This window comes from Providencia sp. PROV252, assembly GCF_033676005.1.
GTDB classification, from domain to species: domain Bacteria; phylum Pseudomonadota; class Gammaproteobacteria; order Enterobacterales; family Enterobacteriaceae; genus Providencia; species Providencia vermicola.
Window position 1 is genome coordinate 1,379,619 of sequence record NZ_CP096294.1, and the last position, 230,686, is coordinate 1,610,304.

Consider the following 230,686-nt stretch of genomic DNA (forward strand, 5'->3'; position numbering starts at 1 on the left):
GCATTCGAAGGTAACTATCGCTACAGATGCTCACACGGTGGGCGAGGCTCTGCAAAGACGAGAACATTCGCACTAATGACTGCTATTCGTGGCTACATGGCTGCAATGAATGGTCAATCAGGCGTAATACTGTGCGCCCGTGAATATATGAACTCACTTGAAGAATCATCCATGGAAGAGGTTAAACAGGCCATTAGGTCTGTACCTTGGCTCAATGACTTCTATGAACTCGGCGAGAAATACATTCGCACCAAATGCCGCTCAGTTAGCTATGTGTTCGCAGGGCTTCGGCATAACTTAGATAGCATCAAATCCAAGGCAAGAATATTAATTGCATGGGTTGATGAAGCTGAATCAGTATCAGAAATAGCGTGGACAAAACTAGCGCCTACTGTTCGTGAAGCTGGCTCTGAAATATGGGTGACATGGAACCCTGAGCGAGATGGCAGCGCGACAGATAAGCGATTTAGAAAGAATCCACCTGACAATGCCGTCGTGGTTGAGATGAACTACGATGACAACCCGTGGTTTCCGTCTGTGTTGGAAGATGAGCGGTTAAATGACCAAGCCAGATTAGATTCTGCTACTTATGCGTGGATATGGGAAGGTGCTTATCTTGAAAACTCTGATAAGCAAGTATTAGCCAATAAGTATGTCGTTCAATCATTCCCTGATGATTTATGGCAGCAAGCTGATAGGTTGCTTTTCGGCGCTGACTTTGGTTTCGCTAAAGACCCTAACACTCTGTTACGACAGTTCATCCTAAATGACTGTTTGCATATCGAATATGAAGCTTACGGCGTGGGTGTTGAACTTGACCATATGCCAGAGTTTTACGACAAAATACCAGAAGCACGTAAGTGGCCTATCAAAGCTGACTCCGCACGACCAGAAACTATCAGCTATTTAAAGCGCCAGGGATTCAATATATCAGCCGCTAAAAAGTGGCAGGGTAGTGTCGAGGACGGCATTACACATTTACGAGGCTTCAAACAAATCATCATCCACCCTCGCTGTAAAGAAACAGCAAAAGAAGCCCGTCTCTACTCATACAAAACAGACCGAATTACTGGCGAGGTATTGCCTGTAATTTTGGATGATAACAACCACTGTTGGGATGCTGTTAGATATGGGCTTGATGGGTACATCGTTCAGAGGTCAAAAGGTGCATTTTATTTTTAAAGGGGAATTTCAGTGACAACACAACAAGAGGGGCTGGAATTGCTCGTTAATAGTGTTGCTGATATAGCCAGAAGTCGCGCTCTTTATGCGTCTGGCGGTGTATCTAGCAATACAAAGAGAACCAACCTTTATGACGAATTTGGATACCCAACTCGCTTGGTGTTTCGTAATTTCTACGACACCTATGAGCGTAATGCGGTGGCTCATTCGGCTGTGCATCGACTACTTGATGATTGCTGGCAAGATAAGCCAACGATTATTGACGGTGATGAGTCGAAGGAAAACAAAGAAACAACAGAATGGGAAGCCTCGGTAACTAAGCTGCTCAAAAAGCACTGGGCTCGTATTAAAGATGCTGACCGTAGAAATATGGTTGGTCGATACTCAGCGTTACTCATCCAACTCAAAGATAACAAAGAGTGGAACGAACAAGCAGACTATAACGAGATTAAAAAGCTTAAAGATAAAGCACTGGTTAACCTCATTCCGCTATGGGAGCCGCAAATAACTGTCGCTGAATGGGATAACGACATTACATCGGAAACCTACGGGCAGCCGAAAATGTTTAACTTTGATGAGCGACCTGTTGGCGAAAATGAATTGCAGGGACCAGCAAGGCAAAAGCTCATTCACCCTAGTCGAGTCATTATTCTTTGCGAAGGTGCTGATGATGGAAATATGTTTGCTGGCATACCGTTGCTTATGGCTGGGTTTAATAAACTACTGGATATTGAAAAGATATCAGGCGGCAGCGCTGAAGGGTTCCTGAAAAATGCTAGTCGTCAAATAGCCGTTGAGTTCGACGCCTCTACTGAAATGGATAACATCGCTCAGGCAGCATTAACAGCAGGATATAAAGACCTTGGCGAAGCGATGACGGATAAAATCAATAAGTTAAACCGAGGCACTGACTCAGCAGCGGTCATGCAAGCAGGCAAAATGAATGTCCTGTCTGTTGCTGCCGCAGATCCAACACCGTCATGGGAGGTTGCTGTTAGAGAGTTTTTAACCACTATTCGCATCCCTTTTTCTGAGTTCTTAGGTACTCAAACAGGTGTGCTTGCAGGGGATAAAGACGGGGCCGCATATGGTAAGCGCTTGAATGGCCGTCGCTGGGGATTCTTAACACAGTATGTTACAGAAATCATCGAAAGACTCTGGAAATTAGGCGTTATTGACCCGCCCAGCAGCGGAGAAGTTACGCTTGCTTGGTCAGATATGTTAGCGCCTAGCGAGTCAGACAAAATCGATAACATGCTTAAAATGGCAGATGTAGCACAGAGAACTCAACAGGCATACCTAACACCAGCAATAAGCCCTAATGAAATACGTGCTGTTGGTGAGCTTGAGCCATTGGAAGATGAAGGAGAGCCACCCGAATCAGGCCCCAAAGGAGACCCATTAGTCGATGATGAAGAATCAAAAGATAGGGTCGCCGATAATACCAAGGAATAAGGCTGACCCAACACAATCAGGGCGGCAAGTTAGAAAGATGTTCCGTGATATTGATAATCGGTATTACGAACTCAAAAAAGCACTCAAGCAACTCTTCGACCTGTCATTCACTGGCAGAGAGAAAATACAATCACCCACTCAAAGCTACATACTCGCTAAAAACGCACAGGATGAGCCTGACACGATTTTTAAGGTTAACGCTGGCGTTTATGTATATGACCTAGCGGAACGTCCTGCAGAGTACGCTAGATTCCTCGAAAGACTGCAATCAATACTTGATGACTACCTTCTGGAAGGTGGCGACGAGAGATTGTGGGCGTTTGGGTATGTGTCTGATGAGTATGAGCGTGGCACATTGAATGCTTACACTAACTTAGCCGTACAATCCGAAGTCTACGCACAGCAAACAACACTTACTTATCTACTGTCACAGCCAGCCTATCAGAATCAGGTTGCAGCGGCGTTTATCTCTACGTATAGCGATTGGCGCGGCCTGTCTGATGCTGCACGCACTGACCTAGCGAATGTTATCGGCACATCGATAGCCAGAGGCATAAACCCACGTGAAACAGCGCGGATAGTTAGCCAACGTTTAGATGTATCGATGACCCGAGCAAAAGCTATCGCACAGACTGAGCAAGTTGGCGCACTTCGTAGGGCAAACTGGAACGAAACGACATGGGCTAGCGAAAGGTTAGGGCTGAAAACTGGCATCTTATGGATATCAGCACTTAAGCCGACCACTAGGCCAAGTCATGCAGCACGTAGCGGGAAGATATTCACTGTTGAGGAGGTGGAATATTTCTACTCAATCAATGGCAATCGCTATAACTGCTACTGTGGCAATCAACCAGTATTGCTCAATGAAGATGGCACGCTGCATAACCCTAGTATTTTAGACAGGCTCATTCAGTCGCGTGATGAGTGGGAAGAAAAGCGACAGGAATCAACAAGCAATTCATAAAGAGGTCAACACATGAAGCTATCCAGCATTCATGTTAAATCACTGGCTGTCAACTCCTCCAATATCTCAACTGAAACTATCGATGGTGATGAGCATATCGTCATTCGCGGCGTTGTGCCTGTCATTGATGATGTTGTGATGAACGGTGGTTTATATCCTGCCAGTGAGATTAACAGTAGTTTTAAGTCGATGGAGGGGCGGCAATGTCCATATGGTCACCCTAAAATCGGCACTGATTATGTATCGGCAGACATGCCGCGTGCAGTAAACCAATATCACATTGGGGCGTGGGCTGAAAACGTCCGTAAGGATGGCGAAAAGGTCATCATGGATGTGAAAGTAAACCGTCGATTTGCTGATGGCTGCGAGAAGGGGAAAGAATTCCTATCCCGAATTGATGAAATTATCGCGGGCAACAGTTCCGATCCCATTCATGTATCAACGGGGTTATTGCTCCAGCGCGAACAGAACAAAGGCAAGTCAAAGGGTAAAGCCTACACATGGGTCGCTAGAAACATGCACTTTGACCATATCGCTATTTTACCCGCATCAGAACCAGGAGCAGCTACGCCAGAAGATGGCGTGGGAATGTTCGTGAATAGCGAGGGTGAGAAGCTAGAAACTGAAACAGCAGAGCTTATTGATGCAGCAAACTTCACACAAGAAGGCTTATTCAACAAAGCTAAGTTCTTTTTCGCTAACAATTCATTCTCATTTGAAGACATCTATTCCGCATTGCGTGCTGCATTACGTAACGCTTCCAGTGGCGATGATTGGCCTTATCCAGAAATGGTATGGCCCGATAAGTTCATTTACTACAAATCAGGTAAAACCTACCAACAAAAATATCTCATGAACGATGACGGAGACGCCGAACTCGTTGGTGAGCCTATCGAAGTTGTGCGCAAGCCAACAGAGTACGAAGTTAAAACCAATAAGGAAACTAACCCGATGAAAGAAATCATCACGAATGCGCTGAAGGCGAAAGGCATCGAAACAGAAGGCAAATCTGATGCTGAATTACTGGATGCGTACAACCAAATGAACGCCGAAGAAAAGAAAGAGGAAACGCCAGAAGAAAAAGCTGCGCGTGAGAAAAAAGAGAAAGCGGAAAAGGATAAAGCCGACACCGCAAACAACAGTGAACTACAGCAACAAATCACAGCCGCTGTAAACGCTGCTATTGCACCACTTCAAGCACAGTTAAACGCCAACGCAGACAAAGAAGTAAATGCGATGCGTGAAGCTGTGAAAGCTAAATTCGGTATGTCCGACATCGCTGTTAATGCGCTAAGTGGCGACCCACTGAAAGAGCTATACGCTCAGTGCAATGTATCACATGGCCTGAATGGTTCATTCCAACAAGTCAATTCCTCTCAATCAGTTTCAGATATGCCGGAGTAAAACATGGCGAATAAAAAACGTGTAATTCATGCGGGTGGTGTATTTCCTAATCCGCTATTAAATCGTGAAGGTGCGGCAGCAGTTGATACCAAGGCGGGTGTTATCGGCTTCTATGATGAGACTACTGCTAAATTCACGCCATCAGTCGATGGTAAAGAAGCGAATATTTTGTATGTGGCCAACTTTGATTATCTACGCTGCCAGACGGTTGACGATGTAATCAAGGCGGGTGATTGGGTTGTTGCAATTCAACCAATGCAAGGTCTGTTCCTGAACGTGCGTGCCGCTGCTGGCACTTATAAGAAAGGCCAAGCGGTTATTGTTGCTAATGGTCAAATCACACTGGCAACTGGTGCAGAAGGCGAAGCAGTATTTGCCTATGTCGAAGAAGATACAGCCTTAACCGTTACGGCGGGTGAGCTGGTTCGTGTTGTGTTCAAGTAAGGAGAACTGAATGTTTTATTTTTCAACTAAGAAGGCAACCGAAACGGGAAACCTTGAAGCCAACCAAGCGCAATTCGGTGCGTTGAGTTTGGAGCGTAACTCATCTGCTCAGGCTGTGGCTGACTTTATTTCTCGCGCTCGTAATTTGCCAGTTCTAGATGCTGCCAATGCGGTGGACGACATTAAACGTCTGTACAAAGCGTATGACCAGACTGTGTTAGCTGAATTCCAGCCAAACACTGAATTTACTTTGTTAAACGACCTTATGGGCCTATCTCGCTCTGTTCGTATTGATGAGTCGGTCTATGAATATGCACGTAAAGGCGGTGGCGGTGTGGCTCACACATCAATGAGTGGGCAGGTCGGTGCGTTACTTGAGGCTAGCGCTTATAGCTTCGATGGAACAATGGTGCCAATTCATGACACTGGCTTTAAGTTCACATGGCGTGACCCGATTTTCGGAAAAGGCTCTGCACTGGCTTCATTGTCTGATGCACAGAAAGACTCTGTCGATACTGTTCGTCGTAAATACCTCGATTTTATCTGGAATGGTTTCCGCGATGCTGCGGGTAACTTCATTGCGTTTGATGGTAAGACGTTTAAAGGCCTGCGTAGTGATGAGCGCGTAGCTCAAGTGACATTGAATATCAATTTCGCAACTGAGCAAGACGGCAAGAAAATCCGCACTGAAATCATCAAGCTGCGTGACGTTCTGAAACTGCAAAACCTGCAATATGGTGAGCAAACTTGGTACGTGTCTGGCGAAATCCTGTCTAACTGGGAATCTGTCTACTTCGATGTTAACCAAACCCGCACCATTCTTGAAGAAATCAAGAAAATCACGGGTATTAAAGACATCAAAGAAGACTACGAGCTGAAAGGTAACGAAGTTCTTATTGTTCCGCTGGGTGCTGGTGTTATCGCTCCTATCGTCGGTCAGGCATTCGGCACTGTTGCTGACCCTCGTCAGTTCTACAACTCAGATTACATCTGGCGCACATGGGGTGCTGCTGGTCTGATGGTCAAGCGAGATATCGCAGATCACTTCTCAGTTATCCACGCTAAAGGCGCATAAGGGGGATTCATGGCACTGGTAAAGGTTATCTCAAGTAACTTCTTTGCTGGTGCCGACCTCAAAAAACAAGAGGTTGGCGCTCAGCTGGATGTCTCAGAAGAAACTGCTGAAACATGGCTACGGGCTGGTCTGGTCGAGCGAATCGAAGAACGAAAACTCGAAGTCGCCACGCCAGAGAAGAAAAAGGGTAAAGGTAAATCAGATGGTGATAACACTTGATGACGTAAAGCCAATGATAGCCGAGCTTGGGTTTACATTGCCTGATTCCGTGCTGTTGTTGCTACTGGATCAAGTGAATGCAAAATCTGAATGCTTGGCGGCTAACTATGATGAATCACTGCAAAAGCTACTTCTAGTTTATGCATTGGTTCGTCTTGCCTCATTGTCTGGTGCTCGAAAGATATCATCACAAGGCGCTCCTAACGGGGCGTCACGCTCGTTTACTTATGACTCAGCTGGTACGGATCATTTACTGAAACAGTTGAGAGCGTGGGATACGGCAGGGTGTTTATTATCGTTACCACTGGCGAGTAAATCGGTTGGGTTCTTTGGTGTGGTAGGGGGTTACTCGTGAGTAATACCGCTAACTGGTCGTATACCAATATCGCTACTGTTTACCCCGTCATTCGTGGCGGTGGCAAATGGGATGACACAATCACATATGGCTCGCCTTATCTTATCGACTGCACATGGCAATCTAGCAATGAAGTTGTGAAAGACGATTTGGGTAAAGAGTTTGTCACCAATAACGTTTTTTACACTGAGTTAAAGCGCAACGGTGTAGATGCGCAAAGGCCAGAGCGCGGTTTCTACATCGCCAAAGGTGATACTACTTCTCAATCTGACCCGAGAGTCGCAGGAGCTGACATTATCATCACGGTTAAACAAGATGATATGAGCTTTTTTGGTGAAGAGCCAGACTATGAGATAAGGACGTGATATGAGCGTAAAGGTCAAAGGTATCAGGCGAGTCAGAGGGAATATCAATAGCGAATTAGAGCTTATTGCTACACAGCGAACAGCCAGAGTTATGCAAGAGATATCTATCACTGGTGCGGCTTATGCTGCGGCAATTACCCCTATCGACACATCCAATCTCATCAACAGTCAGTATCGCCAGTTGCAGAAAATACCCAGCGGTTATGAGGCCAGAGTCGGTTATTCAGCAAACTATGCCGCAGCGGTTAGTCAGATGAAAGGTAAGCTTAAAGGTCAACCAAGAGAGGATTTTGGCAAAACTAGAAGCGGTGTTTCATTTGGAGGCGGTACTGGTAAAGGGCGATATTGGGACCCTAACGCAGAGCCTGATTTCTTACGCAAAGGCTTTGAAAACGCAGCGCCAGAAATACAGGAAATCATTAAACGAGGCTACAAAATATGAAGCCTAGTGATATTTACAGCGAAATTACTGAGTGGCTGGAGGTTAATCACTTCTCTGATGGTTTCGACGTTCAGTATCGATTTTGGAAAGATGGTCAGCAACTAGACAAGTTTATCGTCATTCAGCGAATGGGCGGCGGTAAGCCAGAGGAAGCACTAATACGTGACTCTTACCGAATGCTGCTTATATCTGAGGTCGATGGCGGTCAATCAGCGCTTGAAGACCTAGCTTTTAGTATTAGAGAAGCATTAATCCGAGACCATAAAATCGGATGCATGGCCTATGTAGAGCCAATCGGCGGTATCAACCAATCAATGAGCGACAGAAATCGCTTAGTCCTAGAAATCAATTTCAACACAATAATCTCACGATAACGGAGTAAATAAACATGGCATGTGAATCAGGTGCATTCACAGGGCGCGACGTCGTTGTATTTTATGCAATTGCGTGCCCTGAGAACAAACCATCACCAATGGACTACGGTCGCCTTGGTATGATGCGCGGAAAGTCGTCTGCTACTGAATGGGAAACGGTAGACGCAACGGGCGATATGTCGCCACAAAATACACAGGAAAGCTTAGTTTCGTACAAAAACGTCACTTTCTCGGGTGATGGCGTATCTCGTAAAGAGTCTTTATACGGTCAGAAAGAGCTTAAGCGCCACGTTAACAACCCTGAAACCACATCAGGTCAACCTTATGTATGGTTCAAGATTGTTAGCCCTACAGATATCACAGAAGGCTGTTTCTTAGTGACTAGCTGGAGTGATGAATATCCACACGATGACGTAGCGACTTGGTCTATTGAAGCTAATAGTGCAGGTGGTGTCGATATCCGTGATATTCCAGAAGAAATCGTAATCACCAAACAGCCAGTAGACCAAACTCTGACGGTAGGCCAAACGCTAACTTTATCTGTGGAAGCTAAATCCACCGATGGCTCAGCGCTAACTTACCAGTGGAAGAAAGGTAACAGTAATGTGTCTGGCGGTACTGCTGCGACATTTACCAAGCAGGCAACGGTTGCAGGTGATGCAGGGGAATACACTTGCGTCATTACATCAACTTCTGCGGGTAGTGTTACTTCTAGTCAAGCAACAGTCACCATTTCTTAATCTAAGGGGCGCAAGCCCCTCTATTGAGGTTACATGCAAGTATTAACGGATGTAGGACAAATAGCGGTGATTGTCGATGGTAAGTCATATCATTTAATCCCATCATTCTCAGCAATGGCTAGGCTATCCCAAAACTCACCCACACGATTAACTGATATTTTCGTTACTGTACACGGAGGTCGATTCCCTAACCTGAAGAACCCGATGCTAGCAAAAAATGCAGAGGCGATTTGCTTTGCTAATATGGTCATGGAATGCAAAGACGTGATTGAAAAGTGCTGTAACGAAAAAGTCAGTGCGTTAATTGGTAATCTTAGCGTTAACCGTAAAGGCTGGCTAAGCTATCGAGAAGGGCACCTGAAGCTACAGGATATTATCACTCTTGCCCGTCACCTCATGCGCCACGGTATCATGGGAGACCAAAAGCCCGATGAAGACGAAGAGCCACAAGGGAAATTCACAAACGAGTTCGACCCGCGTGTCTATGTCTACCTTGCTGTAGCCCATTTAGGCATTAGCGAACAGGAAGCATGGGGAATGACAATGACAGGTTTCCGCGCTGCAATGGAAGCTAAATTTCCCCGTAGCGAGAAAGATAAAATCCCATCCAATAAGCGGTATGAAGAAGCTATGGATTGGGCTGATAAAATTATTATGCGTGATAATGCGAGGTAGGTTATGTATTTACAAGTTCTTCATGGTGGAGATCCGAAACGAAAACCGAAAGAGGAAATTATCAAAATCTCCAAGGTTAAATATGTTGAAGACCTAAGTGTCGGATGCAAAGCTGGGGAGACTCTAGGTAGATGCCTTATTGTCAGTGCTATTGATCAGCCAGTATTATACAGTGAAATCATTTTTCAGATGGAAGATGGCGATGTTTACAGAGTGTTAAGTGAAAGTGGCGCTATTCTGAAAGAATACAGGAAATAGCGCCATGCTGGATTTGTGATCTAGCCCGCCCTTGGGCTGGGTGGTTATTTTTTACTAAGTAATTGCTTTAGCATGGATTCAATTTTATCTAGTTTTTCTGATAACGACTTTTCTTTATCGATATCATGCAATTGGTTATCTTCATTGCAATACTTACCAAATATTTTAAGTGCTTTTCTCCTGCCTGCAATTTGTAGGTCGATAATAGAATAGACTGCAACTCCAATAATAGTAGCATTGCTTCCAATTAATATATCTGGGTAGTTCTTATTTAATGGTTTCAAATACTTGTTTGATTGTTCTATAAAAAGCTCTTTAAATGTAACTTCATGTGTTTCATTTAGCCTACATAGGACAAAGTCACCATTTATCGGTTCTATGCTTGGGTTAAAAATGACAGTAGCCCCTTGAGGAAAGCTGATACCATCATTTGTGCACATAGACTCACCTTCAATTTTTAAAGCAAATAGTTTTTCAGATGCAGCTATATCTAGGTCAAGTGGGCTTGGGATATATTCAACGCCAACCATTGGCTCATCAAAAGAAAAATTAGCAGCCTGTACGCTCGTGACTACAGGTATTAGCGGTAATGTGACAGTTTGGCGGACACCTCTAAGTTCTGGAGGTGAACCTTCTCCTTGAGTTAACCACTCTGGTTGTGTTCCAAGTGCCATCGCTAAATTGTTTAGCGCATTTATCCTTGGCTTTGCCTCACCACCCTCATATGCAGCAATTTGCCGAGGGACTACTCCAACCTTTTTTGCTAGCTCAGATTGAGTTAAACCCATGGCGTTTCTAGCCATGGATACACGTCTTGGGAATGATTCATCAAAATTCATATTGGAGCCTTTAAAAACTCATTGACTCATCATAATTATCTAGTATGATAAAAATTCATTGATGAGCGATATAAAATTCAAAAACACATAATGGAGTGAATAATGAAGCAAAATACAGTTAAGAGCAAGCAGATTAGTTACCGCCTACGCCCTGAGGTGGCTGAATTTTTAGAAAGCTACGCAGCGAGAACGCATCGTTCTATACAGGGTATGCTTGATACTATTATGGATAGAGTGATCGATAAGGAACAAAAAGGTGAAAGCATTATTCAATAAAAAGCCCCAATTGCGCGAACAATTGAGGCCAGTTGCCAAATAAACCCATCGAAAGGAATAAGTGACATGAACATTGTAGCTAATAACGATTTAACTTTCCAGAACTTCACATTTAGCCCAGTTGCTGATAATGGGAAAATTTGGTTTACATCAGCGGAGATAGCTAAAGCGTTAAAATACAAAAAGACAGATTCAGTTAGCCAGATTTATGCGCGTAACGCCGATGAGTTCACGGGCTCAATGACAACGACCCTCAAAATGAAGGTCGTTAGAAAAACTGGTGATGTTGAGATGGTTAATCGCCTTTTCTCACTTCGTGGCGCTCACCTGATCGCAATGTTTTCTAACACTCCAGTGGCAAAAAAATTTCGTAAATGGGTGTTGGATATATTAGATCGTGAGGTTGAGTTAGGTAATCATTCACCAGTATTTAATTATCATTACCCAATTGAATCAGCTGATGTTCATAACCGTAAGTTTGATAACGCATGGCTAACACCTAGCAGCTTGATTGATAAAAGAAACCCTGCGCCAGAATTAGATTTGATAGAGCAATTAGAGCGTGATGGCTTTGATGTTACTGGAGCAAAAGTTCGGATTCATGCATTACACAACAGCGCTAAACAGGCAGTACAAATTGAAGAGCTGTTTGTGGATACAAAGAAAATGCTACACCGATTGAAAGATAGCTTTGATGTTGGCTCAAGACTAGGAGGTGCAAACGTAGTATTTGAAGGTAAAGACAAAGGAGTGATGATTAGTGGAAACAAAAAAAGAAATATCGGGTGTCATTAAAACAGAAAAGCCAGCAGGTGCGAACTGTTGGCTATTTCCCAAACTAAACCATACGGAGGAGTTTCATGAGTGAAATTACTTTAGCAAATAGTTTTAACGCTGTCACGAACAAAACCATTGATACCCAAAAGCTATTGTCAATGGTTAATATGGCTCGCAAGTCATGCGGTGAAAATCAAATTCGTAATAACGTATTGATTGACAGAGTAAAAGATGAATTAGAAGGTGAGTACTACAAAATTTTTGTAGTTCAAAAACCAAACAATACTAACTCTGAAATAATTGAAATGGATATCAAGCAAGCACTTCGTGTTGCTGCAAGAGAGTCTAAAGCTGTTCGTCGTGTATTGGTGGATAAATTAGAGTCAATGCACGTTGCCGCGCAAAAGGGTGGAAAAAGTCAATCTGGTCTACCTGAATATCGCCAAGCCAGAACGCTGAAAATGTCGGTTGATGCAATCACAAACCTATTTGACTTGATGCCTAACCTAAGTAATGAAGCCAAGCAGTGTGCAGCGGCTAATATTGTTAATCCGATTGTAGGATTTGAAGCTGTGCCGTTGCCAGTTCTTGAGCAAAAGTATTACAGCGCTGGTGAGGTGGGAGAAATGCTAGAAGTCTCAGCAAATAAAATTGGACGAATCGCCAACAAGAACGGATTGAAAACGGATGAATTCGGAAAGTTCTTCTTAGACAAGTCGGCTCATTCATCAAAGCAGGTTGAAGCATTCCGCTACAATGATAATGGAATTAGTGCGTTACGCCACATCATCCACGGGAAGGAAGTAGCCTAAAATAAATAACGCCACGGATGGCGTTACTTGTCTCTATAGAACTCAGTTAGTTTTGAGAATACCAAACTTTTTATTTCCTTGGCGCAAGCATCAGCCTTTCTCTCTGCTTCGTCGTGGTATTCTGAAAACTGATGGCTATTGGAAAATGAATCTTCTAGCGTATGCAGTATTTCAGCGTTAATAGAACGATTATTATTCTTGGCTCTTTGCTTTATTTTTGCATGAATTTCATATGGTAACCGTAAATGAAATTGAACCTCGCTATAGTCTCTGCTCATAAAACGACCCATCCATTAAATAAGATGAGCTATCGTAATTCTTGCTGTATAGATGAACAATAGTACCGTTTTGGTACGTTATTATTATGTTTTTAAATAGATACAATAATATCAAACTGTAAATAAGATCAGTAACGCCAAACTTAAATTAGTTGATATCATCTCTCTATGAATAGCAGTTACCATGATAATAGCTGAGAGAATATTTTAGAGTATGGATTTAATTGGTTACCACGGCACATCCGCAGAAAATGAAAGCTCAATTGTTAGTGGTAACTTCAACGTTAGTGCAAACGACGATGAGTGGCTAGGTACTGGAGCTTATTTCTTTATTCATGGAATAAGCGATCCAGAAGATGACGCGAGACGATGGGCTGTGGTGCAAGCGTATGACAACAAGAAAAAACAAAATAAATATGATAAGTATGTTGTCTTGAAGGCTGAGATAAGTGTTGATTCTGCTCTTGAGCTAGATACTAACGAAGGCTTGAATGCTTTCAATTCATACAGGGATGGCATAATTGAGTTAATGAGAAGGAACAGGCTAAAGCTAAACAAAAGCTTACTCCAAAATGATTGTTTAATCTGTAACCTTCTTATGGATAAATCTGGTTTTGATGCCATAATAAGAAAAGAGTTTATAAAATTTGATTCCTATATTAGAAAAATTAGGTATCAATCAAGGATTCCAAATTGTAGGATAATGAGCGTTAGAAATCCAAATACATCAGTACATAATAGCATTCAGGTTACTAAGAGAGGTGACGTATGAGAAAAACACAACTACAAATAGTTAATGAGTCACTTCTAGAGCTTAATAAAATGAGTACTGAGGAGTTAATTTCTACGCTAGCTAAGGCGGGTTTAGTAGATGAGAACGACCCTTACGATAATCACTATGCGTTTAGTTTTTCATCGGCAAATGATAAAGCTGAGGGTGAGTCTAACTTGTGGGTCGAGTGCGTGACTTGTAGTCATCACTCTGCTAGCTTTGCATTCTGAGGTTTTAATGGTCTTTAATATTATCAATACAAATGTGACAGAAATAACGCTTGAGCAAACACCAGATAGCGATAAGAATAGCATATCAATGACAAGCTATTACTTCTATGACCAAAAAGAAAAAAAGAATGTTAAGGCATCGATGGATGTGGCTCTTTGTATTGCTAACAAATTGAAATTAACATTTAAGTATAATTTCTTTTTTAAGTTTGAAGACGAAATTATTAATGAAAATCTTCAGGATTTTATGGATGAGATTGATTTTCATGGGATAGCTTACCCGTACATAAGAACTTACGCGGTCAACTTACTGAATATGTCAGGGCATTATATAACTAACCCACCTATAATTCCCGAGTTCTAATACCAACAACCCACTCCGGTGGGTTTTTTATTGCCTGAAATCTGCATTTTCCCTTTTGCTTCAATTTGCACTCCCGCTAAGCTAACATTACTGAAACTAATTGATGGGATGGTGAGATGAACAAGATTATAGGTTTGTTTGCGTTTGTAGTTTTCTGTGTTACTGCCTACTTTGCATTTAGGGAGCCTGTTTCATTATTTATTATTGTTCCTGCATGTATATTTCTTGGTGCCAAATCGGATGTTTTAGGCGTTAAAGTATCATCTGTTGGGGTAATAGTTGTCTGTGTGGTGGCGCTTTTTTGGGTTAACTCAAAGGCTCCTATCTTTGGTGAGCGCTACGAAAATAAATTAGCTATTGAAAGATATAAAGATGCGGAGAGACAAGAAAAAATAGAAGAAATGAATCGCGTGTCATTAGGAGAAAATAAGCTAAAGGATTCATTAAAGGACCCATCATCCGCAGAAATAAAAAACAGCCGTTCTGGTAAATCAGGAGTTACATGTGGTGAGGTAAATGCTAAAAACAGCTTTGGAGCGTTTACTGGCTATAAAAACTTCATACAAGTCGGCTCAACTACTTTAATAGATGATGGTTCTTCTGAGTTCACAAAAGAATGGAATGAGATGTGTCGGTAATTAAACTTTAACTTTACAGGCCCTGCTTAATAGCGGGGCTTTTTATTTTAGCTAAAGGCCTATGTATTAATTTGCATGGGCTTTCTTTTTTTAAAGAGGTTAACAATGACGCTCAATGCTGGTTCAGTAGAATTTATTATTAAAGCAGATACTGAAGCTCTGCTAGTTGCAAATAAGCAAGTGGAAAGAAGCTTAAGCGATCTCGACTCGGGATTTAATAAAACATCTAAATCTGTTGAGAAAACAGAAAAATCAATGCTTTCTCTATCTAAAGCAGCGGCAGCTGTAGCCTCTGCTTTATCCATAGGTGTAGTTGTTAGCGCGGTGGATGAGTGGGGGCAAGTAGCAGCTCGAATAAAAATGGCTTTGAAGTCTGTAGAGGGGGATGTTGAGAAATACGCCGCCATACAGGAGCGTTTTTTAGAAATAAGTAATCGAAATGGTAAGGCTGTTGAAATAACTCAATTGTTGTATGTAGAAGCCGCAATATCCATGCAAGAGCTTGGTTACAACACCGAGCAAACAGTTGATTACATTGAGTCTCTATCATCGGCGTTAACTGCAAATGCCACTAGTGCAAACCAAACACAATCAATGTTAAATGCGCTTAGTAAATCAATGGTGTCTGGAAAAGTTGCTGGAGAAAACTGGAACTCAATTATGAATGCGACCCCAACATTGATCGGGGATATCGCTAAGCAATTATCTGTAATGCGTGGCGGGGTAAAAGTTACAGAGCAAGATGTTAAAAAGCTAGCCGCTGAAGGGAAAATATCATTCCAACTATTTGCCGATGCGATCATTAAAGCTAGAGATGCAAATAATGCAATGGCCGACTCAATGGATAACACTGTCGCCGATGGGTTCACGAAATTAACAAACTCAGCAAAGGCTTATTATGGCGAGCTAAATCAGACGTTAGGCATAACAAGAAGTATTTCGGCTGGATTTGCTGTACTAACTGAGAACTTTGATAAGGTCTCTACCGCCGCAATGGCTCTAGCCGCTGTTATGGGTGCGAGAATGGCAGGCGCTATGAGTAACTCTGTTAAGGCTAAAATTGCCGATGTTGCCGCAAGTACAGCCCAAGCCAAGGCAACTCACCAAGCGGCACTAGCTGAACAATATGCAGCAACTGCAACAGTGAAGAAAACACTAGCCGATAAGGCTGCCGCTGCATCTTCATTAGCTCTTGCTCAGGCTGAATATAATGTAGCTAAAGGAACAAATGCCGAGGTTACAGCGCTAGAAAACTTAATAGCCAAAAAGACAATTGCTAGGAATGCGTCATTAGCTCACGCGCAATCATTAAAGGCTGAGACTGTAGCAATAACTACAACTGGTAACGCTGCAAGAGCTGCGAACGTTGGACTGACAGCTTTAAGGGCTGGATTGGCATTGATTGGTGGGCCAATGGGCGCAGCCATGATCGCCGCTGGTGCTGTATTCTATTTTTACCAAAAAAGCCAAGAAGCAAAAGAGGAAGCATTGGCATTTGCTGATTCTATCGAAGAGTTAAAAAATAGAATGAAAGAGCTATCCGCTGTAGCGCTAGAAGCGGAAATGGCTAAAGCCAGAAGATCAATTAACGAGCAAAAGGACGTAATAAAAGAATTAGAAAGTGAAATAGAGATGCTGAAAACATCTTACAAACTAACATCTGAAAGCATGGCGCTGTTTTTAGATAAAGAAAAGAAACTAAGTGAGATAAGTGATGATCTAAAAATAAAAGTAAATGACCTAGAAGAGAAGAAAGCTAGATTAGCTGAAACGATCGGGTTTGTATCTAAAGCAACCGAAGAAATGAATGCAAGGCTTGATGATGCTTCAAAAATGTTCGGTGGAGCTACCAACGGTGCTGATAAGCTAGGTAATGCAGTTCAATGGATGGGGCAAAAAATAAAAGAAGCTGCGGATGCTCAGCGTGCTCTCAATGAAGCGCAAAAGGAAGCGCCAAAAACCGATGAAGGTGCAAAAGCAATACTGTCTTTGAAAGAACAGAATGAGTTACTAAAAATCAAAGATAAGCGGCAAAGAGCCATTAGAAAAGCTGAAATGGAAGCTGGCAAGCTAACGCAAAATAAAGGTCAGGCGGATGAGTTAATAGCAGAAGCTACAGCCTTTTATGATTTAACTGAAGCAGACAGAGAAAGAGAAAAACAGTCCAAATCATCATCTAAAACCACAGATACAGTAACGGAAGCAATTAAACGCCAAATAGCCGAAATCGAACGCCTTAATAAAGGCTATGAAGAAGGCTCTAAGAAGTTAGCGCAGTATGATGCTGGAAAGGCATTAGGTGATAAGGCAAGTCCTGAGCAGATAGCAGAAGCGGAGCGTTTAGCAGGTGAGTTGTACGATATCCAGCAACGATTAGCAGACAAACGAGCCGCGCTAGAAGCAAATGTGATCGCCAAGGCTGAGATGTTGAAAACTGATGAACTAGCGCAGATAGAAAGACAACTGAAAGCGGGTGATATTTCCTTTGAAGAGTCACAGCGCCGCAGGTTAGAAATCGCGTCTGAATATGCCACTAAAATTGCAGAGGCAACAGCTAATAACATTATCACACCAATAGCAGATAACCGCGCTAAGTTCGACCCAGTACAAGCATTACAAAACGAAAATACCCGCAAACTCGCCTTGATGAGAGAGTATTACAATCAAGAGCAGCAGTTACTAGATGACTCCTACGCTAAACAGCAAATGTCGCATGAGCAATTTACAGCAGCAAAACAAGCTACTGACATGCAGTATAGAGCGCTTATTACAGCAATGGATAATCAGTACCAACAACAGCAAACAGCCGCACAATGGGAGCTAATGAGGAATCAATCATTAAGCTACGAAATGCTAGCGTCTGCGGTCGATTCGTTCGCGGGCAATGCATCCAATGTAATGACAGGGTTAATGACGGGCACTATGTCGGCAGCTGATGCCATGCGCTCATTGGGTAACACGATTCTAAACAGTGTCGTTAACTCAATCGTGCAGGTCGGCGTTGAAATGCTGAAAAACTTCATCATCAGTAAAACGATGGGAGTAGCAGCACAAACAGCGAACGCAGCGGCAGCAGTAGCAGGTGGTGCGGCAGCGTTGGCAGCTTGGACACCTGCGGCAATAGCGGCATCTATCGCAACAGGTGGGGCAGCGGCAGGTAGCGGATTAGCTTCTTTCCAATCGTCAATGTTAGCTGGTCAATCGATGTCATTACTCGGCGGTCGTCGCTACGGCGGTAACGTATCAGGCGGCAATCCATACCGTATTAATGAATCGGGTGAATCTGAGATATTCCAGACTTACGACGGGAAACAGGCTTTCATTCCGAATAAGTCAGGGAAGGTTATTCCTGCGGATAAGGCGGGCGGTAACAAAAATATCAATGTGAGCATTATATTTAATGACCATTCATCAGGTAATCACCGCTTTGAAGCCGAAGCAACACAAAATGGCGACACATTGACAGTTCAAGCGTTTCTAACTGACATGCATGAGAAGGGGCCTATGCATCGCTCGATAATTCAAAATACCACAGCAACAACCAGACTCGGATAGAGGTAACGATGGACGAAATTATTGATTACCCTCGCGGTATGCCATTGCCGATTAGGGCAGACAAAAACATGACCATCGACACGGGATTTAGGACTGACCAGCCACAAGTTGGCGCTCCTATTTTCCAACCTTTGACGGATGATTTAAAAACCGTTTGGAGTGTGCGGTGGGTATTGAGGCGAGAGCAGGAAAGGCGCTTTGCTCAATGGCTACGAAGTCCTAACTATCTTGATAATGGTAAGCGCTGGTTTCGGATGGAGATTGATTTGGGCGGTAGTGGACTACAGGAGCAAATAGTTCACTTCGTTCAAATGCCAGTGCAAACCTCGATAGTTGCTGGCGTGGTGACGTGGACGGGAAGCATTATTTGCCGAAAACTGAACAATACAGATGACGAGTTTGGCGATTTAATCGTAGAGATACCGCCAAGGGATTGGGGCTTGCTCGATATCGTCATCACCGAGCGACTGCCTAGATGTAAGGGGGGAGAATGAAGCTAAGAGAGTACCGAGCGCAACGACCGATGCGCACATTCTACGAGACCATTCAATTCTATCACCCATCATTCGGAAACATTCATTTAGTCAGCTTGCAGATAGAGCCTAAAGTCTTAGGCGGTGTTGAGTATCAGCCGTGTAACTTTGAACTCACTGAAAGCCAGCAAAGCAAAACGCCGATTATCGATGCCTCTGTTAAGTTTAGTCGAGTAGCGCAGGACTTTAAGCAGCAGCTCAAGTTATGGCGGTCAAACACTCGAATGAAGCCAATTATCGCAACGTTTAGATTGTTTGATTCAGCCGACAAAGATAACCCGATAAGCGAATGGTCGCTGTACGTGAAAGACTGTTCACTTGATGCGGAGTCGGTCACTGTTACGCTGTCGATGAATAACCCTCTGAATAAAAACGTTGGCAGAATATACACGATGGAAGAATTCACAGGCTTGGAGACTGTTTAATGACGAAATTAGAGTTTATTAATCAGATGATTGGCAAGCCATGGAAGAATCGTGCGTGTACTTTAAATGAGTGCGATTGCTGGGGTCTTGTCGTGTTGTATTTTAGGTACGTACTAGGTACGGAAATTCATCATGACGCTGGCTACGAATCTGACCATGACTTTGTAACTTGCTATGAGAATGAAGTCGAATTCTGGCAGCGCAACGAGCATCCAGTAGATGATGGGATATTCATTGGTTATCGCGGCTCTCAGCCAGCTCACATAGGGTTAGTTATCGATGGTAATGCATTCCATAGTCGCGGCGAGAATGGGGCTGTAAGAATGGATAGGCTCATTGTGCTTGAGAAGAAATTCACGAAATTGGAGTTTATGAAATATGCCGATAGTTGAAATTCAGCGAATAGCGGGAACACCTAAAGAAAGAGTCGATTTAAAAGTCGGCTCTTTTTTTTATAGCGATTTTCTAGTGCATCAGCAGTTGCATAGTGATGTTCTGATTATCGTTAACGGTCGTGAGCTGCAAGAAGATGACGAGTTAGATTTCGAGATAACACCGACTCACTATATTCAAGTGTTAGACCAGCCGAAAGGGGTTATCGGCGATATCTTAAACCCAGTGTTTAACCTTGTAACGAAAGTATTCTCGTTTCTTGCGCCAAAAACACCGTCATTTTCTGCGGCTGAGTCGAATGTTAAAGATAGTCCTAACAACCGACTCACAGGGCAAACAAACGTTGCAAGGGCGTATCAGGCAAGGCCAGAGATTCACGGGCAAGTAAGGGCGTTTCCTGACCTCATTCAGCAGTCAATGTTTGAGTACAACAACAACCTAAAAACCGTAACTGAGTGGCTAAACATCGGTATTGGCGAATATAAAACGGAAAGTATCCGATTTGCTGAGTCTGATTTTACCGCAATGGCTGGGGCGAGCTACAAGATATACAAGCCCAAGGAAGTTATCCCACTGATTAACGAGGGGTTCGAGTTTCCCGACATCGACGGGCAAGAATTGCCGGGGCCTAACGAAAGTAAAGATATCCCACAACAAACAGCGACAGCAAATGAAGTGGTTTCAGGTGAGATAAAAGGTGGCGAAGCAGCGATAAAAATCGTTAAACAAGATGAGTTTGAGTACTTCTACGAACTGACAAAGCCGCGCTCTATCTCAATGATAGTGAATGTAAGTTACGACACGCCGCAGGGTTCGGTAACTAAAGATGTGAAAATTGACGCTCAATTAGTTGATGCAAAAGAGAGTGACGATGGTTCATTAATTAACCCTGTTGAGTATTACGAATTCTTCTTTACTAACCTAAGCGGAACTGATTTAGCGCAACTTCCACCTAATGCAGTAGTGAACACAACGAAATTCATTCTGTATGACAATCAGTTTTTAACAGTGGGCCCGTTCTTTTCCCCTGTTGATGGTGACCAAATGTGGATCCACTTACAAGCGCAACTTGGTGGCGGTGATAACTGCAATGCAACTGTCGAAATCTGGAAGATAAATACGGATAACGAGGAAATAGCTGGCACTCGTCAAAGCTTCAATACTGCGCTAAGCGCTAACAATGGTGCACGAGTTTATTACAAAACTGACAAAGTAACGCTTAATTCAGGCCGCGGGCGTTACGCTGTACAGCTCACTCGACGCAATAACAGTAGCGACCAAAGTATCATGAAAATCGAAAACGCTCACATTGTCCGAGTTCGTGAGAATGTTGTTTTTGAGAATGACACGATTGTTAATGTGTCAGTGAGGGCAACGGAAGCGCCAACGGGAGCAAGAGAGCGCAAATACAATTTGTTGGCCACACGCATGCACATTTCGTATGACCGAGTATCAAAGCAAGTTGATTATACGCTCAGGCCATCACGAAGTTTTGCTGATGCCGTGCTGCACACTTGGCTAATCACCGCAGGGGAAAGCGAGAAGAATATCGATATTGACGGGTTATATCGAATTAACGATAGCTTGCCAGATGAACGACTGGGATATTTTGATTACACCTTTGACGATGAAGATATCTCTTTAGGCCAACGCATCGAAACTATCTGTAACGCAGCAAGAGTAACGGCTTATTTTGATAATGCCGTGCTTACATTTTCGCGTGAACAATCTAGCGAATTCCCAATGACCACCTTCAATCGCTCGAACATCACAGGTAACGACATGAAGATATCATATGACATGTCAATGCCAAGTGGGTATGACGGGATTGAATTGGAGTATGTCGAACCGGTTCGCAATAAGAAAGACTATATCCGCTTTCGAGTTGATGAAAACGGCATTACCGAAGGGTTATCACGCACGCCGAATAAGATAGTTTTGCAAGGCTGTAGGAACCGCTATCAAGCAATGGACAGGGCGCTACTCGAAGCTAATCGACTTATTCACCAGCGAACAAGTATCAGTCTGACAACGCTTGCGGACGGCGGGAATGTGTACCCATCAGATATGGTGCTTATAGCTGACACTTACGACTCCAATCAGCAAGCTGGTTACATCACCGAGAGAAAAGGAGAGGTATTCACAACCAGTGAGAAAATCAAATTCGATGAAGAAGTGTGGGTATATCTCACAGATAGCATGGGTTACACAACGCAGAAATTCAAAGCAGAGTCACGCGCAGACACTGAATTCGGCTTTATCGCCAGTGTGCCAGAAGATATCGAGCTCAATTTCTACGATGGATATAACAAACAAGTTGCATCACGTTACATCATTGCCACTTCAGATGAGTTAGAAATGACTAAATGGATAATCACGGACAAACGCCCACTCGGTGGCGAACGCTACACAATAACCGCAACCGAATATTTCGACGCAAAACCAGACTATAACGCATAACAGCAATCATTAACCAACAAGCCAGCCATCAGAGCTGGCTTTTTTATTGGAAAAAATAAGCATGAGACAAAATGTAAAGCCAACACAAGAGCCAGTTCCAAGTAGTGATATCAAAAACCTTTTCTTTAACTCTGGATTATTAGATATATGGGCCACATCACTAAAACATAAATATATTGACCGCTTTGGAAATTGTCATTTAACGGCGGCAGGTATGGAGTGGTTATTCAAGGAGTTAGTCGAGAAATTCAAAGTCGACATGAATACCGCGATTGTCGCCGCTGGTTATATTACGATTGACAGCTTCCAGCAGGGTGCTGATTTACCGAATAATGAATTAACTCAACGCAATCACATACTGCGTGATGAAATCACAGGAGAATATTACCGCTGGGATGGCGATTTACCTAAGCGAGTACCAGCAGGATCAACTCAGCAATCAACTGGCGGTATTGGTAAAGGAGCTTGGGTTAGTGTTGGTGATGCGAGTTTGCGTAGTGATATTAAATTAAATTCAGGCGCATCAATGATTGGCTCATCGACTGGTGAGAATATAGAGGTTAGGCTGAATGCTGCTGAAAATTCAGCTGACTTAGCAAGAAAAGGAAGAAACCCAAAGTTTGTGAAAATTAAACACATCATTAGCTTTGAAGAGCAGGGATATCAATCAATAGTTAACCAACATGCTTATACATTATTTGGTCAGCAGGGAATGTTTGTAGATACGATAGATAGCAAGTTGTATTTATCATATCAAACCATTGGCGGAGAAGGTGATTACTTAAACAAAACATGGGTGATAGTTTTCGATTGGAAAACAGGGAAGAGATTACTAAGACTTTGCACTGATACAAGGAGTGCCCCAGAGGGTATTTCAGTTATACATGACGGGAATAATAGAATACTGTTATTGCCCAATCATGAAAACTATACAACTCGGAAATACATCATAAATGACAGCACTCAAGATATGTCGTACTTGGTGAGGTCTGAATCTTTCCCTACGGGTGCGAGATACCAATTCGGGCATTACGGTGACAAGATTGCATTCAATAGAGATATCAGTCAGGGGACAGGGATAGATGATGATAATGCTAATCGTGTAGATATTTATCCTGTTAGTCAATTTATTTCTGGTTCTGAGTTAAAGAAAATTTCGTCATTAAGCATTGATAGTATGATATCAGGTCGCGGCGGGATGAAGCCTAAAAGGCAAGGTTTGACGCTCGGAGATAACTGTATTGTGACATCATGTGGTGGAGATACAAGCACAACTGCAAGTAAGTCAGACGGCATGTATGGATTTATGAAGTTTAATTTCGACGGTTCATTAGCTGTGGATGGACTGTTTGACCCTGCTGACTTTAGAAATGAAATGATGAACGCAGGATATCCAGACATACGAACAATGGAGAATGAGGGGTGCTGTGTTACAAATGAAAACGGTATCGCTGAAATATACTCATGTTCTCTGTCTGTTTTGCGGGGCGGTAATTATCAAAATCGAGTGTGTATCATCATTCAGCATAACTGTGAGTATGATGATGAGACATTAGACTTATCAAACATAACGAGCTCATTCAATCAATTCTATAATGACTTTCCGACTCGAATACACACACTGACAGCAGACAACCCACGAAGCAATGAACAATTTCAAAACGCAGGGGAAGTGTGCGAGTACATGCGCTCACTCGGCGTATCAACATACACGCTGACAACACAAAGCAATTTTAATGTTGATGTTGATGCTGTGATAGTTGTGCCAAGCAAGACGACAATCACAATAGAAAGTATTGACCACAATATTTTCAGAGTTCGGTGGAGTTTGACAAGCGGGTGGCAAGGGGATATTCGCTTATATAAAAGCGAGTTATATAAATTAACTGAGAACTCATATAATAGTTTGCGAAATGAATCACTACCCGTGTTTTCAGGGAGTCAAAGCATAGGTGTTGTAAATTGTCCAACATGGTCGCCAGTTGGTACAGGGAATGGCTTTCTTTTTGAATCTGGTTATAACCAAAACAGGGTCGGGCAGTTATTTATTTCTTCAACAGGTGAAATGTATTCGAGATTCGCGACATTTGAGAGTAGGAACACAACAACCGGATGGAAGAAATATTGATTCTCTTGACCGTGCCGAGCTGTGCCGAAATTGTGACACAAAAATGATATGAATGGGTAAAAATAGGCAAAAAAAAGCAAATCGCAAAAATGCTGGCTGGCTTGTAGTGCGGCTTTGCTAGCTATAAATCGTTAATCAATATTTGCACATCCTGTGACTCATAATCGAGAGCCGAAGTGGCTTCATCAAGAATTAAAATATCTGGTTCAGTCAGCAAAGCGCGGGCCAAGGCAATTCGTTGGCGCTGCCCCCCAGAAAGGTTCAACCCTTTTTCTGCTAAGGCTGAATTGAAGTTATCTGGTAAAGACATAATGAAATCATAGGCACCCGCGAGTTTTGCCGCTTGGATCACTTTTTCATCTGATGCTTGGGGGGCACTTAAGCGAATGTTATCAGCAATACTTCCAACAAATAGTGTACTTTCTTGTAAAACCACACTCATTTTTCGGCGCAGTGATACTGTATCTGCGACAGCTAAATCCATTCCATCTACAATAACTTGACCATGCTGTGGTACATAAAGCCGCTGTAAGAGCTTAGTTAACGTACTTTTCCCTGAGCCTGAAGGGCCAGTAATACCAATAAACTCGCCTGCTTTAACCGACAACGAGAGATTATTGAGAACCTCAGGCGTATCGGCCTGATAACGAAATCGAATATTTTGAAACTCGATTTGCCCCTGAATAGCGGAAGAACTTGAAATACCTTTTCGTTCATTTTCTACTGGTTTATCAAGAATATCACCGACACGACGAAGGGAGACTATAGTATGTTGAAAATCCTGCCAAACTTGTGCAAATCGAAGAACAGGCTGAGTCACATGTGCACTTAGCATATTAAATGCCACTAATTCACCAGGGGTTATTCCTCCGTTTAAAACTTCTTTAACACCGACCCACAATAGGATTGCGGTGGTGATTTTACTCACTAGGGTCATCAATTGTGTTGCAATTTCACTGCGCATAGAGACTTTGAAGTTTTGCTGTAATTGCTTACTGAATATTTTTTCCCAACGGTTATTAAAATATTTCTCTGTCGCAGTGGTTTTAATAGTTTCAATCCCCGTAATACTTTCGGTGAGAAATGTCAGCCCATTTTCATCTGCTTGGTAGGATTTTTCAGTTTGCTGGCGGATCATGGGGCCTAAAGCCATCCATAAAATAAAAAATACCCCCATTGAACCCAGTAAAATCCAAGACATCACACTGCTATAGGAAAATAAGACGGCGATAAATAAGATCACAAAGATAAAATCAATAAACAGCATTAACGTAGAGCCAGTTAAAAACTGCCTGATATGTGCGAGTTCACGGATCCGCGCAATAATTTTCCCCGTTGGACGTAGTTTAAAATAATTGAGCGGCAGTGCCATTAAATGGCGATAAATTTTCCCAGATAGTTCAGCGCTAATCTGGCTACTGGTATGGCTGAAAATTTTATTGCGAATAAAGCCGTACAGAGGTTCAGCAATGGCAATCGCAAAGATAGCTAACGCAATGATATGCAGATTAGAGAGGCTTCGCCCCACTAAAACCTTATCAATCAAGTTTTGAAATAATAAAGGACTCACTAATGCAAAGAGTTGAATTACTGCAGAAAGAATAAAAATATTCCGTAATTTCGCCGTCTGCCGCATGATAGAGGGAATGAACCAGCTAAAGCCGAATGCTTTTTTTTGTTCAGGTTCCAATTGCTCTTTGAATAACAAAATATCGAGTTCAGTATGCTGCTCAACCCCAGCGTCTAAAATTGCGTGCTGCTGATTACCTACAGGGTCAATTAGGATCAGCTCTTTTTCTCGATGTAACACTTGCCAAGTTCCCTTTATATAAGCAAGTGCGGGGAGGGGAATATGTTCGAGTTTTGAATACGGCAAAGCAACCAGTTCTGTTTCATACCCTAACATATGGGCACATTCCCGCATCTCCCAATCTGTTGGGGAGGTGTTTTGCATTCCAATCGCATGCCTAAGTTGATCAGCAGAGACATTTTTATGGTAATAATTTGCCATCCAAACTAAAGCATCTAAGCCATGGTTATTGATTTGTTCCATTGATTATTTTTCTCTCATCGCGTTAGAGGTATATTCATTAATAGGGCTAAGTAGGTAATCAATAATTCGGCGTTTATTCGTTTTTATTTCAGCTACGATGGAAAGCCCAGGGGTGAGTTCGATGTTTTCACCATCAACGAATAGTTCTTTTTTGTTAAGCCCTATTTGGCCGAGAAAAACTAACCCAAGGTTTTCGTCTTGGGTGCTATCGCGTGAAACAGAGATAATTTCACCTTCAATGGTGCCATAACGGGTGTAAGGGAAGGCGTCAATTTTGACATCGGCTTTCAAACCTTCGTGAATAAAGCCAATATCTTTATTTAAGATTTTTATTTCGGCGAGTTGGACATGGCTATTTGGCACGATCACCATGAGTTGTTGAGCGGGTTGAAGTACGGCGCCAAGGGTATAAGTGGCAAGTTGTTGAACGGTACCATCAACAGGCGCTCGAATAACTTCTAATTGGTTCCTTTCTTGGTTTTTCAATAACTCTTGTTGGAGTGAAACTTGTTTAAACACCGCTTGTTTGTATTTATCATCCCATTCTTGTTTTTTTTGCGCCTTGATTCTGTCTTGTCTTTCGACTAATGCATGGTGCTGAGCGAGTAGTGTAGAGAGCTCAGATTGCTTAGTGATTTTTTCTTTTTTTGCAATTAAGAGCTCCCGCTCTTGTTCTAAAAACTCTTTTTGGCTAATCAACTGTTTTTGAGTCAATGAATGGTGTGCATCAAGGCGTTTTTTAATATTACTTATCAATGCATTAATTGAATTCAACTCATTTCTTCTAGCTTGTTGATTAACAACATTAAGCTGCATTTCATTGCTAATTTCATTAATGAGTGACTCAAATTCAGCTTGTTGAGTTTGATAACTTGCCAACGCACTTTTTTGCTCGGTGCCTGTTAATTGATTAAACGGCGGTAATTTAGCAATGGGTTGTTGGGACAACAAAGCTTGATGAATTAAAGCCTCTGCCACGTGAAAACTATGTTGATAGTTTAGGCTCAGAATATCTTGATCAACACCGAGTACATTAACGGTTAATAATGGATCGCCTTGTTTGACACTCTGACCATCCTCGACATGAATATGCTGTAGGCGACTTAATTCAAATGCTTGAATTAATTGTGTACGGCCAGAAACAATCAATTTTCCCTGTGCGGTGGCTTGAATATCTAACTTGCCAAAATATGACCAAGCTACGGCAATAAAAATACCAAAGCTAATGCTTATCGCGACATACATGGCTAAATATGAAGGTGGTGTTTTTAAAATAGCCAAGTGCGAAGGTAAAAAACTGTTATAACGGTTTCGTTCTAATCGATGTTTCATGTTGCGTCCATGCCTTATTTTAGAGACTGTTGTAGTGTCCATAGGTGCTTATAAAAATTACCTTGCTCGATAAGCTGCTGGTGGCTACCTTGCTCAATAATTTTTCCATCTTGCATCACAATGATCCGCTGGTGGTGGCGGATGGTTGATAAACGGTGAGCGATGGTAATCACGGTTCTCCCCTTGGCTATTACATGCATATTTTCTTGAATAACCGCTTGGGACTCATCATCTAAAGCACTAGTTGCTTCATCAAAAATAATGACTTTAGGGTTTGCCAGTAAGGTGCGAGCAATTGCGATACGCTGTCTTTGCCCTCCAGAAAGCGAAGTTCCACCTTCTGCGAGCACCGTGTCATAGCCCATTGGTAATTTAAGAATAAAATCATGAGCGCCAGCCATTTTGGCGGCATAAATTACCTCATCCATTGACGCGTTAGGGGCTGTCTGAGCAATGTTATGAAAAACTGATTGGCTAAATAGATAATTTTCTTGTAATACAATGCCGATTTGTTGTCTGAGTGAATTTAAATTGATAGTGGATAAAGGCATATTATCAACGTATACGGCGCCGCTTTCCGGTGTATAAAGCCGCAATAGTAGGCGAGCAAGGGTACTTTTCCCTGAGCCTGATGTACCGACAATCCCGATGGTTTCCCCTGCTTTAATATTTAAATTAAAGTTTTTAAGGATATAAGGCATGTTGGGTTGGTAACGAAATGAGATATCTTTAAGAACAATATTTCCTTTGATGGATGGGGTGTTTTCTTTATTATTTTGTTCGATAGGTAAGTTTATGATTTGTGATAATTTTTCTATGGCAACATTGGTACGGATATAGTCTCCCCATAATTTAACCAGTTTGACCAGCGGCTGATTGGCGTGACTCACCATCATATGAAAAGCGATAAACTGACCGATTGTCATTTGCAAGGCTAATACTTCAGAAGCGCCAACCCATAACACAATGGCACTCGTGACCTTCTCAATGACCATGACTAAATGTTCAGAACGAGAACTAATTTGGCCAGAAACAAAGTTAGTTTGGCTCATATCAGAGGTTTGGTGATCCCAACGGCGGATAAAATTAGGTTCAACTGATAAGCTTTTTGCTGTTTCAATACCATTAATGCTTTCTGTTAGGAAAGAGGTATTAATGGCAATATTGGTAAATTGTTGCTGGGCAGCGGATTCAATTTTAGGGGTTAACCACCAAGCTAATACTAGATAAAGAGGGATAGAACATAAAAATATTAATGTGAGTGTTGTAGAGATTAAATTCATCACATAAATAAAGACAAATAAAAATAAGACATCTACGCACAATGTGAAAAAACTACTGGTTAAAAATTCTCGAATTGTTTCTAATTCTTTGACTCGAGTAACAATAGCACCGATTTGTCGATTTTTGAAAAAGGGAATCGGGAGCCGTAATAAATGATTGACAAGTTTAAGACCAAGGGTCATATCAATACGATTTACAGTATGATGGTAAATATATTCACGCAGCCCCTTTAATATTACCTCGATAAATGCCGCAACGATTAAACCAAAAATTAAAACATCTAAAGTCATTAAGCTATTATGAATTAAAACTTTATCCATAATAACTTGCATTACAATAGGTGAGACTAACGCTAAAATTTGGAGAATAAATGAGAAAAATAAAACCCAAAGAATGATAGCTTTATATTTCATAAACTCAACTTGAAACCATGTTATATCAAATTGGCCTTGTTTCAGACTGACATGCAACCAGTCTCCACTCCAATGTTGTTGTAGTTGTGTTATGTCCCAGATTTCAGGTGGGGAGTTACCAAACTTCTGAATAAGAACTTGTTCATTATTTTTATTAGCTAATAAAAATGCTTCACCCTGGTTATCATATAAAATAACAGGGCAAGTGAGCTTGGAAATATTTTTTGATTTTTGATGTTTTTTTTTGCAGTTAATACAATGATTTTTTTTGATTAGTTTAACTTTTTCACTGTAGCTGATGGTTTTATGTATTAATTCCTCAAGTTTATTGGTGTTGGTTTGCCCTGATAATTTGGCAATGATATTAATAAAGTATAGAGTTGATTGTTCATGAATACTTTTCATTATTTGAATTGATCATTCCTTTGAATATATAAAACAAAGCTAAACTATGGCCATATTTTGTATTTAATTTAATAAGATAATACAGGCTTTAATATTGCCTGTGTATTGAAGTTTGTCTTATTCTTTTATTCAAAGTTAAATTATTATGGTGAATAACTAAGATAAAGATATTGAAATATAGTGCTACTTTTCAATATCTTTATAAAGAAAGGAATTAATGAGAAATAGATAAAAAACGGTGGATAGCTCTTAATACATGGTCGGGTTTTTCTGCGTGCACCCAATGCCCTGTATCTGCAACAACCCATGCCTTTGCGTTTGGGAATTGCTTTGCAATCTCATCTTTATACTCTGCCTGTACATAAGGTGAATTACCGCCGGGGATCAATAAGACTGGTTTATCCCATGTTGGCACGGTTTCCCACCCAATAATTTTTTCATAATTCGCTTTAAGTGCAGGAATATTAAACTTCCATTCCCCTTGTTTAAAGGATTTAAGTAAAAACTGGATAACACCTTCCTCGTTTATTTCGTCTCGCATAATAGCAGCGGCATCTTGGCGATTTTTTGCTTGCTCAGTGGTCACTGCATCTAGTGCTGCAAAAATTTTATCGTGACGGCGCACTTTGTATGCAACTGGAGCAATATCAATGGCGACAATTTTTTCAATAAAATCAGGGGCAATTTCAGTTGCTGCCATAGCAATTTTACCACCCATAGAGTGACCGATTAAAATCGCACTTTCATAACCTAATGATTTGATAAGAGTAATAACATCTTGTGCCATTTGTTGGTAAGACATCTGCTCAGCACGAAAAGAATCGCCATGGTTGCGAACATCAATTTGAACAGTATCGAAATAGTGTTGAAGGTCGCGACCAAGTACACCCAAATTATTGAGGTCGCCAAACAATCCATGAATAAGAACGACAGGGCTATTGCTCAGTGGATTTTCGGGTTTATGAATAGTATGGTTGAGTAACAGAGTCATATTTTTCTTATCAAAAATTAGGGAAGTGAGACACTTATCATGTCATGGCTATAAAGAAAATCCAAATATTCGAATAAGCATCTTAAATATTAAGGTCATTGGCTAGGTCAATAGAATAGCAGGCGTAAGAAGTTAAATTCAGAAAATTGAATATGACTACGGATTAAAAAGACCTAAAGCGATAGAACGATAACACACTGAAATATCATCAAACTTAGCAGAATGTTTACTTTAAGTTATTGAAATTTTAATTGTTTTGTTTTTTTTAAAACTGTCTTATAATCACACCGCAAATTTTAGTTAAATAAGTACTGGGAAAAAATGAAAACGATAGAAGTTGATGAAGAGCTTTACCGCTATATTGCGAGCCATACACAGCATATCGGTGAAAGTGCATCGGATATCTTGCGCCGTATGTTAAATTTCAAATCCGGGCAGCCAGTACCAGTTAAAGAGATTAGTCAGGCACAACCGGTGGTTAAGGTCGAACCCGCAGCGAGTACACCTGTGGTGGCACAAAATCCAGTTAGAGTCGTTCGAGAATTATTATTGTCTGATGCTTATGCTGAAAAAAGCAAAGCTATCGACCGCTTTATGTTGATTTTATCAACACTGTACAGTTTAGATGCAAAACGTTTTGCCAGCGCAACTGAGCTCATGCATGGTCGTACTCGTGTTTATTTTGCGGGTGATGAGCAAACATTGCTTGCTGCAGGTAAACAATCTAAACCTCGTCATATCCCAGGTACGCCTTACTGGGTGATAACGAATACAAACACGAATCGCAAACGCAGTATGGTTGATGCCATCATGCAGGAAATGCAATTTCCAGCCAATGTGATTGAAAAAGTGAGTAATACAATTTAATAACTGAATTTCACTGATGTTGATAACCAAGCATCAGTGCTTTGGGAGAAAACAAGTGACAATACATGAACGTGCAGGGCAGCTTCCGTTTCAAAGTGACTTGATCAATGTCGCTCAATTAACCGCTCAATATTATACGCAGCAGCCTCAGCCAGGAAATGCTTCACACGCTGTTAAATTTGGTACTTCTGGCCATCGCGGTAGTTCGTTACGCAAGAATTTCAATGAAAATCACATATTAGCAATTGCGCAGGCTATTGCAGATTTACGTAAACAACAAGGTGTTACGGGGCCTTGTTATGTTGGTAAAGATACACATGCATTGTCTGAAGCGGCGTTCATTACAGTGGTTGAGGTATTAGCAGCGAATCAAGTTCATGTGATTGTTCAGGAGAATAACGGCTTTACGCCAACACCTGCGGTCTCTCATGCAATTTTAAGTTATAACCAGTCTCATACTGATATAGCGGATGGCATTGTCATCACGCCATCTCACAATCCACCAGAAGATGGTGGGATCAAATACAATCCAGCTAATGGTGGCCCAGCTGATACTGATTTAACATCAGTCATTGAAAAACATGCCAATCAATTATTGGTAGATAACCTCGTTGGTGTTAAACGTTTAAATTTTGATGTTGCAATGGCAAGTGAATACGTTACAGCACAAGATTTGATCATGCCTTATGTGGTTGCGCTTGGTGAAGTTGTTGATATGGCGGCAATTGCGAAGTCAGGGCTGAAAATAGGTGTTGACCCATTAGGCGGCTCAGGCATTGAATATTGGAAAAAAATTGCAGAATATTATCAACTAGATATCGAGATTGTTAATGACCAATTAGATCAAACCTTTCGTTTTATGCCTCTTGACCATGATGGTGTTATCCGTATGGATTGCTCATCTAGTTGGGCAATGGCGGGCTTATTAGGGATGAAAGAGAAGTTTGATTTAGCATTTGCTAATGATCCCGATTATGACAGACACGGCATTGTGACACCAGATGGTCTAATGAACCCTAATCATTATCTTGCCGTTGCGATTGACTATTTATTTCAACATCGCCCGCAATGGGGGAAAGAGGTCGCTGTTGGCAAAACACTGGTTTCCAGTGCGATGATTGACCGCGTTGTTAACGACATTGGTCGTGAACTGGTTGAAGTGCCTGTCGGGTTTAAATGGTTTGTTGATGGCTTATTTAGTGGGAAACTGGGTTTCGGTGGTGAAGAAAGCGCGGGTGCATCATTCCTTAAATTCGATGGTACGCCTTGGTCAACAGATAAAGACGGTATTATCCTGTGCTTGTTAGCAGCTGAAATCACAGCGGTTACAGGCGAAAACCCGCAGCAGCGTTATAATAAATTGGCCAAGAAATTCGGAGCCCCAATTTATAATCGCATTCAGGCCAAAGCCACACACGAAGAAAAAGCTAAGCTGAGTAAATTATCTCCAGAAATGGTTGCAGCTGATATGTTAGCAGGGGATAAAATTACCCAGCGCTTAACGACGGCTCCAGGTAATGGCGCATCCATTGGTGGGTTAAAAATTATGACGGATTATGGCTGGTTTGCCGCAAGGCCTTCAGGAACAGAAGAAGCTTACAAAATTTATTGTGAAAGTTTCCGTGGTGAAGAGCACCTTCGCCTCATTGAAAAGGAAGCCATCGAAATTGTGAGTAAAGTGATCAGTTAATCAATCCCTTCGTTTGAATATCCCGCATTGTTACTTTCGGTAGCAGTTCGGGATATTATCTGTTTTTTATCGTTAATCTCTTCATAAAATTAGGGTTGTTGAGAGTGTGACGAGATTAACAAAATTCTTTTCTTTATTCTGCCCCAAATTCCCCTATAACTTTTCATTATCGCGCGACAATAACCGTTGCAGCTAAAGGCTCACAATGGTACAACTTTAAGCATCTGTGTGAATTTTGCTAACGATAATTGAAGATAGGGTGAGGTCAATGAGTCAGGTTTATAATTTCAGTGCAGGTCCAGCAATGCTACCTGTCGAAGTGATGCGTCGTGCTGAACAAGAATTTTGTAATTGGAAAGGCTTAGGTGTTTCGGTAATGGAAGTCAGCCATCGTGGAAAAGACTTTATTGAAGTGGCGTCCGAAGCAGAACAAAACTTACGTGACTTATTAAATATTCCAGATAACTATAAAGTACTATTCTGTCATGGTGGAGCCCGCGCTCATTTTGCTACTTTGCCAATGAATTTATTAGGGGGCAAAACAACTGCAGATTATATTGTTAGTGGTTATTGGTCAGAATCAGCAGCGAAAGAAGCTGAAAAATACTGCAAGCCGAACGTCATCAACATTACAGAAGAAAAAGATGGCGTTGCAAGCTTAAAACCTATGAGCGAGTGGCCTTTAAGTGATGATGCGGCCTATGTACATTATTGCCCTAATGAAACGATTGGTGGCTTAGCAATCCATGAAGAACCTGATTTCCCCGAAGATAAAATTATCGTTGCGGATTACTCATCTTCCATCCTTTCTAAACCTATCGACGTTAGTCGATATGGCGTGATTTACGCAGGCGCTCAAAAAAATATTGGGCCTGCGGGGCTAACTATTGTCATTATTCGTGAAGATTTATTAGGTAAAGCATCACCGCAAACGCCGTCAGTATTTGATTACACAGTATTAGCAAAGCACGATTCGATGTTTAATACCCCACCAACATTTGCGTGGTATTTAGCGGGTATGGTTTTCAAATGGCTGAAAGCGCAAGGCGGTTTGCAAGAAATGGCAAAACGCAATTATGAAAAATCACAGTTACTCTATAATGCGATTGATGATAGCCAGTTTTATATCAACCGCGTTGCGGTAGAAAACCGTTCTTGGATGAACATACCATTCCAAATGCAAAACCCTGCGTTAGATGCCAAATTTATCGAAGAGGCAAAAGACCAAGGGCTACTTTCACTAAAAGGCCATAAAGTGGCTGGTGGTATGCGTGCGTCTATCTATAATGCGATGCCATTAGATGGTGTGCAGGCATTGGTTGATTTTATGGCTGATTTCGAACGCCATCACGCTCAATAATGAGATTTACCGACTGAAATAGGATGTTCAGTCGGTTATTTGTGCCCTCACGATTCGATTAAAAAGAAAATAGGGTCAAATTTTATTTACTTGCCAACTTCACTGGAGAAACTGCTTTTTATGCAATCCCTGACATTACAACCTATCTCTTCAATTAACGGCACCATCAACTTGCCAGGGTCAAAAAGTGTCTCAAATCGTGCACTGTTATTAGCTGCCATGGCCAAAGGAACGACCACACTCACTAACTTATTAGACAGTGATGATATTCGCCATATGCTGAATGCATTAAGCTTGCTAGGTGTGAATTATCAACTTTCTGAAGATAAAACACGTTGTCGAGTGGAAGGTTTGGGGGGGAATTTATCTCACCCTGATGTGCTAGAAATATTTTTAGGAAATGCGGGAACAGCAATGCGCCCACTAACCGCTGCTTTGTCATTGAGCCACAATGACATTGTGCTCACAGGCGAACCTCGTATGAAAGAGCGCCCAATTGGTCACTTAGTGGATTCGCTAAGAGAAGGTGGTGCTGTCATTGAATATTTAGAGCAAGAAAATTACCCCCCAATTCGCCTGAAAGGTGGTTTTGTCGGTGGGAAAATTTCGGTTGATGGCTCAGTTTCAAGCCAGTTTTTAACTGCGTTATTAATGGCAGCCCCTCGATCTGAGCAAGACACGACCATTTCAATTATTGGAGAGTTAGTCTCTAAGCCGTATATTGATATAACATTAGCGTTGATGAAAACCTTTGGTGTTGAAGTCGAAAATAATCAATACCAGAACTTTATCATTAAAGGCCAGCAGCAATATCAATCACCAGGTGAATATTTGGTCGAAGGTGATGCATCTTCTGCTTCTTATTTCTTAGCGGCAGCGGCGATTAAAGGCGGCACTGTACGCGTCACAGGTATTGGCCGTAACAGTTTGCAAGGTGACACTAAGTTTGCAAACGTGCTTGAAAAAATGGGTGCAACCATTCGCTGGGGGGATGATTTTGTTGAATGTGAACGTGGAACATTAACAGGGATTGACATGGACATGAATGCTATCCCTGATGCCGCAATGACAATTGGTACTGTTGCATTATTTGCCGAAGGTGAAACGGTTATTCGCAATATTTATAATTGGCGTGTAAAAGAAACTGACCGGTTATATGCGATGGCAACTGAGCTACGTAAAGTGGGTGCAGAAGTAGAAGAAGGGCACGATTATATTCGAGTGATACCGCCGAAAAAATTACAGCATGCTGAAATTGAAACGTATAATGACCATCGTATTGCGATGTGCTTTTCTTTAGTTGCACTCTCAGATACAGCAGTAACTATCTTAGATCCAGGTTGTACAGCAAAAACTTTCCCCGACTATTTTGAACAGTTAGCTCGATTAAGTTAATCACCCGATGAAAAGGGTTGATAGCAAAGTCTAAATATCAACCTTTTTCATTCCGCATAGAAATCAACTTTCTCTTAATTTATTGCAATCATCAGAACCTGCTTATTTCACAAAATTGATGAATTGGTATAATACCTTCACTGAATTCAATTGTAGGTAGCCGAGGCTATTTGCAGGAAAGGAGATTTTTTATGGTGGCAATCGCCCCTGTAATCACGGTTGATGGACCTAGCGGAGCAGGTAAAGGCACCCTTTGCCAAGCATTGGCAAATGATTTTGGATGGCAACTTTTAGACTCAGGTGCAATTTACCGTGTACTGGCATTGGCTGCACTGCATCATCATGTTGATATCCAATCAGAAGATGCATTAGTGCCTTTGGCTGCAAATTTAGATGTTCGTTTTGTTCCTGAAGAAAATGTATTAAAAGTGATCTTAGAAGGGGAAGACGTTTCCAATCAGATCAGAACAGAAACTGTTGGTAATACAGCCTCACAAACCGCGACATTTCCTCGTGTTAGAGAAGCATTATTAAGACGTCAGCGCGCATTTCGCACGATGCCAGGTTTAATTGCAGATGGTCGTGACATGGGAACTGTTGTGTTTCCTGACGCACCAGTGAAAATTTTCCTTGACGCCTCAGCGGAAGAACGCGCACATCGGCGCATGAAGCAGTTGCAAGAAAAGGGCTTTGATGTTAATTTTGAACGTCTTTTAAGCGAAATAGAGGAGCGTGATTTTCGTGATCGTAACCGTTCCGTTGCGCCTCTTGTTGCCGCGAAAGACGCATTAGTGCTGGATTCCACAAGTATGTCTATTGAGGAAGTTATTGAAAAAGCACGCACCTACGCAAAAAAAATTCTACAATTATCGTGATAATAGGCTTTATTTTAGCTTATAATTAGATAATATACGCACTTACCGCTATGTTGGTTATTTTATTAGCATAGCATTAACCTTACGACATGGAACGTTGTCGGGTATGTGAAACAACCCCATTTGGCGGGAAGCTAAGTGGACGTTAATTAAAAACTCTTGAAGATCATTAATATGACTGAATCTTTTGCTCAACTCTTTGAAGAATCCCTGCAGAATATTGAAACTCGTCCTGGTTCTATCGTCCGTGGTACTGTTGTTGCCATCGACAAAGACGTAGTCCTGGTTGACGCAGGTCTTAAATCAGAATCTGCTATCCCAGTAGAACAGTTCAAAAATGCTCAGGGTGAGCTAGAAATCCAAGTTGGCGACGAAATCGATGTGGCTCTGGATGCAGTAGAAGATGGTTTCGGTGAAACTATCCTGTCTCGTGAGAAAGCGAAACGTCATGAAGCATGGCTGATGCTGGAAAAAGCTTACGAAGAAGCTGAAACTGTAACTGGTGTTATCAACGGTAAAGTTAAAGGTGGTTTCACTGTTGAACTGAACGGCATTCGTGCGTTCTTACCAGGTTCACTGGTAGATGTACGCCCAGTTCGTGATACTACTCACTTGGAAGGCAAAGAGCTTGAGTTCAAAGTAATCAAGCTGGATCAGAAACGCAACAACGTTGTTGTTTCTCGTCGTGCTGTAATTGAATCTGAAAGCAGCGCTGAGCGCGATCAACTGCTGGAAAACCTGCAAGAAGGCATGGAAGTTAAAGGTATCGTTAAGAACCTTACTGACTATGGTGCATTCGTTGATCTGGGCGGTGTTGACGGCCTGCTGCATATCACTGACATGGCTTGGAAACGTGTTAAACACCCAAGCGAAATCGTCAACGTTGGTGATGAAATCAATGTTAAAGTTCTGAAATTCGACCGTGAGCGCACTCGTGTTTCTCTGGGTCTGAAACAACTGGGCGAAGATCCTTGGGTCGCAATCGCTAAACGTTACCCAGAAGGTACTAAACTGACTGGTCGCGTTACTAACCTAACTGACTACGGTTGCTTCGTTGAAATCGAAGAAGGCGTTGAAGGTCTGGTTCACGTTTCAGAAATGGATTGGACTAATAAAAACATCCACCCATCTAAAGTTGTTAACGTTGGTGATGTTGTTGAAGTTATGGTTCTGGATATCGATGAAGAACGTCGTCGTATCTCACTGGGCCTGAAACAATGCAAATCTAACCCATGGCAGCAATTTGCAGAAACTCACAACAAAGGCGACCGCGTTGAAGGTAAAATCAAGTCTATTACTGACTTCGGTATCTTCATCGGACTGGACGGCGGCATCGATGGCCTGGTTCACCTGTCTGACATCTCCTGGAACGTTGCAGGCGAAGAAGCAGTTCGTGAATACAAAAAAGGTGACGAAATCGCAGCTGTTGTTCTGCAAGTCGACGCAGAGCGTGAGCGTATTTCTTTAGGTGTTAAACAGTTAGCTGAAGATCCATTCAATAACTACTTAGCAGCAACTAAGAAAGGCGCAATCGTAACTGGTAAAGTTATCGCGGTTGATGCTAAAGGTGCAACTGTTGAGCTGACTCTGGGCGTTGAAGGTTACCTGCGTGCATCAGAAGCTTCACGTGACCGTGTTGAAGATGCAACTCTGGTTCTGAACGTTGGTGATGATGTTGAAGCTAAATACACTGGTGTTGATCGTAAAAACCGTGTAATCAACCTGTCTGTTCGCGCTAAAGACGAAGCTGATGAGAAAGACGCTGTTGCAGCTGTGAACAAGCAAGAAGATACAGCATTCGGCAACAACGCTATGGCTGAAGCTTTCAAAGCAGCTAAAGGCGAATAATTAAGTGGGGGCAACGGTAATGTTGCCCCTTTGTAGCGGTAGTTTAGGGAGGTACTATGACCAAGTCTGAGTTAATTGAAAGACTGGCTAGCCAGCAATCTCATCTTTCAGCAAAAACCGTTGAGGAAGCTGTAAAGGAAATTCTTGAGCATATGGCTGATACGTTAGCTAGCGGTGAGCGTATTGAAGTCCGTGGTTTCGGCAGTTTTTCTCTTCACTACCGTGCACCACGAGTTGGCCGTAACCCAAAAACAGGTGACAAAGTGGAACTGGAAGGTAAATATGTTCCCCACTTCAAGCCAGGTAAAGAGTTGCGTGATCGTGTAAATATTTACGGTCAATAATAGACTGTAAATCTTAATTATTACATCAAACAGCGCTTGTGTTTAACATGGCGCTGTTTTTTTATATCCTGACCAACACCAACACCAACACCAACACCAACACCAACACCAACACCAACACCAACACCAACACCAACACCAACACCAACACCAACACCAACACCAACACCAACACCAACACCAACACCAACACCAACACCAACACTATTTTTAGAATAAGCGAAAATAATCGTATGAAAACAAAAATAGTATTTAACTACGTATGACTGCGAAGCGCTTCGCAAAAATTTTGTAATTAATATTCTTTATTAAATGCTTTTGGGAAGTTCGTTCTAACGTTGTATTTATGAATTAAAAGTTAAACCAATAAAGGCTAAGTTAGGTATAAGGTTTAAAAATAGATAAAAATAAAATTACAATGAAAAACTTTCAAAACAATAATAGGATATGGAAATATAAAGACACAAAATTATCCTTAACATTGGTATCATTCGCTGTTATCGGTGGGGTATTACCTTTGTTATTTATACCTAATCTTTTAAATATTGATGATTCAATTTTTATTTTGTTTTCTTCTGTTTTTTTATTATTTATACGTTTTGTAAATAAAACCCTAAAATTAGTTTTGTTAGTAATGGTTTTCTTTCTATGGGGAAATTGGCATGGTAATAATATAAATAGTAATATAAATTTTTTATCTGAAAGATATCATTATCTGGACATAACAGTCACCAGCTTATCAACTGAAAATAAAGAACAAAAACTAAAAGTTAAAATTGATAAGGTTAATAATAAAGTAATTTACCCACCGCTTTATGCAATATGGAAAAGTAAAGAAATTATATGTGCAGGGCAATCATGGCGAATTAATAGCAAACTAAAGCCTTTACATAACTCTTTGAATGAAGGTAGTTTCGATCAACAACGGCATCAATTAGCGCAACGGGTTGTTGGTATACTAAAGAATAAAGAAAATATGGTATTGGATCCTGAATGCTCCATAAGGCAAAAAATAATCAATAATTTTATAGAGCCACTTAGTGTCTTAAGAAATGTAGGGATTATTTATGGATTAATGTTTGGAGAAAGAACATTATTGTCTGAAAAACACTCGCGTTTATTACAGCAGACTGGTTTAACTCATTTAATGGCGATTTCAGGCTTGCATATTGGGTTGGCTTACTATTTAGGGATTCTTATAGCCAGAGGCATACAATATGTGCTTCCCATTCGTTTTATGAATCAGGTTTTCCCTATTGTATTGGGATTAGTATTAGCATTTTTGTATTCATGGGTCTCTGGCTTTGCAATTCCAGCGACTAGGGCATTGTTTTCACTGATTTTATGGGTCTATATTCGAAACAGCCCATCATTATTCTTTTCTTGGCAGTGGGCACTTTGGAGTATTGCAGGCATTTTACTATTTGACCCACTTGCTATTTTATCAGATAGCTTTTGGTTATCGAGTTTTGCTGTTTTAGCTATTTTGTATTGGTTGACCGTTTTTCCATTACCTGCACATCTAATTCAAACGAAAGTTATTGGCAAAGTCATAGGTTTAGTTCATTTACAGGTTGGGTTATTGATTTTATTAATACCAATGCAAGTAATTGTATTTAATGGTGTTAATGTCATGAGCATATTTGCTAATTTATGGTTTGTTCCATTGATATCTTGGGGAGTAGTACCCGCAATATTGGCTATTTTTTTAATACCAAATCTAACATTACAAAATTTAATTTTTGGTTTTATAGATAGAGTCATTGATTTTGGATTGCTTCCGCTACCTTTTTTTAGCCGCTATTGGATAGATCTTTTTCATATACCCTATTACCTATTATTTATTTGCTGGTCTATAGCGCTAATATGCCTATTTAGGTGGTATAAAACGTATTTTTCTCTTATTGGGTGCATTGTGGTTTTGATTTTAGTAGAGCGGAGCAACGATAAAAAGCCAGTGCATGACTGGAGTATGACATTACTCGATATTGGGCATGGCTTAGCTGTTATTATTGAGCAAAATAATTTAGCTTACCTATATGATACTGGAAACTCTTGGAAAGGGCATAGCAATGCCAAAAGGCAAATAATTCCTTTTTTAAAACAAAGAAATATAATACCGATGGGAATTATTTTAAGCCACAATCATTTGGATCATACTGGAGGGGTCAGTGACTTAATTAAGGAATATCCGTGGTTGAATTTACGAAGTAGTTTTGGAATTCATTTAGCTAAATCTAAGCAAAAAAAATCGAGTAAGTTTAAAAAGATGATGAATCTACCTTGCGTTAAAGGACAAAAATGGCAATGGGGAAAGTTGATGTTTGAAGTTTTGTGGCCAGAAAAATTATCCGCTATTTCTCATAATAATGATTCATGTGTTATACAGTTTACAGATGGATACCATAAAATTTTATTGACTGGAGATATTGAAAAGAAGGGTGAAGAAAAATTAGTTGAAACTTATAAACATAGCCTCCATTCTTCTATTTTGTTTGCGCCTCATCATGGAAGCCAAACATCATCAACTAACTTATTGTTAAGAAATGTTCAACCTGAAATGGTTCTCGTTTCATCGGCAAGGTATAGCGCATGGAAAATTCCGTCGGAAAAGGTCTATCAAAGGTACAAAAAAAATAATATCCATTGGTTAAATACTGCAGAGAAAGGGCAGTTAACATTATGGTTTAACAAAGAAAATATCAGTGCACGTAGCTACCGCGATGAAATTTCTCCACGTTGGTATCATCTGTGGTTTGGCTTACCGCTGTTTCCCGAGTAGAATAGTGCGCTTACATTAAGTCTGGTAATTAAAAGTATGAATGATAAAGACCTTTCGACAAAACAAACTTTTCGCCGCTTATGGCCGATTATTGCGCCTTTTAAAGCGGGCTTAATTGTTGCAGCAATTGCTCTTATTATAAACGCTGCTGGCGATGCGTTTATGATTTCGTTATTAAAACCTTTATTGGATGAAGGTTTCGATAAAGCCGATAACGATGTATTAAAATGGCTCCCACTCGCCGTATTAGGTTTAATGGTTGTCCGTGGTGGTTCTAGTTTTGTCTCAACTTATTGTGTTTCTTGGGTTGCAGGTAAAGTTGTGATGAATATGCGCCGTAAACTTTTTGGCCATATGATGGGAATGCCAGTGAGTTTTTTCGACCAACAATCCACGGGAACGCTTTTATCTCGAATTACCTATGATTCAGAACAGGTTGCGTCTTCATCTTCAGGTGCATTAATTACAATTATCCGTGAAAGTGCTTATATCATCGGCTTATTTACAATGATGTTTTACTATAGCTGGCAATTATCACTCATTTTGATTGTTATCGCGCCTATCGTGTCCATTACTATCCGAATTGTTTCTAAGCGTTTTCGTAAGATCAGTAAAAATATGCAAACAGGTATGGGGCATGTCACTGCAAGTGCGGAACAAATGCTAAAAGGGCACAAAGAAGTTTTAATTTTTGGTGGTCAAAAAGTTGAAACTGAGCGTTTTTATAAAGTTAGTAATAATATGCGCCGCCAAAATATGAAGATGGTGACCGCGTCGGCAATTTCAGACCCCATTGTGCAGCTGATTGCCTCATTTGCCCTTGCATTCGTTTTGTATGCAGCAAGTTTTCCTGATATTCGCGATGAACTCACCTCTGGTACTATTGCCGTTGTTTTCTCATCTATGTTTGCATTGATGCGCCCGTTAAAATCATTAACGAACGTCAACGCGCAATTTCAGCGTGGAATGGCAGCTTGCCAAACGTTGTTTGCTATCTTAGATTCCGAACAAGAAAAAGATGAAGGGACTAAAGTTCTCAAGGATGTGAAGGGTAATATCAAATTTGAGAATGTAACTTTTACTTATGCAACAAAAGATCATCCTGCATTAGATGATATTTCTTTTACTTTGCCAGCAGGAAAATCCGTTGCGTTAGTTGGACGTTCAGGCTCTGGTAAATCGACAATTGCCAACCTAATCACGCGCTTTTATGACATTGATAAAGGTTCTATCCAAATTGATGGCCATGATATTCGTGATTACACACTGTCATCATTGCGTAGCCAAGTTGCTCTTGTATCGCAACATGTTTACCTTTTTAACGATACGATAGCGAACAATATTGCTTATGCAACGGATGGAAGCTATAGCCGTGAGCAAATTGAAAAAGCGGCTGAAATGGCTTATGCCATGGACTTTATTGCTAAGCTTGATAAAGGGTTAGATACCGTTATTGGTGAAAACGGTGTCATGCTTTCAGGTGGACAACGCCAGCGTATTGCAATTGCACGTGCTTTATTACGTGATGCACCAATTTTGATCCTTGATGAGGCGACATCAGCACTTGATACAGAATCAGAACGTGCAATCCAAGCTGCACTTGATGAGTTACAGAAAAATAGAACATCATTGGTAATAGCGCACCGGTTATCAACAATTGAAAATGCAGATGAAATTTTAGTTGTACAAGATGGTCATATCATTGAGCGTGGAACACATACATCGTTGCTAGCGCAAAATGGGGCTTATTCTCAATTACATAGTATTCAATTTAAACAATGATAGAACGTATTTGGTCCGGCAAATCATGGCTGTATGTATTACTATTGCCGTTATCTTTTCTTTATGGATTGATAGCAATAATACGCCATGCAGCTTATAAAGTCGGACTAAGTCGCTCTTGGAAAGCACCAATACCTGTGGTTGTGGTGGGAAACCTCACAGCTGGAGGTAATGGCAAAACGCCAGTGGTAATCTGGTTGGTTGAGTCGCTGGTAAAAGAAGGCTATCGAGTGGGGGTGGTGTCTCGCGGTTATGGTGGAAAAGCAGAGAGTTACCCACTTGTTCTTGATGAAAATACGCCAACAACAGCTGCTGGTGATGAGCCTGTTCTAATTTACCATCGTACTAAAGCCCCCGTTGCAGTAGCCCCTAAACGTAGTGATGCAGTCAAAGCACTTCTGGCCGTGCACGAATTGGATGTGGTCATCACTGATGATGGTTTGCAGCATTATGCATTGCAACGTGATTATGAAATCGTTGTGATTGATGGTCAGCGTCGTTTCGGTAATGGGTGGTGGCTACCTGCTGGGCCCATGAGAGAACGAGCGGGGCGTTTAAATAGTGTGAATGCATTAATTGTCAATGGTGGACAGCCAGAGGGGCGTGAAGTATTGATGACCCTAGAAGGTGACACTGCGGTTAATATTGTGACTTCAGAAAATCAGCCTGTTAACCAGCTTCAATCAGTAGTTGCAATGGCTGGAATTGGGCATCCGCCTCGTTTTTTTGCCTCTTTAGAGCATAAAGGGCTTACGTTGATGAATACCCACGCTTTTGCTGACCACCAAGATTATGAGCAAAAACAACTTGCTGCTCTTGTTAAACCTACCCAAAGCTTACTGATGACTGAAAAAGATGCCATTAAATGCCGCTCATTTGCACAGCCAAATTGGTGGTTTTTACCTGTAAAGGCGCAATTATCATCCAATGGTGAGCAAAAAATCCTAAGTGAAATAAAAAAACTTATCACAAATAACAAAAATGCTTGCCACTAACACTTCACTATGATAATAATATCGCCACTGTGATATAGGTCTAATTATTATGTATCTAGATACAATACAGTAATAATTGGATTTTATACTAGCTTAATTTCACGCTCCGTTCTTTAGTTAGTCTTCATATCCTCGCACATCAACGCTGTTAAATCGTTGTTACTTAGTTTTGTCATCATAATGTCAAAATAGACTGTTAACTTCACAGTAGATGCGTGGTGCCTGAAATCTACATTTACGGGCGTTATAAAAGATGCACATTAATTTAGTGCATGAATTGGTAAAAGTTTAATTACTCTTTAATGTATTAATAGATCGGCAATATATAAATGGGAAGCAAGAAAGAGTAATGATACAAAAATAAAAAGGTATTGTTCTTAGAACAAAAGGAGTTTTAATATGAATTTTCAATTACATATGGGTCGAGTTAAATGGTTTGACGCAAAAGAAGGTTACGGTTTTATTTCACCTTTTAATGGTGGAGATGATGTATTTGTGACAACAAAATCAATTGCTAATAAAAAAATTAAATCATTGTTTGAAGGTCAAAACGTTGAGTTTTCCTTAACTCGTAGTTCCGATGGCATAACGGCTGCTGACGTTATTGCTTACTAAATAAAAACAGCACAATTTCTCCTGCTTTCATCCTCTCATCTTCGCAGGCGATCTTAATCAGAAAGATTAAAGTTAACGGTGATATCTGCATGTGATATCCTGACTCTAAGTGAGTCAAATCCATTCGGGAGAAAACATGGATCACCGTTTACTTGAAATCATTGCCTGCCCTGTTTGCCATGGCAAATTAAGTTACAACAAAGAACACCTCGAACTTATCTGTAAGTTTGATCATCTGGCCTATCCCATTCGAGATGGCATCCCCGTTTTACTCGAAAACGAAGCGCGCCAAGTCTCATTAGATGAAGGACAATAATCGCCATGTTTACGGTTATTATTCCTGCGCGTTATGCATCAACCCGTTTACCTGGCAAGCCGCTGGCTGATATCCATGGTAAACCGATGGTTGTTCGAGTGATGGAGCAAGCCATTAAATCAGGTGCAGACCGAGTGATTGTCGCAACAGACCACCAAGATGTGGCGAATGCGGTCATTGCTGCGGGTGGCGAAGCGTGTATGACTAACCCTGATCACCAATCAGGTACAGAAAGATTAGCTGAAGTTATTGATACATATGGCTTCTCTGATGATGAAATCATTGTGAATGTACAGGGTGATGAGCCGTTAATTCCGCCTGAAATTATTAGCCAAGTTGCTCATAACCTTCAAGGCAGTAAAGCGAATATGGGCACTCTAGCTGTACCAATTCATGATGCACATGAAGCTTTCAACCCAAATGCAGTGAAAGTGGTGACAGATCATGAAGGGTATGCATTGTACTTTTCCCGTGCAACGATCCCTTGGGATAGAGACAATTTTGCGAAAAACCATGATTCGATAGGTGATTTTTTCTTACGCCATATTGGTATCTATGCTTATCGTGCAGGCTTTATTCGCCGTTATATTCATTGGGAAGCGAGCCCGCTAGAGAAAATCGAAATGCTTGAGCAACTTAGAGTGCTTTGGTATGGCGAAAAAATTCATGTGGACGTTGCAAAAGTGACACCGGGGGCAGGTGTTGATACACCAGAAGACCTAGAGTTGGTGAGAAAACAATTCTTATCATAGGTATTTATTCGCTTTTACCAATGGCATGATGCGATAAAAAAGGCGTAACCTTAATGAGTTACGCCTTTTTGTTTTTATTCGGAAACAACTAACTCAGGTGTGCTGAGTGATTCTTCCAAGGCTTGAGTATTGTCAGGCTTTATATGCCACCAAATCGTGCCAATAAACTCGTACCAAGCTCGCTCGCTATGGCTGAAGTAATAGGATGAAGGAATATATTTTTCCCATGGATTAATACCACTGCTAATGGCTAATTGATTTGCAGGGGCTGGATAAGGCTGCATACCTCTATCGGTGAACATTGTAATAGCCCTTGGCAGATGGTTAGCGGATGTCACAAGTAAAAATGGCGCTTTACCAATGATTTTCTCAACCTCGTAAGCCTCTTCTTGTGTATCTTTGGGGTCAGTGAGTGGGATTGTATCTGACTCAGGAACACCCAATGACTGTGCTACGTTAGCTGCAACTTCGGCACTGCTCATCGTGCTGTTGGCTTTTCCGCCTGTGAATATCAGTTTGCTCCCAGGGTGTTTAAGATATAAACGCACGCCTTCGGTGACCCTTGGCAGGCTGTTATTTAATAAATTAGCGCTTGGGCTCCAATCAGGGTTATAGGTAAAACCACCGCCTAAGACTACGATGTACTTGATATCATTTGGTGGGTTTTCTGTGATTAATTCATAGCGTTTATTGTATTTACCCTCAATAGGGGCGAGCAAGCTATCTGAAACGGGTTGTAAACCAAGTAGCGCTATTAACACTAAGCTCGCGGTTGTTAAGCTTTTCCCCCATTTTTGCCAGCGAGTAAACCACAGTAAAAGCAGCCCGATAGCCCCAATGATGAGCAATAGTGGCAATGGCATCAAAAGTGAGCCAATGTACTTCTTTAAGAAAAATAACATAATCAAGCCTATATTTAGGGGACTAACCACTGCCAATACTCGGTATGAGTCTGGCAAATTTGCTACATAAGACAACGAAAATTAGCGTTAATAATGCCAAAATGAAATTCGCTGAGCAAAAAAAACTACTATGCAAAAATATAGCTATTATCTGTTATAATTTACGTTTCAATTGTCGCCAACATCTTGTGTGATAAGCACAATACTCAGTGATAATATTCATGATTAGATAAATTTTCATCAAAATATGGATGAAATTGGCTAATTTTGAATGTTTTTGCGACAAATTGACCCATAAATATGCTGTAAATGACGAATGATAGGCAACTGGATAGCACATGGCAGACCGCAACTTTGATGATATTGTCGATAAATTTGCAAAAAATATCTACGGAACGACCAAAGGCAAAATACGTGAAGCGGTGGTTTGGCAAGACTTAACTCAACTATTAGAGACCCAGTTTAAGGGAAAAACGCTACGGATCCTTGATGCAGGTGGCGGAGAAGGCCATTTTTCGCGCAAATTAGCGGCATTAGGTCATCAAATTATACTTTGCGATTTATCCGAAGAGATGCTGGAACGTGCTCGTGAGTTAGCCAAAGAAGAGGGAATTATTGGTAACATGCAGTTTGTCCATTGTGCAGTACAAGATATTGCACAATATGTTGATGAACCAGTTGACCTTGTTCTTTTTCACGCGGTTCTTGAATGGATTAGCGATCAAAAATATGCAATTGAACAGCTGGCAGATATAATCAGACCAGAAGGCGTATTTTCTGTCATGTTCTATAATGCAAATGGCTTGGTTATGCGTAATGCAATTTTAGGTAATTTTCATCTTGCAACACCGCATATCCAACGTCGGCGTAAACGTTCGTTGTCACCGCAAAAACCGCTATTTCCTCAGCAAGTTGATGAGTGGTTAGCAGAGTGTAAGATGGATATCTTAGGGAAAAGCGGTGTCCGGGTTTTCCATGATTATTTGCAAAGTCGGCAGTTACAGCAAAAAGATTTTCCTGCGTTGTTGGCGCTTGAACAACAATATTGCCGTGAGGAACCGTATATCAGCATGGGGCGCTACATTCATGTCATGGCACGCAAACAAATACAAAAGGACGATTTATGAGTGATTTTTCCCAGACCGTCCCTGAGCTCGTGTCTTGGGCACGAAAAAATGATTTTGCAATTTCACTTCCCGCTGAACGTTTAGCATTTTTACTTGCCGTTGCTGTACTGAATAGTGAGCGGGTGAATGGTGAGATGAGCGAAGTGGAATTGGTCGATGCCTTCCGTGAGGTTTGCAAAGGGTTTGAACAAACGACAGAGTCACTGGCGGTACGCGCAAATAATGCCATCAATGATATGGTACGCCAGAAAATATTTAACCGCTTTGCAAGTGATATTGTCGAAGGCAATGCAATTTATCGTTTGACACCATTAGGCATTGGTATTAGTGATTACTATATTCGCCAACGTGAATTTTCAACGTTACGGCTTTCGATGCAGCTTTCTATCGTTGCAGGGGAATTGCAACGTGCGGCAGAAGCTGCCGAAGAGGGCGGTGATGAGTTTTATTGGCATCGTTATGTTTTTGCTCCGCTAAAATATTCTGTAGCTGAAATCTTTGATAGCATTGATTTATCCCAGCGAATAATGGATGAGCAACAAAATTCCGTAAAAGAAGATATTGCAGCACTGCTAAACCAAGACTGGCAAGCGGCGATTGCCAACTGCGAACAATTATTGTCAGAAACCTCAGGAACTCTGAGAGAATTGCAAGATACGTTAGAGGCCGCAGGGGATAAACTACAAGCTAACTTGCTACGTATTCAAGAAGCGAACATGAATGCGCCTATATTTTCAGATATGGTTGATAGGTTAGTTTTTGATTTGCAAAATAAATTAGACCGTATTGTGAGCTGGGGGCAACAATCCATTGATCTTTGGATTGGCTATGATCGTCATGTTCATAAATTTATCCGTACTGCGATTGATATGGATAAAAATCGCATATTTTCTCAGCGGTTACGTCAATCCGTTCAACATTATCTCGACAGCCCTTGGGCACTCACTTACACCAATGCTGACCGATTATTCGACATGCGAGACGAAGAACTTGCCTTGCATGATGAAGAAGTCACAGGTGAGTTACCATCAGAACTGGAATTTGAAGAATTTAGCGAATTAAATGATAGGCTTGCAGAACTAATGGAAGCAGAACTCGCGTTCTATAAAACAGAGCAGCGTCCATTAGATGTTGGTCGTGTATTACATGATTACTTGCAGCAGTATCCGCAAAAACGTCATTTTGATGTGGCGCGAATTATTATTGATCAAGCTGTAAGATTAGGTATCGCAGAGGCTGATTTGGCGGGATTACCGGCAGAATGGCAAGCTATTAATGATCACGGAGCCAAGGTACAGGCACATGTCATCGACAAATATTGAACAATTTATGCCAGTTAAGCTGGCTCAAGCATTAGCTAACCCTATTTTTCCAGAGCTAGACAGCCAATTGCGTTCAGGTCGTCACATTAGCATTGATGACCTTGATAACCACGCATTTTTGATGGATTTTCAGGAAGCGTTAGAGCAATTTTACGCACGTTATAACGTTGAGTTAATCCGTGCGCCAGAAGGTTTTTTCTATCTGCGTCCTCGCTCAACCACATTAATCCCACGCTCCGTATTGTCTGAGTTGGATATGATGGTTGGGAAAATCCTTTGTTACCTCTATTTGAGTCCAGAGCGCTTAAGTAACCAAGGTATTTTTACCTCACAAGAGTTATTTGAGGAGCTGCTATCGCTGGCAGATGAAAGCAAATTATTGAAATTTGTTAATCAGCGCTCGACAGGGTCTGACCTTGATAAACAAAAATTGCAGGAAAAACTAAGAACCTCACTAAACCGTTTACGCCGTTTAGGCATGGTGCATTTTTTGCAAAATGATTCGAGTAAATTCATTATTAGCGAATCGGTTTTCCGTTTTGGTGCTGATGTGCGCAGTGGTGATAATCCGCAAGATGCCCAATTACGTATGATCCGTGATGGTGAAGCTATTTCCCACGATGGTGAATTATCACTCAAAGACAGTGATGACGACGAAGTCGAAGATAGCCAAGACCCAGCAGAAAGTGATGAGGATGAAGAATAATGATTGAACGCGGAAAATTTCGCTCACTGACGCTGGTGAACTGGAACGGTTTTTTTGCTCGTACTTTTGACCTTGATGAGTTGGTGACTACACTCTCAGGGGGGAATGGTGCAGGTAAATCGACGACCATGGCGGCGTTTATTACCGCCATGATCCCTGATTTAACCTTGCTGCATTTTCGTAATACCACAGAGGCGGGTGCGACATCGGGTTCCCGTGATAAAGGCTTACACGGTAAATTACGTCCGGGTGTCTGTTATGCCATCTTGGATGTGCTGAACTCAAAACACCAGCGTGTCATGGTCGGGGTGCGCTTACAACAAGTCGCTGGGCGTGATAAAAAAGTCGATATTAAGCCATTTATGGTGCAAGGTGTGCCACTTGCCACTGTACCGACCGAAATTTTAACGGATGTGATTGATGGGCGTCAGGCCAAGGTTATTCCATTAAATGAGTTAAAAGAAAGACTTGAAGAGCAAGATGGCATTTTATTCAAGCAATTCAACTCGATAACTGATTACCACTCGATTCTGTTTGAATTAGGCGTATTGCCTAAACGCCTGCGTTCAGCAGGGGATCGTAGTAAATACTACCGTCTTATTGAAGCCTCGCTGTATGGCGGGATTTCAAGTGCAATCACGCGTTCATTACGTGACTATTTATTACCAGAAAACAGCGGAGTCCGTAAAGCGTTCCAAGACATGGAGGCTGCACTACGGGAAAACCGTTTAACCCTTGAAGCTATCCGCGTTACTCAATCAGACCGTGATTTATTCAAACATCTGATTAGCCAAGCCACAGACTATGTTTCTGCGGATTACATGCGCCACTCAAATGAACGACGCATTCACCTTGATGCGGCATTGGCAGCACGTAATGAACTCTACGCTAGCCGTAAACAACTCCGTGTTGAACAAGTTCGCAGTGTTGAAATGGCGCGTGAATTAAATGAGCAAAATGGCTCGTCAACAGAGTTAGAGGCGGACTACCAAGCAGCAAGTGATCACTTAAACTTAGTGCAAGCAGCCCTTCGCCAGCAAGAGAAAATCGACCGTTATCAAGCTGATATCGAAGAACTGACATATCGCCTTGAAGAACAAAGTGAAGTTGTTGCACAAGCGACAGAATCACAAGAGGAATTTGAAGCACGTGCTGAAGCGGCGGAAGTTGAGGTTGATGAATTAAAAAATCAGCTCGCCGATTACCAGCAAGCGCTTGATGTACAGCAAACGCGCGCCATTCAATATCAACAAGCACTGCATGCGCTGAATCGTGCACGTGAGCTGTGTCAATTACCTGAATTAACCATCGATAATGCAGATGAATGGTTAGACACGTTTGAGGCCCGGGAACGGCAAGCAACCGAAGCCTTATTGGCACTTGAACAAAAAATGAGTGTAGCAGATGCTGCACACAGCCAATTTGAGCAAGCCTATCAACTCGTTAAGAACATGGTGGGTGAGGTGAGTCGCAGTGATGCTTATCAACAAGCGCGTGCATTATTGCGTGATTGGTCATCCCAGCAACATTTAGCTGAGCGTGTTCAACCTTTACGTATGCAACTCTCTGAATTACAACAGCGTTTAAGTAGCCAGCAAAATGCAGAAAGGTTACTCGCTGAGTTTTGTAAACGCCAAGGACAGAGCTATGAGCCCGATGAGCTCGATGCCTTAATGGCAGAGCTTGAAGCTCAGCAAGAAGAATTAAGTGTTGGTGTAAATGAAAGTGGTGAACGACGCATGCAAATGCGCCAAGAGCTTGAACAAATTCGTCAGCGTATTGCTCAGCTTTCAGCGAAGGCTCCTGCGTGGATTGTTGCTCAAGAAGCGTTAACGCAACTGAACGAACAATCGAGCGAGGCATTCGATTCAAGTACCGCTGTTACTGAGTTTATGCAGCAATTGCTCGAACAAGAGCGCGAAATTACTGTTGAACGTGATGAAGTTGCAGCCCAGCGCCGCGATCTTGAAAAACAAATTGAGCGTTTAAGCCAGCCAAGTGGGGCAGAAGACAGCCGTATGTTAGCGCTGGCAGAGCGTTTCAATGGTGTTTTACTGTCTGAAATCTATGATGATATTACCATTGAAGATGCCGCTTATTTCTCAGCGCTATACGGCCCAGCTCGCCACGGTATCGTGGTACAAGACCTTGATGTGGTTCGTAGCCAGCTGGATTCACTACAAGATTGCCCAGATGATGTGTATTTCATTGAGGGAGACCCATCTTCTTTCGATGATAGCGTTTTTGATGCTCAAGAGTTTGAAAATGCCGTTTTAGTACGTTCATCTGAGCGCCAATGGCGTTATTCGCGCTACCCTGAATTGCCACTGTTTGGCCGTGCAGCGCGTGAAAGTCATTTAGAGTCGCTCACAGCAGAACGTGATGAACTCGCAGAGCGTTATGCGACACTCTCTTTTGATGTGCAAAAAATTCAGCGTGCACACCAAGCATTTAGTCGCTTCATTGGCCAACATATTTCCGTGGCGTTTGAAAGTGATCCTGAAGCTGAAATTCGGACATTAAATCAAAAGCGTACTGAACTTGAACGTGCGTTAAGCCAATATGAAGAACAAACTTCGCAGCAACGCCAGCAGTTTACTCAAGGTAAAGAAAGCTTAGCTTCTTTGAATCGCCTCTTACCTCAAATGGGGTTACTGCTCGATGAAACCTTGGCGGATAGAGCGGAAGAAATTAGCGAAGAGCTGATTGAAGCAGAAGAAGCGGCGCATTTCCTGAATAAACATGGACATGCGTTAGAAAAATTAGAGCCGATTGTGACAGTATTGCTCAGCGATCCTGAGCAGCACGACCAATTGCGTAAAGATTATGATACTGCAAAACACACACAGCAAAATGCGAAACAGCAAGCCTTTGCTGTGGTTGAAGTTGTCCAGCGCCGTGCTCACTTTAGTTACAGTGACTCGACAGGTATGGTCAATGAAAATGCCGACTTAAACGAAAAATTACGCCAACGTTTAGAACAAGCGGAAACAGAACGTACACGTGCTCGTGAGCAATTACGTCAGCACCAAGCTCAATCTGCTCAATATCACCAAGTTTTTGCTTCATTACGTAGCTCTTTTGAAACGAAGCAAGAAATGCTGAAAGAGCTAGAAGCTGAAATGCAGGAAATCGGTGTTAAAGCCGACCCAGATGCGCAAGAACGGGCTCGGATTCGTCGTGATGAATTACATCAACGAGTAATGGAAAATCGTAGTCGTATTAATCAGTTAGAAAAGCAGCTAACACTATGTGAAGCTGAAATGGATAACTTACAAAAACGTCTACGCAAACTCGAAAAAGATTATTACCAGCTGCGTGAGCAAGTCGTTTCGGCGAAAGCGGGTTGGTGTGCAGTAATGCGTTTGGTGAAAGATAACGGTGTTGAACGCCGCTTACACCGTCGTGAACTTGCATATACCGATGGTGACAGCCTGCGTTCAATGTCGGATAAGGCGCTAGGGGCCCTACGTCTAGCTGTGTCAGATAACGAGCATTTGCGTGATGTTTTACGTCTATCGGAAGACCCAAAACACCCAGAGCGTAAAATTCAGTTCTTTATTGCCGTTTATCAGCACCTACGTGAGCGTATTCGCCAAGATATCATTCGCACTGATGACCCGATTGATGCGATTGAACAAATGGAAATTGAGCTTGCACGTTTAACGGAAGAATTAACAGCACGTGAGCAAAAACTGGCCATTAGTTCGAAAAGTGTGGCGAATATTATCCGTAAAACAATTCAACGTGAGCAAAACCGCATCCGTATGCTTAACCAAGGGTTACAGGCTGTGGCATTTGGTCAGGTTAAAGGGGTACGTCTAAACGTCAATATTCGCGAAAGCCATGCACTGTTATTGAGCGTGCTATCGGAAGAAAGTGAGATGCACCAAGACTTATTTACTAGCCAACGTTTAACGTTCTCTGAAGCTATGGCAAAACTGTATCAGCGTCTGAACCCACAAGTGGATGTTGGGCAGCGTTTACCACAAACTATCGGGGAAGAGCTGTTAGATTATCGTAACTATTTAGAGTTAGATGTAGAGGTTAATCGTGGCTCAGATGGTTGGTTAAAAGCAGAAAGTGGTGCGTTATCAACAGGTGAAGCTATCGGAACAGGGATGTCAATTCTTGTGATGGTAGTACAAAGTTGGGAAGAAGAGTCACGCCGTTTACGAGCTAAAGATATTATTCCTTGCCGTTTATTATTCTTAGATGAGGCTGCACGCTTAGATGCTAAGTCAATAGCAACGCTATTTGAGCTGTGTGATAGGCTAGAGATGCAATTGATTATTGCAGCGCCGGAGAATATTAGTCCAGAAAAAGGGACAACCTATAAATTGGTTCGTAAAGTGATTGGTAATAATGAGCACGTACATGTTGTTGGTCTAAAAGGGTTTGGGCAAGAGACTCCTAATACAGTAACACCAGCATTACAGTAATTAGTTATCTAAATAAAATGAAGGCCGATATTTATTTTTAAATATCGGCCTTATTACATTTGATGAAAGCTATTTTTGATTATTTACAACTCCTTTTCCCTGTTGAATTAAATCACAAGTACCAAGTTATCTAATTTTTTTAATAATATACCAAAGTGCTAAATTTATTGGCAATTATTTAGATAGTTTCGAAATAGTATGAATAAAATCAATAAATCCTGGAGTTTGATATCTGGACATAAACCTATATCTAATTTAAGTCATAAATACAAGGTGAATCCTACCATATAAAATTAATTATTATTAATTTTATACATAAACTCAATTGAATCTATTGCCGATATAGTTGACTAAAAAATACTTCAATAAGTAGTGTTTATTTCAAACTGGTAATGTATTTATATTTAATATAAATATTGAACTCTATCCTATAATATTGTTTTTAATGTTAAATGGTTTAACTAATATGATTATTAATTGTAATATTGTTTCGCTAATTGTTTTATTTCAGCATTTTTGTTCATTTTAAATTATATGGGGATTTTTAATAATGGGTAATATTGTAGATGGTGTTGATTTCTCACAAACTCAATTTATTGAATATTTTACAAGTGATGAAAATAGGGGCATCTATTCGACTGTATTTAATGAATATGGTTTGGATTTTTCTAAATTGCCTGGATATTGTTATGGTTTTTCAAGTTCATTTTTGACATATGCTGCAAAAGATAATGGTGAAAAATTCTTGCGAATGTTGAATCATTTAAATTATGTGCTAACTAATAATGAACGCAAATCAGTACACTTGAATAAAATAAAACAAGATGCACTAAAAATACATGCGAAAGAGATATTAGATTATTACATGCTAGATGTCATAACGACCCAAAATTTTAATGAAAAAGGTATGTTATATAGCGATTATGTCGAAAATTTATTAGATGTTGACCTTGTTATAAAAAAAAGAAACTTTATTGAATATGTAGAAGAAGTTTTTGAATATAATCATCTTTTAGCATTGAATAAAAATATAGAAAATAGTGATTATTATGATTACTTAAACAATGAAATTAAAATGAAAACTAAAAAATATTGGGAGGCGTTACATGCAGGAACATCATTTTTTGAAACAAATGATGGAAAGGCAGTTTTATCAGATCCACTATTCATAAAGTTAAAAAATAAATTTAACTCTAAACTAAAATTAATTGATGAAAATTTTAACCATTCAGATATAACCTTTTTTGTGGATGTAATAATCACAGATGTTCAAAGAGATCTTTATTTAGAGTTGGAAAGTTATAATAGAAAAAGAGGAATTGCAAACTCAAGGGAAAATATAAGCAATTATGGGAATCAAGGTTTATATGAAATTAAGTTAAGTGAATTAAGTTCTAGTTTGATGGAGCATACTCGTAATAGTAAAGAGCCCTTTTTATGCCATTTTTCATCAGAGCAACACTCAATGGCGATCAGTGTTAATTATGATTATGAAAATAAAAATTGGAAATATAGATTCTTTGATCCTAATGCGGGAATTTATATGGCCGATGAACATCAAGTATTTGTTGATTTTATAGAGCACTTTATCACTATGAATAAAGACAATTATAATTTTAGTTCATTTGAGAATGGTGAACATAAAGTTTATATTTCTATAGTTGGAAATTCTGCAACTCAAAGTGATAGAGGAAAATTTAAAGGAATAGAAGCTAAAAGACTAAGGGACCTAGAAATAAAATTATTAATAGAAAGAAAAGAAATAATTGAAGATAATGAATTAAGTATAAAGCTAATTTATACAGGCTATAATGAACAAAAAAATATAATAGAAGCTCAAGTTACAGTTAATGGTAAGATAATTACTATTTTTTCAGATGTTATGGAATTTACTGATTTGTTCGATAAGTTGAAATCTAGCAAAGATTTATTAAAGACAATAGAGGGGGATATATTCATTTCTAAAAATGAATATAAAGTATATCGTGTTAACCACAGATTTAATATTAATGAAGATAAAAAAATTGAACAGTATATTGATAATAACAAGGTGATAGCTAAATTAGATACAGATTTCTTTGACACACATATTAATCATATGAAAGAGGATCGATTGCTTACCTTAGCTGGAGAACAATCAGCGAGTACCGAAAAAATTGACTCCTGGCTTGACCCATATGAAATATACCAAGCAGAGCGTGCTAAAGATGCTGATCCTGACAGGGCAAGAAAGCCCACTGAGTATAGTTATAATGTCATTGTTCAAATTGAAGGGGATGAGGTATCAAGTAAAGCGACTGCGCATGCTTTCTCTAAACACCCAGATAACTCAATGATTATTCAATATGACATAAAGTCTCGTCAATATAAAATAATTCATGGTGAAATTAACCGACTTAATTCAGATAGGGTCAGATGGATAACTGTTGGTCACGGTGGTTATATCGGTGGCGGTAAGCCAACTTTATATGGAAAGAATACACCTGAACAATTTGCGGAAGGAATGAGTTATTTACGTAAAAAAATATTAAATAGTCAAAGTCCAGATAAATTAGTGTTAATTGGTTGCAATTTAGGCCGAGGAGGAGTTAGTGAAAACTTTGCATTTGGTGTCACTGGAGCCCTCGCTGAAAAAGGCATGAAGATGCCTATTATTGCCTATAATCGAAAAGTAAGTGTTATTTATATGGGTAATAAGTTGATCGTGCCTGATGACACGGTATTAGACTCAATAACCACTAAACACTTCAAACAAACCTATCAATTTGACCCGAAAATATTGGAAATTAACATTAATAATAAACTAGGAGCCGTCTATTTTATTGATGAGCTACGTCGCGGTGAAATAGATTTTAAACAGTTAATAGACAATGAAAATCATTTTATGTTTGAGGGGGTAGGTATGATTCCTGGGATAGATTCATTTGCTAGTTTTAGGGACGGTGACTCATATAATATAGACTTTAATTTGCTAAGAAAAGTAGCTTACAATCCAGAAGGTTATAAACAATTTATCGATGAGGTGGCAAAACATAAAGGGGAGCTGCCTGATGACTTTCATGCCTATTTTTCTAATAAATTGCGTAAGCTAGATACACCAATATGGGAAATGGTTGATGCGGACTATATAAAAAATAACCCTTTAAGAAATCGGGGGCAGGATGGTTCATTCATTACTGTCGTAATACGCTTGACAGGAGAATCTAAAGGGCTAGATATGGCGCAGAGGTTAGCAAGGTCAGAACCTGATAACGTCATGATTATTCAGGCAGACCCTAACCTAGAACAATGGGATATGAAGCAATGGAATTTAGAATATGGTTCGGTTTCTAATTTACAGAGCAAAGAAAAACCCGTTAGATGGGTTTTGATTGGTGACTCTGATATGGTTATCAAAACAAATAAAAAATTACACTCTTTATTAGCAAATATACGAGACGAATACCCGTTTATTAATCCTAAGCAAATTTTATTCCAAGGGATTGATACAACAATGGTTACTACGGCTGGAGATCACAAGCAGTTTACTAATGACTTATCAACGAAGCTTAAAGAGTTTGGTTTTGACTCGCAAGTAATCTCAAAATTAACATTCCAACCGGTATCTAAACCGATATCTCAGCCAGTAGCCACAAACCATATGCAGCCAGCGCTTACAGCCAATAATAATCATGAATATTTGAGCACATTACTTGAGAATATAGCACTTGAAAATACTGTAATCAAAGATATAAATATCACAGATCATCCTTATTTAGCTAATTACTTTACGGATTCTAATGGTCAGCTTGATATTAAAAAATTAAAAATTGCAATTTATGATCCTTTAGTTAGTCCTAAAGTAAACGAATATTTAAATCAAGCAAAAAACGAAGATTTAACGCAGTGGAATAGTCTATTTAAATCGAAGACATTAGGTTCACTACAAGAGCAAGCAGGTAATATTAATAGAATATTAGTCTCTATTCAAAATGACCTATCGTACATTAATAAATTAAGCGAAGATTCTATTGAACAATTGAGGGTGTTATTCCCTGCTATTAATGGATTCGATAAAGGAAAAGTGCTCGCGTTATCGACTGACCGCAATGCCTTCATGTTACTAAGCCTTGATTTAAAAAATTTTAGTCAACTGAATCCTTATAATTTTGACTCAGAAGACGCTCCTTTAAAAGGGCTGTTATTGGACAAAGCCTTATCATTATATCAAGAAAATAATAGGCAGAGGCAGCAGCAATTTAATCAGTTAATAAATAATACGAAAAATAACTCCAATGGAAGTGAAGTTAATTTAATTAACCATGGAATGATTAGACAACATGGCTATTCAGAAAATCTAGACAAAAAGTTAGGGCTTACCTATGGTTTGGAATCATTATTAGGCGATATTGATTCAGCTCGAATTTTGATGAAAAGAAAAGCATTTTTAGAGCAGCAGCAAAACGAAGGCTTATTAAGCAATAGTGAAGAGGTGTTACTAAAGAAACTAGAACAGTATTCAAGCCATATTGATAGAGGATTGAGCGATACGGGTATTTTGGTGGAAGACCTACATCTGTCCAATATTTTAACGGCAGAGCTATCTGATGTAGAGCTGCGTAAGGGCGCAATATATTTATTAAAAGGAGAGTCGGCCACCTATACAGTAACATATAAACTTCAAGATGGTATTTATCAATATAGCTTATTTGATCCGAGCGGTATTCAAATTCAAGTTAAACAACAAAATAAAAGGCAAGCCAAGAGTGATTTTAGAAAAGTATTAACGAGCTATTTAAATGAGGAAATTTCTATTGAAAATGGGAAATGGGTATCACGGGCAAAGCATGCTGGCTTTATAGTTGACAGTAATGGTGAGCCAAGAGGAACGATCGTATTTATTGACCCTCTCTCTACTGATCTTAAAGAACGTATGAGCCTCTATAGTCAGCAACGAAACGATATTATTAATCATACAGATTTTAATGAACCTAAAAATAGTTGGATTAATATTAAAGGTGAAGACATATCGCTAGCTAAATTGCAGAATTTAGGGACTACAATTGATGGAAAAGCGATAACAGTTGAAGAGACTAGAAGTGAAGGTTGGTCAAATAAAATTCGTTTTAATGCGCAAAGCCTTGCAGCTGAATTAACTTTATTGAGCGGTAGCGACTCAGATCTCGCCTTTCTAAAAGCACTGAGTCTGCAATTAAATGATACCGATATAGCAGATATTGTAGAGTATGATGCAGACTTTCGCGATACTGCAATATTAAAAAAACAATTAAAATATCTAGCAAAATTTAAAGACGCTAATGGAATAAAGTTTACGCCAAAACATATCGAAAAATTAAGAGGATATGGCGTGAAATTACCTCCTTTTCAAAAATTCGGTAATCGACTTGGTCAGGTTATGGGCGGGGTAGGTATTGGGCAGACTTTAGTGAGCATTTATAGCATTATTGATAGGCTAAATAACCCTGATATTACAGAAGATGAATATGATGAGCTAAAAAAACAGTTATACATCACATGCGGTTCGGCATTAGCCAATTATGGTGACATGATTGTTCAACCAGTTCTATTGAAAATGGCTGGAAACAGTTCTTCGCTGGTAAGATCTCGTTTGGCGATGGGAGTACTTATTGTATTTAATTTAGTTGGGATGGGATTTGATGCATACCAAGCCTACGATAACTTATCGAAATTAGAAAGTGTCTCTGATCCAAAACAGCGAGAAGACTTAATCGTTAATGCCTCGCTTTCCATTGCTAGTTTTATTGTCAATGGCATTGTTATTATTAGTATTTTAGCAGCTTCTTCAACAATCCCCGTAGCTGGTTTAGTTATAGGTGCAATTTTAATGATTGGCGGATGGATCTATAATGGGATAAGGGCAGTTGAAAATATTAAAGAACAAATAGATATTAGTTGGGATCGTGAATTAGAAGAGGGGATCAGAGGCGCATTTGGTTTACCCCCGACGATTCGAACTCAACAAGAAATAATGAATAAAAACTATATAGCCTTATTCATGCATAATGAGTGGCTAGAGTCTTTAAATACATTTGAACAGCTTTTTGAGGATTTAGGTTTTAGTCATCACTTAAAAGTAATGGAAAAACCTATTACTGAGAATGAAGAAAGATTTTATTTAGTTGATGAAGATGATAACTATTTTGGAGGGCCTCTTGGTGATGTTCATCTTGGACACGGATTTTCAGAAATAAAATACCTTAAGCGGGGAGCTCCTACTTATAGTTGGAGAGAAGCGGATATATTACAAAGGAATTATCATTTACAGCTAAATGGCCATATTCGGGCGAAAAGACCTGATGAAGACGCATCCCGTAAATATGTCAAGCAATTGAGTAAAGTGAAAGGCCTAAAACAAGTTGGCTCAGAACCGACAAGTGAGTGTTACTTTTTTAATGTGGACTACAAGAACCCATTATTAGATAGATATAATGCTAAGCATGGAATTGAACAGCACTATTATCAAATTCCTTTTAAGCAGCAATTTAAACTATCAGCTCAAAAGCAAATTAATCTATATATTACAAAAGGGGGATACAGCCATTTTAAAGAAAGCATAACGCAGGTTTCTGATGATGCGCCTAATGGTATGACTATTGAGGGGGGAAATATTGATGAGATTACTTTGAGTTTAAATAATATTTTTTCAAAAGGTATTAGTATTGATACTGCTACTGGCGATGATGTCGTTATTGGTAAGAAAAATAAAATGAACGCATTTCAAATCTCTACAGGAGAAAAATATCTTGTAGGAGGAAATAAGACAGATTATTTTTATTTGAATGATAGTGACATTAACTCATTGAAATCGGGAGGAAATGAACCGACTAAATATTTAGATGGTCTTTTAGGTCAAGACACTTTAATGATGAGTGAGCCGATTTTTGGTTATAGCGTCCATGTTAATTTAAATGAGTGTCGTGTGAGTTATCAAAATGATAAAACAGGGGATGCTATTAATGTTGCAAACATTGAAAATATTGAAAATATTATTTTATTCAATAAGTCTAATGATGAAGTCCATGGTGATGAACAACAAAATATTATTGATGTAGGAGCTGGAAAAGATAAAGCATATGGGTATGGCGGTAATGACCGATTGATACTTGTGGAAGGTGAGGCTCATGGGGGGGATGGTGATGACAGTTATTATATTCGACGTTTTGATTGGACAGAACATGCCCCATATTTTTATCGGACACGTACAAAGTACAATCGAAAGAATAAAAATTTTGTAGATGTTCCCTATATAAACCCTGAGTACTTTAAGATAAATGAACATAAAAAAGTGTTCGTGTCTATAAATGAAGATAGCCAGTCAGTTAGCTCTATAGATATCGAATATACCTTAGATGAAATATCTGCTGTTTATATAGAAAATAATCATTTGTATATCAAGTTATCATTAGAGCCTGAAAATAAATTAGGCCATACATTTACTAATGTAAAAAGTGAAGTCACTATCGAATTAAGAAATGCTTATTCTACAACGGCAGATGGTAGAAAGTTACAACATAGTTATAATATAACCACTCGTGATGGGTTTACGTTTAATAGTGAATTAAAAACATTTTCAAATGAAGAGGATAAATCTATAAAAAAAGATTTGTTCAGTATTACTTATCTTCAAGATAATGATCAATTATCCCATTCCATAAATGATAATGTTTATATTAATGAACAATCAAAAGAGATAACCATTCGTGGTGTTACCAAGCCATTATCCCCTTCTTGGGGGCATTTCAACGCTGCTGGAAAAGCGAAAAATTTTCAATATCAAGGAACTGATGAAAATAATCAAGTACAAGGGATTAGTGAAGGTGCTTTTATTACAGTTAGCTTAGGTCAGGATGTCTACCAAATAATTCCAACACTTTACAAAAATGGGGAAGTTATTTTTGATTTTTCTGAGGTAAAAGACCGTTATAGCAAAGAAGATAAAATCGTTTTGTTATTACCTACCGAAAATGCTTATTCATTTACTTTAGATGGAAAAATATTGAGAGTCAAAGATAAGTTAAATGAAGAGAAATTTAGCATAAGATTTGAGAATTTTGATGAAAGTATGAGTGATTCAGTCATTATACAAGATAAGTACAGTAATATATTCAAGCTAAAATTACAGCAAGAAGGCGGTACGATAGATAATATTGAGCAGGTAACCAAGCGCATTAATGATAATTATATTGTTACTTTACCTGCAGGTTACCTTTCTAATAAACCTGTCATCGCTGGTGAGGATGGTGATGATATTATTACTGACAGAAGTATGATGGGGCGTGTTATTTTAGGCGGGCGAGGTGATGATACGATAAAGGTTTTTGGTGGAAATAATGTTCTTTTAGGCGGTGAAGGGGAAAATAGCCTTAGCGGAGGAGAGGGGCATGACTTTCTACTTTCTAGTCAGGGAAATGACATTCTAATGGGAGGGAAAGGAAACGATCATTATTTAATTGATGGTAGTTATGAGGGGATGGTTTTCATTGATGATACCGAAGGATATAACCATATCCACCTTGTTAATTTTAGTGGTGAAACACAAGAGGAAGCAGATGAGAATGGCAATGTGTATCGTAGATATCGCTCTGATTTTGATAAATATGTTATCGTGAAATTCAAATCTGAAGAAAGGAATACACCTCAAATTCATATCTATCCACAGTTGACACCAAAACTACAAAAGTTGATGGAATATAATTCAGAATCATTAATAGGTGAATTAACCAAAGAGCTATCGAACACAAATAAAACTGGGCAATTATCTACTTGGAACCCTGTTGAAAAGTTACATGGTATATTGGAAGGTATTCAAAAACCAATATCACTGACACCTAGAAGTGAATATTTACTCCTTGATTCTACGAATTCTAAGGGAAATTGGCTAGTAAATACCTTGGAAGGTGATGATACTGTTAATGATAAAAGCGGTGATGGTCGTATTATTATGGGTGATGGCGGATTTAAGCGGTTTTCAGCCGATGGCGGAAATAATGTGCTGTATGGTGGTAAAGGTGAAAGCTCATTGGTTGCTGGTAGCGGTGATGATGTCCTGATTTCACTATCTGGCGATGATGTGTTAAATGGGATGGAAGGGGACGACCTTTATGTTGTAAATGGATATGGAGAGGGACATGTGGCTATTTATGCTACGCAAGGAGAAAATAAAGTCATTTTAGTAGGTTTTGATGGTGGCAAGCTAATTGAAGATAAACGGTCGAATGGCATTGTAGCATCAACATTGACCTCAAATACTGGGCGAGTCGTAACTATCTATTATCGTAACCATGAATACTCAGATAGCGATAGTGTATCCGTAGAGTTTTATAAAGATAATAAAGATCTATGGAAAAATCATAGCGAATTAGTTGTCGATAGATTACTTCAAGTATTGGCGAGCAGTCGGGAAAAATATGAGAATAACCTAGATATGGCTTTGCCTGTACATGAACAAAGTAACTGGGCTCCTACCACTTATGTTGAGTCCTACTTAGCGAAAACATTTTAAGGTAGTGAAGGTAAAATAACCCTATAACTTTTATAAAAACGCTCAAGTCAATAGATTGAAATGAGCGTTTTTTTATTATGGTATCAGTCAATTTAAGTCCCATCATATGGGATTATGATTTAATAACTTGAGTGTACACCACTTGGTAAAATTATTGTTTAATTAATTTGAATAAAACAAGGTTTTTCAAACATATTTCCTCCTAATAAAAACCATTTTTTTTATATGGGAATTAGCTATTAAAGAAAGCTCTCAGTAAAGCTTTTAATTAAAATAAAATTCATCTATGTTTAAAGCGTAAAGTAGTCGGTTAGCCTGTTAAAAATGAAAATAATTCTTTTTATCATTTAATGATGACCTATCGATGTCTATCTGAAAAACAGAAAATTAGTCTATTCCTATAACATTACGGTTAAAATTAAATACAATAAAGCTGCAACTATAATAAAAACTATTTTTATCCATGTAGTAACTTAAGGTGGATGTATGGCAAAGAGAAGAGTGAAAGCTCTGCAAGTTTCAGTAATATGTGGGTTAATGGCATTCCAGTTTCCTGCATTTTCCAGTGATGAAAATACGCAGCAAAGTGTAACCGAAGCTTCACAGCCACAAGTTGTTGAAGTAAAAGAGACTTTAACGGTTACACCAACAGAGAGTATGGCAAAAATAGTGGCTTCACTTCCAGCTGATGTGAAACCCGTTTTTGCAGCGCAACTCGCTAAATTATATGCCGATAAGCAAATGAAACTTTTATGGCAAGATGAAACAGCGATTAGTCAATTTCAACAGCAAATAGCGGAACTTTCACTTTCTGGGGTTCAACCTCAGTTTGCGCAATGGCTATCCTTATTGGAAAATAACCAGCTTAGTGAGTTTGGTCGTGATGTGATTCTATCAGATGCGATGCTTGGTTATCTTCAATATCTCTCTTCTATTGAATCCAGTGGGCAATATTGGTTATATACGAATCGACCTTACAAAATCATTGCGCCTACAGCTGCACAAATAAAACCTTGGTTAGATGCTGTTGATTCTCAACGTCTAACTGAGTGGGTTAAAGCTCAAGCACCTAACCATCCAATGTATCAGCCGATGCGCAAAGAAATGCTTAAATTGCTGGCACAACCTGAAGATGAGTTAGAAATAACGAGTACGAAGACACTCAAACCAGGGCAATCCAGTGATGATGTGCTTGTATTACGTAAAATTTTACAGCGTGAAGGTTTGTTAGCCGATAGCATGACAGAAGATGTGGTTGAAACTGAAGCGCCTGAAACGTTAGCGCAAGTTGCAGAGCAAGCAACTGAACAGCCGACGGAAGTTGCTGTTACAGAGTCTGCAAAACCAACGAGAACAGCTTCGAAAGTTTATGATCAAGAACTGGTCAATGCCGTTAAAAAATTTCAATTACAGTATGGTTTAGAAGCCGATGGTGTGATTGGTAAAGGCACGCGGGTTTGGCTGAATATGAAGCCTGCGCAAAAAGCAGGATTGATGGCGTTGAATATTCAACGTTTGCGTATTATTCCTGCAAGTAGTGGCACTGGGATTTTGGTGAATATTCCAGGCTATTCGTTAGATTTCTATTTAAATGATGAAGTTATCCTAGATTCTAAAGTGATTGTGGGCCGTGCGGATCGCAAAACGCCAATTATGAGTAGCGCATTAAATAATGTGGTAATCAACCCGCCTTGGAGTGTGCCAACCAGTATGGCGCGTAAAGATATTGCACCAAAAGGAAAACAAGATCCAAGTTATTTTAGCCGTAAAGGGTATACTGTTTATTCAGGTTGGGGGGCAGATTCCTATGAAATTAACCCTTACTCAATCGATTGGGATAACATCACTCCAGCAAATTTCCCATACCGTATTAGACAAGCGCCAGGTCCAACCAATTCATTAGGGCGCTATAAATTCAATATGCCAAGTTCCGATGCCATTTACTTGCATGATACGCCAAACCATAGCTTATTTAACCGTAATGCGCGTGCGATAAGTTCAGGTTGTGTACGTGTCAATAAAGCGAGTGAGCTAGCCAGCATTTTACTTGGTGATGCAGGGTGGGAACAAAAACGTATTGATGGCGCATTGAAAGAAGGGTCAACACGTTACGTCAATATACCAGACAGAATTCCTGTGTATCTTTATTACCAAACAGCTTGGGTTGATAAAGACCAACAACCGCAATACCGTGCTGATATTTATCAATATGATAATGGTATTGATAATGTAGATACCTATCTGCCATTATTGAAAAAAGTCATGCTGTAATAATTAGATAATTAACGAAAAAATAGAGGTGGAAACGCCTCTTTTTTCACTAATTCTGTTTAATTCCGAATAATTCCATTGTTGATGTACAATTTATGATTATCATTAAGCTAAATTATTGATGTCGTGCTGTTCAGGAATCTATTACAACAGATTTAACGTAATAATACGGTTAAGACGCAGAATTTAGTGATATGACTCTATTTTTGACGAATATAGCAATAAATTTGACTTAAATTATGCATATCTTTACATAATTATACATTAAAACTGAGTGTGATTTGCTAGACTCAATAGGTTGTCTGAAATTCATCGAATATTTATTTAAATTATTAGAGTCTGAGTTATCACCTATGGATATTATTGATCAAACCCGCAGAAAATGGCTGGGAATTGGTGCTGCAACAGTGGGCCTCAGTTTATTACCAAGTCATGTATTTGCCGCAATGACGACGCCTCGTCCTCGTATTTTGCGTTTTCAAAACATTAATACAGGCGAGTTTTTGAAAACAGAATTTTTTGATGGTCGTCGTTACAATAAATCTGAACTTGCTCGTTTAAATCATTTTTTCCGTGATTATCGTTGTGACAAAGTCAAAACGATCGATCCAAAACTGTTTGATCAAATTTATTTACTGCAAATGATGATGGGAACGAATAAACCCGTTCAATTGATCTCTGGCTACCGTTCTTTAGAAACGAATAATAAATTACGCAGTAAAAGTTCAGGGGTCGCCAAAAAAAGCTATCATACACGTGGACAAGCGATGGATTTTCACATTGAAGGTTTACAATTAAGTAATATTCGTAAAGCGGCACTGAAGATGGGTGCGGGTGGTGTTGGTTACTACCCACGAAGCAATTTCATTCATATCGATACAGGACCTGCAAGAACGTGGTAATCTGTGCATAGGTGACACAGATTACGGAGTAATTGTTCGATGAAATATACTATTATCCCAGTAACGCCATTTATGCAAAACTGTCAGGTTATTTGGGATGAAAATACGTTAGACGCAGTTGTGGTTGATCCTGGTGGTGAAGCAGAAAAATTGATTTCTGCTATCGAAAGTCGTGGATTAACCCTTACTAAAATTTTGCTTACCCACGGCCATTCTGATCATATTGGTGCTTCAGCCATACTCTCCAAACATTTTTCAGTGCCTATTTATGGGCCTCAGAAAGAAGATGCTTTCTGGATTGAAAACCTTGCAGAACAAAATGCGATGTTTTATATCGGAGAATGTCCAGATTTCACCCCTGATTATTGGTTAGAAGAGGGGAATAAAGTCACGTGTGGCGGTATTACTTTTGATGTGTTGCATTGCCCAGGGCATACACCAGGTCATATCATTTTCGTCAATCACGACGATAAATTAATTTCAATGGGTGATGTGTTATTTAAAGGCGGTGTAGGGCGTAGTGATTTCCCTCGTGGAAATCATCAGGACTTAATCGCATCGATTAAAAACAAAGTGTTGCCATTAGGTGATGACTATCAGTTCATTCCAGGTCACGGGCCTATGTCAAATTTAGGCTTTGAACGCAAAACCAATCCTTTTTTACAAGATGAATAGTTTACTGAAATTGATTACTCAGCGTGCCATTCAATAACCCCTTATCAGGGGTTTTTTTATACGTAGTGGGTGTAATCTAAAATAATTTAAAACTATGTCCTAATTATATTTCTTGAAACTATCTATATCTTGAAAATTTGATATTTTAAATTGATTTTAATCTAATTTTAATATTAAATTTTTATTTATATAGGGATATATATGGGGAAAGTAAATATAGATTTGACTCTATCTAAAGGTAATTTTATTCAAAATACTAATGAGGAAAAGAATGAAAAAATAATTAATTTGAATAATCCGCAAATATCATCGACACTAGAGAATACTTCCGATGGTATTAGTAAAGATTATACCAGTATTAACTTACATCTTAAGCCTTTAAACAAAGAAATTGATATGCCTGTTTCAGGTATTTCAGAAAGACATCAGAATCTAATTACTCAAGTTTCCAATGAAGAGAATATTATTATTGGCTTTCGCCCTATTGATCCTAAATCAACAAGTATTATAGGAACGGGAGAATACAGCAGCAAAGGGTTAGCTATTAAATCGAAAAGTTCGGATTGGGGACCTCATGCCGGTTTTATTCCTGTGCAACAACAATTTGCGAAAAAATCGGGGAGAGAAAATAGCAAAAAATATAATGAATACTCTCAATCATCTATTAGTGAAGGTAAAGCTATTGCTGTTATGCTAGAAATTACTTCAGAAAGAGTTGAGGAGCTTATACGATATAAAACGATTTATTTTGCAAATACAGTAGAACAAGATGGGTATAAAGAGATAAGGGCTTCTTTTGATGGTGTTGAAAAAGTATTTTTTCTAAAAAAAATTAAAAAAGATAATATCGATAGATGGGGTGTATATCATCTAGAAAATAATAAAATAGAGCCATTTTATGTTATTGGTGATTCTAAAACAGGTAGAGCAATAACAGCAGATTATGATATTTTCAGTATTATTTTTCATATGTCAGATTTGGAGCATTATGTGAAAGTAGCTCCGATGTTGACATGGGAAGAGTGGAAGGCTAGCGTAAACTATGATGAGTTAAATTCAGCCCAGAAGAAATTATATAATGATGAAACGGAATATAATAGAAAGGAAGGAAAAGATAACGGAATTGCAAATGAAAAAATAAAAGAAATTAAAAATAAATTAAATGAAAAGTTTGGTCTAGCCGAGGGGATGGAATTGATTCACCATGGGGCCGATGATGCTAACCCTGCGAGTATAATGAACGAAAATTTTCCTATTACATTTTTATTACCAGAACGACTAAAAGGAAAAAATAGCCTTATAGGTACAACGGAATCCATCGATACATATTTTCATATGAATTCCCAAGGTGCAATCATTGTTAATAACGTTGAACAACTTTCTAACTTTCAACAGTTATTAATAAATCAGGGTTATAGGGCACCATTAAATAAAAAATGGAGTGAAGGAGATAATGGTCAATACTTCGATCCTAAACGTAAAATATCAGGTAGTTTTATTGAAGGGCGAGCAGAAATAATACGGAAAAAAAGTATCATTAATAATGACCCGACCACAGGAAAACCTGTTGTTCAGTTAGATACAGATTTTGATGATGTTTATTTAAATATGCAGGAAAGTTATAAAAGTAGTCGATTGCCGGAAAGCAATCCACTACATACGGGTAATCTAGATACTTGGCTAGATCCGATGTTGATATACCATCGAAACAAAGCTGGTGATGCGAAAACTAATAGACAGGCAAAACCTACTGAATATACCTATAATGTGATTATACAAAATGGTGGTGACCAAGATTCAGCTAAAGCAACTGCTTATGCATTTTCTAAACATCCTGAAGACTCTATGATTATTCAGTATGATATGGGCTCGAAGCAATATAAAATTTTGCATGGAGACCTGAATAGAATTAATGTAGGAAAAGTACGTTGGATAACAATTGGTCATGGAAAATATTATGGTCATCATCAGCCAACTCTTTATATGGAAAAAAATGCACAGCAATATGTTGAAGCATTAATGTATTTACGCAGAAAAGTTTTAAAAAATACAACGCCGGACAAACTCGTCATGCTAGGGTGTGATTTAGGTCGTGGAGGTATTAATGAAAACTTTGCACTAAAAGCGACTAGCTTACTTGCTGAGAATAATGTACGCGCTCCTATCGTCGCTTATAATCGGCGAGTCGGAAATATGTATTTAGGGTCTAAGGTTATTTATCCAGTTGACTTTGTAAGAGACTCGGTAAATACCAAAGGTTACAAGTTTGTCTATCAGTATCATTCAGGTAGTGAGCAAGTCAGGATCAATAATAGCTCTAGTGCATTATATTTTATTAATGAGGTTCGTCGTGGTGAGCTATCACTCGCTCAACTAAATGATTATATTGAACCCGACCCTTTGTATATGTTTAGGGACTCTGATACTCGTATTCTTGATAATAATTTAATAAAAAAAGTAGCTTACAATCAGGATGCCTATAGACTATTTGTTCAGGAGCTTAAAAAAAATAACAGTGTTTTTCCCAATGATTTTTATACTAGGTTCTCTGCACGATTAAATGAACTCGGTATCATAGATATTCCCATTTGGAAGATGGTTAACAGCCAGAATATTCAAAAAAAGGTATTAGCAAATACAATTAAGAATTTAGGAGAGTTAACTGTTATTATTAGGCTGACACGGGATAAAAAAGGTTTATTACAAGCGGAGAATTTAGCCGCGAGAAATCCTCAAAATACATTAATTTTTCAAATGGATGTTGATAGTAAAAAACATATTTTAGAATATGGTAAAGAACATTTAATGTCTTTATTGGAAAAACAAGTAATAACGAATTGGGTGATTATTGGCGATGCAGAAACAGTACGAAAGCCAACAAATGCATTGTCTATTGAGCTATCGCTACTCAAAAAAAAATATCCGTTAATAAACCCTGAAAATATCCTATTCCATTCTGTTGGACCAGCAATGATAACTGAAGCCGGTGAGCATAAAATATTTCTTAGTCGTTTATCTGAGGAGTTTAAAGTACAAGGCATTAACCGTGAAGTTAAATCTAAATTTATCTATGAAGCTCTGGATAAATCCACAACAGTAAACAGTAACGTTTCTCCTACTGTACTGGCAAGTCAGCCTAACCAGCAGCTCATTTCGTTATTGGAAAAAATAGCACTAAAAGAAATTGCTATTCAAGATATCGATTTGGTGCAACATCCTTATTTGTTAAATTACTTTTCGGATAACGAAGGGTTTATTGATGCTAAAAAACTAATGATTGTATTACAAGATCCTCTTGTCAATTCAAAGGTAAATGAAGCATTAAACCGTGGACATACACTCACCACGGCATCAATAAATCAATTGATAGAGACAACGCTAGAGACGAATTATCGGCAACAAGCAGATAGCATCCACACTTTATTAGTAGCAATAAAAAGCGATCTTTCAGTATTAAATAATTTAAGTCAACATTCCCAAGAATTACTTAAACAGCTATTTCCTGCCGGTGATGGCATAGATAAAGGTAAAGTTTTAGCTTTAGTAACGGATGATAACAAGCTCATTTTGTTAAGTGAAAATTTAAAAGGATTTAGTGAGCTTAGCATTAAAAATTTTGAAGGTGATAATGGGAGATTTAAAAACCTCTCTTTTTCTGAAGCATTTAAAACGTATAAAAATTATCAAGCTCAACGGTTGCAACAATATAGCCAACAATTAAACCAAGGAAAAAATATTGGTTTGATTAATCATGGTATTATATCGAAAAATGGTGGGTCGACTGGGATAGACCAAGAATTAGGTCTCATATATGGCATTGAATATTATTTTACCGATAGTGATTTAGCACGTGATTTTCTTGAGCGAAAGGCTCAAATCGAGTTAATTGCAGACCAAAAAACACTTACTTCAGCAGAGGATACCTTGCTGAAAAAAATGCAAAAATATACTCAGGATATTGATACGTTAATCAGGAATAACAGTATCTCTATTTCTGACCAATCAGTGGTAAATTTATTTTCAGTGGTTTCTGATACGACAAATAGGATCGTATTTTTACAAGGAAAATTAACAACTTACACAATCACTCATGTTAGGCGTAATGGGACATACGAAATTTGCCTATTTGACCCTCAAGGGGTGCAATTTAGCATTAGAAATAACTCTCTTCAGTTAGCACAACAGCAATTTCAACAGCAACTTAAACAGTATTTTAATGAGGATATCCAACTTTCCGATGGGAAGTCTATAAATAGAGGTAAGTCGGCAGGCTTCCAAAAAATGGAAAATGGTGACTTTAGAGGAGGTATTCAATCAATTGATTTGGAGTCGCCGAATCTAAAAGCTAGATTCTCTTCTCTACAGAGTCAACGTAAATCTATTATCGAACAAGCTGAATTTAGTTTACCTAAAAATAGTTGGGTAACGATTAATGGTGAAAAAATCGCTTTTGCTAAATTACAGCTATTAGGGGCAACGATAGAGGGGAAGCCTGTTACTCTATCAGATATTATCTCAGATAATTCGCATAAAAAAATTCGCTTTTCCTCTGAAAAGTTAGCCATGTATTTTTCTTTAATGGAAGGCGGAAAAGACGATGTTATCTTTACTAAAATATTTCGTGAACAGTTAAATTCAGGAGATATATATCAACTAGTCGATAACCAAGCGAGTTTTAGTGGATCTGCAGTATTGAAAAAGCAATTTAAGTATCTAGCGAATGATAGTGATGTACAGCAAGAAACTATTTCTTCTTCGACGTTATTAAAAGTTCGTCAAGCAGGAACTAAACTTCCATTATTCCAACGTATTGCAAACCGTGCTGGACAAGGAATGGGGGCAGTTGGTGCTATTCAGAGTATGATCAGTGCATATGCTATTTTACATAAGCTCGATAACCCAGATATCACAGAAGAAGAAATTAAGGAGTTAGAAAAACAGTTTTATTTATTATGTGCATCCGCATTATTTAATTATGGGGATATGATTATACAACCGATGTTGTTAAATATCTCTTCTGCTAGAGGTGTGAGTTCCCTTGTTCGTGCAAGGCTTGCTGCGGGAACAGTTATCATTTTTAACTTAGTCGGGATGGGGATTGATATCTATCAAGCCTACGATAGTTTATCTAAACTCAATGACGTATCAGATCCTAAACAACGCCAAGATCTTATTGTTAACGCCTCTTTATCTATTACTAGCGCCGTAATTAATGGCGTGACAGTGATTGCTGTATTAGTAGGATCTTCAACTATTCCTATTGTGGGACTAGTTGTTGGTGGAGTTTTGCTTGTTGGTGGATGGGTTTACAATGGTGTTCGTGCAGTCGAGAATATAAAAGAGGTCATTGATATTGACTGGGATAGGGAATTAGAAGAGGGAATACGAGGAGCTTTAGGTTTAGAGCCGACTTTGCGAACTCAACAAGAGATGAATACTCAGCTGTATATTAATGCATTTAAAAAACAAAATTGGGAAATTGATCTGGCATTATTTGAGAGTCATATTCTAGCGGCAGGCTTTGATCATCATTTAAGTATTGTTGAAGAACCTGTTTATGGTAATGAGCAAAAATATTATTTAGTAGATGGATATGGAAACTATTTTAGTGGCATATTAGAAAATCAACGTCTAGGATCAGGCTATTATGGGCTCCGGTTTTCGAAAAAAGGTGCGCTTTCTTTTACTGCTAATGAAATTGATTTTATTCTGGGTAATAAGATCATTAGAAAAAGTGCATGGTTTAGAGATTTAATTTATTTGTATAAAAGAATGGGATTATCGGTCCGTAAAAATTTCAGGCCTAAAAAAGAAGCAAAAGAGATAGTTGATATTAAACAAACAGGAACGAAACCTACGCACGATACTTATTCTTTAAATTCAGCATATAAAAATCCGTTATTTGATGCTTTTAAATCTCGCCATAAAATTTCAGAAAATAGTTTGACCTTATCAATGCATAATCAGTTGCTAAATTCGAGTTCCTCACAAATTAATTTTTACTCAAATAAAACTGAATTTGGTGTGTTAGGGCAACGGATGTTTAGAGAAAATGAGCGGCGTTTTAGTGAGAATTTAGTGAATGATTTTCAAAGGATAGCGTTGTATTTGGATACCCCTTACAGTAGAGGAACGAGCTGGAATACAGCTAATGGCAATGATGTCATTATTGGCGCAAAAGGGCGAAAAAATGCATTTCAGGTTTTATCGGGCGAAAAATATTTTGCAGGTGGAGATAAAGATGACCTGTTTTATCTGCGAGATAATAATTTAAGCGCATTAATGTCACTCAATAATACAATGCCAACTAAGTATCTTGATGGTCAGGGCGGGAACGATACGGTTACTATTGACCTCTTACCTGATGATCATCATGCTTATGTTAATTTAGAAAAAAATACACTGCATTATAAGCAAGAAGGAAAGCATCCGTTTATTTCTATTGCTCATTTACAAAACATAGAAAATGTTATAATCAAAGGGAATACCAATGATAGTGTATGTGGTGATGATACAAATAATGTACTTGATGGTGGTTTAGGTAAAGATTTATTAGTCGGGAATGGTGGTGATGATAAACTAGTTTTAACCCAAGGTGATGCAGTGGGTGGTGATGGAAATGATAGTTATCATATTCGCCGTTTTGAATGGATGCAGCATGCTAATGACCTCTATCTTTCAGAGCAGTATTGGGCAAAGGAAGAAAAAGCAGTTAAAACTAAACGTTTTCTAAACCCTACCTATAAGAATAATAATAAAGAATATCGGGCTGATGTGGCTATTAAAGAATCGAGTCGTTCACAAAGCCATGTAAGCATAGAATATTCTTTAGATGAAATAAAACAGGTTGAATTAAGCGGTAATGATTTAATTCTAACTATCAAATTACCAAATAGCACACTGGATGGACATGATTTCACCAATATAGAAAGCTCTGTTTTTATTCGGCTAGAGAATGTTATTGACCCAAATAGTGATTTAAACAAACCGCATCATGTGTACCGAATACAAACTCAAGATGGTTGGATGATGACGACGCAGATTGGTCAAAAAGAGCCTGAGCAATATTTCAGCCTCAGTTATATTCAAGAAGCTGATCAAGTTGCGACAACAGAAAGCAAATCAGTTGAAATAGATGAAACGGTTAATACCATCATAATAAATAAGCACCGAAAACATGTAGCACCAGAATGGGGATGGTTTGCACCAATAGGTCGTGCTGAACAATTAACATATCGTGGTAATGATAAAAATAACTTTTTGCCTCTGGTTAAACTAGGAAATTATATTGAGGTTACTCGCGGGGTTGACACCTATCAAATTCTTACAGAAAAAGATGAATATGGCAAAATTAAATTTGATTTCGCGAAGGTAAAAGACAGTTTCACAGTTCATGATAAGGTGATTTTATTATTACCTACTGAGAATGGTTTTGCTCTCTCGATGGATGAGGGGAAATTAGGTAACTTCGATAAATTTGGGCAGAAAAAACTAATAGTTCATTTTACAAATGTGGGAGATAATCTTTCTGAGGTGATTTTAATACAAGATAAATATAGTAATGTATTTAAAGTGGATTTACAGAAAAATCATATTTCCCCAGTGAATCCAGTTATAAGCAGCAGCGATTATGACGATCAAATTCTTTTACCTGCGGGTTATATATTAGAAAAGCATGTTATTGATGGCCAAAATGGCGACGATACTATTATCAATAAGAGCTTAAATAGCTATGTGTTATTAGGTGGGGAAGGTGATGATAATATTAAAGCTACCATGGGGAATAATGTCTTATATGGCGGGGCTGGAAATAACTTTGCTAGTGGCGGGGAGGGGGATGATTTATTGCTGTCAGATGATGGAGTAGATACTTTGATGGGTGAAGGTGGAAATGACCATTATATTATTGATGGCAACCACTCAGGCGCCGCTTATATTGAAGATAATCATGGTAATAACCATATCCACTTAGTTAATTTTAAACGGCAAGAAATTGAAGAGACCGATCCCGCTTATCAAATTTATGTTTCATCATCAGGTAAAATTCTCAAGATTAAACAGCCAACTCATGATAGCGGGGCTCGCTTTAATATTCATCACTATAATCAACTTGATAATAAATATATTTCATCTACGACGAGTAGTATGACTTCGTTATCTTATTACTTATCTGAAAAACTCGATAAAGCAAAACATTCAGGACAGCTAGCCATCTGGAAGCCAGTTAATGAGCTTGCTGATATGTTAAATGACGTTCCTAAACCATTAAAACAAACCATGGGAAATGATGGAATTGTATTATCCGAAAATTATGCGAGAGAGCATTGGCTTATTGATATGCAGGTTGGTAATGATGAAGTGATGGATATGTCACAGCATGGCCGTGTGATTAAAGGTGGGAGTGGTAATGATAAGCTGATAACAACAGGTGGCGAAAATATCCTTTATGGTGGTCAAGGTGATGATATTTTATTGGCGCAAGGCATGAAGCAGGATGTATTAATTTCTTTAGATGGAAAAGACCATTTAGCTGGTGGTAAAGGGGATGATATCTATATTGTAAGTAGCCATGGGCAAGGGGATGTCACTATCCATGATCTCGAAGGGCGTAATCAAGTGGTACTGGTTGATTTTTCCCCAACTGAGATAATCTACAAAGAACTTTCAGCAACGCTTGCAGAAACGGTATATCAATCAAAGGGAGGAAGGAGAGTCACTTTGCAACACAATAATCATACTGCCTCTATGACTAATGTGATGCAAGTGAGCTTTTTTAATGATTACAAGCAATTATCAAAACACAATGAGGAATCAACTATTGATCGCTTGATACAGTTGTTGACGGAGCAACGTATTGCTTATGAGGGAAGCGTTGACCCTAATATTGGTAATGATAATGTCAGAAATAACTGGGGAGGAGTCCAAATGACAGAGCGTTTCCTGAGCCATTTGAGGTAATTCCTTTGTTATAAACAAAACAGCCAGTTAAGTTACTGGCTGTTTTTGTGAAATATTTAGTTGTTTGAATAAATATCTATAGAACTTTCACGATAGCATCACACAGTGGAACCATATTTTCCAGCGTTAAGCCAGCCACGTTAATACGGCCTGAGCTCACAGCATAGATACCAAATTCGCTACGTAGACGCTCTACCTGCTCTTTTGTCAGCCCACTGAAGGAGAACATACCATTTTGGTTGATAATGAAGCTAAAGTCTTGTTTAGCGCCTTTTTCATCCAAAGTTTTGACTAGTAGCTGACGCATACGTTTAATACGTTCGCGCATTGCGGTTAATTCTTGGATCCATTCGGCTTTTAACGCATCATCAGAAAGGATTGTGGTAACCACTGCTGCGCCGTGTGCTGGTGGGTTTGAGTAGTTTGCACGGATAACCGCTTTTGCTTGGCTAAATGCACGCTCTGCGTTATCGCTGTCTTTCGCGATAATAGTGCAAGCACCAACACGCTCATTGTATAAACCAAAGTTTTTAGAGAATGAGCTGGCAACAATCATTTCAGGGTTATTTTTGGTGAAAATACGCAGGCCTTCAGCGTCTTCATCTAAGCCTTTAGCAAAACCTTGGTAAGCAAAGTCAAAAACAGGTAATAGGCCTTTTTCTGCGCACAGGTCAGACAGTTTAGCCCATTGCTCAGGGGTTGGGTCAATCCCTGTTGGGTTATGGCAGCAACCGTGCAGCACAATCACATCGCCAGCAACAGCAGATGACAGGCTATTTAGCATACCGTCAAAATCCATACCGTGGCTAGCCGCATCATAGTAGTTGTAGGTTAATACTTCTAAGCCAGCTGCTTCAAAAATATTTTTGTGGTTAGGCCAAGTTGGATTGCTTATCCAAACACGCTTCGCGTTGGTTTGTTTCGCAATAAAATCCGCAGCGATACGTAATGCACCTGTACCACCCGGTGCTTGCGCTGTACGTGCACGTTTTGAGGTGACAATTTCATGTTGTGCACCGAATAACAGTTCTTGTGTTACACGGCCAAATTCTGGCATTCCGCTAATCGCAAGATAGTTTTTGGTGTTTTCATTATCAAGCAGGAATTTTTCTGCTTTTTTGACGGTATCAAGCACAGGGGTTTTCCCTGATTCGTCTTTGTAGACGCCAATACCTAAGTTAATTTTATTATCGCGGGGGTCAGCACGGAAACTATCAGCAAGACCTAAAATTGGGTCAGCGGGGGCAGAAGTAATTTTCTCAAACATGTTGTCGATTCCAAAGCTCGGTTGTGGTACCTAACATAAACCTGTGTCGTGAGGCAAAGCAAGGGTGTTTATGGCAACCTTACTTGTCAGATGCCCCATACAGTGGATGAATGCTGGGTATAGCTGAAAACGGGTTTAGTCGAACGAGTCGAGTAATCAGGTTAACGTGTGAAAGGGGTTTTGCCAACCGTTTTACGAAAAATTGGCGAGATCTTGTGAGCTAGGTAGGAATTGCATGTAATCCAACCAGAAATATCCATAAAGGTGGTGAATTTACCTGTCTTATCGATGATTTGGGTTGATAACTGGGAAGGTGAACAGGTTTTGAGGTTGGTATAACAAGGGGATGTATAACGTAGAAATAAAAAAGCAGCGCCGAAGCGCTGCTTGCAAAAACATGTTACCGTTTTCTCGATTATCAGTTAACTGATAATTAGAATTGGTAGATCAGACCTAAACCAACTACGTTATCAGTGTTGATACCGTTTTTGGAATTTTTAGTGAAATCGTTGTCTTTTAACAGGTTGATTTTGTAATCAACAACTGCAGACATGTTTTTGTTGAAGTAGTAGTAAGAACCTACAGATACATATTTCAGGATATCTTTGTTACCGTAGCCTGGCAGGTCTTTACCTTTAGACTGAACGTAAGCAACAGATGGCTTCAGACCAAAGTCGAACAGGTACTGAGCTACTAACTCAACGTTTTGAGTTTTGTTAGCGATGAAATCTTTGCTACCGTAGTGAGTCATGTTCAGAGTCTCACCATACATTGCAGCTAAGTAAACATTGTTAGCGTCGAATTTACCACCAACGTTCCATGCTTGAGCACGGTCACCACGAGCTTGGCTAGTTTTTTGGTTTTCAGTACGAGCCGAGTTAGAATAACCACCACCCAGAGTTACGCCCCAACCTAAGTTATAAGCTGTTGAGAAACCGTAACCGTCACCGTTGTTTTTGTAAACATCAGTAACACCTGATTTGTTAGTTTCGGTATTTTTACCTTGATATTGCAGAGCAAAGCTCAGGCCATCAACATAACCGAAAGCATCGCTGTTGCGGTAAGTTAATAAGTTACGGTTACGACCAGTCATGAATGTATCAGTCTGAGCCATAGAATCGCCGCCCCATAAAGGCAGAACGTCTGTCCAAGCTGCAGTATCGTATACAACACCGTAGTTACGGCCGTAGTCGATTGAACCGAAATCAGCAAATTTCAGACCCGCGTATGCTAAACGGTTTTTGTTGGTGTTGTTGTCTTCACCTTTGTTGGTTTTAGTTTCCCACTCGAAGCGACCAAAGCCAGTCAGTTGATCAGTGATTTGAGTATCACCTTTAACGCCTAAACGAACACGTGAATCATCACCATCTTCGCTTTTAGTTCCGTTGCTGCCTTTGCCGTCTGCAAAGTAGTGACGAACGTCCACTTTACCGTAAACGTCTAACTTGTTGCCGTCTTTGTTGTATACTTCAGCTGCGTTTGCTGCACCAGCAGCTAACAGAGCTGGGATAACCATTGCAAGAATATTGCGTTTCATCATTATTATTACCCTCATTGGTGTTATTCGGACACCTGCCACTGCCAAAAATAATTCGCAAAAATAATTGGAACTATTTATGAGAGATTAGTGTCGTCTATGTCGGCGACCAGTGTTCCATTGCTAAATAAATTTATCTACCCTCAAAGTGCTACAAAATCAAAGATTCTGAAACAAATGGTAACTAGATGTTTCTAAATGTAAAAAACAGATCGAAAAATAACCACTCATCGTACCAGTTTAAAAAATATTACAAAATTAAGGGAACTTTTTTGATAGACGATTTGAGCTTTTTTTGAGCAACTTAGATAAATTTCACTGAAGATTTCTGGTTGGCAAAAAACAAAAATGGAGCAAAAAAGCAGATTATTCTTAGCAATATCAATGTTGGTGCAATATAACGGGAAATTATAAGGCAATAACGTAAAAAATGTGATCTGTTTATCAGATGACTGAAATTAAATGTAACAAGATGAGATAGTTATTAAGTGAAAGCATCTCAGGGCTTAATTATCACGAGCCAACATGCGCTGGCTCGTGAATCAATACAGAAAAGCAGAAGTTAGAATGCTGCGTTTCTTGGGGTACGTGGGAATGGGATCACTTCACGTACGTTACTGACACCAGTTACATAGGCAACTAAGCGCTCAAAACCAAGGCCGAAACCTGAGTGAGGCACTGTACCGTAACGGCGTAGATCACGGTACCACCAGTAATCTTCTTTGTTCATGCCCATTTCTTCAAGGCGAGCATCTAACATGTCCAAACGCTCTTCACGCTGTGAACCACCGATGATTTCACCAATGCCCGGTGCTAATACGTCCATTGCAGCAACGGTTTTGCCGTCTTCATTGAGGCGCATATAGAAAGCTTTGATATCTTTCGGGTAGTTTTTCACAACCACAGGTGCTTTGAAGTGCTGCTCAGCGAGGTAGCGCTCATGTTCAGAAGACATATCGACACCCCAGTAAACTGGGTTTTCGAATTTCTGGCCACAGGTCTCAAGGATTTTGATAGCATCAGTGTAATCAACTTGCGCGAAATCAGAGTTAACAAAGCTTTCTAAGCGAGTGATAACGTCTTTATCAACACGTTGTGCGAAGAACTCTAAATCATCACGACGTTCGGTCAGTGCTGCTTTAAATGCAAACTTCAGCATTTTTTCTGCAAGGCCAGCCACATCATCTAAGTTTGCAAACGCAACTTCTGGCTCAACCATCCAGAATTCCGCCAAGTGACGGCTGGTGTTGGAGTTTTCAGCACGGAATGTTGGGCCGAAGGTGTACACTTTGCTCAGTGCCGTTGCGTAGGCTTCACCATTTAACTGGCCTGAAACCGTTAAGAAGGCTTCGCGACCAAAGAAATCTTCACTGAAATCCACTTCACCTTTGTCATTACGTGGCAAGTTATTGTAATCCAGTGTAGAGACACGGAACATTTCACCTGCGCCTTCGGTATCAGAAGCCGTAATGATTGGTGTTGAAACCCAGAAGTAGCCTTGTTCATTAAAGAAGCGGTGGATAGCTTGCGCTAAGGTATGACGAACACGTGCAACAGCACCAATTAAATTAGTGCGTGGACGTAAGTGTGCTGCTTCACGTAAGAATTCAACGCTATGGCGTTTTGCTGCCATTGGGTAAGTGTCAGGGTCTTCAATCCAACCAACCACTTTGACTGCGGTGGCTTCTAATTCAAATGATTGACCTTGACCTGGAGACTCTTTTACCGTACCCGTGACTTCAACGGAACAACCCGTGGTGAGATGCAGGACTTCGTCATTATAATTCGGTAAATTATTATTAATGATAGCCTGTAACGGGTTAAAGCATGAGCCGTCATAAACGGCGAGGAAAGAAAAACCAGCATTTGAATCTCTCCTTGTACGTACCCAGCCTTGAACGGTGACTTCAGAGCCTACCGCCACACGGCCTTGCAGTACGTCGACTACAGGCGCTACTATCATATAATTCACTCTCTTCTATATAATGGTTAATCTTATGCATCTGCAACCCGTCATATTTCAAGTTGTAGGTGTGTTGGCTTCACAAACTGACCCTAGTCACATACTTCAGTATGCTCCTAGAGCTCAATTTGCTTGCCGCCTTCCTACAACTCGAATTATTTAGGGTGTATTCCAGCTTTCGTAATAGGAATATTCAATACCGAGTTCAAGCACATAACAACCTTGTTATTATGCGAATGGCGGATGAAACAGATTAATAAGGCTTTTTCGTATTAATCCCATATTTCAGGGGCCAAAGCTCTATGTTACTTGCCATTTGTTAGGAAACAAGTAAAAAATCGCGATAAATAATTTCAGTGGAATCGAACGATTATTTTAGAGTTCAAAAACTATAGTAATAGTAAGTGAATAAAAGAAAAAGCGGGTTTTTGAGCTCAGCACAAGAAAAGTGCATCTTCTTGTGCTGAATGAGGAAAAATAGCGGATTAACAGGCTTTTTCCATTTTAGGCAGATCAAAGGCTTTTCGGAGTTGATTAACGAATTCATCGTCTTCACAAATCGTTTTGCCAGGGCTATCTGATAATTTAGCGACGGGTTTTCCATTGCACTCGACAAGCTTGATGACAATATTCAGCGGCGTTACATGAGGAATATTGCATGTTAGCCTTGTACCAATCCCAAAAACGAGATTAATGCGCTGATGGAAATAGCGATATAAATCAAGTGCCTTTTGTAAATCTAAGCTATCGGAGAAAACCAGTGTTTTGCTCATTGGGTCGATACCCAGCTTTTGATAGTGAGCAATGGCTTTTTCACCCCATTCGATCGGATCCCCCGAATCATGCCGTAATCCTTGGTAGCGCTTCGCAAAATTGACATCAAAATCGCGTAAGAACGCGTCCATGGTGATACAGTCAGTTAACGCGATGCCAAGGTGATCAGGGTATTCGTCTAACCAACTTTGTAGGGCTTCACGCTGGCTGTTTGCTAGCTCGGGGCTAATTTGCTGGTGTGCTTGGAACCACTCGTGTGCTTGTGTACCGACAGGGATTAAATCGAGCTCATGGGCCAGTTGGTAGTTACTGGTACCGATAAGATAAGGAAATTCGTTTTTCAGCATGGAAACAATAGCGGATTGCACCGCATAAGAAAAACGGCGGCGAGTGCCGAAATCCATTAATTTAAAGCCAGACAAATCAAGCTGGTCTTCATTAGCTTGCGCATAGAAAACGGTTAACAGTTTTCTGAGTTGGCTAACAGCATCGTCGGGAGTGATTTCAGGGTGTCTATCTCGCTGCACAATTTCACTAACAAGTGCAAGCAGAGGGACTTCCCACATGATCACTTCACGCCAAGGGCCACTAATACGAATAGCTAATTGCCCATCGTCATGAGAGGTGACTATGACTTGTTCAGGGTTAAAGCGGAACGTTTTTAGCCAAGTGAGGTAATCTTCTTGGAAAAAAGGCAAGCGGTGTAGAAATGTCAGTTCATCGTCAGTCAGGGATAAATGTTCCATCAACTGAACTTGTTGCCTAATTTCATCGGCGTAGGCGCCTAGGAGCTCACTGCTACGACAGCGGAACTCAGCAACAACCGGTACGTGGTAGTATCGGTGGAAAACAGCCTGCTGCATATGAAGCTTGTAAGCATCGGTATCAAGCAGTGATGTAATAATCGGTGTAGCGTCTAAATTCATGGCGCGCAGACATCCTCGCGGAGCTTATCTACTTATATTAGCAATTTGCTAAATCGTTAAAGTTGCAAAAGTATACCCACTTTAACAAAAGATAGAAGCGTTATTCTATCAGTCTGTATTAGCGGGGCATATTCAGCTTAATTCGCTCATTTGCTTCTAGGTAAAGCTGTTATATCAGAGAAATCCATTTTGAAACGAGAGCGACTAATGTTTTAGATACAAAACGATTAATCACGAAAAGATACTAACATGTCGTGAAATATTTGATAGTACTATAGCACCAACAAACAAACGATTTTGTAACAAAACAGCGACTATTAAATATAAGAAAGTAACATCAGATAAAAAACAGATAACATCTTTTGATGAAAATGTTTCTCAAATCCGTTCACATTACGGTGTCTTATAGTATTGTATAAAGCAGCGAAGTAGTGCGATATCGAATATAACGAATTAAAAGGTTACTTATGACCCAGTTAAGACAAGCGAAATATCGTCAGGATTATCAAGCCCCTGATTATACGATTACAGAGATTGACCTCGATTTTAATCTTGACCCTGTTAAGACCGTAGTAACCGCAGTGAGTCAGGTGAAACGCATTAATCCACAATCTTCAACCCTGGAATTACATGGCGAAGATTTATCATTAATGAGTATCGAAATTGATGGAAACGCGTGGGCAGATTATCAACAAGCTGAAGGTAAATTGATTATTAAATCATTACCTGAATCTTTTACGCTGCGTATTGTGAATGAAATTAGCCCTGAAAAAAATACGGCGTTAGAAGGTTTATATGTTTCAGGTGATGCTCTATGTACGCAATGTGAAGCAGAAGGTTTCCGCCATATTACCTTTTATCAAGACCGCCCAGATGTATTAGCGCGTTACACCACAACCATTACTGCAGACAAAACGCGTTATCCTTATCTTTTATCTAATGGTAACCGTATTGCAGAAGGCGAGTTAGAAAATGGTCGCCATTGGGTTAAATGGGAAGACCCATTCCCGAAACCAAGCTATTTATTTGCATTGGTCGCGGGTGATTTTGACGTATTAAAAGATATTTTTATCACTCGTAGTGGCCGAGAAGTGGCGTTGGAATTATTTGTCGATAAAGGTAATTTAGACCGAGCGCCATGGGCGATGCAGTCGCTAAAAAATGCCATGAAATGGGATGAAGAGCGTTTCGGTTTAGAATATGACCTTGATATTTATATGATTGTCGCCGTTGACTTCTTCAATATGGGGGCAATGGAAAATAAGGGCTTGAACGTCTTTAACTCCAAATATGTGTTAGCCAAAAGTGATACGGCAACAGATAAAGACTATCTGAATATTGAATCCGTGATTGGCCATGAATATTTCCATAACTGGACGGGCAACCGCATTACTTGTCGTGATTGGTTCCAATTAAGCTTAAAAGAAGGCTTAACGGTTTTTCGTGACCAAGAATTTAGCTCAGATTTAGGCTCTCGATCAGTTAACCGAATTAATAATGTTAAAGTGATGCGCGCGGCACAATTTGCGGAAGATGCAAGCCCAATGGCTCACCCAATTCGCCCTGAAAAAGTAATAGAAATGAATAATTTCTATACATTAACAGTGTACGAAAAAGGTTCTGAAGTCATTCGGATGATCCACACCTTACTTGGTGAAGAAATGTTCCAAGCAGGGATACAGCTGTATGTTCATCGCCACGATGGCAGCGCAGCCACATGTGACGATTTTGTCCAAGCAATGGAAGATGCGTCAAATGTCGACTTGTCTTTATTCCGCCGCTGGTATAGCCAATCAGGTACACCAGTATTAACAGTGCGTGATGAATATTCGCCTGAAAAACAGCAGTATACATTGCATGTTAGCCAAATGACGCCGCCGACGTTAGATCAAACAGAAAAACTGGCTCTGCATATTCCTCTGGATATTGAGTTATATGATGAGGAAGGGGCAGTTATTCCATTAAAACGTGGTGGGAGCGTGGTAAACTCAGTGCTCAACATCACTCAAGAGACACAATCTTTTGTGTTTGATGAAGTCACAACTCGCCCAGTGCCGTCTTTATTACGCGAATTTTCTGCGCCAGTTAAGTTAGATTATAACTATAGCGATGAACAATTAGCGTTTTTGATGCAGCATGCCAGCAACGAGTTTTCACGTTGGGATGCCGCTCAGCAGCTGATCAACAACTATGCAAAGATCAATGTCGCTAAATACCAAAAAGGTGAAGAACTTGTTTTACCTGAGTCGGTAGTTGATGCTTTCCGTGCCGTTTTATTGAGTGAATCAATTGATCCTGCGCTAGCAGCATTGATCTTAACACTGCCATCAGAGAATGAAATTGCAGAGCTATTTACAGTTATCGATCCTGTTGCTATCCACGAGGTGATCAATTTTATTCATCACCGATTAGCCAACGAGATGTCTGATGAATTCTTGACGGTATACCGCTCGATTAATATTGATGGTTACCGTGTCGATCATCAAGATATTGCAAAACGATCGTTACGTAATGTTTGTTTGCAATATTTAGCGGTGAATGATGATGCAGTGATGGCGAATAAACTGGTCGAAGATCAGTATAAAAATGCGGATAACATGACGGATTCACTGGCAGCACTGACAGCTGCTAATGAAGCACAACTGCCTTGCCTCGTACAATTGATGGCTGATTTTGATGAACGCTGGCACCACGATGGCTTGGTAATGGATAAATGGTTTACATTGCAAGGTTCAAACCCAGCAAAAGGCACGTTATCAAATGTGCGTAAGCTGTTAAATCACCGTTCATTCAGTATGAGTAATCCGAACCGTGTTCGTTCGTTAGTTGGCGCTTTCACGGCAGGTAACCCTGTTAATTTCCATGCAGAGGATAGCAGTGGCTATCAGTTCCTGTATGAAATTTTAGTCGATCTGAATACTCGTAACCCGCAAGTCGCATCTCGTTTAATTGAGCCTCTTATTCGCTTAAAACGCTACGATGAAAAGCGTCAAGCTCAGATGCGTAACGTGTTAGAGCAATTAAAAGAACTCGATAACTTATCGGGTGATTTATTTGAAAAAATTACCAAGGCGTTAGAAAGCTAATTAGTCCACGGTTAAATATAAGAAAATCCCAGATATTGTCTGGGATTTTCTTTTTCAACGAGTAACCGCATGACGATAGGTCACCTCCAGCTTATGTGAAACCTAATTTGCAGTGATAAATTCAACTAAACGCATTTTTATTGATTTTTTCATGGCACATAAGCGTTCAAATAGGGTAATCTATAGCGCGTTTTATCCGACGAAACATCGTTTGCACTTTAGTGTTCATAAAGCTTAATTGCTGGTGGCATTGGGTGCGTGCGACATGATGTCTTTCTTATTGAAACGCACTAGCAGAATATAGGTTATTGGATATGTTATATCACCTTGCCCGCAAGGCACTATTCCAGTTCGACCCCGAAAAAGCGCATGAAATGACTTTTCGCCAGCTTCAACGTTTAAACCATTCCCCTTTTCAATGTCTGATTCGCCAATCTGTTGCTACCAAACCAACCCAATGCATGGGACTCTCGTTTAAAAATCCACTTGGGCTTGCCGCGGGTTTGGATAAAGACGGTGAATGCATTGACGCATTTGGTGCAATGGGGTTTGGGTTTGTTGAAATTGGTACTGTGACGCCACGTCCTCAGTCAGGAAATGATAAGCCAAGGCTTTTTCGCTTAGTTGAAGCGGAAGGGATCATTAACCGCATGGGATTTAATAATAAGGGTGTTGATAACCTTGTTGAGAATGTTAAAAAATCCAATTATGGCGGGATTATTGGCATTAATATTGGCAAAAATAAAGATACCCCTGTTGAGCAAGGTAAAGATGATTACCTTATTTGTATGGATAAGGTATATGCACATGCAGGTTATATTGCCATTAATATCTCGTCACCTAATACACCAGGTTTGCGTTCATTACAATATGGTGAAGCACTCGACGATTTATTAAGTGGAATAAAAGCAAAGCAATTAGAACTGCAATCATTGCACAATAAGTATGTCCCTGTTGCTGTTAAAGTGGCACCTGATTTATCCGAAGAAGAAATTATTCAAGTCACAGATAGCTTAGTCCGACATAATATTGATGGTGTTATCGCAACTAATACCACGCTAGATCGCTCTCTTGTCCAAGGTTTGAATCACTGCAATGAAATGGGTGGATTAAGTGGACGTCCTGTTCAATTAAAAAGCACCCAAGTGATTAAACTTATTTCTCGTGAATTAAATGGCAAACTTCCGATTATTGGTGTGGGTGGAATAGATTCATTAACCGCAGCACGTGAAAAAATGGAAGCAGGTGCTTCATTAATTCAAATTTATTCTGGTTTTATTTATCATGGACCAAAATTAATTAAAGATATTGTCAATCATATCTAGTAAATTGTAAATTTACTTAACAAGGGGGTTTCTTTATGCCCCCTTTTAAACTATATTGCTAATAGTGGCTATTTTTATATCAATTTTATTTCAATTTTCAGCGAATGTGTTATTTGACAATAACATTATCCAGTTGTCTGCAAGGCGAATTATTTAGCGTATAAAAATTAGCTGTAGAGTAAATTTAGGAAAGATCGTATTGATGATCGTTCTTATATATATTTACCGGTAAATCGCTAAAGGATCCGTTTATGAATATTAAACCAGATGATCATTGGCGTTGGTATTTTGATCATGACCATGACAGGGTGATGTTAGATCTCGCCAACGGCATGATATTTCGTTCATGTTTTCCAGCTAAAATGCTGACGGTATTTGCTCGTAATGAAATGCCATTTAGTATTGAGGACGCTGGGGAATTTTATTTATTTGATGAGCAAGCTAAACGATTAAATATTACACAAGAAGAAAGGGCCGAATTAGTGCTTAATAGTCTTGTAGCTTATCGTTTTTTAAAACCGCAAATGCCAAAAAGTTGGTATTTTTCTTCATTCCATGCGATTAATACGCCCAAGCAAGGGCAGATTATTCAAGTGTGCTTAGAAAACAGCCATCATTATTCCACATTTATTATTGCGGAAGCTGGATCTTGTGCAAGTTTGTGTTTATTGGCAGAGCCAGTTTTGGAATTACCTGATCGTGTTTTAAGATTTTGTGATCCAATTAAGATCATGAATGATCGCATGCTTGAATATTCATCTAAAGCCAAACGACAGTTATATGGAAATGTGGTTTGATTGATCATCATAGATCACATCAAAAAACGAATAAATAAAATTATTATTTTCAGTATGATCATTAATTTGGTTGTTGGAATGTTAACACCATCATAAATAAAAATAGATGATGGTGTTAAATATCCAAAATTAAATTTTACTTAAATGCTAATTTTAATGCTGTTTTAGGGATACAACTGCAGGCTAATATATAACCATTCTCCCTAATTGCACTTTGTTTTAATGGCGTCACTTCACCAGACACTAATTTAATTTTACACCGACCACAAATACCCGCTCGACATGAATAGGGTATATTTAAACCGTGAGATTCAAGTTGTTCAAGGATCACATTTTGGTTATCACCTTCATATTCGGTTTCGTCGAAAATTAAGCTGACTTTGCTAACTTGAGATTTAGTATCTTGCGTGGAAAGGTCTTTTTCCCTTTCTTGCATTAAATATTGTTTGGCGGTCTTAGTTTCTAATACGGTTAATGTATCACCAACACGAATGACGCCTGTATTTTGAATTATTACATTTTGCCCAAAATCGACATCACCGTTTTCATCTGAGCGGAAAGTTTGTAATGTCGCTAATGGCTCGCTATTGGGGTGTTTAATGCCTTTTTCTGGGCTTACGGTTGTGAGGATACAGCGACTGCAAGGCCTATCTAAAGTAAAGACGACATCCCCAATTTGAATCGTTTTCCACGTGTCTTCTTCAAACGGTTTTGCGCCAGTAATAATTAAGTTACCCCGAAATTGTTCAAGTTTAATACTGGCAGGGCAGCGGCGTTGTAGTTCTTGAACTGACGCTTCATTTATTAACAGAAAAGGGTAGCCATCGGCAAATGACATCGGCACGTCTTGGTATTCTTTCACGCGACGAGAAAGTAGTGGGCTCAGCCAACGTAACTGAACGGGCTCATCAAAAAAGGTGCTTAACCAGCTGTTTATTGTTTCGGGTGCAATGAGTGCGTGAAAATGATTGCCCCAAACTTCGGTAGGGCTCTGTTTCTCATCAAAGTCCTGATACAATACTGTTGCACTTTCACCATTGGGGGCTCGAAGATGAAGTCCATTATTGAGCATAACAGGTGTAAACAGTAACATTTGCGGGTATTTTCTCGCCGTAATAAATTTACCTTCCAGCGTGGTTATCATAAAATTACGATCAAAAGTCAAACCGCTAGTATCAGCGAAGGCATGAGATAAGCGCACCCCTCTCATGGATTTTACTGGGTGCGTATAAAGGCGCGAAAGCGTGATCATTTTTTAATCCTTATAATTGTGCGCAGCAACTTTATGACAACTGCATAAGATTAGCTATAATGCGCAACAATTTTTCATCGAAATCGGTAATAAATACTATGAATTTTCTGTTTGCCAGCACAGCTCGTGGCCTAGAAGAACTACTGAAAACGGAACTGGAAGCTCTCGGTGCTAGCCAGTGCAAAGTGACCCAAGGGGGCGTCTATTTTCAGGCCGATGAACGGGTCATGTACCAAAGCTTACTGTGGAGTCGGCTGGCATCGCGTATTTTATTGCCATTGAATGATTTTGATGTCTACAGTGACTTAGATTTATACCTTGGTGTACAGGCGATTGACTGGTCTGAAATTTTTTCTGTGAATGATACGTTTGTAGTGCATTTTACAGGGACTAACGAAGAAATTCGTAATAGTCAATATGGCGCCTTAAAAGTGAAAGATGCCATTGTCGACAGCTTTGTTCGCAAGTTAGACCAACGTCCTGATGTTGCACGCCAACAGGCAGATATTCGTATTAATGTGTACCTGAATAAAGAAAAAGCCAGCGTAGCGTTAGATTTAAGTGGCGATTCTCTGCATATTCGCGGTTACCGTGACTTAGCAGGGCAAGCGCCATTAAAAGAAACGTTAGCCGCGGCGATCATTAACCGTTCTGGTTGGCAGCAAGGTACACCATTAGTTGACCCTATGTGTGGTTCGGGGACGTTATTAATCGAAGCCGCGATGATGGCAACAGACAAAGCACCGGGTTTGCATCGTACCCATTGGGGATTTTATGCATGGTCAAAATTTAATGCCGAATTATGGCGCGAGCTAACCACAGAAGCACAAGTGCGTTTTCGCCAAGGCTTAAAAGAGAATACTTCGCGTTTTTATGGCTTTGATATTGATAAGCGTGTGCTGGAAATGGCGCGCGCGAATGCGCATCGGGCAGGCCTTCAAGATGTCATTACCTTCAATCAAGGTGATGCGGCTGCGTTAGAAAACCCCGTTAAAACAGAAGCAGTCGGCACCATTATCAGTAACCCACCATATGGTGAGCGTTTAGAAAGTGAGCCAGCCTTAATTGCCTTACACAGCCAATTAGGCCGTGTCGTGAAAGCGCGTTTCCCAGGCTGGCGTTTATCGATTTTCAGCGCTTCACCTGAATTATTAAGCTGTTTGCAATTACGTTCAGAGCGCGAATTCAAAGCGAAAAATGGTCCATTAGATTGTGTACAAAAAAATTACCAATTAGCGGCTACGCCTTCTGAAACCGTTGCGGAAATTTCCCCTGATTTTGCGAACCGTTTACGTAAGAATTTGAAAAAATTAACGAAGTGGGCAAAACAGCAGGGTATTGAAAGCTATCGTGTCTACGATGCTGACTTGCCTGAATATAATGTTGCAGTCGATATCTATGGTGACAAAGTGGTGATCCAAGAATATGCACCACCAAAAACTGTTGATGAACGTAAAGCACGTCAGCGTTTATTTGACGTGATCACGGCGACGATGAACGTATTAGAATTAACATCAAATCAATTGGTGTTAAAAACACGTCAGCGCCAAAAAGGCAAACAGCAATACGAAAAACTGGCACAAAAAGACGATTTCTTTTTGGTGCAAGAATACAATGCCAAAATGCTTGTTAACCTAACTGACTACCTTGATACAGGGCTATTTTTAGACCACCGAATCGCACGTCGTATGTTAGGGGAAATGAGCAAAGGTACTGATTTCTTAAACTTATTCTGTTATACAGGTACGGCAACCGTGCATGCAGGTTTGGGGGGCGCGAAAAGCACGACATCAGTCGATATGTCCCGTACTTACCTTGAATGGGCAGAAAAAAACTTACAAGCGAATGGGTTAACGGGGCGTCAACATCGCTTAATTCAAGCTGATTGTTTAGGCTGGCTAGCAAACAGCAATGAACAATTTGATCTGATCTTTATTGATCCGCCTACATTCTCAAATTCAAAACGCATGGATGGCACATTTGATGTGCAACGTGACCATGTACAACTGATTACACATTTAAAACGACTATTACGCCGCGGCGGAACTGTGATGTTCTCAAACAACAAACGCGGTTTCAAAATGGATATGGAAGCAATCAAAGAGCTAGGACTACAAGCACAAGAAATCACTGCGAAAACGCTTTCTGAAGATTTTGCACGTAATCGTCAAATTCATAACTGCTGGTTAATTCGCCACGCAGAGTAAAGGATAGAATCAATGGCTTTAATTAATTTATCGGGTGCATACCTTTCCTTCAGTGATGCGCCATTACTTGATAATACTGAAATTCATATTGAAGATAACGAGCGTGTTTGCTTGGTTGGTCGAAACGGTGCGGGTAAATCAACCCTGATGCGTGTGCTGACGAAAGAACAACCTTTGGATGATGGCCAACTGGTTTACGAACAGGACTTAGTTGTTGCACGCTTGCAGCAAGATCCTCCGCGTAATGTGGAAGGCACCATTTTTGATTTCGTTGCAGAAGGTGTTGCGGAGCAAGCGCAATACCTGAAGGATTACCACCATATTGCCAAAGTGGTGGAAGAAGATCCTAGTGAGAAAAACTTAAATAAAATGGCTGAATTACAAGAAGTTCTTGATAACCGTAATTTATGGTTATTGGATTCTCGTATCAGCGATGTGCTGAAAAAATTGGGCTTACCTGCGGATGCGGAGCTTTCCTCCCTTTCTGGGGGATGGCTACGTAAAGCGGCGCTGGGGCGTGCGTTAGTGAGCAATCCACGGGTTTTATTCTTAGATGAGCCAACAAACCACTTAGATATCGAAACCATTCTGTGGTTGGAAAACTTCCTTAAAGATTTCCAAGGTAGTATCGTGTTTATTTCCCATGACCGTTCATTTATTCGTAATATGGCAACCCGTATTATCGATTTAGACCGCGGACAGCTAGCCTCATGGCCAGGGACATATGATGATTATTTAGTCAGTAAAGAAGAAGCCTTGCGCGTTGAGGAAATGCAAAATGCAGAGTTCGATAAAAAACTGGCTCAAGAGGAAGCGTGGATCCGCCAAGGTATTAAAGCGCGTCGTACCCGTAACGAAGGGCGTGTTCGTGCCCTGAAAGCACTGCGAGTTGAGCGTTCAGAGCGCCGTGAAGTGATGGGAACAGCGAAAATGCAAGTGGGTGAAGCAGCCCGCTCAGGTAAAATTGTTTTTGAAATGGAAAACGTTAATTATCAAATCGATAATAAAGTTCTAGTAAACGATTTTTCTGCACAGGTGATGCGTGGTGACAAAATTGCATTAGTTGGGCCAAATGGTTGTGGTAAAACCACACTATTGCGCTTAATGCTAGGTGATTTACAAGCAGACAGCGGTCGTGTGCATTGTGGTACAAAACTGGAAGTTGCTTATTTTGACCAACATCGAGCTGCATTAGACCCTGATAAAACTGTCATGGACAACCTAGCGGAAGGCAAACAAGAAGTGATGGTAAATGGCAAGCCACGCCATGTATTAGGCTACTTGCAAGATTTTATGTTCCCACCAAAACGTGCAATGACACCTGTCAGAGCCTTATCAGGTGGTGAGCGTAATCGGTTATTATTAGCTCGATTATTCTTAAAACCAAGTAACTTACTGATCCTTGATGAACCGACCAACGACCTTGATGTCGAAACATTAGAGTTACTTGAGGAGTTAGTGGATGGTTACCAAGGAACTGTCCTGCTAGTGAGCCATGATCGTGAATTTGTTGATAATAGCGTAACAGAATGCTGGATCTTTGAAGGCAATGGCATTATTAACCGTTTTGTGGGTGGCTATTTTGACGCGCAAAAGCAAAGAGCACAAACCGTGAGTTTGAAAGCCGAACAAACGAGTAAAGTAGCTGCGCAAGAAAAAACAGCCAAGCCAAAAGAAGTGGCAAAGCGCCCAAATAAACTCAGTTATAATTTATTACGTGAACTGGAACAACTGCCGGCTAAGCTTGAACAACTGGAAACGGAAATTGAAGCACTGCAAGCTAAAGTTGGTGATGCGGATTTCTTCAATCAACCTCATGATGTTACAGAGCAAACATTAAGCCAGTTAGCAGCAAAAGAAGCGGAACTGGAACACGCGTTTGACCGCTGGCAAGAGCTTGAATTGCTTAAGAACGGATGAGCTAATTAATCGATTAGAGGAGCGAATATTCTTTGTGTACCCATGAGTCTCATGAACATGTACTTTGTCCTCAGTGCGATATGTTGGTTGCGGTTCCTGAATTGGAACAAGGCAGTAAAGCAACCTGTCCACGCTGTGAGACGACATTAGTTTCAAAGTGGCGATATCCGTATAAGCAGCCCGCTGCCTATGCGTTTAGTGCGTTGATTATGTTATTCATTGCGTGCATGTTTCCCTTTGTAAAAATGAGCGCAGCGGGTATTGAAAATGAAATTTCGCTTTTTCAAATCATTGAAATTATTGCCACGACGCGTTATAGCGGTCTGGCGCTATTTTTCTTGTTTTTCTCTTTAGTCATACCTGCTTTTTGTATGGTCACCATTATCCTTTTAGGGCTACAAGTTCATATTCCTAAAGGGATTAAAGTAGTGATCACGCGGATTTTATTCCAAATGAAAGCGTGGTGTATGGCGGAGATTTTCTTAGCGGGTGTTTTAGTCAGTTTCGTCAAATTGATTGCTTACGGTGATATTGGTATTGGGCTAAGTTTTTTGCCTTACTGTATATATTGCATGTTACAGGTGAGAGCATTCCAATGCCTGGATAGGCATTGGTTGTGGAATCGTATTGAAGCTGCACCAAAGCTCATACATCCATTGAAAGTGGGTCAAACAGGTATAAGCCAAAATATACGCTTGTGCTTGGTTTGCACTGCGATTTTACCTGCGGAACAATCTAAATGCTCACGTTGCCATTCCTATGGCAGTGTTCGTAAGCATCAAAGTTTACAATGGACATTGGCGCTGCTTGTGACGTCCATTATGTTATATATTCCTGCAAATGTGCTGCCGATGATGACGACAAACACATTAGGCAGTGACTTAAACTCCACAATTATTGATGGGGTTATTTTGCTGTGGGGGGATGGTTCATACCCCGTTGCTATGGTTATCTTTGTCGCCAGTATTATGGTTCCTACGCTGAAAATGATTGGGATTGCTTGGTTGTGCCTTGATTCAAAAGGGTATGGCAACCGTGATCCTCATCGTATGCATTTTATTTATGAGCTGGTGGAATATGTTGGTCGCTGGTCAATGATTGACGTATTTGTGATTACGATTTTGGCCTCTTTAGTCCAAATGGGGCAGTTAATGAGCATCGTTCCTGCGATGGGGATTATTTTCTTTGGTGTTGTCGTGATTTTAACGATGTTTGCGGCGATGACATTTGACCCTCGATTGACTTGGGATCGTTGTGATGCGAAAAATGCAGTGAATACTGCTGAACAAGAAGGAGCCATAGGGTGACCTCACAAGAAACACCACAGGCCAATGCCAAAGTCAGTAAGCTAAAAAGTTGGTCACCTGTATGGGTGATCCCAATTGTCACAGTTTTACTTGGGGCCTGGATCTTATTTTATCACTTTAGTAACCAAGGCCCAGAAGTGACATTGATCACTTACAATGCGGAAGGAATCGAAGCTGGTAAGACCAAAATTAAAAGCCGCAGTGTCGATATCGGTGTTGTGGAAAGCGTGACGCTAGATGACAATTTTAGCCGTGTCATCATTAAAGCGCGTTTAAATAATGAAATGAAAGAGTTACTTCGTACTGACTCGGCATTTTGGATTGTTAAACCTGCAATTGGTCGCGATGGTGTTACAGGCCTAGGAACGTTACTTTCAGGAGCTTATATTGAGCTTCAGCCTGGTCTTGCAGCAAAAGAACACTTTGAATTCACCTTGTTAGATACACCACCTTTAGCATCTCCTGATGCTAAAGGTATCCGCGTTATTTTAGCCAGTGATAAAGCGGGGCAGCTCAATCCAGGTGACCCTGTCTTATTCCGTGGTTACCGCGTAGGCTCTGTCGAAACCAGTAACTTTGATATGGATAAGCGCGATATGCGTTATCAACTGTTTATTAATGCGCCTTATGACAAACTTATCAGTTCAAACGTGCGTTTCTGGAAAGACAGTGGCATTGCCTTTGATATGTCATCTCAAGGTGTACATGTCGAAATGGGGTCAATTGCCACTTTATTAACCGGCGGTGTAAGTTTTGATGTCCCTGCGGGATGGGTTCCTGGAGCCAGTGTTAAGGAAAATACAGAGTTTGAACTGTTTGATAACCAAAGCAGTATTCAAAATTCACTGTATACCCAGTACCAAGACTTTGTTCTCTTTTTCTCTGATTCTGTACGTGGACTGCAGCCTGGGGCACCTGTTGAATTCCGGGGTATTCGTTTAGGGACTGTTGCACAGGTTCCGTTCTATACCGCGGGTTTAGACCAATCACTGGATAATGACTTTAGAATTCCAGTCCTTATTCATATCGAACCAGAGCGTTTTTCTAAAGATGTAGGCGCGAATTTTAATTTAAAAAATGAATTAAAATTAGCAATGAAAGATGGGTTAAGAGCATCATTGAAATCGGGTAATTTACTGACGGGTGCACTATTTGTTGATTTAGACTTTGTCCCTAATGCTGAGCCATATAAAGGCCCAACGGTGGTTGCTGGGTATAAAATCATTCCAACGACCAGTGGTGGTTTAGCGCAGATTCAGCAAAAAGTGATTGCAGTGCTGGATAAAATCAACAATATGCCAATTGAGCCTATGTTGAACCAAACCACACAAACGTTAGCAGAAGGGCAAAAAGTGGTAAAAGAAGCCAACGCAATGTTAGTTGAGCTGAATAAAGTAATGGCAAGTAAAGAGTTCCAAAATTTACCACATGATTTACAAAAAACGTTGCAAGAAATGAACCGTGCAATGCAAGGCTTTCAACCAGGCTCACCTGCTTATAATAAGATGGTGGATAATATGCAGCGTTTAGACCAAGTCTTGAGAGAAGTTCAGCCACTGTTAAGAACGTTAAACAATAAGAGTAATGCATTAGTCTTTGAAGCCGAACCAACTAAGGATGTACAGCCGAAAGGAGTTAAAAAATAATGAGATATCTGATATCGATATTTGTTTTGTTGTTGGCAGGGTGTAGTAGTACACCAGAAAAAATGTATTACCAGTTGCCAATACACGCTTCTGAAACGCAATCTGTGGCGGTGATGAATAAAGGCCAAGTATGGTTGCAGCGCATTATGTTATCGGATGTATTGACGTCGAACGGCATCACTTATCAAACGACAGATGTAAGCTACACCAATGCAAGTACACACTTATGGGCAAGCCCATTAGAGCAGCAACTAGGGCAGTCAATGGTGAGTGAATTGTCAGCAGCGTTACCTGAAAAGCTAGTTTCGTTGCAGCCACTACAAAACTCACCAGATACCTTAGATATTACACTCACGGCTTTTAATGGTCGTTATGATGGTAAGGTGCTCATTCAAGGCTTCTGGACATACTCAAAGGATAAAAATGTGATCCGTCGTAATTTTGATGTCCAACTGGATCAGCAGGAAGATGGTTATCCTGAATTAGTCCGTACGTTGGCAGCAGGTTGGCAGCAAGTTGCCAAAGGGATTGCTGATGAAATTAATAAACACTAATTAATCATCTTTTAATTCGTTTTCTAAGTGCACTTTAGGTATACGTAATGATTACTATTACCTGAGGTGCATTTTTTTGTCATTAGAAATTCTGTTTAAACACGCTTTTAGGATAGGTTTAAAAATAGTCGTTTTTAGTTATTCTAAAATGATGATTATTAAAGAGATATTTATAAATTTCAATAGATTCAAATGGTTGTTATAAATGGGCTATACAAGTCACATTTATGCCAATTATGACAAATATATGAAAATCTTTACTTGATTTTCTGTTCGGTGGGCGCTATTTCTATAGAGTACCTATTAAGAAATAGTAGGTGCTGTTTTCTTTTCCATTTAAATGATGAGGGAAGTAAGGCATGAAAAGACAGAAGCGAGACCGTTTAGAAAGAGCTTTATCAAGAGGTTATCAAGCTGGTTTAGCAGGGCGCTCTAAAGAATTGTGTCCATATCAGGCTGTAGATGCTCGTTCGCACTGGTTAGGTGGTTGGCGTAAAGCGATGGAGGATCGAACCGTAGCCGTTGTTTAATCCCACTATTATCTGAACCTTTAGGTTAAATAACCTGCCTGTCTTTTGGAATTATTTGTGGGTTTTTAAATTAAAGGTATCACTCAATTTAAGAACCTCCGCAATTGCGGAGGTTTGCATTTCAGTGACTTAGAAAGCGCTGGTATCTTTGAATAGACCGACTTTTAAGTCTGTTGCGGTATAAATTAATTTACCATCAACGAATACTTCTCCATCAGCTAAGCCCATGATCAGCTTACGGTTAATCACGCGTTTGAAACTGATACGGTAAGTGACTTTTTTCGCTGTTGGCAGAACTTGGCCAGTGAATTTAACTTCACCCACTCCTAAAGCACGACCTTTACCTTCGCCGCCTAGCCAGCCGAGGTAAAAACCAACTAACTGCCACATAGCATCAAGACCTAAACAACCAGGCATAACAGGGTCATTAGTAAAATGACAGCCAAAAAACCAAAGTTCAGGATTAATATCAAGCTCAGCTTCGACATAGCCTTTATCAAAGGTGCCACCATCTTCGGTCATTTTGACGATGCGATCCATCATCAACATATTTCCTGATGGCAGTGGAGGGCCATTTTCCCCAAATAACTCGCCTTTTCCAGAAGCAATTAAATCATCTTTAGTGTAGGACTCGCGTTTATCAACCATGTTCTTCAGATAGCCTTTATTATGTGTAGGGGTACAGGATAGCTTACACTTGTACGCTGAACAACTCCGATCTGCTATTTTTTACGCAATCTTTACTTAACTCATCCACTTCAAGAACCAAGGAAGTCTGGCTTTATCAGGGGAATTGGCTTGGTTAATACGTTCTTGAATTAAAGCTAACAAGTGTACGTTATCGCCTTCCACTTGCTGTTCAAAGTAAGGTTGTTTCGTTAATAATGTAATCGCTTGAGCAACATGTTCGACAGGCCAAATATGGAATTGACCCGCTTTTACAGCTTCAACTACTTCTGCTTTGGTGCATAAATGGCGCACGTTAGCCATGGGAATAATCACACCTTGCTCGCCTGTTAAGCCGCGTTTTTCGCAGATATCGAAGAAACCTTCAATTTTCTCGTTGACTCCACCGATTGGTTGGACATAACCAAACTGGTCAACAGCACCTGTCACCGCAATTTGCTGGTCAATAGGCTGTAATGCTAAGGCGCTTATTAACGCGCATAGTTCAGCGAGAGAGGCACTATCACCATCAACCTCACCATATGACTGTTCAAAAACAATTGATGCTGAAAATGGCTGTGGTTGTTCCAGTTTCAGTTCATAGTTTAAGTAAGCTTGCATGATCATCATGCCTTTAGCATGAATATTACCGCCAAGCTCTGCTTTGCGCTCAACATCCGTGAATTCACCATCACCAAGGTGAGCAACACAGGTAATCCGAGATGGCTCGCCAATCGCTTCTGGATGTCCAGGATATTGCAAGACAGATAATCCATTGATTTGGCCAATAACTTCGCCTTCTGTTTTGACGAATATTTGTTCTTGTAAAATATCATCTTGCGTACGCTCAGCCAGAAAGCTGTGTCGCCATAAGCGGTTTTCAATTGCTTTGGTAAAGGATTCTTGCGTAAGCTGCCCATTGATTGAGTAATGGGATGCATCTATCAAGCTGCGTGTTAACCAAGGGGTATCTAGTGGTAGATTGAATTTATCTTCACAATAACGCGTTGCTTGCTGAATAAAAGGAACCCACCCATCAGCTGCAATATTAGGTAATGAATTTGTTTCTATAATGGATTTGATATAACTCATCCACAGGGACAATTGTTCTTCATCTTCGAAGAACATGATAGGTTCATATTCCCCATAAATAGCGCTATCGAAGATTTCTGGTGCACTATATTCAAGTTCTTCTAATGCGAGCCTATCCCCAACAACCACGACGTTGAGCTCAAGGGGGTGAGGCTCTATAGCAATAGGTAATGGTTGATTTTCAGAGTAGGGTAACCATTCTAATTGGCGTCGGTTAACCATGTTTTTTAGACGGTTCCACATAAGTGGTTGGCTAATTAATGCGTTTGCTGCTATTACAAGCACGCCACCATTAACTTGATGAACTAGGCCCGGGACGAGTTGCAATGATGGAGTAACATAACCCAATAATTGCTCTGGTTCTACCCAATGCCGATAAGCGATAGGTTGCTGAGTTGAAAAACGGCTTTTAATGCCGTCTTTCCACTGGAAAGAATGTTTATCTTCAGATAATTGATAATCCCCATCAATGACTGATGTGTTTTCTAGTAATGAGTTAATTGCATTTGCATAAGTGCAAAGATACTCCTCACTTTCATCAGATTTGATAAACATAAAGCGGGTATGCGCTAATTCCTTAACGAAACGCTGCATTCCATCAAATAACCGAGGTTGAATATCGGAAAATGTTGCGGGATTCAGAGATTCTGAAGAGACTAAATGTGTCTGAAATGACGATAAATTAGGAATTAGGCCTTGCCATGTTAGTTCTTGACTGATCACTATGATTATCTGCTATTAATAGGGTTATAAATAAAATGCCTGCCAGTTAGCTGGGCGCATGTACTTGATTGTGTTTATTCGGTCAATTGACCATTCGTATTGTTTGTTTTATAAACGATTTTCAAGCCAGTAAATTACCCAGTGGGCAAGACTGTTATATTAGCCTTTGATAGGCAATCTTGCAGCAATAATTGTTGAAATATCGATTAGAATAACGAAAACATGAGCACAACAGGGAGTGTCATTGGCCAAGTGAAGCCAATTAATAGAGCACTAAGTAGACGCATAATACAGCTTGGATCTTTCGTGATAAATAGGGTGAATAACATTGCACATAGGCCGCCAACCCCATAGATGACGAGTATGTTTTCAAAAGTTGACATGCATGATGATAAAATTGTTAACAGGTGGATGCGGATTCTACACTATTTAGACAAGGAACGGTTATTTTCTTTGCTGAAAAAATGAATATTTAACTAAATCGAATTTCTGCTTGAGCATTTTGTTTATAATATTGCTAATATAAAGATAGGTTCGGTTTTCTTCAGGAAAAATTATGAAATATCAGCAGCTTGAAAATCTTGAATGTGGCTGGAAATGGGAGTACCTCGTGAATAAAGCACGTGCTGGCGAAGCGATTACCCGTTACATCGAACGAAGCGCAGAAAAAGAAGCGATAGAATTGCTGTTAAAAACGGAAAATAGACCTAGCGAAGTGCTTAAATGGATTTCACTGCATATGAATCCTGATCTTGATAACCGGATGAAGCAAAGTATTCGAGCTAGGCGTAAACGACATTTTAATGCAGAGCACCCGCATACACGAAAAAAATCAATAGATTTGAATTTTTCAGTTTGGCAACGTTTATCTAATTTAGCGGTAAAACGGAATAAAACATTGTCAGAAACGATCATCCAGTTGATCGAAGATGCAGAACATAAAGATAGATATGAAAATCAGATGAGTACATTGAAACAGGATCTCCAAGCAATACTAGGCACTACAAAAAATCGTGGTGATGAATAATGCATTGATGGATGTTCGTTAGGTATCTTGACTGGATTAGTAAAAAGTTGGATTAGCTGCTATTAAAATAGATTTTGAATAATCTAAAGCCTCCATAGTTTTAAGTCAAAAAAAACCCCAATCGCAATTGGGGTTTTGTATTTAGTTCAAAATTCAAACGAGGGCTAAGAATTAAGCGCCTGGTTGAGTAACAACTTCAGTTGTACCTTGAATTTCGATTTCAACGCGACGGTCTGGCGCTAAGCACTCGATCAGAGCAGCACGGCCTTTAACAGCGTCACATTTGTTGCCAGTTACTGGATCTTCTTTACCGCGACCTTCAGCTGCGATTGCAGATGCTGGAACGCCTTTAGATACTAAGTAATCAACAACTGACTGAGCACGTTTTTGTGACAGTGGCAGGTTGTAGTTTTGTGAACCGATACGGTCTGTGAAGCCAACAACCAGTACACGACCTTGAGTTGGGTCGATGCTGCTCAGTTCGTTGTACAGTTCGTTCAGAGCTTGCTGACCTTCTGGTTTCAGAGAAGCTTTGTTGAAGTTAAACAGAACGTCTGAACGCAGTGTGAAACGTTTGTTTTCAACAACTGGAGCTGCTGGCTCAACAACTGGAGCTGGAGCAACTACTGGAGCTTCTTCTTGACCAAAGCGGTAAGCAACACCAACACTCAGCATGCCGTTGTCTGGACGAGTACCGATATTGTCTTTATCACCTAAGTTGCTAACCCATTGGTAGTCTAAACGAGTAGCCCACTCTGGAGTGATTGCGTACTCAAGACCCAATGCGTATACAGGCGCAACGCCAGTATCAGTTTCTTTGTAGTTACGCTGGTTAGCTTTAGCTTCTGTACGGTAAACCATACCACCCAGACGAGTATAAACGTCTAAGTCATCCATGATTGGATAGCTTAATTTAGTGGTTAATGAAACACCCATAGAGGTTAAGTCGCCTTTGTCAGCGCCTTTGTATTTCATTTTACCAAACCAGTCGTAACCTAATTCGAAGCCCATGTACTGGTTGTATTGGTAACCAGCAAATGCACCTGCACCTAAAGTGTCACGCTCAGTAGAACTACCTACTGATGGGCCACCGTTAGGAGTGAATTTAGTGTCTTCGTAATGAGACCAACCTAATTTAGCACCTGTATACCAAGTGTTATCTTTTGGAGCTGCTTGAGCAACTGTTGCAAAAGCGGCTACTGCCACTGCTACTGCGATAGCTGTTTTTTTCATTTTTACGCCTCGTTATCATCCAATATTGGCATGGCCTCAATGAGCCTTATTATTCGCCATTGGTTCAATTTACTTGCTAGGTTTCGCAGACATTATCTACAAAAAATTAATAAAAGTAAAAAATAATGCCGTAAGCTTAACAAGCTAAAGTCTACAACGAACTTAGAAAGATACAAGTAGAGTGAGCAATAAACGTTAAAAAAAGTATTTTTTTAGTGTATAAATCAGAGAGATATGTATATTTCGTATTATGATTGTTTTTTATCTATCTGATTGATCTTCAATGCTTTTCATTTCACTTTAGGGATAAATATTTCTAAAGGTTAAATTTAGTAAGAAAATTCTTAATCTTGGTTAGTGATAGTGAGTTGAATGAATTTTTAGGTTGTTTAGCTGTCCTGATTGCATACTCACCATATTATATGTCTTTTGTGGGCGCATAATAAAGCCGATAGAATGACCTTCTTGTGCTGCGTCTTGTAAGCGAACAAAATCTTGTTCATTTAATTCAGGTAGCCATCCTAAAACAACACTGTAATTACCACTCTTTAATGCTTTTTCCATTGCATCAATGGTGGTTATTGGTGCCATATGATTTAACTGCATAACCTTATGTGTAGGAATACCCGCTTGTTCTAACCAGTGTTTACTAAGTTTTTTGTTTGGGCTTAACCACAGCAACCAACGTGATTGAACACCAAACTGACGCAGCATAGGCAACAAGATGAAATCCATTATAGGATGTTTTTCATCGTAGACAAGTTCACTCACCATACCTTGCTGCATTGAGCCATTGGTTGGCTCCGCAGTTTGGAAAGATTGTGTGTAATTATTAAGAGAATGTTCTGTTGTGTTATTCCAAGAATAGATGCTCATAATTCACCTCGCAACAATGCTGTATGAACATACAGTAACTGTATATCCATCCAATATCAAGACTATTTTTTCAAAGCGCTTCGCAACTTTGGTGTTTTTCTATGCATTCTACTTGGCATTTTTTATTGAAACTCTCAGAATTGGTTATGCGTAATTGCTTGTAATGAAAGAAATAATAAAATTAATTTTCTCAAGGATGAAAGTTAACCAGGCCCAAAAAGGAGTTAAGGTAAATGTTGTTATCAGAAGAAAAAATTTTTTATTTGTACCGTTTATTAAACCAGTTGGGTGAGCTTAAACGCAAAAACCACTTTGGCGGATACTGTTTATTAGTCGATGATGCGATTGTGGGATTATTACTGGATGGGCATTTTTATCTCAGAGGGTGTTTGCTAGCGAGAAGCCACTTTGAGGCCTCGGGGCTTGATAGGCTAGTCTATACTAAAAAAGGTATCCCATTGGAAATGCGTTATTACCAGCTATCAGAGCAAATGTGGTGTGACGAAAAGCGTCTTCTACAACTTATTGAAATTGCTTACCATTCTGCTGTTGAGGAACTGCAACAAAAGCAGGTTACAACGCGTAGAATAAAAGATTTACCGAATATGAATATGTCTGTTGAAAGGGCTTTGGGGAAGATAGGGATCTTGCATGCTGACGATTTACGCATGGTGGGTGCGAAAGCCTGTTTTATGAAGTTAAAACAACATGGAAGGCATAAGCCAAGTATTAAGTTGTTGATTGGTTTAGCCGCCGCGATTGAAGGGTGCCACAGCGCAGTATTACCGAAGACAATTAAGCAAGAGCTAATTGCCTGGTATAATAGTTTTGAATTAACGACAATGTGATAGCGTCATCGTAAAGGTGCTTAATTAAGCCGTTTAATTGACAGCACTGTATAAAACAGAAAATCAAGCGGGTATTAAGAGCTTGTTTTATATTCTAATACCCGCTCATCGGTAATATTTATGATGAACTGATTTGCTGGATCATTTGTTTTATTTCAGGAATAAGCTCAAGTAAAAGCTTTATTTGCTCCATGATTAACAATGTTTTTTCATCATCACTCGATGAAATATTGTCAATACGGTGTAAGAGGCTATCACGCAACTTTTCTGATTTTTCATCAACGATATATGGATCTAGCGTGGTAATTTGTAGAGAAGATTCGACATAACAAATGGCATCATTTAATAAGGTTAAATTCTCTTCATTTTGTATTTTCTCTCGGTGAGCGCCAAGGGCGGAAATATAACTTAGTAAAGTATGATTCAAGCATAATAAACGAAATGCCTGCTCTTGGGTTATTCGATAAGATTTAGGGTCTGATGCCATATTGGAGACAATGGAAGCAAATTCGGCATCATTATTATGTGCCTCACGGCGTGCTACTCGATATTCTAAGCCGTTGTCTTTTCCTTGGTAGTATTGTAATAAAATCGCATCTAAATAGCGGCAATTGCTATCCATGGTTTTTTGTACAACCTGAGGCAGTTGGCGAAATTTCCAATCAGGCCAAATAAAACTCACCGCAAGTAATGCGATAAAGCAGCCAATTAAGGTATCGATAATTCGAGGGAGTGCGACATCGAAGCCCTCACCGAGTAGGTTAAAACAGAATAAAACCAACAAAGTAATAAACAGCGTGGCTTGGGCATATTGGCTGCTTCGGAACATGAAGAACAACAACCCTGAAATCACGATGAGAGTAAGCTGCCCTTCTATTGAAGGGATTAAATTAAGGAGCGGTAAGCCGATAATAATACCCACAATCGTGCCGATGATACGTAGTGCTAAACGTCGTTTAGTGGCGTTGTAGTTAGGTTGGCAGACAAATAAACTGGTGAGTAAAATCCAATAGCCCCTTTCCATATCAAACAATTGAATAATTGCATAACCTGTACAAAGTAAAATTGACATTCGCACCGCATGGCGAAATAAAGAGGATTTTGGCGTTAAATGGTGATTAATGCGTGAAATAATATCGCTAAAACCTGAGAGCGATTCATCAGATAATTGCTCAATTTGCTTATTATTTTGTTGCCATGAGCTTTGTTCAAGGCTCAGCCCTTTCAGTTGAACATCGATACCTTTCAAGTTTTTCAATAAATTATGTAATGCCTTGATTTCATGGAGCGTAGGGGATTGTTCCTTGAGGAGTTGCAAGGAATTTTCAAGGTAAGCAAATGTACGTTCGAAGCGTGGATTGTGTTGGTATGGTTTACGCCATAACACAGATTGAGCAACTTGTTGGCAAGCGCGGGCTTGCATAGTTAATAAACGTTGAAAACGGAATAAAATATCATGATGGCGAAGTGTACGGCTAAGCTGTTGATATTGAATATGGGATGAGCTGGCTCGCTCATGAATATCTTGAGCAACAAAATAATAATGCAGAGTATTGCGCGTCCCTTTTTGCCCTCGGTCGCCTTTTAAGCGGCTAAGTAATGCGCTTTTTGTTTGGTTCATGGTATTAACTAAGCTGCTGTTAACTAGCGCTAAATCATAAACAGATTGCTGATAATCATCTTCAAGGTCGGGGTCAAATAAGCTAGCTTTAGCATCTAAATAAGCAGATAACTGTTGGTAACACTGCGTAATGGCATCTTGCAATGGCCGCACTGGAAATAAAATATGGCCGATTAAGGTTAAAAGGTTATACCAGATTGCCCCTATTAGAAGAAGGGCTGGCTGTTGGTACCATGTATCGAAAATTGGGACGCCTAACATGGTGTAGATTGCAATTAATAATGCACCGAACGCAATGGTGGCATAACGTTGCCCTAATGCACCCAATAAAATAAATCCGCAGGTGGAAAATGCTAATCCAAAAAAGAAAAATAGAGGATAAGGAAATAAAAGTTCAATAGAAACTGAGGCAATAAAAAAACAAAAAAGAGTAATAATTAAATTTTTTATTCTGCCAGTTAGCCTATCATCTAAGTCAGTTAATGCAGCAGCAACGACACCTAATGTAAGCGGAATGGTGATTTTTGGCTCTTGACCTAAGAGCCATGGTAATAAGGTTGCGCCTGTCAGGGCTATAAAGATTCGGATATAATATAGAATATGGCTGTTATAGAGCACACGACGATAACTGGTAAGCAGCGTTAGCACAAAGTACCTCAAAGGTAAGAAAATCCCTATTCCTTATAGGATAGCGTGTTTACTCGGAATAAAAAACCGTTTGGAATCAAGCCAACGTATTTTAGTCATTGATATTCTTAGGTGCAGGACGTATGGAACTGAAATCAACACAGATTGGACAGCGTCTGGCTCAGCATCCCTACAATCGGGTTCGCTTACTCAACGCAGGTATTGAAGTTAGCGGTGAAAATCACCAATATCTTATCCCTTTTAATGAACTTATCGATCTTCGTTGTAAGCGGGGTATTGTCTGGGGGGAGTTAGAGTTTGAAATTGTAAACGAGCAAGTCATTCGTTTGCATGGTACTGAATGGAAACAAACTCAGCGCTTTTTTCATTATTTAAATGAAAAATGGCAGCAATGGAGTGGAGAGATGAGTCAAGTGAGTGCAGAGGTTCTCACTCAGTTGAACAATAAAATTGAGCAAATATCACAGCAAGATGCATGGTTGAGTTTACGCCAATTAACGGTGATTAAAGATAATATTAAACAGCAGTTTTCGTCGCTGCCATTACCCCTTGCCCGAATTTCGCAGTTCGAAAATTGTTCAGTACAGTACCAATTATGCCTACAGTGGCTGAATCATAGCCAACAGTGTCGTAAGCAAATCAATGAGAAATGGTGTGAATCTGTTTTGACTCGTTACCACGATTTCTTTCAGCAAGTGGAATCATCACCGCTCAATCATTCTCAGTCTTTATCCGTTATCAATGGTGAAGATAACGTACTTGTGCTTGCGGGGGCTGGAAGCGGCAAAACGTCTGTATTAGTGGCTCGTGCGGGCTGGTTAGTTCTACGGGGATTAGCAAAGCCAGAGCAAATTTTACTGTTAGCGTTTGGTCGTAAAGCCGCAGATGAAATGAATGAGCGTATTCAATTACGTTTGCAACAAGATGAGATTCAAGCAAAAACTTTTCATGCTTTAGCTCTCCATATTATTCGAGAAGGCAGTAAAAAATCCCCTGTAGTCAGTGAACTAGAAAGCAACACTAAAAAACGCCAAGCGTTACTCTTAAAAGAGTGGCGCGAGCAGTGTTCAAGTAAAAAAGCGCAAGCTAAAGGTTGGCGAGAGTGGCTGAGTGAAGAGCTGATGTGGGATATTCCAGATGGCGAGTTCTGGCAAAACGAAAAGATAACCCAGAGAGTGGTTGCACGTTTAGAACGCTGGCTAAGTTTGATGCGAATGCATGGTGGTAGCCAAAAAGAGATGGTGGATAATGCCCCTGAAAGGATACGAGAGTTATTTCATAAGCGTATTAAATTGATGGCTCCGTTACTCAAAGCATGGAAGAACGCGCTAAAAGAAGAGGGGGCGGTTGATTTTTCTGGGCTGATCCATCAAGCGGTTAATATCCTCGAAAAAGGGCGATTTATTAGTCCATGGAAACATATTTTAGTCGATGAATTTCAAGATATTTCACCGTTAAGGGCTAAGCTTTTGCAAGCGTTACGCCAACAAAATAAGCAAACAACCTTGTTTGCGGTAGGTGATGATTGGCAAGCTATCTATCGCTTTAGTGGTGCTGAGCTGGATTTGACAACATCTTTTGAACATAACTTTGGTGAAGGGGAGCTTTGTGCTCTGAACACCACTTATCGGTTTAATGAGCGTATTGGTGACATTGCTAACCAGTTTATTTTACAGAATCCTATCCAGCTAGATAAGCCTTTGAACAGCTTGGTTAAAGGTAATAAAAAATCTGTCGTCCTTTTGTATGAAGAGGCGTTAGAGCGCTTGTTAGATAAAATGAGCGGGTATGTGCTTGATGATGAAATCATATTGGTTTTAGCGCGTTATCATTATTTAAAACCAGAGATCCTAAATAAAGCGCAAACACGTTGGCCGAAGTTGAATATCCAATTTATGACGATCCATGCATCAAAAGGGCAACAAGCTGATCATGTTATAATTTGTGGGCTCAATGGTGGAAAAGATGGGTTTCCTGCACCAGCAAGAGAGTCAATTATTGAAGAAGCATTATTGCCACAACCTGAATCATTTGAAAATGCAGAAGAACGGCGCTTACTGTATGTTGCAATAACACGTGCAAAACAGCAAGTTTGGCTACTCTATAACCCTGAAAACCCATCGGAGTTTGTTGAGGAGCTCAGGCAATTAGGTGTACCAAGACAGAAAAAACCGTAATGATATTGCCCTGTGTTGAAAGTGTTTGGCACAGGGCAATCGATGTATTAGCCTGTGCGTTTGGTTAGGTAACTTTGATAATCAGGGATGACAATATCGATTGCCTCATCAAAAAATGGTGAGGTGATGAGAAAATCTGCGGTTGCAGGATTAGTGGCAACAGGAATGTTCCACACGGTTGCTAAGCGCAGTAAGGCTTTGACATCAGGGTCATGGGGTACAGCATTGAGTGGATCCCAAAAGAAAATCAAAAGGTCGATTTTTTGTTCTGCAATCATGGCACCAATTTGTTGGTCTCCCCCCATTGGGCCACTTAGCATACTCGTGACTGGCAAGCCTGTGTGCTGGTTAATCAAATTACCTGTTGTTCCCGTCGCATACAGTTTATGAGCTTGCAGGCGCTGTGTATTTTTCGTAGACCAAGACAGCAAAGACGACTTACAGTGGTCATGGGCAACTAAAGCAATATTTTTTGAGGCACCTATAATACGGGTTGTTGATTCCATGGTTTTCCCTTAAGTCAGATGGACTTTAAATATCGTTAAAATTGATTGGGCAAAGATGTACCAGATATATCATAATGCTAGTGAATAGTTTACTGGTTTTGGGAGATATTTTGATGAAAGATCAAGAAATTGCTGAAATTTTAAAAAGCGTGAAGACCATAGCATTAGTCGGTGCGAGCGAAAAAGTTAATAGACCCAGTTATGAAGTCATGGAATACCTATTACATCAAGGCTATCACGTCATTCCTGTCAGCCCAAAATTAGCAGGGCAAACGTTGTTAGGCCAGTTGGTATATGAAAAGCTAAGTGACATAAATGAGCCAATAGATATGGTGGATGTATTTCGTAATGCAGAAGCTGCTGTCGGTATCGCGCAAGAAGCCGTTGCTGCTAAGGCAAATGTTTTGTGGCTACAAAAAGGCGTGATTAGCGAAGAGGCACAAAAAATTGCATTAGAAGCGGGAGTGAAGTTTGTGATGGACAGATGCCCAAAACAAGACATTCTAGCTTTAGGACTTGAGAAATAATGATTTTACTTAACAGTTAAAAAGTAAAGCAGCTAAGTGCTGCTTTACGGTTGCGTTCATTAATGAGAAGAAAAATTAGTTACGCAGACGCGGTGCCTGCAACTGAGACCTTATTGACTCTGCAAGTTCATCCATCGAAGGTTGTTCAGGATGGTCATCTGCAGATTCATAAGTAATTTGTGCTTCAGCCAAATAAGTATGAACAGCATCCCCATTGTCATCTTCCATAACAACATGATACCAAGGCAGATCGCGTAGCGTACTGTTTGAGGCAATATCATCATCATGTGGTTGTTCGAGCGAATATTCAGCGTCCACATCAACAACGACCCCTAAATAGCCGAGAAGTTTGTGTCTGACTTGTTGCCCGATCCCATATTTACTGGTGATCATCATAGCGACCTCCTAATAGCCTTGCTTGTACTTCAATCTATATGTGGGCAGTGTTGCGCGTTTTCAAGTTAACGTATGGACAATTAGCAATAACGCAATACACTGTCTCTATATGCAACGTTGAGAAAGCAGTGCCTCACTAGCAGATTATCTGTTCAACGGGTAAAAAACAACAGCTAAAAAAGAGAACCACACTATTATGCTCTAAAAAGGAGGCGAACATGACAACATCAGGCCGTTACTTTTATATTTATGGGCGAGTTCAAGGGGTTGGCTTTCGTTATCAGACCTATCATTGGGCCAATCAAAATGGGCTTAAAGGTTTTGTGAGCAACCGTGAAGACGGCAGTGTAAAACTTGCGATTTATGGCTCAGAGCAAGATATTGAATTTGTCGATGACTGGTTGAAAGCGGGTGGACCACCAGGGGCTAAAATTGATCATTTTTTTAGTGAAAGCTGGCAAACGGCGCCAATAGCGGATTTTAATGTCCGCTATTAGTAAGAAATCAAATGCATTTCACAGGCTTAGGCAAGCCAGCAAGTTTAGTCGCTTGTTTGGCTGGCCCTTTTGGAAAGAGCCGGTATAGATAGCGGCTATTGCCTTTTTCTTCCCCAAATTGTTGCGAAACGGCTTTGACTAACATGCGGATCGCTGGGGATGTATTAAATTCTAAGTAGAAGTTACGCACAAAACGAATGATTTCTAAGTGCTCATGAGTCAGTTCAATGCCTTCTTCTTGCGCAAGTAAAAGGATGAGTTCCTCTGACCATTGTTGGCTATCGAGCAAATAACCTTGAGAGTCCGTTTCAATTTCTTGATTGTTAAACAGCAACATACTTTATTAATCCCAAAAAAACAGAGTACAAATTTAGCAAAAATGAGCCCATAACCCAAGCGAACGAATTAAAATGTTGATATTTTCACCCAACAGACTGAAATGCGTATATTTTTAAGGCGAACGAACAAGTTAGGGGTTTACATCCACGAAGAGGATGTTTATAGTGCACGTCATTGCGGAGGGGTGGCCGAGCGGCTGAAGGCAGCGGTCTTGAAAACCGCCGATGGGAAACCATCCGAGAGTTCGAATCTCTCCTCCTCCGCCATCTTCACTTCTAGTAACGTCTTACAATCCCAAGTAAATCAAGCATTCTAGCGAAATCTCACTCTACCGAAGTCTACTAACCTCGTTCTAAATCTCTATAATTTATTGCATAGTTTTTTTGTATAGAAATTTCCTCTGCAATTTCCCTATACAATATTGGTGATTTATGAAGCTAACAGACATGGCAATCAAGCGTGCCAAGCCAAAATAAAATGCATACACGCTGGCGGATGGTAACGGACTATCTTTAAATACACTTAGCCCACCAACAATAGTAAATAAACAGCCAATAAAAAGGCTGGTTTTTTGTCCTCTGCGCATTAATTCCATACTGAAAACAAACATATTCCATAACTATGAATGGAGTCATCTTAAAAGGATTGTCGTAATTGAGTGGTAGATGTGAGCTATATTTCATATAAAATATTCTACGGCTAGGACTTAAAGCCATAAAATAAGCGTATTATAAGCTATTAAACAATGTCCGTGCGAAAGATTATAAAAAAGGTGAAACATTGTGAGCATATTCAAATCGATTTGGGATTTTTTTGGTCTTTATCAGACTAAAAGAATAAGAATTCTACATGTATTAATTCTACTCTTAGTGATATCACAAATCATAGTTAGTAATTGGATGACTGGAACAAAGTCAGTAGTTATTCCTTTTTTTGATGAAGCTTATTTATTCACTTGGATTCATATTGTTTCAGGATTTGTACTTTTTTTCCTGACGTTCTTTTTAGTCGTATCATGTTTTAACCAGCGTGGGCTTAGATATTTTTATCCCTATCTCTGGGGGGACTTTAAGCAAATCAAAGAAGATATAAGCTTACTTTTAGCCAAAAAACTACCAGACAGCTCTCCTAAAGGACTTGCAGCAATAGTTCAAGGGTTAGGGTTAGGTGCTTTATCAATTGTTATTTTGTCGGGCATTGTATGGTTTATACTATGGTTACAGCAGTCGCCACTTGCTTTAGAGGCTAGAAGTATTCATAAATCACTCACAATTTTAATTGAGATTTATATTTACGGTCACGGTGGTTTAGGGATTATTCATTTTGTACTTTGGAACAAAAGTAAAAATAAGTAGGGAGTGGATACTTTGTGGTTTAGTTATTTTGACATTAATTTCAGGTGATAGAAAAAGCGAATTGATACTTAGTTAATTCATGGGTGAGCAACTTGAAAAATTCTACCTATAGAGGAAGCGTTGACGTCTTTGTTAATTTTCGTGAGGTTCTTCTCTGCCAATTTAACGTGTAAGCAATAAAGTAGGGATGTGTGATACGTTGGTTTAATCGACCTCAAAACCTGACATTATTAAGTCATCACAGAATACCAGCCTTAAGGGTATAAAAAATAAAAATGAATTGTAAATGTGTATTACCAATGGTGCAGGTAATTGTTTGTTTTACCTCTTTTGGAACCTTGGCTTTTCAAGAACAGCAATATAACCCTGTAGTGTTCAACATGGCTCAGTTGTATGATTTTAATCCTGTAAGGGGCAATGTTAAGGAGCTTGTCGGCACGGTTTACAATGAAGATAAAACGATTAATTACAAGTCCGTACTAAAAATAGGGCCTGATGGTTGTGTCGAGAGTTTTTGGCTAGATCAGAAAAAAGATGAATATCTAAGCAGTGTTCATAATTACCTTTTAATTAAAAGGGTTAAGAATAAGTTGATTGGAATGGATGCGAATGGGCCAGTCGAAATTGTGATAGGTAAAGACTGTAATATAATTTCAAGGAAAGATACAAATGGAGAATTAATCTATCAATATAATAAAGATGGATTTATCACAGGTTCAGTGCTTGCGGACACGAAAGAAAAATTTGGTGAGAACAGCTATAACGAGCATAAGCTACCAACAGAAATTAAATATTATAAAGGTAATAGCGTTATTTCAGAGACGTTAATAACTTATGGTAAAGATTTCACGAAACCATTTGATCTTACTATGGATATTCGGGCATTAGGGCAAACAATTCTATTGGTTGATTCAAAATGTGATTATGATAAGCGCAATATTGCTTACCAGTGTAATTTTACTCTCACCTTGGACTCGAATGGTAAAACGGTGAAATTGGCAAAAATCAGTAAAACAGAAGTGAAATTTTATTAATTAATAAAAATAGTGGCTTACATAAGTGACAGTATTTCATGTCAGGGGCAGGTGATGACTGTCTTTTATTTTTCAATAGATTGTCATTTATATCTCATACTTTAGAGACATTTTTGTCATTGTTCTGTCATCCGTGAGTTATATTTCTGTCATTTCCTACTGGTACATTCTATCTCGAACATAAACTGCGTGATTTCGTACATTTGATGCAAATCTAAGCGCAATTCAATAGAAAGCGAGATAAATAGAATGACACCGTTACAACATTCAACGCTAGCGACAGTATTCAGTTTATTATTTGCCAGCCAAGCCATCGCCGCCACTGAAATTTCCTTTTGGCATTCCATGGAAGGGGAGCTGGGTGAAGAGGTTAATGCGTTAGCCACCGAATTTAATAAGACACACCCAGATTATAAAATTATGCCTGTATATAAAGGCAACTATGAACAAAGCCTTGCTGCAGGTATTGCGGCTTTTCGTTCTGGTAATGCCCCTGCCATTTTACAGGTTTATGAAGTTGGCACGGCAACGATGATGGCATCTAAGGCGATTAAGCCAGTTTATGAAGTTTTCCAAGATGCAGGTATTGCATTTGATGAATCGCAATTTGTTCCAACCGTTTCGGGTTATTACAGTGATGCAAAAACAGGGCATTTGTTATCGCAACCGTTTAATAGCTCAACGCCTGTTTTGTATTACAACAAAGAAGCCTTCAAAAAAGCAGGCTTAAATCCAGATGAGCCGCCGAAAACATGGCAAGACATGGCGGCTTATACGGCAAAACTACGTGAATCTGGTATGAAATGTGGTTATGCAAGTGGCTGGCAAGGTTGGATCCAAATTGAAAACTTTAGTGCTTGGCATGGTAAACCTATTGCGTCAAAAAATAATGGGTTTGATGGGGTAGATGCTGTTTTAGAATTTAATCAGCCAACACAAGTTAAGCATATCGCTTTGTTGCAAGAAATGAATAAAAGAGGCGATTTCAGCTACTTAGGCCGTAAAGATGAATCCACAGAAAAATTCTACAACGGCGATTGTGCCATTATTACCGCTTCTTCAGGCTCACTTGCAAATATTCGCAAGCATGCCAAATTTGATTTTGGTGTTGGCATGATGCCTTATGACGCCGAAGTGGAGGGAGCACCGCAAAATGCCATTATCGGTGGAGCCAGTTTATGGGTGATGGCAGGAAAAGACCCTGCAACATATAAAGGGGTTGCCGAGTTTATGCAGTTCTTAGCTAAACCTGAAAATGCAGCACAGTGGCACCAAAAAACGGGTTATTTGCCGATAACAACGGCAGCTTATAATTTAAGCCGTGAATCGGGTTATTATGATAAAAACCCAGGTGCAGATATTGCGACTCGCCAGATGCTAAACAAACCTCCTTTAGCCTACACCAAAGGCTTACGTTTAGGGAATATGCCTCAAATTCGTACCATTGTAGATGAAGAATTAGAATCGGTTTGGTCAGGGAAAAAAACGCCCCAACAGGCTTTAGATACCGCAGTTGACCGAGGTAATCAATTATTACGCCGCTTTGAAAAATCAACCCAGCAGTAACTGACAGACACTATTGCCTCTTTCTTCAAGGAAGGGGCAATTATGCAACTTAACCGAGTGTTTTTATGTCTTCTTCACGACCTGTTTTTCGATCAAGTTGGCTACCCTATGCCCTTGTTCTACCTCAGTTATTGATTACCATTATTTTTTTTATTTGGCCAGCTGTTCAAGCCTTATGGTACTCATTGCAAAATATTGATCCATTTGGGTTCTCAAGTGAATTTGTTGGGTTAGATAACTTTATTCAATTATTCCAAGATAGCTATTATCTTGATTCATTTTATACCACCATGGTGTTTAGTGGATTAGTGGCAGGATGTGGGTTATTTGTCTCATTGTTTTTTGCCGCCTTGGTGGATTATGTTATTCGAGGTAGCCGTTTTTACCAAACATTGATGTTATTACCCTATGCGGTAGCTCCTGCTATTGCCGCGGTTTTATGGATGTTTTTATTCAGCCCAGGCAGAGGGTTAATTACCCATGTATTAGAATCTATAGGGTATGATTGGAACCATGCTCAGCACAGTGGGCAAGCGATGTTTTTGGTTGTTCTCGCTTCTGTTTGGAAGCAAATTAGTTATAATTTTTTGTTTTTCTTTGCCGCTTTACAATCCATTCCACGTTCTTTGATGGAAGCTGCCGCTATTGATGGCGCTGGGCCTATCCGCCGTTTTTTCCGCATTTCATTACCGTTGATTACACCAGTCAGTTTCTTCTTATTAGTCGTGAATTTGGTATATGCCTTTTTTGACACATTCCCGATTATTGATGCGGCAACAGGGGGCGGGCCAATTCAAGCAACAACAACATTGATTTATAAGATATATCGAGAGGGTTTTTCTGGGTTAGATTTATCCTCTTCCGCAGCGCAATCTGTCATTTTAATGTTATTAGTGGTGATTTTAACCATTATTCAATTCCGTTTTATTGAACGTAAGGTGCGTTATCAATGATTGAACAGCGCCGAGGATTAACGATCTTTAGCCATGTCATACTTATCTTAGGTACGATAGTTATTTTATTTCCACTCTATGTGGCTTTTGTCGCCGCAACCTTAGATAACCAAGCGGTATTTGAAACGCCGATTACGCTGATCCCTGGTAGCCATTTATGGGAAAACTTGAGCTACATTTGGAACAATGGCGTAGCAGCCAACAGTGCTCCTTTTTGGGTGATGTTAGCGAATAGTACATTGATGGCTTTGGTTATCACGATTGGGAAAATTACGGTTTCACTGTTATCTGCTTTTGCCATTGTTTGGTTTCGTTTTCCATTTCGTCACCTCTTTTTTTGGATGATTTTTATCACATTAATGCTTCCTGTTGAGGTGCGCATTTTTCCGACGATCGAAGTGATTTCTAATTTGAATATGTTTGATAGCTATTCAGGTCTAACATTGCCCCTCATGGCCTCTGCGACAGCGACTTTTTTATTTCGCCAGTTTTTTATGACGTTGCCTGATGAACTTATGGAAGCTGCTCGCATTGATGGTGCAACCCCGATGCGCTTTTTCTTCGATATTGTATTGCCACTTTCAAAAACTAATCTCGCGGCTTTATTTGTGATTACCTTTATTTATGGTTGGAATCAATATCTGTGGCCACTATTGATTATTACTGACCTAGATTTAGGGACGGCGGTTGCAGGGATAAAGGGCATGATTGCTTCAGGAGAAGGAACAACACAATGGAATCTAGTCATGGCAGCGATGCTGCTGACATTAATCCCCCCTGTAATTATTGTTTTAGTCATGCAAAGAGCATTTGTGCGTGGCTTGGTCGATAGCGAGAAATAAGCCATGGCAGAGTTAAAATTACAAGCAGTTAGTAAAAGTTGGGATGGTAAAAACCAAGTTATTAAGCCATTAACTGTTGATGTTGCGGATGGTGAGTTTATTGTGATGGTTGGTCCGTCAGGTTGTGGAAAATCAACGTTATTACGTATGGTTGCAGGCCTTGAGCGAGTGACCAGTGGTGATATTTGGATTGACCAGCAACGAGTGACAAATTTAGAACCTAAAGAGCGCGGCATTGCAATGGTTTTTCAAAATTATGCGTTATACCCACATATGAGTGTTGAAGAAAACATGGCGTGGGGGTTAAAAATCAGAGGGTTAGGTAAAGATCAAATCCGCAAAAAAGTTGAAGAAGCTGCCCGTATATTAGAGCTAGAGGGTTTGTTGCAACGCCGTCCGCGTGAATTGTCAGGAGGGCAGCGCCAGCGTGTTGCGATGGGACGGGCAATAGTACGTGATCCCGCTGTGTTTTTGTTTGATGAGCCATTGTCCAACTTAGATGCTAAATTACGCGTACAAATGCGACTGGAACTACAACATCTTCATCAAAGGCTTAAAACAACCAGTTTGTATGTGACTCATGACCAAGTAGAGGCAATGACATTGGCTCAGCGAGTGATGGTGATGAATAGAGGGATTGTAGAGCAGATAGGTACCCCTGTTGAGGTCTATGAGAAACCTGCGAGTCGTTTTGTTGCCAGTTTTATTGGTTCACCAGCGATGAACTTATTTGAGGGTAAAATTAGCGAGGATGGTACATTTTTTATATTTAGTTCAGGGCATTTGATACCGCTGAATCGCCAATATTTACAGTGGGCAGGGAGTGCGATAACGTTAGGGATACGACCTGAGCATATAGAATGGGTTTCGAAAACAGCTGAAGGAATACCGCTGGTGGTCGAAAATCTTGAAATACTCGGCGCAGATAATTTAGTGCATGGGCGTATAGCCTCACAAAAAGTGGTTGTACGCCTTAGTCATGAATTTCGTCCACAGGTAGGGACGGCTCTGTATCTTCATTTTCCAGATACGCACCTACATTTTTTCGATAGCCAACAGGGATACCGTTTATGAGTAATTGGCCTTACCCGCATGTTGTTGCACACCGAGGTGGCGGTAAACTTGCACCTGAAAATACGTTAGCCGCAATTGATGTTGGTGCGAGCTTTGGGCATACAATGATTGAGTTTGATGCAAAACTCTCCATTGACGGGCAAATTTTTCTGTTGCACGACGATACGCTAGAAAGAACGAGCGATGGTGCTGGTGTTGCTGGGTTACTGAGTTGGGAAGAATTGCTCACTATTGATGCAGGAAGTTGGTATAGTTCAGAGTTTGCAGGTGAGCACTTACCTTCCCTTGAACAAGTTGCAGATCGTTGCCAGAAATACGGCATGATGGCGAATATCGAAATTAAGCCAACAACAGGTCTAGAAATTGAGACAGGCACTTTGGTTTCATTGGCAGCCCGAGAACTCTGGGTTGGGCAAACGGCACCGTTATTATCGTCCTTTTCTGTTGAGGCTTTAGAGGCTGCCCAAAAAACGGTTCCTGAACTACCAAGGGGGCTGTTACTCGATCAGTGGCGTGATGATTGGCAACAATTAACAACACAATTGGCATGTATTTCTATTCATTTAAACCATAAACTCTTAGATGAAGCACGCGTCAAAATGCTTAAACAAGCAGGGTTACGCATATTAGCTTACACTGTGAATGACCCAGCTCGAGCCTCTCAGCTTTTACAGTGGGGGGTTGATGCAATTTGTACAGATCGTATTGATGTGATTGGGCCTGATTTTTCTTAATTTCCATTATTTTGATGGCCCCAATTTGGGGCTATCAACGTTAATCTTCGACTAACAAGAAACTTTTTCGAATAGTTGAAAGGGATTTTATTTGCTTACCATTGCGATGGTTAGAATCAGCTAACCAAGCTTGTAGTGCTTCATTTACCTGTGGCCATTCACTGTCAATAATCGAAAACCAATCGGTATCTCGATTTCGGCCTTTGGTCACTAGTGCATTACGAAATCGTCCCTCATATTGAAAACCTAAACGTAATGCAGCTTGATGGGAAGGGTTATTCAAGCTATTGCATTTCCATTCGTAACGTCTGTAACCTAGTGTATTAAATACATATTGCATCAATAGCCAGTGTGCTTCGGTTGACATGATTGTCCCACTGAGTAAGGTGGAAAAGTGAACATGACCGACTTCAACAACCCCATTATTTGCATCTATTCTCATTAATGAAAATACACCAATTGCTGCATCATTGCGCTTATTAAAAATAGTAAAAAATAAGGGATCACTTTTTTGTGAAGCGTGATGAACCCAATCTTTATATTGCTCAAAATTTTGAGGCGCTTCATCAGATAACCAAGTCCAACTAAGCTTATCTGGTGATTGGGAAAATGACTGATATAAGCTTTCAGCGTGTGAAGTATTGAGGGGAGCAATCCGGCAGTGTCTGCCTTGTAGTTGAATTCGCTGAGGTAATTGGCGCGCAGACCAATTTGGAATTAGCCGACCAATAGGTTGGCCAAATTCATTTTCTATGTGCATAAATAGAGTACCTTATAAAAAATAATAGCATTAATATAAGTAAATTGTGGTTTGATAAAAGCTCCACTTTTTACAAATATTAAGGTGCCAATTGGGGGGCGGAGAATATCATTCTTAGAGGGGGGCTAATAAAGCTGATAATAAGGAATAGAGCTAATCAAATATAAACATTTTCTTACGCTTAAAATTTCAGCTTTAACTTAACGTTGCTTATACTAAGCTAAGTTTTGTGCACTTTATTAATTCAAGGAATGCAATGAAAAAAATAGGATTTTTATTTACTGCGATTATGGCTTTAGCTGGATGTCAAGCGCCTAATTCAACGTTGGTTTATACCTGTGATATTGACCAATCGATCAACCAGATATCACACGATAGGAATGGTAGCTTTACATTCCCAACCGCTGCACCCATCGCCAAAGTATTTTTCTTTAATGATGTGATTAACATCCGTGATTTTGTCATCGGTGAATATGCAGGCTTTCCTTTAAATAAAAGTAAAGAGCATCGCAGAGTCGAGAGTATCAAAGATTTTAATGTGACGATTAATAAAGGTGATTATTATCATGATGATGGGCGTATTATTGAAATAGTTTCTCCGAAAAATAATACGATTAGCCTTTTTTTAATTGATAGCCAAACGGGCAAGACAAATTCCTTGCAGTTTTTAACGGACTGTAAAAAAGAATATGTTGTGTTGAAGTCCCGAGGCCATAATCATGAACATGATTACAAAAAAGAACATCCACTGTTAAAAAGAAGTGATTAAGCGCGAATACAAGAACTACTTTAATATGGATAACGCAAATTCGGAGTAATTGCTCAGTTGATTTTTATAATTATGTATTAATATCATAGAAATGTTGTCATGATTTACGATATTTTAGTTATGGGCTTTGGTTACCACAGTTGGGAAAATTTAGTGTTAAAGCCTTACTATTCAAATAATGAGTCATTAATAATCAAGAAGGGCGTAATATGACTATTTCTGCAAGAAATCAACTTATCGGTGTTGTTGAGTCTGTTGTTGTTGGGGCAATAAATGATGAAGTTATTTTAGATTTGGGCAACGGAGAAAGTATTGCCGCAATCATCACTAAAAACAGTACTAAACAGTTAGGGTTAGAAAAAGGTAAACAAGCCGTTGCTGTCATTAAAGCACCGTGGGTTGTCCTTGTTTCCGATGCACAAGAGTACCAGTTTTCAGCACGTAACCAATTTTGTGGAAAAGTAGAATCTATTGAAAAGGGTAGTGTAAACTCTGTCGTTAACTTAAAAACGGAGGCGGGAACATTATTGTCAGCTGTGGTAACGAATAATAGCACCGTTGAAATGGCGCTAGCAGTCGGCAGTAAAGTTACGGCAATTATTAAAGCTTCAGCGGTTATTTTAGCCACTAAAAAGTAATGGTTACCGTATTAGACTAAGGCTGCCTCTGGTGGCCTTTTTTACTTTTGATACGAACTTAAGAGTAGCTCAGTATTTAAAATTTTTATTTGCTTGCCTTTTAGTTCAATTAACTTGTCTGTGATTAATTTAGAGAGTGTTCGATTTAATTGCCTTACCGATACCCCTAGCATAGCAGCTAAAGATTCTCTGTTTTCTAATTTAAAATTAACACCATATTGTTTTTCTACAAAAGATAGGTAGCGCCTTAATTTGTACTCTACTGAATAGGACGCACTTGAATGTAATTGTGATGCGTTATATAGCTTTTTACTGAGGTGCTGGCAGATAAACTGCAAAAATAATGGTGAATTAATTTCCTTTTTTCGAATTATAGATAAAGGAATTGCGAGTAAATCTGCATCTGTAACAGCTTGAATTGTGTTGTAGATCCTATCATGTTCATCGTCATCTTGGAAAAGTTCTAAATCACCAAGAATAGAAAATGCATTTTCAAATGAAAAAACAACCTTATTTCCATTAGTTTCATAGCGTTCTACTTGTAATTTGCCTTTAACAAGAAAATACAGGTGACTAATTTTGCTATCTTGAAAGATTAAGTACTCTTTAGCCTTTATGTGGATAAGTTTTGCTTTTTCGAGAGTTTCTTCAGAAATAATTTCATTAAGATTATGATAGGTAATAAAATCTTCACACTTTGCTGTAGAGTTTACTCTTTTCATTTTAATAGCCACTTATACTTAAAATTATAGGTGAATCATACTCAATTTTTCTTCTTTAAAAAAGGATATGTGTCCTTTTTTAAAGGGCAATAGCCCAGCTAGTTTGTTTGAAAATAACGTGTAGAGTATTAATATTAAAGATTTTTTTAGAATCTTTAAGTATATTTAAGTTAGAGATATAGGGCTTTGTCCTCTTTCTCTACTGTGATTAATTATATGTTATACCATTCAAACCCCAATGATGGGTAATTTCCCTTATAATTAATAAAAAAGCACTGAACTCACTATTCGTTGGTAATTGTGTTGAATGAATAGGGCTACCGTTAATTACATTGACCAATTCATTAAAAGCATCTTCGATTTGTGGTGTCGTTATAAATTCACCATTAACATGCCTATTTTCTATCAGTAAACCTAGCATTTTATTATTGCTAGAGAGTAATATTTCCCCATCAGGAAGCTGTCTTTTTACTGGAATAATGGCATTTTCAATATGTTCAATTGCTATCTCTGCGTCATAAGCTGTAATAGGCGTGTGTTGTATGCTAAAACCATTAAAGTTTTTAGTGCCAATCGGTAAACTTATTTCAGTTGATAAGTAAGATAATAGGGTTTCACTGTCTTTAATATCCAATTGAATATGATTTTCCATTGCGACCTCACTTTTATATGTTCATTTAATCATGCTATTTGGGTTAGTATTATCTGTACAGTATTTCAACAGTTTTTGCGTTTTATCATAATTACTAATCTATAATAAGTTACAATAAAAAGGTCGAAAAAAGAGAGTTCTATTTTGTATTATTCGGACTTTATTATAAGGATGGAATTTTATGGTAACAATTATTTATGCGCACCCATGGGACGGCAGCTTCTGTCATTTTTTACTCGAAACAATAGAAAAAGAGTTAATGGCCAAAAATAAAAAGTTTCAGATTATTGATTTACATACAGATAACTTTAATCCTGTTTTAACAGAGGCTGAACTTGCATTATATGCAAAAGGGAACTTTATTGATCCTTTAGTGGGAAAATATCAAAGGATACTGAAAGCCAGTTGTGAGGTGATTGTTATTTTCCCTGTTTGGTGGATGGGAATGCCTGCTATTTTAAAAGGTTTCTTTGATAAAGTGATGTTAAATGGTTTTGCTTGGTACTATAACGAACAACAACAAAAGCTTTTACCACTGTTAGATATCAACAAAACGACCATTGTGACGACATCTGAAGAGCCTACTGACTTTATAGTCAAAGAAGGTGATCCTGTTCATGATGCTATTTTCCACTGTATGACAGCGGTAGGGCTTAAAAATGGAAAGTGGATGAACTGTGATCGCGTAACTCAAGGAGGTGATGAGCATCGCTTAGCCTTTATTGCATCACTGTTGGATGAAATTTAGCTTATGGCTATCAATATGAAATAAACAAAATATAATGCAATTATAAAATTAATTGTATTATATTTTAAAATTACGCTGTTTTTGCAATATAACAATATTATTAAAATTAGAAATGTATTTTCTGAATTATAGAATAATAAAGCCTGAATTCTAATTTTGAGTTATGTTATAAATAGAGGGGTTGAAATTCTCTACTTTTATAACAGGATGAGTTTATGTCGGAAATAAGAATTGTTGCAACGATAATTGCAAAAGATAATGAAGTTGAGTTTGTAAAACTAGCAACTAAATCGCTTGTTGAGCCAAGCAATAGAGATGAAGGTTGCCTTCAGTATGAATTACATCAAGATAATGCTAATCCCAATACATTTATTTTCTTTGAGATATGGAAGGATCAACAATCACTAGATAAACATAATGCTACGCAACACTTGCAAGATATTATTAAGAGAATAGAAGATAAAATTGATCTGCTAGATGTGAAATTAATAAGTAAAATTGCATAAAATATAATTTATATTATTCCAAATAATAAAAAAGGAATACGTTGTATACGCTAAATCATTCGAGTTGCATGTAGGTGACAAGTGAAGATAGACCAATGAGCATACACAAGTATGTGATTCGGCTATCTGAATGCAGTCAACACCCATGCAGCTTGAAGGATGACGCATATATTCCTTTTTAAATTAACTATTTAAAAATCGCAGTGAGATGCGTTTTGTAATCATTGATATATTTTTCAATATTGGGTTCTTTGATCACGTCGTTAACCATAAAGGTTGGGAATTTTTTCAATCCAAGGAATTGTTGTGATTTATGAAATGCAAAATAAACACCATCCACACCACGACCATCAAAAAAGTTATCAAATTCATCAAATGCATCGACGGGAGCATTCCAAGTCACTGAAAGCATATATTTTCTACCATGAAGCAGGCCACCAGTGCCGTATTGCTTATTTGGATCTTGGCGAGTTCGTCCATCGTTTGCATATAAGTGACCGTGGCCGAGGGTATAAACGTCATCCATATATTTTTTTACCATCCACGGCATCATCATCCACCAGCCAGGCATTTGGTAAATGATTGTATCTGCCCAAAGAAATTTTTTAACTTCGTTTTCGATATCGTAGCCTGATTCAATATGTGTTTCTTGGATAGTATGCCCTAACTCACTTAAACAGGTTTTAGCGACATCATGTAAAGTACGATTAAGTTGTCCTGCGGAGTGAGCGAATGTTTGTCCACCATTGAGAAGAAGAATTTTCATTTGTCTTGCCTTGTTTGCTAATTACTAAGTTGTATTTAGGCTAACAAACTAAAATAAAGATGAAAAGCAGGCCAATTAAACAGATTTTTATTTTTTTTAGTTTTATTGTCTGATTTAATGATGGGGTTAAATGAATTTAAGTAAAAGATTTTAATGAAGGCCTCTTTTATAGTTAAAGCTATTATCTGCAGGAATTATTGATTTTTTAGCAAAAGTCTATTGAAATTATGGCTATTTCCGTCAGTGTTATTACAGCGTATTCTCTGTGGTATTCAATTGTCGCCACAACTATTGACTAGTTTGCAGTTAATAAATATGGCGAAAAAATAATTATCAGTAAAGTTTAACGTGAACGAATTTAAGAGAGATAACATAATGGCTATTCCTGTGATCGGCGTTGGTACATTCCGTTTAAAAGATGATGTGGTAATTGCTTCAGTTAAAAATGCATTAGATGTCGGTTATCGAGCCATCGATACTGCGCAAATTTATGAAAATGAAGAAGCGGTTGGGCAAGCTATAGCCGAAAGTGGCATTTCACGTGATGAACTTTATATTACGACAAAAATTTGGATTGAGAATCTAAGCAAAGATAAGCTCATTCCAAGTTTGAAAAAAAGTTTAAGTGATTTACAAACAGATTATGTAGATTTAACACTGGTGCATTGGCCATCTCCAAATGATGCTGTTTCTGTTGAAGAGTTCATGCAAGCTTTATTGGAAGCAAAAAAACAAGGGTTAACACGTGAAATCGGTATTTCTAATTTTACCATTCCGTTAATGGAAAAAGCGATTGCGGCGGTCGGTGTAGAAAATATTGCGACAAATCAAATCGAGCTATCACCTTATCTGCAAAACAAAAAAGTCGTCGAGTGGGCAAAACAGCACAATATCCATATTACCTCTTATATGACATTAGCCTATGGTAAAGCATTAAACGATGAGACTATTGCGCAAATTGCACAGAAACACAGTGCAACGCCAGCTCAAGTTATTTTAGCGTGGGCGATTGGGGAAGGATACTCAGTTATTCCATCATCAACAAAGCGTGAGAATTTATTAAGCAATTTACAAGCAACCCAATTACAGTTAGATAGTGACGATAAAGCCGCTATTGCAAAATTAGATTGTCATGATCGTTTAGTTAGCCCTGAAGGTTTAGCTCCAAACTGGGACTAATTAATTATTTATATGCACAGAAGCCATAATTTTTTATGGCTTCTGAGGTTGTTGACAAAGCAGGATAAAAGCGTGGTTTTTCCTACTTTGTGTTATCAGTCGAAAATCAATAAATTGATTTTCCTAATTTATTTTCAAAACCTATCCAACCTGCAGTCAAACCTAATCGGTTTGCCAGCAGTCTGAGAAGCCATAATTTTTTATGGCTTCTGAATTTCTGCAAGATATTGAGTTAAGCTGTCAATAAAAACGCGGATACGCTGGCTGACAACGCGGTCACTGTAATAAACGGCATGGAATGGCAAAGGAACAGGCTGTAAGTCTTCTTTTAATATTTCGACAAACTGGCCATTTTGAATATCTTTATTCACCATAAAGTCAGACAAACATGCAATTCCATTTCCCGTTAAGCAAAGCTGCCTTAGCGTTTCTCCACTATTTGATGATATCCCTTCCGTGACTTCCATTAATTGCCCATCAACACTTTTAACTGGCCACATATTTAATGATGCGGGTTCAGTAAAGGTTAAACATGTATGGTTCAAAAGCGCTTGAGGGTATTTGGGTTCACCATGTTGTTCAAGGTAATTTGGAGATGCGATTATCTTGCGGTAACTATTAAATAATGGGCGGGCGCGTAAGCTGGAGTCGGTGAGTTGCCCTGCACGTATTGCAACATCGACTTTCCGTTCGATTAAATTAACAAAGGTTTCTGATGACACTAACGACAAATGAATGTCGGGATATTGTTGACGAAAAACAGAAACAAAGGGGATTAATATATGCAATACAATCGGTGTTGCAGCATCAATTCGTAATAGGCCTTTTGGGGAAGCTTGCGTTTCGTGTAATTCATTCTCTGCTGCTTGCATTTCTTGCAAGATAACTTTCATACGCTGAAAATAAAGTTCGCCCTCGGCGGTTAGGTCAATTTGCCTTGTGGTGCGGTTAAGCAAGTTGACGCCCAATTTTTCTTCCAGTTTTTTGACGATTCGACTTACTGCTGAATTTGCTAAATTCAGTTTATCAGCTGCTTTACTAAAACTTTTTTGTTCTACCACTTCAATAAATACTCGGGCTTCTTCAGATGTTGCTCTCATAATGATTTTATTAGCCAATAAGATGATAGAAAAGATGGCAGTTATAGTAGCAGAAATAAAAAGTAGTAGGGAGTAAAAGGGTTACAGTAGTAAAGCGTTATTTATTTGACTATTTTCGACATAATAATTAGTCCTTTATGCTCAGTAAAATCATTCCGTTTATAAAATTTTTCTGCGGGGAAACCTCGTTCAGTATTTAGAATAATGGCATTAAAATTACGTTTTATATATTATTTAAGAGCATTTTTAATGTATCAGTATAATTTTCTTTTGCTTTGCCATAAATAAGCTGATCATTGGTTGCTGTTGCTAAAGCTTCGCCGTGAGTATAGTCGATTAAAATGTGCCCCCATTGGGTTGCTTGTTGTGTTGATAATCCTAACTCCGTTAATAACTGGATTAGCTCCTTGGTTATGCGAGAGGCTTGCTCGGGAAATAACTTAGGTGTGCTAAATATTGCTAACGTAATTTGCGGGTATTGAATGATTTTTTCGCGATATCTAAGTAAAAGGTTTTCTATTTTGGGATAAATGCCTTTTATATCTGCAATATTAACATCATGATAAAGCGTGTTACCAATAGCTTTAATTAATGCATTTTTATCAGAAAAATAGTGGTAAATAGCCATTGGTGTGATGGCCATCTCCTTGGCGATTAACCGCATAGATAATTGCTCAATCCCTTTTTCATCTAATATCACTATTGCTTTCGCAATAATATTTTCAGGTGAGATATTGAGTTGCTGTGATCTCGGGCGTCCAGGTTTACGTTCTGTCATTTGACTATCTCATAATGAGATTGAATAAACCCTGAAGGGAAGCTTTGAGTATTTAAATGTTTTAGGTAAATATCATGGGATAGAGGGCCAAATAAAGAACGTCCTTCACCTAATAAAATAGGAATTTTAGTGATAATAAGGTCGTGAATTAGCTCTTGTTTTAAAAAGGATTGAACAACTTGCCCACCATCGATATAAACACGCTTATAGCCTTCAGCCTCTAACATTAGCATGACTTGCTCTGGAGTCTGGTTTGAAAACCGTACCTTACCGATTAAATGCTCAGGTACGGATTGTGCTGAGTGCTTGGATGAAAGCACCACAATGGGTTTTTCATAAGGCCAAGGTGTGAAGTCACAAATTGTTTCGAATGTTCCTCGACCCATGATGATAGCGTCGATGTTGTTGATAAAGCTTTCGTAGCCATGATTTTCATCAGGCAGATCCTGTTGTAAAAGCCACTCAATATCACCATTTTTACGTGTAATATAGCCATCTAAACTGGTTGCTATGAAGACATGCCCAGTAATCATTATGATACCTCCAGAATTAATTATACGGTGTATAATAATGTAAAAATATAGGAATGCTAGTTTTAATAATGCGGCTATATATGTTTTGTTTAGTTATTGACAACATGCAGCCTGAGTACTAACTTTTCTCGTTCTTTTCTTTTAGATTACTGCTCAATCATTTCGCTGTCTTTGTATTCAAACCACTTATCATCAAAACCCTTCGATATCATAGCGCTATCACTATGTAATAGTATTCTAATGATGTTATTTGAAAACTGGCTTTTATTTCGTTCAAGATGCCTGATCTCTGAAAAAGTGATGGGTTCTATGCACTCTTTATTATTATATAGCCGTCTAAAACCATGTTTGAAATTTTTTTGATTGATGTCACTGAGTAAAAAATCTTTTTCATCATTTTGGTTCCAAGTGAGAATGATTGAGTAGTGGTGTTGAAGAAAGAAATTCAATCCGATTTTACTTGTATTTCTAAAAAAATGGTTTTCAATTAAATTAAATAAGCCAGATGAATTCCAATCTATATCCTTCTTGTTAGTTTGATATAGACCTTGTAACTTCGCTCGAAATTCTGATAGGGATTGACACGGTAATATCTTATTTTTAATAAAATTGTACAGTTTGTTGCTATCAGTTTCTGGTGATGTATTTTTTATGATAAGTTTTTTTAATTCTTTGAGTTGTTCCTGTGTATTACTCTTTTTAGTTAAATATTGAAATATATCAATTTTATGCTTGTTATTCGCTAGCGTAACTTGCCATTGCTTAACGAAAGGAGGATATAATTTTAGGGCCCAATCAGCGTCCACCGTTGAGCGGTTTTCTAGCGCGTTAACAAAAGCATTTAACTGTTCGTCCAGCTCGCCATATACACTACATAATGGGTAAACATTCATTTTATTTAGGACAATACTTTGATTTAAACTGCCTATCATGATGGTTTGTACTTCTTTATTAACAGCTCTCATGTAGTCAGCACATTCTAATTGATGTTTACTAATACCGTAAATAGCCGCTTTTTTTATGTCATGCTGAATCTTATTTTTCAATTCATCACGTTCCTGATTAATTGCTATTTTTTGTTGACTAGTACTTAATAAATCGAAGGGTTTTTGGCTGATCTCCACATTATGGAGATGACTGATGAAACTCGAAGCATTATTTTGTAGTGGATTTATGTTTTTTATTTTACTATTTGATAGTATTGAAATTTAATTATTTACGTTAAGTGGCATAATTTACCTTAAAACTGATTGTTTTTGTAAATTATAATTATTATGTTGAAATGTAGATTTCAAAAAACGCCAAATAAAATTTATTTAACTTAAAGGTTTTCGATTGTAACAATTGATCCAAATCAATTTAACAATAAATACCCTATTGGTGGTAATTTTAATTGTTGTTTAACTACTCAGTTAATATTAATTAAACTTTTATTTTCACTTTAATTGATTTTAGGCAATATCTAATCATATTAGGCTGCTATTCTCTCACCGATTTATACAAAAAATATAAAGAGGTAGCAATGAACGTTAGTCGCAGAAAGTTTTTTAAAATCTGTGCTGGCGGGATGGCAGGTACAACTGTAGCTGCGTTAGGTTTTATGCCTGGAATGGCAATAGCTAATGTACGTGAATATAAATTACTACGTTCTAAAGAGACGCGTAATACTTGTACTTACTGTTCTGTCGGTTGTGGATTATTAATGTATAGCATGGGCGATGGTGCCATGAATGCTAAATCCGCGATCTTCCACGTCGAAGGAGACTCCGACCACCCTGTAAACCGTGGTGCTTTATGTCCTAAAGGGGCTGGCCTGCTGGATTACATTCACAGTGAAAATCGTTTACGTTACCCAGAATATAGAGCGCCAGGCTCTGATAAATGGGAACGTATTAGCTGGGATGATGCTTTCACGCGTATTGCGCGATTAATGAAAGATGACCGCGACGCAAACTTCATTGAAAAAAATGAACAAGGAACAACAGTAAACCGTTGGTTATCCACAGGGATGTTATGTGCATCTGCTGCAAGTAACGAAACGGGAATGTTGACCCAAAAATTCGCACGATCGCTAGGTATGCTGGCGGTTGATAACCAAGCGCGTGTCTGACACGGACCAACGGTAGCAAGTCTTGCTCCAACATTTGGTCGCGGTGCGATGACCAACCATTGGGTTGATATTAAAAATGCGGATGTTGTCGTCGTAATGGGCGGTAACGCTGCGGAAGCTCACCCTGTTGGGTTCCGCTGGGCAATTGAAGCAAAAAATAATAATGATGCAACACTGATTGTTATCGATCCGCGTTTTACGCGTACCGCATCAGTCGCAGACCATTATGTGCCAATTCGTTCAGGCACCGATATTACTTTCTTATCGGGCGTTTTACTGTATCTAATTGAAAATAATAAAATCAATGCTGAATACGTTCAGAACTACACCAATGCGGCGTTAATTGTCAGAGATGATTTTGACTTTGAAGATGGTCTATTTAGTGGCTATAACGCTGACAAACGCAGTTATGACAAAACCAGCTGGAACTACAAATTTGATGAAAATGGTCACGCACTGCGCGATGACACATTACAAGACCCACGTTGTGTTTGGAATTTACTTCGCAAGCACGTCTCACGCTATACGCCTGAGATGGTTGAAAAAATTTGTGGTACTTCACAAGCCGATTTCTTAAAAGTTTGCGAAATTCTCGCGACGACCAGCGCTTCAGATAAAGCCGGTACGTTCCTGTATGCCTTAGGTTGGACACAACATACCGTAGGCGCGCAAAACATCCGTACCATGGCAATGATCCAATTACTGCTTGGTAATATGGGGGTTGCTGGTGGTGGTGTGAACGCATTGCGTGGTCACTCAAATATTCAAGGTTTGACAGACTTAGGCCTGTTATCTACCAGTTTGCCAGGTTACCTGACATTACCTTCAGAAAAACATCTTACTGTCGATAATTACCTGACGGCGAACACGCCAAAAGCGACATTACCGAATCAGGTGAACTACTGGAGTAATTACCCTAAATTCTTCGTCAGTTTGATGAAATCGTTCTACGGTGATTCTGCACAAGCAGATAACCAGTGGGGCTTCGATTGGTTACCTAAATGGGACCAAGCTTATGATGTGATGAAGTATTTTGACATGATGAGCCGTAACGAAGTGACGGGTTACATCTGCCAAGGTTTTAACCCAGTTGCGTCTTTCCCAGACAAAAATAAAGTGGTTAGTTGCCTGAGCAAGCTGAAATATTTAGTGGTTGTTGATCCTCTGGTCACAGAAACAGCAAATTTCTGGCAAAACCACGGTGAGATGAATGACGTCGATACCGCTTCAATTCAAACTGAAGTGTTCCGTTTACCATCAACCTGTTTTGCGGAAGAAGATGGTTCAATCGCTAACTCAGGCCGTTGGTTACAATGGCACTGGCAGGCTGCGGATGGCCCAGGTGAAGCGCGTAATGATGGCCAAATCTTAACGGGTATTTTGTATAAAATCCGTGAAATGTATGAAAAAGAGGGCGGCCAAGGCCAAGAACCTCTGATGCAGATGAAATGGAATTACAAACAGCAATTCCACCCTGAATCAGAAGAAGTGGCGAAAGAGAACAACGGTATTGCACTGGCTGACCTCTATGATGCGGATGGCAATCTTCAGGCGAAAAAAGGCGAGTTACTCAGTTCTTTTGCATTGCTGCGTGATGACGGTACAACCGCTTCGTCTTGTTGGATTTACACTGGTTGCTGGACAGAAAAGGGCAACCAAATGGCGAACCGTGATAACAGCGACCCATCAGGTATCGGTAATACACTAGGTTGGGCATGGGCATGGCCTCTGAACCGCCGTGTGATTTATAACCGAGCATCTTGTGATACCAAAGGTAAACCATGGAATAAAGACCGTGTGCTTATCGAATGGAACGGTAAAAAATGGGTAGGTAACGATATTCCTGACTTTAACGCTTCTGCGCCAGAAGTAGGAACAGGTCCATTTATCATGCAACCTGAAGGGTTAGGGCGTTTATTTGCTATCGATAAGATGGCTGAAGGGCCATTCCCTGAGCACTATGAGCCGTTTGAAACGCCATTAGGTACAAACCCATTGCATCCAAATGTGGTGTCTAACCCTGCTGCGCGAATTTTTGATGAAGACAAGAAGCGTCTTGGTGATCACAAAGATTTCCCTTATGTAGGAACCACATATCGTTTGACTGAGCACTTTCATACGTGGACAAAACACGCTCGCTTAAACGCGATTGCTCAACCAGAGCAATTTGTGGAAATCAGTGAAACCTTAGCGAAAGCGAAGGGAATTGCATTGGGTGATAAAGTCAAAGTCAGCAGTAAACGCGGCTTTATCAAAGCGGTCGCTGTGGTGACACCACGATTGCAAACCCTGATGGTTGATGGCAAACCGATTGAAACGGTTGGTCTGCCAATTCACTGGGGCTTTGAAGGCGCAACACAAAAAGGTTTCATTACCAATACGTTAACGCCATCTGTGGGCGATGCTAACTCTCAGACTCCTGAGTATAAGGCATTCTTAGTTAACATTGAGAAGGCGTAAGGGAGGGAACATGTCCATGCAATCTCAAGACATTATTAAACGTTCCGCGACCAATAGCATTACGCCTCCGCCGCAGGCGCGTGATGATAAGCTGGAAGTGTGTAAGCTTATTGATGTGTCATCCTGTATTGGCTGTAAAGCTTGTCAGGTGGCATGTTCTGAGTGGAATGATATTCGTGACGAAGTGGGCCACTGCGTAGGGGTTTACGATAACCCTACGGATTTAAGTGCCAAATCGTGGACGGTGATGCGTTTTAGCGAAACCACGGAAATGGGCAAGTTAGAGTGGCTGATCCGTAAAGATGGCTGTATGCACTGTACCGACCCAGGCTGTTTGAAATCGTGCCCATCTGCAGGTGCAATCATTCAGTACGCTAATGGTATTGTGGATTTCCAATCAGAGCACTGTATTGGTTGTGGCTACTGTATCGCGGGTTGTCCATTCAACATTCCACGATTGAATCCGAAAGATAATCGTGTGTACAAATGTACTTTGTGCGTTGATAGAGTCAGTGTTGGTCAAGAACCTGCTTGTGTGAAAACGTGTCCGACAGGGGCTATTCGTTTTGGTACAAAAGCCGAAATGCTGGAATACGGCGCAGAGCGCGTCACGAAACTGAAAAATCGTGGTTACGCCCAAGCGGGTATTTATGACCCTGAAGGCGTCGGTGGAACACACGTTGTTTATGTGTTGCATCATGCGGATAAACCCCAGCTTTATCACGGACTGCCTGAAGATCCACAAATTGATACCCCAATTAATCTGTGGAAAGGCGTTCTGAAACCACTTTCTGCAATTGGCTTTATTGCAACCTTTGCGGGATTAATCTTCCACTATGTGGGAATTGGCCCGAACAAAGAAGTGAGTGATGAAGAGGAGGACGATAACCATGAGTAAAAAAAGCAAAATGATTGTACGGACAAAATTTATTGACCGTGCTTGCCACTGGACAGTGGTCATCAGCTTCTTCTTGGTTGCGTTGTCAGGTATTGCACTGTTTTTCCCAACACTGAAATGGCTGACGGAAACTTTCGGTACACCACAAATGGGGCGTATTCTTCACCCATTCTTTGGTGTGTTGATTTTTGTCGTACTGATGTTTATGTTTGTGCGCTTTGTGAAACACAATATTCCAGATAAAAAGGACTTACCTTGGATCAAGAATATTGTAGAAGTCCTCAAAGGTAACGAGCACGAAGTTGCGGATGTTGGCAAATATAACGCAGGCCAAAAAATGATGTTCTGGAGTATTATGAGTATGATTTTCGTACTCTTAGTGACTGGGATTATCATTTGGCGTCCTTACTTTGCGGATATGTTCCCGATGTGGATGATCCGTTGGAGCCTGCTTATTCATGCAGCAGCCGCGATTATTTTAATCCACGCAATCTTAATCCATATGTATATGGCATTCTGGGTTAAAGGCTCGATTAAAGGCATGATCGAAGGCAAAGTGAGCCGTCGTTGGGCGAAGAAACACCACCCACGCTGGTATCGTGATGTTGAAGCGAAAGAAGCTAAAGCAGAAGCGGAAAGTAAAAAGTAATTTACGTATAAGCTAAGCAACCTGAAGCCATCACAGTGTGATGGCTTTTTTGTGGGGATTGTTTTGGTGGCATTTTAATTACGGTAATCGCTCGCTTTAATGCGATACAACACATGTTCTTGTAGCCAATGACCATCAGGGAGCGCAGGGTGATAAAAGTTATCAGGCTGTTTTATCATGCCAAGGCGTTTCATTACCGATTCTGATGGAATGTTGGGAACCGCGGTAAATGCAACTAACTCTTTAAGTTTTAACTGGGTAAACGCCAGCCGAATAACGGCTTTCGCCCCTTCAGAAGCAAAGCCTTGATGCCAATAATCAGGAAGCAAACGCCAACCAATTTCAACGCAGGGGGAAAAGGGCAGGTTAGCGGCGGGAATATTTAAGCCAAGAAAGCCAATAAATGCACTGGTTTCTTTTAATTCGGCAGCCCATAACCCCCAGCCACCTTGTTGGCTAAATTTTGTGATGATGGTTTCTAAAAACTGTTGGCTTTGTTGCTCATCTAATATGGCAGGAAAGTAGCGCATCACGTCAGGGTTGCTATTGAGCGCATAAAACACGGCGCTATCTTCCTCTTGCCACTTGCGAAGGCGTAATCGCGGGGTCTCTAATTCGAGAATGTTCATGCTACTACGCTATTTTTAAACGCATATGTAAGAGTGGAAAAGGGTTTCCTTCACCATCTAACTCTGAACGGTCATATTGTACAAACCCCATATGTTCATAAAATCCAACAGCTTGTGGATTTTGCTCATTCACATCAAGCTCTGTGATACCCCATTTTTCAATGGCGTATTGTAGGAGCTTCTTCCCTGTCCCTTGCCCGCGGTTTTCTGGGGAGATAAATAGCATTTCAAGGCGATTTTCAGCGTAACCAAGAAAGCCCACCATTTTACCTGTATCATTAAAGGCGACAAATACAGCTAAGTTTGGCAAATATAGCTGTTTAATTGCTACTTTGAGTTCGTCAATTTTTTCTTCAGGTAAAAAATCGTGAGTGGCTCTAACAGAAGCCTCCCAAATTCGAATTATTTCATCATCATGTGCACGCGTGGCAGCTTGGACTATCATTATCTTGTCTCCCTAAAATAATGCTGCAATCTTAAATTGCAGACCTGTAATGTCAATGTCTGATTTTAATTTTAGTTAAGGCTAGTTTTGAGATATTAATCTCAGAAAAAAAAGTCAACTTTGTCATTATGAGATAAGTTTAGATTATTGGGGCGGTTTAACGTCTTTTCACTTTTCCATATTGGTAGGGGTATCTTAATGAAATACAAAGTGTTAACGCTATGTTTATCTGCGGCCTTATTTGCACCGATTGCACCAACCATGGCAAGTACCGACAATCAAGCAGATATGGTTTTAGACCAAGTTTTAGTCCTTAGCCGCCACAATTTACGAACACCAATAGTTAATACAGGTATTCTCACTGAAGTGACTGATAAAAAATGGCCAGATTGGGATGCAAAAAGCGGTTATCTCACCACTCAAGGTGGGGCGCTTGAAGTGTATATGGGGCATTATTTTAGAGAGTGGATTGACCAAAATAAGTTACTCGCGGATGAGTTATGCCCAACTAGTAACGAAGATATATATCTGTATACCAATAGCTTACAACGAACGATAGCGACAGCACAGTTTTTTGCAGCGGGGGCATTTCCTGGCTGTAAAGTGAATATCCACCATCAGCCAGAAATTGGTAAGATGGATCCTGTCTTTAACCCGATTATTACCAATGGCTCGCCTGAGTTTAAACAAAAAGCCCTTGCGGCAATGGATGATTATCTTAAAGGTTTATCACTAAAAGCAGGTTATGAAGAACTTGATACCGTATTGAATATTAAAGATTCTCAAAAATGCAAAACGGATAAATTGTGTAACCTCGATAGCCAAAAAAATAGTTTTATTATCGAAGCAGATAAAGAGCCGGGTGTTAGTGGCCCATTGAAAATTGCGAATTCTGCAGTGGATGCTATCGACCTACAATATTATGAAGGTTTTCCCGCAGATCAAGTCGCATGGGGGCTAGTGGATACCCCTGAGAAATGGAAAAAACTGAATACTCTGAAAAATGCGTACCAAGAGACCTTATTTACGCCAAAAATTATTGCGAAAAATGTGGCTCATCCAATCCTCAATTATATTGATAAAGGCTTTGTATCCGTAGATAAAGGGGAAACAGCTAAATTTATTTTCTTAGTGGGTCACGATTCCAACATTGCTTCATTGATGTCAGCGATGGATTTTAAACCGTATCAGTTAGCACAGCAGTACGAGCATACGCCAATTGGCGGTAAATTGGTTTTCCAGCGTTGGACAGACAAACAAACGAAAAAAGACTTTATGAAAGTTGAATATGTTTATCAAACTGCAGATCAACTTAGGGACAATGCCTATTTATCCCTTGAGACACCCCCAAAACATGTGACTTTAGAGCTAAAAGATTGCCCGGTTGATAAAAATGGCTATTGTTCATGGGAAGATTTCCAAAAGGTGATGGCGAAAGCATTGGAACAATAAACGTTTAATCTTCCTCGTTAAGGCCCATTAACAGTAATGTTCAATGGGCTTTTTTCATGTTGAAATTTATGTTTAGCTGCTTACAATTCAGCCATCTTATTTTATCGAGTGACAAATATGCCTATCCAGTTTTTACGACTACCCCAAATTCCAACAGCTGAGATTATTGCGCTAAATACACACCCATTAGTATTGAAGCATATGCCTCTGGGGGATGCACTATTTGATGAAGCATTTTGCCGAAATTGGGTTGCGGGAAAAGAGCAGCATTGGAGCCAGTATGGTTATGGCGTTTGGGCATTTGTTATCGATGGACAATTTGCGGGGTGGGGTGGGCTGCAAAATGAAAACGGTGATGCGGATTTAGCCCTTGTTTTGCATCCAGTATTTTGGGGGGAAGGCAAACGGATTGCGGTACAAATGATCCAAAAGGCTTTTAGTTCCCTGAATATTGATTCCCTAACCATTCATTTGCCGTTAACAAGACTTAAGCTAGCGGCGTTATTGCGCTATGGATTTGTCGAAGACGGTTTGGTTGATTTTGATGGCGTACCGTTTAAACGGTTTAGGCTGAAAAAAGCCGATAAAAAGATGAAAAAAACCCTGCTATAAAAGCAGGGCGTGAAAATCACGAAAATGTTTATGAGCCTATAATTTACCGCAATTAGCGATGAAATAGTCTTATAAAGTGTATGGATTTATACGTTTTTGTAACATTCATTGAGCTTAAACTTATCATTGGTAAAGTAAGATAAAATTACTAAAAATTGTAGATAGTAAAGCTTATCTGACAACCAGTACGCTTGTTTTTGCGTAACGTACGACGGATGCTGCATTTGAACCTAATAAATAGGTTGTCATACTCGGGCGACGTGAACCCAGTAAGATAATATCAGCATTAATATCTTCGGCAGTGGCTAAAATTTCATCTTTAACCGAACCAACACTCGCCTTTGCATGCACTTTTTCCGCAGGAATTGAAAACAACTTAATTTTCTCTTGTAACTCAGCAAGAATAATCTCAGCTTGTTTTTCATCATTCGGGAAATCGCCTGGTAAAATGGTGCCACCATAGCGTAGATAATTAGAAATTGGGGCCGTGACCGCAAGAAAATGAACATTAGCATTATTCAATTTTTGCAGAGAATTGACATGTGGAACTAACATATTGGTCAGAGCATCTTCGGTTACATCGATCGGAACTAAAATTGTATTGTACATAAATTCTCCTTTTTTCTTTTATATTATAAGTTTAGAACATTCTTATACATTTTGATATTGATTATTCATACTAGAATAGTAACTGATTGGTTGGTGATGGGGTGTGAGCCAGTAGTCGCAATCAGATTTTTAGCAAAGAAAAAATAAAAACGAACATGACCGATGATGGTGATGTTCGTCAAAATAGGAAAGTTTTAATCTAGAGGAAAAGGGCTGGATTATTTTTTAGAGCACGCTTCTTTAATGCCAGCTTTACAGGCTTGCGCTAGGTAATCAGCCGCTAATTTATCATTAATTTCGGTACCTTCACCATTCTCAAGCATCTTTCCGAGCTGATATTGTGCGGGAGGAAATTTTTTCTCAGCAGATTTTTGGAACCACTCAAATGCGGTAATATAGTTTTGTTTTACCCCAATACCTTGATAATAAAATTGCCCCATATAGTTTTGTGCTTCAACATTCCCTTTATTCGCTGATTTTTCAAATAACTCCATCGCAGTTTCAAGGTTTTGTTCTACACCATTACCATTTAGGTACATATCGCCTAAAAATAGCTGAGCATCAGAATTGCCTTTATTTGAGGCCATCGTCAGCCATTTTTTGGCTTTACCGTAGTCTTGTTTCAGCTCATTACCCAGGTAGTAACCAATCCCAAGCATCACTTGTGCTTTAATATCGCCTTTTTGGGCTTCTTGCTCAATACGTTTGATGGTTTCTTTAGGAACCGCAGCAACACTGAGATTAATGGATAAAATAAAGATAAAAATAAGTGAAAGAATTCTAAGCATGGTTTTATTTCTTATGTCATCGATGTTTATTACTATTATTTATAGGCTATAAAATGTATTTTTGCACATTAATTATTGAACTCGCCTAACTACTTCAAGCATATATGTAATGCCATAGTGCAGATATCGCGTTTTAAATAATAAATATTCTTTTCAGGCGTTACACCCTTTTAGGGTAATTAGCGTGTTGAAATACTCTACGTCCATAATGGGTAAATTACAATATCTATTCTAAATTACATCTTATAGGAGTATTTTTGTGGTGTTAAAATATGACACTATATGATTGTTGTAACAAGATATTAATGTTTTTTTATTTTTTAAACTAAGTATTTCTAATTATGATAATTATATATTAATAGACATTTTATGAATAACGTAAAAATTAATTTTTTGTGGAAAATCCTTTTTGGTGAATTATGCCAAAAAATATCATAACTTAAACGAAAAATAGCTTTATTTAACGATTTTGGATATAACGATATGAAAAATAGAAAACTTAAATAATGAAAGGTTAGAAAGATAAATAAAGTGTGAATAAAAATAGGTTCACACTTTATTTACACCAAAAAGGTGATTGTTTCAGTTATTTTAAATATTATTCACCAAATAAGGGTGTTGGTTTTCCATTGTCATCAATGGCTACAAAGTTAAACTGGCCATGGATAACTTCTTCACGGCCTTCAGAATACATATCTTCCAAGAAGATGGATACATTCACCGTTAAGCTGGTTCTACCGACTCGGATGACTTTTCCGACTAATTCAACAATCGTGCCTGATGGAATGGGATGTGTAAAATTGATCTTTTCTGTAGAAACGGTCACTAAACGTTTTCGGCTAAAGCGGGTTGCAGTGATAAAAGAGACTTCATCCATCCATGCTAAAGCTGTACCACCAAATAAGGTGCTATGGTGGTTAGTTGTGGTCGGGAATACAACTTTAGAAACGCGGGAAATGGATTGTTCGATTTTTTGTGCGATGACATCATCAACGATGGAACTCATGGTTGGGCCTTACAGTTGTTACTTAGTGTATTAATAATGTTAAGGCTAAGTGTAATACTCATCACAAATAATTACAGCAATAAATGAGAAGTGAATCGATCCAGTTTGGAAGGTTTTTGAAATAGAGCACATTTTGCTATCGTGATGATAAAAATGTATTCATCCACACCGATATGGTGTGAATGAAAACGAATAAAATGAGCCAGTTAGTTATCTAAATATTCAGCACTCATTCGAATGGCTTTTGCATTATCACCACTTTTTACGCAAGATACCAAAAAGGCTTTGGATTCTGTCCAAATAGTGGCGGAAAAATCTTTACCATCAACATCTTTTTCGATGGTAATCGGGTAATTTTCAACACCATCTAACCACTCTTTTAAGCCAGATTTACAGGTTGCAAAATCCTCTTTTGCTATCGAGCCATCTAAGGTAGGCGTTGCAGTTTGGGGTTTTTTCCCAGAAGTAATCATATTTTCAACTTGCTCTAGGGTGTAGTTTTTCTCTGCCACTACGCCGAAACTCACTAACGAAATCATCATTCCTAATAATAACTTGTTCATAATCACTCCATTTGATTTAAGTCGAGAATGTTAAGGGATTGAGGAATATTAGGCAATAAAAAACCCTCCAACTTGGAGGGTTTTTGTGATCGCGATGAAGCGAATAAACTAGCTGAATCTGTACAGGCTAAATGGTTTTACATTCAGTGCAGGTTCTTTGCCTAACAATAAGTCGGCAGTTAATTCAGACGAAACTGGGCTTTCTGTCATACCCCAACCTGTTGCGGTATTGATAACCAGACCTGGGTATTCATTAACTTGGGAAATAATTGGGTGTTCATCTGGTGCGATGGCCATTGCTCCGCTCCATTGATCAATCAGTTTTGAGTCTTTAAATGCAGGGAATTCGGTTTTTAGTTTCTCAAATGATGCATTCAGTTCTGGCAGGTCTGGTAATGCTGTCATATTTCTGTGTTTTTCAAACGGTGAAACTTCATTCAATTTCCAGCTAGTTGGCTCTGTGAATGAGTTAATCAGTTGCTCATTTAACGAAATGTGCACTGGGAAATCAGGCATTGATAATAATGGGATATATTTATAGCCGTAAACGAAGGAATCTTTCACCACTGGTGCGACGATAACACGTGGAGAAGTTGCATAAGTGCCATCAGCTTGTTCACGGAAGAAGATATTACCTGGTAATGCGACGTTACCACCTGGCGCTGTTGGTGAACCAGAAATTAACTGTTGGGATTGATAAGCAGGCAGAGTTGGGACGTCTACCCCTAAATTCTGCATAAACAAGCGTGACCAAACACCGCCAGCCACAACGACACGAGAGGTTTTGATCGCCCCTTTTTCCGTAACGACATCTGAAATTGCGCCACCTTGAGTTTCTAACCCTCTTGCTGCGCAGTTGGTGTAAATTTTGATCCCCAGTTTTTTGGCATGCTCTGCCATCACGAAGGTCGCAATTTCAGCATCTAAACTGCCTGAATCTTCTTCAAATCCAGCAATGCTCCATTTAGATTGTGCACCTTTTAGGCGCTGATCTAACTCTGCACCTTCAATAATACGAGTTTTGAATGGGATGTCAGAACCGACATTTTTGCTGGTGGTATCAATCCACTCTCTCACGTTGACTAAGTCTTCTTCGTCAAGAGGGACTTCAACACGGCCTTGGGTGCGATAGCTGGTATCAGCACCGACTTTGGCATTCATCTCTCTCCAGCGATGTTTACCGAGATGGTGAAGTAAGAAGGTTTCTTCTGGCATTTTATAGGTGATAACTTGGCCGTAGAAACGGGATGATTGCTCACCCGCGATATTGCCTTTTTCAACGATGACAACATCTAAGCCTCGACCGACTAATTCAATAGCAGTCATAATCCCTAGAATTCCAGCACCAATAACAACGACGTCAGCTTGTTGTGGTAGTGCACCTTCCGTCCCTGCAACGAAGCCATGTCTTGGCTTACCAGGTACAAAGCGACCTTCACGCGTTAGCATTGGCGTTAAAATTCCAGCACCAGCGGCTACAGTGACAACCGCGCCACCAATAAGAAATTTTCTTCTAGTAATAGCCATTTATAGAGTTCCTTATATAGAATGAGTTTTTAACAGTTAATCAAAGCGTTAATAAGTAATACTTATAATTGCAATTATATTTTTAATTATAATTATGATTGTAAACTAATTTAACGTTGATTTAAAATTTTTAATTAAATGTTAAAAAAATTATTATCTAATCTGAGATAAGGAACACAAAAGAGAGGGAAGAGTCATACTCATCACATGCCGAACATCATTTAATGTCATTGTTGTGAGTGCGGATATTGGTTGAAGTATGCGCTCTTGAATCTAGATTTTGTAGTTTATTGATTAATTTGAATTTTACCTGTTAGGAATAAGGCTGCATTTCCTGTTAGCTTAACTCTGCCGTTATTGACCTCGCAGTGGATTATACCGCCTCTTTTCGAGAGTTGTTTTCCGACTAATGCTGTTTTTTGTAATCGTTCTGCCCAAATTGGGGCAATGGCACAGTGTGAAGTGCCAGTGACAGGGTCTTCATTTACCCCCTTGGCGGGGGCAAAATAGCGTGATACGAAGTCACAGTCGTCTTCAGTACTTTGTGCTGTAATTGTTAACCCTGGCAGAGGAAGTTGTGCAAGGCGTTGCATGTCTGGTTGGCAGTTTTCGATTTGCTGTCTATTTGAAAGAAAACACAGATAGCGGTCTTTGGCGAGCCAAAGCTCAGTAATTTCAACACCTAAAATATCAGCAAGTTCAGGGAATTGTATTGGTGAACTGAGAACTGAATCAAGGATGGGAAAATCAAGAGTGAGGCCTTGTTCACTGCAGGTTACCACTAATTCTCCCGAAAGTGATTTAAAGACGATTGGCTGGGCGTGTTGCTGTAATACATGGTTAAGGACATAAGCCGTAGCTAAAGTGGCATGGCCACATAAGGCAACTTCCATTTTTGGGGTAAACCAGCGGATATGTTGACCGACTAAAAATGCCGTTTCCGATAAATTAATTTCCGCGGCAATGGCAATGAGCATATGATCAGGTAGCCAATCATTCAGTAGTACAATGGCTGCGGGATTCCCTTGAAATAAGGTATCTGTAAAGGCATCAACATAGTAGACAGGTAAAGAAAGGGACATACTTAACATTCCGGCTTATGGTAGATAAGACAGTGAGTATAATCTGATTAGAAAAAAATAATAAGCTAAGTAATCGTATGGGAGGAAAGAAAACTGCCCAACAACAATATGTCATTGAGCAGTTCAAGTTAATGAAGATAACTACGCTTTGGCTTCGTTTTTATCCGCATTTTTAAGCATCTTTCTTACTGGAATAATCAGTGCGGCCAATACGACAGCACAGATAACCAACGCGATAGATACGTGGGAGAACAATTCAGGCATGGAATCCAGTTGGTCTTTACGGATGTTACCGCCCATAATACCTGCCGCTAAGTTTCCTAATGCACTGGCACAGAACCACAGCCCCATAACCTGACCACGCATTTTTTGCGGTGCTAGCAAGGTCATTGTTGCTAAACCAATTGGGCTTAGGCACAGTTCACCTAAAGTCAGTAATAAGATACTACCCACTAGCCAGAACGGTGAAACGCCACTTTGTGTTGCTAATACTTGGTTTGCTGCAACCATCATGATAGCGAAACCGCCCGCGGCAAATAAAATACCGATAACAAATTTTGTCATACTGCTTGGGTTCATATTGCGCTTAGCAAGGGATGGCCAGAACCAGCTAAATACAGGGGCTAGCAAAATAATGAACAGAGCATTAATGGATTGGAACCAAATGGTTGGGATTTCAAAGCTACCCATTTGGCGATCGGTATAGTCACGAGCGAAAATGTTAAATGAAGTCGGTTTTTGCTCGAAGGCTGACCAGAAGAACGCGGCTGCAACCAGTAAAATCAAACAAGCTAATAAGCGTGAGCGTTCACTGCTATTTAAACCTGCAAAGAAGAACATAAACAGGAAGTAGATGCCCACACAGGTTGAAATCACGTAAGCAGAACTTTTAGCGATCATTGATGCGTTGAATGGGATTGTGCCGTTATCGATTAAGATAACCAATACCGCGAGCAATGCCATCGCAAAAGTGACCCATTTACCGACATTTTTACGTTGAACTGTCGGGTGGTTCCAAGTGGAATCTAAGCCGACTTCTTTGTCGTAACGACGCATTTGCGGAATAGCATAGAAGCGGAAGATTAACAGCGCCACTAACATCCCTAAACCACCGAGGCCAAAGCCTAAATGCCAACCGTATTTTTCATGCAATGGGCCAATGATTAATGGTGCAATAAATGAACCCATATTGATACCCATATAAAACAGGGAGAAACCGCCATCACGGCGTGTATCTTCTTTCTTATACAGGGTACCTACCATCACGGTGATACAGGTTTTAAACAGCCCCGTTCCGAGTACGATCAGCAATAGACCAACAAAGAAGAAGGTATTCGTTAAAAATGCAGACATTGCGATGGATAAGTGACCAAATGCAATGATCAATGAGCCGTACCAAACCGCTCTGCGTTGGCCTAACCAGTTATCAGCTAACCAGCCGCCTGGTAACGAAGTGATGTAAACACCACCTGCAAAGATACCAACGATAGCAGAGGCTTGTTCAATTGGCAGCTCCATGCCGCCTTGTAAGAGTGCCGCACTCATAAACAGAATAAGTAGCGGGCGAACGCCGTAGAAAGAGAACCTTTCCCACATTTCGGTAAGGAAAAGTGAACTCAGCGGGTATGGATGCCCGAAAAAAGTTTTTGTTTTAGTCGCAGAATTATTCATCTGTGAACTCCCATAAATCATCTCTTGAGAGGTTGTGCATGATATAAAACACCAAGCCGAGCGCCTGAGTGTCGATTATTATTTGATATGTTAACTTTCAGTTTGGAAACATATTTTTAACATACATTATTATAGAATCGCCTATAAACAGAATGAATTTATTGTAAAAGGCGAGGTTTTAAGGTGAAAAGTCGATATAACTCTCATTTTTCACGATAAGGTAGGGGAAGATACAGGATTTTCATTGACAATAAAAGAAAGAATTTTGAATCGATTAAGTTGTTATTAAACAGTTGGTTAATCATATAAAGTATTATTTTTTCGTTAAGAAAACAATAAAGCTTATAAAGCATCAGGTTTTTGGTTAAAAACTATCTGGCTAATTATTGCTCAGTTGGTGAAGCGCGTAGACCATCTGATTGGCGTCGAATAATGAGCCAAGAATAGATAAGATTAAAAAGGACTAAAGCAGCTGTGAAGAAAAAGACAGCTCTGAAACCATAGGTTGCTGCAACAAACGACCCCATCAGCGGCCCCGTTACATTCCCCACATCCCGCAAAGCTTGGTTATAGCTGAAAATACGGCCAGTCACTTGGTGCGAAATATTATAAATAATTAGCGTCTGAACCGCTGGTAGTAAGGCGGCATTAAGTGCCCCTAATAAAAAGCGTAGGAAGCCTAGCTCCCAATAGCTACTGACGAGCCCCATCGGGAATAACACGAAAATTGAAGTGCCTAAAACAGCCAATAGGACTTTTTCAGGGCCAATTCGATCACTTAATTTACCTAGCATTGGTGCGCTGATTAACGCGGCGACGCCAGGAATAGATGCAATCACTCCACTAACAAATGCTAGGTTCTCAAGGGAGTCTGACAGTTCTCGAACATAAAGGGTAATGACAGGGTTAATGGAACCCATTGCTGCCTGAATAATCATGGTGGTGAAAAATAAGCTGATGACCAAGTTTTTATTCCGTAGGGAGGCAAAAACCTGTTTACTGGTTAAGGCATCTTTGCGCGAAACAGGGGTGAAACGTTCGCGAACATAAAAAAGGGTGACGAAAAAACAGATAAATAGAACGGTTGCAGTGATAAAAAAGACGGGGCGTAAACCATACTGGTCAGCAAGGAACCCACCAATTAATGGGCCAATGAGCGCACCACTCACAGCCCCCGTGGCCAAAACGCCCATTGCCCAGCCACTTTTTTTCACTGGAATTTGTGTGGCGATTAGCGCATTGGCATTGGGCACAAAGCCACCAAGCAAGCCGAGTAAGGCTCTGAGTGCCAATAATTGCCAGATATTTTGTGCAAAGCCAATCAAGACCATCACAATCGCCATGCCAAGCGCAGAGCGCAGCAGCATTAACTTACGACCTTTACGGTCAGATAGCCGCCCCCAGAACGGCGCGGCGATGGCGGAAAACAGAAAAGTAATACTGAAAACAGCGCCGGTCCATAAATTCAACGAAGCGTGGTCTTTGACGCCGAGCTCTTCAATATAAAGGGGAAGAAAAGGCATAATTAAGCTAAAGGCAGCACCTGTTAAGAAGCAGCCGAACCAGACGACGTATAAGTTTCTTTTCCAGTAATTACCTTTTCCCGTCATATTTTCCCTTTATATTCAGACCGACAGCATTGTTGCCGTCATTTTCCCGTCATATTCAACCCTACAGCGTTGTTGCCGTCACTCAGCTACCCAAGTCACGTACTTGTGTACGCTCCTTGGGATATCTTCATTTAGGCGCCTCGCTGTAGGGCTGACTATTTAGGGAAAACTTTTGGCTTATTTTCCTGTTATATTCAGACCGACAGCGTTGTTACCGTCACTCAGCTACCCAAGTCACGTACTTGTGTACGCTCCTTGGGATATCTTCATTTAGGCGCCTCGCTGTAGGGCTGACTATTTAGGGAAAACTTTTGGCTTATTTTCCTGTTATATTCAGACCGACAGCGTTGTTACCGTCACTCAGCTACCTAGGTCACATACTTGTGTACGCTCCTTGGGATATCTTCATTTAGGCGCCTCGCTGTAGGCCTGACTATTTAGGGAAAACTTTCCATCTATTTAGGAAAAACTCTTTGTTAGGTAGGGCTACAGCTATTTTGTCATAAATTAATGATGAATTTTATCGAGGTCGCCATACAGCGATGCTTCACCTTGTGGGCGTGTTTTAAAACGGCGATGTAGCCACATATATTGCTCGGGCGCACGCAAAATTTCTTTTTCGATGACTTGGTTCATCATCGCTGCAGTTGCCACATTGTCTTCTACAGGGAAATTATCCACTGCAGGTTGAATGAGAAGCTCATATCCTTTGCCGTTGGGTAAACGTCGTGGGACAAAAGGGACAACCAGTGGGTTGGCTAAGCGAAGTAATATTTGTGAGCCATTAGTGGTTGCTGCCTTTTCAACCGCAAACAACGGTGCGAAGGTACTATTGCGTGGGCCATAATCGTGATCAGGGGCATACCAGAGAATTTCCCCGTCCTTCAGAGCACGTACCATCCCTTTGACATCTTTACGGTCGAGCATGTATTTATTTGAACGTAAACGCCCACGGGTTTGTAGCCAGTCAATCAGTTTATTATCGTTAGCACGATATACCCCAATACCTGGGTTTAGCATACCAAAAGCACGCCCGCCTATTTCTAAGGTGAGAAAATGTATGCCAAGCACGATAATCCCGCGGCCAGTCTCTTGGGCAGATAACATATTTTCACGGCCTTCGACCTTAACCCAACGTTTAATGCGCCAATCAGGCCAAAACCATGCTATACCCGTTTCAAATAATCCCATACCGACAGATTCGAAATTTTTATCAATATAGTGTTGCCTATCTTGCATACTCATCTCTGGAAAACACAGTTGCAGGTTACGATCGGCAATTTGTACGCGTTTTTTTAGAAAGCGCTTGGATAATAACCCTAGGCGAGTCCCCATCCAATAGATAACAGGGTAAGGCAGTAAAACAAGAAGATAAAGTACAGTAACACCTATCCACGTTAACCAGTAGCGAGGATGAAGTAGGTGTTTTTGAAAAGTAGGCGCTGGTATCATTAGTATCCGATTATTTTTAGTCTGTAATGGTGAATTTTTATTAATTAGGTTTAATTGAATCTAATTATATCAAATTATTTTTTTAATAAGTTCACTGACTGCATGGTACTCATTAATTCAGCGATGTTTCTCACCGCCATTTTTTCCATCACGCGAGAACGATGCACTTCAACAGTACGTACTGAAACACAGGTAGCTTCAGCAATTTCACGGTTAATTAAACCTTGGAGCACATAGCGACAGATTTCTTTTTCGCGGGGTGTTAGCATTTCATAGCGTTGTTTAATTAGATAATTTTCGGTGGATTGCGTGGTTTGCCGTTGAGCTTGCTCAAGAGTTTTTGCCAATTGTTGGCTATCAATCGGTTTTTGTAGAAAATCCACGGCACCAAGTTTGACTTGCTCAACCGCCATCGGAATATCCCCATGCCCAGATAGAAAAATCACGGCTAAGGTGCTGTGCTGATCGCACAGATATTGGTGGACTTGCCGACCATCTAGCTTTGGCATGCGCATATCAAGCAAAACCACCCCCTCTTGGTGAAGGGCTGCATGTTGAATAAATTGTTCACTGTCATTCCAAACGGTAACAGTGTAGCCCAGCGTTTCAAGTAAAAACTGGCAGGCGTCGGTCACATCGGTGTCATCATCCACTAGATGGATAACTGGCATAAATACATACCTCGTCGTGTAGAGGGTGACTATTAAGATAGATACTAGTCAGCTCAATAAAGCTATTGTCACATATAATTAATCTGAATGTTATCAATTGCGTGGCATACAGTGCTTAGTGGTGCAAATTATCGGGATAATTAAAAATTAATGTGACTCGCAAGCCGTTTAATCCATCATCACTCAGGTTGTTTTCAATACGAATATCCCCACCTTGACTTTGAATCAAGCGCTGGCAAATCACTAAGCCAAGCCCTAAGCCTTCTTTTTTGGTGGTTGCGAATGGGGTTATCCCTTGTTCAAGTTGTTCTAAAGGCATACCCCCTGCATCATCTTGCAAGACCAGTAAAAAGCGGTTTTGGGCAAAATGAAAACCAAAGTGTAATGTGTTGGCTCCTGCTTGCAGGCTGTTGCTGACTAAGTTGGACAATAATTGCTCCAATAGGGTCTCTGGCAGTACCAACGACACATCTTGGGTGTCTGGTAGTAATAATTTTGCATTAGGGTAATGTTGGTCAACGCGTAAAAGTTGCCAAATATGCTTAATAGCTTGTTTAACAGATTGTTGGCTTAAAATTAGTGCTGGGTCTTGCCCTGGCTTACCCGCCCAAAGACGTAAATTACGGATGATATCCGCCCCACGTTGGGCTTGGTCGTCAATCTTTGTTAAGGCATTAATTAAAGGATGCTTTTCCGACTCTTTATTCAGCCGCAAAATACACCCTTGTGCATAGTGCCGAATAGCCGATAACGGTTGATTGAGTTCATGAGCAAATCCTGAAGCCATTTCTCCTAAAATATTCAACCGTTGAGCTTTTTGTAAATCTGCCTCTTGCTGGCGCAGTCGGTTATGCGCCACTTCTAATTGACGACTTCGGCGGCGAACTAAAAATGCAATCCATACGTGGTTCACCCCAAGAAGGACAAAAAATAGGGCAACAAAGCCAAGGGTAATTTGGTTTTGAATTGTCCAACTGACAATATCTTGCCAAATTTGCCGCTGCTGTGGATGTTGGTTCACATCCCGCAAAAGGGTTTCCACTTGGGTAACGGAGGCGGGGGCTCCCCAGCGCATAGTACTTTTATCTGTTGAAAGTAAGGTTTTAGTGACCTTGTCGACAAGGTTATCTGGCACTTCGCTTAGGGCCGCAAATGACCAATTGGGATAAAGTTCCGTGCTGGTCAGGCAAGACAGAGAACTAGGATGTTGAATAAGCGGTCGGAATTGCGTTTTATCAATTAGCCCTTCACTGTGCATATTTTCCAATAAACAAACAGGAACGATTGCGGCTGACAGTGAACCATCGCGTAAGGCATACAGCAGGGCATCCGCAGGGAAGCCTAAAAACTGCATTTGAAAATCTTTTTCGGCGTCATAGCCTAAATCTCGCAGCACTTTATAGCCTAATAAATACCCACCAAAAGCATCGGGGGAAATCGCCCCCACTTTTTTACCAATCAAATTTTGAGGTTCAGTCATGTCACTGTTATTGCGTACCAGTATCAGACTACCAATCACGTTGCGGGTGGTGCTATTAGGCTCGACATCGGAACGCAAGGAAAGTAGCCACCGTAAGTGGTAGCGGCTGTCGAGCTGAATAAACTGTGCTGGGTTAGTCAGTAAGAAATCAATTTTTTGGTTGGAAATGGCTTCACGCATTTCATCGAGATTTAAGGGCTGGAGAGTGAAGCGTTCTCCTGGAATTGAATCATTTAACGTATCGACTAAAGGTTGCCAGTGAGATTGTGTGGAACTGGGGCCACGCAAAGCCAAAACGCCGATTGTCCATTGCGCAGAAATCGCAGGAAATGACCATGTTAAAAACATGGTTAATAGTATGTGATACAACAGTATAGGCGATTTTTTTAACATATTTGGGTTATTCGTTGCGTTAGATCAATTTAGCTTCGGGTATGTGGTAAACCACAATAGGGCGCTGGCTCCTCTCTTCCTACAATGGCACTACAAGCTTTACCAAGATAACACACCAGTTTTAAAGAGAAATAAGAATTTCTGCGGTTATCTTAACTGGACTGAATCGATTGTCAATAATGCTTGTAAAACAAATAACATATTGATTAATAACTTTTATTTTCGCATTAGCAATGTCAATACTGGAGCCAATTATGGATCTGAGTAAACGAAAATTTCTACAACAAATTGGGGCAGTGACGGCGGGTGCGTCGTTAATTCCAATCTCGGAGGCTGGCCTAAACTTATCTCCAACGCGTCATGAAGGCAATCCTGAAAAACGTTATGGGATGTTAATCGACTTACGTCGTTGTATTGGCTGCCAATCTTGCACTGTAAGTTGCTCGGTTGAAAACCAAACGCCACAAGGCCAATTTAGAACCACCGTTAACCAATATCAAGTGGCGGTTAAAGGTGAGGAAGGTTTTACCAACGTACTTCTGCCACGCTTATGTAACCACTGTGATTCACCTCCTTGTGTTCCTGTATGCCCTGTTCAAGCCACTTTCCAACGGGAAGACGGCATTGTTGTGGTTGATAATGAACGTTGCGTCGGCTGTGCTTATTGTGTACAGGCTTGCCCGTATGATGCCCGCTTTATTAATCATTCCACACAAACTGCAGATAAATGTACTTTCTGTGCACATCGTTTAGAAGTGGGTTTATTACCCGCATGCGTTGAATCTTGTGTGGGCGGTGCACGTATTATTGGTGACTTAAAAGACCCGAACAGCACCATTCGTAAAATGCTGACTGAACATGAAGCGGAAATTAAAGTGCTCAAACCAGAAAGTGGCACATTACCACAAGTTTTCTATATCGGTTTGGATGATGCATTTGTAGAGCCGCTACAAGGCAAAGGGCAACCCGCATTATGGCAGGAGGTGTTCTGATGGACGGTCAAGTGACATATATTTCTGAAATTATGGCTCAGCCACAAGAATTTTTCTGGCTACCGTGGGCCGTGCAATACTTTTTCTTTATCGGAATCGCTTCTTGCGCTGTGCTGTATGCGTGTTACCTGCATTGGCAAAATAAAAGCGAAAATGGCCGATTAGAGATGATCGCTGTGTTCATCGCGATCACCATGGGGATCACCGCACCACTCGCGTTAACGGCAGACTTGCACCAAACCGCACGGGTTTGGCATTTCTACGCACACCCAACACTGTGGTCTTGGATGTGGTGGGGCTCGGTTTTATTACCATTATTCACCACATTCATTGGGTTATATTTTGTTGCCCTGATTGTGAAAATGATTTGGAAAAAAGAGTTTAAAGCGACCCGTTGGGTGGCATTGCTAGCGGCGTTATCTGCAATGGGCTTATTGCTGTACACCGGCCGTGAAGCGTCAATCTTAAACGCACGTCCAATCTGGTATAGCTGGTGGATGCCAGTATTAATGTTCCTAAGTGCGTTGCAAGTTCTGCCTGCATTGATTGGTTTAGGTGCTCGCAAAGAGCCACAATACCAAAACCGTTTAGCCCGTTTCCAAGTGATTACCCTGCTGTTATTTGCCGTGTGTTTCGCTCTGTGGTTATCAGGGGATACCATATCAGGGATCGCGGTACGCCAACAGTTGGATACTGCAAGTGCAGGTTGGTGGATGCTGATGGGGGTTTGTGCGCTGTGGTTAATCACATTTGTGATGTCAGTGAGCAATGTAAAAGCTATCCGTTCAGTACCTTACATTACCGTTTTAGCCTTAGTTTCGATGGCTTTTGCTTGGACACTACGTTGGATTTTCCTGATGGAAGTTCAAGCGGTTCCAAAATATAACATTATCGCGAATCCATACCACTTCCCTCTGGGGACTGACGGCTTAATGGCTATTGTAGGCACATTTGGTCTGTGGATTGCGTTAACAATTATTGTTCGTGAAGGTGTTCGCTGGTTTGCGAGGAGAGTGCAACATGGCTAAATTCTCAAGACGTCAATGGCTTAAAGGTGGTTTGGTTGTCGGTGGCATTGCGTTATTTGGTGCAAGCTACCGTGATGTGGCCAAACGTGCAGTCGATGGTTTGGTTAATGGCACCTCTGGTAAAGTCACGTTAGACCGCCTCAATGGCAACTCACTGCGTCCAGAAGGCCAAGCACTGAAAGGCTGGCAGGAAAACCCAGAACAAGTGGTGGCGATGACCCAATGTTTTGGTTGCTGGACTCAGTGTGGTATCCGTGCTCGTGTTGATACAGCAAAAAATGAAGTGCTGCGTATTGCTGGGAACCCGTACCACCCGTTATCTCACGAAGAGCATTTCCCCTATGGTATGCCGCTAAAAACTGCGTTCAACAAAATGAGCGGTGAGTCAGGTTTAGAACATCGTTCAACGGCATGTGCCCGTGGGGCGACCTTAATGGAAGGCTTAACCAGTCCACTGCGTATTTTAGAACCGATGAAACGTGTGGGTAAACGCGGTGAAGGTAAATGGGAGCGCATTAGCTTTGAACAACTGATTAAAGAAGTGGTTGAAGGCGGTGATTTATTCGGTGAAGGCCATGTGGATGGGTTAAGAGCCATTCGTGACCTTGAAACGCCATTAGACCCATCACAGCCTAAATTAGGCCCGAAAGCGAACCAATTGCTAGTGACTAACGCAGGGGACGATGGCCGCGACGGCTTTATTCGTCGCTTTGCACAAAACGGCTTTGGTAGCAAAAACTTCGGTGCGCACGGCTCTTACTGTGGCCTCGCTTACCGAGCAGGTTCGGGGGCATTGATGGATGACTTGGACAAAAACGCCCACGTCAAGCCTGATTGGGATAACGTGCGTTTTGCCTTATTCCTCGGGACGTCCCCTGCACAATCGGGGAACCCGTTCAAACGTCAAGGCCGCCAGTTAGCGACAGCACGTTTACGTGATTCTTTTAATTATGTGGTTGTTTCCCCTGCATTGCCACTAACGACAACATTAGCCAATGACCATGGTCATTGGGTGCCTGTACAACCAGGGACGGATGCAGCGTTAGTGATGGGAATGATCCGCTGGATCATCGAAAACGAGCGTTATAATGCAAAATACCTTAGCGTACCAAGCGAAAAATCAATGGAAGGCATGGGGGAAAAAAGTTGGACCAACTCCACCCATTTGGTTATCACTGATGACGCGCATCCATTAGCAGGCAAATTATTAATTTCCTCTTATCTTACTGGGGAAGAGGATGATGAAAAAGCCTATTTGGTTCAGGACGCTTCTGGTGAGTTGAAATTAGCGGATGATGTCCCTGCTGCGGAACTTTTTGTGACCCGCAAAGTGACATTGCATGATGGCAGCGAAGTCACAGTAAAATCAAGCTTCCAATGCCTGAAAGAAGCAGCAAATCGCATGACGCTTGAAGAATATAGCGAACGCTGCCATGTACCAGTGAAAACCATTGCATCACTGGGCAAAGCCTTAACTTCTTATGATAGAAAAGCAGCGGTCATTTCCCATGGCGGTATGATGGGAGGCAACGGCTTCTACACAGCATGGTCAGTCATAATGCTTAACGCCTTGATTGGTAATTTAAACCTGAAAGGCGGTGTGTCTGTTGGTGGCGGTAAATTCAACGGGGAGAACGATGGCCCACGTTACAATATGTCGAGTTACAAAGGCAAAGTGAAGCCAAAAGGCGTTGTGTTATCGCGCAGTAATGAAGTCTATGAAAAATCAGATGAATTTAAAGCAAGATTAGCCGCAGGTGAAAAACCGTATCCTGCAAAAGCCCCTTGGTATCCGTTTGCGAAAGGCCAATTAACGGAGCAACTGGCGTCTGCGTTGATGGGGTATCCGTATGCGCTTAAAGCGTGGATCACCAATATGACTAACCCGGTATATGGCATCGCGGGTATTCGTCAGGTTATGGAAGAAAAACTGAAAGATCCAAAACATCTTCCATTAATTATTGGTATTGATGCCTTTATGAATGAAACCACTGCGCTGGCAGATTACATTGTGCCAGATACCCATAACTTTGAAAGTTGGGGTTTCAGTGCGCCGTGGTCAGGTGTTCAAGTTAAGGCGAGTACCGCGCGTTGGCCAATTGTTGAGTCCCGTACAGCGAAAACCGCGGATGGCCAGCCAATTTCAATGGAAAGCTTCTGCATTGCGGTAGCAAAAGAGCTGAAATTACCTGGCTTTGGGGACAACGTGATTGAGGACATGGATGGCAACATGCATTCACTCAATACCGCAGAGGATTACTACTTGCGCGTGGCTGCTAATATGGCTTGGTTAGGGGAAAAACCCGTACCAGAAGCCGCAACAGAAGACATCCAAATCAGTGGTGTTGAACGTATTTTACCTGCGATCACTCGCACGTTGAAACCAGAAGAAGTGCGCCGTGTGGCTTACATCTTCACACGCGGTGGCCGTTTTGCACCGTATGAAAAAGCGTGGGATGGCGATGCAACAGGGCCACAATGGAAAAAAGGATTGCAGATTTGGAACCCAACTGTTGGGACTAACCGTCATGCAATTACGGGTGAACGTTACAGTGGCTGTCCAACTTACTATCCGCCACGTATGGCGAATGGTGATGACGTTAATAAAGTGTTCCCAGAAAAAGAGTGGCCACTGAAACTGATGTCATTTAAATCTCATGTAATGAGCAGTTCAACAACGGTGATTGAACGCTTACGTCATGTTAAACCGACCAACCTTGTGGCTATTCACCCTGATGATGCTGCGAAAATGGGGGTAAAACATGGTGATTGGATCCGCATCACCACGCCAGGTGGAAATGCAGAAGCTCAAGTCAGCGTGTTGGATGGTGTAATGCCAGGAGTGCTAGCGATTGAGCATGGTTATGGGCACACTGAAATGGGCGCTAAACAGCACTATTTAGATGGTGAACCAATGCCGATGAATGCGGCTAATGGTTCAGGTATTAATTTAAACGACCTCGGGTTTGCTGACCCAACGCGTGAAGTGGCAAATACTTGGCTTGATTGGGTATCGGGTGCTTCTGTTCGCCAAGGTTTACCAGCGAAAATTGAGTTAATCAGCTAGCTAGGTTTTAACGTAGTAGTAAAAGTTGCTAGCTTGCGGGGTTCTGCATAGCGTTGCAGGCCAGCAACTTTGTTTTGAGCAGTTGACATTGCGCATCAACAGTGTGTTTATCGCACTGTGACTTCGGCAAGTGCCAGGGAGGGGGAGCCCTCCCTTTTTTAATGCAATAATGGTGAGGTTGCGTGTTCCATTGCACCGCTTTGATACAATAAAACGCCCATCAAGACAAACAGCACCCCAGCGATGATTTTAAGTGAAATTACCCAATATGGTGAGAGTTGAACGCCTTTTAGACGTGAAACGCGCAATGCATTATCTCTCATAAGATGAACAAACACCGCAATCAAACAGATGGTTAACGCTGTGCCGACAGCCATCATCAGCGCAGCAATAATTCCCCACACATATGCATCAATCACATACGAAAAGAGCAGTACCAAAATTGCGCCTGAGCATGGGCGGATCCCCATCGAAAGAATAATCAGTAGCTTACTTTTGAACCCCGCTTGTAGCTGTTCAGATTGGACAACATGTTGATGCCCACAAGCGCAGCTAGACAGCTCAGTTTGCACTTTGCTATAAATAATTTTGGGTTGGGATTGATTCAGTGGTTGTATGCTTCGTAATGTTAAAGCGGCTGATTTTTTTGGTTTGCTGATTTGCCAAAGACGGCGAATCGCACTGACACAAAGAAATACGCCTAGCAAGATCACAAAAATGTAGCTGATTTGCTCTGCATAAGCACTGGCTTGGTTCAGGTGTTTAGTGGAGAGCTGGAATAAAATGAGTACAAAAGAAACCAGCAAAATGGCGACTAATCCCTGCAATAAAGACGCGAGTAAGCTAATCACGACACTTTGTTTTAAGTGAGTGGCTTGTGTGGCGATATAGGTGGTGATGATTAATTTACCGTGTCCTGGCCCAAGGGCGTGTAAAAAACCATAAGCAAAGCTTGCAATGACCAATAATCCCCCAGCATAAAATGGCCGAGTCGCCGTTTCTTGGAGAAGGTAAGATAGCCCTTGGTTTAATTGTTTTTGCCAAATAACACTTAGTTGTAACCATGAGTTCCAATGGATGTAAACCTGCAAGGCGCAATACGCTATAAGCACTAATAAGATAACTGCACCGAGCCATTTTTGGTTACGCAACGCAATTAAGGGCATTGGATATCCACCTGTTGTGCAAATTGCTTACCAAGTGCTAAGTCTTCATCTGGTGTATCATTTTTGTCTAATGAAAAGGCATAGGCGCGCATGGAGTCAGTAATATCGGCTTCTTTTAATGCCAACTTGCAGGTCGCGGCAAGCTCTATAGGTAGTGTAATTTGCTGCGGGTTTTGGTAGGTCATACTGACATAAAATGATGGATCGTAGGTTTGGAGAGTCACATGGGAGCTTTTAATTGGTAGAGGTTGCATAAATGACGCAGTGAAGTAAAACACTAGAGAAAAACCGTCTTTTTCAAGATGGTAGTTATCGGGGATGCGCTTAAAACTGACTTTTTTCCCTTGATAATAGAAATCAGTGAAATAATCCTGCATTAATACATTCGCCATCACAATGGCTTCTTGTTGCTTCCAGCGTGGGTCATCCTTTTTTACCCCTTTGAGTTCATACAGAATATCAGCAGAGGTCATTGGATCCATCTTCCAAGCATAATTTATCCCTGAATAGTTATTTTGTTTGGTTTCAAGGGTCATTTTCATTTCAATAAAACTGTGAGGATGAGCCGCTACCTGTGGCACGACAAGAGATAATATAATAAAAAAGAGAGGGAATAATCGCATTATTTCTACTATTTAAAGGTGGTAAATTAATAACGTTATAACATAACGGAATGAAATCGTGAATCATCAAATGTCACTAAAATACCGTTAATTATGTAAGTAAATAATGATTTAAACGTTTTAATCATATTTCAATAACAATCCCACTTAAAATAAAGGGTTTTTTATTAACACAATAACAGCGATAATATGAATAAATAATCTCATGCAGTTGTGTTTAACAGTCATCAGGTTAATTGTTTAAATATTAGTTAGTTACAAAGGAAAAGAGAACACCATGCCAGTGTTACATAACCAAGTTTCAAATAAAATACTCAAAGAACGCATGTTGGCTGAAACTGAGCCACGTACCACTATTTCTTTCTATAAGTATTTTAATATTGAAGACCCAGCTGTCTTTCGTAATGAATGGTACCAACAATTCAAAGCGTTAAACGTATTTGGCCGTGTGTACATTGCCAAAGAGGGCATTAATGCACAGATCAGCGTGCCAGCATCCAATGTTGACGCTTTACGTGAACTAATTTATCGCACAGATCCTGCATTGAATGATTTGCGCTTAAATATTGCTATTGATGATGATGGGAAATCGTTCTGGGTTCTGCGCATGAAAGTGCGTGATCGCGTAGTTGCTGATGGCATTGACGATGAGACATTTAACCCTGCAAATACTGGGCAATATCTCAAAGCGCATGAAGTGAATGCAATGATTGATGATCCGAATACTGTATTTGTTGATATGCGTAATCATTATGAATACGAAGTGGGTCACTTTGAAAATGCGGTAGAAGTTCCATCGGATACTTTTAGAGAACAGCTTCCGATGGCCGTGGAAATGCTGCAAGAGCAAAAAGATAAGAATGTTGTCATGTATTGTACTGGCGGTATTCGTTGTGAAAAAGCGAGTGCATACATGCTACACAACGGCTTTAAAAATGTTTATCACGTGGAAGGCGGTATTATTGAGTATGCACGTAAAGCCAAAGAACAAGGCTTACCTTTGCGTTTTAAAGGGAAAAACTTTGTTTTTGATAACCGTATGGGCGAACGTATTACAGATGACATGTTAGCGCACTGCCACCAGTGTGGGGCACCTTGTGATTCACACACGAACTGCCGCAATGATGGTTGCCATCTACTGTTCATCCAATGCCCAACTTGCGCTGAAAAATACGAAGGTTGCTGTAGTGCTGCATGCAATGAAGAAATGAAACTACCAGAGCAAGAACAGCGTGCTCGCCGTGCAGGCCGTGAAGTGAGCAATAAAATATTTAATAAATCCCGCCACCGTTTATCAGAGGGCTTATTAAATAGCGATAGCTAATTGAGTATAATACTAAAAAAGTAGAAGCCCTTTTTCAGGGCTTTTTACTTAATATAAATATTTAAATACATTATAAATGAAGAAAAGCTCTATTCTGTTTTTAACGAAAACCTTACTTGCTATATGGCGCTTTTGTGAATAAACCGTACTGTTACTTATCCCTAATTTCTTAGAGATAATATGGTTTGGTATTTCATTCATCCAATTGCTAATTATTTTTTGCTCCTTGACAGTAAATATAGAGGTATCTGTATTATTCGCTAATTTTGTTATTTTTTCTATTTGTGCATAATCATTAATTACTCTATCCAATGTTTTAATAATGATATTTTTGGATAAAATAAAAAAATTATCTTTTAATAATAGTGGGTTATCTGTTTGGGGGTAAGGGGCATTGATATAAATATAAAAACGAATATTATTTGATAGGTTTAGTAACCCTTGTAAAGTTGGACAATAATTTGAGTAGTGGCAATAATAGGTTAAATTAACAAGAACAATGTTTGGTGAGTTTTTATTTATGAATTTAATAGCATCACCCAAACAGCCAGTGCTAATAAAGTTTAAGTTCTTATTCTTTGATAAATATTCAGTAATACCAAGTCTCGTGTAATAACACTCATCAATAACTAATATTTTCATTGGGAACGTCCTGGTTCGAAAGAGTATTACAATAAATTGGAATAGCTAGTGATGTCAACTGAGTAATAATAAAAACAAAAAATGTTGTCGTTAATTTAAATTAATCAATTTATAAAAATAAAATGAGGTAAAGTAGTTATATAATATATAACTACTTTATTGAAAGGCTATAGATTTAAAAAATGGATATCTACGGCTCAAATATCCATTTAAGGATTTAGTGTGTTTTAAAATTAAACTCGATGTATTCCCCAGACTCTATCTTATCCACGCCAGCTTGAAGAATACCAATCAATTGTTTTGCGACATCCGTGGTAAGCCACATGGTTTTATCCACGACAGCATCGCCTGAGTTTTTATCTTGTTCGGGGAGGTAGTGCAAACGTAACATCATGGCATCATAGGCATCTACGGTGCTAATGTCCCAGCCAACAACTGGGTGAGTTTGAATAACATCATTTTTTCTATTCATAAAAACCTCCTAATCAAACAGCGTGATAAATAATAAATATCTATAACTGACTAAGAGCAAAGTTCTTGGAATGAATCCACTTTCAGTATAAGGAGATTTCGTTAATAAGGAAGTAAATAAAATATTTTTTTGCATAAATGACAGTAAATGCACAAATAAAGTGAATATAGCTGGAGCTCGTAGAGGGAAGCGATTGCAACTTCCCCCATGACGATAAACGAGATTTTTAGTGCTTATTTAGCGATAGCGATTGACCAGCGAGAATCTTCACCTGCTAATAACGGGATCAATTTATCATTACAGCAATCAATAGATTCACAAGTCATGTTTGGTTCTTTAGTCAGGGTTATATGGCCTTCATTTACAGGCAAATTATAGAATTTAGGACCATTCAATGAGCAAAATGCTTCAAAGTGCGCTAAAGCATCTAGTTCTTCAAACACAGTTGCATAAGCGGCCAGTGCGGTTGGTGCATTAAATACGCCAGCACATCCGCAAGCAGCTTCTTTACGTGATTGCACATGTGGAGCGGTATCTGTTCCTAGGAAGAAGCGATCACAACCCGATGCAACAGCAGAACGAAGCGCTTCTTGGTGAATGTTACGTTTTAAAATTGGCAAACAGAACAAGTGCGGTCTTACACCACCGACTAACATATGATTACGGTTAAACATCAGGTGCTGAGGCGTTAGTGTCGCAGCGGTAAATTCGTTGGCATCCAAAACATATTGTGCAGCTTCTTTTGTTGTGATGTGTTCGAAAACTACCTTTAAGTTTGGAAATTGGGCGCGTAATGGCTGCATGACTTGTTCAATAAACAGTGCTTCTCGGTCAAAAATATCAATATGGTTCGCGGTGACTTCACCGTGAATCAATAGCGGCATACCTGCTTTTTCCATTGCTGCCAGAACAGGATAAATTTTCTTAATATCAGAAACCCCATGGCTTGAGTTGGTTGTTGCATTAGCAGGATATAATTTACATGCGGTAAACACACCTTCTTGAAAGCCACGGATTAGTTCAGTTGAGTCAGTTCCATCAGTAAGATAACAGGTCATCAACGGGGTAAATTGGTGCCCTTGTGGCACAGCCTGAATAATGCGCTCGCGATATGCTTTTGCGGCTGCAACGGTAGTAACGGGAGGAACTAAATTTGGCATCACAATTGCGCGGCCAAAAAACTCACTGGTGTAGGGAACGACCGTTTTTAACATATCATCATCGCGAAAATGAACATGCCAATCATCAGGGCGGCGAATCGTTAGGGTAGTTACAGTAGTCATTAAACCGGCTCCATAAGGGAAGGTGAGTGATGAGCGAACGCTCAGGCCGGGAACGAATGATAAAGCGAAAGGAGAAAAATAGCTATGGGAATTGATGATTAAATATCTTTTGAGAAAAATGATAAACGATAAGAAAGCAAAAAGCCTGCTTAAATTTCTTTAAGCAGGCTTCTCTAAATATTGGCTCCTCCAGCTGGACTTGAACCAGCGACATACGGATTAACAGTCCGCCGTTCTACCGACTGAACTATGGAGGAACTCCTTGGTACGCAGAGGATATTAGCTTCCTCTAAAGGGATTGTCAAAGGAGAATATCGAAAAAAATGTTCGTTTGCCTGTTATGTGTGCGAACTGAGGGAAGTTTGATCGGAAATTATGTAGGAACAATAAACTGAAGGACAAATCAATAGAAAAAACATCAATGCCATGATGGGCTTTGTGTATTAAAAGTATTGATTACAGTGGATAACAACAGGTAACCACTGTAATCATTTTTAATCATATCGGTTAACGCGGGATCACTAAAACGGGTTGAGAAATATCATCTAATAAACTGCGAGTGACCGACGTATTCAGCCAGCGGCTAAATGAAGAAAGGTGACGGTGGGAGATAATCAGTAAATCACAATTGTGTTTTTCCATTTGTTTAGGGATTGTCTCGATAGGTGTTCCTGCGGCAAGCAGCCCCTGTGTTTTAAATCCCATATTTGTTAATGCGCTGGTGACATCTTTTAATTGTTTCTCTGCTAAGGCTTCTTCTCGCTGAGCAGCAGGGTACTCATCGCGTTCATCGCTATTTTGACTTAGTTTAGTGCGGCTTAGCGCAAAGGTGCTATCGACAACGGTTAAGACAATGACATTATGAATACAGCCTGTCATACGTTGCATAAAATTGAGGGCATTACTGCTATTTTCGAAGCTATCGACAGCCAACAATACATTATTAATCATTTTTATCTCCTGATAAGCGATTTACACCGCACCCTTAAAGTTAGATTCCCCTTTTTTCCAATAGCCTTTTGCGAAGAGTGAGGTTTTGGGGATCCCTCTTTCGTTGATAAAATGATTCTTCAAATAAACAGCAATTTGTTGCTCACAGGCTAACCAAACTTGGCCTGGTTCAGCAGGCAGAGCACATTGAGTAATGGCTCGGACTAGAGAACTATTCATCACGCTATCATAATGACGGTCGCGAATTTGCCAGCTATTGACGATTAAGTCAGGGTAATTTAGTGTTTGTATTTCTGCTTCATCACTGACCTCTGCAAACCAGAAAACAGGCATTTGTTCCGTCAATGATTCAAGAATACGATGCATTGCGGGAAGTGCGGTTTCATCACCCAATAAAAGTAACCAACCTGCTTCAGATAGCGGTTTAAACCCGCCAGAACACGGCCCTGCAAAACCAAGTCTATCACCGATTAATGCGTCTTCAGCCCAGCGAGATGCGGGGCCATCACCATGCAAAACCATATCGATATCAATGGTTCTGTTGATTTTATTGATCCCGCTAATGGTGTAAGCGCGACCCGCTAAACTTTCTTTCCAAGGAAAAAATACCTTGACCCAATTTGCGGGTTCGTAAGCTCTTAAATCATCTAAAAACTTATCGACATCATCACCACTCAAGGTAATCCGTCGCATTTTTTTTGTTAATGATTGCACTGCGCTAACGGTAGCTTCTCGTTTGCGCCTTGTATCTTTTTCTAATATGTCGCCCACAATTTTATTCATTGTATTGTGCATGAGGATCCTCCTGCTGCATATTTGACGGATAAGTGTGTTCCCAACCACCGCCTAATGCTCGATATAGATTGACTACAGCAAGGGCGGTTTCTTCTTGAGACGTAATTTGTGCCGATTGCAAATCTAACAAGGCGCGCTGGGTGCTTAATACATGCATGAAGTCACTGGCGCCATTAAGATAGCTATCCCGTGCTAATGAAAAAGCATGCTGATTAGCGGTAACGGCAGAAACTAGGTGTATTTGCCTGAGTTGTTGGGCCTGATAGTCTGAAAGTGCATCATCAATTTCATGCCAAGCACGCAAAACAGTTTGTTGGTATGCAATTGCCATTTCTTGTTGACGGTACTCAGTTAACGTCACACGTTGTTTGATTTTTCCACCATCGAATATGGGTAAATACAGTGAGGGGCCAATGGCGAACGTATGCGTTGACCAGCTTCCCATATCGGATAATGCAAGGGCTTGGTAGCCTGCATTACCTGTTAACGTGATCCGTGGGTAGTAATCCGCTTTAGCGACGCCAATTTCTGCGGTTGCTTGGTGTAAGCGCTCTGCGGCTTCACGAATATCTGGCCTGCGAAGTGCAAGATCAGACGGAACGCCCATCGGAACTATTTGAGTTAACTGTGGGAGGTTCTTTTTCGTTGATAATTGGGCATTAAACGCCCCAGGTTGCTCGCCCAGCAACAAGGTAATGGCATTTTTTAGGCGATTTTCCCTATCAATTAGCACAGGAAGCAAGGCATTGATTTGGTCGAGTTGTACTTGCGCTTGTTCCACATCAAGTTGGTTTCCTGAGCCATTTTGTAAACGTACCTGAGTGAGTTCCAAGGTTTGTAACGAGGTTGCATGGTTTTCTCTTGCAACTTGAATTTGTTGCTGTATGGCACGCAGGCGTAAATAATCGGTGGCAACTTCTGCGGTGACAGAGGTTAACAAGGCTCGCCGATTTTCTTCTGATGCGGCAAAATTAGCACGAGCACTTTCTGATGCACGGCGTAATTTTCCCCACATATCCAACTCCCAAACCGCACTAAACCCACCGCGCCAGAGGTTAAAGTCAGACTCGCCTTTTTTCCCTGATGGATCCATACTACCGACTGATGTTGCACGTTGGCGCTGGTAAGCACCATCAAAGCTAAAATCAGGGGCTAAGTCAGAATCGGCAATGCCCAATAAAGCGCGACTTTGTTGCATGCGCGCTGTCGCTAATTGCAAATCTAAATTACTTTTTGTTGCGCGTTGTATGAGCTCTGAAAGCTGGCGATCACCAAAAATGCTCCACCACTCGATAGGAAGGGAGGAGGTGCTTTGGTTAGCACCCCAATTTTCTGGCAAAGTCGCTTGCGGTGGCACGTAATCGGGGCCAACTGCTTGGCAACCTGTGAGTGCTACGAGAACCAGTGCAATGGCGGTTTTGTTCATTAGTGGCTCCCATCCAATGTGTTGATGCTCACATCGGCTGACATGCCTACGCGTAGTGCATTCATTGTCGCCGCACTCTCTTTGTTAATATCAAAGGTAATTTTTACAGGGATACGTTGCACAATCTTTGTGAAATTACCTGTTGCATTTTCAGGTGCAACAGGGGAAAAGCTAGCGCCTGAAGCGGGTGCGATACTGTCAACATAGCCTTTTAGGGTTTGGCCAGGGAACGTATCAATGCTGATATCAACGGTTTGCCCCTGAGTAATGTTCTGCAACTGTGTTTCTTGGTAATTAGCAATAATGTACAGTTTGTCTTGGGGCACAATTGCCATTAACGCATCACCAGGCTTAACAAACTCACCCACTCGCAGGCTTTTTTTACCCACTACTCCTGCAATCGGTGCGGTAATACGGGTATAAGATAAATTGAGTTTAGCCATCTCTTTCTTCGCTTGCGCCAATGTCAATTCAGCGTCACTATCTGATTGCTTAGCTTGTAAAACTTGCAACATATTCTTAGCCGCTTTTAAAGACGCTTCGGCTTGTGCAACACTGGCAGTCATCGTTTGTACGCGGGTAGTTGCTTGTTGTGCCGCTTGTTGTGAACCTGCGCCAGTCGTTGCCATTTTGTGATAGCGCGTTTTCTCTTGGTGAGCAAATTGCAACTCAGCTTGTGCGGATTGTAATTGAGCTTGCGCAGCAGAAATCAGCGCATACTGGCGTACTAGATTCGCTTTAGCATCATCTTGGCGTGCACGTGCTGAGTTTTCTTGTGCTATCGCTTGGGAAAGTGCGACAGTGAATTCCCGTGGGTCAATTTCCGCTAATAATTCGCCTTCTTTCACCCATTGATTGTCTTGAACCAAAACTTGGGTAACAACACCTGAAATTTGGGGTGAAATACGCGAAATATCGGCACGAATATAAGCATCATTGGTATTTTGCATTGTTTTTTTAATGGCGAACTTATTAATTAATAGCCCGCCTACGACAACTAAAATACCCGCGATTGCAAGGGCAACACCTTTATTAATTTTAATTTTACTCATTGTTAATTCCTGATAATCAATAACTAAGCCGCGGCTACAGACCGTGGCGGATAAATTCGAGTTGGCATCACAACGATCAGCCCTGTTAACAACAGCGCTAAGCCTGAAACCAACATATAAAGATCAGCACTAGCCAGCACATATCCCTGACTAGAGGCAAGCTGGGTCAGCTCTCCAATAGACTCTGAGGTTGTGCGATATGCTGTCCCGTAGCCATCGGCAATTACACCTGAATGAAAATCCCCCCGTTGGCGGCTTAACAGGGCAATAACACCACCTGCTGCTGTTGCTGCGAAGCCTTTGACTGCGTTAAACCACGCAGCAGCAAATGGGCCATCGGTCGGTAAAAGTCCCCCAGTTGCCATCATCAACAACGGAATAACGGCCATGGGTTGAGCAATTGCTTGTAGTAGCGAAATGGTTTTAAAATTATTTCCATGCCAATCAGGGGTCAGTTGTGATGCAAGCACACAAGCCGCTGCCATCAATAACAGGCTGATCGCCAATACCCAGCGACAGTCCACTTTTGGGGTATTACAAATGATCGCAACGATAGGCAGCGTAATTAGTTGGGGGAGTGATACCCACAGCATCATGTCTGAGGTCTGTTCGAGTCGATATCCTTGGATTGCGGATAAATAACCAGAGGTAATATTGACTAGTGAAACCATAATCAATAGAACCCCACCCAACGTAATTAATGAAAATGAAAGATTTCGTTTGCCAAGCAGCTGCAAATTAAAAAATGGCAATGGGTGATACCATTCATTAATGAGAAACAGCGCAAGTAGCCCTAATCCACCAATTAATAAGACATAAATGAGTGAGGAATTAAGCCAATCTAAACGCTCTCCTTGGGATATTCCTACAGTTAGCATGGCTAAAGCGCTTCCCCCAAGGATTAAACCACGCCAATTAAATTGTTTAAGGCGTTCTAAGCGAAGAGGGTCTTGTGGTAAGCCATAGCCAATGCAAATGGTTGCAATGGCCATTAAGGGTAAATTCCAATAAAAATAACCACTCCATCCCCAGTGAAATGCAAATGCGGCGGCGGTTGCACCAAAGGTGGCACTCCACGCGGAAACCCACCCATAAGCACCTAACCCTAACACCTTAATTAGCGGGGGCATAAAGCGCAGTACAACGGTCATTAACATCGGTGGTAAAGCACCACCCGCGAAGCCTTGTAAGCTGCGAATGGTTAACAACCATGTGTAGTGCTCCCCTAACCAAGGTGTAATTAATCCACCCAGTAGATAAATTGAGCACATCACTAAGGCTACACGGCGTAATGAAAAAGTAGGCCAAAAACAGGGTGTAAAACCCGAGCCAATAACAAAACCTGTGACATAGCAGGAGATTAACCAACTTCCTGTATCTATATTTAGAGCCATTGCGCCTTGGATGTCGCCAAGGGCGAATTTACTGGCGTTTTCTCCCACGCCACTCGCCATGACCGCTAAAAAAACACCAAATAGGCCCATCCATGTGCGGCCACTGATCTCGCCTGCACTGGCTATCCATTTGTTTTTTTGAGGTTGCGTAATAGACGCATCAACCATTTCAAACTCCTGCTGTTTCAATAATTGTTCTATCAATTTCAGCAGTAGTATCTAAATTTTACTTGATTGTTTAAAATGAAATGATGTAATTAATTTATTGCAAAAAACGCAATCCGTGGGCGGGGGAAATATGCCACAGAAAATAGATTTTAATTTAATTTATGCGCTGAATTTATTACTGGAGGAAGGCAGTGTGAGCGGTGCTGCTGAAAAAATGAATTTAAGTGCGCCTGCGATGAGCCGCATTTTAGGCCGTATCCGTGAACAATTTAATGATCCTATTCTCGTGCGGGCAGGGCGAAAATTGGTTCCGACACCCAGAGCGTTAGAGTTAAAACAACAATTGGCAGAAATTATAGCTCAAGCTCAAGCACTTATTGAACCTGATGAGTTGTTTCATCCCGAATCCCTTGAAAGAACATTTGTCATACGTGCGAATGATATTTTTATTGGGGCACTAGGTGGGGGGTTATTAGAAACATTACGTGAGTTGGCACCACGAAGTAGTTTAACCTTTATCGCAGAAAGTGATACAGATGATGACTCCTTGCGTAGTGGCAAAGTGGATTTGGTTATTGGCTCATCACGGGATTGGCACCCTGAAATTAAAGCCCAGAGCTTATTTACGAGCACGTTTCAAGCGCTAGTACGTCCTGGGCATCCAATTCTTGATAACGTAACACCTGAAACGTTAACGCATTATCCGCATATTAGTGTTTCACGAAGGGGACGGACTTTAGGGCCAATTGATGATGCATTGCGTGATTTGAAATTGCAACGCAAGGTGGCATTGACGTTACCCAGTTTTCATTCCGCTATGATGCTAACAATGAAGTCTGATTATATCTTGCCGTTACCGCGCCATGTATTACAAGGGGTGAAAAGCATCAATTTGCCACTTGTTGAGATAGAACTCCCTATTGAGCTGGAGTCTATATTTATTGTGCAAGCATGGCACCCTCGTCTGGATAGAGACCCTGCGCACCAATGGCTACGTCAAACGATTAAGCAATTTTTTCTAGAAAAAGAATAATGAGTTAGTCGATGTTAGATAGCAAAAAGCCCGCATTAAGCGGGCTTTTTAAATTTGGCTCCTCCAGCTGGACTTGAACCAGCGACATACGGATTAACAGTCCGCCGTTCTACCGACTGAACTATGGAGGAATTGCTTTGTTCCTGAGAACGAGGCGCATATTACCCATCCTGTTTCCCGTTGTAAAGCATAAAAATTAAAAAAATCGTCAAGTGGGTGTTAAATAGACAAACTGGCGATTATCTGTACCTAAATATCTGATTTTAACTAAATGAGGGGATAGACAGCCACAATGAGAGCGAGGAAAGAAAAAATAGATTTATACGTTAAATAGAGAGGATGCAAGATAGCAAAAAGCCCGCATTAAGCGGGCTTTTTAAATTTGGCTCCTCCAGCTGGACTTGAACCAGCGACATACGGATTAACAGTCCGCCGTTCTACCGACTGAACTATGGAGGAATTGCTTTGTTCCTAAGAACGAGGCGAATATTAACGATATCACCTCGGACTGTCAACGATAAAAATTGAAAAAAAACTCAACTGCTCAATCACTACTCAATATGACTGAATTTCATGCTAGTCAATTGATATTGCATTAATTTTGTGCAGCCAATTTACCTTGTACTGGTGTAGAAACTTCGGGGTAAACCACATGATAAATATCGTAAAACGAGATCATGCCTTTTAATGCAATTAGACGGGTGATTTCTTGTTTAATTGTTTGACTGACTTCATTGGAATCAAGGACTTTACGAATTGCGTTTTCAGAAACAGGTTCAGTCACGAACCATTCACCATTATAACAAACACGTAAATCTAACACGCCGATGTCTTCGAAATGATAGACTGGCTTAATATCAAAAAGTAACACGCTAGCTAAAATAATAAATAACAGAGTAATACCCAACGTCCAGTATGGGCCAAAATATGGCGCATACCAAAGAATAACGGCTAGCGGAATATAAGCTGCAATCATACCTATACATAAGTAAGGGTGGTTTGCGAGGAACTGGCTATTGAAATACGGTTTGCCATCACGATTTTCACGTTTATTGATGGTATCTAAATCTTCGACAAGTATTTGTTTGATAATATCCATGTGATAACTCTCTGTCAGATATTGAATCTATACTCGCAGAGTATCACGAGGGCTCAAGATTGTTATATATCAGTTAAAAAAAATATTAATGCAGATTGTCATGAGATCAGATAATTCTGACTGACAATAAAAGGTTTTTTTGCCCTTGTAATTAAATTTTTCTTTAAGTTATCAACTAAATGCAGTGTTTTTGTTAACATTATGGCGGATAAAAGTGACATAGTCGAAAAAACTGCATTTTTTTATGGATTGAATGTATAAAATAGTTGCTATTATCTTAAAGTCATGAGTTAATGTGCATCGGCCTGTTTAGCAGTCCTATTTGATGTATGATTACTGAGTTAGTGTGTTCTAAAGAAGAAAGTTATCACAGATAGCCTTTGACCGTGACGCTTCATCTTGGTGTTTCCCTGATTAAATAGTTGACTCTGGCCCGTATATGCCAAAAAGGCAAGTTTTTTTGATGTTATATAGGAAAAGTCAAATGTCCGACAAAATGAAAGGTCAAGTTAAGTGGTTCAACGAGTCTAAAGGCTTCGGTTTCATCACTCCAGCTGATGGTAGCAAAGACGTTTTCGTCCACTTCTCTGCCATTCAGGGCAATGGTTTCAAAACTCTGGCAGAAGGCCAGCAAGTTGAATTCACCATTGAAAACGGTGCAAAAGGCCCAGCAGCTGCTAACGTAACTGCTATCTAAGCTAATTGCTGAACTGATTTTCTAAAGCCCGTCATTTTTAATGACGGGCTTTTTCGTATGCGTTACATTTATGATTAATATTATTTTGTTGGAAAATAGATGTCATGAATATTAATGATCGTGTTTATGTGAAAACAGATGGGCAAGAGCGACGAGAAGGAACAATTTTACTTATCGAACCTTTTAATGAAGGTGTAATGTATTTAATTGCATTACCTGATTACCCAGAAGGTATTTGGTTTTTTAATGAAAAAGAAGGCAACGAAGGCACGTTTGTCACATTAATTGAATAATAGTTTTTTAATTAAATTCAAATTTATTAAAAATTTGTTCTTTACTTCGTAAATTAGCCCACCTATACTCCACCCATCAATTATTTAGGAGATTATTACTTGGACAGTCAGAGTTGGAATAAAAACTTAATTTAACGGCAAGCCAGTAATCGTCTTTTCTTTTCACTGCTTGCCACTAAGGCGGGCGGTGTCTGATGTATCCCATCATACATACACCCTTATATTGTACACAAAGTACTATTTTATATTTAATTAATAGCTTATTACTATTGTATTGAGTGTGTATCATGTTTGTATATTTTTATTCTCTATTTCCTCCAGGCAATAGCTAATTATTCTTGAATCTTTATTGATTCAAATTATGGCTATGTGCTTTTTATTAAGCATATAAAAGATTATCCAAATTATTTTTTGGAGGAATTATTATGCTTTTTACTCCTGATATTTTAAATCTTGTCTCGGCAATGTGCCTCGGTGCCTTAATTGGTGCTGAGCGCCAATGGCGTCAACGTATGGCGGGGCTGAGAACCAACGCATTAGTTGCAACGGGTGCTGCTGTTTTTATTTTAAGTTCTGTCACGACATCACCTGATAGCCCTGGCCGTATTGCTGCACAAGTGGTTTCAGGGATCGGTTTTCTGGGCGCGGGTGTCATCATGCGTGAAGGCATGAATATTCGAGGCTTGAATACAGCGGCAACGTTATGGTGTTCTGCTGGGATTGGCGTGTTATGCGGGTTGGGGCAATATTCACTCGCATTGATGGCTACCTTATTGATTTTATGTGCAAATATTTTATTGCGAGAAGCTGCTTCTCGCATCAATAAGCAGCCTCAAGTTCAAGCCTTAGATGTTGAACAACGTTATAAAATCCGCGTTATGTGCCATCAAGAAGACGAGATTTTAGTTAGAACCCTTATTTTACAAGCTATTAATGGGTTACACATTCGACTGCAATCGTTAAGTAGTGCTGACACATTAAAAACAGAACAACTTGAGGTTTGTGCTGAATTTTTGGCAACACCCGCTGAGCAAAAAGAGATTGAAGCATTAGTTTGTAGAATCAGTCTTGAGCAAAGCGTAAGTGCTATCAATTGGAAAGTGGCATCAGAGCTTCCGGCTTGAATGCAAACAATTAACTCACTATAGGAGCCGAAATGGACGATCACCCTCCGTCATGGAGACGAAACTTGGAGCTATCCAACTGATATAATAGCCTTATTTTCAGTTGGATAGCGTAAAAATACACAAGTGTTGTATTAGAGACAACGTTATGACTGAAATAAGACACCAACGCAAAAGCGTTAAAGCGCCTGCACGGCAAAAATTTATTGTTGGCGAGCAAGCGAGTAAAAATATTGAGCAAGTGCTAAATGAGTATCAAACCAATTTATTAGGCCTAGCAGACAATGAAGCGATGGATCGCTTAGTAACTGAGGGGGAAAATGAGGTTGCTCATGAAAAAGCCCCTCCTGCTTGGAAGCAGCTGCTTTCATCATTTAAAAACCCATTTATTTTTGTTCTGATTGTGTTGGCGTTAGTCAGCTTTTTCACGGACTATCTGATCCCTGAGCGTCAAGGAGAAGAGACAGATTTAACGGGTGTTATCATTATTGTTACGATGGTTCTGCTAAGTGGTTTATTGCGTTTTTGGCAGGAATATCGGACGAATAAAGCCGCTGAAGCGCTCAAATCTTTGGTTAGAACGACCGCAACGGTGTTTCGTCGGGACAATAAAACAGGGCGTTCAATTCGTAAAGAAGTTCCAATTAAATGCCTAGTCCCTGGGGATATTGTTCTTTTATCCGCTGGAGATATGGTTCCCGCCGATTTAAAACTCGTTGAATCGAGAGACTTATTTATTAGCCAAGCGATTTTAACTGGTGAATCTATCCCTGTAGAGAAATATGACACATTAGGGGATGTTTCCGCCAAAAACCTTGATCCTGTATCGCCCACTGAAAATGAATTACTTGAAATATCAAATATTTGCTTAATGGGTACTAACGTCACCAGCGGAACGGCTCGCGGTATTGTGGTGGCAACGGGTGGGAAAACCTATTTAGGCTCGCTAGCAAAATCAATCGTTGGTAGTCGAGCACAAACCTCTTTTGACAAGGGGGTAAATAGTGTCAGCTGGCTATTGATCCGTTTTATGTTAGTTATGGTTCCAATTGTCTTATTGATTAATGGATTTACAAAAGGTGATTGGTTCGAAGCAACGCTGTTTTCTTTAGCTGTTGCTGTAGGGTTAACCCCTGAAATGCTTCCAATGATCGTCAGTTCAAACTTGGCGAAAGGGGCAATTGCAATGTCTAAGCACAAAGTGATTGTCAAAAGGTTGAATGCTATCCAAAACTTTGGCGCAATGGATGTTCTTTGCACAGATAAAACGGGAACGTTAACGCAAGATAGGATCATTTTAGAACATTACCTTGATAGTCATGGTGAGAAAAATAGTAAAATTCTGCAACTCGCGTGGCTGAATAGTTTTCATCAAAGTGGTGCTAAAAATATGATGGATCAGGCCATTATTCGCCGTGGAAGAGGGAATAGTGAGGTTGAACAATTAAAAGCATTCCAGAAAATTGATGAGTTGCCATTCGATTTTATCCGACGAAAATTATCGGTAACGGTAAGGACGCCAGAGGGAAATGCGTTACTTATCTGTAAAGGTGCTGCTGAAGAAATGCTCGCTGTTTGTCAAAGTTATCAACAAAATGGTGAATCTCAGGTTTTAGATGAGCAAGCGAGAGCAAGAGTCACAGAGTTAGTGAGTGATTACAACCGACAAGGATTTCGGGTACTGTTGCTAGCGACGCGAGCATTAAATGAACATGAAGCTAGCCTGCCATTATCTGCTCAAGCGGAGCAACAACTTGAGCTCCAAGGTATTTTAACTTTCTTGGATCCTGCTAAAGAAAGTGCGATTTCTGCAATCGCGGCGTTGCGTGAAAATGGTGTCACCGTCAAAGTATTGACTGGCGATAATGCCATCATTACGGAAAAAATCTGCCATGATGTTGGGCTAAATATCAGTGAAATCATGACGGGTTTGGAAGTTGAAGCGTTGTCTGATGAAGAGTTGAGCCAAAAAGTTGAGCAGGTTTCTGTTTTTTGTAAGCTGACGCCATTGCAAAAATCCCGAATTTTAAAAAGATTACAGGCAAATGGACATACTGTCGGCTTTTTAGGGGACGGAATTAATGATGCGCCAGCGCTTCGTGATGCTGATGTGGGAATTTCCGTTGATACGGGTACTGATATCGCAAAAGAATCAGCGGATATCATCTTACTGGAAAAAGATTTGATGGTATTAGAGCAGGGAGTGATTAAAGGACGGGAAACTTTTGGTAATATTATCAAATACCTGAATATGACAGCGAGCTCTAACTTCGGGAATGTGTTCTCTGTATTAATTGCTAGTGCATTTATTCCGTTCTTACCCATGTTAGCAATTCATTTGCTCGTACAAAATTTGCTGTACGATATTTCCCAACTGGCATTACCTTGGGACAAAATGGATAAAGAGTTCTTAAAACGCCCTCGTAAATGGGATGCGAAAAACATTGGTCGCTTTATGATTTGGATCGGGCCAACCTCTTCTATCTTCGATATCACCACATTTGCTTTGATGTGGTATGTATTCCAAGCAAATAGTGTGGCTCATGAAGCATTGTTCCAATCAGGTTGGTTTGTTGAAGGGTTATTATCACAAACCTTGGTTGTTCATATGTTAAGAACACAAAAAATACCCTTTATTCAAAGCACGGCGGCACTACCTGTGATGTTAACAACGGGGTTAATTATGGCATTAGGCTTATATATCCCGTTTTCATCATTTGGAACCATGATTGGGTTACAACCATTACCAATTGAGTATTTCCCTTGGTTAGCGTTAACATTAGTAAGTTACTGTATTGTCGCACAATTGATGAAACAATTTTATATCAAGCGCTTTGGTACATGGCTATAACATATTGATAAATTAATAAAAAGAAGAACCAAGGAAGGTTCTCCTTTTTGCATTATACCGCTGTTCCTTCTGTTCTTAAGATGTAGTAATCAATTTTTTTGCAATGATATTTGGATAGTTTATTTTCTAATATATGGCGTGTGCTTTGTGCTGCGCTTTCTCTAATTTTACTAAAATCAATATCAGGGTAAAGATTCTTGCAGGCAATGTCATTGAGCTGTTCTACAACATATTTTGTTGTTGCCTTGCTATCAGCATTTACACTACTCAAGTCGATGCTTTTTGGATTCAGTTTTAAATACTGGGTTGCTTCTTTTACTTTTGGATCATTTTGAAGAAGTTGCTTAGTAAAAGGTTGTGCTGCATCGATTTGTATATCTGACTCTTGGAGGTCACAATCGCTTTGGGCATTTTTAAAAATGGTTAATCTATCTTTTGAATTTATAACAGCTTGATTTTTTTTGGCGTTAGCCAGAAAGGTGGCTTGGACTTGATCAATCACACTATTGATCATACTGGATATTTGAAGTGTTTTTTCTGCAGCTTCAAAAGTTTTATAGTCAGTTCCCGATGAAATACTAACTTTAAGATTATTGAGTAGATTATGTGTGTCTAACTCGATATGTTTATGATTAAAACTGAGTTCAATACATGCAGTATTGGTGTTTTTAATATTTTTGATTAAGTGGTGAAATTTACTGCATGTTTTTATGAATCTACTGAGTGAAAAGGTTTTTTTAACGACAGTGCTGACATATAAGCTCATTATATAATCCTTAGTTTTTTCGTTTTTTAATTCTATAAGCTAGAGGAGATATGAGCTTGCAAAAACCTATGGGTAAGGCGAATGAGTCTTTAAGTATGTTTTTATATGGTCTTTTTTTTGCATAAAAAAGAGCCACAAATGGGCCCTTTCTTGGAAAATTGCAGTACTCTGAAATAATCTAAGCGATTACAGACCTAAAGCCGTTTTCATTTGTTTCATTGCATCAATACCTTGTTGGCAAGCTTTATCTTGCTGATCTTTAGGTAATGCGGCAACTTGTTTTTTACCTTCTTCCAGTTGACCTTTCATCGCATCTAACTGAGCTTTTGCTTGTGGGTTTTCTGAAGCTTTAGCAATTAAGCTATCAACTTCAGCGAAGTAAGCATTACAAGTTTCAGTTGCACCAGCAACTTCACCTTTTTTCTCTTCTTCTGAACAAGCAGTGATTGTCAGTGCCAATAAACCCATACCACAAGCTAAAATTAACTTTTTCATAATCAACCTTATTAAAATTATTTATTTATATAGCAAATGAAGTATATAAGAGAAGTTTTTAATATCAAATGTAACTAATCCTAAAATAATATCTTAATTAGTAATTATAAAAATAACTATGTTAGTGAATAATATTGCAATATGAGGCATGGGTAGTTGGATTATATATTATTTATGGGGAACTCATTAAAAATCACAGTATTAACCGCTGTTTAAAAGGGTACATTCATTATTAGTGTAATACTCCCTCGATTAAGATAAAACTAAAAGGGTAAAGATTGGCATTAAGTTGAAATGGGTAATTTCTGTAAAGTTATTTCTCATTAGAAAATAAGCCCCTGAAAGTGTGATATAGAACGAAATAAAGTCAATTAAAACCCATATAACACTTTTAATGCTATTTATAACATTTTTGTATATAGGGTTGAGTGTTTAAAAATAGTTATAAAATGTAATGAAAAGTTTACGGAAATTGAATAACGCTAAACTATGAGATATTTTAAGCATTAATATCTGTACATTTAAGATGCAATAATAGATGAAAAAGGTGAGCAGCTTCACATATTTATCAATTAAATCTTTGAATAGCTATAATATTGATTTTTAAATCAAATTTTCTTTGTACGAAGATAGGATAATCAGGTAAAGTCTGAGCCTTTGGTCTGTCTAATGAATAATTGCCTTTATAAGGTTCGTTAACGCTATGTGTATAGAGTTAACAAAATTTAAGTTAATTAGGTTGACGCTAAATCAAATTCGTACCAAAATTGACTCACCTTGGAAATTCGCCAAAGAGCGATAGACGGGGTAAAATATTTTTCATAAAGGGCAATAATTTTTCTTACATTACATTCTTAGGAGGATCATTCTCCTAAAGAAAAAGTGAGAAAATAATATACGGGTTTACCCGTATTTAAATGCAACATAGCAGACATTCTATTAATGCTATGGGCATAACAAGTATGTAACTCGGTTTATCTTGTTACAATTTTATTTTTAGACTTACACACAGGGCTTTACCATTATGTCTGCTTCTATTGTAAAGAAACGGCCTCTGAGTCGTTACATCAAAGATTTTAAACACAGCCAAACTCATTGTGCACATTGCCACAAAACTCTTGATCGTATCTCTTTGGTTTTCAACGATGACATCTTAAATAAAGAAGCTATCGCTGATATGACCGAATTGGTTGATGAAGGAACTTGGGGAGAGCTGCAAGGTAAATTTACTGCACTTTGTCGTTTTTGTAGTGAGATTTACTGCAATAGCAATACTGATTATTTTGATATTATGTCATTTAAACAGTATTTATTCTTACAGACTGAGATGAGCCACAGTACCGTTCGTGAGTATGTTGTTCGCTTACGCCGCTTAGATGAGTTGTTATCTTCTTCTAATTTTTCAATGAAAGAATTTACTGCAAGTAAAGTTCAAGAACAATTAAGCGAAAAAATGACAGACTCAGCATTTAGTAATTACAATATTGCATTACGTAAATATGAACAATATTTATTCTGGGAATCAGAAAAAGTGCAGTAATAAGAATAGAGTAGATAACCTACTTTGTGGTTAATCAATATCTATTCATTAATGAATTGGTGTCCTATGGGCACCTTTTGCGTTTTTAGCGGTTCAAAATAAATATCAAATCTGAATAGAATACGAAGATTAATTATATGAAAATCATTGAAAAGAAAAATGAAGAGGCCTGACTTCAATTATTCATGAAATCAGGCCTTATTGTATTTAACCGATGGTCATCAAGCTTGCATTCCCTCCCGCTGCAGCGGTATTGACACTCAATGAACGTTCGTGAACAAGTCGTTCTATTAATAAGTTCGTATCGCCACGCTCAAAACCTTGAACAGAGATAATTGGCCCTTTACGTTCAGCGATAACTGCACAAACTTCTTTTAACTGATCGCTATCCCCATGGTAAATAACACCATCAATTGTCTCTTTAGAACCCTGCCATTGCTTGGTGATTGAGATGGTTTTTCGGACTTTCTCAGGAAGCAGTTTAAATAGTTTTTGGTGAGTTTCGCTATCAGGCCAAAGGGATTGGCAACCTGCCGCTAGAACCGCTGCAAGTTGAATTAAGCAGTCATTTTCATTGTCACTAATACATAAAACCAGGCCACGAGGACGTAATGTATAGGTATTTTTTTCACCCGTAGGGCCAGGTAAAAGTCGAGTAGTCCCTGCTTGAGTATAACGCGTAAATTGTTCGAGAACGGATTGATCAACAGGTGCCTGCTGTTTTTCTACCCATGCAGTAAAGGCATCGAAAGGTGCAAGTAATTCGGCCCGTGCACTAGCATCCATTGGTAAGTGTTCATCTTGACGTGCAAGCGTATTCGTCACCGCACTCTCTGGACGTTCACTTAATAAACGGTAGAGATATAACGGTCCGCCCGCTTTTGGTCCAGTACCTGATAACCCTTCGCCACCAAATGGTTGCACGCCGACCACTGCGCCAACCATATTTCGGTTGACATATAAGTTGCCAACTTTAGCTTTGCTGACGACTTGGTTGATGGTTTCATCAATACGGGTATGAACACCTAAAGTTAAGCCGTAACCCGCTGCATTGATTTGATCAACGAGCATATCAAGTTCATCACGTTTGAAACGAACCACATGAAGAACAGGGCCAAAAATTTCTCTTTTCAGCTCGCTAATGTTTTCCAACTCAATTAATGTTGGCTTAACATAAGTGCCTTCGTGTTGTTCTTTTGTATCATCGGAATGATCAAATGCCGCTTGGAAAATAGGTTTTCCTTTGCTACGCATTTGTTGAATATGTTGATCAATATTATCTTTCGCCTCACGGTCAATCACTGGGCCGATATCGGTGGAAAGGTGTTCTGGGTTCCCCATGCGACATTCTTCCATAGCGCCTTTCAACATACGTATGGTTCTATCGGCAACATCTTCTTGAACACAAAGTATACGTAATGCGGAGCAGCGTTGGCCTGCACTATCAAATGCAGAAGCAACCACATCTGTGACGACTTGCTCTGTTAATGCGGAGGAGTCGACAATCATGGCGTTTAATCCGCCAGTTTCTGCGATTAACGGGGTAGGGCGGCCTTGGGCATCTAAGCGACCAGCAATATTACGCTGTAATAACCCCGCGACTTCCGTTGAACCCGTAAACATGACGCCACGAACGCGTTTATCACCGACTAACTGGGCTCCGATAGTTTCTCCTTTACCAGGTAAAAATTGCAATACATCACGAGGAATACCCGCTTGGTGAAGAATTGAAACGGCGATGGCACCGACAAGTGGTGTTTGCTCTGCTGGCTTGGCTAGTACAGTATTGCCCGCAGCGAGTGCAGCAGCAATTTGCCCAGAGAAAATAGCAAGCGGGAAGTTCCAAGGGCTGATACATACCACAGGTCCTAATGGACGATGGGTATTATTATCAAAGTCATTTTTGACTTGTGTCGCATAATAATTCAAGAAATCTACCGCTTCACGGACTTCTGCGATGGCATTCGAATAGGTTTTGCCAGCTTCACGAACTAAGACATCGAGTAGCGGTTGCAACTGCTGTTCCATGAGATCGGCTGCGCGTAATAAAATAGCGGCACGTTCTGATGGTGGGGTTGCAAACCAAATTGTGCCTGCGTCATTGGCGATATTTAACGCATGATCGGCTTCTTGTTCTGTCGTTTCACGAACATGACCGACAATATCTTTATGGCACGCAGGGTTGAGGATTGCTTGAGCTTCTGGAAGCGTATCTTTTGTGGAGAACTCGCCACCCAATAAAGGCTCTGCTAGTTTAGGCTGGATAGCAGCGCTGAGTAGTGCGCTTGATAAAGAAGCTAAACGGTGCTCATTCGATAGGTCGAGGCCCATAGAGTTAACACGTTCATTCCCGTATAAATCACGTGGGAGAGCGATTTTAGGGTGGGGTAAACCGATTTGGCCTTCTGTTTTAGATAGCTCAAGTACATCTTTCACAGGATCTGCGACTAATTCATCTAACGGAATAGTTGCATCAGCAATGCGGTTAACAAATGAAGTATTTGCGCCATTTTCTAATAAGCGGCGAACTAAATAAGCTAATAACGTTTCATGGGTACCAACAGGGGCATAGATACGGCATGGGCGATTAAGTTTGCCATCTGCCACTTTCCCGACTACTTGCTCATACAGTGGTTCACCCATCCCATGCAAACATTGAAACTCATACTGGCCAGGGTAGTAATTTTTACCTGCAATTTGGTAGATAGCGGAGAGGGTATGTGCGTTATGCGTTGCGAATTGTGGGTAAATTAAATTTGGTACAGATAATAATTTGCGAGCACAAGCAATGTATGAAACATCGGTGTAAACCTTACGGGTATAGACTGGATAACCCTCTAAACCATCAATTTGTGCGCGTTTAATTTCGCTATCCCAATAAGCACCTTTAACTAGACGGATCATCAAACGACGTTGGCTGCGTTCTGCTAAATTGATAATGTAATCAATCACAAATGGACAGCGTTTTTGATAAGCTTGAATAACAAAGCCAATTCCATTCCAGCCTGCAAGTTGCGGCTCGAAACACAGTTTTTCGAGTAAATCTAATGAGATTTCTAAGCGATCAGCCTCTTCTGCATCAATATTAATCCCTACGTCATATTGATGTGCTTGTAATACAAGAGAAAGTAGGCGTGGGTATAGCTCATCCATAACGCGTGAATATTGTGCACGGCTATAGCGAGGGTGCAGGGCTGATAGTTTTATTGAAATACCTGGGCCTTCATAAATACCACGTCCATTTGACGCTTTACCGATAGCGTGGATCGCTTGTTGGTATGACACCATGTAATCTTGGGCGTCTTTTTCTGTTAACGCAGCTTCTCCTAACATATCATAGGAATAGCGAAAGCCTTTGTCTTCTAACTTACGTGCATTCGCTAAGGCTTGGGAGATGGTTTCGCCTGTAACAAATTGCTCGCCCATCAAACGCATCGCCATGTCTACGCCTTTACGTACTAGTGGCTCGCCACTTTTACTGATAATGCGGTTTAATGAGGTCGACAGTTTAGCTTCGTTGTGAGTTGAAACTAGCTTACCTGTAAATAATAAGCCCCACGTTGCAGCATTCACAAACATTGAGCTGCTTTGCCCTAGGTGAGATTGCCAATTTCCGTTACTGATTTTGTCACGAATTAATGCATCGCGAGTGGCTTTATCAGGGATGCGCAATAAGGCTTCGGCTAAACACATTAATGCTACACCTTCTTGGGACGAAAGTGAAAACTCTTGCAACAACCCTTGTACTAACCCGGAACGACCTACACCATTTTTTTGATTGCGTAATTTTTCTGCAATGGAGTAAGCCAGTTTATGCGCTGCCTCTGCCTGCTCAGTTGGCAGTTGTGCTTGTTGCAATAACATTGGTACAGCTTGCGTTTCTGGGATGCGATATGCGGAAGTAATTGAAGAGCGTTTTACTGATTGTGGTAAAATATGCTCTGCAAAATCTAAAAATGGCTGATAATTAGATTCTACTGTGGTGTCTTCTTCTCCTGTCTGATTTTCTTTTGCATCGATACCGGCGGATAACTCAGGAATGATTTGGTTATTGTCGAGTTGTTCTAGGTAATTATAAATAGCTTGCTTGATAAGCCAGTGTGATGTGCGATCCAGTCGTTGAGCGGCATTTTTAATGCGTTCACGAGTTGCTTCATCAAGTCTCACACCCATAGTTGTCGTGCTACTCATCTTAATTCCTCTAGTTGACAGGTCGTCATAATCGAAAAGTTACACAACATTATCTTAATGTTGCAACTTTGTGCAACATTGTTAAGTGAAATTTCTGAGGGAAATGTGAAACATGTCGGGTTTTTTGGTGATTAATCATATTAATGAAAGTTATGGTTATTTATTCTATATATTTTTCATATGGTTATAGCCATGCTGTTATTAAGGGAATAATTAATCAATTATTTTGAAATTTGGCTTAAAATTTTAACATTTGTGATATGGATTCTATTTATGGAATAAAAAATAGTTAATTTCTTGTTAATTTAATATGAGTCTGACTAGGATGGAGTCACTAAGATATTAAGTTAGTGCAACACAAACAATCACAACCTATTTGGTGTTCACGAAGATAAATTAAAGATGTGCAATAAAGTGCAACACCATGAAGTTACAAGTTATCAACGGCAATTCATATAAAGATAACTACACTACTAAGCTACTCAATGGAGAATATAGATGACTGTAAGCACTCCGATGATTGTCACGTTCATCGTATATATTACTGGCATGTTATTAATTGGCTATTTAGCCTATCGCTCAACAAAAAACTTTGATGATTATATTCTCGGAGGACGAAGTTTAGGCAGTGTGGTGACCGCATTATCAGCGGGTGCATCAGACATGAGCGGTTGGTTATTGATGGGGTTACCTGGCGCGATTTTTATCGCAGGTATTTCTGAAAGTTGGATTGCAATCGGGTTAACACTAGGGGCTTATTTTAACTGGTTATTCGTAGCAGGCCGCCTACGTTTGCAAACAGAAAAAAATAATAATGCCTTGACACTACCTGATTATTTTACCAGCCGTTTTGAGGACAATAGTAAAATCTTACGGATTATTTCTGCCATTGTTATCTTAGTTTTCTTCACCATTTATTGTGCATCAGGTGTTGTTGCAGGTGGATTATTGTTCGAAAGTACATTCCATATTAGCTACGAAAAAGCGATGTGGTTAGGGGCATTAGCCACTATTGCTTATACATTCTTAGGCGGCTTTTTAGCTGTGAGCTGGACAGATACAGTCCAAGCTTCGTTAATGATTTTTGCCCTGATCCTTACACCAGTTGTCGTTATTTTATCTATGGGTGGCATAGATACCTCTATCGAAGTGATAAAAGCGAAAAATCCTGAATACCTTGATATGTTCAAGGGAATGAATTTTATTGCAATTCTGTCTTTACTTGGCTGGGGTTTAGGCTATTTTGGGCAACCTCATATTTTAGCACGCTTTATGGCGGCAGATTCACACCAAACAATCCACTCCGCAAGGCGTATTAGCATGACGTGGATGGTGTTATGTTTAGGCGGTACTATTGCCGTTGGCTTCTTTGGTATCGGTTATTTCGAAATGAACCCGAGTGTTGCAGGGGCTGTAACGCAGAATAATGAACGTATTTTCATGGAATTAGCAGCAATATTATTTAATCCATGGGTAGCGGGAGTGTTACTTTCGGCAATTTTAGCCGCGGTAATGAGTACCTTAAGTTGCCAATTATTAGTGTGCGCAAGTGCATTGACCGAAGATCTCTACAAGCCATTTATTCGTAAAACAGCGAGCCAAAAAGAGTTAGTGTGGGTCGGGCGTTTTATGGTGCTGATAGTTGCGGCTATTGCTATTTATATTGCCCGTGATCCAAATAACAAAGTATTAGGGTTAGTGAGCAATGCATGGGCGGGGTTTGGCGCTGCGTTTGGTCCCGTTGTTTTGATGTCTGTGCTTTGGAAGCGTATGACACGCACAGGTGCTCTGGCGGGTATGTTGGTGGGCGCTATAACTGTATTAGTTTGGATGCAATACAAATGGTTTGCATTGTATGAAATTATTCCTGGTTTTATCTTTGCTACCATCGCGATTGTAGTGGTGAGTTTAATCACCAAAGCGCCAAGTGCAGAAGCACAAGAACGCTTCGAACAAGCGGAAGCGGAATATAAAGCAAAGTAATAGTTGTTATCTTGTGATTAAATGAACGATTAAGAAGGCCGAACTGTTAAATATGTTCGGCCTTTTTTATTGGTGGATAGCGAAATGGTGTTTAATGTGTTTTGCGACGTTTCACAATTTGATAGCCAATAAGCAGCACAATAAACCAGATAGGTGTCGCGATTAAGGCTTGCCTTGTATCGTGTTGGAATGCGAGTAAGACAATCATAAAAGCAAAAAATGCTAAGCTAACCCAAGACATAATAATCCCCGCAGGCATTTTATAATGGGAGGCTTTATGCATTTCTGGCCGCTTACGACGAAAGTTGAGGTAACTATATAAAATCATGCTCCAAATAAACATGAATAAGATGGCGGATACTGTAGTCACTAAGGTGAACGCATGCATGATATCAGGAATAAAATAGATAAGCACAATACCAAAACTGAGGCATATACAGGTGAAAATTAACCCTGTTGCAGGCACGGCTTTTTTCGATAACTGGCTAAATTTCTTCGGTGCATCACCTTCTTTAGACAAACCAAATAACATACGGCTGGTGGAAAATACTCCACTGTTTGCGGATGAAGCGGCTGACGTTAGCACCACAAAGTTAACGATGCTGGCCGCCGCAGGAAGACTGATTAACACAAACATTTCAACAAATGGGCTTTTATCCGCCAAAATTGTCCGCCAAGGTGTTACGGCCATAATCACAATAAGTGATAAAACATAGAAGGCAATGATACGAATTGGGATTGCATTGATGGCTTTTGGTAGCGATTTTTCAGGATCGCGCGTTTCAGCGGCTGCGGTACCGACTAATTCAATCCCAACAAATGCAAATATCGCAATTTGGAAGCCTGCAAAGAAACCACTTATTCCCATAGGGAACATTCCACCATCATTCCAAATGTTACTCAATGATGCAGTATGGCCTGTAGGCGATTGGAAATTCATCGCGATAAGCGTTCCGCCTACTGCAATTAAGGCAATAATGGCGACAATTTTTATCATCGCAAACCAAAACTCAAGCTCACCAAAAAGCTTAACGGACACTAAATTTAGTGTGAGTAAGGTGATGACACAAATAAATGAAGTCACCCATTCAGGAAAATCGGGTACCCAGAAACTGACATAGGAGGTAATGGCAATAATATCTGCGATGCCAGTGATCACCCAACAAAACCAATATGTCCAGCCGACGAAAAAACCTGCCCATGGTCCGATCAGGTCAGCAGAAAAGTCGCTGAAGGATTTATAGTTAAGGTTAGAGAGTAGAAGTTCACCCATTGCTCGCATAACAAAAAATAACACGAAGCCAATTATCATGTATACGAATATAATGGATGGCCCTGCAAGAGAGATGGTTTTCCCTGACCCCATGAATAGACCCGTTCCAATTGCGCCGCCAATTGCAATAAGTTGAATATGGCGGTTACTAAGGCTTCGTTTTAACTGATTACGATCAGCGGAGTGCTGAGCTGGGTTTGAAGTTGTATTTTCTTCCATACTGTAAAGTGTCCGTAGTAGTTTGTTATAATTGACCACAGTATTTTTTTATTTGTGTGGTTATGTTTGCGTGAAATATTGTGACATAAATCTCAATTAGAGTAAGGAAAACTTACTTTGTTGAAATCGAAGTGCTGCTTATTCAATCTATCATTATCGTTAATTTAACATTCAATACTAAAAATTAACTTACACAATAAAAATAGCAGAATAATATTGACTGTAGCAATTGATAGGCGTTAAATATTTTGCACTGGGTTGTTAGCTCAGTTGGCAGAGTAGGCGACTCTTAATCGCTCGGTCTGGGGTTCGAACCCCCAACAACCCACCAGAATTAAGCTGTATTATCAGTATAATAAGCCACTTTTAAACAGTGGCTTATTGCTTTTTATGGTGCAAAAAAGCCTATTTATTATTCCCTTCGAAACAATTTCCATTTTTTACTCAAATTCATCTTGGATAAGCTTTGAGCCAGTCTGATTTACCTGACTCTAAGTTGAATAATCAAAACACAAAGAGAGCCTTGATTATATGCAATGTATATCAAAGTGCTATTTGTTAAATAAATGTGTAACTAATAAATTAAAAGAAAATTGATTGAACAGTATTTTTCTGAAATGAATAAATATCGATAAAATGCAATGATCAAAAAAAATAAATAGCCTGTTAAAACAGCCAATAAGGTAATAAAAAAGATAAGTTAGCAAAATAACCCACCTAATCAAAAATAACCAGATTAATAATCTGTTGCAATACAGGAAAGTAATGCTATTCCTGTTGCGACCTTTTTTTCACGGTTACTTTAGCTTCGTAACCTAATAGGTATAAAGCCTGTTCTAGCATCTCAATTTTTGACGCGTAGTGAACATCGAGTAAGCGTTCTATTTGTTGCGCATTAATATTCATTTTTCTAGCTAAATCAACACGTAAAGTTTTAGTGTCTAACATTGCATTATGTAGCGCGACTTTGAGGCAGACTAAAATAGGCAAATACACTGGGAATGCATTTTCTGTATGTCCTTGTGGTAGTGGAATTGCTTTTCTTGACGTTATTAATTCAGATAATGTTGCCAGTAAAACCTCTTCGGCTTCCAATTCAACATCATCTTTGCAAAAAGTGACACCTTGAATACCTGGAAAATCATAAAAATTGATTTCAAATGCACCTTCTTCTTCAACAAATTCAACATTGGCAAAATAAGTAAACATACCTTTCCTTTTATAGTTGGTATTAAAAGCCGTTAGTATAAAGTAAATCTAAGAGAGCTTCAGTCAAACCTGTATGCAGAATAAGCGAGATTATAGGTGAGTAAGATGGCTTATTGAGCTCGATGATATCAAGATGTTCATTTTGTGATCTTGTAGGCGCAAATGTACCTATAACAACATAGTTTTATTTAGAAACTATTTGGAAATAAAGAAACTAAATGTGAACAAAGTCGCAATTCTTATAATCTTTTTACTCCAGTAGACATACTTCATTTTGTTGAATTTGTACTCGAAAAGCTAACTGAATTATTTTAACTAAAATCAACTCATTTCAGTTAGATGTGTTCATCGACTAAGCAAATTTACTTAAGTTAAATTAGCGTTAAGCTGGATTTGTTAAAATAAAAGTATATAGTAATCAAAAGTTATAATAACGTTATGTTATTATGTTATTAACGTGCCAATGTAAAACCCTAAACAAATTAAGTAAAAATACAAATTAAAATACAAGATGTCAGCACTGTTTTATTCTTATTTTGAATGAGATAAAGCGAATAGGAAAATTGATAAGAAACAGAATGTTCTCAATTGAAACTTTGATTTTTCGTGATGCGTTCTTGGGTTTGGTTACCTGTAGGTTGATCATTTTATTAAAAAAATTAATTTTTTAGTTATTTTAATAAAAAAAACAAAAATAAATTGATTGAAAGTGTTTAGTTAAAAAAATAATAACAAGAAAATTACTAAAAATATAAATCGGCCAATAATACATAACACATATATTTAAGCTAAATATTTGTTTCATTACTGACAGGCTTTATAAAGTTTATTAATTTTATTAATATTATCATATGAGCATATTATAACCATAGTTTAATGATTCTAATGTAACATATATATATGGAGATAATATGTATGACAAAATAATATCTTTTTTCTCTTTGAACTGGATTGAATAATTTTGAATAACGCCTATTGCCATCATTAAACTTATTGAAAATTAATGATTAAGTTTTATTCCCAAATAGCCGATAATGAGGAATACCTATATTAGATTTTTGAGTTTCTCAATACCAAAGATTGATTTGGATCAATATTTTGATTTTGATGTTGTGATTGGTTTTTTTTGCTTTCAAATCACACATAAAGAGTGAAGGCTTTGATTAAAATCCTGTCATTTGGCTTAGGGTGATCTAAAATGTTGCGGATATTTTAGATAGGGAAAGACAAGATAAAGAAATAATAAAGATTATTTAATGAATCAATGGATAATTATCCCAATGAGATAAAAAGAAACATAAGTACCTTGAATAGTTAATTTAGTGGTGCATAATAATTGACGACTAATAATGACATCGGCAAATTCTGACTTTTACTGAAAGTGCTAAATTTTTAGTCACTCTTTATTGTTTGTAGGTATTCAGGAAATGTATTTAATTTAAGTTTGAAGATTTGTGTTTTTATACTCCAAACTGGGTATTGATTAACGGAAAACATGGGAAGTAATGGAATACATTTATCCAGTTTAATTAATTTTACTAATAACCAATTTTAGGCACACAAAACTTTCAAATTCATATTTGTTCTTTTTGCACACAGATGTTGATAAATATTCGGAAAGGAAAAAAAATGAGCTCGACGACAGATTTTCTGAAGCATATATACGATATTAACCTCTCATATTTGCTATTAGCCCAAAAACTCATCTCCCAAGAGAAAGCTTCTGCGATGTTCCGCTTAGGTACCTCTGATGCAATGGCAACTACTTTAGCAGACCTTACGCTTCCTCAATTGGTCAAATTGGCAGAAACAAACCAGCTAATCTGTCAGTTTAGATTTGAGAATAGCGACACAATTGAAAAGTTGACCCGCGACTCAAGGGTTGATGAATTACAACAAATTCATACAGGTATCCTCCTTTCGACCCGATTATTGCAAACGCATAATGAAGGCGACACTGATATAGCGAGAAAAAGATGAGTACCGCAGCTGAAAAAAGTATTGTCCAAGAAGCGAACGATATTCGCTTAGCCATGGAATTAATCTCTTTAGGCGCTCGCCTTCAAATGTTAGAAAGTGAAACCCAAATTAGCCGCGGCCGTTTAGTTCGATTATACAAAGAACTTCGAGGCTGCCCGCCACCAAAAGGTATGCTACCGTTCTCAACAGATTGGTTTATGACATGGGAGCAGAATATTCATTCATCCATGTTTTATAACGCCTATCAATTTTTACTGCAAAGTGGACATTGCCAAGGCGTTGATGCCATCTTAAAAGCTTACCGTTTGTATCTTGAACAATGTATTCCAGAGCCAGGTGATGAGCCATTATTAGCACTAACACGAGCTTGGACCCTCGTCCGTTTTGTTGAAAGTGGCATGCTACAAAGCTCAAAATGCAGCTGCTGCCATGGTTCGTTTATCACTTATGCGCACATCCCAGAAAATAGTTTTACTTGTAGTTTGTGTCAGCCGCCATCACGAGCAATAAAAAAACGTAAACTTTCCGAGCATCTCGCCGATATTACGCTATATCGACAGGATGGCATTACGAAAGCGGTAATGTAATTGGATTGATTTGGTCAACAGGCAAGTTTTTGCCTGTTACTCCTAATATTCCCTTTGACTGCCATCTGTTAACCAACGGAGTGAAAGGGAATATTGTGTTAATACTCATCGGGTATATCATTGTTACAATAGCGGTTATTGGCGGTTATCTCATGGTTGGTGGCCATTTAGGCGCGCTATATCAACCCGCTGAATTTGTTATTATATTAGGTGCTGGTTTAGGTGCATTTGTCGTGGGTAACAGTGGCAAATCCATTATCGCCCTATGTAAAGTATTACCGAAACTATTCCGCCGTTCTTCCTACAATAAAACGATGTCAATGGACTTGATGGCATTGTTATTTCAATTGCTCAATAAATCTCGCCAACAAGGGTTACTTGCCTTAGAAAAAGATATTGAAAATCCTCAAGAAAGCGAAATTTTTTCTCAATATCCTCGCATCCTCAAAGATGCATCCACCATGATGTTTATTGTGGATTATTTGCGTTTGATGGTAAGCAGTAACTTACAAAGTCATGAAATTGAAGCCTTAATGGATGAAGAACTCGAAACATTCCGCCAAGAAAATGAAGTTCCTGCATCTGGCCTAAATATGGTCGGTGACTCCATGCCTGCTTTTGGTATTGTGGCGGCGGTATTAGGTGTCGTGAATGCGTTGGGATCTGCTGATAGGCCAGCAGGTGAACTTGGCGCATTGATTGCCCATGCGATGGTTGGAACATTCTTAGGTATTTTAGTCGCTTACGGATTTATTTTACCCTTGGCAGCACTGATTAGATTACGCAGCAGCGAACAGCTCAAAATGATGGAATGTATCAAAGTGACATTCTTATCTGCATTACAAGGGTATGCGCCGCAAATTGCCGTAGAGTTTGGTCGTAAAGTGTTATTTAGTGCTGATAGGCCGTCATTCGTTGAACTTGAAGATAGAGTTCGCGAAGTAAAAGTGGGTGCTCGCTCACAAGAAACCACCGAGGAGTAACACTAGGATGGCAGCCAATACCCCTCATGTAATTCGAGTCAAAAAACGCAATTCTCATCATCAAGGTGGCCACGGTGGTTCGTGGAAAATCGCTTATGCCGATTTTATGACGGCGATGATGGCATTCTTTTTGGTGATGTGGCTGATTTCGATTTCAAGTCCTCAAGAACTCACGCAAATTGCAGAATATTTTCGAACTCCGCTTAGTACTGCAATTAACCCTGGTACCAAAAGTGGAGATGCGACCAACCCTATTCCGGGAGGCGGCAAAGACCCCATTTTTCGTGAGGGCGATGTGATGCCTGAACCGAATAATATTATTGACGGTAATGCCAGTTATCGGTTTGAAAAGCTTAAGGAAGCCCTTGAGCAGGCTATTTTAAAAGACCCACGTCTAAATGAGTTAAAACCGCATTTACTGATCGACATGATTAATGACGGTCTGCGCATTCAAATTGTCGATAGTGAAAACCGCCCGATGTTTCAAGTAGGTTCTGCGATAGTGGAACCTTACATGCGCGATATTTTACGCGCCATTGCCCCTTTGCTAAATGATGTACCTAACCGAATCAGCATTTCAGGCCATACCGATGATTTATCTTATGCCAACGGGGCGAATTACAGCAACTGGGAACTTTCATCAGACAGAGCAAATGCTTCGCGACGTGAGTTAATCCGTGGGGGAATGGATGAGAGCAAGGTTTTACGAGTGGTTGGTATGGCATCAGCGATTCATTTAGATAAAAACAACGGTCTTGCACCAATTAACCGACGGATCAGCATCATTGTTCTCAATGATGAGGAAACGAAACAAATTTTACGTGAATACGACGGAGCAAAACCGATTTCTGACGTATTGGGTAAACCAGCTACGAAGATAGCTACTGAGACTGTGGTGACGGCGAAAACACAGAAAAAAGCCGATGAATAGACTGTGTTTGTGAAGAGATACATTGTGATTTTTTATTGCCTGCCGGATTTTCCGGCAGTCAGCGTTAAGTGAAACCTAAGCGAAACTGGATAAAAACCATGGATATTACTGAGTTTTATCAAACATTTTTCGATGAAGCCGACGAGTTGCTCAGGGATATGGAACAACATTTACTTGAGCTTGATCCTTTTGACCCGGATAGCGAGCAGCTAAATGCCATTTTCCGTAGTGCGCACTCAATAAAAGGAGGTGCTGCAACCTTTGGTTTCACTCAGTTGCAAAACACCACGCACACACTGGAAAACCTGCTCGATAAGGCACGCCATGATGAGTTGGTCCTCACTCCTGACATCATAGATGTATTTTTGGATACCAAAGATGTTATGGCCTCGCAGCTCGATGCTTACAAAAATGATTCTTTACCCGATGAAGAGTCATTTAAACGAATTTGTGAAGTGCTTAGTCGTGTTGAGAACCATGCCGAAGAGGTCATTGAGGCAGAGTCTATTATTGAAGACATTGTACAAGTAGAAGAAGTGACGTCAGAAATTCAACAAATTGACGCTAAAGGGGAATTTTCGCATTACTTTAAAATCACATTAAGTGGACTTAAAGAAACCGAAGTCGATTTACTTGCCGACGAGCTCGAACTGTTTGGTCATTTATATCATACGGAAAAATCGACCGATAGCCTCCAAGTATGGTTAGGCACAAATACCGATATTGAGGATATTTGTGGGGTACTGTGTTTTGTGGTGGATGAATCACAAATTGCACAAGACGCTATCACGTTTGCTGATTGCCAAGCTTTTATGCCACAAGCAGAAAGAAAAAGTGAACCTGAAGCCGTTCAAGATGCGGAAATTGTGCTTCCAAAAGAAGTCGTTAACCCTACCGTGGTTTCGAGCCCTTCGAAAAAAACAGCAGTAACAAAACCGAAAGGGGACTCCAGCAGTATTCGTGTTGCCGTGGAAAAAGTCGATCAACTTATCAACCTGGTCGGTGAGTTAGTAATTATCCAATCCATGCTGACACAGCACAGCCAACACGTTGATCAAAATGAATACAGTGATTTACTGAGCTCTATTGTTCAATTGGAGCGTAACTCGCGAGCCCTGCAAGAGTCCGTCATGTCTATTCGTATGATGCCAATGGACTATGTTTTCAGCCGTTTCCCACGCATGGTGCGTGATATTGCCTCTAAATTAGGCAAGAAAATTGAATTAAAAGTGGAAGGTAGTTCGACTGAACTTGATAAGAGCCTGATAGAGCGCATTGTCGACCCGCTAAATCACCTTGTCCGTAATAGCTTAGACCATGGTATTGAAAAACCAGATGTCCGTGTGGCAAATGGAAAACCAGAAGCGGGGACATTGACTCTCGCAGCTGCACATCAAAGCGGCAATATTTGTATTGAGGTGCGTGATGACGGGGCAGGTCTAAACCGTGAGCGTATTTTGGCTAAAGCCCGCTCTCAAGGGATGAATGTGCATGATGGCATGAGTAACGATGAAGTGGCGATGCTTATTATGGCACCAGGCTTCTCCACTGCAGAAGTGGTAACTGATGTATCGGGTCGCGGTGTGGGGATGGATGTGGTGAAAAGGAACATTCAAGATATGGGCGGCCGTATCCAAATCGGTTTCACCGAAGGCAAAGGAACTATCATTCGAATTTTACTTCCTTTAACCCTTGCCATTCTTGATGGAATGTCAGTAAAAGTGGCAGAAGATGTTTTTATCGTGCCTTTAAGCGCCATCATCAGCACTTTACAACCACGACAAGAAGATATTTACCGCCTTGCGGGTGAAGAAAAAATGCTTTTAGTTCGCGGTGAATATCTGCCATTGGTCGAGCTACACCATGTCTTTTCTATTGAAGAAGCGGAGCGCAATTTGGATAACAGCATTGTGCTTATTATTCAAAATGCGGGGCACCGTTTTGCATTGCTTGTGGACAAATTGGTCGGACAGCAACAAGTCGTGGTGAAAAATATCGAAAGTAACTACCGAAAAATTCCAGGTATTTCTGCTGCAACGATTATGGGCGACGGTTCTGTTGCATTGATTTTAGATGTGGCTGAGCTGCAAAAAATGAATAACAGCATTTTGATCAAAAAGAAACATCAGGTTTCCCAACCTGTCGTGCACTAAATAGAGGCCATATACCATGTCTATGTTAGATGATGATTTAAATAAACACGAAGAAGAAAAAAACGGCGAAGGTTACCTTATTTTCACTTTAGGTGAGGAAGAGTACGGCATTGAAATTTTAAAAGTGCAGGAAATTCGGGGGTACGAGCAAGTCACTCGCATCGCAAATACACCTGACTTTATCAAGGGGGTTACGAACTTACGCGGAGTCATTATCCCAATCATTGATTTACGGGTGAAATTCTCTCATGAAAATGTGGTGTACAACGATAACACCGTTGTGATTGTTGTGAATTTAAAAGACCGAGTGGTTGGCATTGTGGTTGATGGCGTTTCGGATGTGTTGGTGCTCAATGAAGAGCAAATTGCACCGCCGCCCGATTTTGCAGTGACGTTATCCACCCAATATCTCACTGGTTTAGGGACACTCAATGACCGCATGTTGATTTTAGTGGACATTGAAAAGCTACTGACTAGTGACGAAATGGCGCTTATTGACAGCATGGCTGAGTAATTCTCAGCCTAAATAATTGCTCAAATAATAATAAGTCATTAACTAAAGTTTTTGGTTAGATGACCGATATCCAAAATACAACAAATAATGTTAGTAAAACGTCATGTACAGTCGAATTAAAATCGTATCAGGACTTTTGTCCGTCATTTTTATCTTTATTTTATTGCAACTGGTATCCAGTGGGTTGATGTTCACTAAACTCGGCGATAACAGCGACAGTATTAGTTATTTAAATTCACTACAACGCCAAAGACAAGTATTAACGGAAAGCTGGGTTAACCTTTTACAGGCCCGAGCCAATTTAAATCGGTCAATCAACGCCTACCTATTAGACGGCCGCAAAATTCAAGATGATGCGACAACAGAAGACCTGATTAAAGCGGCAAAACGTAACTTTAAAGCTGCGGATGATGCTTATGCTCGTTACAACAAGCTGATGCAAAGTTCAGAGTATGATAAAGCCAAGTTTGAACAGCTTTTTAGCACCTATGAAACCTACCGTGATGCATTAATTAAGCTCAGTGATTTCGCGGAAAAAGGAGACTTAGAAGGTTTCTATGCTCATAGAACATCGGGCCATCAAATGAAGTTCGAAGAGCAATTTAATGCTTATTTCGCCGATATTTCAGCCGATTTCCAAAGCGAGGTCGTTAATGCAGATAATAATTATCGCCAATCATTATATATGCTGGTGACATTATCGATTCTGCTCGCCTTTATTGGTTTCTTTAGTTATCGCTATGTGCGTAAAGGCATTATTGAGCCATTAGGTTTATTAAACGAGCGGATTAAAGTCTTCGCATCAGGTGATTTAACGCCTTCCATTACGACAGCCTCGAATAACGAAATTGGCGAATTAGCTAATGGCGTTCAGCACATGCAACAAGAGCTGATTAACACGGTTCGTGGTGTATTAGATGGCAGTGAAACTATTTACCAAGGCACCACTGAAATTGCCGCAGGTAATAACGACCTTTCTTCTCGTACGGAGCAGCAAGTGGCGTGTTTGGAAGAGACATCCGCCAGTATGAGCGAATTAACCGCAACGGTTAAGCAAAATACAGACTACGCCCATCAAGCTAGCGAGTATGCAAACCAAGCGTCTGTTATTGCGAAAGAAGGTGGAAAAGTGGTTTCCAATGTGGTGAGTACCATGTTGAACATTGCTGATAGCTCACAAAAAATCTCTGATATCACTGCAGTGATTGACAGTATTGCCTTCCAAACCAATATCTTAGCACTGAATGCTGCGGTTGAAGCTGCACGAGCGGGTGAGCATGGCCGTGGTTTTGCGGTCGTGGCAGATGAAGTGCGTAACTTAGCACAACGCAGTGCGGATGCCGCGAAAGAAATCAAAACATTGATTGAAGACTCTGTTTCAAGAACAGGAACAGGCGCGCGCCAAGCGGAAGACGCAGGTGAAACGATGACGAAAATTGTGGAATCGGTCACGCGAGTGACAGACATCATGACGCACATCGCAACCGCTTCTGATGAGCAAAGTAAAGGCATTTCGCAGGTCAGCATTGCAGTTGCTGAAATGGATAAAGTGACTCAGCAAAATGCCTCGTTAGTGGAACAATCAGCGGTTGCAGCGAATGTGTTAGAAGAGCAAGTCGCGAAACTGTCGCAGCTTATCTCTATTTTCCGTTTACCACCGTTAAAACAAAGTGAAATACGTAATACAAAACCAGCAGCAAGAACGGTATCCAATATCGTTAAAACGCCGGATTTAAAAAAACTATCATCGAAGGAACATAAAGATGATGACAACTGGGAAACTTTCTAAACATTAAGCATGGTTTCACGCTGCAAGGCTTTGGCTTTGCAGCGTTTCTGTGCATTAGAAAACAAGCAATGTTTTAAGCGAACAGCTCTCTTAGCTGGCACAAATGGGGATTATCTATGTTTGGTAAAAATATCCGAATTTCGGTGAGTTTATATCTGCTTCTATTTTTATTTTGTGGAATGCAGATTGTGTCGAGCGGGGTTTCTGTTGGAATTGTTGTTAGTGAGTTAAAAGCATTAGAACGTATTGATTTGGGCTCTGATAAGCGTGCAATGCTTGAGGAAACCAATAAACATTTAATACAAGCACGTAATAGCTTAACGCAAATTGCATTGCTGAATAAAGTGAGTGGCCATGACCAGCTTATTGAAGAAACACAAGTCACTTTTGGCAAACTATTAGAAGAAGCGCAAAAAGATTATACCACATTTAAAAACCAACCGATTTTGAGTGAAAAAGAAAACCTTGCAGCTCTTGATGCGAAATATCAAGCTTTTGTCGCAACACTCAAAGCATTAAAAACACACTTAGATAACAAAGATATCGCAGCTTACATTGAGCTTCCAGCCCAAGAAAATCAAGATCAATTAACCCAAGTAATTGATGAATATCTTGAATTATTGAATGCTGAAAATGATGAATCTCTTTCTGCTGCACGCATGTACAACACCTTTGCGTGGAGCTCATTTTGTTCGGTGATTGTGATTATTATTCTGGTGATCGCGTTTGCTCATTATTGGATGAAACGTAAAGTGATTAACCCATTGAAAAGTATGGGTGAACACTTCGCTTTAGTGGCTGATGGCAAACTGAACCAAAATATTGAAATTACGACGGGCGATGAAATCGGTGAAGTATTTGGCAAACTCAAACAAATGCAAGAATCGTTAGCCACTTCCGTCAGTGCATTGCGTTCGAATACTGACCAAATGTATACCGGTATTCGTGAAATCGCTTTAGGTAATAATAACTTATCATCGCGTACTGAACAGCAAGCAGCATCCCTTGAAGAAACGGCAGCCAGTATGGAAGAGCTAACAGCGACCGTTAAGCAGAATGCGGATAACGCGCGTCAAGCCAGTGAGCTCGCCGTCAGTGCATCGAAAACGGCAACGAAAGGCGGTGAAATTACCGAAGATGTTATCGATACCATGACATCAATTTCTAACAGTTCACAAAAAATTAGCGCAATTATTAGCGTGATTGATGGCATTGCTTTTCAAACCAATATTTTAGCCCTAAATGCAGCGGTTGAAGCGGCGCGTGCGGGTGAGCAAGGTCGTGGGTTCTCCGTTGTCGCTGGCGAAGTTAGGGCATTGGCACAACGTAGTGCTGAAGCGGCAAAAGAGATTAAAACGTTAATTGATGAGTCTGTGGGGCGTGTAAGTCAAGGTTCCCAGCTGGTGAATGAAGCGGGTGCGACCATGAGCGAACTGGTTGCTGCAGTTAATCAAGTGACTGAATTAATGGGAAATATTGCGTCTGCATCGAATGAGCAAAGCCGTGGGATTGAGCAAGTTGCTACCGCAGTGAGTCAAATGGACTTAGTCACACAGCAAAACGCTGCATTAGTCGAGCAATCGACCAGTGCAACTGCGGCACTGGAAGACCAAGCCAATAACTTAGTGGATACTGTGGCATTTTTTGAGCTCCCTGAAAATGCAGTAAACCGTAGTCGGTATTAAGTGTTGAGAAAACTCACAATGAGTTTTCGGCAGAGGGAGATGAATCGTTTTGTGCATTTCCCTTGCCATTAAAGGCAGCGCATTAGGTGGCTGCTTCTGGATTTTTATTGAATAGGACGACAAGTACGATGCTTTTTGTACCACAGATAGAACCACTGACTGATGATGAGTTTGGTCGGGTTTGTCGATTTATTCATAAAAAATCAGGCATAGTCCTAACCATGAATAAAAAAAATATGGTCTATAACCGGCTATTAAAGCGGTTACGTGACTGTAATCTCGACAACTTTTCTGACTATTTACGGATGCTTGAGCGCGAGCCACATAACGCGGAATGGCAAGCTTTCGTCAATGCATTGACCACAAATTTAACCGCATTCTTTCGTGAGCCACACCATTTTGTCACGTTAACGGATTTTATTCGTACACGTAAAAATAACCCAATCACCATCTGGTGTGCAGCATCTTCAACAGGGGAAGAGCCTTATTCTATCGCGATGACATTAAGTGATGTACTGGGGCCAAATGCCGTTAATGCCAAAGTGATTGCCAGTGACATTGATACGGAAGTGCTTGAAAAAGCGAAACAAGGTGTTTACCGCATCGAAGAGCTGAAATCACTTAGTGCACTTCAGCGGCAACGTTACTTTATGAAAGGTGTGGGGGAATTTGAAGGGTATGCACGAGTCAAGCCCGCGTTAAGGCAGATGATTGAATTTCGTTACTTAAATTTGAGTGACCATGACTGGCAGCTCCAACATCGCTTTGATGCAATTTTTTGCCGTAACGTAATGATTTATTTCGATAAAGAAATGCAAATAAAAATGCTTGAGCGTTTTGCACCACTGCTTAAGCCAGATGGCTTGTTATTTATTGGGCATTCAGAAAATTTATCACAATTAACACAACGCTTTGTGATCAAAGGACAAACCGTCTACAGCGTGCAAGCTGAAAGGAGGGGGTAATGAAAAAAATTAAAGTGCTATGTGTGGATGACTCAGCACTGATGCGTCAATTAATGCGTGAAATCATTAATAGCCATGAAGACATGGAGGTGGTGGATACAGCGCCTGATCCTTACGTTGCACGTGATTTAATTAAACAGCTCGAACCTGATGTGATCACGTTAGATGTTGAAATGCCTCGTATGGATGGTATTGATTTTTTAGAAAAATTAATGCGTTTGCACCCAATGCCAGTGGTGATGGTATCTACATTGACATCAAAAGGCTCCGAAGTAACGCTTAAAGCGTTAGAGCTTGGTGCGGTGGATTTTGTCACTAAACCACAAATCGGCATTCGCGAAACCATGATGAGCTACCGTGACATTATTGGTGAAAAAATTCGTGCGGCGGCAATGTCTAAGATCACTCAACGCAGTCGGTTTGCGCGGCCAGAGAAAAAAATGTCTGAGCCAGTTGCTCAAGCCAAAGCGTTGTCCCCGTATGTGTGTAACAGCCGTGTGATTGCGGTTGGCGCATCTACTGGCGGGACAGAAGCGATCCGCCAATTTTTAGAAATGCTACCCCGTGAATGCCCACCTGTGGTGATCACGCAGCATATGCCCGCAGGATTTACCCGCTCATTTGCTGACAGACTGAATAAATTGTGTGTACTAACGGTAAAAGAGGCAGAAAACAACGAGTTACTGCAAAAAGGACACGCCTATATCGCGCCAGGTGATTCTCACATGTTGATTGCAGACAAAGGCAAAGGTTTCCAAGTGATTTTGCAACAAAGTGAACCCGTTAATCGCCATCGCCCGTCAGTAGATGTGCTATTTGATTCAGTAGCTCAATGTGTCGGACGAAAATGCATTGGTGTGTTATTGACTGGTATGGGGATGGATGGCGCCAAAGGGTTATTGAATTTACGTAAACAAGGGGCGATTACTTACGCGCAGAACGAAAGTAGCTGTGTGGTATTTGGTATGCCACGAGCTGCGATTGAAATGGATGCAGTGGACGAAGTGCAAGATATTCGAAAAATTGCCCCAAGTGTTTTAGCAAGACTTTCTTCTGTCACTGTGTAGCAGCGGCGGAAATTCACAATTGTATTTGAAGGAGTGGTTATGGCCGCTAAAGATCTTAGTTTTCTGGTTGTTGATGATTTTTCTACCATGCGTCGTATCGTCCGTAACTTATTAAAAGAGCTCGGGTTTAGCAAAATAGAAGAAGCAGAAGACGGTGTTGATGCATTAGAAAAAATCCGTGCGGGTAACATCGACTTTGTTGTTGCAGACTGGAATATGCCAAATATGGATGGCTTAGAACTGCTTAAAACAATTCGTGGCGATGATGCACTTAAGCATATCCCAGTTTTGATGGTAACGGCGGAAGCAAAAAAAGAAAACATCATTGCTGCTGCACAAGCAGGGGCAAGTGGTTATGTGGTTAAACCGTTCACTGCCGCTATCTTAGAAGAAAAACTGAACAAAGTATTTGAAAAAATGGGACTGCAATAATAGTGAGTGCCAAAGGAGATTTTCATGACTGAGCAAGTGGGTATGGAAGGTATTCGCAATGGTAATGATGATTTAAAACAAGTCATTACACGCATTGGTACGCTGATGAGAACCTTGCGTGAAAGTATGCGCGAATTGGGGTTAGAAAAAAGTGTCCAACAGGCTGTTGCAAGCATTCCAGATGGGAAAGACAGACTGCGTTATATCGCGCAAATGACGGCGCAAGCGGCAGAAAAAACCTTAAATGGCATTGATGTCATCAAACCACTGCAAGTGGATATGAATAAAAATGCGCAGACGTTGCAACAGCAATGGCAAGAAACAGCGACTGGTGTGGTTCCTACACAATTGCGTGAGTCAACAGAAGCTTTTTTAGGGCAAGTGATCCAAGACAGCGAAACCACTAAGGCTGAATTACTGGAAATCATGATGGCGCAAGATTTTCAGGACTTAACAGGGCAAGTCATTAAAAAAATGATGGAAGTGGTTGAAGAAGCGGAAAAACAACTGCTGGCATTGTTAATGGAAAATACGCCACCTGAAATGCGTGCGAAAACACAAAACGAAAGTTTACTCAATGGCCCGCAAATCAATAAAGAAGGCGTTAATGTGATGGCATCACAGTCGCAAGTTGATGACCTGCTTGATGAACTTGGTTTTTAGGTTATTACGATAACCTAACCGCTTTTTATGGAGCTACATTAGTTGATAACGATTAACGTAGCTTCATATTATCCATTTCAATTAGTTAGCTTACTGTGATCGAGTGTATTCAGATGATAAATAATGATTTGATTTCTACTTTGATAAATGATGAAAAAGGAGAAAGGCGAGAAGAACTTGACCAAGAAACCGCTTGCCTTGAATTAGAAATGCGCAAAGCGTTAATTAGCCAGTTGCGTATGGCTCGCCTTGCTAATAATTTTACGCAAGTTGAAATTGCTGAAAAAATGCAAACACAAAAGCAAAATATTTCCCGTTTAGAAAAAGGGCAGTTTGACCCTAAACTCGGTACGTTACTCAAATATGCGCAAGCTGTTGGCATGCAAATTACGTTAAACCCAACGACTAAATAATATTGTGCTAGTCATGTTGGTAGACGGCAATAATTTTACTGCCGAGTACATGTTCAAATTGGGCAATAAAATCATCGCTAATATCCCAATTATGAAAGCTAAAACCTAGGTTGCCAAAGGCCCATTGAGGGTTAAATTGCCAACCGAAAAGCGGTGAATGAAAATTGCATTGAAAGCAGGATAAGCTTTCGTTTTTTCCTTCATACCAATCAGAAACGGCATCACCCCATGCATGACTGTGTTCTGTTTGTTCATTGCCGCATTGTGGGCAGTAAATGCCAATCCCATTGCCGCCTGCATGAAAAACAGTGCGTTCTGTGACAATGGATAGGGTATTTTTTAATTGGTTTTCAGGTAGTTGGGTGGGAACAATACTGCCATCAATAACATATAAAATAGGTTCTTTATAAGCAGGCATTGGGCGATAAATTACCTTATCATATTCAATCGCTTGAAAGCTAGGGTCGATGATCCCTTGTGTTTGTAGCCAATTTAGCATGCGAGCCGCTTCTTTTGGCGCATCTTCAAGTGTGATATCGGGGGCGACTAGGTGGCAAGTATCCATAAGAACCTTATTAATTAAAACCCATCAATGAGTAGGGCAATGGCTTTTTTGATATGTTCTCTTTCAATGTTTAACTTATTGATTTATTTGAAAAAATTATAATTTTGGTACAGCGACCATTAAGTGAGTCATTAAAATATAGTCATGGTCAAGAACCGAAAGGCATGGGGTTAGTTTATCAGGCACGGGCTGATGTAATAAATCACTATCATATAAAGGGATGACCAATCGAGTATTCAGGATATCAATAATATCACTTTGAATATCAAATAAGTAGGGAGCATGAATAGCATCGCCTCTATTTTGATAGAGATGGTATTGCATTAAAATTCCCTGTATTTGTCTGAGAATAGTCCATGCTCTTTGCTGATCCTATTGAGTTCATTGAAACCTGCGATGTTTTTTTCTTTCCACTTTATGGTTTCCACTTTTTTTAATTCTTCGGCTAATGCCTTACATAAGATGGCTGATAAATTCCTTATACATGTGTATTCACCCGTGTAAGCTGTCACGGTTTCGTGTGAATATGGATATTTTATCGCCATTTTTGAGCAGCGCGAGAAAAATATAATTGCCCGTTTTTTATTTGCCAAGCGCTTCGCAAAGTTGCTGTCTTATTGCTCAATAGGCAAATAACCCCCTCGAACTGCGTCTATTTTCCACCATTGATTTTTTTACACTCTGTCATGCTATAGCGATAACTCGTATTTTCGCTAAATTTTGGAACCACGGTGTCCGACGAGAGTGATGTAGAAAAAACAGAAGAGCCCACCCCCCATAAAAAGCAAAAAGCCAAAGATGATGGGCAAATCGTTCGTTCAAAGGAACTTAGCTCGCTAATGATGATGTTGGCGGGTATCAGTTTGCTCTGGTTAAGCGGGGGGCACCTTGCGGCACAACTTCGCCAAATTGCCCGACAAGGCTTTATTTTTGATGGCCATTATTTGCAAAATACAGGCTTAATGATCAGCTATTTAGGGCGTGTGGTCAGTGAGGCATTATTTGCATTATTGCCTGTTATTGGCGGTTTAGCGCTCGTCGGGATTTCCGCGTCGTCTTTAGTGGGCGGGTTAGTGTTTAACAGTAAATTGATTAAGTTCGATTTAAAAAAGCTCAACCCAATTAAAGGGCTAAAACGTATTTTTTCAATGAATGCGTTATCAGAATTGTTCAAGGCAATTTTGAAATCATTGTTTGTTGGGTTGGGGGCATTTATTTTTTTATGGCAAAGCTGGCCTTCATTGCTGCATTTAGTGATGGAGTCACCTGTTACCGCACTGAGTAATGCCCTGCAAAAAGTGATTTTTGCGGGGTATTTGATTGTGTTTTTGCTGATCCCAATGGTGGCATTTGACGTGTTTTATCAATTTCGCTCTCATTTGAAGAAATTGCGTATGAGCCGCCAAGAAATTAAAGATGAGTTTAAGCAGCAAGAGGGTGACCCACATATTAAAGCGAAAATTCGCCAACAACAGCGGGCGATAGCGCGAAATCGCATGATGGCGGATGTGCCACTTGCCGATGTGATAGTGACTAACCCCACGCACTATGCAGTGGCGCTGAAATATGATGATAAACGTATGGGGGCACCAAAAGTGTTGGCGAAAGGCGCAGGGGTGATAGCGCAGCGCATTAAGGAAATTGGTGAAGAACACCGAATATTACAATTAGAAGCACCGCCGCTTGCAAGGGCGTTATATCGTCATGCAGAGATAGGGCAAAGCATCCCTGTCGCGTTATATGCGGCGGTTGCAGAAGTTTTAGCATGGGTTTACCAACTGCGCCGCTGGCGTCGTGAAGGTGGGCTCAGACCGAAAAAACCGAAAAATTTACCAGTGCCACCGACGCTGGACTTTGCTGGAGATAACAATCGCGATGGCTAATTTGGCTGCACTTTTAAAATTGCCGAAAAACTTACAAGGAACGCAGTGGCAAATACTCGCGGGTCCAGTTCTAATCTTATTGATTTTGTCGATGATGGTATTGCCATTACCCGCATTTTTATTGGATTTACTGTTTACCTTTAATATTGCGCTTTCCATCATGGTGTTATTGGTGGCGATGTTCACTAAACGAACCCTTGATTTTGCTGCCTTTCCAACTATCTTACTATTCGCCACGCTATTACGCCTATCGTTGAATATCGCATCAACACGAATTATTTTGTTGGATGGGCATACAGGGCCTGACGCTGCAGGTCGAGTCGTTGAGGCATTCGGCCACTTTTTAGTGGGCGGCAACTTTGCCATTGGTATTGTGGTATTTATCATTCTGGTTTTGATTAACTTTATGGTTATCACCAAAGGCGCGGGGCGTATCGCCGAAGTGGGTGCTCGCTTTGTGTTAGACGGAATGCCTGGTAAGCAAATGGCTATCGATGCTGACCTCAATGCAGGGATCATCAATGATGATGAAGCCAAAAAACGTCGTGCAGAAGTGACGCAAGAAGCGGATTTTTACGGTTCGATGGACGGTGCCAGTAAATTCGTACGTGGCGATGCTATCGCGGGGATCATGATTATGGTGATCAACGTGGTCGGCGGGTTAATCGTTGGTGTAGGTCAACACAATATGTCGCTAGGGGAGGCCACGAGCGCCTACACCTTGCTGACAATCGGTGATGGTCTTGTTGCCCAAATTCCTGCGTTGATTATCTCCACAGCGGCAGGGGTTATCGTAACTCGTGTTGCGACGGATGAAGACGTCGGTGAGCAGATGGTCAACCAACTGTTTAATAACCCGCGTGTTATGTGGTTGAGTGCAGGTGTTTTGGGTTTGATAGGCCTGATCCCTGGGATGCCAAACTTTGTCTTTTTGTTATTTACAGCAGCACTTGCGGGATTAGGTTGGTATTTAGTACGTAAATCACAACAACCAGAAAGTGCAAAGGGCGATAATAACCAAGCACAACATTTCCAAGAAGCCAACAAGGTGGTAGAAGCCACGTGGGATGATGTGCAATTAGAAGACTTATTGGCAATGGAGGTGGGCTACCGTTTGATCCCACTTGTGGATAACGACCAGCAAGGTGAATTATTAGGCCGTCTGCGAGGATTGCGTAAAAAATTCGCTCAAGAAGTCGGTTACTTACCGCCAGTTGTCCACATTTGTGACAATTTAGCGCTTTCCCCTTGTGAGTACCGTATTTTAATTAAAGGTGCAGAGGTAGGACGCGGCGAAGCGCAACCAGGGCGTAGTTTAGCCATTGATCCTGGTAATGCCGCGGGGACGTTACAAGGGGATGCAACAAGAGAGCCCGCTTTTGGTTTACCTGCAGTTTGGATTGATGACGACTTACGCGAAGAAGCGCAAATTCAAGGTTATACCGTGGTTTCAGCGAGTACGGCGGTTGCAACACACTTCAACCAAATTTTACTGCAAAACTCGAGCACATTATTTGGTCGCCAAGAAGCACAAATGCTGTATGACCGAGTGAAAAAAGAGATGCCGAAACTGGCAGATGACCTGATCCCAGACACGATTTCGTTAACGATTTTGCATCGTGTTTTGCAAAATTTATTAATGGAAGATGTGGTGATCCGCGATATGCGCACCATCATTGAAACGTTAGCGGAAATGGCAGGGGAAAATGGTGAGCAAAAAGATACTGATTACCTCACATCACAAGTTCGTATTGCACTAGGCCGTGCGATTACTCAGCAATGGTTTGGTAATGCGGAAGAAATTCAAGTGATTGGGTTAGATGCCGGACTGGAACAAATTCTTCTGCAAGCGGCGAAAAATGGCGGTGGATTAGAGCCAAACCTTGCGCAGTTTATCCAAACGCAAGCGGAGCAAGCGGTTTCTCACCAAGAGGCGATGGGTGCGCCTAATGTCTTGTTAGTGAACCATGCGTTGCGGGTAATTCTTTCGCGCTTTTTGCGCCGCAGCTTGCCACAATTGGTGGTGATGTCGAATTTAGAAATGACAGATCACCGTAAAATTAGAATGACGTCAATGATCAGCGGCAGTTGATAAGAGCGTGTATTCGCCAAGATGAATGGCGAATATTATTGAGATAAAAGGAGCGGGGAGATTCTTATCAAGCCGCTCTTTTTTTTGTATACCCCATACGGGAATCTAACCTGAATTCGGATTTACTTTTATTTTAACTGAGCTGTAGTAATTTTTACTATAGTTAAATTATGGGGGCTATGGATAGCTATCTATAAAACGAAGATGTTTAATCATAGTATCAAAAAAGATAAATATTAGTGATTTTGAATTGATTAATACGGTAATGGATGTGTTTGCAGGCCAATATGAAGCCCATCTTGGTAGTGGCGTTATTAAAAAGCGTTTACCACTACAAGGAAAAGGAAAAAGCGGAGGCGTCAGAAAGCTTATTTTTATAAGCAGGAGCGGCACTTATTTTTGTATATGCTTGGCTGAAATCTCGTTTAAATGCAAAAGGAACCAAAGAAATTGAGGACGATACACTTGAATCTTATAAAGATATCGCGAAGGTACTTTTGTAATTAGATGATGAAAAAATAATGAAAATGCTAAAAGCTAACTTGTTAGTGGAGGTTAATTATGAATAATAAAATTAATGAGTTACTGCAATTTGCCCATCTTACACCAATGACAGGGGAAGATATTAAGCGCATTCGTGAGCAAAATAATATCTCACAATCTTCCCTTGCACTTATCTTAAACATGACGAAAGAGAGTGTGTCTAAGTGGGAAAGAGGGGGAGATTAAGCCTAATGGCGCGCCATTGAGGCTTCTCACAATGATAGATGAGAGAATGTTTATTATTTAATTAATGCATTTTAAATAAACTGCTCTGCAAGCTAAATCGAAATTTTCTTACCTAAAACAGGGCGTTTTGATTCTAAGCCATCAGCACCATAGGTAGATTGGTTATTGTGTTTTTTGACAAAGTTCAGGCGCTGGGTATTGAGCTCAATGTGTAATTGCAGCATTTGATGGTTACGATAATTTAGCTCTTTAAGATCAGTCGTTAACACTTTAATCGCTTCCCATAGACCAGCCAAGGCCGCATCGCTTTCGTAGGGAGCGGTGATTTCAGCCTGTGCCTCAAGCTGTAAGCGATGGGTTTCACCGTGGCCGATAGCCGCGACAAGAAAGCGTTTTTGCTCAGTCGTTTCTTGGAAGGGTGATGGCGGCACACGGTGATAACCTAATAAGATTTCTTCATTCTTCATCACGATTTGCAGTGATTGTAAATGGGAAAGTTGCTGCTCTAGCAATATCAGTAATTCATCAGTCATAACGGTTATTTATTTCATTGATAACATGCATTCGTGGGCATCGCGTAAAATACCATCTGCAATTTTTTCCGCATCCATCGTTAGGGTGCCATCTTTAATAGCTTGTTTAATTCTTTCAACTTTTGCGAGGTTGATATCAGAGGCTTGCGGTTGCAATAATTTTTTTTGTAATTCGCTAGGTGCAAAAGTACTTTCTTTGACAGTGACATCAGCAGCAACTTTTTTATCGCGCATCGGGGCCGCCGCATCTTGCGGATCACGGTTTGTTACTTGAGTCAGCGCAGAAATTGCAGGGGTTTGCTCAATAGCCATAATGTATTTTCCTATTCCCGATTTTTATCATATGTCAGTTATCGGCGTATTTTTGGGGATCTTTAGTCTGTATAGTGTTACAAAATGTTGCTTTTATTCGTCATATTTCAAGTCGCCTCTGTGTTAACTGCGCTCATTCGCACTAGTCACTTACTTATGTAAGCTCCTAGCGACTCATTCACTTGTTGCCTTGATGCGACTTGAACTATTTAGAATAAACGTTCATTTTACCTTAAGGTAAACATTCATTTTGAGCAATTTTATGTCAAAGATAGATTCGTCATATTTCAAGTCGCCTCTGTGTTAACTGCGCTTATTCGCACTAGTCACTTACTTATGTAAGCTCCTAGCGACGCATTCACTTGTTGCCTTGATGCGACTTGAACTATTTAGAATAAACGTTCATTTTACCTTAAGGTAAACATTCATTTTGAGCAATTTTATGTCAAAGATAGATTCGTCATATTTCAAGTCGCCTCTGTGTTAACTGCGCTCATTCGCACTAGTCACTTACTTATGTAAGCTCCTAGCGACGCATTCACTTGTTGCCTTGATGCGATTTGAACTATTTAGAATAAACGTTCATTTTACCTTAAGGTAAACATTCATTTTGAGCAATTTTATGTCAAAGATAGATTCGTCATATTTCAAAGGACTTCAGTCTGGATGGCATTTATTTTAACGCAATATTAACACTGCCATTCTCTTGTGCTAACCCATTGACCACTTGACCATTGAGCAATCTTACACGAATATTTTGCCCAGCGGTGGCATTATTAATCGCGCGTCCCTCATATTTCACCGAAAAATTATCCCCATTGGCAAATACAAATACGGTTTGCCCAGCTTTAATCGCCCAAGGTTGCCTAACCATTGATTTGGTGAATGTTTGTCCTGCAGTAATTGTGCGTAGCACAATTGCGCCCCGCAGCGCCATTTTGTCCGTACTGGCTCCAGTTGGTAATTTGTGTAGCAGGCCTTTTTTGGTTCCGATATCAACAAATTCAATCGTTTCACCGCGGCTTAAATTACGAGTTGCAACATAATATTGTCCCGTCACATTAACTGTGAGCTGCAAAAACTGTTTTTTCTTCCCACATTGCACAGGTATCGACACATTTCCCATGTTGCGTCCACCAATAGGCGGGCTGATCTGCGGTTTATCACAGTTTGGCCATTTTTCAATCGGTGTTTTTATCTCAATGGAAACGTGGTTGTTTTTGCCATGCACTTGACGAAAATAGTGATTGATATCTTGTGGAAGAGAGGCTTGAGATAGCGTTGGAGTTAAGCTTAATCCACTGATTATTATGCAATAGGTCAATTTCTTAAGATTAGCCATCGGGTTACTCGCTCCTTTATCAACACACTTTTTCACGCTTGCAGTTTACCCACCTCTTTCATAATGAATGAGCCAAATAGGTCAATTATTTTGCCTTTATCCCGCCATTAGATTTTTTCGTAGACCGCTAAGATATGCACGTCGAATTTTAACTTTCGTACTCTCTTGATGGGTTTTGCCTAATTGAGGGGGCGAATATAACGAGCGTTCGTAGTCAACATCGCTATACATCCATTAAGGATCATCATGATTGATAAGTTAAATGCCACGTTTGCCTTCCAGCAGCAGGCGTTGTCAATACGTGAAGCTAGGCAAACTGTTTTGGCTTCCAATATTGCTAATGCGGACACACCGGGTTATCAGGCGCGGGATATTGATTTTAATCGTCAACTCCAACAAGCGATGGATAAAGGCGCTGTGAATGGCAAGGGGGTTGCACTGGCGGTGACAGCCAAAGGTCATATTGAAGGCCGAGGTATTAAGGCACCAAATATGGATTTGAAATACCGCGTCCCTTACCAAACCTCAATGGATGGTAATACCGTCGATATGGATATTGAACGCAGTCAATTCGCCGATAACACCCTGAAATATCAGGCTGATCTTACATTTATTAATAGCCGCGTTAAAAGCATGTTGGCTGTTTTACAGCAAGGGTAATCATTATGGCCTTACTGAGTATTTTTGACATTTCAGCTTCTGCATTAACTGCCCAGTCTCAGCGCTTAAACGTCAGTGCAAGCAACATGGCTAACGCAGAAAGTATTGCGGGGCCTGATGGGCAGCCGTATCGCGCTAAACAAGTGGTTTTCCAGATGGCACCACAAGGCCGCCACGAAGTGGGTGGCGTAAAAGTCAGTGAACTGATTGAAGACCCAGCACCACCACGTATGGAATACAAACCTGGTCACCCTTTAGCGGATGAGAAAGGGTATGTGCAAATGCCTAACGTAGATATGGTGGGGGAAATGATCAACACCATTTCGGCCTCTCGTAGCTACCAAGCCAACTTAGAAGTGATGAATACAGCAAAAACCTTGCTGCAAAAAACACTGACTATTGGCCAGTAACGGAGGTATGACATGGGGATTGCAGCCACGATGTACGATTCTTTGGACAACACTACCGCAGGGCCAGAACCTGCGGCAAGTAATGTGCCTAAGAAAAGTCAAAGTGATGATATGCGTGACACTTTTTTGAAAATGATTGTGACGCAAATGCAAAACCAAGACCCAACGAACCCGATGGAAAATACCGATTTAACCAGCCAATTGGCACAAATTGCCACGCTGGAAAGTATGAATAAACTCAGCGATAACGTGAGTGGTATTTCCCAACAAATCGGCTCAGGGCAATCACTACAAGCTACCGCTCTGGTGGGCAAAGGCGTACTTATTCCGCGTAATGAAATTGTTTTAGCTCCGCTTAAAAAAGAGAGTTCAGGCGAAAATAGCACGGTGACGAAACCATCGAACCCGTTACCCGATGAAGGAATTAGTCCAAACAGCCCATCTACCGCAGCGTTGAGCAATCAAAACACCTCTGAAGAGGACGGCGAAGAGCCAAAATCTGAATTTATTTCATCGCCATTTGGTTTCTTTTTACCGAAATTGGCCGATAGCGTTGAAATCACTATTCGCGACAAAAACAAAATGGTTGTGCGAACCATCACCTATGACTCTGAAGTTAAGCCCGACATTTATGACATGGCATGGGATGGTTTGGACAACAACGGCAATTTAGTCACCGATACGAAAGGGAAATATTACTTTGATGTGAGAGCTATCAGAAACGGGGCTGAAGTTGAGGTCACGAAACTGGGCTATACCCGCGTCAATGGTGTCACACCAGGATCTGACGCGCCATTATTAGATGTTGGCATCGGGCAAAGTGTGCCTCTTAGTAGCATTTTCAAAGTTTACCCTTCTTCTTAATTTTTACCCCCAATACTCATGGAGAAAATATGTCTTTTTCACAAGCAGTCAGTGGCTTAAATGCAGCGTCAGCGGGGCTCGATTCAATTGGTAATAATATTGCCAACTCCGCAACTAACGGCTTTAAAGGTGCAACGACATCATTTGCGGATATGTTCGCAGGTTCGGGTGTTGGCCTTGGTGTTAACGTTGCTGCAGTTACGCAAAACTTTAAAGACGGCCCAATTACACGTACAGATAGACCAACTGACGTGGCGATTTCAGGTAGTGGCTTTTTTCGCGTTCAAGATAAAAATGGTGATACTTACTACAGCCGTGATGGCCAATTTTTGCGTGATAAAAGCGGTAATTTAGTCAATAACCAAGGCATGGTGGTGACAGGTTACCCAGCCAGTGTCGATGAAAAAGGCAATGTCACCATTCAAAGCGGTGGCGTGCCTGAAGGATTAAACATCCCAACGGACATGATGGATGCGAAAAAATCTGAACTTGCCAAGTTAACCATTAACTTGAACTCAGAAGACAAAATCAAAGATAAAGCCTTTGATGTTGATAAGCCTGATGATTCATCAACCTATAACTTCAGCACCACAATGACGGCGTATGACAGCCAAGGTAATACCCATGAAATCTCCGTGTACTTTGTTAAAAATGCGGACAACGAATGGACAGCTTACGCAAAAGATGCAAGTGATAAGTCTGCAAAAGAACTTGGCAAATTAGAGTTTGATGGTAACGGCAAGCTAAAAGATGCGGATAAAGCGACATTTCCTTTCAACTATAACGGCTTAAACGGTGCGGATGACGGCGTTTTAAACGTTGATTTATCGAAAACCCGCCAACAAAAAGTGAGCGAGTCCTCCGTCAGTGCCATTGATGTTGATGGTTTCCCCGCGGGTGAATACACCAGCTTCAAAATTGAAGATAACGGCTTAATCGTTGCGAACTACTCAAACCAACAAAAACGCGTGGTTGGGCAAGTGGCGCTTTCTGCGTTTGCGAACCCGAATGGTCTCGTTTCCCAAGGTGGCAACGTATGGGCATCTTCAAACGCATCGGGCAACCCGATGGATGGCGTACCTGGTGTAGGGCAGTTCGGTAAATTAACCAGCGGTGCATTGGAATCTTCCAACGTGGATATGAGCCAAGAGCTTATCAGCATGATTGTGATGCAGCGCAATTACCAATCAAACGCGCAAACCATCAAGACGCAAGACCAAATGTTACAAACTTTGGTTAACTTACGATAAGCCTAGAGGGTGGCCATGGATCACGTCATTTATACCGCAATGGGGGGAGCGCGTCATGCGCTTGAGAACCAAGCGGTGGTTTCCAACAACATTGCTAATGTGTCTACCGCAGGGTTTAAAGCGCAGCTCTCTGCCATGCGCGCAGTGCCCGTGAATGGGGATAGCGCGCAAACAAGAACCTTGGTGGTTTCTTCAACCCCTGGCGCGGATATGAGCCAAGGGCCGCTGAACTACACAGGTAAGCCAACAGATGTTGCGTTAAACGATAAGCATTTTTTGGCGGTTGAATTAGCCGATGGCACAGAAGCGTATACCCGAAATGGGAATATCCAAATTTCGGGCGAAGGTGAGTTAGTGATTGGTGAACGCCGTCTGCAAGGCGATGGCGGGCCAATTAACGTCCCGCAAAATGCAGAAATCACTATTGGCATGGATGGCACCATCACCGCATTGCTGGCGACGGATCCGCCAACTATGTTGGGGCAAATCGGCCGTTTGAAAGTGGTTGAAGCGCAGCCGCAAGACTTAATTCGCGGGGAAGATGGGCTATTCCATTTATCCCCTCAGGGGCAAGCCGCGAATGGCAATGTATTGCCACTGAGTGACCGTGCGGTTGTGACGTCTGGTGTGATTGAGGGAAGTAACGTCAATGCCGCCGAAGCGATGGTGTCGATGATAGCCAATGCAAGGCATTTTGAAATGCAAATGAAGGTGGTTCGCAGTGCGGATGAAAATGCCCAACGCGCCAACCAATTGCTTGCCGTCAGCTAAATTCAGTAAGGAATAATTATGATCCGTTCATTATGGATTGCAAAAACTGGGCTTGATGCTCAACAAACTAACTTAGACGTGATTTCCAATAACTTGGCGAACGTTAGCACCAATGGTTTCAAACGCCAACGCGCGGTTTTTGAAGATTTAATGTACCAAAATATTCGTCAGCCAGGGGCGATGAGCTCTGAACAAACCTCTTTGCCATCAGGGCTACAACTGGGGACAGGGGCACGCCCCGTTGCGACTATGCGTATTCATGGTCAAGGTGCATTGAATAAAACGGGCACCACAACGGATATCGCCATTAAAGGCCAAGGTTTTTTACATGTACAAATGCCTGACGGCACAGACGCTTATACTCGTGATGGGGCATTACAGCCTAACCAAGATGGCCAGTTAGTCACCTCCAGCGGCTATCAAATCGTTCCTGCGATCACCATCCCAGATAATGCCAACAGTTTAACGATTGGGCGTGATGGTACGGTATCTGTCACCGTTTATGGCGATAGTCAACCTCAGCAAATCGGGCAAATTACGCTGACAACCTTCATTAACGATGCAGGGTTGGAAAGTATGGGGGAAAACCTCTATATGGAAACTGCGAGCTCAGGTGCGCCGAATGAAAGCGCGCCGGGAACCAACGGTGCCGGTCTGCTTTATCAAAACATGCTAGAAACCTCTAACGTGAATGTCGCCGAAGAGTTGGTCAATATGATCCAAACTCAGCGTGCTTACGAGATTAACAGTAAGGCGGTTTCTGCATCAGACCAAATGCTTCAGCGTTTAACGCAACTGTAATTGGTTTTGTATAGGCGCTCATGGGGTTCCTGTGAGCCCTATGAAAGACATCTCTTTGGGATGAACAACGTACACAGCAGCAAAAGAGTAGCATAATGATTGAAAGCGGCCTTATTTCCCAACAGCAAAAAACAGCGTTGCAGATGCGTTTGACTGCACCTAAACAGGTATGGTTACTTGCCGTTTTGGTTTTAGCCACCAGCGGTTGTGCTCACATTCCATCTCGTCCGTTAGTGGATACACAAACGACGGCTATTCCTTCTGCCCCTACAGCACCTTCCCCAAACGGTTCGATATTTCAAAGTGCCCAGCCTGCTTATTACGGTTATCAGCCGCTTTTTGAAGATAGGCGACCGCGTAATGTTGGCGATATTCTAACCATTAATTTGCAAGAAAATGTCAGCGCCAGCAAAAATTCCTCTGCCAATGCGAATCGCAGCGGTAAAACGGGGTTCCTTGCCGCGATATTACCTGGCTTTATGCAAGGGTGGATCGGTGGCAACAACACCGAACTGGATATCAAAGGAAACAGTGACTTTAGCGGTAAAGGTGGTGCAAATGCGAATAACACCTTTAAGGGAACCATTACGGTGACCGTCGACCAGTTACTGGCGAATGGCAATTTACATGTAGTGGGTGAAAAACGCATCGCAATTAACCAAGGCACTGAATCTATTCGTTTTTCGGGAGTGGTTAACCCACGAACTATTGGCTCAGATAACCATGTGAGCTCCACACAAGTGGCGGACGCTCGCATCGAATATGTTGGCGATGGTTATATCAACGAATCGCAAAATATGGGCTGGCTACAACGCTTTTTCTTAAATGTTTCGCCTTATTAATTAAACATTAGCGAGTAACGGCCGAGAGAATTCAATGAAAAACAACGTATTAATTTTGCTATCACTGTTTTGCTTTTTTACCTTTTCGGCGCACAGTGAGCGTATTAAAGATTTAACCACCGTTCAGGGGGTGCGCGATAACGCGTTGATTGGCTACGGTTTAGTGGTGGGTTTGGATGGCACGGGTGACCAAACCATGCAAACGCCGTTTACCACGCAAAGCTTAAATAACATGTTATCTCAGATGGGGATCACGGTGCCACCTGGCACGAATATGCAGCTTAAAAATGTGGCAGCGGTGATGGTCACGGCGAAACTGCCGCCTTTTGCACGTACAGGGCAATCGGTGGATATCGTGGTGTCTTCTATGGGGAACGCGAAAAGTTTACGTGGTGGCACACTCTTAATGACGCCATTAAAAGGCGTGGATGGACAAATTTATGCCATGGCACAGGGTAATATCCTCGTGGGTGGCGCAGGGGCAAGTGGTGGCGGTAGTAGCATCAAAGTTAACCAACTTAACGGTGGGCGCATTACTGGCGGGGCGACTATTGAACGCGAGCTGCCAAGCAGTTTTGGGCAAAGTGGTGCTATTAACCTGCAATTAAACGAAGACAGCTTCACATTAGCGCAAGATATCGCAGACGCGGTCAATCGTATGGGCGGGATGGGAACGGCTAGCGCATTGGATTCTCGTACAGTGCAATTATTAGTGCCTGCAAACAACCGCGACCAAGTGCAGTTCCTCGCTCGGGTACAAGAGCTGAATGTTCGCACGCCAATGGCAGAGGCCAAAGTGATCTTAAATTCACGGACGGGCTCAGTAGTGATCAATCGCAGTGTAACACTGGAAAGCTGCGCGGTAGCTCACGGCAGTTTGGCTGTCACCGTGGAAAGACAAACTCAAGTTAGCCAGCCAGATACACCGTTTGCGGGCGGACAAACTGTGGTAACACGTAACACCAGTGTCGGCGTACAAGACCGCGGTGGCGCGTTGCAAAAAGTCAATGCCAGCGTGCAGCTCAACCAAGTGATTCAAGCACTGAATACATTAGGGGCAACACCAAACGACTTAATGTCGATTTTGCAAGCGATGGAAAGTGCAGGCTGTTTACGTGCGAAATTGGAGATTATCTAATGGGCGATATGCAGCTATTGCAAGGTGCGGCGTTCGATTTACAGTCGCTAAGTCAGTTAAAGGACGAATTGAATAAAAACACGGAGCAAGGGCTGCGCCAAGTCACGCAGCAATTGGAAGCAACATTTGTCCAAATGATGCTAAAAAGCATGCGTGACGCACTCCCACAGGATGGCCTATTTTCCAATGACCAAACCCGTATGTTGACCAGTATGTATGACCAGCAAATTGCCCAAGACCTCTCCCAAAAAGGGTTAGGTTTTGGGGAGATGATGTACCAGCAACTGACGCGTGATCAACACACGTCAAGCGTCCCAAATTCCAACAGTTTATTGCCATTTGATGAAAAAACGGTGCAATCCTTACCGCCATTTAATATGGAACAGATGATGCGCCATTTTGCCCCGATGGGGGATGCGCTTTCTGCACCTTTGAAAAAAATCAAAGCGTTATCCCTTAACAGTAGCAACTTTATTAGCCGTTTGATTGAACCTGCGAAAGCCGCCAGTAAAGACAGTGGTATTTCCCATTTGCTGGTATTAGCACAAGCAGCGCTGGAAAGCGGTTGGGGGCAAAGGGAAATATTAAAAATGGATGGGAAAACCAGCCATAACTTATTTGGTATTAAAGCAGGGAAAAGTTGGCAGGGCCCTGTCACTAATATCATGACGACGGAAGTGATTAACGGCCAAACGATCAAAATGCGCGATGATTTTCGTGTTTATGGTTCATATGAAGAGGCCATTGCGGATTACATCAGTTTATTGACGGATAACCCACGCTATAAAGACGTCAAAAAAGCACCAACGCCTGAAATTGCGGCACGTCGTTTACATCAAGCAGGTTACGCCACAGACCCAGGTTATTCCGATAAATTAATCACCTTAATTAATCAAATACGAGGCAACCAGCCTGCGGCAAATACTTCAGCATCACGTGCTGTACAGGCTTATACCATCGACTTAAATGATATTTTCTAAAATACAGAATTTATACGTGTTAGGGCTAAATAATTACGTCGATTTTCCGATAACTAAATATGCTCTAAATAATTTGAGTTGCTATCGCCGACATTGTGTCAGCCAATGAACGCGATACGCACCCAGAACAGGAAAGCTTATGCTGAACAATGTAATGAATAATGCGCTCAGTGGTGTGAATGCTGCACAAGGCGGGCTAAGTGTGATTTCTAACAACTTAGCCAACGCTGGTGTGGGATATTATCACCGCCAAAGTGCTGTTTTCGGGGAGAATCCCGGTACGATGACACCGAGTGGCTATTTTGGTAACGGCACGTATTTCAGCCATGTTCGCCGTGAGTTTGATGAATTTATCAATGCACAGTACAGCCAAGCGCGTGCGCGCAGTGGTGACTACGAAGCGTACGTTAAAAACTGTAATAAAGTCGATGATTTGCTAACCAATGATATCGAAGATATCTCCAGCAATATTGGCAGCTTCTTCACGTCATTAGATGCGGCAACTAGTGATGCCAGTGATAAAACATTAATTGATGTTTTTCTTGGTAACTCTAATGCGTTGGTGAGCCAATTTAAAGAAGCAGACAGACGCTTACAAGAAATGGAGCGTGATGTTAATCGCCAAATCGAAAACAAGGTGAAAGACATTAACATCTACGCTGAGAAAATTGCAGGTTTAAACCAGCAAATTTCCCGTGTGCGTTCTGTCAGTGGCTCGGAACCTAATGACTTGCTTGATGTGCGAGATCGTTTAGTTAACGAAGTAAATTCGTTAATTGGCGTCAAAGTGATTGAGCAAAATGGCAACTATAACGTCACGTTTGCGAATGGCTTGCCATTAGTTACGGGGGAAAAAGCAAACCGTTTAGAAGCTGTGCCATCATCAAAAGATGATAGCCGCTTTAGCATTGGTTTTGTTGGCGCAAATGGCCAAGCCCGTGAAATTCCTGATGAATCTTTCCGTGGTGGAGAGCTCAGCGGTATCTTGCGTTCACGTCAAGATGTTATCGACCCCGCGTATCAAAAACTCAATAAGCTTGCGCTAGTTTTTGCTACCAAATTCAACGAAGTCCACAGTAAAGGCTATGATGCCAGTGGTAAAACGGGTGAGAACTTCTTTGAAATCGGTAAAGGCAATGTGGTGAGCAATACTCACAACACAGGCAAGGCTGATTTCGACTTAAAATACAGTGATGTTTCCAAAGTTACTGGTAGCAACTATGACATTCGCTTTGGTGATGATGGGTGGAGTGTTACGCGCTTGCCTGAAGGCACCAAAGTTGCTTTAGATGATGATTCAACCGCGACGACACTGAAATTTGAGGGTATTGAAATTAATATCAGCAACAGCAGCGCGCAAAAAGGGGATTCATTCCTTGCGAAGCCTGTCAGTGGCGTGATTAATGGCATGCAAACGTTGATCAGCGATGCAACAAAATTTGCCGCCGCGGGCAGCAAAGACAGCGGCCCTGGTGATAACGAAAACATCAAAGAATTGGTGAAGTTACAAGACCAAAAACTGATTGATGGCGGCTCAACGTTTTCTGATTTCTACGCGACGTTAGTCAATGATGTCGGAAGCAAAACCAAACAAGCGCAAATTGACTCTGAAACGCAAAATAAAATGACAGAGAGTTTCTATGCACAAGAGCAAGCTATCTCTGGCGTGAATATGAACGAAGAAAGTATTCAAATGCAAAAGATCCAACAATTTTTCAATGCCAATGCGCAAGTGTTGAAAACCGTGGATGATTTGTTTAATGCGCTGATGCGTGCATTCTAAGTTTTAGCGATATAATAAGGATTTAGCGATGCGTTTAAGCACAAATATGATTTATCACCAACGCCTACAAGATATGAATAATTCCCAAGCGCGTTGGATGGAAGCAGGTAGCCAATTAGCATCAGGTAAGCGAGTTAGCAAACCGTCGGATGATCCACAAGCATCATCTCAAGCGGTACGAATTAACCAATCTGAAACTCGCAATCAGCAATACGTGACCAGCCGTGGATTTGCGAAAACGGGTATGACATTACAAATGAGCATTTTGACTCAAATGACGGATGTCACCACACAGATTGATACCACGATTATTCAAGCTTCTAACCAAGGTGCTTTGAGTGATAAAGACCGCAATACATTAGCGGAGCAGTTAACAGGTTTGAAAGAACAACTGGTGGCATTGGGGAATTCCACAGACGGCAATGGGCGCTATATTTTTGCAGGTTTTAAATCGGATAAACCGCCTTTTGAAATTAACGCCGATGGGGATGTGCTCTATCACGGTGGTGATAAAGCGGTAATGCAGAATGTCTCCAGCGACCGTGAAATGACCACTTATTTCACAGGTGCTCAGGTATTTGATACAGACAGTAGTAATGTTGTGAATGTTTTCAAAGCATTAAATGCAGGTATTGACGCGTTAAAAATTCCACAGCAAGATGCACCTCAAGCGGATTTAGACCGTGCGCAAGAAGGGATGGATGAAGCCAACCGTGGCATTAAAGCGGCACTAGACCAAATTTCCAATATTGAAGCAAAACAAGGCTTACAACTACAAGAAATTGATAAGTTGGATTTTTTAGCAGATACGCGTTCAATTCAAAATGCTGCTCGTAAAAGTGAGTTGCTTGAGACTAACTGGACAGGCACCACCACGGATTACTATAAAGAAAAAGCGATGTTTGAAGCCTCACAAAGTATTTTCAAAGATTTAAACAGCATGTCTTTATTTGGTAGTCGTTAATCATCTAATACTTGAGTTCTACTCAACCGCGCTTTGCCGTTATTGGAGCGCGGTTTTTTTGTTTTTGGTGATTTTTGGGATCCAACGAAGAATGCTTCAACGAAGTTGTGCTATCTTAAATTTACCCTTTGTTTTTTGTTCTTTAAAAAAGTCTCTTAAAACAATATGTTATAAACTGAGTGTAAAAAGAAGGTATTTTCTTATTTTTATCGGTAACAGGTTGTTGTGATTCACTTTACTTATGATATTTTATAGTTCACTGCCGTATAGGCAGCTTAGAAAATATCAGCTAACAATGGATCTGATTCTATTAAGTTCACTGCCGTATAGGCAGCTTAGAAAGTTTCGTCTATGAGATTAAATTACCAGACGGTGTTCACTGCCGTATAGGCAGCTTAGAAAAAAACAGAGCTATTTCTTTGTCACTTAAATAGGTTCACTGCCGCATAGGCAGCCTAGTGCTACGGCTTAGAAGGCCGTTGTTCACACTTCAATTTATCCATCATTGTTCGCTGAACAATAATTAAATCCATCTATTTATAATTGATATTTATTTAAGCGAACTTCTTTATTAGGTTAGTGATGCGTTTAACGCGAGATATATCTTGCTACTATCACTCGATAGCTTAGAAATGAAACAAGATACGGGTATTTATCACTGCCATGTAGGCAGTTTCGAACATAGTAGTAAACCTGAAAAAAGAGACGGGTTTTAACTACTTTAATGAGGGGAATTATATGGAAATTATCATCAATTTTTCTTGGGTTACATTAATTATCAGATTCACAAAGTGGTACTGATAATGAACTAATGCTGATTGACCGAGTATCGACACTCAAACAAACAAATTAAACATCAGCGAGAGCTGCTCAAATGCTTGGTGGATAAGCCGTTCGGTGTAGCGGGGGAGAATTGAAATAATCAACCCTAACATACTGATGCCAATGGTCAGTGTCAGTGGGAAGCCGACCACAAATACCGACAGTTGTGGAGTCATACGGTTTAAAATACCCAGCGCAAGGTTAAGAATTAAAAATAAGGTAATAAACGGTAAGGCTAACATTAACCCATTAATAAATATGGTGTTGGCGAATTGAGCGAATACCCAAAAACCGTCGCGATTTAATGGTGCGGTTTGAATTGGGATAAGCTCAAATGAATTGACCACAATATAAATAAGCCACAAGTGCCCATCGAAAGCGAGAAACAATAAAATGGTAATTACATTGAAAATACGCCCTAAAATTGGCATGTTTGGGCCGCCAGTTGGGTCAAAAAAGGTGGCGAACGACAACCCCATTTGCAAACCAATCACTTCCCCTGCATGACGAACTGCCGCAAACGCCATCTGCATGGTTAAGCCCATTGCGATGCCAATCACCATTTGTTGCACTATCACCCACAAGCCCATTGCCGAAAATAACGGAATATTTACGACGGGAAGTTGCGGCGAAACAATCAAGACAACAAAAAAGGCAAGGGCGACACGAACCTTGGTAATGGCTTGTTTTTCATTGAAAAAAGGCGCTGTACCCAGCAGCGCTAAGAGGCGTATAAATGGGTAAAAACCTTGGCTAAGCCAGAGGGTCAGGGTTTCGCTGGTAATGGTTAGCATCGTTAGCCAATGATGAAGGGTAAATTACTAAGCAAAGTGCGCATGTAGTCAATCAGTAGATTGAGCATCCACGGGCCAGCAATAATGATCACCGAAATCACGGATAAAATTTTGGGAATAAAAGATAACGTCATCTCATTAACTTGGGTGGCAGCTTGTAACAGGCTGATAATCAAACCTGCTGCGAGGGCGGCAAGTAATAACGGCGCTGCTAGCATTAGTGCGATTTTCATCGCTTCTGTTCCCATCGCCATTACGGATTCAGGTGTCATAATTGTTCCTAATTAAAAAAGCTTTGCGATAATGAGCCAAGCAATAATTGCCAGCCATCGACGAGAACAAATAACATCAGCTTAAATGGCAATGAAACTGTTGCTGGGGGAACCATCATCATCCCCAATGCCATCAAGACGCTGGCGACCACTAAGTCGATGATCAAAAACGGAATGAAAATCGTAAAGCCTATTTGAAAGGCGGTTTTTAGTTCACTGGTAATAAACGCAGGGACTAAAATACGCAGCGGTACATCTTTGGCTTCTTGGATATCTCCCACCTTGGCGATACGTGCAAATAACGCAAGGTCAGATTCGCGCGTTTGCCCTAGCATAAATGTACGTAACGGTGCCGTGCCTTTTTCCAGAGCTGTCTCAAGGCTGATTTTATCTTCGCTAAAAGGCTGATAAGCTTCACGATAGACTTGGTCTGCAACAGGGGACATCACGAAAAAAGTCAGAAACAGCGCTAAGCCAAGCAGCACTTGGTTAGGTGGGGCAGATGGTGTCCCTAACGCATTTCGTAGCAAGCCCAGCACGATAATGATGCGTGTAAAACTGGTCATCATTAACAGTAGTGCGGGGATAAAGCCTAATAACGTTAAAAACAGCAAGGTTTGGACGGGTAACGACCAAGTTTGTCCGCCATCAGCTAAACTGTGGCTGATGACCGCAGGTAACGCTGCAAAAGCGGAATGGGGTAAAGCAAACAGAAGCGCAGCAACAAACAACGCGTTTTTTACAAGTGACATGCGAGCTTCCGATTACTTATACAAAGGAGTCACTGACGCTGCATGGTTCGCAGCATCTTGTTTTTTCTTGAAAACAGATTGAAACGTCAGTGGTTCATTTATTGAAACGGATAAATGCTCAGTTTGTACAGGGTATTGATGTAGCACATTGATATTTTGCGCCGTCACCCCAAGAACTAAACATTCATTATTCACTTCGACCACGACAACCCGTTCTTTATTACCTAATGAGCAACTGCTTTTGACTTTTATCAGCGAGTCTTTGCCAAATTTTTTCGGGGCGAATCCCAGCTTTTTAACCAACCAAGCACCTGCGAGGATCAGCAAAATAATGCCACCGAGTGAACCTGAAATTTGTACCAAGCTATCATTTTGGTTAATGGCTGGTGCATTCGGCTCACTGAGCGAAATCGTATTGGATAAAAATGGCGCTGTTTGCGGCTGCGTTATGGGTTCGATTTGCGAAAACATTGTCATTGGCAATTGCCCTTGTATTTTAACGACTCAAGCGGCGCATACGTTCTGAAGGCGTAATGATGTCAGTAATACGGATACCGTAATTATCTGAAACCACGACAACTTCACCCTGCGCAATTAAATAGCCGTTGATTAAAATATCCAGAGGTTCGCCCGCTAAACCATCTAAAGACACCACAGAGCCTTGGGATAAACTCAGCAGTTTTTTAATGGTCATTTTGGTGCGACCTAGCTCAACCGACAGGCGAACGGGAATGTCCATAATCATGTCGATATCGGAGAGCTGATTTAATGGGTTTTGCCCATCAAAGTTATCAAAAGCCTGTGCACCAGCAGAGGCGGATTCCGCTTTTTTTTGCTGTTCTAACGCTTCAGCCCACAGGTCTTCACTGTCGTGATTGGTTGATGCATCAGGAGAGTTCTTCGCCTCACTCATTGGTACTTTCCTCATCTAGAGTGTTTAAAACAGGGTTAATCAAATGTTCTACACGCAACGCATATTGGCCATTTTGAGTGCCGTATTGACTGGTCAACACAGGTACGCCATCGACATTCACCATTAGGCGGTCTGGCTTCTCAATGGGGATAACATCCCCTTTTTGCAGTTGCAGTAAGCGAGAAATTCGCATTGGAATGTCAACAAAGTTGGCAACCAACTCAAGTTCAGAACGTTTAACTTGGGTCACAAGGTTAGAGACCCATGCTTCATTTTCCTGATGCCCTTGCTCCACGGGTGGGTTGATTAAACGCTCACGCAATGGCTCAATCATGGCAATAGGGATACAAATGCTGAATTCACCCACCGTGTTGCCAATCTCAACTAAAAACGGTGTAGTCACGACAATGTCGTTTGGTGAAGTGGTGATATTGGTAAATTTAACTTGCACCTCAGAACGTACATATTCCACTTCGATATCAGCAATGGGCTTCCATGCATCACGATATGCGCCCAGTGCTAATTTCAACATGCGATTAATAATACGTTGTTCCGTATTGGTAAACTCTTTACCTTCTTGGCGAACAGGGAAACGACCATCGCCACCAAATAGGTTATCCACAGCGATATACACTAATGCGGGTTCGAAGGTAAATAGGGCCGTGCCTCGCAAAGGTGGCATATGAATGAGATTTAAGTTCGTTGGCACGGGTAAGTTGCGAGCAAATTCATGATAAGGCTCGATTTTAATGCCACCAACGGTGATGTCTGGGCTACGGCGTAACATGTTAAACAGCCCCATGCGGAACTGACGGGCGAAACGCTCATTAATGATTTCAAGGGATTGCATTCGCTCACGAATAACCCGACGTTGGGTATTCGGGTCATAAGGACGAACATGGTCTTTCCCTTGCATTTCAGGTGCAGGCGTGTTGCTTGATGGCGCATCATCATTAAGAAGCGCATCAATTTCAGCCTGAGATAAAATATTATCGCTCATGAATATTACCGCAGAATAAAAGTCGTAAATAACACATCTGAAATATCCTGATCGGTATCGCCAGGGATCAGGGTTGGGGTGAGCGTTTGCTTAATTTCTTTCATTAGCTGCAACTTACCATCATGATTTTCAATGTTTTTGGCTTTTTGCTCAGACAAAAGTAGCAGTAAGCGACTGCGAACTTCAGGAAGGTATTCATGAAGTTGCTTGCGAGATTTTTCATTCGCAAGGCGCAATGTTACGTGGATATAAAGCACGCGGTCAGGGCCATCAACACCCGCTAAGTTCACCGTAAAGGGCTCTAATTCCATAAAAATTGGCTGCGGCATATTCGGGCGCTTTTCGTCCTCACTTGCCGTTTGAGTGTCTTGCTGTGTCGTCCACCAGGTGTACCCACCAAAACCAGCACCCGCGAGGGCAACAAGGGCGAACAGAATGAGTAACCCTTTATTCGAACGTTTAGATTCTTTGCGTGACGACATGTTAGCTGAATTCCTGTTTCTTGGATGCTAAACCCAAATGGGTTTTTTCTTTATGATCTCTAGCATTATGGCTTGCTTGCTGAGAGTTAAAGGAGTGAAAAACGAAACAAAAAGGCGGTAACTCGGCGCTTTAGTTGTGAAATCACCGCATTTTGTTTATTAATTATGCAAAGGTACTGATACCACCTTGGCGCACTTGGGTGGTTTTAGCCGAAACAGTGGCATTGGCTTCACTGATGCCAACTACGCCAACCGACGGATGTGTTGCTTGAATTTGCCCATCACGATGCTGTTGTGAGCCTTGTTGCGAACCATCGGATTGGTGGTTTAAGTTCTCCTGCCCAACAGAACCTTGTGCCAGATGAATGCCACTTTCTTGTAGCGCACTGCGTAGCACTGGCATCATCGACTCCATCGCTGCGCGAACATGGCTATGAGGCGACACAAAATACATCACCGCTTGGTTATCTTCGATACGTAAATGCACATTGAGTGAACCTAATTCTTCAGGGTGTAAACGAATTTGTGCTTGGGAAACCCCTTGGCGTGAGAAAAACAGCATGTGCTGGCTTAACTGCTGTTGCCATGCTTCACTGCCTAGTTGACTGGTTAAATGCAGGGTTGGCGCTGCTGTTGGCGCATTCATCGCCGCAGCTTGAACCGTTGAGGTCGTTGGCATCATACTGATTGGCTGCGTATTGGTATGGTGCGAGGCGCTGGAGGTAAATGCTCCCGTGTCCGTTTGCAAGGTAAACGCGCCTTTTGCTGTTTGGCTTAACGTTTCGTTCGTTACTGTTTGCATGTTAGCAAGGGGGTCTTTGTCGCTAACTTTTTTGTTTAACGGCATAAAGTCTTGAGTTAGGTTTTTCCCACGGACATCTCGTGGGTTATCAAGTGCAAAAAGCGGTTGATCGCGGCGCTCTTCTTTTTCATTCTTAATCACGGTGCCTAAAGCAGGGGCTTCGTCTTCACCCGCTAATTGCAATTGCGACCCTTCAAGGTGCTTGCCATCATCAGGTAACACATCATGAGTACCTTGGTTAAGCTGCTGCATGCGCTGGGTAAATGCCCCAAGCGTGGAGTGAGTTTCTGGCGGCGTTAAAGGTTTCACCGTTAATTGCGCTTGATTGCTTAACGATTGCTTTAAGTTATTGAGCCAAGATTGCTCATTGGCTTCTTTACCTGTTAATAAATCAGCATTCAATGCAGTTTGTACACTATCTGGGCGCAAATTACGGCTAAAGTTCAGTTGCTCTATCGTGTTTTCCGCACTTTTTTGCAAGACACTCGTTGGCTCAGCGTTTTTTTCATTTGCACTGGTCAGTTTATTATCGACAATCTCTTTGTTGACAGATTTTTCGTCGATAGGCGGGGTAACCGTGCTTTCTTTAGGGGCAGGTTGTTGGTTATCCAACACTGCTTGGAAAGGCAGGGCGGGTGCTTGGTTTTCATCAATGCGTGATTCATTTTGTTGCGCGTTATTGTTTTTAGCTGGCGCAAGTGTTGGTACGCTATTGGCGTTGATGTCCATCTATTGTGGTCTCCGTAAAGTCGCGCGTTGAGCAAATTCATCCATTTGCTTTTGCTCTAAGCGATTTTGACGTTGGTATTCAGTTTGTTCAGCGCGTTGAATTAAGGTATCGAATGCATTGACGCGTTGTTGTTTTTCTTGCCAATGGCGGTTGGCATCGTTAACGCGTTGTTCCCATACATTAAGCTGCTGCTGTTGCTGTTCGATGGTCAGCTCTAAAGTGACCAAAAACTGTTGGTAATTCTGCCATTTGTCTGATGCCATCCCGCTGTGTAGCGTTTGGTTTAGCTTTTGTCGGTATTCAGACTGGTAGTTTTCCAACATATGTAGTTGTTGCGCCATTTGCGTGTGTGTTTGGCGCACTTGAGCTAACACTTTTGCGGCCTCTTCAGAGGCTTCCTCAGCTAAGCTGAGTAAAGTTGTCAACGCATTGTTTTTGGCCATTTATCCTCTCATTACTCGTTGGGAACAACTTGCATCAGCTGTTCGCAAGCGGTTTGATAGTCACAACGCTCATCAATATCTTGCTGTAAAAATGCCGACATCCGTGGGTAATACTGAATAGCGGTATCCAACATGGGGTCGCTCCCCATGGCATATGCCCCCACATTGATTAAATCGCGGTTACGTTGATAACTAGACGTTAACTGTTTAAACCGCTGAATTTTTCGATAATGTTCTTTGGGAATTAATTCGGTCATTGCACGGCTAATAGAGGCTTCAATATCAATAGCAGGGTAATGCCCAGATTCGGCTAAAGAGCGAGAAAGCACGATGTGACCATCAAGGATCGCGCGGGCAGAGTCTGCAATGGGGTCTTGTTGGTCATCCCCTTCGGTCAAGACGGTGTAAAATGCGGTGATTGAACCGCCATTTTTACCGTTCCCCGCACGTTCAACTAGCGCAGGCAGTTTAGCGAAAACAGACGGTGGATAGCCTTTTGTCGCAGGTGGTTCGCCCACGGCAAGGGCAATTTCACGTTGTGCCATACTGTAGCGGGTGAGTGAGTCCATAATCAGCAATACGCTAAGGCCTTGGTCGCGAAAATATTCGGCAATACGCGTGGCATAAGAGGCACCTTGCATACGCAAAAGCGGCGAAACATCCGCAGGTGCAGCAACCACAACGGCACGTTTTAAGCCTTCAACCCCTAAAATATTTTCGATAAAGTCTTTAACTTCACGTCCCCGTTCACCAATTAAACCAACGACGATAATATCGGCTTGAGTAAACCGCGCCATCATACCAAGTAGTACACTTTTACCGACCCCTGATCCAGCAAACAAGCCCATACGCTGCCCGCGCCCAACGGTGAGTAAGGCATTGATTGCGCGAACGCCCACATCCAGCACACTGCTAATCGGCGTGCGTTCTAATGGGTTGATGGGGGGCGTGATGAGCGGTGCACGGGTTTTCACTTCTAAAGGCCCCTTACCATCAAGGGGAGTGCCTTGGGCATCCAATACACGGCCTAACAGTTCATTACCAATCGGCAGTAAGCGGCTGGTTTGCCCATCCTCACCCGTTGATTGTGCATATACGCGGGCACCAGGGGCTATTCCTTCAAGGTCAGCGAGTGGCATCAGTAGCATGCGAGGGCCATTAAAACCAACCACTTCGCAAACTACCTCATCCGTGCCACCATTGATGGCGCGTTCAATAAAGCAGGTGGCACCAAGTGGCATTTTTATGCCTTCGGCTTCCATCACCAACCCCGTTATTTTGGTTAAACGGCCATAACGGCGCACCATCGGGATCCCTTTCATCCGCGATTCTAAATCGTCAAGCGAGGCAATCCAGCGTCCCAAACGTGCGGTCATGAAAGGCTCTCCGGTGCATATAAACGGCATAACTCTTGCCAACGGGTTGCGACAGTCATATCGATTTCACCATCTTCGGCGACAACACGACAGCCACCTAAGTGCAATTTCGGGTCAGCTACTAAGCGCCAACCGTGTAGGTTTAATAATGAGCCAAGATGCTGCTCTATAAGCTCAAAGTGATTCGGGTTGACGTGCAGCTCAGGTTGACCTGCAAAGATTGGTTTTTGTTGTAGTAAATGGCTGATTTCTTCAAGTAGGGCCGTGCCATCGCAAACGGTGGATTGCCCCAGCACTTGTTTCGCTGCGGTTAAGGCAATTTGCAATAATTTGGTTGTTACCACCGTATCGAAGGTATCGAGGGAGTAATTAAACTCCGACAATAATTTCTGCCAGGTTTCAATAACAGGTTGCTGTAAAGCAAGTGCTTGCTCACGCCCTTGCTCTTCCCCAGCCCGTAAACCTTGTTCAAAACCTGCTTGGTAGCCTTCTTTTTGGCCTTTTTCATAGCCTTGTTGAAACCCAGTGCGTTGGGCGTCTTCTTTAATATTATCCAGTAGGTTAATCTGCTCTAACACTTCTTTGGGCTCAAGACATGGCACTTTGGGTGTGTCAGGCTCAGGGACATCACTTAATGATGGGATAGCGGATGCGTTCAGCTCCCATTGATTAAGTTCACGTAATTTCCATGGCTGCCATTGGTCATGAGTCGGTTTTGTTTTAGACATACACGTCGTCTCCACCACCGATGGCGATTTCGCCTTTCTCGACTAAGCGGCGAACAATAAGCAGGATAGCTTTTTGCTCGTTTTCCACTTGGGACATACGCACCGGTGAGCGGGATTCCAAATCGTCGCGAACAATTTCCGCTGCACGCGCTGCCATATTGTTGAGGAAGTGGTCGCGCAGAGCTTGGTTGCTGCCTTTGAGGGCAATAACCAGCGAGTCGGTAGACACTTCTTGCAAAATACGTTGAATGCTGCGGTTGTCCACTTCGATAAGGTTTTCGAACAGGAACATTTCATCAATGATACGTTGTGCTAGTTCGCCATCGTAGTCACGCATTGCATCGATAACGCTTTCTTCTTGCTGGCTCTTCATCAGGTTGATAATTTCGGCAGCCGTTCTTATGCCACCCATTTTGCTGCGTTTGAGGTTTTGGCCATCCAGCAAATTGTTTAACACTTCGGTCAGCTCGGCAAGTGCTGCAGGTTGTACGCCACCGAAAGTCGCGATACGCAGCATAATATCGTTGCGTTGGCGTTCTTCGAACAACTCCAAAACATCGGCAGCCAGGTTGCGTTTTAAGTGAACCAAAATCGTGGCGATAATCTGTGGATGTTCATCACGGATAATATCAGCAACGGTTTGTGGCTCCATATAGTTGAGGCTTTCGATACCTGAGGTGGTTTCTTGTTTTTCAAAGATATCTTCAAGCAGGCTCGCAGCACGCTCTTCACCTAGCGCCTTGATAAGGACAGAGCGTAGGTAGTCATTGGTGTTAATGTTCAGCGCCGCAAATTGAATTGCCGACTCTTCAAACTCGGTGAGGACTTCCGCCAGTTCGTTATTGGAGATCTGGCGCATGTTAGACACCGCCATACTCAGCTGCTGAACTTCTTTTGGATTCAGGTGTTTAAATACTTCTGCAGCCTGATCTTCGCCGAGTGTCATTAACATCACGGCGCTTTTTTCTGTTCCACTTAAACTCATTACGCTTTTCCTAACCACTGACGGATAACCATTGCCACGATTTGTGGGTCTTTTTCGGCCATTTCGCGAATGCGTTGACTTTGGATTTCAGCGCTAACACGTTGGCGAGTGAGACGGCGGCGAGTTTGCTCATCCATGTCTTCGTTAATTTCTTCGTCTACCACAAGTGGTGTTTTCATCTGCGTTGCTACAAACATTTCTGCATCAGTTTGAGCTTGTTGCGTTTTACGGTATTTAACCCATTGCGGTTTGATACCAAAACGCCACATAAACCAAGCAATTAGGGCAATAAGCAGAATTTTGCCGTAATCCAGTAACTGGGCGATAAATTGCGGGCTTTCCAGTAACGACGGTTCAACTTCAACTGGCGTGTCATTCGTAAATAACGAGTTGGTGATATTTAACGAGTCGCCACGTGCAGTGGAGTAGCCCATTGCTTCACGAGTTAATGCTTCAATTTGCTGCATCATCTCAGGCGGCAATGGCTTCATTTCTGCGCCATTTTCACCTTCTTGTGAATGGTAATTGACGATAACTGCGACCGAGAGCCTATCGACTACGCCAATTTGCCGTTGGGTATGACTAATTTTGCGATCCACCTCGTAATTGGTCGTTTCATCGCTTTGCGAGTTAGTCGTGTTATTACGGTTATTGGTGGTTTGCTGTGCGTCTTTATTGTCTTTATTTGTTTCAATTGGTGCAGTTGGTGCACTAACGGGTTGGTTTGATAACGCGCCTGGTACGCCACCTGTTCCGCCATTGTTATTTTGCATACTTTGGCTGTTTTGGCGGGAACGGATAGCGGCGCTATTTGCTGCTTGGTTTGGTTTATATTCTTCTGAGGTTTGTTCTACCTTGGAGAAATCCATTTGTGCGGTGACTTGTGCATGAATATTTGCACGGCCCACTAATGGAGAAAGAATATCTTCAATGCGCTGTTTAAGATGGGATTCCATCTCTTTGGTCATTTTAATTTGCGCACTGTTAGCGGATTGCTGGCTGTTATCGTTATTGGTGAGTAAGCGACCCGCTTGGTCAACAATAATGACATTTGTTGCTGTTAGCCCAGTGACACTGCTCGACACCATATGGACGATAGCGCTAATTTGCCCTTCATCAAGCATTCGGCCAGGCAATAAACCTACGGTGACTGAGGCGGTAGGCAATTTTTGCTCACGCACAAATAAGGTAGGTTTAGGGATAGCTAAATGCACTCGTGCACTTTGGACAGGGCTGAGTGACTCAATTGTGCGCGATAACTCACCTTCCAGCGCACGCTGGTAGTTAATTTGTTCGCTAAACTGGCTAATACCAAACTGTTCTTTATCCAACAGTTCGAAACCTGTGTTCCCCCCTTTGGGCAAGCCTGATTGGGCCAGCTTTAATCGTAACTCATGCACTTTATCGGCAGGTACTAAAATGGCGCTACCATTATCGGCGATTTGATAAGGGACGTTCATCTGCGTTAGCTGACCAACAATGTCGCCACCATCCTTAGCACTTAAGTTGCTAAGCAGGACACGGTAGTCGGGGCTACGTAACCAGAGCAGGAGGGCAACGATAATTGCGATGGCAGCAGCGGCTGCAATCATTAGCGGTATTTTAGGATCGGCTTTAATGCGGTCAACCATTGAGGCAAACCCTTTTTTAGCCTCTCCTGTGTCTTTAGATGCGGCACTCATAAATATTCCCTGCTTGGCAGACTACTAGACGGATGAAAATACTTTTGGTGAAACAATGTTATTTCCCTCTTCGTAACGTCACTTTTTCACTTTGCTATTATTTCTTGTCTTGGGGCAATCTAATGACGGAATCAGCCTATAAATTTGGTGTTATTTATCGGCTTCAAGTTAAAAAGGGTGTGGTAAGGTAAGCTCGACGAATGAATTAGTGGTACATATTCACTATATTGAGAAGAGAACATCATGACAGTTCAAGCCATTGAAGGGGTTATTTCACAATTAAATGTGGTAGCGACGCAAGCGACTAACCCAATAAAACCTACTATTGAGCCAGTGGGCTTTGCGGATCACCTTGTTGCATCCGTTAACCAAATCAATAAAACACGCAATGATTCTGCGAAGCAAATTGAAGATTTTACCCTTGGGAAGCAAGATATTTCCCTAAATGATGTGATGGTGGATATGCAAAAAGCCAGTCTAAGTCTGCAAATGGGTATTCAAGTGCGAAATAAACTGGTTGCGGCGTATCAAGAGATTATGTCAATGCCAGTGTGAGTTATTTATCTATTTGAATATTATAAATTAATGGTCTTATCGTGGCGTGTTAGTAGCAACGATAAGGCATTTTTATTCAAAATAATAATGGGCTTGAGTGACTTTGAGTTATCCAGCGATCAAATATCATAATTCCACTTTGACGATACCCATCTTATTTATACGCTAATAAAGGCTGTAAGATAACCTGCAAATAACGCCAAATATGTCTAATTTGTTGTCCTATTCATATCAAGATAGCCAATAAAAATGTGTAAAAAAAGTGCCATTGAAAACTTGAAATATTCGCTGTAAGCCTTATATAAATAATGCACCAAGCTAAAGCATGACGCCACACTAGGTTGATGGTGCAAGGTTATATAGGTTTAGTTTACGATATAGAATATTGAAGGAGCGTTTATGTCTAACATTCGATCTTTTTCATTATTTCCAACATTATCAGATAACTTGCTTTCAAATAGGTTTGATCAAATAGACAGATTGTTTAGCCAATTAACAGGTAATCGGCCGTTAACTACAGAGCATCCTTATAATTTAAAACAAATAGACGATACGCACTATCAATTAACAGTGAGTGTGCCAGGTTATAAGGAAGATGACTTAACGGTGTCCATGAAAGGTGGGAAATTGTGCATACAAGGTGAGCAATCTACTGAATTAAACAATGACTC

199 protein-coding genes and 5 tRNA genes (2 of these 204 only partly in view) are annotated in these 230,686 nt (G+C 40.6%); 123 read left to right on the forward strand and 81 right to left on the reverse strand.

What is annotated here, in order from left to right; translation table 11 throughout:
* The 14 genes in view from M1F05_RS06215 to M1F05_RS06280 are tightly spaced (at most 33 nt apart) and all read left to right on the forward strand, a layout consistent with a single transcriptional unit that may run on beyond the window.
* On the forward strand, positions 1-1,182 hold the 3' portion of the coding sequence (locus M1F05_RS06215) for a PBSX family phage terminase large subunit (RefSeq protein WP_206086890.1). 42 nt of this gene lie to the left of the window's left edge; 1,182 of the gene's 1,224 nt are visible here — the last part of the coding sequence; its start codon lies beyond the left edge, outside the window; the stop codon is at positions 1,180-1,182.
* A 12-nt stretch (positions 1,183-1,194) separates the two neighbouring features.
* A complete protein-coding gene (locus M1F05_RS06220) occupies positions 1,195-2,637 on the forward strand; it encodes an anti-CBASS protein Acb1 family protein (protein WP_206086891.1) in 1,443 nt (480 codons plus the stop codon).
* Complete coding sequence (locus M1F05_RS06225; protein ID WP_206086892.1) at positions 2,591-3,601, forward strand: phage minor head protein; 1,011 nt, start codon at positions 2,591-2,593, stop codon at positions 3,599-3,601. Before M1F05_RS06220 ends, M1F05_RS06225 begins: the two co-directional genes overlap by 47 nt.
* Positions 3,602-3,613: 12 nt before the next feature.
* On the forward strand, positions 3,614-5,005 hold the full coding sequence (locus M1F05_RS06230; protein ID WP_318825985.1) for a DUF2213 domain-containing protein: 1,392 nt from the start codon (positions 3,614-3,616) through the stop codon (positions 5,003-5,005).
* A gap of 3 nt (positions 5,006-5,008) precedes the next feature.
* Positions 5,009-5,449 (forward strand): hypothetical protein, encoded by a 441-nt coding sequence (locus tag M1F05_RS06235; protein ID WP_206086894.1) that lies wholly within the window; start codon positions 5,009-5,011, stop codon positions 5,447-5,449.
* Positions 5,450-5,459: 10 nt separating this feature from the next.
* Complete coding sequence (locus M1F05_RS06240) at positions 5,460-6,524, forward strand: major capsid protein (RefSeq protein WP_206086895.1); 1,065 nt, start codon at positions 5,460-5,462, stop codon at positions 6,522-6,524.
* A 9-nt stretch (positions 6,525-6,533) separates the two neighbouring features.
* A complete protein-coding gene (locus M1F05_RS06245) occupies positions 6,534-6,743 on the forward strand; it encodes a hypothetical protein (protein ID WP_136135541.1) in 210 nt (69 codons plus the stop codon).
* Positions 6,727-7,098, forward strand: a complete 372-nt coding sequence (locus M1F05_RS06250) for a hypothetical protein (RefSeq protein WP_272683061.1) — start codon at positions 6,727-6,729, stop codon at positions 7,096-7,098. The genes M1F05_RS06245 and M1F05_RS06250 overlap by 17 nt, the downstream gene beginning before the upstream one ends.
* Positions 7,095-7,463: a hypothetical protein gene (locus tag M1F05_RS06255; RefSeq protein WP_318825986.1), complete on the forward strand. Its 369-nt coding sequence runs from the start codon at positions 7,095-7,097 to the stop codon at positions 7,461-7,463. Before M1F05_RS06250 ends, M1F05_RS06255 begins: the two co-directional genes overlap by 4 nt.
* Position 7,464: 1 nt before the next feature.
* Positions 7,465-7,905 carry a hypothetical protein gene (locus M1F05_RS06260; RefSeq protein WP_239978620.1) on the forward strand — a complete coding sequence of 147 codons (441 nt, stop codon included), beginning with the start codon at positions 7,465-7,467 and terminating at the stop codon, positions 7,903-7,905.
* Positions 7,902-8,279, forward strand: coding sequence for a hypothetical protein (locus tag M1F05_RS06265; RefSeq protein ID WP_318825987.1), 378 nt, complete (start codon positions 7,902-7,904; stop codon positions 8,277-8,279). The genes M1F05_RS06260 and M1F05_RS06265 overlap by 4 nt, the downstream gene beginning before the upstream one ends.
* Before the next feature lie 14 nt (positions 8,280-8,293).
* On the forward strand, positions 8,294-9,019 hold the full coding sequence (locus tag M1F05_RS06270; RefSeq protein WP_140171656.1) for a phage tail tube protein: 726 nt from the start codon (positions 8,294-8,296) through the stop codon (positions 9,017-9,019).
* Positions 9,020-9,052: 33 nt separating this feature from the next.
* The gene (locus tag M1F05_RS06275) at positions 9,053-9,694 is read left to right on the forward strand and encodes a DUF6246 family protein (protein ID WP_318825988.1); all 642 of its coding nucleotides are present in this window, start codon (positions 9,053-9,055) and stop codon (positions 9,692-9,694) included.
* 3 nt (positions 9,695-9,697) lie between these two features.
* Positions 9,698-9,952: a hypothetical protein gene (locus tag M1F05_RS06280; RefSeq protein WP_206277363.1), complete on the forward strand. Its 255-nt coding sequence runs from the start codon at positions 9,698-9,700 to the stop codon at positions 9,950-9,952.
* A gap of 44 nt (positions 9,953-9,996) precedes the next feature.
* Here the strand turns inward: M1F05_RS06280 and M1F05_RS06285 are convergent, their stop codons facing one another.
* On the reverse strand, positions 9,997-10,791 hold the full coding sequence (locus M1F05_RS06285) for a LexA family protein (RefSeq protein ID WP_318825989.1): 795 nt from the start codon (positions 10,789-10,791) through the stop codon (positions 9,997-9,999).
* Between the two features lie 102 nt (positions 10,792-10,893).
* Between M1F05_RS06285 and M1F05_RS06290 the strand changes: the two genes are divergently transcribed.
* The 3 genes from M1F05_RS06290 (at position 10,894) to M1F05_RS06300 (ending at position 12,656) form a co-directional block, all read left to right on the forward strand.
* Positions 10,894-11,067 carry a hypothetical protein gene (locus M1F05_RS06290; RefSeq protein ID WP_206277365.1) on the forward strand — a complete coding sequence of 58 codons (174 nt, stop codon included), beginning with the start codon at positions 10,894-10,896 and terminating at the stop codon, positions 11,065-11,067.
* A 66-nt stretch (positions 11,068-11,133) separates the two neighbouring features.
* Positions 11,134-11,862: a Bro-N domain-containing protein gene (locus M1F05_RS06295; protein ID WP_241098196.1), complete on the forward strand. Its 729-nt coding sequence runs from the start codon at positions 11,134-11,136 to the stop codon at positions 11,860-11,862.
* A 65-nt stretch (positions 11,863-11,927) separates the two neighbouring features.
* Positions 11,928-12,656: a hypothetical protein gene (locus tag M1F05_RS06300; protein ID WP_318825990.1), complete on the forward strand. Its 729-nt coding sequence runs from the start codon at positions 11,928-11,930 to the stop codon at positions 12,654-12,656.
* 23 nt (positions 12,657-12,679) lie between these two features.
* On the opposite strand, the gene M1F05_RS06305 is transcribed toward M1F05_RS06300, so the two are convergent.
* Positions 12,680-12,934 carry an Arc family DNA-binding protein gene (locus tag M1F05_RS06305; RefSeq protein WP_239978629.1) on the reverse strand — a complete coding sequence of 85 codons (255 nt, stop codon included), beginning with the start codon at positions 12,932-12,934 and terminating at the stop codon, positions 12,680-12,682.
* A gap of 214 nt (positions 12,935-13,148) precedes the next feature.
* Here M1F05_RS06305 and M1F05_RS06310 point away from each other — a divergent pair, with 214 nt between their 5' ends.
* The 10 genes from M1F05_RS06310 to M1F05_RS06355 all read left to right on the forward strand — a co-directional run bounded on the left by M1F05_RS06310 (position 13,149) and on the right by M1F05_RS06355 (position 24,432).
* Complete coding sequence (locus M1F05_RS06310) at positions 13,149-13,706, forward strand: hypothetical protein (RefSeq protein WP_241541902.1); 558 nt, start codon at positions 13,149-13,151, stop codon at positions 13,704-13,706.
* 50 nt (positions 13,707-13,756) lie between these two features.
* Positions 13,757-13,936, forward strand: coding sequence for a hypothetical protein (locus M1F05_RS06315; RefSeq protein ID WP_272689849.1), 180 nt, complete (start codon positions 13,757-13,759; stop codon positions 13,934-13,936).
* Positions 13,937-13,943: 7 nt separating this feature from the next.
* Positions 13,944-14,300 (forward strand): hypothetical protein, encoded by a 357-nt coding sequence (locus M1F05_RS06320; RefSeq protein ID WP_272689850.1) that lies wholly within the window; start codon positions 13,944-13,946, stop codon positions 14,298-14,300.
* Between the two features lie 116 nt (positions 14,301-14,416).
* Positions 14,417-14,938: a hypothetical protein gene (locus tag M1F05_RS06325; protein WP_318825991.1), complete on the forward strand. Its 522-nt coding sequence runs from the start codon at positions 14,417-14,419 to the stop codon at positions 14,936-14,938.
* Positions 14,939-15,043: 105 nt separating this feature from the next.
* Entirely contained in the window at positions 15,044-18,493 is a 3,450-nt protein-coding gene (locus tag M1F05_RS06330) for a tape measure protein (protein ID WP_318825992.1), read from the forward strand.
* A gap of 8 nt (positions 18,494-18,501) precedes the next feature.
* Positions 18,502-18,987 (forward strand): hypothetical protein, encoded by a 486-nt coding sequence (locus M1F05_RS06335; protein ID WP_318825993.1) that lies wholly within the window; start codon positions 18,502-18,504, stop codon positions 18,985-18,987.
* Positions 18,984-19,451 (forward strand): DUF1833 family protein, encoded by a 468-nt coding sequence (locus M1F05_RS06340; protein WP_318825994.1) that lies wholly within the window; start codon positions 18,984-18,986, stop codon positions 19,449-19,451. Before M1F05_RS06335 ends, M1F05_RS06340 begins: the two co-directional genes overlap by 4 nt.
* Positions 19,451-19,843 (forward strand): NlpC/P60 family protein, encoded by a 393-nt coding sequence (locus M1F05_RS06345; RefSeq protein WP_206086907.1) that lies wholly within the window; start codon positions 19,451-19,453, stop codon positions 19,841-19,843. Before M1F05_RS06340 ends, M1F05_RS06345 begins: the two co-directional genes overlap by 1 nt.
* Positions 19,830-22,304 carry a host specificity factor TipJ family phage tail protein gene (locus M1F05_RS06350; RefSeq protein WP_206086908.1) on the forward strand — a complete coding sequence of 825 codons (2,475 nt, stop codon included), beginning with the start codon at positions 19,830-19,832 and terminating at the stop codon, positions 22,302-22,304. Before M1F05_RS06345 ends, M1F05_RS06350 begins: the two co-directional genes overlap by 14 nt.
* Positions 22,305-22,365: 61 nt before the next feature.
* The gene (locus M1F05_RS06355; RefSeq protein ID WP_318825995.1) at positions 22,366-24,432 is read left to right on the forward strand and encodes a hypothetical protein; all 2,067 of its coding nucleotides are present in this window, start codon (positions 22,366-22,368) and stop codon (positions 24,430-24,432) included.
* A 121-nt stretch (positions 24,433-24,553) separates the two neighbouring features.
* Here the strand turns inward: M1F05_RS06355 and M1F05_RS06360 are convergent, their stop codons facing one another.
* The 4 genes from M1F05_RS06360 to ybfF form a co-directional block, all read right to left on the reverse strand.
* A complete protein-coding gene (locus M1F05_RS06360) occupies positions 24,554-26,485 on the reverse strand; it encodes a type I secretion system permease/ATPase (RefSeq protein WP_206086633.1) in 1,932 nt (643 codons plus the stop codon).
* Positions 26,486-26,488: 3 nt separating this feature from the next.
* Positions 26,489-27,817: an HlyD family type I secretion periplasmic adaptor subunit gene (locus tag M1F05_RS06365; protein ID WP_206086634.1), complete on the reverse strand. Its 1,329-nt coding sequence runs from the start codon at positions 27,815-27,817 to the stop codon at positions 26,489-26,491.
* 14 nt (positions 27,818-27,831) lie between these two features.
* Entirely contained in the window at positions 27,832-29,919 is a 2,088-nt protein-coding gene (locus tag M1F05_RS06370; protein ID WP_206086635.1) for a peptidase domain-containing ABC transporter, read from the reverse strand.
* A gap of 214 nt (positions 29,920-30,133) precedes the next feature.
* On the reverse strand, positions 30,134-30,910 hold the full coding sequence (gene ybfF, locus M1F05_RS06375) for an esterase (protein WP_206086636.1): 777 nt from the start codon (positions 30,908-30,910) through the stop codon (positions 30,134-30,136).
* A gap of 321 nt (positions 30,911-31,231) precedes the next feature.
* Here ybfF and seqA point away from each other — a divergent pair, with 321 nt between their 5' ends.
* The 7 genes from seqA (at position 31,232) to ihfB (ending at position 39,289) form a co-directional block, all read left to right on the forward strand.
* The gene (seqA, locus tag M1F05_RS06380) at positions 31,232-31,777 is read left to right on the forward strand and encodes a replication initiation negative regulator SeqA (protein WP_206086637.1); all 546 of its coding nucleotides are present in this window, start codon (positions 31,232-31,234) and stop codon (positions 31,775-31,777) included.
* A 55-nt stretch (positions 31,778-31,832) separates the two neighbouring features.
* A complete protein-coding gene (gene pgm / locus M1F05_RS06385) occupies positions 31,833-33,467 on the forward strand; it encodes a phosphoglucomutase (alpha-D-glucose-1,6-bisphosphate-dependent) (protein ID WP_206086638.1) in 1,635 nt (544 codons plus the stop codon).
* 268 nt (positions 33,468-33,735) lie between these two features.
* The gene (gene serC / locus M1F05_RS06390; protein WP_206086639.1) at positions 33,736-34,827 is read left to right on the forward strand and encodes a 3-phosphoserine/phosphohydroxythreonine transaminase; all 1,092 of its coding nucleotides are present in this window, start codon (positions 33,736-33,738) and stop codon (positions 34,825-34,827) included.
* A 120-nt stretch (positions 34,828-34,947) separates the two neighbouring features.
* A complete protein-coding gene (gene aroA / locus M1F05_RS06395) occupies positions 34,948-36,222 on the forward strand; it encodes a 3-phosphoshikimate 1-carboxyvinyltransferase (RefSeq protein WP_206086640.1) in 1,275 nt (424 codons plus the stop codon).
* A 191-nt stretch (positions 36,223-36,413) separates the two neighbouring features.
* Entirely contained in the window at positions 36,414-37,097 is a 684-nt protein-coding gene (cmk, locus tag M1F05_RS06400; protein WP_047756742.1) for a (d)CMP kinase, read from the forward strand.
* Between the two features lie 174 nt (positions 37,098-37,271).
* A complete protein-coding gene (gene rpsA, locus M1F05_RS06405) occupies positions 37,272-38,945 on the forward strand; it encodes a 30S ribosomal protein S1 (protein WP_004909559.1) in 1,674 nt (557 codons plus the stop codon).
* A gap of 56 nt (positions 38,946-39,001) precedes the next feature.
* Entirely contained in the window at positions 39,002-39,289 is a 288-nt protein-coding gene (ihfB, locus tag M1F05_RS06410) for an integration host factor subunit beta (RefSeq protein ID WP_006813582.1), read from the forward strand.
* 20 nt (positions 39,290-39,309) lie between these two features.
* On the opposite strand, the gene M1F05_RS06415 is transcribed toward ihfB, so the two are convergent.
* Positions 39,310-39,573, reverse strand: a complete 264-nt coding sequence (locus M1F05_RS06415) for a hypothetical protein (protein ID WP_318825996.1) — start codon at positions 39,571-39,573, stop codon at positions 39,310-39,312.
* Positions 39,574-39,707: 134 nt separating this feature from the next.
* Between M1F05_RS06415 and M1F05_RS06420 the strand changes: the two genes are divergently transcribed.
* The 6 genes from M1F05_RS06420 to kdsB all read left to right on the forward strand — a co-directional run bounded on the left by M1F05_RS06420 (position 39,708) and on the right by kdsB (position 46,531).
* Complete coding sequence (locus tag M1F05_RS06420; protein WP_206086642.1) at positions 39,708-42,071, forward strand: DNA internalization-related competence protein ComEC/Rec2; 2,364 nt, start codon at positions 39,708-39,710, stop codon at positions 42,069-42,071.
* 36 nt (positions 42,072-42,107) lie between these two features.
* Entirely contained in the window at positions 42,108-43,853 is a 1,746-nt protein-coding gene (msbA, locus tag M1F05_RS06425; RefSeq protein WP_206086643.1) for a lipid A ABC transporter ATP-binding protein/permease MsbA, read from the forward strand.
* A complete protein-coding gene (lpxK, locus tag M1F05_RS06430) occupies positions 43,850-44,848 on the forward strand; it encodes a tetraacyldisaccharide 4'-kinase (RefSeq protein ID WP_206086644.1) in 999 nt (332 codons plus the stop codon). Before msbA ends, lpxK begins: the two co-directional genes overlap by 4 nt.
* Positions 44,849-45,247: 399 nt before the next feature.
* Positions 45,248-45,463 carry a cold-shock protein gene (locus tag M1F05_RS06435; RefSeq protein ID WP_206086645.1) on the forward strand — a complete coding sequence of 72 codons (216 nt, stop codon included), beginning with the start codon at positions 45,248-45,250 and terminating at the stop codon, positions 45,461-45,463.
* A gap of 136 nt (positions 45,464-45,599) precedes the next feature.
* Complete coding sequence (locus M1F05_RS06440) at positions 45,600-45,779, forward strand: Trm112 family protein (RefSeq protein WP_206086646.1); 180 nt, start codon at positions 45,600-45,602, stop codon at positions 45,777-45,779.
* Between the two features lie 5 nt (positions 45,780-45,784).
* The gene (gene kdsB, locus M1F05_RS06445) at positions 45,785-46,531 is read left to right on the forward strand and encodes a 3-deoxy-manno-octulosonate cytidylyltransferase (RefSeq protein WP_206086647.1); all 747 of its coding nucleotides are present in this window, start codon (positions 45,785-45,787) and stop codon (positions 46,529-46,531) included.
* A gap of 74 nt (positions 46,532-46,605) precedes the next feature.
* Here kdsB and elyC read toward each other — a convergent pair whose 3' ends face one another.
* Positions 46,606-47,433 carry an envelope biogenesis factor ElyC gene (gene elyC / locus M1F05_RS06450; protein ID WP_206086648.1) on the reverse strand — a complete coding sequence of 276 codons (828 nt, stop codon included), beginning with the start codon at positions 47,431-47,433 and terminating at the stop codon, positions 46,606-46,608.
* A gap of 338 nt (positions 47,434-47,771) precedes the next feature.
* Here elyC and cmoM point away from each other — a divergent pair, with 338 nt between their 5' ends.
* The 9 genes from cmoM (at position 47,772) to M1F05_RS06495 (ending at position 77,359) form a co-directional block, all read left to right on the forward strand.
* On the forward strand, positions 47,772-48,560 hold the full coding sequence (gene cmoM, locus M1F05_RS06455; protein ID WP_206086649.1) for a tRNA uridine 5-oxyacetic acid(34) methyltransferase CmoM: 789 nt from the start codon (positions 47,772-47,774) through the stop codon (positions 48,558-48,560).
* Entirely contained in the window at positions 48,557-49,882 is a 1,326-nt protein-coding gene (gene mukF / locus M1F05_RS06460) for a chromosome partition protein MukF (RefSeq protein WP_206086650.1), read from the forward strand. Before cmoM ends, mukF begins: the two co-directional genes overlap by 4 nt.
* Positions 49,863-50,588: a chromosome partition protein MukE gene (gene mukE / locus M1F05_RS06465; RefSeq protein ID WP_206086651.1), complete on the forward strand. Its 726-nt coding sequence runs from the start codon at positions 49,863-49,865 to the stop codon at positions 50,586-50,588. Before mukF ends, mukE begins: the two co-directional genes overlap by 20 nt.
* Entirely contained in the window at positions 50,588-55,030 is a 4,443-nt protein-coding gene (gene mukB / locus M1F05_RS06470) for a chromosome partition protein MukB (RefSeq protein WP_318825997.1), read from the forward strand. Before mukE ends, mukB begins: the two co-directional genes overlap by 1 nt.
* A gap of 550 nt (positions 55,031-55,580) precedes the next feature.
* Positions 55,581-64,553, forward strand: a complete 8,973-nt coding sequence (locus M1F05_RS06475; protein WP_318825998.1) for a C80 family cysteine peptidase — start codon at positions 55,581-55,583, stop codon at positions 64,551-64,553.
* Between the two features lie 486 nt (positions 64,554-65,039).
* Positions 65,040-66,824: a L,D-transpeptidase gene (gene ldtD / locus M1F05_RS06480; RefSeq protein ID WP_206086654.1), complete on the forward strand. Its 1,785-nt coding sequence runs from the start codon at positions 65,040-65,042 to the stop codon at positions 66,822-66,824.
* Positions 66,825-67,177: 353 nt separating this feature from the next.
* Complete coding sequence (locus M1F05_RS06485; RefSeq protein ID WP_206086655.1) at positions 67,178-67,726, forward strand: YcbK family protein; 549 nt, start codon at positions 67,178-67,180, stop codon at positions 67,724-67,726.
* A gap of 39 nt (positions 67,727-67,765) precedes the next feature.
* Positions 67,766-68,401 (forward strand): MBL fold metallo-hydrolase, encoded by a 636-nt coding sequence (locus M1F05_RS06490; protein ID WP_206086656.1) that lies wholly within the window; start codon positions 67,766-67,768, stop codon positions 68,399-68,401.
* A gap of 201 nt (positions 68,402-68,602) precedes the next feature.
* Complete coding sequence (locus M1F05_RS06495) at positions 68,603-77,359, forward strand: anthrax toxin-like adenylyl cyclase domain-containing protein (protein ID WP_206086657.1); 8,757 nt, start codon at positions 68,603-68,605, stop codon at positions 77,357-77,359.
* Between the two features lie 76 nt (positions 77,360-77,435).
* Here the strand turns inward: M1F05_RS06495 and M1F05_RS06500 are convergent, their stop codons facing one another.
* The 4 genes from M1F05_RS06500 to pncB form a co-directional block, all read right to left on the reverse strand.
* On the reverse strand, positions 77,436-78,626 hold the full coding sequence (locus M1F05_RS06500; RefSeq protein WP_206086658.1) for an amino acid aminotransferase: 1,191 nt from the start codon (positions 78,624-78,626) through the stop codon (positions 77,436-77,438).
* A 433-nt stretch (positions 78,627-79,059) separates the two neighbouring features.
* Positions 79,060-80,166, reverse strand: a complete 1,107-nt coding sequence (locus M1F05_RS06505) for a porin (RefSeq protein ID WP_272516342.1) — start codon at positions 80,164-80,166, stop codon at positions 79,060-79,062.
* Positions 80,167-80,725: 559 nt separating this feature from the next.
* The gene (asnS, locus tag M1F05_RS06510; RefSeq protein WP_206086659.1) at positions 80,726-82,126 is read right to left on the reverse strand and encodes an asparagine--tRNA ligase; all 1,401 of its coding nucleotides are present in this window, start codon (positions 82,124-82,126) and stop codon (positions 80,726-80,728) included.
* A gap of 485 nt (positions 82,127-82,611) precedes the next feature.
* Positions 82,612-83,826 carry a nicotinate phosphoribosyltransferase gene (gene pncB, locus M1F05_RS06515; protein WP_206086660.1) on the reverse strand — a complete coding sequence of 405 codons (1,215 nt, stop codon included), beginning with the start codon at positions 83,824-83,826 and terminating at the stop codon, positions 82,612-82,614.
* A gap of 467 nt (positions 83,827-84,293) precedes the next feature.
* Between pncB and pepN the strand changes: the two genes are divergently transcribed.
* From pepN to M1F05_RS06530, 3 genes are all read left to right on the forward strand, one after another.
* On the forward strand, positions 84,294-86,912 hold the full coding sequence (gene pepN / locus M1F05_RS06520; protein WP_206086661.1) for an aminopeptidase N: 2,619 nt from the start codon (positions 84,294-84,296) through the stop codon (positions 86,910-86,912).
* A gap of 314 nt (positions 86,913-87,226) precedes the next feature.
* Positions 87,227-88,237: a quinone-dependent dihydroorotate dehydrogenase gene (pyrD, locus tag M1F05_RS06525; RefSeq protein ID WP_206086662.1), complete on the forward strand. Its 1,011-nt coding sequence runs from the start codon at positions 87,227-87,229 to the stop codon at positions 88,235-88,237.
* 251 nt (positions 88,238-88,488) lie between these two features.
* Complete coding sequence (locus tag M1F05_RS06530; protein ID WP_206086663.1) at positions 88,489-89,034, forward strand: cell division protein ZapC; 546 nt, start codon at positions 88,489-88,491, stop codon at positions 89,032-89,034.
* A 136-nt stretch (positions 89,035-89,170) separates the two neighbouring features.
* Here the strand turns inward: M1F05_RS06530 and M1F05_RS06535 are convergent, their stop codons facing one another.
* Entirely contained in the window at positions 89,171-90,286 is a 1,116-nt protein-coding gene (locus tag M1F05_RS06535; protein WP_206086664.1) for a YcbX family protein, read from the reverse strand.
* A gap of 98 nt (positions 90,287-90,384) precedes the next feature.
* Here M1F05_RS06535 and rlmKL point away from each other — a divergent pair, with 98 nt between their 5' ends.
* The 6 genes from rlmKL to rmf all read left to right on the forward strand — a co-directional run bounded on the left by rlmKL (position 90,385) and on the right by rmf (position 98,450).
* The gene (rlmKL, locus tag M1F05_RS06540) at positions 90,385-92,493 is read left to right on the forward strand and encodes a bifunctional 23S rRNA (guanine(2069)-N(7))-methyltransferase RlmK/23S rRNA (guanine(2445)-N(2))-methyltransferase RlmL (protein WP_206086665.1); all 2,109 of its coding nucleotides are present in this window, start codon (positions 90,385-90,387) and stop codon (positions 92,491-92,493) included.
* Between the two features lie 12 nt (positions 92,494-92,505).
* Positions 92,506-94,413, forward strand: coding sequence for an ABC transporter ATP-binding protein (locus M1F05_RS06545; RefSeq protein ID WP_206086666.1), 1,908 nt, complete (start codon positions 92,506-92,508; stop codon positions 94,411-94,413).
* A 32-nt stretch (positions 94,414-94,445) separates the two neighbouring features.
* A complete protein-coding gene (gene pqiA / locus M1F05_RS06550) occupies positions 94,446-95,720 on the forward strand; it encodes a membrane integrity-associated transporter subunit PqiA (protein ID WP_206086667.1) in 1,275 nt (424 codons plus the stop codon).
* A complete protein-coding gene (pqiB, locus tag M1F05_RS06555) occupies positions 95,717-97,366 on the forward strand; it encodes an intermembrane transport protein PqiB (protein ID WP_206086668.1) in 1,650 nt (549 codons plus the stop codon). The genes pqiA and pqiB overlap by 4 nt, the downstream gene beginning before the upstream one ends.
* Entirely contained in the window at positions 97,366-97,920 is a 555-nt protein-coding gene (gene pqiC, locus M1F05_RS06560; RefSeq protein WP_206086669.1) for a membrane integrity-associated transporter subunit PqiC, read from the forward strand. Before pqiB ends, pqiC begins: the two co-directional genes overlap by 1 nt.
* A 359-nt stretch (positions 97,921-98,279) precedes the next feature.
* A complete protein-coding gene (gene rmf / locus M1F05_RS06565; RefSeq protein WP_004909639.1) occupies positions 98,280-98,450 on the forward strand; it encodes a ribosome modulation factor in 171 nt (56 codons plus the stop codon).
* Between the two features lie 129 nt (positions 98,451-98,579).
* On the opposite strand, the gene fabA is transcribed toward rmf, so the two are convergent.
* The 3 genes from fabA to M1F05_RS06580 all read right to left on the reverse strand — a co-directional run bounded on the left by fabA (position 98,580) and on the right by M1F05_RS06580 (position 101,314).
* Positions 98,580-99,098 (reverse strand): bifunctional 3-hydroxydecanoyl-ACP dehydratase/trans-2-decenoyl-ACP isomerase, encoded by a 519-nt coding sequence (gene fabA / locus M1F05_RS06570; RefSeq protein WP_206086670.1) that lies wholly within the window; start codon positions 99,096-99,098, stop codon positions 98,580-98,582.
* 96 nt (positions 99,099-99,194) lie between these two features.
* A complete protein-coding gene (locus tag M1F05_RS06575) occupies positions 99,195-100,931 on the reverse strand; it encodes an AAA family ATPase (RefSeq protein WP_206086671.1) in 1,737 nt (578 codons plus the stop codon).
* A 206-nt stretch (positions 100,932-101,137) separates the two neighbouring features.
* On the reverse strand, positions 101,138-101,314 hold the full coding sequence (locus M1F05_RS06580; RefSeq protein WP_206086672.1) for a GhoT/OrtT family toxin: 177 nt from the start codon (positions 101,312-101,314) through the stop codon (positions 101,138-101,140).
* Between the two features lie 173 nt (positions 101,315-101,487).
* On the opposite strand from M1F05_RS06580, the gene matP reads away from it, so the two are divergent.
* The gene (matP, locus tag M1F05_RS06585) at positions 101,488-101,958 is read left to right on the forward strand and encodes a macrodomain Ter protein MatP (RefSeq protein ID WP_206086673.1); all 471 of its coding nucleotides are present in this window, start codon (positions 101,488-101,490) and stop codon (positions 101,956-101,958) included.
* 171 nt (positions 101,959-102,129) lie between these two features.
* Here matP and ompA read toward each other — a convergent pair whose 3' ends face one another.
* Positions 102,130-103,191 (reverse strand): porin OmpA, encoded by a 1,062-nt coding sequence (gene ompA, locus M1F05_RS06590; protein WP_206086674.1) that lies wholly within the window; start codon positions 103,189-103,191, stop codon positions 102,130-102,132.
* Between the two features lie 354 nt (positions 103,192-103,545).
* Complete coding sequence (sulA, locus tag M1F05_RS06595; protein WP_206086675.1) at positions 103,546-104,067, reverse strand: SOS-induced cell division inhibitor SulA; 522 nt, start codon at positions 104,065-104,067, stop codon at positions 103,546-103,548.
* Positions 104,068-104,300: 233 nt separating this feature from the next.
* On the opposite strand from sulA, the gene M1F05_RS06600 reads away from it, so the two are divergent.
* A complete protein-coding gene (locus tag M1F05_RS06600; protein ID WP_206086676.1) occupies positions 104,301-104,915 on the forward strand; it encodes a TfoX/Sxy family DNA transformation protein in 615 nt (204 codons plus the stop codon).
* A gap of 118 nt (positions 104,916-105,033) precedes the next feature.
* Here M1F05_RS06600 and yccS read toward each other — a convergent pair whose 3' ends face one another.
* Positions 105,034-107,184 (reverse strand): YccS family putative transporter, encoded by a 2,151-nt coding sequence (yccS, locus tag M1F05_RS06605; RefSeq protein WP_206086677.1) that lies wholly within the window; start codon positions 107,182-107,184, stop codon positions 105,034-105,036.
* A gap of 122 nt (positions 107,185-107,306) precedes the next feature.
* Between yccS and helD the strand changes: the two genes are divergently transcribed.
* Complete coding sequence (helD, locus tag M1F05_RS06610; protein WP_206086678.1) at positions 107,307-109,361, forward strand: DNA helicase IV; 2,055 nt, start codon at positions 107,307-107,309, stop codon at positions 109,359-109,361.
* A 47-nt stretch (positions 109,362-109,408) separates the two neighbouring features.
* Here the strand turns inward: helD and M1F05_RS06615 are convergent, their stop codons facing one another.
* The gene (locus M1F05_RS06615; RefSeq protein WP_206086679.1) at positions 109,409-109,867 is read right to left on the reverse strand and encodes a methylglyoxal synthase; all 459 of its coding nucleotides are present in this window, start codon (positions 109,865-109,867) and stop codon (positions 109,409-109,411) included.
* Between the two features lie 113 nt (positions 109,868-109,980).
* Between M1F05_RS06615 and M1F05_RS06620 the strand changes: the two genes are divergently transcribed.
* Complete coding sequence (locus M1F05_RS06620) at positions 109,981-110,394, forward strand: CoA-binding protein (protein WP_206086680.1); 414 nt, start codon at positions 109,981-109,983, stop codon at positions 110,392-110,394.
* Positions 110,395-110,469: 75 nt separating this feature from the next.
* On the opposite strand, the gene hspQ is transcribed toward M1F05_RS06620, so the two are convergent.
* The gene (gene hspQ, locus M1F05_RS06625; RefSeq protein ID WP_206086681.1) at positions 110,470-110,790 is read right to left on the reverse strand and encodes a heat shock protein HspQ; all 321 of its coding nucleotides are present in this window, start codon (positions 110,788-110,790) and stop codon (positions 110,470-110,472) included.
* Between the two features lie 218 nt (positions 110,791-111,008).
* On the opposite strand from hspQ, the gene M1F05_RS06630 reads away from it, so the two are divergent.
* On the forward strand, positions 111,009-111,287 hold the full coding sequence (locus M1F05_RS06630; protein ID WP_206086682.1) for an acylphosphatase: 279 nt from the start codon (positions 111,009-111,011) through the stop codon (positions 111,285-111,287).
* Between the two features lie 7 nt (positions 111,288-111,294).
* Here M1F05_RS06630 and tusE read toward each other — a convergent pair whose 3' ends face one another.
* Complete coding sequence (tusE, locus tag M1F05_RS06635; protein ID WP_206086683.1) at positions 111,295-111,624, reverse strand: sulfurtransferase TusE; 330 nt, start codon at positions 111,622-111,624, stop codon at positions 111,295-111,297.
* A gap of 180 nt (positions 111,625-111,804) precedes the next feature.
* On the opposite strand from tusE, the gene M1F05_RS06640 reads away from it, so the two are divergent.
* The 8 genes from M1F05_RS06640 to ugpQ all read left to right on the forward strand — a co-directional run bounded on the left by M1F05_RS06640 (position 111,805) and on the right by ugpQ (position 119,184).
* Positions 111,805-111,892: transfer RNA gene (locus M1F05_RS06640), tRNA-Ser, on the forward strand.
* A gap of 516 nt (positions 111,893-112,408) precedes the next feature.
* On the forward strand, positions 112,409-112,981 hold the full coding sequence (locus tag M1F05_RS06645) for a cytochrome b/b6 domain-containing protein (RefSeq protein ID WP_206086684.1): 573 nt from the start codon (positions 112,409-112,411) through the stop codon (positions 112,979-112,981).
* Positions 112,982-113,280: 299 nt separating this feature from the next.
* Positions 113,281-114,015 (forward strand): YnfC family lipoprotein, encoded by a 735-nt coding sequence (locus M1F05_RS06650; protein ID WP_241016910.1) that lies wholly within the window; start codon positions 113,281-113,283, stop codon positions 114,013-114,015.
* Positions 114,016-114,264: 249 nt separating this feature from the next.
* On the forward strand, positions 114,265-115,581 hold the full coding sequence (ugpB, locus tag M1F05_RS06655) for a sn-glycerol-3-phosphate ABC transporter substrate-binding protein UgpB (RefSeq protein WP_206086686.1): 1,317 nt from the start codon (positions 114,265-114,267) through the stop codon (positions 115,579-115,581).
* 65 nt (positions 115,582-115,646) lie between these two features.
* Entirely contained in the window at positions 115,647-116,534 is an 888-nt protein-coding gene (gene ugpA / locus M1F05_RS06660) for a sn-glycerol-3-phosphate ABC transporter permease UgpA (RefSeq protein WP_206086687.1), read from the forward strand.
* The gene (gene ugpE / locus M1F05_RS06665) at positions 116,531-117,376 is read left to right on the forward strand and encodes a sn-glycerol-3-phosphate ABC transporter permease UgpE (RefSeq protein ID WP_206086688.1); all 846 of its coding nucleotides are present in this window, start codon (positions 116,531-116,533) and stop codon (positions 117,374-117,376) included. The genes ugpA and ugpE overlap by 4 nt, the downstream gene beginning before the upstream one ends.
* Before the next feature lie 3 nt (positions 117,377-117,379).
* Positions 117,380-118,450: a sn-glycerol-3-phosphate import ATP-binding protein UgpC gene (locus M1F05_RS06670; RefSeq protein WP_206086689.1), complete on the forward strand. Its 1,071-nt coding sequence runs from the start codon at positions 117,380-117,382 to the stop codon at positions 118,448-118,450.
* Positions 118,447-119,184: a glycerophosphodiester phosphodiesterase gene (gene ugpQ / locus M1F05_RS06675; protein ID WP_206086690.1), complete on the forward strand. Its 738-nt coding sequence runs from the start codon at positions 118,447-118,449 to the stop codon at positions 119,182-119,184. The genes M1F05_RS06670 and ugpQ overlap by 4 nt, the downstream gene beginning before the upstream one ends.
* A 40-nt stretch (positions 119,185-119,224) precedes the next feature.
* Here the strand turns inward: ugpQ and M1F05_RS06680 are convergent, their stop codons facing one another.
* A complete protein-coding gene (locus M1F05_RS06680; RefSeq protein ID WP_206086691.1) occupies positions 119,225-119,944 on the reverse strand; it encodes a GNAT family N-acetyltransferase in 720 nt (239 codons plus the stop codon).
* Between the two features lie 256 nt (positions 119,945-120,200).
* On the opposite strand from M1F05_RS06680, the gene M1F05_RS06685 reads away from it, so the two are divergent.
* The gene (locus M1F05_RS06685; RefSeq protein WP_206086692.1) at positions 120,201-120,713 is read left to right on the forward strand and encodes a hypothetical protein; all 513 of its coding nucleotides are present in this window, start codon (positions 120,201-120,203) and stop codon (positions 120,711-120,713) included.
* A gap of 209 nt (positions 120,714-120,922) precedes the next feature.
* Positions 120,923-121,351, forward strand: coding sequence for a TOBE domain-containing protein (locus M1F05_RS06690; protein WP_206086693.1), 429 nt, complete (start codon positions 120,923-120,925; stop codon positions 121,349-121,351).
* Positions 121,352-121,392: 41 nt separating this feature from the next.
* Here the strand turns inward: M1F05_RS06690 and M1F05_RS06695 are convergent, their stop codons facing one another.
* Positions 121,393-122,073: a Crp/Fnr family transcriptional regulator gene (locus tag M1F05_RS06695; RefSeq protein WP_206086694.1), complete on the reverse strand. Its 681-nt coding sequence runs from the start codon at positions 122,071-122,073 to the stop codon at positions 121,393-121,395.
* Positions 122,074-122,281: 208 nt separating this feature from the next.
* Entirely contained in the window at positions 122,282-122,725 is a 444-nt protein-coding gene (locus tag M1F05_RS06700; protein ID WP_206086695.1) for a hypothetical protein, read from the reverse strand.
* A gap of 181 nt (positions 122,726-122,906) precedes the next feature.
* Here M1F05_RS06700 and M1F05_RS06705 point away from each other — a divergent pair, with 181 nt between their 5' ends.
* The gene (locus tag M1F05_RS06705; protein ID WP_206086696.1) at positions 122,907-123,473 is read left to right on the forward strand and encodes an NAD(P)H-dependent oxidoreductase; all 567 of its coding nucleotides are present in this window, start codon (positions 122,907-122,909) and stop codon (positions 123,471-123,473) included.
* A 215-nt stretch (positions 123,474-123,688) separates the two neighbouring features.
* Positions 123,689-123,979 carry a putative quinol monooxygenase gene (locus M1F05_RS06710; protein ID WP_206086697.1) on the forward strand — a complete coding sequence of 97 codons (291 nt, stop codon included), beginning with the start codon at positions 123,689-123,691 and terminating at the stop codon, positions 123,977-123,979.
* A gap of 187 nt (positions 123,980-124,166) precedes the next feature.
* Here M1F05_RS06710 and M1F05_RS06715 read toward each other — a convergent pair whose 3' ends face one another.
* Positions 124,167-124,745: an NAD(P)H-dependent oxidoreductase gene (locus M1F05_RS06715; RefSeq protein ID WP_206086698.1), complete on the reverse strand. Its 579-nt coding sequence runs from the start codon at positions 124,743-124,745 to the stop codon at positions 124,167-124,169.
* A 375-nt stretch (positions 124,746-125,120) separates the two neighbouring features.
* Here M1F05_RS06715 and dkgB point away from each other — a divergent pair, with 375 nt between their 5' ends.
* The gene (gene dkgB / locus M1F05_RS06720; protein ID WP_206086699.1) at positions 125,121-125,924 is read left to right on the forward strand and encodes a 2,5-didehydrogluconate reductase DkgB; all 804 of its coding nucleotides are present in this window, start codon (positions 125,121-125,123) and stop codon (positions 125,922-125,924) included.
* Positions 125,925-126,124: 200 nt separating this feature from the next.
* Here the strand turns inward: dkgB and yafC are convergent, their stop codons facing one another.
* The 4 genes from yafC to M1F05_RS06740 all read right to left on the reverse strand — a co-directional run bounded on the left by yafC (position 126,125) and on the right by M1F05_RS06740 (position 129,381).
* Entirely contained in the window at positions 126,125-127,024 is a 900-nt protein-coding gene (gene yafC, locus M1F05_RS06725; protein WP_206086700.1) for a DNA-binding transcriptional regulator YafC, read from the reverse strand.
* A 223-nt stretch (positions 127,025-127,247) separates the two neighbouring features.
* The gene (locus M1F05_RS06730) at positions 127,248-127,802 is read right to left on the reverse strand and encodes a TetR/AcrR family transcriptional regulator (RefSeq protein WP_206086701.1); all 555 of its coding nucleotides are present in this window, start codon (positions 127,800-127,802) and stop codon (positions 127,248-127,250) included.
* Positions 127,799-128,335 carry a dihydrofolate reductase family protein gene (locus tag M1F05_RS06735; RefSeq protein ID WP_206086702.1) on the reverse strand — a complete coding sequence of 179 codons (537 nt, stop codon included), beginning with the start codon at positions 128,333-128,335 and terminating at the stop codon, positions 127,799-127,801. Before M1F05_RS06735 ends, M1F05_RS06730 begins: the two co-directional genes overlap by 4 nt.
* Positions 128,336-128,481: 146 nt before the next feature.
* Positions 128,482-129,381: a hypothetical protein gene (locus tag M1F05_RS06740; protein ID WP_206086703.1), complete on the reverse strand. Its 900-nt coding sequence runs from the start codon at positions 129,379-129,381 to the stop codon at positions 128,482-128,484.
* Positions 129,382-129,857: 476 nt separating this feature from the next.
* On the opposite strand from M1F05_RS06740, the gene fdnG reads away from it, so the two are divergent.
* The 3 genes from fdnG to fdnI are packed head-to-tail and all read left to right on the forward strand — an operon-like array spanning position 129,858 to position 134,452.
* Complete coding sequence (gene fdnG, locus M1F05_RS06745; protein ID WP_206086704.1) at positions 129,858-132,905, forward strand: formate dehydrogenase-N subunit alpha; 3,048 nt, start codon at positions 129,858-129,860, stop codon at positions 132,903-132,905.
* 10 nt (positions 132,906-132,915) lie between these two features.
* Entirely contained in the window at positions 132,916-133,803 is an 888-nt protein-coding gene (gene fdxH, locus M1F05_RS06750; protein WP_206086705.1) for a formate dehydrogenase subunit beta, read from the forward strand.
* Positions 133,796-134,452 (forward strand): formate dehydrogenase-N subunit gamma, encoded by a 657-nt coding sequence (fdnI, locus tag M1F05_RS06755; protein WP_206086706.1) that lies wholly within the window; start codon positions 133,796-133,798, stop codon positions 134,450-134,452. The genes fdxH and fdnI overlap by 8 nt, the downstream gene beginning before the upstream one ends.
* A gap of 74 nt (positions 134,453-134,526) precedes the next feature.
* On the opposite strand, the gene M1F05_RS06760 is transcribed toward fdnI, so the two are convergent.
* Both M1F05_RS06760 and M1F05_RS06765 read right to left on the reverse strand, forming a co-directional pair.
* Positions 134,527-135,081 (reverse strand): GNAT family N-acetyltransferase, encoded by a 555-nt coding sequence (locus M1F05_RS06760; protein WP_206086707.1) that lies wholly within the window; start codon positions 135,079-135,081, stop codon positions 134,527-134,529.
* A gap of 4 nt (positions 135,082-135,085) precedes the next feature.
* Complete coding sequence (locus M1F05_RS06765) at positions 135,086-135,526, reverse strand: GNAT family N-acetyltransferase (protein WP_206086708.1); 441 nt, start codon at positions 135,524-135,526, stop codon at positions 135,086-135,088.
* Positions 135,527-135,724: 198 nt separating this feature from the next.
* Between M1F05_RS06765 and agp the strand changes: the two genes are divergently transcribed.
* Both agp and M1F05_RS06775 read left to right on the forward strand, forming a co-directional pair.
* Positions 135,725-136,978, forward strand: a complete 1,254-nt coding sequence (gene agp, locus M1F05_RS06770; RefSeq protein WP_206086709.1) for a bifunctional glucose-1-phosphatase/inositol phosphatase — start codon at positions 135,725-135,727, stop codon at positions 136,976-136,978.
* Positions 136,979-137,095: 117 nt separating this feature from the next.
* Positions 137,096-137,590 (forward strand): GNAT family N-acetyltransferase, encoded by a 495-nt coding sequence (locus tag M1F05_RS06775; RefSeq protein WP_206086710.1) that lies wholly within the window; start codon positions 137,096-137,098, stop codon positions 137,588-137,590.
* Positions 137,591-137,761: 171 nt separating this feature from the next.
* On the opposite strand, the gene M1F05_RS06780 is transcribed toward M1F05_RS06775, so the two are convergent.
* From M1F05_RS06780 to ttrS, 11 genes are all read right to left on the reverse strand, one after another.
* Positions 137,762-138,199 carry a universal stress protein gene (locus M1F05_RS06780; protein ID WP_206086711.1) on the reverse strand — a complete coding sequence of 146 codons (438 nt, stop codon included), beginning with the start codon at positions 138,197-138,199 and terminating at the stop codon, positions 137,762-137,764.
* A gap of 218 nt (positions 138,200-138,417) precedes the next feature.
* A complete protein-coding gene (locus M1F05_RS06785) occupies positions 138,418-138,987 on the reverse strand; it encodes a tetratricopeptide repeat protein (RefSeq protein ID WP_206086712.1) in 570 nt (189 codons plus the stop codon).
* Positions 138,988-139,585: 598 nt separating this feature from the next.
* Entirely contained in the window at positions 139,586-139,993 is a 408-nt protein-coding gene (locus M1F05_RS06790; RefSeq protein WP_206086713.1) for an acyl-CoA thioesterase, read from the reverse strand.
* 206 nt (positions 139,994-140,199) lie between these two features.
* A complete protein-coding gene (locus tag M1F05_RS06795) occupies positions 140,200-140,556 on the reverse strand; it encodes a hypothetical protein (protein WP_206086714.1) in 357 nt (118 codons plus the stop codon).
* Between the two features lie 108 nt (positions 140,557-140,664).
* The gene (locus M1F05_RS06800) at positions 140,665-142,083 is read right to left on the reverse strand and encodes an NAD(P)/FAD-dependent oxidoreductase (RefSeq protein ID WP_206086715.1); all 1,419 of its coding nucleotides are present in this window, start codon (positions 142,081-142,083) and stop codon (positions 140,665-140,667) included.
* A gap of 287 nt (positions 142,084-142,370) precedes the next feature.
* Positions 142,371-143,165 (reverse strand): PhzF family phenazine biosynthesis protein, encoded by a 795-nt coding sequence (locus tag M1F05_RS06805; RefSeq protein ID WP_206086716.1) that lies wholly within the window; start codon positions 143,163-143,165, stop codon positions 142,371-142,373.
* Positions 143,166-143,306: 141 nt separating this feature from the next.
* Positions 143,307-144,836 (reverse strand): peptide MFS transporter, encoded by a 1,530-nt coding sequence (locus M1F05_RS06810; protein ID WP_206086717.1) that lies wholly within the window; start codon positions 144,834-144,836, stop codon positions 143,307-143,309.
* A gap of 383 nt (positions 144,837-145,219) precedes the next feature.
* A complete protein-coding gene (gene mdtG, locus M1F05_RS06815) occupies positions 145,220-146,446 on the reverse strand; it encodes a multidrug efflux MFS transporter MdtG (RefSeq protein WP_206086718.1) in 1,227 nt (408 codons plus the stop codon).
* A gap of 507 nt (positions 146,447-146,953) precedes the next feature.
* Complete coding sequence (locus tag M1F05_RS06820; protein ID WP_206086719.1) at positions 146,954-147,898, reverse strand: Kdo(2)-lipid IV(A) acyltransferase; 945 nt, start codon at positions 147,896-147,898, stop codon at positions 146,954-146,956.
* Between the two features lie 74 nt (positions 147,899-147,972).
* Positions 147,973-148,569 carry a tetrathionate respiration response regulator TtrR gene (ttrR, locus tag M1F05_RS06825; RefSeq protein ID WP_206086720.1) on the reverse strand — a complete coding sequence of 199 codons (597 nt, stop codon included), beginning with the start codon at positions 148,567-148,569 and terminating at the stop codon, positions 147,973-147,975.
* Between the two features lie 115 nt (positions 148,570-148,684).
* On the reverse strand, positions 148,685-150,442 hold the full coding sequence (gene ttrS / locus M1F05_RS06830) for a tetrathionate respiration histidine kinase TtrS (RefSeq protein WP_206086721.1): 1,758 nt from the start codon (positions 150,440-150,442) through the stop codon (positions 148,685-148,687).
* 254 nt (positions 150,443-150,696) lie between these two features.
* On the opposite strand from ttrS, the gene ttrB reads away from it, so the two are divergent.
* The 3 genes from ttrB to ttrA are packed head-to-tail and all read left to right on the forward strand — an operon-like array spanning position 150,697 to position 155,529.
* The gene (ttrB, locus tag M1F05_RS06835; RefSeq protein ID WP_206086722.1) at positions 150,697-151,434 is read left to right on the forward strand and encodes a tetrathionate reductase subunit TtrB; all 738 of its coding nucleotides are present in this window, start codon (positions 150,697-150,699) and stop codon (positions 151,432-151,434) included.
* On the forward strand, positions 151,416-152,462 hold the full coding sequence (gene ttrC, locus M1F05_RS06840; protein WP_206086723.1) for a tetrathionate reductase subunit TtrC: 1,047 nt from the start codon (positions 151,416-151,418) through the stop codon (positions 152,460-152,462). The genes ttrB and ttrC overlap by 19 nt, the downstream gene beginning before the upstream one ends.
* A complete protein-coding gene (gene ttrA, locus M1F05_RS06845; RefSeq protein WP_206086724.1) occupies positions 152,455-155,529 on the forward strand; it encodes a tetrathionate reductase subunit TtrA in 3,075 nt (1,024 codons plus the stop codon). Before ttrC ends, ttrA begins: the two co-directional genes overlap by 8 nt.
* 158 nt (positions 155,530-155,687) lie before the next feature.
* Here ttrA and M1F05_RS06850 read toward each other — a convergent pair whose 3' ends face one another.
* Positions 155,688-156,695 carry a nickel/cobalt transporter gene (locus M1F05_RS06850; RefSeq protein ID WP_206086725.1) on the reverse strand — a complete coding sequence of 336 codons (1,008 nt, stop codon included), beginning with the start codon at positions 156,693-156,695 and terminating at the stop codon, positions 155,688-155,690.
* Positions 156,686-157,318: a DUF1007 family protein gene (locus M1F05_RS06855; RefSeq protein WP_241016912.1), complete on the reverse strand. Its 633-nt coding sequence runs from the start codon at positions 157,316-157,318 to the stop codon at positions 156,686-156,688. Before M1F05_RS06855 ends, M1F05_RS06850 begins: the two co-directional genes overlap by 10 nt.
* A 277-nt stretch (positions 157,319-157,595) precedes the next feature.
* Between M1F05_RS06855 and M1F05_RS06860 the strand changes: the two genes are divergently transcribed.
* On the forward strand, positions 157,596-158,642 hold the full coding sequence (locus tag M1F05_RS06860; protein WP_206086726.1) for a rhodanese-related sulfurtransferase: 1,047 nt from the start codon (positions 157,596-157,598) through the stop codon (positions 158,640-158,642).
* 48 nt (positions 158,643-158,690) lie between these two features.
* Here M1F05_RS06860 and M1F05_RS06865 read toward each other — a convergent pair whose 3' ends face one another.
* From M1F05_RS06865 to M1F05_RS06905, 9 genes are all read right to left on the reverse strand, one after another.
* A complete protein-coding gene (locus M1F05_RS06865) occupies positions 158,691-159,284 on the reverse strand; it encodes a LuxR C-terminal-related transcriptional regulator (RefSeq protein ID WP_206086727.1) in 594 nt (197 codons plus the stop codon).
* A 217-nt stretch (positions 159,285-159,501) separates the two neighbouring features.
* Positions 159,502-159,756 carry a biofilm formation regulator BssS gene (bssS, locus tag M1F05_RS06870; protein ID WP_047756449.1) on the reverse strand — a complete coding sequence of 85 codons (255 nt, stop codon included), beginning with the start codon at positions 159,754-159,756 and terminating at the stop codon, positions 159,502-159,504.
* A 233-nt stretch (positions 159,757-159,989) separates the two neighbouring features.
* The gene (pyrC, locus tag M1F05_RS06875; RefSeq protein WP_206086728.1) at positions 159,990-161,039 is read right to left on the reverse strand and encodes a dihydroorotase; all 1,050 of its coding nucleotides are present in this window, start codon (positions 161,037-161,039) and stop codon (positions 159,990-159,992) included.
* A 181-nt stretch (positions 161,040-161,220) separates the two neighbouring features.
* A tRNA-Asn gene (locus tag M1F05_RS06880) sits at positions 161,221-161,296 on the reverse strand.
* Positions 161,297-161,546: 250 nt separating this feature from the next.
* Positions 161,547-161,990: a universal stress protein gene (locus M1F05_RS06885; RefSeq protein WP_206086729.1), complete on the reverse strand. Its 444-nt coding sequence runs from the start codon at positions 161,988-161,990 to the stop codon at positions 161,547-161,549.
* A 21-nt stretch (positions 161,991-162,011) separates the two neighbouring features.
* The gene (locus tag M1F05_RS06890; protein WP_206086730.1) at positions 162,012-162,785 is read right to left on the reverse strand and encodes a siderophore-interacting protein; all 774 of its coding nucleotides are present in this window, start codon (positions 162,783-162,785) and stop codon (positions 162,012-162,014) included.
* Positions 162,766-164,211 carry an efflux transporter outer membrane subunit gene (locus tag M1F05_RS06895; RefSeq protein ID WP_206086731.1) on the reverse strand — a complete coding sequence of 482 codons (1,446 nt, stop codon included), beginning with the start codon at positions 164,209-164,211 and terminating at the stop codon, positions 162,766-162,768. Before M1F05_RS06895 ends, M1F05_RS06890 begins: the two co-directional genes overlap by 20 nt.
* A complete protein-coding gene (locus tag M1F05_RS06900; protein WP_206086732.1) occupies positions 164,211-165,263 on the reverse strand; it encodes an HlyD family secretion protein in 1,053 nt (350 codons plus the stop codon). Before M1F05_RS06900 ends, M1F05_RS06895 begins: the two co-directional genes overlap by 1 nt.
* A gap of 23 nt (positions 165,264-165,286) precedes the next feature.
* Positions 165,287-166,825, reverse strand: a complete 1,539-nt coding sequence (locus M1F05_RS06905) for an MFS transporter (RefSeq protein ID WP_206086733.1) — start codon at positions 166,823-166,825, stop codon at positions 165,287-165,289.
* Between the two features lie 130 nt (positions 166,826-166,955).
* Here M1F05_RS06905 and M1F05_RS06910 point away from each other — a divergent pair, with 130 nt between their 5' ends.
* Positions 166,956-167,858: a LysR family transcriptional regulator gene (locus M1F05_RS06910; RefSeq protein WP_206086734.1), complete on the forward strand. Its 903-nt coding sequence runs from the start codon at positions 166,956-166,958 to the stop codon at positions 167,856-167,858.
* 55 nt (positions 167,859-167,913) lie between these two features.
* Here the strand turns inward: M1F05_RS06910 and M1F05_RS06915 are convergent.
* From M1F05_RS06915 to M1F05_RS06925, 3 genes are all read right to left on the reverse strand, one after another.
* A tRNA-Asn gene (locus M1F05_RS06915) sits at positions 167,914-167,989 on the reverse strand.
* Between the two features lie 252 nt (positions 167,990-168,241).
* Positions 168,242-168,317: transfer RNA gene (locus M1F05_RS06920), tRNA-Asn, on the reverse strand.
* Between the two features lie 136 nt (positions 168,318-168,453).
* Positions 168,454-168,957: a YlaC family protein gene (locus M1F05_RS06925; RefSeq protein ID WP_206086735.1), complete on the reverse strand. Its 504-nt coding sequence runs from the start codon at positions 168,955-168,957 to the stop codon at positions 168,454-168,456.
* Between the two features lie 484 nt (positions 168,958-169,441).
* Between M1F05_RS06925 and cspE the strand changes: the two genes are divergently transcribed.
* The 4 genes from cspE (at position 169,442) to mgtA (ending at position 173,922) form a co-directional block, all read left to right on the forward strand.
* Positions 169,442-169,654: a transcription antiterminator/RNA stability regulator CspE gene (cspE, locus tag M1F05_RS06930; RefSeq protein ID WP_004909801.1), complete on the forward strand. Its 213-nt coding sequence runs from the start codon at positions 169,442-169,444 to the stop codon at positions 169,652-169,654.
* A gap of 104 nt (positions 169,655-169,758) precedes the next feature.
* Positions 169,759-169,947 (forward strand): protein DsrB, encoded by a 189-nt coding sequence (gene dsrB, locus M1F05_RS06935; RefSeq protein WP_206086736.1) that lies wholly within the window; start codon positions 169,759-169,761, stop codon positions 169,945-169,947.
* A gap of 425 nt (positions 169,948-170,372) precedes the next feature.
* On the forward strand, positions 170,373-171,071 hold the full coding sequence (locus tag M1F05_RS06940; protein ID WP_219249123.1) for an MgtC family protein: 699 nt from the start codon (positions 170,373-170,375) through the stop codon (positions 171,069-171,071).
* Between the two features lie 148 nt (positions 171,072-171,219).
* The gene (gene mgtA / locus M1F05_RS06945; protein WP_206086738.1) at positions 171,220-173,922 is read left to right on the forward strand and encodes a magnesium-translocating P-type ATPase; all 2,703 of its coding nucleotides are present in this window, start codon (positions 171,220-171,222) and stop codon (positions 173,920-173,922) included.
* Between the two features lie 52 nt (positions 173,923-173,974).
* Here mgtA and M1F05_RS06950 read toward each other — a convergent pair whose 3' ends face one another.
* Together M1F05_RS06950 and M1F05_RS06955 are read right to left on the reverse strand one after the other, a co-directional pair.
* The gene (locus tag M1F05_RS06950; RefSeq protein WP_206086739.1) at positions 173,975-174,688 is read right to left on the reverse strand and encodes a hypothetical protein; all 714 of its coding nucleotides are present in this window, start codon (positions 174,686-174,688) and stop codon (positions 173,975-173,977) included.
* A gap of 186 nt (positions 174,689-174,874) precedes the next feature.
* Entirely contained in the window at positions 174,875-175,183 is a 309-nt protein-coding gene (locus M1F05_RS06955) for a DUF5339 domain-containing protein (protein ID WP_102139566.1), read from the reverse strand.
* A 1,024-nt stretch (positions 175,184-176,207) separates the two neighbouring features.
* Between M1F05_RS06955 and fliZ the strand changes: the two genes are divergently transcribed.
* Positions 176,208-176,723 (forward strand): flagella biosynthesis regulatory protein FliZ, encoded by a 516-nt coding sequence (gene fliZ / locus M1F05_RS06960; RefSeq protein WP_206086740.1) that lies wholly within the window; start codon positions 176,208-176,210, stop codon positions 176,721-176,723.
* 207 nt (positions 176,724-176,930) lie between these two features.
* Here the strand turns inward: fliZ and putA are convergent, their stop codons facing one another.
* The gene (gene putA, locus M1F05_RS06965) at positions 176,931-180,914 is read right to left on the reverse strand and encodes a trifunctional transcriptional regulator/proline dehydrogenase/L-glutamate gamma-semialdehyde dehydrogenase (protein ID WP_318825999.1); all 3,984 of its coding nucleotides are present in this window, start codon (positions 180,912-180,914) and stop codon (positions 176,931-176,933) included.
* A gap of 498 nt (positions 180,915-181,412) precedes the next feature.
* Between putA and putP the strand changes: the two genes are divergently transcribed.
* Complete coding sequence (gene putP / locus M1F05_RS06970; RefSeq protein WP_206086741.1) at positions 181,413-182,897, forward strand: sodium/proline symporter PutP; 1,485 nt, start codon at positions 181,413-181,415, stop codon at positions 182,895-182,897.
* Between the two features lie 91 nt (positions 182,898-182,988).
* Here putP and cycA read toward each other — a convergent pair whose 3' ends face one another.
* Positions 182,989-184,389: a D-serine/D-alanine/glycine transporter gene (cycA, locus tag M1F05_RS06975; RefSeq protein ID WP_206086742.1), complete on the reverse strand. Its 1,401-nt coding sequence runs from the start codon at positions 184,387-184,389 to the stop codon at positions 182,989-182,991.
* Positions 184,390-184,644: 255 nt separating this feature from the next.
* Between cycA and M1F05_RS06980 the strand changes: the two genes are divergently transcribed.
* Positions 184,645-184,720 (forward strand) — tRNA-Lys (locus M1F05_RS06980).
* 437 nt (positions 184,721-185,157) lie between these two features.
* On the opposite strand, the gene M1F05_RS06985 is transcribed toward M1F05_RS06980, so the two are convergent.
* Positions 185,158-185,598: a hypothetical protein gene (locus tag M1F05_RS06985; protein WP_206083828.1), complete on the reverse strand. Its 441-nt coding sequence runs from the start codon at positions 185,596-185,598 to the stop codon at positions 185,158-185,160.
* 1,629 nt (positions 185,599-187,227) lie between these two features.
* On the opposite strand from M1F05_RS06985, the gene flhD reads away from it, so the two are divergent.
* The 13 genes from flhD (at position 187,228) to M1F05_RS07050 (ending at position 199,760) form a co-directional block, all read left to right on the forward strand.
* On the forward strand, positions 187,228-187,578 hold the full coding sequence (gene flhD, locus M1F05_RS06990; protein WP_318826000.1) for a flagellar transcriptional regulator FlhD: 351 nt from the start codon (positions 187,228-187,230) through the stop codon (positions 187,576-187,578).
* Entirely contained in the window at positions 187,575-188,165 is a 591-nt protein-coding gene (gene flhC / locus M1F05_RS06995; protein WP_206083830.1) for a flagellar transcriptional regulator FlhC, read from the forward strand. The genes flhD and flhC overlap by 4 nt, the downstream gene beginning before the upstream one ends.
* 95 nt (positions 188,166-188,260) lie before the next feature.
* Positions 188,261-189,148, forward strand: coding sequence for a flagellar motor stator protein MotA (gene motA / locus M1F05_RS07000; protein WP_206083831.1), 888 nt, complete (start codon positions 188,261-188,263; stop codon positions 189,146-189,148).
* A 7-nt stretch (positions 189,149-189,155) separates the two neighbouring features.
* Positions 189,156-190,079, forward strand: a complete 924-nt coding sequence (gene motB, locus M1F05_RS07005; RefSeq protein ID WP_241016823.1) for a flagellar motor protein MotB — start codon at positions 189,156-189,158, stop codon at positions 190,077-190,079.
* A 98-nt stretch (positions 190,080-190,177) separates the two neighbouring features.
* Complete coding sequence (cheA, locus tag M1F05_RS07010; protein ID WP_206083832.1) at positions 190,178-192,232, forward strand: chemotaxis protein CheA; 2,055 nt, start codon at positions 190,178-190,180, stop codon at positions 192,230-192,232.
* 16 nt (positions 192,233-192,248) lie between these two features.
* Positions 192,249-192,746 (forward strand): chemotaxis protein CheW, encoded by a 498-nt coding sequence (gene cheW / locus M1F05_RS07015; RefSeq protein ID WP_004909833.1) that lies wholly within the window; start codon positions 192,249-192,251, stop codon positions 192,744-192,746.
* A 103-nt stretch (positions 192,747-192,849) separates the two neighbouring features.
* On the forward strand, positions 192,850-194,535 hold the full coding sequence (locus M1F05_RS07020) for a methyl-accepting chemotaxis protein (protein ID WP_206083833.1): 1,686 nt from the start codon (positions 192,850-192,852) through the stop codon (positions 194,533-194,535).
* Positions 194,536-194,651: 116 nt separating this feature from the next.
* Complete coding sequence (locus M1F05_RS07025; RefSeq protein WP_206083834.1) at positions 194,652-196,220, forward strand: methyl-accepting chemotaxis protein; 1,569 nt, start codon at positions 194,652-194,654, stop codon at positions 196,218-196,220.
* 128 nt (positions 196,221-196,348) lie between these two features.
* Positions 196,349-197,185, forward strand: a complete 837-nt coding sequence (locus tag M1F05_RS07030) for a CheR family methyltransferase (RefSeq protein WP_206083835.1) — start codon at positions 196,349-196,351, stop codon at positions 197,183-197,185.
* Positions 197,185-198,252 carry a protein-glutamate methylesterase/protein-glutamine glutaminase gene (locus M1F05_RS07035; RefSeq protein WP_206083836.1) on the forward strand — a complete coding sequence of 356 codons (1,068 nt, stop codon included), beginning with the start codon at positions 197,185-197,187 and terminating at the stop codon, positions 198,250-198,252. The genes M1F05_RS07030 and M1F05_RS07035 overlap by 1 nt, the downstream gene beginning before the upstream one ends.
* A 39-nt stretch (positions 198,253-198,291) precedes the next feature.
* Positions 198,292-198,684, forward strand: a complete 393-nt coding sequence (gene cheY, locus M1F05_RS07040) for a chemotaxis response regulator CheY (RefSeq protein WP_206083837.1) — start codon at positions 198,292-198,294, stop codon at positions 198,682-198,684.
* 24 nt (positions 198,685-198,708) lie between these two features.
* Positions 198,709-199,347: a protein phosphatase CheZ gene (locus M1F05_RS07045; RefSeq protein WP_047756177.1), complete on the forward strand. Its 639-nt coding sequence runs from the start codon at positions 198,709-198,711 to the stop codon at positions 199,345-199,347.
* Between the two features lie 113 nt (positions 199,348-199,460).
* Positions 199,461-199,760: a helix-turn-helix transcriptional regulator gene (locus M1F05_RS07050; protein ID WP_206083838.1), complete on the forward strand. Its 300-nt coding sequence runs from the start codon at positions 199,461-199,463 to the stop codon at positions 199,758-199,760.
* Positions 199,761-199,767: 7 nt separating this feature from the next.
* On the opposite strand, the gene M1F05_RS07055 is transcribed toward M1F05_RS07050, so the two are convergent.
* The 3 genes from M1F05_RS07055 to M1F05_RS07065 form a co-directional block, all read right to left on the reverse strand.
* On the reverse strand, positions 199,768-200,325 hold the full coding sequence (locus M1F05_RS07055) for a hypothetical protein (protein ID WP_206083839.1): 558 nt from the start codon (positions 200,323-200,325) through the stop codon (positions 199,768-199,770).
* A 96-nt stretch (positions 200,326-200,421) separates the two neighbouring features.
* The gene (locus M1F05_RS07060; protein ID WP_206083840.1) at positions 200,422-200,649 is read right to left on the reverse strand and encodes a CcdB family protein; all 228 of its coding nucleotides are present in this window, start codon (positions 200,647-200,649) and stop codon (positions 200,422-200,424) included.
* Positions 200,649-200,870 carry a type II toxin-antitoxin system CcdA family antitoxin gene (locus M1F05_RS07065; RefSeq protein ID WP_206084377.1) on the reverse strand — a complete coding sequence of 74 codons (222 nt, stop codon included), beginning with the start codon at positions 200,868-200,870 and terminating at the stop codon, positions 200,649-200,651. The genes M1F05_RS07060 and M1F05_RS07065 overlap by 1 nt, the downstream gene beginning before the upstream one ends.
* 186 nt (positions 200,871-201,056) lie before the next feature.
* Here M1F05_RS07065 and flhB point away from each other — a divergent pair, with 186 nt between their 5' ends.
* The 4 genes from flhB to M1F05_RS07085 all read left to right on the forward strand — a co-directional run bounded on the left by flhB (position 201,057) and on the right by M1F05_RS07085 (position 205,029).
* A complete protein-coding gene (gene flhB / locus M1F05_RS07070) occupies positions 201,057-202,208 on the forward strand; it encodes a flagellar biosynthesis protein FlhB (RefSeq protein WP_206083841.1) in 1,152 nt (383 codons plus the stop codon).
* A complete protein-coding gene (gene flhA / locus M1F05_RS07075) occupies positions 202,201-204,300 on the forward strand; it encodes a flagellar biosynthesis protein FlhA (RefSeq protein ID WP_206083842.1) in 2,100 nt (699 codons plus the stop codon). Before flhB ends, flhA begins: the two co-directional genes overlap by 8 nt.
* 250 nt (positions 204,301-204,550) lie before the next feature.
* The gene (locus M1F05_RS07080) at positions 204,551-204,754 is read left to right on the forward strand and encodes a type II toxin-antitoxin system RelE/ParE family toxin (protein WP_412990643.1); all 204 of its coding nucleotides are present in this window, start codon (positions 204,551-204,553) and stop codon (positions 204,752-204,754) included.
* 107 nt (positions 204,755-204,861) lie between these two features.
* The gene (locus M1F05_RS07085; protein WP_241016826.1) at positions 204,862-205,029 is read left to right on the forward strand and encodes a helix-turn-helix domain-containing protein; all 168 of its coding nucleotides are present in this window, start codon (positions 204,862-204,864) and stop codon (positions 205,027-205,029) included.
* A gap of 92 nt (positions 205,030-205,121) precedes the next feature.
* Here the strand turns inward: M1F05_RS07085 and M1F05_RS07090 are convergent, their stop codons facing one another.
* The 3 genes from M1F05_RS07090 to flgA form a co-directional block, all read right to left on the reverse strand.
* On the reverse strand, positions 205,122-205,562 hold the full coding sequence (locus M1F05_RS07090) for a flagella synthesis protein FlgN (RefSeq protein WP_206083843.1): 441 nt from the start codon (positions 205,560-205,562) through the stop codon (positions 205,122-205,124).
* A gap of 9 nt (positions 205,563-205,571) precedes the next feature.
* The gene (gene flgM, locus M1F05_RS07095; RefSeq protein WP_206083844.1) at positions 205,572-205,874 is read right to left on the reverse strand and encodes a flagellar biosynthesis anti-sigma factor FlgM; all 303 of its coding nucleotides are present in this window, start codon (positions 205,872-205,874) and stop codon (positions 205,572-205,574) included.
* Between the two features lie 673 nt (positions 205,875-206,547).
* Complete coding sequence (flgA, locus tag M1F05_RS07100; protein WP_206083845.1) at positions 206,548-207,216, reverse strand: flagellar basal body P-ring formation chaperone FlgA; 669 nt, start codon at positions 207,214-207,216, stop codon at positions 206,548-206,550.
* 246 nt (positions 207,217-207,462) lie between these two features.
* Here flgA and flgB point away from each other — a divergent pair, with 246 nt between their 5' ends.
* The 11 genes from flgB (at position 207,463) to flgL (ending at position 217,679) form a co-directional block, all read left to right on the forward strand.
* Positions 207,463-207,876 (forward strand): flagellar basal body rod protein FlgB, encoded by a 414-nt coding sequence (flgB, locus tag M1F05_RS07105; RefSeq protein WP_206083846.1) that lies wholly within the window; start codon positions 207,463-207,465, stop codon positions 207,874-207,876.
* Positions 207,877-207,881: 5 nt separating this feature from the next.
* Positions 207,882-208,286 (forward strand): flagellar basal body rod protein FlgC, encoded by a 405-nt coding sequence (gene flgC / locus M1F05_RS07110; RefSeq protein WP_047755990.1) that lies wholly within the window; start codon positions 207,882-207,884, stop codon positions 208,284-208,286.
* 12 nt (positions 208,287-208,298) lie between these two features.
* On the forward strand, positions 208,299-209,150 hold the full coding sequence (locus tag M1F05_RS07115) for a flagellar hook assembly protein FlgD (RefSeq protein WP_206083847.1): 852 nt from the start codon (positions 208,299-208,301) through the stop codon (positions 209,148-209,150).
* Positions 209,151-209,179: 29 nt separating this feature from the next.
* Positions 209,180-210,400, forward strand: coding sequence for a flagellar hook protein FlgE (gene flgE / locus M1F05_RS07120; RefSeq protein WP_206083848.1), 1,221 nt, complete (start codon positions 209,180-209,182; stop codon positions 210,398-210,400).
* Between the two features lie 15 nt (positions 210,401-210,415).
* Positions 210,416-211,171 (forward strand): flagellar basal body rod protein FlgF, encoded by a 756-nt coding sequence (locus tag M1F05_RS07125; RefSeq protein ID WP_206083849.1) that lies wholly within the window; start codon positions 210,416-210,418, stop codon positions 211,169-211,171.
* Positions 211,172-211,189: 18 nt separating this feature from the next.
* Positions 211,190-211,972 (forward strand): flagellar basal-body rod protein FlgG, encoded by a 783-nt coding sequence (flgG, locus tag M1F05_RS07130; protein ID WP_206083850.1) that lies wholly within the window; start codon positions 211,190-211,192, stop codon positions 211,970-211,972.
* Between the two features lie 143 nt (positions 211,973-212,115).
* Positions 212,116-212,814, forward strand: a complete 699-nt coding sequence (locus M1F05_RS07135; RefSeq protein ID WP_241016843.1) for a flagellar basal body L-ring protein FlgH — start codon at positions 212,116-212,118, stop codon at positions 212,812-212,814.
* A 34-nt stretch (positions 212,815-212,848) separates the two neighbouring features.
* Complete coding sequence (locus M1F05_RS07140; RefSeq protein WP_206083852.1) at positions 212,849-213,952, forward strand: flagellar basal body P-ring protein FlgI; 1,104 nt, start codon at positions 212,849-212,851, stop codon at positions 213,950-213,952.
* Positions 213,952-214,932: a flagellar assembly peptidoglycan hydrolase FlgJ gene (gene flgJ / locus M1F05_RS07145; RefSeq protein WP_206083853.1), complete on the forward strand. Its 981-nt coding sequence runs from the start codon at positions 213,952-213,954 to the stop codon at positions 214,930-214,932. The genes M1F05_RS07140 and flgJ overlap by 1 nt, the downstream gene beginning before the upstream one ends.
* Before the next feature lie 139 nt (positions 214,933-215,071).
* Positions 215,072-216,715: a flagellar hook-associated protein FlgK gene (flgK, locus tag M1F05_RS07150; protein ID WP_206083854.1), complete on the forward strand. Its 1,644-nt coding sequence runs from the start codon at positions 215,072-215,074 to the stop codon at positions 216,713-216,715.
* 28 nt (positions 216,716-216,743) lie between these two features.
* On the forward strand, positions 216,744-217,679 hold the full coding sequence (gene flgL, locus M1F05_RS07155; protein WP_206083855.1) for a flagellar hook-associated protein FlgL: 936 nt from the start codon (positions 216,744-216,746) through the stop codon (positions 217,677-217,679).
* A gap of 836 nt (positions 217,680-218,515) precedes the next feature.
* Here the strand turns inward: flgL and fliR are convergent.
* The 13 genes from fliR to fliF form a co-directional block, all read right to left on the reverse strand.
* A complete protein-coding gene (fliR, locus tag M1F05_RS07160) occupies positions 218,516-219,295 on the reverse strand; it encodes a flagellar biosynthetic protein FliR (RefSeq protein WP_206083862.1) in 780 nt (259 codons plus the stop codon).
* A gap of 2 nt (positions 219,296-219,297) precedes the next feature.
* Positions 219,298-219,567, reverse strand: coding sequence for a flagellar biosynthesis protein FliQ (fliQ, locus tag M1F05_RS07165; RefSeq protein ID WP_206083863.1), 270 nt, complete (start codon positions 219,565-219,567; stop codon positions 219,298-219,300).
* An 8-nt stretch (positions 219,568-219,575) separates the two neighbouring features.
* The gene (gene fliP, locus M1F05_RS07170; protein WP_206083864.1) at positions 219,576-220,319 is read right to left on the reverse strand and encodes a flagellar type III secretion system pore protein FliP; all 744 of its coding nucleotides are present in this window, start codon (positions 220,317-220,319) and stop codon (positions 219,576-219,578) included.
* Positions 220,320-220,331: 12 nt separating this feature from the next.
* Entirely contained in the window at positions 220,332-220,796 is a 465-nt protein-coding gene (gene fliO, locus M1F05_RS07175) for a flagellar biosynthetic protein FliO (protein WP_206083865.1), read from the reverse strand.
* A 19-nt stretch (positions 220,797-220,815) separates the two neighbouring features.
* Complete coding sequence (gene fliN, locus M1F05_RS07180) at positions 220,816-221,232, reverse strand: flagellar motor switch protein FliN (protein WP_004255621.1); 417 nt, start codon at positions 221,230-221,232, stop codon at positions 220,816-220,818.
* On the reverse strand, positions 221,225-222,232 hold the full coding sequence (fliM, locus tag M1F05_RS07185; RefSeq protein WP_206083866.1) for a flagellar motor switch protein FliM: 1,008 nt from the start codon (positions 222,230-222,232) through the stop codon (positions 221,225-221,227). The genes fliN and fliM overlap by 8 nt, the downstream gene beginning before the upstream one ends.
* Before the next feature lie 5 nt (positions 222,233-222,237).
* Positions 222,238-222,714 carry a flagellar basal body-associated protein FliL gene (gene fliL / locus M1F05_RS07190; RefSeq protein WP_206083867.1) on the reverse strand — a complete coding sequence of 159 codons (477 nt, stop codon included), beginning with the start codon at positions 222,712-222,714 and terminating at the stop codon, positions 222,238-222,240.
* 163 nt (positions 222,715-222,877) lie between these two features.
* On the reverse strand, positions 222,878-224,245 hold the full coding sequence (locus M1F05_RS07195; RefSeq protein WP_206083868.1) for a flagellar hook-length control protein FliK: 1,368 nt from the start codon (positions 224,243-224,245) through the stop codon (positions 222,878-222,880).
* A complete protein-coding gene (gene fliJ / locus M1F05_RS07200) occupies positions 224,246-224,689 on the reverse strand; it encodes a flagellar export protein FliJ (protein ID WP_047756920.1) in 444 nt (147 codons plus the stop codon).
* A gap of 11 nt (positions 224,690-224,700) precedes the next feature.
* Complete coding sequence (gene fliI, locus M1F05_RS07205) at positions 224,701-226,065, reverse strand: flagellar protein export ATPase FliI (protein WP_206083869.1); 1,365 nt, start codon at positions 226,063-226,065, stop codon at positions 224,701-224,703.
* On the reverse strand, positions 226,062-226,793 hold the full coding sequence (gene fliH, locus M1F05_RS07210; RefSeq protein ID WP_206083870.1) for a flagellar assembly protein FliH: 732 nt from the start codon (positions 226,791-226,793) through the stop codon (positions 226,062-226,064). Before fliH ends, fliI begins: the two co-directional genes overlap by 4 nt.
* A complete protein-coding gene (gene fliG, locus M1F05_RS07215; RefSeq protein ID WP_206083871.1) occupies positions 226,786-227,778 on the reverse strand; it encodes a flagellar motor switch protein FliG in 993 nt (330 codons plus the stop codon). Before fliG ends, fliH begins: the two co-directional genes overlap by 8 nt.
* Complete coding sequence (fliF, locus tag M1F05_RS07220; protein WP_206083872.1) at positions 227,778-229,460, reverse strand: flagellar basal-body MS-ring/collar protein FliF; 1,683 nt, start codon at positions 229,458-229,460, stop codon at positions 227,778-227,780. The genes fliG and fliF overlap by 1 nt, the downstream gene beginning before the upstream one ends.
* A gap of 243 nt (positions 229,461-229,703) precedes the next feature.
* Here fliF and fliE point away from each other — a divergent pair, with 243 nt between their 5' ends.
* Positions 229,704-230,015 carry a flagellar hook-basal body complex protein FliE gene (gene fliE, locus M1F05_RS07225; protein ID WP_206083873.1) on the forward strand — a complete coding sequence of 104 codons (312 nt, stop codon included), beginning with the start codon at positions 229,704-229,706 and terminating at the stop codon, positions 230,013-230,015.
* A gap of 399 nt (positions 230,016-230,414) precedes the next feature.
* Positions 230,415-230,686: the 5' portion of an Hsp20 family protein gene (locus M1F05_RS07230; protein ID WP_206083874.1), read on the forward strand. The gene runs 187 nt beyond the window's last position; only the first 272 of its 459 coding nucleotides appear in the window; its start codon is at positions 230,415-230,417; its stop codon lies off the right edge, out of view.

Coding starts and splice junctions, on each gene's coding strand:
- M1F05_RS06225 (WP_206086892.1), top strand. CDS start 2,591: ATGATGAAGAATCAAAAGATAGGGTCGCCGATAATACCAAGGAATAAG.
- M1F05_RS06230 (WP_318825985.1), top strand. CDS start 3,614: ATGAAGCTATCCAGCATTCATGTTAAATCACTGGCTGTCAACTCCTCC.
- M1F05_RS06235 (WP_206086894.1), top strand. CDS start 5,009: ATGGCGAATAAAAAACGTGTAATTCATGCGGGTGGTGTATTTCCTAAT.
- M1F05_RS06240 (WP_206086895.1), top strand. CDS start 5,460: ATGTTTTATTTTTCAACTAAGAAGGCAACCGAAACGGGAAACCTTGAA.
- M1F05_RS06245 (WP_136135541.1), top strand. CDS start 6,534: ATGGCACTGGTAAAGGTTATCTCAAGTAACTTCTTTGCTGGTGCCGAC.
- M1F05_RS06250 (WP_272683061.1), top strand. CDS start 6,727: ATGGTGATAACACTTGATGACGTAAAGCCAATGATAGCCGAGCTTGGG.
- M1F05_RS06260 (WP_239978620.1), top strand. CDS start 7,465: ATGAGCGTAAAGGTCAAAGGTATCAGGCGAGTCAGAGGGAATATCAAT.
- M1F05_RS06265 (WP_318825987.1), top strand. CDS start 7,902: ATGAAGCCTAGTGATATTTACAGCGAAATTACTGAGTGGCTGGAGGTT.
- M1F05_RS06270 (WP_140171656.1), top strand. CDS start 8,294: ATGGCATGTGAATCAGGTGCATTCACAGGGCGCGACGTCGTTGTATTT.
- M1F05_RS06275 (WP_318825988.1), top strand. CDS start 9,053: ATGCAAGTATTAACGGATGTAGGACAAATAGCGGTGATTGTCGATGGT.
- M1F05_RS06280 (WP_206277363.1), top strand. CDS start 9,698: ATGTATTTACAAGTTCTTCATGGTGGAGATCCGAAACGAAAACCGAAA.
- M1F05_RS06285 (WP_318825989.1), bottom strand. CDS start 10,791: ATGAATTTTGATGAATCATTCCCAAGACGTGTATCCATGGCTAGAAAC.
- M1F05_RS06290 (WP_206277365.1), top strand. CDS start 10,894: ATGAAGCAAAATACAGTTAAGAGCAAGCAGATTAGTTACCGCCTACGC.
- M1F05_RS06295 (WP_241098196.1), top strand. CDS start 11,134: ATGAACATTGTAGCTAATAACGATTTAACTTTCCAGAACTTCACATTT.
- M1F05_RS06300 (WP_318825990.1), top strand. CDS start 11,928: ATGAGTGAAATTACTTTAGCAAATAGTTTTAACGCTGTCACGAACAAA.
- M1F05_RS06305 (WP_239978629.1), bottom strand. CDS start 12,934: ATGAGCAGAGACTATAGCGAGGTTCAATTTCATTTACGGTTACCATAT.
- M1F05_RS06310 (WP_241541902.1), top strand. CDS start 13,149: ATGGATTTAATTGGTTACCACGGCACATCCGCAGAAAATGAAAGCTCA.
- M1F05_RS06315 (WP_272689849.1), top strand. CDS start 13,757: ATGAGTACTGAGGAGTTAATTTCTACGCTAGCTAAGGCGGGTTTAGTA.
- M1F05_RS06320 (WP_272689850.1), top strand. CDS start 13,944: ATGGTCTTTAATATTATCAATACAAATGTGACAGAAATAACGCTTGAG.
- M1F05_RS06325 (WP_318825991.1), top strand. CDS start 14,417: ATGAACAAGATTATAGGTTTGTTTGCGTTTGTAGTTTTCTGTGTTACT.
- M1F05_RS06330 (WP_318825992.1), top strand. CDS start 15,044: ATGACGCTCAATGCTGGTTCAGTAGAATTTATTATTAAAGCAGATACT.
- M1F05_RS06335 (WP_318825993.1), top strand. CDS start 18,502: ATGGACGAAATTATTGATTACCCTCGCGGTATGCCATTGCCGATTAGG.
- M1F05_RS06340 (WP_318825994.1), top strand. CDS start 18,984: ATGAAGCTAAGAGAGTACCGAGCGCAACGACCGATGCGCACATTCTAC.
- M1F05_RS06345 (WP_206086907.1), top strand. CDS start 19,451: ATGACGAAATTAGAGTTTATTAATCAGATGATTGGCAAGCCATGGAAG.
- M1F05_RS06350 (WP_206086908.1), top strand. CDS start 19,830: ATGCCGATAGTTGAAATTCAGCGAATAGCGGGAACACCTAAAGAAAGA.
- M1F05_RS06355 (WP_318825995.1), top strand. CDS start 22,366: ATGAGACAAAATGTAAAGCCAACACAAGAGCCAGTTCCAAGTAGTGAT.
- M1F05_RS06360 (WP_206086633.1), bottom strand. CDS start 26,485: ATGGAACAAATCAATAACCATGGCTTAGATGCTTTAGTTTGGATGGCA.
- M1F05_RS06365 (WP_206086634.1), bottom strand. CDS start 27,817: ATGAAACATCGATTAGAACGAAACCGTTATAACAGTTTTTTACCTTCG.
- M1F05_RS06370 (WP_206086635.1), bottom strand. CDS start 29,919: ATGAAAAGTATTCATGAACAATCAACTCTATACTTTATTAATATCATT.
- ybfF (WP_206086636.1), bottom strand. CDS start 30,910: ATGACTCTGTTACTCAACCATACTATTCATAAACCCGAAAATCCACTG.
- seqA (WP_206086637.1), top strand. CDS start 31,232: ATGAAAACGATAGAAGTTGATGAAGAGCTTTACCGCTATATTGCGAGC.
- serC (WP_206086639.1), top strand. CDS start 33,736: ATGAGTCAGGTTTATAATTTCAGTGCAGGTCCAGCAATGCTACCTGTC.
- aroA (WP_206086640.1), top strand. CDS start 34,948: ATGCAATCCCTGACATTACAACCTATCTCTTCAATTAACGGCACCATC.
- cmk (WP_047756742.1), top strand. CDS start 36,414: ATGGTGGCAATCGCCCCTGTAATCACGGTTGATGGACCTAGCGGAGCA.
- rpsA (WP_004909559.1), top strand. CDS start 37,272: ATGACTGAATCTTTTGCTCAACTCTTTGAAGAATCCCTGCAGAATATT.
- ihfB (WP_006813582.1), top strand. CDS start 39,002: ATGACCAAGTCTGAGTTAATTGAAAGACTGGCTAGCCAGCAATCTCAT.
- M1F05_RS06420 (WP_206086642.1), top strand. CDS start 39,708: ATGAAAAACTTTCAAAACAATAATAGGATATGGAAATATAAAGACACA.
- msbA (WP_206086643.1), top strand. CDS start 42,108: ATGAATGATAAAGACCTTTCGACAAAACAAACTTTTCGCCGCTTATGG.
- lpxK (WP_206086644.1), top strand. CDS start 43,850: ATGATAGAACGTATTTGGTCCGGCAAATCATGGCTGTATGTATTACTA.
- M1F05_RS06435 (WP_206086645.1), top strand. CDS start 45,248: ATGAATTTTCAATTACATATGGGTCGAGTTAAATGGTTTGACGCAAAA.
- M1F05_RS06440 (WP_206086646.1), top strand. CDS start 45,600: ATGGATCACCGTTTACTTGAAATCATTGCCTGCCCTGTTTGCCATGGC.
- kdsB (WP_206086647.1), top strand. CDS start 45,785: ATGTTTACGGTTATTATTCCTGCGCGTTATGCATCAACCCGTTTACCT.
- elyC (WP_206086648.1), bottom strand. CDS start 47,433: ATGTTATTTTTCTTAAAGAAGTACATTGGCTCACTTTTGATGCCATTG.
- cmoM (WP_206086649.1), top strand. CDS start 47,772: ATGGCAGACCGCAACTTTGATGATATTGTCGATAAATTTGCAAAAAAT.
- mukF (WP_206086650.1), top strand. CDS start 48,557: ATGAGTGATTTTTCCCAGACCGTCCCTGAGCTCGTGTCTTGGGCACGA.
- mukE (WP_206086651.1), top strand. CDS start 49,863: ATGTCATCGACAAATATTGAACAATTTATGCCAGTTAAGCTGGCTCAA.
- mukB (WP_318825997.1), top strand. CDS start 50,588: ATGATTGAACGCGGAAAATTTCGCTCACTGACGCTGGTGAACTGGAAC.
- M1F05_RS06475 (WP_318825998.1), top strand. CDS start 55,581: ATGGGTAATATTGTAGATGGTGTTGATTTCTCACAAACTCAATTTATT.
- ldtD (WP_206086654.1), top strand. CDS start 65,040: ATGGCAAAGAGAAGAGTGAAAGCTCTGCAAGTTTCAGTAATATGTGGG.
- M1F05_RS06485 (WP_206086655.1), top strand. CDS start 67,178: ATGGATATTATTGATCAAACCCGCAGAAAATGGCTGGGAATTGGTGCT.
- M1F05_RS06490 (WP_206086656.1), top strand. CDS start 67,766: ATGAAATATACTATTATCCCAGTAACGCCATTTATGCAAAACTGTCAG.
- M1F05_RS06495 (WP_206086657.1), top strand. CDS start 68,603: ATGGGGAAAGTAAATATAGATTTGACTCTATCTAAAGGTAATTTTATT.
- M1F05_RS06500 (WP_206086658.1), bottom strand. CDS start 78,626: ATGTTTGAGAAAATTACTTCTGCCCCCGCTGACCCAATTTTAGGTCTT.
- M1F05_RS06505 (WP_272516342.1), bottom strand. CDS start 80,166: ATGATGAAACGCAATATTCTTGCAATGGTTATCCCAGCTCTGTTAGCT.
- asnS (WP_206086659.1), bottom strand. CDS start 82,126: ATGATAGTAGCGCCTGTAGTCGACGTACTGCAAGGCCGTGTGGCGGTA.
- pncB (WP_206086660.1), bottom strand. CDS start 83,826: ATGAATTTAGACGCTACACCGATTATTACATCACTGCTTGATACCGAT.
- pepN (WP_206086661.1), top strand. CDS start 84,294: ATGACCCAGTTAAGACAAGCGAAATATCGTCAGGATTATCAAGCCCCT.
- pyrD (WP_206086662.1), top strand. CDS start 87,227: ATGTTATATCACCTTGCCCGCAAGGCACTATTCCAGTTCGACCCCGAA.
- M1F05_RS06530 (WP_206086663.1), top strand. CDS start 88,489: ATGAATATTAAACCAGATGATCATTGGCGTTGGTATTTTGATCATGAC.
- M1F05_RS06535 (WP_206086664.1), bottom strand. CDS start 90,286: ATGATCACGCTTTCGCGCCTTTATACGCACCCAGTAAAATCCATGAGA.
- rlmKL (WP_206086665.1), top strand. CDS start 90,385: ATGAATTTTCTGTTTGCCAGCACAGCTCGTGGCCTAGAAGAACTACTG.
- M1F05_RS06545 (WP_206086666.1), top strand. CDS start 92,506: ATGGCTTTAATTAATTTATCGGGTGCATACCTTTCCTTCAGTGATGCG.
- pqiC (WP_206086669.1), top strand. CDS start 97,366: ATGAGATATCTGATATCGATATTTGTTTTGTTGTTGGCAGGGTGTAGT.
- rmf (WP_004909639.1), top strand. CDS start 98,280: ATGAAAAGACAGAAGCGAGACCGTTTAGAAAGAGCTTTATCAAGAGGT.
- fabA (WP_206086670.1), bottom strand. CDS start 99,098: ATGGTTGATAAACGCGAGTCCTACACTAAAGATGATTTAATTGCTTCT.
- M1F05_RS06580 (WP_206086672.1), bottom strand. CDS start 101,314: ATGTCAACTTTTGAAAACATACTCGTCATCTATGGGGTTGGCGGCCTA.
- matP (WP_206086673.1), top strand. CDS start 101,488: ATGAAATATCAGCAGCTTGAAAATCTTGAATGTGGCTGGAAATGGGAG.
- ompA (WP_206086674.1), bottom strand. CDS start 103,191: ATGAAAAAAACAGCTATCGCAGTAGCAGTGGCAGTAGCCGCTTTTGCA.
- sulA (WP_206086675.1), bottom strand. CDS start 104,067: ATGAGCATCTATTCTTGGAATAACACAACAGAACATTCTCTTAATAAT.
- M1F05_RS06600 (WP_206086676.1), top strand. CDS start 104,301: ATGTTGTTATCAGAAGAAAAAATTTTTTATTTGTACCGTTTATTAAAC.
- helD (WP_206086678.1), top strand. CDS start 107,307: ATGGAACTGAAATCAACACAGATTGGACAGCGTCTGGCTCAGCATCCC.
- M1F05_RS06615 (WP_206086679.1), bottom strand. CDS start 109,867: ATGGAATCAACAACCCGTATTATAGGTGCCTCAAAAAATATTGCTTTA.
- M1F05_RS06620 (WP_206086680.1), top strand. CDS start 109,981: ATGAAAGATCAAGAAATTGCTGAAATTTTAAAAAGCGTGAAGACCATA.
- hspQ (WP_206086681.1), bottom strand. CDS start 110,790: ATGATGATCACCAGTAAATATGGGATCGGGCAACAAGTCAGACACAAA.
- M1F05_RS06630 (WP_206086682.1), top strand. CDS start 111,009: ATGACAACATCAGGCCGTTACTTTTATATTTATGGGCGAGTTCAAGGG.
- tusE (WP_206086683.1), bottom strand. CDS start 111,624: ATGTTGCTGTTTAACAATCAAGAAATTGAAACGGACTCTCAAGGTTAT.
- M1F05_RS06650 (WP_241016910.1), top strand. CDS start 113,281: ATGGTGCAGGTAATTGTTTGTTTTACCTCTTTTGGAACCTTGGCTTTT.
- ugpB (WP_206086686.1), top strand. CDS start 114,265: ATGACACCGTTACAACATTCAACGCTAGCGACAGTATTCAGTTTATTA.
- ugpA (WP_206086687.1), top strand. CDS start 115,647: ATGTCTTCTTCACGACCTGTTTTTCGATCAAGTTGGCTACCCTATGCC.
- ugpE (WP_206086688.1), top strand. CDS start 116,531: ATGATTGAACAGCGCCGAGGATTAACGATCTTTAGCCATGTCATACTT.
- M1F05_RS06670 (WP_206086689.1), top strand. CDS start 117,380: ATGGCAGAGTTAAAATTACAAGCAGTTAGTAAAAGTTGGGATGGTAAA.
- ugpQ (WP_206086690.1), top strand. CDS start 118,447: ATGAGTAATTGGCCTTACCCGCATGTTGTTGCACACCGAGGTGGCGGT.
- M1F05_RS06680 (WP_206086691.1), bottom strand. CDS start 119,944: ATGCACATAGAAAATGAATTTGGCCAACCTATTGGTCGGCTAATTCCA.
- M1F05_RS06685 (WP_206086692.1), top strand. CDS start 120,201: ATGAAAAAAATAGGATTTTTATTTACTGCGATTATGGCTTTAGCTGGA.
- M1F05_RS06690 (WP_206086693.1), top strand. CDS start 120,923: ATGACTATTTCTGCAAGAAATCAACTTATCGGTGTTGTTGAGTCTGTT.
- M1F05_RS06695 (WP_206086694.1), bottom strand. CDS start 122,073: ATGAAAAGAGTAAACTCTACAGCAAAGTGTGAAGATTTTATTACCTAT.
- M1F05_RS06700 (WP_206086695.1), bottom strand. CDS start 122,725: ATGGAAAATCATATTCAATTGGATATTAAAGACAGTGAAACCCTATTA.
- M1F05_RS06705 (WP_206086696.1), top strand. CDS start 122,907: ATGGTAACAATTATTTATGCGCACCCATGGGACGGCAGCTTCTGTCAT.
- M1F05_RS06710 (WP_206086697.1), top strand. CDS start 123,689: ATGTCGGAAATAAGAATTGTTGCAACGATAATTGCAAAAGATAATGAA.
- M1F05_RS06715 (WP_206086698.1), bottom strand. CDS start 124,745: ATGAAAATTCTTCTTCTCAATGGTGGACAAACATTCGCTCACTCCGCA.
- dkgB (WP_206086699.1), top strand. CDS start 125,121: ATGGCTATTCCTGTGATCGGCGTTGGTACATTCCGTTTAAAAGATGAT.
- yafC (WP_206086700.1), bottom strand. CDS start 127,024: ATGAGAGCAACATCTGAAGAAGCCCGAGTATTTATTGAAGTGGTAGAA.
- M1F05_RS06730 (WP_206086701.1), bottom strand. CDS start 127,802: ATGACAGAACGTAAACCTGGACGCCCGAGATCACAGCAACTCAATATC.
- M1F05_RS06735 (WP_206086702.1), bottom strand. CDS start 128,335: ATGATTACTGGGCATGTCTTCATAGCAACCAGTTTAGATGGCTATATT.
- fdxH (WP_206086705.1), top strand. CDS start 132,916: ATGTCCATGCAATCTCAAGACATTATTAAACGTTCCGCGACCAATAGC.
- fdnI (WP_206086706.1), top strand. CDS start 133,796: ATGAGTAAAAAAAGCAAAATGATTGTACGGACAAAATTTATTGACCGT.
- M1F05_RS06760 (WP_206086707.1), bottom strand. CDS start 135,081: ATGAACATTCTCGAATTAGAGACCCCGCGATTACGCCTTCGCAAGTGG.
- M1F05_RS06765 (WP_206086708.1), bottom strand. CDS start 135,526: ATGATAGTCCAAGCTGCCACGCGTGCACATGATGATGAAATAATTCGA.
- agp (WP_206086709.1), top strand. CDS start 135,725: ATGAAATACAAAGTGTTAACGCTATGTTTATCTGCGGCCTTATTTGCA.
- M1F05_RS06775 (WP_206086710.1), top strand. CDS start 137,096: ATGCCTATCCAGTTTTTACGACTACCCCAAATTCCAACAGCTGAGATT.
- M1F05_RS06780 (WP_206086711.1), bottom strand. CDS start 138,199: ATGTACAATACAATTTTAGTTCCGATCGATGTAACCGAAGATGCTCTG.
- M1F05_RS06785 (WP_206086712.1), bottom strand. CDS start 138,987: ATGCTTAGAATTCTTTCACTTATTTTTATCTTTATTTTATCCATTAAT.
- M1F05_RS06790 (WP_206086713.1), bottom strand. CDS start 139,993: ATGAGTTCCATCGTTGATGATGTCATCGCACAAAAAATCGAACAATCC.
- M1F05_RS06795 (WP_206086714.1), bottom strand. CDS start 140,556: ATGAACAAGTTATTATTAGGAATGATGATTTCGTTAGTGAGTTTCGGC.
- M1F05_RS06800 (WP_206086715.1), bottom strand. CDS start 142,083: ATGGCTATTACTAGAAGAAAATTTCTTATTGGTGGCGCGGTTGTCACT.
- M1F05_RS06805 (WP_206086716.1), bottom strand. CDS start 143,165: ATGTCCCTTTCTTTACCTGTCTACTATGTTGATGCCTTTACAGATACC.
- M1F05_RS06810 (WP_206086717.1), bottom strand. CDS start 144,836: ATGAATAATTCTGCGACTAAAACAAAAACTTTTTTCGGGCATCCATAC.
- mdtG (WP_206086718.1), bottom strand. CDS start 146,446: ATGACGGGAAAAGGTAATTACTGGAAAAGAAACTTATACGTCGTCTGG.
- M1F05_RS06820 (WP_206086719.1), bottom strand. CDS start 147,898: ATGATACCAGCGCCTACTTTTCAAAAACACCTACTTCATCCTCGCTAC.
- ttrR (WP_206086720.1), bottom strand. CDS start 148,569: ATGCCAGTTATCCATCTAGTGGATGATGACACCGATGTGACCGACGCC.
- ttrS (WP_206086721.1), bottom strand. CDS start 150,442: ATGTTAAAAAAATCGCCTATACTGTTGTATCACATACTATTAACCATG.
- ttrB (WP_206086722.1), top strand. CDS start 150,697: ATGGATCTGAGTAAACGAAAATTTCTACAACAAATTGGGGCAGTGACG.
- ttrC (WP_206086723.1), top strand. CDS start 151,416: ATGGCAGGAGGTGTTCTGATGGACGGTCAAGTGACATATATTTCTGAA.
- ttrA (WP_206086724.1), top strand. CDS start 152,455: ATGGCTAAATTCTCAAGACGTCAATGGCTTAAAGGTGGTTTGGTTGTC.
- M1F05_RS06850 (WP_206086725.1), bottom strand. CDS start 156,695: ATGCCCTTAATTGCGTTGCGTAACCAAAAATGGCTCGGTGCAGTTATC.
- M1F05_RS06855 (WP_241016912.1), bottom strand. CDS start 157,318: ATGCGATTATTCCCTCTCTTTTTTATTATATTATCTCTTGTCGTGCCA.
- M1F05_RS06860 (WP_206086726.1), top strand. CDS start 157,596: ATGCCAGTGTTACATAACCAAGTTTCAAATAAAATACTCAAAGAACGC.
- M1F05_RS06865 (WP_206086727.1), bottom strand. CDS start 159,284: ATGAAAATATTAGTTATTGATGAGTGTTATTACACGAGACTTGGTATT.
- bssS (WP_047756449.1), bottom strand. CDS start 159,756: ATGAATAGAAAAAATGATGTTATTCAAACTCACCCAGTTGTTGGCTGG.
- pyrC (WP_206086728.1), bottom strand. CDS start 161,039: ATGACTACTGTAACTACCCTAACGATTCGCCGCCCTGATGATTGGCAT.
- M1F05_RS06885 (WP_206086729.1), bottom strand. CDS start 161,990: ATGATTAATAATGTATTGTTGGCTGTCGATAGCTTCGAAAATAGCAGT.
- M1F05_RS06890 (WP_206086730.1), bottom strand. CDS start 162,785: ATGCACAATACAATGAATAAAATTGTGGGCGACATATTAGAAAAAGAT.
- M1F05_RS06895 (WP_206086731.1), bottom strand. CDS start 164,211: ATGAACAAAACCGCCATTGCACTGGTTCTCGTAGCACTCACAGGTTGC.
- M1F05_RS06900 (WP_206086732.1), bottom strand. CDS start 165,263: ATGAGTAAAATTAAAATTAATAAAGGTGTTGCCCTTGCAATCGCGGGT.
- M1F05_RS06905 (WP_206086733.1), bottom strand. CDS start 166,825: ATGGTTGATGCGTCTATTACGCAACCTCAAAAAAACAAATGGATAGCC.
- M1F05_RS06910 (WP_206086734.1), top strand. CDS start 166,956: ATGCCACAGAAAATAGATTTTAATTTAATTTATGCGCTGAATTTATTA.
- M1F05_RS06925 (WP_206086735.1), bottom strand. CDS start 168,957: ATGGATATTATCAAACAAATACTTGTCGAAGATTTAGATACCATCAAT.
- cspE (WP_004909801.1), top strand. CDS start 169,442: ATGTCCGACAAAATGAAAGGTCAAGTTAAGTGGTTCAACGAGTCTAAA.
- dsrB (WP_206086736.1), top strand. CDS start 169,759: ATGAATATTAATGATCGTGTTTATGTGAAAACAGATGGGCAAGAGCGA.
- M1F05_RS06940 (WP_219249123.1), top strand. CDS start 170,373: ATGCTTTTTACTCCTGATATTTTAAATCTTGTCTCGGCAATGTGCCTC.
- mgtA (WP_206086738.1), top strand. CDS start 171,220: ATGACTGAAATAAGACACCAACGCAAAAGCGTTAAAGCGCCTGCACGG.
- M1F05_RS06950 (WP_206086739.1), bottom strand. CDS start 174,688: ATGAGCTTATATGTCAGCACTGTCGTTAAAAAAACCTTTTCACTCAGT.
- M1F05_RS06955 (WP_102139566.1), bottom strand. CDS start 175,183: ATGAAAAAGTTAATTTTAGCTTGTGGTATGGGTTTATTGGCACTGACA.
- fliZ (WP_206086740.1), top strand. CDS start 176,208: ATGTCTGCTTCTATTGTAAAGAAACGGCCTCTGAGTCGTTACATCAAA.
- putA (WP_318825999.1), bottom strand. CDS start 180,914: ATGAGTAGCACGACAACTATGGGTGTGAGACTTGATGAAGCAACTCGT.
- putP (WP_206086741.1), top strand. CDS start 181,413: ATGACTGTAAGCACTCCGATGATTGTCACGTTCATCGTATATATTACT.
- cycA (WP_206086742.1), bottom strand. CDS start 184,389: ATGGAAGAAAATACAACTTCAAACCCAGCTCAGCACTCCGCTGATCGT.
- M1F05_RS06985 (WP_206083828.1), bottom strand. CDS start 185,598: ATGTTTACTTATTTTGCCAATGTTGAATTTGTTGAAGAAGAAGGTGCA.
- flhD (WP_318826000.1), top strand. CDS start 187,228: ATGAGCTCGACGACAGATTTTCTGAAGCATATATACGATATTAACCTC.
- flhC (WP_206083830.1), top strand. CDS start 187,575: ATGAGTACCGCAGCTGAAAAAAGTATTGTCCAAGAAGCGAACGATATT.
- motB (WP_241016823.1), top strand. CDS start 189,156: ATGGCAGCCAATACCCCTCATGTAATTCGAGTCAAAAAACGCAATTCT.
- cheA (WP_206083832.1), top strand. CDS start 190,178: ATGGATATTACTGAGTTTTATCAAACATTTTTCGATGAAGCCGACGAG.
- cheW (WP_004909833.1), top strand. CDS start 192,249: ATGTCTATGTTAGATGATGATTTAAATAAACACGAAGAAGAAAAAAAC.
- M1F05_RS07020 (WP_206083833.1), top strand. CDS start 192,850: ATGTACAGTCGAATTAAAATCGTATCAGGACTTTTGTCCGTCATTTTT.
- M1F05_RS07025 (WP_206083834.1), top strand. CDS start 194,652: ATGTTTGGTAAAAATATCCGAATTTCGGTGAGTTTATATCTGCTTCTA.
- M1F05_RS07030 (WP_206083835.1), top strand. CDS start 196,349: ATGCTTTTTGTACCACAGATAGAACCACTGACTGATGATGAGTTTGGT.
- M1F05_RS07035 (WP_206083836.1), top strand. CDS start 197,185: ATGAAAAAAATTAAAGTGCTATGTGTGGATGACTCAGCACTGATGCGT.
- cheY (WP_206083837.1), top strand. CDS start 198,292: ATGGCCGCTAAAGATCTTAGTTTTCTGGTTGTTGATGATTTTTCTACC.
- M1F05_RS07045 (WP_047756177.1), top strand. CDS start 198,709: ATGACTGAGCAAGTGGGTATGGAAGGTATTCGCAATGGTAATGATGAT.
- M1F05_RS07050 (WP_206083838.1), top strand. CDS start 199,461: ATGATAAATAATGATTTGATTTCTACTTTGATAAATGATGAAAAAGGA.
- M1F05_RS07055 (WP_206083839.1), bottom strand. CDS start 200,325: ATGGATACTTGCCACCTAGTCGCCCCCGATATCACACTTGAAGATGCG.
- M1F05_RS07060 (WP_206083840.1), bottom strand. CDS start 200,649: ATGCAATACCATCTCTATCAAAATAGAGGCGATGCTATTCATGCTCCC.
- M1F05_RS07065 (WP_206084377.1), bottom strand. CDS start 200,870: ATGGCGATAAAATATCCATATTCACACGAAACCGTGACAGCTTACACG.
- flhA (WP_206083842.1), top strand. CDS start 202,201: ATGGCTAATTTGGCTGCACTTTTAAAATTGCCGAAAAACTTACAAGGA.
- M1F05_RS07085 (WP_241016826.1), top strand. CDS start 204,862: ATGAATAATAAAATTAATGAGTTACTGCAATTTGCCCATCTTACACCA.
- M1F05_RS07090 (WP_206083843.1), bottom strand. CDS start 205,562: ATGACTGATGAATTACTGATATTGCTAGAGCAGCAACTTTCCCATTTA.
- flgM (WP_206083844.1), bottom strand. CDS start 205,874: ATGGCTATTGAGCAAACCCCTGCAATTTCTGCGCTGACTCAAGTAACA.
- flgA (WP_206083845.1), bottom strand. CDS start 207,216: ATGGCTAATCTTAAGAAATTGACCTATTGCATAATAATCAGTGGATTA.
- flgB (WP_206083846.1), top strand. CDS start 207,463: ATGATTGATAAGTTAAATGCCACGTTTGCCTTCCAGCAGCAGGCGTTG.
- flgC (WP_047755990.1), top strand. CDS start 207,882: ATGGCCTTACTGAGTATTTTTGACATTTCAGCTTCTGCATTAACTGCC.
- M1F05_RS07115 (WP_206083847.1), top strand. CDS start 208,299: ATGGGGATTGCAGCCACGATGTACGATTCTTTGGACAACACTACCGCA.
- flgE (WP_206083848.1), top strand. CDS start 209,180: ATGTCTTTTTCACAAGCAGTCAGTGGCTTAAATGCAGCGTCAGCGGGG.
- M1F05_RS07125 (WP_206083849.1), top strand. CDS start 210,416: ATGGATCACGTCATTTATACCGCAATGGGGGGAGCGCGTCATGCGCTT.
- flgG (WP_206083850.1), top strand. CDS start 211,190: ATGATCCGTTCATTATGGATTGCAAAAACTGGGCTTGATGCTCAACAA.
- M1F05_RS07135 (WP_241016843.1), top strand. CDS start 212,116: ATGCGTTTGACTGCACCTAAACAGGTATGGTTACTTGCCGTTTTGGTT.
- M1F05_RS07140 (WP_206083852.1), top strand. CDS start 212,849: ATGAAAAACAACGTATTAATTTTGCTATCACTGTTTTGCTTTTTTACC.
- flgJ (WP_206083853.1), top strand. CDS start 213,952: ATGGGCGATATGCAGCTATTGCAAGGTGCGGCGTTCGATTTACAGTCG.
- flgK (WP_206083854.1), top strand. CDS start 215,072: ATGCTGAACAATGTAATGAATAATGCGCTCAGTGGTGTGAATGCTGCA.
- flgL (WP_206083855.1), top strand. CDS start 216,744: ATGCGTTTAAGCACAAATATGATTTATCACCAACGCCTACAAGATATG.
- fliR (WP_206083862.1), bottom strand. CDS start 219,295: ATGCTAACCATTACCAGCGAAACCCTGACCCTCTGGCTTAGCCAAGGT.
- fliQ (WP_206083863.1), bottom strand. CDS start 219,567: ATGACACCTGAATCCGTAATGGCGATGGGAACAGAAGCGATGAAAATC.
- fliP (WP_206083864.1), bottom strand. CDS start 220,319: ATGTCACTTGTAAAAAACGCGTTGTTTGTTGCTGCGCTTCTGTTTGCT.
- fliO (WP_206083865.1), bottom strand. CDS start 220,796: ATGACAATGTTTTCGCAAATCGAACCCATAACGCAGCCGCAAACAGCG.
- fliN (WP_004255621.1), bottom strand. CDS start 221,232: ATGAGTGAGGCGAAGAACTCTCCTGATGCATCAACCAATCACGACAGT.
- fliM (WP_206083866.1), bottom strand. CDS start 222,232: ATGAGCGATAATATTTTATCTCAGGCTGAAATTGATGCGCTTCTTAAT.
- fliL (WP_206083867.1), bottom strand. CDS start 222,714: ATGTCGTCACGCAAAGAATCTAAACGTTCGAATAAAGGGTTACTCATT.
- M1F05_RS07195 (WP_206083868.1), bottom strand. CDS start 224,245: ATGGACATCAACGCCAATAGCGTACCAACACTTGCGCCAGCTAAAAAC.
- fliJ (WP_047756920.1), bottom strand. CDS start 224,689: ATGGCCAAAAACAATGCGTTGACAACTTTACTCAGCTTAGCTGAGGAA.
- fliI (WP_206083869.1), bottom strand. CDS start 226,065: ATGACCGCACGTTTGGGACGCTGGATTGCCTCGCTTGACGATTTAGAA.
- fliH (WP_206083870.1), bottom strand. CDS start 226,793: ATGTCTAAAACAAAACCGACTCATGACCAATGGCAGCCATGGAAATTA.
- fliG (WP_206083871.1), bottom strand. CDS start 227,778: ATGAGTTTAAGTGGAACAGAAAAAAGCGCCGTGATGTTAATGACACTC.
- fliF (WP_206083872.1), bottom strand. CDS start 229,460: ATGAGTGCCGCATCTAAAGACACAGGAGAGGCTAAAAAAGGGTTTGCC.
- fliE (WP_206083873.1), top strand. CDS start 229,704: ATGACAGTTCAAGCCATTGAAGGGGTTATTTCACAATTAAATGTGGTA.